Origin of the sequence: Mesorhizobium hunchu, from assembly GCF_040081975.1 — a bacterium.
GTDB lineage: Bacteria > Pseudomonadota > Alphaproteobacteria > Rhizobiales > Rhizobiaceae > Mesorhizobium > Mesorhizobium hunchu.
The window spans coordinates 109,568-335,677 of sequence record NZ_JBEBMG010000003.1; the positions used below are offsets into that span (position 1 = coordinate 109,568).

The following is a 226,110-nucleotide window of genomic DNA, read 5'->3' on the forward strand; positions in this document are numbered from 1 at the left end:
GAAATTGTCTGAGCAGGCCCAGCGGAACAGATAGCCTGGATCAACAGCATCGCTGGGTCGCAGAACTGCGATACCCGTGGAAGTAAGCTCACCATTCAACTCTTCTGGGACTAGGGCGATGTTCTTCAGATAGGTGCGAACGGTCGAGAACAGCGTATCGCCGGTGCGGATAAGCCTCCGCGCTCGCGACGGGGCATCGCTACCGAAGAAGGACTTAGGGTCTGTGATCGTTTGGGTTTTGTTGTCAATCGATCCGATGTCGACATAACGGAATGCCCGATCTGGGGTCTTCGTCGGGTCAACGGACATGAACGGCATCGTGACATCGGCGATGGACGCCTCCGCCCAGCTATGAGGCAGCTCACTCATTCAGCGGCTTCCGCAATCACGGCAGCCTCCTCAACGTTATCCGGTTCGACCTCCTCCGACAGCGCCTCGATCTCCTCAAGCGCGGCCTTGAGGTGCCCGATGATGGCGGCGGCGATGTCCTCCGGCTCGGTCAACGCCTCCTCGGCCTCGGCCTCCGTGTCGCGCAGCCATGCGATGTCGAGATTGTCGTTGCGAGCGGCGATGGCCTCGCGCGTGAACATCCGCCAGCGACCGCCTTCTCCCTGTTCTTTCCGCTCCGCCCCGCCATTCGGATCAGAGCCATAAGCGGCCTCGAAATCCGCGAAGTCCGCGACGGTCAGCGGGCGGGTCTTGCCGAAGGCCGGCATGTTGGCTCGCATGTCATAGACCCACACGGCCTTCGTGTTGGCCTTGTCGGTCTTGCCGCGCTGAAAGAAGAGCACGTTGGTCTTGACGCCCTGTGCATAGAAGATGCCGGTCGGCAGACGGAGGATCGTGTGCAGATTACATAGCTCCATCAGCCATGTGCGCAGGCGACGGCCCGTATTGTCCTCGAACAGAACGTTGTCCGGCACCACGACGGCGGCGCGACCACTACGTTTCAGGGCGCGGACGATGTGCTCGACAAAGGCAAGCTGCTTGTTCGACGTGTCTGCCGTCACCGAAAAATCGGAGCGGGTCGGGCGACCGCCGCCCTTCTTGGTGCCGAACGGCGGGTTGGTGAGGATCAGGTCGGCTCTCGGTAGCGCCTCGCCGTCCGGCGACAGCGTGTCGATCAATTCCACCCCGCCTTCGATGCCGTGCAGCAGCAGGTTCATCATGCACAGCCGGTGCGTGTCAGGCACAAGCTCGGCCCCGACGAAGGCACTGTGGCGTTGGAAGAAAATCCGGGCTTCCGGCAGCGTGTAGAGATCGTCAGTGCGGTCCTTGATATAGCGGTCGGCGGCGACGAGGAAGCCGGCCGTGCCAGCCGCCGGGTCCTGAACCGTCTCGCCTGCCTGCGGCTGCATGAGCCGCACGATGCAATCGATCAGTGGGCGCGGCGTGAAGTATTGGCCCGCGCCGGACTTCTTGTCGGCAGCGTTCTTCTCCAGCAGTCCCTCGTACATCTTGCCCAGCCCTTCCTCACGGGCGGAGAACCAGTCGAGTTGGTCGATGTTGGAGGTCAGGGCCTTGAGGTTCGTCGGCTTGCGTAGCCGCGTCTGAGCGTCGGTGAAGATGGCGGCGACAAGCCCGTCCTTGGCCTTGCCGAGGTCCAGCAACATGGCCTTGTAATAGTCGAGTTGCTCCATGCCCTCGCGCTTTGCGAGAATATCCCAGCGGTAGCCATCCGGCAGGCGATTTTCGCGTTTTGTCTCCTCCAGCATCTTCAGGAAAAGCAGGTAGGTCAGCTCGGTCACATACTCGTTGTAGGTGACGCCATCGTCGCGGAGCACGTTGCATAGGCCCCAGAGCTTGGCCACGATGTCCGTGGTAGTTGTCACAAGTGTTTTCCTCGTTTGGACGCAGTTAGGGAAGATGCCGAAGGCTCGCTCACAAGTCCCCCTTGGCGAACAAGTGTGCGAGCTTTGAGGCGTAATTCTTGCAGAAAATCGTTCAAGCTTTTGTTCTTCGGGATGGCGAGCGTCATTTGGACGCCAGTACCCTTGAACCTAGCTTCAAACCTCGAACGCTTTCCCGCCTGAAGCCGAATGCCAGCTTTTCCCGACACCAAACGGAACTCGCCGTTTGATGCACACAAGTTACTGGTCATGTAGAGGCCGAAGCCCGAGTTCCTCCACTCGCCGTCTCGGGATGAGCGCTTAGTAACGCGGGAAATGCCAGGTGCCATTGCCAACTGCAACGCGGATACGTCGTTAGTCACAGACAGCTTGCTGTTACGTCCCAAGGAGCGTCGCAACCCAATGCCGTCGTCTATGATAGCTATTTCTGAGGCACCTTTACGTGGCCAATATTGCGCGAGGAATAAGACTTCATCTCCATCGGAATGCTCGATTGCATTGCGTAGCAACTCTCGAAGAGCGTATTGCGTATATTCGAATGCAGGACCCTTTTCAGCTTGGAGCATGATCGAGCAAATCTCATGTGCTTTGTTGTCAACCAGCGATCCATATGGGTTGTATCCGGCTTCTTCCTGAATTTCCGAAACCCGCCACCGTTGGATGGCGACATACGTTCCAGAACCGCTGGCCTCCCCTGGCCGATTTCCCCTGGGAAAGCCCGCATAACGAAAAAAGCCTAGATGAGAGGCATAGCCTCTGAAATCGTTTTCAACGGTTCGGGCGACGAGAGTGAGCTCAGGATGCCTCGACTTTATGGTCCGAAGTACTCTTCCTAGATAGAGCAATCCAAAAGGCTCGCACCAGGTCACGTTCGTGAAGTCGAAGATGCAGCGGCTGCCGTCTCTTATGCTCAGGCGATTAGCGAAATCGATCACTGTGGATGCCGATAGGGTTCCCGGTAGCGCGACGATTTGGTCAGCCATACCTCACCCTGCTCGCTTCCACATTTCTTCGTTGAGCCCAGCAAGGATGGTTTCAAGCTCGCCGCCGAACACTTTGTTGAGCCGGGTGAACCCTCCATCGGCGATGAACGGCTCCTTGTCGATAGCCTCGCGGTCAACGACGATCTCTTTTTCGACCTGCTCGCCGATGCGCTTCAGCCACCGTTTCTGCGGCTCGGTCCAAGGGCGGCTGGCCATGATGGATCGCATGGCGGTTCTAACGCGATCCTCGTAAGGCACCAGCGGATCGCCAATGGCTGCCTGCCGAACGAAGCCGATGATCGAGGCGGCAATCTCCTCGTTCTTCGCGTCGGCCCATGCGCGGCGCAGATTGGCCTCCGAATAGCCCTTACGGTCGAGCGCGAGCCGAAGCTCTTTCAGGTCAGCCCGTGTCAGGTCACGCGGACGCTGTACCACGAGCTTCAGCGCGGCGATGCTATTGATGTTGTCGCGCACGAAGGCGGAGAAGCTGTCGAGGAAGTCTTCCGGCTTCTCGGCATCGCCATAGCCTCGGGTGACGGCCACGATCTCGTCGGCGTGGTGCGAGATCGGGACATAGCGGGGATTGTCGCCGTCCGACTGCCAGTCGAGGATAGGGCCGATGTCGGCACGGTCTCGCAGCCATGTGGCAAGATCGGGAGCATTACCGGACAGCAGGCGCTTCAGCATCGCCTCCGGTGTCTCGCCAGCGACGGCCTCGAACCGCTCCCGGGCCTCGTCCGACAGCTTCTTCAGGCGGCGGCGCAGCTTGACGATGAATTGTTCGCGGATCACCTCGCGCTGGGCGTCATCCGCAACCCCGGTCATCTCGTTCACCAACTGCTCGAAGCTGATCGACGGATTGACCACAACCGGCTTCATGTCAGTCAGGTTCTGGAGATGCGGGTAAAGGTCCACGGCGTCGAAGATGCGGAACACCTCCTTGCCGATCTCGTCGCAGCGGCGTGTCGCTCGACCGATCATTTGCTCATAGAGGATGCGGCTGTTGACCCGGCGCAGGAAGACGAGGTTGGTGATCTTCGGCACGTCGATGCCGGTGGTCAGCAGATCGACGGTAACCGCGATCTTGGGGTTGGCGTCGTTGCGGAACGAACGGATCAGGTTCTGTACCCTGTCCACGCTGCCGGTGATCTTCCTCACCGCCGCATCATCGATTTCGCCGTAGGCGTCGGCGAACGCCTTCTTGATCGCGCTTACCACGATGTCGGCATGGGCATCGGTTGCGGCGAAGATCAGGGTCTTGCCCGGCAGCGCGGGGTCAATGTGCCTGGCTAGCTCCTCGGCCACGACACGGTTGAACTCCGGCGTGATCACCTGCTTGTTGAACTGCTCGACCTCGAAGTGGATTTCGTCTGGCAAGATGGCCGTGTCGATCTTGCCTGTGGCAGGCGCGAGATACTCGACCTGCTCGCCTTCCGCGAAGCCGATACCGGATCGGGCAAGCGCGGTCTCGACCCTGACGGGCGGCTCATGGTCAATCAGGAAGCCATCGATCACCGCCTCGCGGTAGGAGTAGCGGAAGATTGGCTCGCCAAAGATGTCGGTCGTGTGCAGAGCGGGGGTGGCGGTCAGCCCGATCTTCACCGCGTCGAAGTATTCCAGCACGCGCCGGTATTTCGAGATGTAGTCCTCCTGCCCTCGGAAGCTCAGCTCCTGATCGGACATCTCGCGGTCAAGCAGATAGCCGCGATGGCATTCGTCGATGACCATGAGATCATATTGATCGACGGGCGGGGCCTCGGATGTGTCGGTGGCATAGAGGACCCGCTTCACAAGCCCCTGGATCGTACAAATATGGACCTTGGTTTCCATGTCGGGTGACACGTCACCCAACCCTTTCAGTCCGAAAATCTCAGCAAACGTCTTGCCCGACACGACTTTGGTGGTCGAGAACTCACCATCGGTCTGATGCCCCAGCGCCGAGCGATCCACCACAAAACAGATGCGGCGGAAGCGCTTGGCCGACAGCAGGCGATAGAGAAGCGCAATAGCGAGCTTGGTCTTGCCGGTGCCGGTCGCCATCGCCACCAGCATGGACCGCTGCTCGTCCGACAGCGCCGTCTCGACGGCGCGGATGGCTGCCTCCTGATAGTGCCTGAGCGGGAAGCCGAACTCGAAGGGTTGGGTCTTCAGCGCCGCGTCTGCCGCGTCCTGATCGATCTCCAGCAGCCCGCTCAGGCCCTCCGGCGTCGGCCAGTTGACCAGTGCGCGACGATGATTGGCACTGCGGCGCGTGTCACGGAACCAGATGCCGCTCTCGGTCTCAATCTGCTTTAGATAGGACCGGCCATTGACGGCAAAGACGAAAGGCACTCGGTGTTCACCCCATGGCCCGCCTGCAAGCACGAAGTCGCTGCTGTCCTTGATGCCGACCGAGTATCGTTCCGACTGGTCGATGGCGGCGGAGATGTTCTTGCGTTTGCGCTTCGCCTCAACAACGCCAACTAGGGTAGTGCCAACAAACAGAGCGTAGTCGACAGGGCCGTTTGCAGTCGGCCATTCGGCAATCGCCATGTTGCGACCTTTGGCCGGTCGAACACCAGCACTGTGGCGAACGGTCTTGGTATCGGCCTCCCAACCGTTGTCGCGTAGCTGCTGGTCGATCAAGGCGCGGGTCTCGGCCTCGTCCAGATCGAGCTTGGCGGCGGCTTCCTCGCCGCGCTCCAGGAATTTCATAAGTTCGTCGCGAGGCGCGGCTTCTGCCTCAGCCTGCAAGCTCGCCAACTTAGCGGCTATAGCCGACTTTTCGGCTTCGATCTCCTGAGCAAGCTGCTCCCACGCAGCCCGTTCCTCAGCCTCACGTTTCAGCCGCTCCTCGACCGTCTCACGGGCGCGAGCATGTTCCTCAACCTCGCGCCGGGCCGCAGCGACAACATCCTCACTTTCGGCCACTTTCTGACGGAGCGTCGCGATTTCCTGCCGCAGAGATGCAGTAGCATCAACTGGCTCCGGTGGCGGCATGAATGCGCCAGGGTTGAAATTGGGCTGCCTGCCGTATGTGCGATGAAACCAGACGCCTAACGAGCGCGCGAATTTCAGCGCCGTCAGTGCCTCGGCGTGTCCACCCTTCGCCTCATGCACAGCGGCGTTGCCGGTCTTGCGCAGGACATGGAAAACATCCGCGACTTCTCTAGGAATGACCCGGTCGTAGGAAAGCCGACGCAGCGTCTCCTCGAAGCTCTCGCGCTCATCCCGGTATGTACCATGTCGGGCAGCGATGATTTTGGCAGTCAACTCGGCAAACTGACGAAGCTTGACGATGGCTGTCGATGGGTCTTCGCGGAAGTATCGTTCCGCGAGACCACCCAGCGTTGCCAATTGCTTGTCGTACACGCCAAGAAAGGCGAAATTGCCCGCCGACCCCACTGCCCCTCCATGGTCGAGATCATGCGTCCGACAATCTCACAGAAAGAGGAAAGAAAGTCTAATCCGACATTGCCGGAGGGCCAATTTTAGGTCGTGATAAGTGGGTATTATCGGAAGGTAAGGCGTCACATCCAGTGTAGAGTGCGAGCTAGCAAGAGCCCCGATCTCAATGCCTGACGTCGTAGGTGCTGATCCAGAGCTCGCGCTGGAAGCCTTTCGCCTCGTAGAGCACTTCTGTCAGATCGTCGCCTACCGTGTCGAGCACAACCAACTTCTGGCCGGGATCGACCGACATACAATCGAGGTTGATCGCCAGATCGGGACGGCCAGCTTCTATCAGGTGGCGGTGTTTCTTGATGTCGTCAAACCATGCGCAGGCGACGGTGTAACCCTTGGCGTAGACGATGGACGGGTTCGTCGCCGGCTGGATCGATGCGGTCTCTTGCAGCGGATTGGCCCCGTATAACTGCACCTCCATATACTGGCGCATTTCGTCCACCTTCGCCTGCCCGTCTGCATCCACGGCCGAGAGATACTGGCTCACGCACAGCCCGTCAGCCGAATTGGCGGCATCCTTGAGATCGATGTCCTCAAGACCGGACCCGTTCAGCTTTTCCGCCTGGTTCAGGTAGGCGGTCGATTTCGCTGCCCAGCAGACGCTGTAGGCGTCCATCTTCTGGTCCGCGTGGGCGACACCGATCATCGCGGCCGATGCGACCAGAATTGCCAAGATCGTATTCATTCGAGCGTCTCGCCTGACGTTAGGGGTCTCGGGAAGAGAACAAAAATCCGGAAGATAGGGAAAATCCGTATCATAATCCGGGTTTAGAAAGCGTTTCGGAGAAGTATCGGTTTGAAGAGTTTGAGCCGTATTTCACTACGGCTAAATGGACACGAAAGCTCGGCTTGGCCTTCGCCTTAAGGCAATTCGCAAAGGGAAGAAGCTGACCCAAGATGAACTGGCAGCGCAAATAGGGCGGTCGGTGGACGCCCTGTCCAACATCGAACGCGGCAAGAGCCTGCCAAGTTTCAGCACGATAGATCAGCTTTCACGGGCACTCGACATCCCGCTGAAAAATCTCTTCGACTTTGAGGAAGCCGCGATGTCGCGCAGAAAGGTCCAGCTTCTGGAAGAACTCCAATCACTCGCACGCGATCTGCCTGAAACCGATCTGGAAGTCGCCATCGATCAGATTAGGGTGCTGAACAAGCATAGGCGTTAGCGGAGTTTTTTTATACCACACTGTCGCGCTATCGGTGAACCTCCGCCGCCACTTCGAAAGGAACAGTTTTCCCTTTCAACTTACGAGTTCTTTCAGCATTTGCTCATAGGTTCTCGCACGACTTTGAGACAGCAGCAGCGCCGATGCTTCTATGGGTCGTGTCAAGGAAAGGTATAACCGCCGAGCAGCGGAAAGGCGTTTCGGGAGGGTCTATCAACTCGTCGCCGGTGACAAGTGCATCTACTGCGGAATGCCAAGCGACGGGAAGCATGACCACCAGCCGCCCGTCTATATTCTGCACAGGTTCGCCGACGGCTGCCTGGTCACCAAGAAAATGATCCGCGAGCGGTTCGGCGAATGCAAGCTTGTCCCCTGCTGCACTCCGTGCAACATGGGACTGGGCGCGTATCATGGCTGCAACGATAACGACCGAAGGCGGGAGATCGCCAACTGGTTTCTCGTTGACGAGAGACACCCTGAGGACAAGCTCGTGTTGACGCTGGGGTACAAACTCATCGAAGACCGGCTGCAAGGAAACCGTGGGACCGAAATTTACGAGTTCCCCGGTGTCGGTCGCGTCATCTACGTCAACGCACTCATCGGCCTGATCGAAGGGCAGTTCGGCTGTCCCGCCGAGTTTCCCGAATGGCTGCAAACGACACAATCGGAACTGGCAGAATGGCTTCGAGCAGCGCCTCGACGCAAAGCGCAGTATTTCCTGGATATGGCGAACCTCTCCAGCTACGACCTGCTGCCCCACGCCCGCGACGATCCTCGCGGACAGTTTCAAGCCGAGTTGCTCTGAACATACAGGTGCATAGTGTCGGCAACTTCGGCACGAAGGTTTGATCCTTCTACTAACCAGATGCATCTGTCAGGGATTGAGGGTGGAGGGAACGTAATGGCGCAGGGACCGATCTCGCAGCGCGACTACATGCGCGAATTGTTTGTCCAGTTTGGCAGCAGCAGAGACAAGGTTTGCGCCGCGTATGCGCAGGCTGAGCGCGATGGCATCGTTTCCCGAAATCGAAACTCAAACGCCATGTGCCCCGAAGACTATGCGGCCGCCCTATGGGAAGACGGCATCCACAAGGGATGGCTGAACGCGAACGCCAATCCCGCCACGGATCGCCTAAAACCGCTGTCTGTTGCGGAACTTCTGGTGCTTCATGCGCAGGTTGGTGAGGAACTGCGCGGCCGGGGCGTGGTGCGCAGCGCCAACAATCCAACCGGCGATCTTGCCGAATATCTGTTTTGCCGCGCCTTCGGATGGCGACAGGCTCCGAACTCCGAACGGGGATATGACGCCATCGGGTCGGACGGCACGCGGTATCAAATCAAGGGGCGGCGCATTCACCGTCGCAACAAGTCCCGCCAGCTTTCCGCGATCCGCGACATAGGCGGCGGACACTTCGATGTGCTGGCGGGCGTTTTGTTCGATGACGACTTCAACGTGATGAAGGCGGCGCTGATCCCCATCGCATTCGTGATCGAGCGATCCACCTACATCGCCCATACGAACAGCAACAAGTTCATGTTGCGCGATGACGTATGGACTGCCCCTGGCGTCAGTGACGTGACTGCCAAGATTGCGGCGGCGATGCCTTAGCCTTCGCCGCCATGCAAATCGGCACACGGATGCAACATCTGCTGCCCGCAAAGAAGAAGTGAAGTTGATTTCACGCCCGCGACAGGAGAAAATCGCATATACGTAGGGTGGGAATGGGGGGTGAATTTGTATAGCGGCTCGCCGTTTGTGAGCGAACTTACAATCGACAATTTCCGCTGCTTTTCGGCTCAAACCGTTAAGTTGGCGGTGCCGGATGGCAGCTATGGAAGTGGCTTGAACCTCTTTGTCGGCAACAATGGCACCGGGAAAACGTCTGTCCTTGAGGCATTGGACTATCTTTTTGGGGGGAAGTATAAGGCCGAAAACAGACTGAGCATCAAGGACTTCAATGACTTTGAAAACCCCATTTCGATCTCTGGCCGAACGGAAAGGTTTAGCGTCAAATCTGGCCTTGAGTATCACAAGACGAAATACTTCAATTGCATTGGGTTAAATTTCTCGGCGCAGCCACGAGACAGGAAGCAGCCGGGAAAGTTTCTATCATCCCCTATTTCGGCCAAGAACCATTTCACAATAGATGAAGACACCTACTACAACGAAAGCGACGGGCAGCCTTACGTCCAAAAGAGATCAGGTGATACGAGGGCCGTAGACGCAAGAGAGTTGACGCTTGATACCGGCAAGATGGGTCCGAACGGTGTCAACGTCTTCTACTTCGATAAGAACCGTGCGCGTCATCTAGTCAGTGGAACATATCGCACAACTTTCGATGCGATATGCGATGATCTGAACTGGAAATTTCAAAAAAAGCTCCGCGAAGAAGGAGGCGGTTCCGACTATGCTTCCAAGGTTTCAAAAGACCTTTTCGTGTGGGCTATGGAGTTGGCGCAAAAGGGAACGGGAACCAAGCTTGGCGATCAGTTCAGCGAGTTTTTCGATAACGCCCATTTCAAGAACCTACGGTTTGAACTGCTGTCGTTACTAGAGCCGTTTTCTTCGGCGTTCCTGGCAGTTCGGGCCGAAGATCAGATCCAGCAGGTTACGACAAAGAGCCTCGGTTCGGGGGTGGAGCTTGTCTTAGCCCTGCTGCTTCAACGGTTGCTGTCAGACACAGCCAATGGCGACAAAATACTGCTGATAGATGAGCCGGAAATGCACTTGCATCCGACGGCTCAACGAAAGCTGGCCGACTTGCTCCTTGAAGAAGCGAAAACCAGTCAGGTCATCGTCAGCAGTCATTCCCCTTACATGCTGCAACGCTTGGTGAGCTTCGGGAACACAAACGTCTTCACCGCGTCGAGCAAGGGAAGGATCGAAATTGAGGCGCAAGACGCACCTACGGGCTACTTTCCTTGGTCGCCATCGTTTGGCGAGGTGAATTTCAAGGCGTTTGCCATGCCGACCGTCGAGTTTCACAACGAACTTTACGGGTTCATTCAGGACAAGAATGGTCTAGCGCGGACACAAGACGTGGACGGCTACCTTGCCACAAAGGGCATCCCCGCTGATCACACATGGACACATGCAGGAACGGGGGCATCGCAAGCTGTGACCGAATGCACATACGTCCGCCACAGCATTCACCATCCTGAAAATAGCCTCAACCCGGCATATGATGAAGCCAAGCTAAACGCTTCAACATGGAAGCTGATCAAAGCCCTGTAGCGCACAATTTCGGGGGCGTTGCAGGTTGCCGTCAGTCTGATGTGATCGTGACGACACCATTGCGCGATATGGTCATGTCGAACCACTCCAAGATGTCCCGCCCTAACAGGGCTTCGCAGGACATATGCAGCAGGACCGCGACTTCATGGCGATCTACCGTGACCGTGCCATTGCCATCCATCCGAAAGCCGAGAGTGAGCCGTGTCACTTGTGCTGATGATGACCCGGTAACACCGTGGACAGGAAGTGAACGCCCGGAAGGTGTCGCTCCAATTCGGTCCAGCACGTCTTGCCGCAAGCAGGTATGATCATTGCCTGTGTCGAGCTGAGCCGCGATCTGATGTCCGTGTTCGGTGTCGGGATTGAAGACCCACAAAGGGATAATGATCAGGTCTCTTGGAGAGGAACGGCGAAGGGTCAGTGTTTTGGTCATTTCAGTCCTCCCGGTTAGCCCACGCGATCAGTTCATCCGTCACGTGCACCGGGCGGGATTGGTAGAGCTTCGAGATTTTTTCCAGACGTTCAATGACCTTCGGGTCAACATCCGCGTCCACGCCAAAATCTCGTTTGAGCCTTTGTTTGGTTTCATGCCAAACCTTCAAGGCGTATCCCGCCAAATCGTCCTTAGTCGAAATCTTGAATGGGTCTTTGATCTCTTCCGGTATCTCTCGGAACTGCGCCCAGCGCCGGTTGTGGCCTTCATTGTCATGGACAGGGCTTCCAAACTCATCCGCGATCTTTTGCCTTGCAGAGGTCTTGCCCTTGTTCGCCGCCTCTCTGAGTTTGCCGATTTCGGGCAACGTCATGTCAAAAAGGAAGGTGTCGTCCATCTCTTTCTTGACGTCTGAAAAGTCGATCTTCTGACCTAAGGAGTTGTGCTGCGTCACAAGATCATCATAGAGCTTCCAGTGGTCATTCCACTTTCCGGCAACTCCTATACGTCCGGCCTTCACCTTTCCAAGGATCACTTCCCGCGTATAGATCGAAACTATGTCCCGCAGTCGTTCAATGAGGTCGGCGGCTTCTTTCTGTTTGTCCTCCCAAAGCTCCGCTTCAAAGCCTAGCCCCTTGAAGCGTTTGAAGCGGGACACGTTGGCATAGATGAAGCTGAGAAAGCCTAGGCCGAAGACAGCGGCGGCTTCTGTGACCTTTTGCTGATAGATCATCGTCAGACTTCCGCCCAGCAACGCTAGACCTACGATGACGAACAAGACCCGTTCCCAGTTCGCGACGAACCACTTCCCGAAAGTTTTCAGCACTGCCACGATCAAATCCCGCGCCCGTTTGCATTGATGGCGGGAAGATCAGCAATGCGCAACCGTCAACTCCTCAACAGTACATTCGTTTGTCGTCGCCATGCACTGCCTCCCGCCCCATAGATCGGATTAGCAACGATCTTCTTGTGACGAAAGCAGGTTTATAGAACGACGCCCGCCGCGTTGTCGGTGAACATGTCGCCATCACGAATGTAGCGGGAGAGCATCGCGTCGGAAGCATGGCCGGTCTGACGTCTGATCTTCCACGCGCTGGTTCCCGCCATCGCTGCGCTGGTGGCGAGACCGGCACGCAGGCTGTGGCCCGAATAGGCGTCGGGGGCGAGCCCTGCCGCCTCGGCACGCTGCTTGACGATGATTGACACCGCCTCACCAGACAAGTGCCGTTCGGCGATATTTCCGTGGCGGTCGATACTACGGAAGATCGGCCCATTCTCGATCCCAGCATCGTCGAGCCAATCCGCCAGATGCTTCACCGGGCACCAACGTGTGCGCCCGAACGGGATGCCGAGCTTGCGCCCCGCTCTCGTCTGGTCGGTTTTCGACCGGCGCAGGGTAATGACGACGCCCTGGCGCACATGTTCGACATCGGCAACGTCGAGACCGACAAGTTCGGATCGGCGGAAGGCACCAGCAAAGCCAATCAACAGCAGCGCCTTGTCACGCGTGTCCTTCGGACGGTCGCCCATGCGTTCAAGGATCGTGAACAGGTCTTCGCGCAGGAGCGGCTTCGCTTCGCGCTGGGCAATGCCGACCGCCCGCCGGATGCCGCGCATGGTGGCCTTCACGATTTCCGCCTTGCACGGATCGTCGGCATCAATGGCCCGGTGAGCTTTCGAAATCGCAGCGAGCCGACGCTGGATCGTGGCGACGGCGTGAGAACTGGCCATCTCCGCAAGGTATTCCGCAACGATCTCAGAGGTCGTGGGGATAGACCTGCCGGATGCTGTGAAATGGCTCATATCCGTCGCGTAGGCGCGCTTGGTGCTGGCGGCAATGGAATGGGAGATAAGATCACGAACGGGCGTAGAAAGCCCGATGTGGGCTTGAGAACCCGCTATGCAATTAATTGCACGCGTTTCCTCTTTGCTGCCTGACGTGCAATTAATTGCAATTCTATTCGGCCTCTCGTTAATTTCCAGTGAAGCTGGGATGCCCCCCGGTCCCATCGCTGAAAACCCGCAAAGTCTGCTATTTGCTGGGAGCATTTTGTCATTCTCATTCGGTGCTTTAGCCAGATCATACGATTTCACGTCGTTCATCGCGTCGCTCCCAACCGCCGAGCTTGCCAGACGTAAGCATGATCGAGCCGGGCTCGTCGATCTTCGAACAGGTCCTCTGTCCCACCGTGGAGTTCTAGCAACCGATCCTCTGAATGCCGGTGAGGTTCGATCTTGCCATCTCGCAGGATATGCAAGACCTCAGCGCTGTGGGCTTCGACCAGATGACGCGCGATCAGCAAGAAGCGATGACATTGCAGGGGGTCGGCTTCCGCGCACATCATAGCCGGGCGGCAGCGGTTGGCGATTTCCAAGAGCTTGGCGATCCCCACCGAAAATGACGCAGTACGAGCCATTGCTTCGTAGTCGGTGGGATCACTTACGGGATGCCCACCAAGCTGGTCGCCCAGATACAGATACGAGATGCCAATCCGGTTCAGGCGGGATCGCAGTTCGTGTTGGCGGAAATGCGCCCAGCGCGAGGTAGGTGAAGATCGGACATCGACGATACAGCCGATGTCAGGCTGTTCGATGAGTTGCCGGAAGTCATCCCATGAATGCGAGGAGTGGCCGACGGAATAGATGGTACTGGACAATGCTTGAGCCTCCATGTGCAACAAATCTTTGCACATAGATGTCTATTTTTACATTGCAAAAACAGCCACTTATCTAGTTTGCCCGGCAGCTAAACTCAACTCATTGAGGGCCTACATAGCATCGGTCAATTCTAGCGATGCCTTCTCCCTCGCCTCCTGTCTGGCCGCCCATTCTGGGTCGTACTCCACCACCATCTCCCTCTGATCAGGTCTGAGGTTCGAATAGACCACATGGGGGCGAGCTGTGCGCCACCACCGGAGGAAGTGGCACTTGTGACCTTCTCTCGTGATCCTCGATGCGTGTTCTTCGAGTATCTCCAGAAGCTCTTCGTAGGTCGGAAGCATGTATTCCTCGCCCTCCACCTCACGATACCACTGGTGGTGATGGGCATCGCGATGGAATTGAATGTTAGCGATCCAAGTCAACTGCGCTTCGCCTCGCGCAAGCAGAGCCAATTGACCAGCGGTATAAAGCCCAGCCGGGAACCTGGAAGAAACGACAACGGGACCGGTGACCTTCTTCTCTGATAGGGGCATCAGCGACGAGCTATTGCGCTTGCCTTCTATGATCTCGTCATCGCTCCAGCCCTCACGCCGCCTCTTGCGGATTGCTCCGGGTGACACGTTCTGGAGTTTGGCTAGGCGCGAGGTCGTATAAACGTGTCCGGTGCGGGTATAGTAAAAAGTCAAGGTGTCTGACTTGTTGTTGTTCTGCGTGTGCCGATCCGCCCAACGAACCTTCCCCGGCGCATATTCGGGGTCATCGTTGTTAATCCGGTCTAGGGTCATGCCCGTGCCGGGCATCGGTTGGATAAGGAGAAGAAAGCTACGGAACTCATGAAGATCAGGATGAACGACGGCACCTTGGGTACGCCGTGACAGCATATTTCTGTGTGCATTCGCCTCGGCCCTGTATCGCCGGCGAAGCTCCATGGCTGGAGCAGATTTGATGAACGCGACATCATCGTCGCTGCGGCAATCCGGTTCATGAAGAAAGATTTTCTCACCAGCACTACCGGACTTTTTCTCCTTGCTCATGAGGTTGACCGAGGCAGGGTCAGAATGATCGCAAGTGGTTGGCTTTGCGAATTTTTCCAAGATATTCTCAGGTGGCGCAGACTGAGAAAATTGAATGTTGCTCGGCATAATGCATCCGCTCCTTCCATGTTGTGATCGGATACAGGATGCGGTACGAGTGAACCGCTCTGGCTGAGCATCCAATCTGTCACACCGCTATCGATTGCCGTCGAACTATGCGGTGTTCGTCACAGAGAATGGACGCATCCCTGAAGGTATCAGGGATGCGTTTTTTCTAGATTGAGGTGTAGTTATGTGGTTGGTTGTGGCAAAGTAGAACCAAGTGGGGCTGAGCCGTCTGCTTCGGTCCTCCGCTACCATCACCGAATGGGTTCACTTCAATCGATCGATCGGTTGCCCTTGACTTCCCGGGCATCATTTCCGATGTCTTGGGCATGTTGCAGGTTGCGCATCATCTTCTGGTGATCTTCAGGGTGTGCCCCATCGCGGGCGCTTGAGCCCCGGCACGGCTGCGTCGCGCATCCCTGCCGCGGGACCCGACACTGCGAAGCCCGTGGCCGGTTTCGCTCCTCGCGCGACATCTTTCATCCAATAGACGGACCGCGCCGCTCGCCCAAGGCAAGCGGCAAGAAGTGAGATTACGACATGACAACGAGAACCGGCACCGGCCGCAAGCCGGCCATCACAGTGCATCGAACGGACCATGACCGGCTCTACCGCCTCGCAGAGGCGTTTGCCGCGCGCAATCCCGACGTCGCCGAAAGCCTTCTGGCAGAGCTCGACCGGGCGAAAGTCGTGGCCAGGCCCGACCAGACCCGCGGTTCGGTGGCGATCGGATCCACCGTGCGCTATGCCATCGAGGGCGGTGAGCAACGCACGGTGACCCTGACCTACCCGGCGGATGCCGACATCGAGCAAGGCAGGATTTCGGTGATGACGCCCATCGGCATCGCCCTGCTCGGCCTCGCCAAAGGCCAGTCCATGGATTGGACCTCGCGCGACGGCAGATCGAACCGGCTGACCGTTCTGGATGTCGTCCCGCATCCGGCGGCGGAAGCCGTTTCCGCCTGACGCCCGGCCGCAGCATCATGCACAACCGCCATCGTCTCCGGCTGTTCGGAGGATCCCTCATCGCAGGATCCTGAGCCCTGCGTCGCGCGTCGCGCGGCCAGGGACCCCGATCTCGATCATGACAGCATCCCCCGGGCACGGAGACACGCGATGTACGAAGACGCCTGCATTCTCACTACCAAGGATTTGACCATTCTCGAAGTCGTCAGCGACCGTTGCGGCCCTGACGATCCGCTGCTGCCCCTGCTGCGGCGCAAGATCCGCAACGCCACCGTTGTCCTTCGTGACGACGTGCCCGACACCGTCGCGACGCTCAGCAGCCGCGTCAGCTTCCGCGCAGGCGACGGCCCCGACGAGACGCGGGTGCTCTCGCTCGGCCGCATCAACGGACCCGTCGGCATGTTTCTTCCGCTCTCCACCATGAGAGGGCTTGCCCTGCTGGGTATGGCCGAAGGCCAGACCTGCATGATCGACGAGCAGGGCCACGAGAAGCCGGTAACGCTGCTCGCCGTGCTGTACCAGCCCGAAGCTCAAAGGCGGACGCGTGCCGTGCAACCCGTTCCGCAGCGGCCACGGCTCCGGCTCGTCAGCGGCGGCGCGATGGCACCTGAACCGTCTGTCGCCGGCGATGACCCCGGCCCGTCGGCGGCCTGAGAAACAGGGACCGGCGAGCGCCTCGCGCGTGCGAACGATCCGGCGACACCGGCATCGTTTCAGCTGGCGAGGCGATGTCGTGCCAGGTTTGCGGGCGCTGCGTCGAAGAAGCCGCTCGTTCGCTGCGTCAATTGAACTGCGAAGGTTAATCGCCCTGGCGCGACTTCATGTCGTCCCGCAGTTCGGCGAGCGTGCGGCGCAGGCCGTGCAACTGGTCGAGCAGGTGCAGGATGACGTCGATACCCTCGTCATTCGCGCCGATGTCGTCCCTGAGGTCGCGGATGAAGCGGGCGCGCGCCACGTCGATATCGCTGAACCGGGCTCCTTCCGGCGTCTGTTCGGGCGCCAGCCATTCCTGCTCGATCCACAGGTCCAGCGTGCGCACATGGATGCCGGAAGAGGCCAGGAATTCCTGCTTGGTCATCTTCATCATCTCATGGCCTCGCGTGGATCGAAGTCCTTGCCTTTCGCCCAGGTCTCGACGAATGCCTCAAGCTCGGGATCGGGGCCTTTCGGCAGGACGATCTTCAACTTGACGAACTGGTCGCCGCGGCCGCCACCCTTGCGCGGCGCGCCCTTGCCCTTGAGCCGCAGCACCGTGCCGGTGTTCGAGCCTTTCGGCACCGACATGGTCACGTCGCCGGTCGGTGTCGGCACGCGCACGCGGCCGCCCAGAACGGCCTCCGTCAGCGACACCGGCAGGTCCAGCGAGATGTCGTCGCCCTCGCGCGCAAAGCGCCTGTCCGGCGTGACCTCCACTTCGATCAGGGCGTCGCCCGCGCCACCGCTGCCAGCCCCCGGCTCTCCCTTGCCCTTGAGCCGGATCACCTGTCCGTCGACAAGGCCCGGGGGAATTTTCACGTCCAGCGTGCCGCCGGTCGGCAGCGTGATGCGCTTGGTGGCGCCGGCGATCGACTCGCCGAAATCAATCGCCAGGCGGTAGTGCATGTCCTGCCCGCGCCGGTTCGCCCGGGCATGCTGCGCCCGCCGCAACAGTTCGGCGAAGGCGTCCTCCCCCTCCATGAAATCGGCGTAGCCCGACTCGTCGGCGTAGGGATGGCCCTGCGCGGCCGAAGCGTATTCGCGGTAGAAATGCTGCGGCGGCCGTTCCGCTCCCGAGGCATCGATCTCGCCGTTGTCGAAGCGCTTGCGCTTGTCCTCGTCGCCGAGCAGATCGTAGGCGCCCGAGACTTCCTTGAATTTCTCCTCGGCCGACTTGTCGCCGGGATTGAGATCGGGATGCAGCTTCTTGGCGAGCTTGCGATAGGCGCTTCTTATGTCGGCTGCGCTCGCCGTCTTCTGGACGCCCAGTATGTCGTAGGGATCCTTCACCAAACCACTCCGGACAGGTCTGCGTTCGGATCAAACCTACACGCGCCCAGGCGTGCCGACAAATGGCGCGGAACGCTTTTTCAAAGGCTTCACGAGGATCGGTCGAATCCGCATAATCGGTCCGGCAACAGCAACAGGATGGAAAAATGGATCTCGCCTTCGCCGCCAAATTCCTCGGCGCCCTTTTTGCCATCATGAACCCGTTCATCACCCTGCCGATCTTCCTGTCGCTGACCGACGGCAGAAGCGTAGCCGAACAGCGCGCGATGGCCGTGAGGATCACGCTCTATACCGCCGTCATGTGTGCCGTCGTCGCCATCGCGGGAAACGCCCTCATCGGCTTCTTCGGCGTGACGATCGACTCCTTTCGCGTCGCCGGCGGCCTGGTGCTGCTCGGGATCGCGCTGTCGATGCTGAACGGCAAGCCGATCACCGCGCATGAGCGCGGCGACCATGAGAAAAAGGCGGACGATGCGGCCAATGACGACAGCGAAGACAACATCACCTTCTACCCCATGACGTTTCCGATGATCGTGGGGCCGGGCACGATAGCGACGCTGATCATCTATTCGGCGCAGGCGGACGGCATGGCGCAGGCCACGGCCTTCGCACTCGTGCTCGTCGCTGTCCTGGCGGCGCTCTTCGTCGTGCTGTTCTTCGCCTCGGCCATCGGCAGGCTTCTGTCCGCGAGGATGCGCGTGGTGATGACGCGCCTGATGGGCATGATCCTGGCCGCGATCGCCGTCGAGATGATGTTCGACGGCGCCAAGGCGATGCTGCCGGGGCTGGGATAACCCGCCCCGGCGTCCGATCAGGCGGGATCAGTTGGAGCGCGGGCGCGCCACGTCGTTGCTGCCCTCGGCTTCGGGACCGAAACCGTAGCTCATGCGCTTCATCTGAGCGATCACCCGCTCCATCTCCTCGTCGGGCAGGATCGGCGGCTCGCCAAGCGTCAGCGCCTGCACGTAGACGCGCGACAGAGTTTCCACCTCGACGGCCAGCCACAGGGCCGATTCCATCGACTTGCCCAGCGAGATCTGCCCATGCTGGCCGAGCAGGCAGGCAAGCCGCCCCTCCAGCGCCTCCAGCGCGGCGTCCGAGAGTTCCTGCGTGCCGAAGGTGGCGTAGCGCGAACAGCGGATCGTCGTGCCGCCGGCGACGCCGGTCATGTAGTGGAAACTCGGGATGGTCTTGTGATGGCAGGCCAGCGTCGTGGCGTAGATGGAATGGCAATGCAGCACGACGTCGATGTCCTGACGCGCCTTGAGGATATCGCGGTGGAAGCGCCATTCGGACGAAGGGCGGCGCCCGGCATAGGTACCGGAGAAATCCATCTCGACGATGTCGTCCGGCGTCATCGTATCGTATGGCAGACTGGACGGGGTGATCAGGAACCCGTCGCCCGAACGCACGGAAAGATTGCCCGCCGTGCCCTGGTTTATGCCGCTGGAATTCATGCGGCGGCAGATCGCAACCATCTCCTCGCGCAGCGCCTTGTTGGTCATCGTCTTCGCCTTTCTCTCAGCAATTGTTTCACCCGGTCTGTCCAGGTGCGACTAGTCCATCTTGAAGACATTCTCCAGCGGCACCGCGACCGGCTCGCCGAGGTCGTTGGTGCGCATGATGTCGGCCATGAAGTCCCACCAGCGCCGGTTCGCATCGGTGCGCGGCAGCGCATCCATCGTGTGATCGTCCGCGCGCACCAGCGTCGCGAACAGATGGTTCGTCTCCGGGTCGAGCCAGATCGTGTAGTCGGACACGCCGGCATTGCGCAGCGCCGCCACCATCTCGGGCCAGATCGCGTCGTGCCGCCTGCGGTATTCCGCAGCCTGGCCGGGATCGAGGACCATGCGGAAGGCGATGCGTTCGGGCATATCTGCCTCCTCTCAGACGATACCCCCGCCGCCCGAGGCGACGGCCGGGCGCTCGGCGGCGACCTTTTGCCGATAGCCGGCGGCGCGATAGGCCGCGACCGGATCGATCGCGCCACCGCGATTGAGGCGCGCCATCGCCAGAATCGGCTCGACATCGGTGCGATAGGCCGCCTTCAGCGTCTGCGTCGCCATCAGCGCGTCGTTGTCCTCCTGGAAGCCTTCCAGCGCCCCGCGATCGACCAGCAGCGCCTGCGCATAGGCGCGCTGGACCTCGATCGCCGACAGCATCAGGCTCTCGATCGGATCGGTGACGTTGTGGCTCTGGTCGAGCATATGGGCGGGATCGAAGCCCTCCGCCCCCGAAAGCTCGGCATCCACCAGTTCGTTGAAGACGAGGAACAGCCGGTAGGGGTCGATCGAACCGGCGTCGAGGTCATCGTCGCCGTATTTCGAATCGTTGAAATGGAAGCCGCCCAGCTTGCCGAACTGGATGAGCCTCGACACGATCATCTCGATATTGACGTTGGGCGCATGGTGGCCGAGGTCGACGAGGCAGAACGCCTTGGGGCCGAGTTCCCTGGCGATCATGTAGTTGGTGCCCCAGTCCTGCACGACGGTGGAATAGAAGGCCGGCTCGTACATCTTGTGCTCGGTGAAAAGGCGCCAGTCGTCGGGCAGCGCCTCGTAGATTTCCCCGACCGCATCGAGATAGCGCCGGAAGGCGCGGGCGAAATTCACCTGTCCGGGAAAGTTGGAGCCGTCGCCGATCCAGATCGTCAGGGCCTTCGAACCGATCGTCTTGCCGATCTTGATGCACTCGATGTTGTGTTCCACCGCCTGCCGGCGCACGGCAGCGTCGGCGTGGCTGAGCGAGCCGAACTTGTAGGAGCGGGCCTGGTCCGCCGCATCGGAGAAGGTGTTGGAGTTCATGGCGTCGAAGCCGAGGCCGAAGCGCGCCGCCGCCTGTTTCAGCCGGTTGGGGTCGGCCTTGTCCCAGGGAATGTGCAGCGACACGGTGGGCGTCGCGCGGGTGAGTTGCTGGATGACGGCGCAATCCTCGATCTTGTCGAAAACGTCGCGCGGCTCGCCCTCGCCGGGGAACCGGGCAAAGCGCGTGCCGCCGGTGCCGACGCCCCAGGACGGGATGGCGACGCCGAAGGCCTCGACCTTCTTCAGCACCGCCGCGATGTCGATGCCCCGCCGCGCCAGTTGCCCGCCCAGCGTCTCGTAGTCCGCGCGCAGGGTCTTCTCCCGCGATGCGTTGTCCTTTTCGATGACATCGACGGCGATCATCGCTTCCATGACAGTCTCCCTTGGCGCGGCGCTCACCACGCGAACCTTTGCAGCAGGAAATCCGGCCTCGCGCCGTGGCGAACGTACAGCGTTTCCCTATCGCCCGCAGACGCGGTTTCCAGAACGCCGGTCGTGACAAGGGCGGTCGCCAGTCCTACCCCTCCCCCACCGGCGATGTCGTGCTCGATGCTGTCGCCGACACAGACCACACGAGCCGGGTCGGGATTGCCGAGCATGGCGAGCGCGGCGGCGTAGATATCGGGAAACGGCTTGCCGATCCATGTCACCGGCCCGCCCATCTCCGCATAGAGGTCGGCGATGCGCCCTGCCCCGAAACGCGGCCCGCCGGCGGTCAGCATGATCTTGTCCGGATTGGTGCACAGGCATTCGACGCCCCGGGCTGCCGCCGGGCCCAGCAATTGCCTGTAGTGGTCGAGATCGTAACGGTCGCCCTCGCTGGCCGACAGGAGCACGATATCGGCGTCCTCGCCGCGCTCCGTAAGGACGAGCGGCAGTCCGTCGACCGCCGAGCGGTCGCCGTCGCGCGCAACCAGCAGGCAGCGCAGGCCCGGCCTGTCCCGCAGGGAGTTTTGCAGGCTCCGCCACGCGAACTCGCCCGACGACAGGAAGTGATCCCAACTGCCGGACGCGAAGCCGAGCTTCTCCAGCCGAGCCTCGTTCGGTGCCGATCGCTTGCCGGAATTGGACAGCAGCAGGCTGCGCTTGCCCGCCGCCTTGAGTTCCGACAGCGCTTCGACGGCGCCGGGATAGGGTGCGGTCCCGTCATGCAGCACACCGAACTGGTCGAGGATGAAAACGTCGAATTGCGCCGCGAGGTCGCGCAGTCCGCCGGCCATCGCCACCGGGCGAACAGGAGACGACGAGGCGCTCACGGCACCATCCCCAGGGTCTTCATCCCGGCCAGCGCCAGCCGGGCGCTGCCGGCAGCCGCCTCATCCGACAGGGTTGGCAGGAAAGGCACGCCGAGCCGGCGCTGCCGCATCGCCGTCCAGACCCGGTTGGCCGCGCCGCCGCCGACGCTGCGCACGGAACGCAGGGGCGGTGCGCCGAGTTCGGCCAGCCGGTCGTAGCCAAGCTTCTCGATGGCCGCGATGCCCTCCAGCATGCCCTTGAGGAAGTCTGCGTCCGAAGCCGGACGCGGCGTCAGCCGCGGCGGCCAGCCCCCATCCGCGACCGGGAAACGCTCGCCGGGGACGATCAGGGGGTAGTAATCGAGGTCCGTCTCGGTGGCGGGATCGATCCCGGCGCAAAGGGCTTCGATCGAGTCGGCCGGGAAATGATGCGCCAGAACCTTGCCGCCGCTGTTCGACGCGCCGCCGGCGAGCCACAACCCGTTGACGCGATGGCTGTAGATGCCGAATTCGGGCGCGAAGACGGGCCGATCGCACAGCAGCTTCAATGTCAGGGTCGAGCCCAGCGCCGTCACGCCGTCGCCCGGCCGGTCGGCGCCCGTAGCCAGGAACGAGGCGCAGCCGTCGGTCGTTCCGGCCACCACGGCGACGCCGCGGTCGAGGCCGAACACATCCGCAATCTCCGGCGCCAGTGTTCCCACCGGTGTTCCCGCGGCAACCACGCGCGGCAGCAGCGTCGGATCGAGACCCGTCGTCCCGATCCAGTCCGGCCAGCGGCGCTCCAGCGGATCGTAGCCGGTCTTGAGGGCGTTGTTCTCGTCGGTCGTATCGAAGCGTCCGGTAAGCCGCCCCGCGATCCAGTCGGCCTGATGGACGATTGCGGCCACGCCCGGCGTCGGTTGCAGCGCCAGCGCCTTGGCAAGGCCCGACGTCGCGCCATGCGCAGCGCTCTGCGCCGGAATGATCCGCGCGATGCGGGCGAGCAGCACCGCGTCGTCCACCTTGTGGTCATACATCAGCGGCGGCGCGAGCGGATCGCCTTTTTCGTCGATCGCCAGGACGGTGCCCGAGGTGCCGTCCACGGCAATGGCGCCTACTCTTGCTTGCCCGATTCCGGCAAGCGTCTCGGCAAGCGCCGCCCGCACCGCCTGCCACCAGATTGCCGGGTCGCGTGGATCACTTCCGAATGCCAAGAGCTTCGCCGCGCCTTGCGCCACGATCTCGAAATCGGCCGTCATCGCCACGGCGCGCGCGCCGGAGGTGCCGAGGTCGATGCCGATGGAAAGGAGAGTATGCATGGTTCAGGCAATCTTCCTTACAGCCTTGCGGGCGAGCTCTTGCCGGTATTTCTCGGCGTCCCAGTCCGTGAGTTGAAGGATCTCCCCGGCCGTCAGCACGCGCACCGGCGCGCCCGCGGGAATGCGCGCAAGAACGTCGGCCAGGCAGCGCGCCATCGCGTCCGCGCCGGGCGGCATGTCGGCGCGCATCAGCACGCCCTTGCCCGCAAACAGGATCGAGGCCGGTGCAAAGCCGAGCCGCCGCGCGACCGCCGAGGCATCCTCGCCTGCACCGGCGATGGTCGAGCCCTGCCCCAGAAAGATGACATGGTCGGGATAGAGGCTGCCGAGGGCGGCAATCTCAAGACTTGCCGGATCGAGCGCCGCATCATGTGTTACCTCGGACTGCGGCAGCCGGTAGGACACGTCTCCTGTCCCCTTGGCTGCAGAACCTGCCAGCCACCGGATATCGGCGGCGGTCTTCGGACGGCGCGGTTCGGCGCGCAGTCGCTGCTTCACATCGAGCAGAAGCGCTTCGGCCGCATCAACCGTCTCTGCCGCGACGACCAGCCCGTGATTGGCGAGCACCAGCACGTCGGGCCGCTGACCGCGATGCTCGGCGATCGCCAGCGCCAGCGGCAGGCCCGGGCGCGCATAGGGCACATAGGCCCAGTTGAGCCCTTCCAGCCGCGGCGAAACCTGCTCCACGCAATCGGTGCGAACGGCGAGAGCGATGGTGTCGACGCAATGGACGTGCAGCACGACGCGCTGCGGCAGCAGCGCATGCACGGTCGTCTCGATGGACGGCCGCAACCCCGAGGCGTTCTGCGCCGCTATAGTGAATTCATGCGCCCGCTCCGCTACCGGATCGATGGCTGCCACCGCGTCGAGAAGCGGCTCGAAGGCGACCGGCACCATGATGTCGCGCTCCAGCGCATGAGCGAGCCATGTGCCCGAAGCCTTGATCCACAGCGTGCCGTCCACCTTGAGCGAGGTGTTGCCGCCGGCGCCCTGTGTCGTGAGCGGGTCGGACCCGATGCGCGCCGAGAGCGCCTTGAGCGCATCGAGTTCCGCTTGCCGGGAGACGGATTGAGGCATGACGATGGTTCCTTCGCTGCGGCCCTTGGGCGAGCGTGGCGGGGACGCAGGACGCCCCCGCCGGTCTTCGATCAGAAATCGAAGTCGTTGATGTTGTCCTTGGTGAACACGGTCGGAGCGCCGAGCAGGATCTCGGACCCGTTGATGACCGAGAGCTCGCCGAGCTTGCCGGCCTTCACCGAGGTCGAGCCGGGCTTGAGGTCGCCGTCGGCGGTCGCTCGCAGCACATAGGCCGCCGCATAGCCGAGATCGACGGGGTTCCACAGCACCACCGACTTCACGCAGTCCTTGTTGACGTAGGGCTTCATGGCGTTCGGTGTGGCCAGGCCGACCACCGCCACCTTGCCGCATTTGCCGGCCTGGGTGACAGCTTCAGCCGCCGCCGGCGTGGCGACGGAGGTCATGCCGAAGATGCCTTTCAGGTCGTCGCCATACTTGTTGATGAGCGTGTTGGCCTGGTTGAAGGACAGGATGTTGTCTTCCTGCGCCTCGACCGTCTCCAGCCACTTCATGTTCGGATGGCATTTGGCCTGGTAGGCCTGCATCTCCGAAATCCAGCGCGCCTGGTTGGGCGTGGTGAAGGTCGAGGTGACGATGGCGAAGGCGCCGTCCTCGCCGATTTCCTTGGCCATCGAGTCGATCGAGGCCTTGGCGATCCCGTTGAATTCGGCCTGGTTGACGAACCACTGGCGCGCGTCCGGCGTCGAGTTGGCGTCGTAGCCGACCACGTTGATGCCGGCAGCCAACGCCTTCTTTAGCACCGGCGCGATGGCGACCGGGTCGTTGGCGGCGAACAGGATGCCATCCACGCCGCTGGTGATATAGTTGTCGATCAGCGTGATCTGGTCGTCGATGTTGGCCTTGGACGGACCGTCGGTCTTGGCGTCCATGGTGCCCATTTCCTTGGCGGCGTCGGCGATGCCCTTGGACGTGGCGTTGAAGTAGCCGATGCCGACAAGCTTCGGCACATCGACCACCTTGAGGGTCTTGCCCTTGCGGTCCGGCGCATTGGTGGGCTCGCCGCCGTCATAGGGCTTCGATACCGGTGTCGCCGGCGTCGCGTCGCAGGCAAGCGGATTGGTCGGCAGGTCGTCGCCGCCGGTCCAGGCGGACTGGGCGTGGCTCAGGCTCGTCGAGAAGGACAGGGCCAGAAGCGCAGACAGTACGATCTTGTGCATTACTTCCTCCAAAATTCGTCCCGACACTGATGAGCGGCAGTGAAGGACGGGTCTCTCCCAATTATCGAGTGCCGCTCCTCTCGAAGAGGTTGCTGGCGAGGATCGCCAGGATGAGGACGGCGCCGATCAGCATGATCGTGCCGTCGCCTTTCACGCCGGCGAGCGACAGGCCGTTCTTCAGCGCCTGGATCAGGCAAAGCCCGATCACGGTTCCGAGGATGGTGCCGCGTCCGCCGAAGATGGACGTGCCGCCGAGAACGACGGCGGTGATGGCGTCGAGCTCGATGCCGGTGCCCATGTCGGAGCGCGTGGTGGAGACGCGCGACACGAAGATCACCGCGGCGACGGCGGCCGCGAAGCCCGAGGCGGTGTAGAGCGCCAGCTTGGTCTTCTCGACGGACAGGCCGGAAAAGCGGCTGGCGACTTCGTTGGAGCCGATGGCGTAAACCGTGCGGCCCCAGCGCGTATAAGCCAGGATGACGGAAGCGATGATCGCGGCGGCGACCAGGATCCAGAGCTGTGTGGGCACGCCCAGCACCTCGCCCTGCCCCAGCACGTAGAACCAGTCGGGATAGCCGCGCACGGAGCGCGCCTGCGAGATGCCTTCCGCCAGCCCACGGTAGAGCGCCAGCGTCGCCAAGGTGGCGATCAGCGGCGGCACCCTGAAGCGCGTGATGATGAGGCCGTTGACGAAGCCGGCGAAGGTGCCGACCGCGATGGCCGCGACCGCAGCCAGGCCGAGCGGCATGCCGACATTGTGCCAGAACACGCCCGTCAGGATCGCGACCAGACCAAGAATGGAGCCGACCGAAAGGTCGATGCCGCCGGTGGCGATGACGAAGGTCATGGCGATGGCGATCAGCCCCGTCTCGGTCATCAACCTGCCCTGGTTGAGCAGGTTGGAGACGGTGAAGAAGCGGTCCGACTGGAAAGACAGCACGATGAGCACCGCGACCAGCAGCAGCGCGAGGAACGTCTCGTGGCGGATGAGGGATTTGAGGTTCATCGTTCCCCTCACGCCTTGCCGCGCCGGCGCATCATGTCGGCCAATACCGTCGCCAGGATCAGCAGCCCGATCACGGCGCGCAGCCAGTAGGCCGACACGTTGACGAAGATCAGCGCCGAGCCGATGGCGGCGAACAGGATGGTCGCCAGCGTCGAGCCTATCACCGTGCCCGAGCCGCCGAGGATCGAGACCCCGCCGATGACGGAAGCGGTGATGACCGTAAGCTCCAGATTGGGCGGCACGGTGGACTGGATGACCTGAAGCTGTGTGGCGAACAGGATGGTCGCCAGCCCCGCGAAAGCACCGTGGATGACGAATACGGCGACGATCCGCCGCTCGATCGGGATGCCGGTGGCCAGCGCCGCTTCCGGATTGCCGCCCACGGCATAGAGCGAGCGGCCGAAGGCCGAGTAGCGCATCCACAGGAAGGCGAGCACGGTCAGCACCACCATCATGACGATCGGCGACGGCACGCCGAACCAGCGCTGCTGCGCCAGCAGGAATTCGGACGGCAGGCCGCTGATCCATGTGCCTCCCGTCACGCTGATCAGCCCGCCGCGCAGGATCGACATGGCGCCGAGCGTCACCACGATGGACGGAATGCGCGCATAGGCGACGAGCACGCCCTGCACTCCCATGATCGCCATGCCGACCAGGACGGGAAAGAACCACGCCACCCAGACCGGGTAACCGGCGACGGCCAGCGTGCCCGAAATGGTCGCCAGCACGCCGATCAGCGCCCCCACCGACACGTCGATATTGCCGGTGACGATGACCATCGACATGCCGATGGCGGCAACCGCGATATAGGCGTTGCCGGCGAAGATGGTCGTCAGGTTGTTGGCGCTGATGAAGCGCGGATTGACCATCGTGACGACGATGAAGAGAACGACGATCGCGGCCAGCACCACGATCTCCTGCCCGTATTCGGCAAACAGCCGGCTCAGGAAACCGGGCCGGCGGGCAGCACTGGCGGGCCGGGTGGGCGGCAGGTCCACGCTCATCGCCATCACGCCGCCTCCCCGGTGCCGTTCGCCTGCACGCGATGCGCCGTCATGGCCGCGCCGACGCGTTCGGGCGTGGCGTCGGCCCTGTCGATCTCGCCGGTGATCGCGCCGCCGCTCATCACCAGCACGCGGTCGCTCATACCCAGAACCTCCGGCAATTCGCTCGAGATCATGATGACGGCCACGCCCTGCTTCACCAACTCGCCCATGATGGTATGGATCTCGGCCTTGGCGCCGACATCGACGCCGCGCGTCGGCTCGTCGAGGATCAGCACCTTCGGGCTGGTTTCGAGCCACTTGGCGATCACCACCTTCTGCTGGTTGCCGCCCGAGAGCTCGCCGACCGGCTGGCCGATGTCGCGGCAGCGGATCGACAGACGCTTGACCGCGTCGACCGCACGCCGCGCTTCGGCTGCGGGTTTGATGAAGATGCCCGACGAGACGCGCTCGATCGTCGCCATGGAGACGTTCTTGCGGATGGCCATCGGCTTGACGAGCCCCTGCAGGCCGCGGTCCTCCGGCACATAGGCGATGCCGAGGTCGCGCGCCTGCCGCGGCGAGGTTATGCGCACCGGCCTGCCCTCCATGACGATCTCGCCGGAGGTCGCCGGCGTCATGCCGAACAGGGTGAGCGCGAGTTCCGTCCGGCCACTGCCGACCAGCCCGGCGATGCCGAGAATCTCGCCGCGCCGCAGCGAGAACGAGATGTCGCGCACGTGCCTGCCGTGGTTGAGGTTTCGCACCTCCAGCACCGTCTCGCCGATCGCCGCCTCGGTTTTCGGGAACAGGCTGTCGATCGGCCGCCCCACCATCATCGAGACCAGTTCGCGCTCGTCCACCTCGCCGATGGCGCGCGTGCCGACATGCGCGCCGTCGCGCAGCACGGTGACGCGGTCGGCCAGCGCGAAGATTTCGGGCATGCGGTGACTGACATAGACGATGCCGACGCCGCGTTCGCGCAACTGGCGCACGACCTGCATGAGCCTTTGCACGTCCGCCTCGACCAGCGAGGCGGTGGGCTCGTCCATGATGAGGATCTTCGCGTTCTTCGACAGCGCCTTGGCGATCTCGACGCGCTGGCGCTGCGCAACCGAAAGGGCGAGCACCTTGGTGTCGACGTCGAGGTCGAACGTATCGAGCTGGTCGAGCAGGTCGCGCGTGCGCGCCCGAACCTCGGCCCAGTCGATCCAGCCGCCGGCGGTTCGCGGATAGTGGCCGAGGAAGACGTTCTCCGCCACCGTCAGCTCGGGAAACAGAAGAAGCTCCTGATAGACGGTAGCGATGCCCGCCGCCGTCGCGTCGCGGGTGGAGGAGAACTTCATCGCCTCGCCGTTGACTGTGATCGTGCCGGCGTCGGGCGTGTAGAGGCCGGACAGCATCTTGATCAGCGTCGACTTGCCCGCCCCGTTTTCGCCCAGCAGCGCATGCACCTCGCCCGGCCGAACGTCGAAGTCCACGTCCTTGAGCACCTTCACGCCGACGAAGGATTTGGACATGCCGGTCATGGTGACGAACGGAGCGGTCATGGAAGGGTTCCTGCTGTCGGGTGCGCTCTTGAACCCCCACCCCTAACCCCTCCCCACAAGGGGGAGGGGTATGCCAACGTCTCAGAATCCCCCTCCCCCTTGTGGGGAGGGGTTAGGGGTGGGGGTAACCTTTTCACGCTCCCGCCCTCCGTGCATCCGAAACTCTCGCCCGGACCGCAGCCCGATCGTGCTCTGCCAGTTCCCGCCAGCGGTCGCGATAGGCTTCGAGCCCTTCGATCCTGCTGGCCGAAACCGGCGTCGTCTCGTCCTCGAAGGGCGCCAGGCCGAGCGATTTGAACGCGAGCGCCGCCGCACCCGTGGCCGATCCTTCGCTCATGCTCGAGCGGACGACCGCCTGTGCCGGCCGCAACTGCGCCAGCATGGCAGTGAAGAGGTCGATCTTCGCCAGCCCGCCGTCCACCACAAGCATATTGTCGGAGCGGATCAAGTCGAGCGACAGGTCCGTCATCATGACCACGTAGAGCGCGGCGACCGCGGCGCGCTCCTCGCCATCGACGTCACCGCCGACGATGCGGCCTTCGGTTTCGGGAAACGGACCGCCCGCCGTCCAGGACGGCAGGGCAAAGACGCCGCGCGCCATGACGCGCTCGACAGCCGCCTGGCCGATCGGCCGGTCCCAGCCGTCCGAGATCAGGTCGAACTCGCGCCCGCCCATGAAGCGCAGCGACGGCGCCGGCTCGCCGTCAACGGTGACGTTAGAGATCATGTCGCGCTCCCCATCGAGCGCCGAAAGCGGACAGTCGAGATTGATGATGATGACCCAGGTGCCGGTCGAGACGATGGTGAATCCCGTCAGCCCGGTCATGCGGTAGTAGGCGAGCGCCGCATTGGAATCGTGCACGCCGTTGTGCACCCTGAGCACGCGGCTGCTACCGTCCGGCAAGGCGACCGCCGTCTCGCCGACGATCGCCCCCGCCGGCGCGATCTCGGGAAATTTTCCGCGCCAGCCCATGCGCTCGACGAGCGAGGAGAAACCTCTTTTCAGCGGCGCCCAGAGCTGGCTGTGCGCGCCGAGATAGGACCATTCGGCCAATGGCCGGCCGGTGAAGCGCCAGACCCAGTATTGCGGAAAGCACAGGATCCATTCGGCCGAGGAAAAGAGGGCCGGCTCTTCCGTCTCGAGCCAGTAGATGTGGCGCGATATGGAAAAACCGAGCGGCAGCCAGGGCGTGTAGGTCTCGGAATAGTCGGGCAGCAGCGGGTCGATGACGGCGGCCACGACATCGGGAATTTCCTGCTCGTAGTCGAGCACCGGATGCAGCAACTTGTCGCCGTGCACCAGCGCGAAGGCGCAGCCATGCGTGGAGATCATCAGGTCGGTGACGCCATGCGCGGCGACGACATCGGCCAGTTCCCGGTTCATCCAGTCGAACAGACGCCCGTCGTCTAACACGTTACGGCCGCGGAACCCGGTCCAGACCGGCTTGGTGCGGCGCTCGTCCAGCAGCGAGCCGTCCTGCGCGAAGACGAACAGTTTCGAATTCGTCTTGCCGAGATCGAAGACGGCCAGCGCTCCGCTCATGGGCCGCCTCCGGCGACGGAGACGACGCGCAATGTGACGCCGGCGTTCTCCAGCATCCTGGCGTGCTGGTCGGAAATGTTCTCGTCGGTGATCAGCGTGCCGACGCGCGACAGCGGCAGCGCCACGTTGCGGGCATGGATGGAGAATTTGCGGCTGTCGGCCAGTACAACGATCTGGTCTGCGTTGCGGCTCATCTCCTGGATCGAGCGCACCATCAGCGGATGCGATTCCAGAAGGCCCTCCGCGCTGACGCCCTGCGTTCCCAGGAAGAACTTGGAGGCGTAGAACTGCACCTGGTTCTGCGCGCCGTAGATGACGCGCGGCTCGCGGTGCAGGTCGCCGCCGGCAACGGTCAGCGCGCAAGTGCCGTGGTCGCTCAGATAGGCGGCGAGCGGCATGGAGTTGGTGTAGAGCCGCACGTTGCGTTCCGCGAGCTTGACGCCCAGGTGGAAGCAGGTCGAGCCGCCGTTGACGATGACGGCGTCGCCGTTGGCCACCATCGTCGCCGCCAGTTCGGCGATCAGCCGCTTGGCCTCGACTGCAAGGTCCCGGTTCTCGTCGTAAGGCCGCGCATAAGCGGTCGCCTGCGTGGCGCCGTCGAGCGCCGAAACGCCGCCGTAGACCTTTCGCGCCTCGCCCGATTCGTCGATCTTGTCGATGTCGCGCCGGACCGTCGCGGCGGAAACGCCGAGCCTTTCCTGCAACTCGCGGACCGACGCAAAGGGCCGGTCGCGCAGAAGCTCTATGATCTGCCGCTGGCGGACCAAATCGTTCAACTGGTATCCTCCCGTGGCGTGCTTAAGCAATCGCCATGATCCAACTTACGCAAACATGACAAGAGCGCAAGCGAATTGTGCGGCAACTCGATCATTTTGCGCCGCACTCAATCCATTTTGCGCTGCACAATGACGAAGTTCAATCTTTTTGCGATTGACAAACCACATGGCTTGCCCTGAATTACGCCCGAAAGCGGCACACGACGCTGCCGGGAGGATTCCATCGTGACCGAAACGCGCTCCAAGCGACTTGCAAACCTGTGGGACGACGCCAGGGCGGCGTCGATGAGCGAACCGGAACGGCTGGTCTACCGCTCCAACCTGCTCGGCTCGGACAAGCGCATCACCAATTACGGCGGCGGCAACACCTCGTCGAAGATCACGCAGAAGGACCCGCTCACCGGCAACGACGTCGAGGTCTTGTGGGTCAAGGGATCGGGTGGCGACGTGGGGTCCATCAAGCTCGACGGCTTCGCCACGCTCTACATGGACCGGCTGGAGGCGCTGAAGGGTCTCTATCGCGGCCGCGACCACGAGGACGAGATGGTGGGCTACCTGCCTCACTGCACCTTCAACCTCAATCCGCGCGCAGCCTCGATCGACACGCCGCTGCATGCCTATGTGCCGCGCCGCTTCGTCGATCACATGCACCCCGACGCCGTCATCGCGATCGCGGCGGCAAAGGATTCCAGGGCGTTGACGCAAAAGATCTTCGGCGACGCCATCGGCTGGCTGCCCTGGAGGCGGCCCGGCTTCGAGCTCGGCCTGTGGCTGGAGACATTCTGCCGCGACAACCCGAACGCCAAGGGCGTTGTTCTGGAAAGCCACGGCCTGTTCACCTGGGGCGATACGCCCAAGGAATGCTATGAGACCACGGTCGCCACGATCAATCAGGCGATCGAATGGTTTGCGAAGGAGACCGACGGCAAGCCGACCTTCGGCGGCGCCGCCACCGCCTCGCTGCCTACCGGCGAGCGCAGGGCCATCGCCGCACGGCTGATGCCGAAGATTCGCGGCATGATCTCCGGCGCCGGCGCGCCCAAGGTCGGCCATTTCGACGATTCCGACACGGTTCTGGAATTCGTCAACTCCCGGAACCTCGCGCCGCTGGCGGCACTCGGCACCTCCTGCCCCGACCATTTCCTCAGGACCAAGATCCGGCCGCTGGTGATCGATTTCGATCCTGCGAAGCCCGATGTGGAAGCCGTGGTTGCGGCCCTTCCGGCAGCGTTGGACGAATATCGCGCCGGCTACAAGGCCTATTACGAGCGCTGCAAGCATGCAGACTCGCCCGCCATGCGCGATCCGAACGCGGTGGTCTACCTGATGCCGGGCGTCGGCATGTTCACCTTCGCCGCCGACAGGGCGACGGCACGCATCTCGGCCGAATTCTACGTCAACGCCATCAACGTGATGCGCGGTGCCTCGACCGTCTCCACCTATGTCGGCCTGCCCGAGCAGGAGGCGTTCGACATCGAATACTGGCTGCTCGAGGAAGCCAAGCTCCAGCGCATGCCGAAACCGAAATCGCTTGCCGGTCGCGTTGCCTTCATCACCGGCGGCGCCGGTGGCATCGGCAGGGCGATCGCCGCCCGGCTGCTGCGCGAGGGCGCCTGCGTCATGCTGGCCGACATCGACGAGCCCGCGCTCGAAAAGACCCGGGACGAACTCGGCGCGGCGTTCTCCAGGGATGCCGTCCGCACCGTGCGCCTCGACGTCACCGACGAGCCGGGCGTCGCCACCGCCTTTGCCGGGACGGCCGTCGAATATGGCGGCGTCGACATCCTGGTCTCCAACGCGGGCATCTCGTCGGCGGCGCCGATCGAGGACACGGAACTGTCCATGTGGAACCGCAACATGGATATCCTCGCCAAGGGCTATTTCCTCGTCTCGCGCGAGGCCTTCCGCGTCTTCAAGCGGCAGGAGATGGGCGGCAACGTCGTCTTCATCGCCTCCAAGAACGGGCTGGCCGCCTCTCCCAATGCCTCAGCCTACTGCACCGCCAAGGCCGCCGAGATCCATCTGGCGCGCTGCCTGGCGCTGGAGGGCGCGGATCATCAGATCCGCGTCAATACGGTCAATCCCGACGCCGTGCTGCGCGGCTCGAAGATCTGGACCGGCGAATGGCGCGAGCAGCGCGCCGCGGCCTATTCGATGCAGCCCGACGAACTGGAGGAACACTACCGCAAGCGCTCCATGCTCAAGCGCTCGGTCTTCCCCGAGGATGTCGCCGAGGCCGTTTATTTCCTGGCCTCGGACATGTCGGCGAAATCGACCGGCAACATCATCAATGTCGATGCGGGCAACGCCGTCAGCTTCACCCGCTGACGCCGTCCATTTTCCAGCCTTACCGCCTTGTCCCCCCAGGCGAGATGAGGACACGCGCCTTCACATAAGGCGGAGCCAGACTGTCGGATGGTGTGAACGGCTTGAACAATCGCCATGGTTGTAGCAGCCTAGAGGCGGGAGACATCCCCTTTTTCAGAACCACAGGGGGATCCGCCGTGCTCACCGACCCGACCCGCGACGAAAGCGAGCGGCGCCCCGTTCCGTCCGGTAATGCCAGGGTGACGCGCGAGGACTGGCTGCGGCTTGCGCTGGAGACACTCGTCTGCGAGGGCGTGGAAGCGGTCCGTATCCTGACGCTCGGCCAAAAGCTCGACGTCTCCCGCTCCAGCTTCTACTGGTATTTCAAGAGCAGGCAGGACCTGCTCGACCAACTCCTCGATCACTGGCGCAACAACAACACCCGCTTCATCGTCGAACGGGCGGCGCGGCCAGCGCCTTCGATCACCCAGGCGGCGCTCAACGTCTTCGAGTGCTGGCTGGACGAATCTCTGTTCAATCCGCGGCTCGACTTCGCCGTTCGCGCCTGGTCGCGGCAATCCGCCGAAGTCCATCGGATCGTCATGCAGGAGGACGACGCGCGCGTGGGCGCCATCTGCGCCATGTTCAGGCGCTTCGGCTATGATGAAACGGACGCATTCGTGCGCGCCCGCGTTCTCAACTTCGTACAGATCGGCTATTATTCGCTGGAGATCGCCGAGCCCATGCAGGATCGGCTGTCGCTCGCACCCGCCTATCTGCGCTGCCACACCGGCAGGGACGCGCTCGAAGGAGAAGTCGAGGCTTTCTCCGAACTCATCCTGTCGGCAAATTCGCCATCCGGCGCGACAGGCAGATCTTGAAACGGAACCGCAGATGACCTTGGAACCCGGCTTCCCGCATGGAGCGGCCAATGCCGAACGGCCGTTCAGCAAGATGCACGGCCTGCGCAATCATTTCGTCATCTTCGACCGGCGGACGGACCGGCGCGCCTTCCTGAAGACCGACATCGTACGCATCTGCGATCCCGGGATCGGGGTCGGCGGCGATCAGTTGCTGACCATCGAGCCGCCCTCCCCCGCCGGAGCCGACGCCGGCGCGCCAGCCGGGATGCGCATCTTCAACATCGACGGGCGCGAGGTCTCCGCCTGCGGCAACGCCACCCGCTGCGTCGCGCACCTGCTCATGGAAGAGACCGGCGCCGACGCGCTCGTCCTCGAAACGGCCGGCGGATTGCTGAAATGCCGCCGGACGGGGCCGATGGACGTCAGCGTGGAACTCGGCCCGATCGGCTGGAACTGGCGCGACTTCCCGCTCGCGCGCGAAGTGGACATGTTCGACCTGCCCGTCGCGAGTGGACCGCTGCGCCACGGCGCCGGCCTGTGGATCGGCAACCCGCACGCCGTCTTCTTCGTCGATCGCCTTGCCGATGTCGATCTGGCGCGCGACGCCGCCCCCGTCCAGAACGACCCGCTGTTCCCCGAAGGCGTCAATGTCGGCGTGGCCGAAATGGTCGACACCGCCACGATCCGTCTCAAGGTCTGGGAACGGCCCGGCATCGCCACCCAGGCTTGCGGCACCGGCGCCTGCGTCGCCGCCTTCGCGGCGCGGCGCAAAGGGCTGAGTAAGGAAAGCACCTTCACCGTGCACCTGCCGGCCGGGCCGCTTTCCATTCGATTGGAAGGCGACATGGCCATCATGTCCGGCCCGGTGGCCTATTGCTGCCGGGGCACGGTCATCGCGGAAACCGTGGACGATTTCGACTGAAACGGCCGCACCGGCTCGTTGCGCATGGCATTGCCCCGCCTCCCTGTCCCCTCTCCAGGGGGAAGCCACCGCCCGCCAAGAATCCCCCTCCCCCTTGCGGGGAGGGGTTAGGGGTTGGGGTGCGCTGCCCGCCGAAATCGAAAAAAAGCTCGCGGACGCCTCGCGTCGCCGCTCCTCAGGAAATGCGCCGGCCGCTCTCGTCCAGAAGCACGCAGCCGGCGGGGTCGAAGCCCACCTCCATCGCCTCGCCCTCGCGCACAACCGTGCCGCTGATGGGCGTATTGGAGCGCACCGTCGTCCCGCCGAGATCGACTTCGTAGATGGCGCTGCCGCCGAGATAGGATGTCGACACCACGCGGCCCGACAAACGGTTTGTGGTCGCGGCCGGCCCGACCGACAGCTTCTGCGGACGCACCACGACGGTGACGGCGCTTCCCACGCCGAGCGGCCGCGGCGTGGCGACCTTCACGGTCTGGCCGACGGCGAGGTCGACCGTGGCGCTATTGCCGTCGGCAACGCTCACCGTGCCGGCCAGCATGTTGGCCTTGCCCAGGAAATCGGCGACGAAAGCGGTCTGCGGCGTCTCGTAAACCTCCTGCGGCGTGCCGATCTGTTCCATCGAACCGGCGTTCATCACCACGATCCGATCGGACATCGACAGCGCCTCTTCCTGATCGTGGGTCACGAAGATGGCGGTGATGCCGGTTTCGCGCTGGATTTTCTTGATCTCGACCCGCATCTCCTCGCGCATATTGGCGTCGAGAGCCGAAAGCGGCTCGTCCAGAAGCAGCACTTCCGGCTCGAACACGATGGCGCGCGCCAGCGCGATGCGCTGCTGCTGCCCGCCCGACAATTGCGAGGGCAGCTTCTTCTCACTGCCCGGCAGGCGCACCATATCGAGCGCCTGGCCGACCTTGCGTTTGATGTCGGCCTTGGGGACGTTGCGATATTTCAGCCCGAAGGCGACATTGTCGAAGACGGTCTTGTGCGGAAACAGCGCGTAGTTCTGGAACACCAGGCCGATGTTGCGCTTGTAGATGGGCACGTCGTCGACGCGCCGCGACCCGATCGATATCTGGCCGCGCGTGATGTCGACCAGTCCGGCGAGGGAGCGCAGGATCGTCGTCTTGCCGCAGCCCGACGGCCCGAGCAGCGTGACGAAGCTGCCCTTGGCGATGGAAAGCGAGAAATCGCGCACCGCCACGAACTTGCCGTAGGCGATCTCGACGTCGCGGAACTCGACCGCCGGGCGCTCCGCGCCGGCGGCCGAAACCTCCGCCCCGGCCGCATCCGGCCGGGACGATTGCAAGGGGATCACGCCTTCAGGCACCTTTGGAGATCCTGTCCCACTGCTTCTGCCAAGCGTCCTCGTTGTCGGCCCAGTATTGCGGGTCGGCGAAGGTCAGCGCCTCCATCTTGCCCGTCGGATCGAATGCCGGAAGCTTCTCGATCTTCTCGGTGAGCTTGACCTTGGTCGGGTCGAGCGACGGCGGATAGCTCTGCCCCTCGGCCACGGCGATGGAGGTCGCGGGATCGAGCATGAAGTTGATGAGTTCCTCGCACTCGGCCATCGGCGAGCCTTTCAGGACCAGCATGTCCTCCATCCAGGCGTACGATCCCTTGGGGTCCAGATAGCCGATCGGATGGCCCTGCTCCTGCAGCGAGGCGACGCGGCCCGACCAGGCGTCGGTCACCACGATTTCTCCCTTGGACAGCAGATCCATCAGTTCGGCGCCCGAGCCCCAGAACTTCTTGGCGATGTCGCGCTGTTCGCGCACCTTGGCCCAGACCGCGTCCATGTCCTCGATCTTGTTGGGATCCTGCCCGGTGGCGAGCGCAGCGTACCAGACGCGCGTCGTCATATCGGCATAGCCGCCGATCTTGCCGGCGTACTTCTTGTCGAACAGCATCTTGACGCCCTGTTCCTTGGCCTCCTCGGCGGAGATGACCTTGGTGTTGTAGGCGATGCCGGTGGTGCCGTAATCGTAAGGCACAGCCGAAAGCTTCGGCGTCAGCTTGCGGAATGGCTCGATCATCGGCTGCAGCACGTTCGCCATGTTGGGGATGTTGGCCTCGTTGATCTCCGAGGTCATGCCGGCGTTGACGTATTTGATGTAGTAGTTGACGCCCGAGGAATGAACGACCTGGAAGTCGCCCGGCTTCGAGGTCTTGACCTTGGTGATGATCTCGTTCTCGTCGCCGAAGGTGCCCTGCACCACCTTGATGCCGGTCTTCTTCGTATAGGGCTGGAAGGCGTATTTATCGAGCGCGTCCTGCACCGTTCCGCCCCAGCCGTCGAAGCGGACCTCCGTGACGGCGGCGAGCGCACGCCCCATCCACGGCATCGACAGGCCGGCGGAAGCCGCAGCGGCGGCGGTAAGGCCGAGGAAGGAGCGGCGGCTGAGACCGCCGTTCATGTAGCGCTCGTGCAGCCTTTCCAGCCGCTTCGTATCGGACATCTTCATCACGTTTTCTCCTTTGGTTCGCCGCGTCTTTTCAATCTGGTCAGGCTTTGCAGGATCAGCCCGCCGATCAGCGGAATGCCGACCGTCACCACGATCATCACGGTGCCGAGCGCATTGATCTCGGGGCTGATGGAAATCTTGAGCATCGACAGGATCTGCGTCGGCATCGTTTCGACCCCGGCAGGGCGCCAGAACAGGCTGGCCGACGTGTTGTCGAAGGAAATGGTGAAGGCGAGCAGCGCGCCGGCCACCACGGCCGGGATCAGCAGCGGCAGCGTCACCTCCCGGAAGGTCGAGAAACGCGAAGCGCCGAGCGACAGCGCCGCCTCCTCGTAGACGCGCCTGATGCCCACCATGCGCGCCTGTGCGATCAGCACGACATAGGGCACGGCGAGCAGGATATGCCCCAGCACCAGAAGCAGCAGGGTGCGCGGCTGGTCCACCGCCTTGATCAGCACCAGCAGGCCGACGCCGAGGATGGTTTCCGGCACCAGCGCCGGCAGGATCACCAGCGTCGACAGCGTCTTCTTGCCGGGAAACTCGAAGCGCGTCAGTGCGAACGCGGTGACGACGCCGACGGCGGTGGTGACCACGGCCGTGATCAGCGCGATCCACAGCGATGTCCTGAAAGCGGCGAGCACCTGCTCGTTGTCCAGCAGCTTGGCGTACCATTGCAGGCTGAAGCCGGTCATCGGAAAGCCGCCGAACATCGACGCGTTGAAGGACAGGACCACCGTCGCGATGATGGGCGCGAACATGAAGACGTAGACGAGCACCGTCATCAGCCCGGTCAGCCGCCAGGCCCACCTGCCTTCCTTGCCGCTGCCTTCGGCCCTCATCCGCCCAGTCCCTTCACGATCTGGGACATGCCCATGTAGCGGGTGTAGATGGCCGCGAAGCAGCCCAGCACGACGAACAGCACGATGGAGAGCGTCGCGCCCATCGGCCAGTTCAACTGGCCCATGATGGTGTCGTAGATCAGATTGCCGAACAGCGCGTCGCGGCCGGAACCGAGCAATTGCGGCGTCACGTAGCTGCCCGCCGCGAGCACGAAGCAGAGCAGCAGGCCGGCGGCGAGGCCCGGCAGCGACAGCGGCAGCGTCACCTCGCGGAAGGCTTGCGCGCTGGTGCATCCCATCGAGCGAGCGGCCGCGATCAGCGTGCGGTCGATGCTTTCGAGGCTGACATAGACGTTGAGGATCATGTAGGGCAGCAGGAAGTGCAGCAGGCCGAGGATCACCGCGCCTTCCGTATAGAGCATGGGCAGCGGCTCGTGGATGATCCCGAGCTTGAGCAGCGCGACGTTGATGACGCCCTGTTCGCCCAGGATGTTGATCCACGAGAAGGTGCGGATCGTGAACGAGATCCAGAACGGCACGATCAGCAGCAGAAGCAGCAGCCACTTGTGCTTGAACGTCGTCGCCCAGATGAAATAGGCCGGGAAGTAGCCGAGCACGCCGCAGATGAGCGCCGTCATCGCGCCGACGCGCAGCGTCTTGAACAGGAAGCCGTGATAGTAGCTGTCGGTGAAGAACTCGTGCCAGTTCGCCAGCGTCAGCGTGCTTTGCTCAACCCCCGCCGTGACGAAGGTGAAGAAGGTATAGGCCGCCATCACGGCGATCGGCAGCAGCAGGAAAAAGATGAGAAGAAGCAGGACCGGCGCGACCAGCATCCACGCCAGCCGTGGGTCGTACAGTGTCCAGCCCTTTGTCATGCGCACCCGTCTGTTCGCGCCGTCTGTGCAGCGCTTTTGTTCCCTGGCTCCAGATTGGGCGATCGGGACAGGGATGTCCACAGCGGAGACGCAGAATTCTGTTCGGCCAGGAAAATCCATGCGTTTCGACAGCTTCGGCAACTCCGGAAGAAATGACGGTTCGCACACGCGCCGGTTCTTGCGGCTGGAGCGTGCCGCTTTTAACGTGCGCGCGAACAAGCCTCGGGAGGAGATTCAAATGAGCCTGACGCAGAAGCTCATCAATGACGGCGGCGCGGTGGTCGACGAAATGCTGGCCGGCATCGCCGCCGCCCATCCGGATCACGCCTGCCTGCTGGAGAATGCGCCGCGCGCGCTGGTCGCGAAGAACGGGCCGCGCAAGGGCAAGGTCGCCCTCATCGTCGGCGGCGGCTCCGGCCACGAGCCGACCTTCCTCGGCTATGTCGGCAAGGGCTTGGCGGACGCCTGTGCAGTCGGCAACGTCTTCGCCTCGCCGCCGCCGCAGCCCGTGGTCGATGCCGCGATCGCCGTCAACGGCGACGCGGGCGTCCTCTTCCTCTACGGCAACTACGCCGGCGACGTGATGAACTTCGACATGGCCGCCGAGCTTCTGGAAATGGAGGGCATCGCGGCGCGCACGGTGCTCACCACCGACGACATCGCGTCGGCGCCGCGCGACCAGCGCGAAAAGCGCCGCGGCGTGGCCGGCAACGTCTTCATCTTCAAGGCGGCGGGCGCGGCGGCCGACCTGATGATGCCGATCGACGAAGTCGAGCGCATCGCCCGCCATGCCAACGACCGCACCTACACCATCGGCGTGGCGCTTTCCTCCTGCTCGCTGCCGCAGACGCGGCGGCCCAATTTCGACCTGCCGGCCGGCGAGATGGAGATCGGCATGGGCATCCACGGCGAGCCCGGTATCCGGCGCGGTCCGCTGCGCAGCGCCAACGAGGTCGCCGACGAGATCATGGATGCCATCCTCGCCGAGATGGACGCGCCCGCCGGCGCACGCGTCGCCGTGCTGGTCAACTCGCTGGGCTCGACCCCGCTGATGGAACTCTACATCCTCAACAAGCGGGTCGCCGAGCGGCTGGCCGAGGCCGGCCTCACCGTCCACAAGACGCTGGTCGGCCCCTATTGCACGTCGCTGGAGATGGCAGGCGCCTCGATCACCGTCATGCACCTCGACGACGAATTGCAGCGCCTGATCGACCATCCGTGCGACTGCGTCATGTTCCGGCAGGGGTGAGATCATGGACTTCACCACACAGGACCTGAAGACCCTGTTCAGCGCCCTCGCCTCGCGCATGGCGACCGAGCGCGACGCGCTGTGCGCGCTGGACGGTGTAATCGGCGACGCCGACCACGGCATCGCCATGGAACAGGGGACCAAGGCCGCCGCCGAGGCCGCACAGGCGACGGACGGGACGCTTCAGGACATCTTCAACGCCGCCGCCAAAGGCTTCCTCAACGCCGTCGGCGCATCGTCGGGCCCCCTTTACGCGACGGCCTTCCTACGGGCCGGCAAGGCCGCCGGTGCCCGCCTCTCGATGGGCCGCGACGAACTGCGCGCCGTCATCGTCGCCATGCGCGACGGCATCGTCCAGCGCGGCAAGGCCGAGCCCGGCCAGAAGACCATGCTCGACGCCTGGGGACCGGCCGCGGACGCGGCGGCCGCCGGCGAAAGCGCGGATGCGATCATGGCGGCGGCGAAGACCGGCGCGGAAGCGACGCGCGACATGGTGGCGGGGCTCGGCCGCGCCGCACGCCTCGGCGATCGCTCGCTCGGCCATCCCGACCCCGGCGCGGTTTCCGCCGCCATGCTGGTCGAGGAAATCTGCAAGGCCATGAAAGGCACGGCCTGAGGCGCACGGCAGGCGCCCGAAGTCCCCTCGCTCAGACCAGCGACAGCCAAACTATCCCGGCCGCGATCGTCAGCATGGTGAGCGGCGCGCCGACGCGGAAATAGCTCCAGAAGCCGAGCGTGGCGCCATGCGCCCGCGCCCGCTCGGCCACGATCAGATTGGCCACCGAGCCGACCAGCGTGAAGTTGCCGGCCAAAGTCGAAGCCATGGCGATCACCAGCCAGGCGCGCTGCGAATCGGCCAGCGGTTCGACGAAGGGTTTCAGCACCAGCACGGCCGGGACGTTCGACACCAGGTTGGACAGGATCGCCGTGATGCCGCTGAGCACCGTCGGATCGTCGAGGCGCAGGCGGCCGACCGCCGCGATCGCCTGCGGCCCGACCGCGACCTTCTCCAGCGCCGCCACCACGATGAAGAGGCCGGTGAACATGACCAGCAGCGGCCAGTCGATCTGGCGATAGATCTTGGTCGGGCTGACGCGTCGCGTCAGAAGCAGCAGCGAGCCGCCCACGATCGCCACCTTGGCGACCGGCTGGCCGAGGAAGAACAGAACGATCATCGCCGCCAGCACGACAAGCGTCTTGGTCATGAGGGTGCGATGGTGGTGGGCGGGAAGGCGCACCGTCGGCAGCCTCTCCCCGGCGCGGAATTCCCGGCGGTGCATCGCCAGGATCAGCAGCACGGCGGCGACCATGCCGAACAGCGCAATCGGGGCGAGCGTGGCGGCGAATGCGCCGTAGGAAACCTGCGACAGACTGCCGATGATCATGTTCTGCGGATTGCCGGTGATCGTGGCGACGGAGCCGATGTTGGAGCACATGGCGACGGCCAGGAGGTAGGGCACCGGGTTGCGCTTCATGCGAAGCGTCAGTTCCGTCACCAGCGGCGTCATCACCAGGCAGATCGTGTCGTTGACGAGGAAGGCCGAGAGCACGCCGGACGCGGCCGCGATGGCGACGAGCAGCGTGACCGGGCGGCGTACATGCCGTGCGATATAGGCGTTGACGACCCGGAAGAAGCCCGAAACCCTGAGATTCGCCACCACGATCATCATGCCGAGCAGAAGCACGATCGTGTCGATGTCGACGGCGGCGTACGCTTCCTGCGGCGTCAGCACCCCGACGCCGACCAACACCGAACCGCCTAGGAGGGCCGCGCCCGCGCGGTCGATGCGGTAGCCCGGCAGCTTGCCGATGGCGATGACCGCATAGGTGGCGATGAACACCAGAAGGGTGAACGTCAGGGTGAGATCGGCGCTCATGCTGGTCGGGATGCCCCTGGCGGCTGCGAAGCGGAAGACGCGATGGCGTCCGGTCGCGATCTTGCATGAGTGTGTTCGCCGATCCAGAGGAATCCACGCGTGCCGCACAAATCCGGCGGGGACATCGTTGCGGCGGATGGCAGGGACACAGACCCGCTGACGAGAGAGGCCGGTGGCGTCCGCCGCGCGAATATGATCGAAGGGACCGAATGCCGACGAACGCGCGCAACAAGAGATCGCAATGTCGCTGACGCACTTCTTTTCCCGCCCCTCGCCGACGGTGGCGCGGGACATCATCGGCGCGGAACTGACCGTCGACGGCGTCGGCGGCGTCATCGTCGAGACGGAAGCCTACGAGCCGGACGACCCCGCCTCGCACAGCTTTCGCGGCGAGACGCGGCGCAACAGGGCGATGTTCGGCCCGGCCGGCCACGCCTATGTCTATCGCTCCTACGGCATCCACTGGTGCCTGAATTTCGTCTGCCTGCCGGGCAGCGCCGTTCTGGTCCGCGCGCTTGCGCCGACCGACGGCTTGGCGCGCATGGCCGAACGACGCTCGACGGACCGCGAAAGGCTGTTCTGCTCGGGTCCGGGCCGCCTCACCCAAGCGCTCGGCATCGATATATCGATGGACGGGCTGGCCCTCGATCGGCCTCCCTTCGCGCTCGCCCTGCCGGCCGAGATCGCCGCAATCGTCAGCGGTCCGCGCATCGGCATCACCAGGGCCGTCGACTATCCGTGGCGCTTCGGTCTTGCCGGCTCGCGCTTCGTAAGCAGCCGGTTTCCGGATCAGGCCGGCCGATAAACCTTCTCCGCCGTGTTCCAGAAGATGTTGGCCTGGTCGGCGGCGCTATGCTTCGCCGCCGCCGCGCGATGCGCCGCCATCAGGCCGGCATGGCTGGCCCACAGTTTTTCGATCGGAAAGTTGGAGCCGAACATCAGCCGGTCGCTGCCGAGAATCTCGATCGCCGCGTCGTAGACCAGCGCGATCAGCGCCGGATCGTTGCGATGCACGAAAGTGCCGAGGCCGGACAGCTTGGCGTAGAGGTTCGGCGCTTTCGCCAGCGTGCGCAGGCCGTCCTTCCAGGCCTCGACCGTTTCCGGTTCGCTGCTTGTCAGCATGCCGCAATGGGTGAGGATGAAATCGGTGTCCGGGGTCTCCGAAACCAGCTCCAGCCCGTCCTTCATCTGGGCGGGGAAAAGCTGGAGATCGAAGGACAGGCCGTAGTCCTTCAGCCGCGCGACGTTCTTTTTCACCATGGCGTCGATCACCTGGCGCTCGTCGGGCGCGAACCGGTATTCGGACACCTCGTGCCAGTGAAGCTGCATGCGCACCCCACGCAGCAGCGGATATTTCATCAGCCGCTCGATCTGCGGGCGTACGTCGTCCACGGTCATGTCTGCATAGCCGACGATGGCGTGCGGCCAGCCGGTCTCGTCCGCCGTCTTTTGCAGGAAGGCGACTTCCTTCTCGAAATCCTCCTTGGCCCAGTTGGTCTGGACATAGACGCCCTTCTCCACCCCCGAGCCTTCGTTGTCCTCAAGGAATTCGCCGATCGGATAGTCGCGCCGGATCGGCTCATAGGGTCCGAAGATGCGCGGCACCATCGGGCCCATCAGCCAGGGCTGGTCCTTCTGCCGCCAGATATGGAAATGCGAGTCGATTGCCTTCTGCATCACGATGTCCTCAGCCAGACAGTCAGCGCCGCCAGCGCGGGACGGGCCAGCGACAGGGTGAAACGCGTGAGTTCCTCAATCGACGATCCGTCCACCAGATCGTCCAGCACGGGTAGAACGGCCCTGAGCGCCGCCGTCTCGGGGCGGAAGCGCGGGTCGCCGGCCAGCGGCGTCGCCAGCGAAAGCCGGAAGGCGCGCTGGGAAAGCCGCCGCACCGCCGATTCCATCTCACGATGGTCGCCGCGCTCCAGCGCATCGGAAAGCAGGATGATGGACGCACCGCGCGCGAAAGCGGAGAACCGCGGCACGGCAAGAAACGCCTGCAACGAAGGGCCGATGCGCGTCCCGCCGTCCCAGTCGTCGACATGCGCGGCGGCGGTCTCCAGCGCGCGTTCGCGGTCGCGAATGCGCAATGCCGCCGTCACCCGCGTCAGGCGCGTTCCGAAGGTGAAGACTTCTGCCCTGTCGGCGCCCTGCACCATGGCATGGGCAAGTTTCAGATAGTCGCCCGTATGCTGCTTCATCGAACCGGAAACGTCGATCAGCAGAAGCAGCGGCCGCTGCACGGCCTTCCGCCGGCGATGCAGCGGTTCCGGAATATCGCCGTCGGCGCGCACGATCTGCGCCAGCGAGCGGCGCAGGTCCGGCTTGCCGCGCGCATGGGTCCGGACGCTGCGAAAGGAGCGGCGCACGGGAAGCGCTGCGCCGAGCGCGCGGCGGAAACGTCCGAGCGTATCCTCGTCGCCCGCAAAGGCGCGAACGCCGAACTGCTCGACCGCCGAGGACAGTTCCCCGCCCTCCTCTTGCCGCGGCTCGTCCAGCGCCGTCTCCTCGTCCGTTCCCTCGTCCTTGACGACGGTTTCCTCGTCGCCGGGATCGCCGTCGATGGTCGCCGACACCTCGCCGTGGAAGAACGCTAGGAAGAGTGCCTCGAAAGCAGGCTTGCGTTCCGGCTGCGGCGCAAGCGTGGCGAGCGCCGCCTGCCTTATGTCCTCCATCGAGCGTGGCCCGAGCAGCGCCACGGCACGCATGAACCCCGCCGCCTGTTCAGGCGCGACGGAGAATCCGTGCCGGCGAAGCAAATGGCAGAAATCGAGGAACGGAGCGGCGGCGCGGGGCAGTGTCTGGGCTATCGCGAAATTCCCGGACGTCGGCATATGACGGCGCACCCCCACCCCTAACCCCTCCCCACAAGGGGGAGGGGGATTTTGCGGCAGCGCCAAAACGCACAGACATGCGGAGCTTGCCGGAAAGTCGGCGTCAGCGTCCCCCTCCCCCTTGTGGGGAGGGGACAGGGGTGGGGGTGCACGACGGCCAAAGGCAAAGCACGCCTCATCCCAACGCCTCCTCGACGAGCTTCTCCAACTCCGGCTCGAGATACGAAAGATCCTCCTCGTCCTTGATCAGCACGCCGATCGCCCGGCGAAACGCCTCCGGCCACGGGCTGCCGCCTTTTTCCAGCACCGTCGCCGCGTTCGCCCACTCCACCGCCTCCGCGATGCCCGGCGGCTTGGCGAGTGGCCGGGCGCGGATGGTGTGCACCGCATGGGCGATAGCCTGGGCGGTCTCCCTCGCCACGTCGCCGGACCGCGCCATGATGATGGCGGCCTCGCGCTCGCGGTCGGGATAGCCGATCCAGTGATAGACGCAGCGCCGCCGCAGCGCTTCCGCGAGTTCGCGGGTGCGGTTCGAGGTCAGCACCACGACCGGCGGTTCGGCCGCCCTGAGCGTGCCGCGCTCGGGAATGCTGATCTGGAAATCGGACAGGAATTCGAGCAGCAGTGCCTCGAATTCGTGGTCGGAGCGGTCGATCTCGTCAACCAGCAGCAGGCTCTTCTGCGGCGCCTGCAATATCTTCAGAAGCGGCCGGGCGATCAGGAAGCGGTCGTCGTAGATGTCGACCTCCTGTTCGCCGGCCTGCCGGATGGCGAGAAGCTGGCGCTGGTAGTTCCATTCATAGAGCGCATGCTGCGCGTCGATGCCCTCGTAGCATTGCAGCCTGACGAGATCGCGCCCCAGCACCTCCGCCACCGCCTTCGCCGCTTCGGTCTTGCCTACCCCCGGCGCGCCCTCGATCAGCAGCGGCTTGCCGAGGCGCAGCGCCAGGAAGATCGCCGTGGCGAGACTGTCGTCGGCGAGATAGCGGCGCTTCACGAGGGATGCGGCGACGGCCTCGGGGGATGCGGGGATTCCATCGGCGTTCATTCTATCAGGCCTGTGACCCTTGCTCCTTCAGCGCCCTCAACACCCGTTCCGGCGTGATCGGCAGATGATCTATGCGCACGCCGACCGCGTCGAAGATGGCGTTGGCAATCGCCGGGATCTGCGGATTGGCGCACATCTCGCCCGGCCCCTTGGCGCCGTAGGGACCATCGGCCGCCGGGCGCTCCAGCACGATGATCTCGGTCTCCGCGAGGTCGCCCGGCCCCGGCATCAGATACTCGTTGAAATCCGTGCCGGCGTGATCGCGGTTCGGATAGTAGGGCTCGGTCGTCTCGTAGAGCGTGTGCGAAATGCCCATCCACGAGCCGCCGACGAGCTGCTGCTCGACCATCTTCGGGTTGAGCGCGCGGCCGATCTCGAACACGTTCCTGACCGAGGTGACGGCGACCTCGCCGGTCTCGTCGTCCACGTCGACCTCGGCCACCGTGCAGGCATGCGCGTAGCAGGTGGACGGCTTCATCGCGCCGGTCTCCTTTTCCGGAAAGGAGCGCGGGACCAGGAACATACCGCGCCCGGAAATCGAGCGACCGCGCTTGAAATGCGCCGACAGCGCCACGTCGAAGATCGAGATCGACTTCTGCGGCGCGCCCTTCACATGCACGTTGCCCTCGCCGTCCGTTTCCAGGTCGGAAGCATTCACCTCCAGTTCCTCGGCCGCGACCTCCAGCATCACCTGCCGCGCCTCCTCGGCCGCCCGCATCACCGCGTTGCCGATGCGGTGGGTGCCGCGCGAGGCGAAGGTGCCCATGCAGTGCGGACCGGTGTCGGTGTCGGCCGTGTCCACCACCACCCGGTCCGCAGGAACGCCGATCGTCTCCGCGCAGATCTGCGAGACCACCTGCTTCATGCCCTGCCCCAGATCGACCGAGGACAGCGTGACCATGAAGTTGCCGGTCGGCGTGGAATGGACCAGCGCCTGCGTCGGATCGCCGCCCAGGTTCATGCCGGTGGGATAGTTGATCGCGGCCACGCCGCGCCCGTGCCGGATCGCCATTTCAAGCCTCCCGTCTTACCGAGGACAGTGCGAAATACTTCTCGTCCACCGGCCAGTCGGACGCGCGCGCGGCCTCCTGCATGCACTCGATCAGCGCCGCGCCTTCCGTCGGCTGGCGATGCGCCTTCATGTCGCCGTCGCGGTAGGCGTTGATGAAGCGGAACTCCAGCGGGTCCATGCCGATCAGCCGCGCCAGCTTGTCCATCTGCACCTCCAGCGCGAAGTCGGCGATGGTGACGCCGAAGCCGCGCATGGCCGACGACGGCGTGCGGTTGGTGTAGACGCAGTAGGTATCGGCCCACACGTTCGGGATCGTGTAGGGGCCGGGGTAGTGCGCCGCGCCCTTCTGCGCGCCGTAGGGCGAATGGCGCGAATAGGCGCCGGCGTCGGTATAGCCCCACACCTGGCGCGCGACGATGCGCCCGTCCTGCATCACGCCGTCCTTGATGACGATCTTCTCCGCCGCGCGCGGCGAGGAGATCTGCATCTCCTCCTGCCGGCTGTAGATGAAGGAGACCGGCTTTCCCGTCAGCTTGGCGGCGAGGATGGCAATCGGCTCGACGATCACGTCGACCTTGCCGCCGAAGCCGCCGCCGACGGTACCGCCGACCATATGCAGTTGGCTGCCGGGCATCTGCAGGATGATCGAGGTGTTGTCGAGCGTGAAGAACATCGCCTGCGTGTCGGTGTAGCAGGTGAAGCGGTCGTTGCTTTCGGGCACGGCGATGCAGCCCGTCGTCTCCATCGGCGCCTGCTCGATCGGCGACGACCAGTAGGTCTGCTCGAGGACGTGATCCGCCTCCGCAAAGCCCTTCTCCACGTCGCCGAAGCGCACCTTGCGGCACGCGCCGCTGTCATACATGTAATAGTTCTGGCCGTGATGCTCGTTGACCACCGGCGCGTCCGGCTTCAGCGCCGCCTCGATGTCGAGCACCGCCGGCAGCACCTCGTAATCGACCTTCACCTTGTCGGCGGCTTCCTGCGCGGCGCGCTCGGTCTCGGCCACCACCGCCACCACGGCCTCGCCCTTCCAGCGCACCTTGCCTTCGGCCAGCACATGCTCGTCCTCCGGCCCGACCTGGATCAGGATGAGGATCGTGTAGAGGTTGTTGGGAATATCCTTGGCGGTCAGCACCCTGACCACGCCCGGATGCTTCTCGGCCGCCGAGGTGTCGATGCTCCTGATGCGCGCATGATGATGCGGGCTGCGCACCATCTTGAGATAGAGCATACCGGGGAAATTGCGGTCCGCGAAATAGGCCGTCTTGCCCGTCACATGACCCGGCGCGTCGACGCGGGCGCGCCCCTGCCCGATCTCGTGCAGGCCTTCCTTGCGCTCGTCGGCGAAATAGCTTTTTCGGAGTTCCATAAAATGCTCCTCAGCGCTCGGTCGGGTGCGTCGGCACACCCCCACCCCTGTCCCCTCCCCATAAGGGGGAGGGGGACGCGGGCGCAATCGTCCGAGCAAAATCGCCGACGTCGGGTAGGGCTAGCGTCGCCGCAAAATCCCCCTCCCCCTTGTGGGGAGGGGACAGGGGTGGGGGTGTGCCGCCGTTCGATATCGATACGAAGTCGATCATCACTCACGCCACCTGATGCGAATTGGCGCGCGCCGCCGACAGCACCGCCTGGATGATCGGCTCGTAGCCGGTGCAGCGGCAGATATTGCCGGAGATCGCCTCGACCACGTCGTCGCGCGTCGGATCGGGGTTGCGGTCGAGCAGCGCCTTGGCGGCCATCAACATGCCGGGAGTGCAGAAGCCGCATTGCGTGGCGAAGCCGTCGAGAAAGGCCCGCTGCAACGGGTGCATCACGCCGCCTTCGGCAAGCCCCGCCGTGGTGACGATCGAAGCGCCGTCGCAGGTTTCCGCCAGCGTCAGACACGACAGCCTCAATTCGCCGTCGATCAGCACCGAGCAGGCGCCGCAGGTGCCCTGCTGGCAACCGCCCTTGGGCGAGGTGTCGCCGATCTTTTCCCGGAGCGCCTTGAGCAGCGTGACGCCGCTCTCGACGAATTCGGCCTTGTCCTCGCCGTTGAGTGTGAATTGAACAGGAACCTTGGCCATTTTTCCTCCCAGATCACGGCCCTCGAAATCGCGACGTTCGACGCCGGCCGCTCAAGCCAGAAGCAATCGACTGAAGTGGACCGGCAGGACCTCGGCGCGATACCAGGCACTGGCGACGGCGTCGGTGAGAGGTTGCTTGCCGTCGCCGATCACCGCGACGGCGTCGGCGATGCCGTCCGCGCTCAGCGTCTTGCCTACCAGCGCCTCCTCGGCCGCCCTTGCGCGAGTGGGACGATCGGCCATGCAGCCGAGCGCGATGCGCGCCGCCGTGATCTTTCCTTGCTTATCCATGTCCAGAAGCGTCGCGATCGAGACGACCGACACGCCCTTCGGCTTGACCCGCGAGACCTTCACGAAGCGGAATGCGTCAGGTTTCGGCACATTGAAACGCACCGACGAAACGATCGACCTGTTGCCGTCGCGGGCGTCGAGAAACGCCTCGATCGGCACGTCCCTGCCGCCCGCCTGAACGGTCGCGTCGAGCGCCAGAAGCGACACGGCGAAATCGCCATAGGGTGCGGGCGCGAACAGGTTTCCGCCCACGGTCGCCATATTGCGGATCGCCGGCCCGCCGACCGCTCGCGCCACCGGCGCGATGGCCGCGAGATCGGGGTGGGCCGCGACCTTCGCCATCGTCACCGACGCGCCGATCCGCGCCGTCCCGTAGGCGATCTCGATCATCGACAGTTCCGGATCGGTGGCGCGCACCATGGTCCAGAAACTGGTGTTGCCCTCGTTGGCGCCGCGCACCACCAGGGTGCCACCGCCGAGATAGCGGGCACCGGCGCCAAGCGCCGCTTCCGCTTCCTTCACCGTCGAAAAACTCTGCAATCCGAGCGACATGGCTTCCTCCCTGCCTGTCCGAATCCAGTTTTATTTGGCGAACCGCTCCTTGAGCGCGTTGAAGCCGCCCTGGAAGACGTTCGCGCCCATGCCCGCGGCGAGCTTGTCCGCCTCTTCGGGCGCCGCGTCGAAGCTGGCGCTCCATTCCGCATAAGTGCGGTCGCCGTCGGTGACGCGGCGAAGCTGCAAGGTCGCCTTGTGGTTGGTGAGCGGCTGAGGCGTTTCCAGGATCGAATAGGAGACGCGATGATCGGCATCGGAGAACTCGGTCAGCTTCTCGCGCAGCGTCGCGCCGCTGACCAGCTTGAAGTTGCGCACGCAGCCGATCATGTCCGCCGCGAGCCCGTCCTCGATATGGCTTTCCACCATGCGCGGATGCCAGGACGGCAGCCCGTTGAAATCGCGTATGACTTCCCAGACGTCCTCGACCGGCGCATCGATGACGCTCGAAACGGTAACCTTGGCCATCGGCGCTTTTCCTCCCGAAACTGCCTGTGGACGGCAATCTAGGAGCAAGCCGCAAGCCCCGCTTATCAACGGGTCTTGCGGCCTTATCGACCGGTCTGAAAAAGCAGGTTCAGGCTGTCGCGCGCACCGCCTCGCGGTAAAGCGTCGGCGGCACGCCGGCATGATCGCGGAAGAAGCGGGTGAAATTGCCCTGCGTGGTGAAGCCGAGGTTGCTCGCCACCGCCGTCAGCGGTTCCTCGCTCGCCTGCAACTGCCTGAGCGCCTCTTCCATGCGCAGCGTGTTCCAGTAGACGTTCGGCGTCAGCCGAGTCTGCTCCTTGAACAGAGCGAAGAAATGCGGCCTCGACAGGCCGACAGTGCGCGCCACCTCTTCGAACGAAATGCGCTCGGCCACCTTCTCGCGCATGAACTGCATCGACTTGCGCACCCGGAAATCGTGACCGCGCATGCGCGCGCCACGCCGGCGGGGGGCGGCCGCGTCGGCGGCGTCCATGACGCTGTCGATGAAGCGCTCGACCTCGTACTCCGCCATGTCGGGCGCGTCGCCATCGTCGAAGCAGGCGAGCAGGTCGGCCGCCGCGCGGTGCAGCCAGGGATCGAGCGGCACGTCCGGCCGCGAAAACAGCGGTGAGCCTTCGGCCAGTCCGCGCCGGCGCCACGCCCAGTCGGGATCGATGTAGAAGGCGAGGAACATCCCGCCCTCCTTCGGCACCGCGTGGCTGTGCGGCTCGAACGAGTTGATGGCGGCGGCGGTGTGCGGGCCGAGCGGCACGCGCCGCCCCGACACGATCATGTCGCCCGCCGCGCCGTCCAGCCAGACAATGATATTGGCGTCGACATGCGCGTGGGTAACGAGATCGCTGGCGACGTTCAGCATCGAGACATGCCCGAACGCGCCCCGAAAGAGTCGGATCGAAGCCGACATTGTCTCCTCCCAAGGCTTCGTTTCTTTTCTGATGCGTGGCCTTGTTGACGCAAATATTGCGGACGAAGGGCGAAATCGTCAATACGGTGTCCGGGTTCGTGCCCTATGCTTGAAACCATCCGCGTCGCATTACCCTCTCAGGTGAAACCATGACCGCCTCCCCCGGAACCGTCGATGAGATCGATACGCCCGCCGTTCTGATCGACCTCGACCGCGTCGAACGCAACATCGCCCGCGCCCAGCAGGCCGCCGACGCGGCCGGCGTCCGGCTTCGGCCTCATATCAAGACCCACAAGCTGCCCTTCTTCGCCCAAAAACAGGTCGAGGCGGGCGCCGTCGGCATCACCTGCCAGAAGATCGGCGAGGCCGAGGTGATGGCCGACGCCGGCCTGACCGACATCTTTCTCCCCTACAACATCGTCGGCAGGCAGAAGCTCGATCGGCTGAGAGCGCTGAACGACCGTGTCATCCTCGCCGTCACCGCCGACAGCACGGCCACCGTCGAGGGGCTGGCCGGAACCTTCGCGGACACAGCCCGTCAACTCAAGGTGCTGGTCGAGTGCGACACCGGCGGCGGCCGTTGCGGCGTGCAGTCCGGCGACGAGGCGCTGGCGCTGGCACGGCGGATCGACGCTGCGCCCGGTCTCGTCTTCGGCGGCCTGATGACGTTTCCTGCCCCCGGCAAGGCGGTCGAAGCCGAGACGTGGTTGGCCGCGGCGCGCGACCTGCTGGCGGCGCACGGCCTGCCCTGCGAGACCGTCAGCAGCGGCGGGACGCCCGACATGTGGCGCAAGCCGGCGCAGGGCGTCGTCACCGAATACCGGCCGGGCACCTACATCTACATGGACCGCTACCAGATCGCCAAGGGCGCCGCCACGCTGGAGGACTGCGCCGCCACGGTGCTGGCAACCGTCGTCAGCCGCCCCACGCCGACGCGCGCCATTCTCGACGCCGGCTCCAAGGCGCTGACCGCCGACACGCTCGGCCTCGCCGACTATGGCGAACTGATCGGAGAACCCGAAGCCAGGATCGTCGCGCTCTCGGAAGAGCATGGCAAGGTCGAGTTGCTGCCGGAAAGCAAGCTCAAGGTCGGCGACCGGGTGCGCGTGCTCCCCGACCACATCTGCCCGGTCATCAATCTCTACGACCAGGTCTACCTGGTCTCCGGCGACCGCGTCGTCGACATCCTGCCCGTTGCCGCGCGCGGTCGCCTCTCCTGAACAAGTACCTCCGGAGTTTCCATGACAGCTGCCAATCCATTCGCCGACGATCAAGACCGCGCCTTCATCTGGGAGATGCTGATGCCGCGCGACTTCGCCGCCTTCGCGGCGCAGGATTGGGGAAAAGTTGCGGACGATTTCGACGCCGGGCGCTTCCTCGGCATCCATGCGCACAACTCATCGGAGCCTGACGCCTGGGACGCCGCCTTCCCGACGCTGGAAGCCTACCGCGACGAATGGCTGAGACAGGCAGCAGAATCCGCCAGGGTCGCCTATGCCGAGCCGCTGGTGCCGGCGCTACTGAAGGCAGTCTCGCTGGACCGCATCGACATCAACGGCGACGTCGCCGTCGCGCGCAAGAAATTCGACGGCGAGATCCGGCTGGCCGACGGCGGCGCCGAGCGGCTGAACTGGCAGACGCTCTATTTCTGCCGCAGGAGCGATCGCTGGCGCATCACCGGCTTCGTCGGTTACATGAAGTATAGATGACGGGCGCTCATCGGCGGTAGCGCGGGTCGTTACGGGGCCGTTACCCATTCCGTGGGAGTACCCCCACCCCTATGGCGTCACCGTGATCCTGCCCTTCATGTTGGGATGGAAGCGGCAGAAGTATTCCACCGTATCCCCCGCCTGCATTACCCGGCTCGCCGTCTTCTTCGGCGGGATCATCACCTCCCAGCCGCCCTTGACTGTGGCGGTGTGGGCGAAGGCGTCCTTGTTCACCCATTCCACTGTGTCGCCGGCCTTGACGCTGACCTCCTTGGGCGAAAAAGCCAGCTTGTCGATTGTCACCGTGACGGTATCGGCCAGGACCGGCACCATGCCGGCTGCAAGCAGCGCAGCCACTGTCGGCAAAACCCACGCAAAGCGCATCGTCGGCTCCTACTTCAGTTCCGCCGCAACATGCTCGGCATGCATCTCATGGCCCTGGAATATCTTCAGGCCGGTCTCGAGCAGGCTCTTCAGCTCGGCGTTCTGCGCGGAGGGGATCAGCAGCGTCTCCAGCGCACCGTCGACCTGCTTGTGATAGGCCACCTCATTGTCGACATAGGCCTTGTCGAATGCGGCGCCGTCGAGCTTGTCCAGCTTCGCGCGCTCGTCGTCGGCCGCCTTGACGAGTGCCTTGGAGGTGGCGTTGTCCTCCGGCGTGACGTTCAGCTTCTTGACCAGGGCGAGCGCCTGGTCGTTGACGGCTTGATGGTCGCGCAGCATGTCGTTGGCGAAATCGACCACCGCCTTGGTCTTCGACTTGGCGATGGCCTGCTTGGCAGCATCGATGTCGATGACCCCGGCCGTATAGGCGATGTGGGCGATCTGCGGATCGGTCGGCTTGTCGGCCGGATCGGCAAAGCCCGGAGCGGCGAGAACGCTGAGCATGGCGAGCGCGGCGAAAGGGCGACGAATGAACATGGAACCTCCTTGCCCGGACGCGTTGCCCGGGCCTGTTTGCTTGACGCAGATTGGATGCTGCGGACGGCCGGAGGTTCCTGAAAATCAGCTGTCTATGCCGAGGCGGCCCATGACCGCCTCGGTCAGGCGCTCGCAGCGCCGGCCGGCAAAAGGGAAGGCATCCATCAGCACCGGGCCGATCTGCGCGTCCAGGTCCGTGCGCACCATCCGGCGGGCGCGGTGGAGCCGGGTCTTCACCGTCTCCGGCCTGATGCCGAGCAGGTCCGCCGTCTCCTCCACGCTCAACCCCTCGATGACGCGGGCGACGAACACGGCACGGAACGCAGCCGGCAGTCTGTCGGTCGCTTCCTCGACCAGGTGCAATATCTGTCGTTGCGCCATTGTCCGCTCCGGATCGTCGCTGGCATTGCCGGGAAACTGGATGATTTCTGCTTCGGCCGCCTGGAGTCCGGTCGTCTTGCCTTCGCGCCTGGCCTTGCGCAGGAGGCCCAGAGCCTCGTTGATGACAATGCGCGACAGCCAGGTCGACAAGGCGGAGTCGCCTCGGAACGTATCGAGATTGCGGAACGCCCGCACATAGGCTTCCTGCACCACGTCCTCGGCCTCGCTGGAACGCCCTACGATACCGCGCGCCAGCCGGTAGAGCCGCTGGTTGTAGCGGGTCATGATGGCGCGGAAGGCACGGCCGTCGCGGCTCAGCGCACGCCGCACGAGCTCGGCGTCGTCCGCTTCGATCGTTACCCGGCTGACGTTCGGTGCTGGCATGACCGGTTCTCCTTGCCCACCGCTTGGATGCTTGCGGCGGAGAAAGGTTCCCGATCCTAATAGGTCTTCGCGCCGTTCACCATCAGCCGCACGGCATAGAGCGAGGTGGTGCCGCAGATGTAGAGCACGTTGCGCTTGGCCCCGCCGAACACGCAATTGGCCGTCACTTCCGGCACCAGCACCTTGCCGATCAGCGTGCCGTCCGCATCGTAGCAATGGATGCCGTCGGCCGCGCTCGTCCAGATGCGCCCGGCGTCGTCCAGCCGGAATCCGTCGAACAGGCCGACCGTGCAGTCGGCGAACACGCGCCCGCCGGAGACCTTGCCGTTCGCGTCCACGTCGAAGACGCGCATGTGCGCGGGATTGTCGGCGCCGTGGGTGCGACCGGTATCGACGACATAAAGCTGTTTCTCGTCCAACGAGAAGGCCAGCCCGTTGGGGCGCACCATGTCGGTGATGACGGCCTCGACAGCGCCGCTCGCCGGATCGATGCGGTAGACATTGCAGGCGCCGATCTCGCTCTCGGCCTTGTCGCCCTCGTAGTCGGTGTCGATGCCGTAGCTCGGATCGGTGAACCAGATCGAGCCGTCGGAGTGCACCACGACGTCGTTGGGCGAGTTGAGCCGCTTCCCCTGCCAGCGGTCGGCCAGCGTGGTGACCGACCCGTCATGCTCGGTGCGGCTGACGCGTCGGCCCGAATGCTCGCAACTCACCAGCCGGCCCTGCCGGTCCACCGTGTTGCCGTTGGTGTTGCCGCAGGGCTGGCGAAAGATGCTGACCGAACCGTCGCACTCGTCGTAACGCAGCATCCGGTCGTTGGGGATATCCGACCAGACGACATAGCGCCCGGCCGCGAACCAGGCCGGCCCCTCCGCCCAACGGCAGCCGGTGAACAGCCTTTCCACATGCGCGCTGCCGTTGAACAGGCGGTTGAAGCGCGGATCGAGAATTTCATAGTCGGACGCCGGCATGTTTTTCCTCCCTCTTGCCCGGAACCCCCACCCCTGTCCCCTCCCCTCAAGGGGGAGGGAGACGTCGACACCACCGTTTCGCACAAACCACCTGCGTCCGCACATTGTGGCGCTGCCGCAAAGTCCCCTCCCCCTTGAGGGGAGGGGTTAGGGGTGGGGGTACTGGCGCGCCATTCTGCACGATAGAAAATCAGTCGATGTCGAAGCTCACGCCCTGCGCCAGCGGCAGCGCGGCGGAATAATTCACCGTGTTGGTGGCGCGGCGCATATAGGCCTTCCAGGCGTCGGAGCCGGACTCGCGGCCGCCGCCGGTCTCCTTCTCGCCGCCGAAGGCCCCGCCGATCTCGGCGCCGGAGGTGCCGATGTTGACGTTGGCGATGCCGCAGTCCGAGCCCTCGGCCGACAGGAAGCGCTCCGATTCCATGATGTCGCGGGTGAAGATGGACGAGGACAGGCCCGCGCCCACCGCATTGTGCTGGTCGAGCGCCTCGTCGAAGTCCTTGTACTTCATGACGTAGAGGATCGGCGCGAAGGTTTCCTCCGTCACCGGCCCGGCCTGTTTCGGCATCTCGACCAGCGCCGGATGCACGTAATAGGCCTCGGCATGACCGGTATCCACCCGTTTGCCGCCGGTTACCTTGCCGCCATGCGACTCTGCTTCCTTCAGCGCCTTCTGCATGCCGTCATAGGCCGCCTTGTCGATCAGCGGCCCGACCAGCGCCTTGCCCTCCAGCGGATTGCCGACCGAGACGCTCTCATAGGCCTTGCGCAAGCGCGGCACGAGCTGGTCGTAGACGCTCTCATGGACGAACAGGCGGCGCAGCGTCGTGCAACGCTGGCCGGCCGTGCCCATGGCGCCGAAGGCGATGGCGCGAAGCGCCATATCGAGATCGGCGGAGGGGCAGACGATGCCGGCATTGTTGCCGCCGAGTTCCAGCACGGCGCGGGCAAAGCGCTTCGCCAGCCGCGGGCCGACTTCCTTGCCCATGCGGGTCGAGCCGGTGGCCGAGACCAGCGGCACCTTGGAATGGTCGACCAGGACCTCGCCGACGGCGCGATCGCCGATTAGCACTTTCAGCAGGTCCTTCGGCGCATCCTTGCCGAAGCGCTCGACGGCGCGCGCAAAAATCGCCTCGCAGGCAAGTGCCGTCAGCGGCGTCTTCTCCGACGGTTTCCACACGACCGCATCGCCGCAGACCAGCGCCAGCGCCGAATTCCACGACCAGACGGCCACCGGGAAGTTGAAGGCCGAAATCACGCCGACGACGCCGAGCGGATGCCAGGTCTCCATCATGCGGTGGCCGGGCCGCTCGGTGGCGATGGTGAGGCCGTACAACTGCCGGGAAAGACCGACCGCGAAGTCGCAGATGTCGATCATCTCCTGCACTTCGCCCAGCCCCTCGGACGGGATCTTGCCGACTTCGATCGACACCAGACGGCCGAGCTCGGCCTTGTGATTGCGCAGTTCCTCGCCGAGCAGCCTGACCAGTTCGCCGCGCCGCGGCCCCGGCACCAGCCGCCACGCCTTGAACGCCTCGTGCGCGGCGTCGATCGCCTGATTGGCTTCGGCCGGCGACATCTGCTTCAATGCGGCGATCTTTTCGCCCGTCACCGGGCTGCGCACCTCGAGGTCGCCGCCCGAAAGCGCGCCCTTGTCCACACCGAGCTTGGCCAGCAGATCGGCCGTTTCCTTCGCAACCGTCATGATCTTCCTCTTGGAGTGTTTGGCAGCCATTGCCTTTGGGCGAGGCAATAGCCGTTTCCGGCGCTTTCCACCACCCCCGGTCGGTTGAGCCAAGCCGAAGCGCCGCGCGACGCCTTCCTGACGTCAGTACCGTCGAAGCAACCCCTCTCCGTCGCGGCTTCGCCGCGCCACCTCTCCCCAGAGGGGCGAGGAACCCAGGTTCTGCTTGGCCAGCGCTCAGCCGAAACAGTGCTCAGCCGAAACGATGATGAACCTGCTCAAGAGCTGGTAATCGCAGAGCACGAGTTTTGGCGGGCTCAGGTTCCTCGCGCCTCTGGGGAGAGGTGGCGCGGCGAAGCCGCGACGGAGAGGGGCTCTTGCGCCCACATCTCATCATCGCCACGCTGCGGAAATCCGCCCTGGCCATTGTCAAGAAACGCTCTCCCGGTCGATGCAGAAGCAGCGGGAAGCCGGGACGCAAAGCACCATCGTCATCCCGACCAAGGGAGCTTGCGAGCGCAGAGCCGGGATCCAGTCCGTGACCTTGGAGACGATCCGGAATAGGTCCCGAATAGCCGACCTACGCTGCGCTTCGATCGGCTTTCGGGATGACGCCGGGTTTATCGCTGGCGCTGCCTTATGACGTATCGGGCGCGGCCGACGATGCCGGACGGCCTGCGTGCAAGGCAGGCGTCTTCCGGACAACAAACGGATGGGTCGCGTTGGGCAGCGTGACCGCCTGCATCAGCAGGGCCATGAGCAACATCGCCAGCGCGCGCAGACGGGCCGCGAGGCGCAAGGCGTCGTCGGCCGTGTCCTGCCCGCCGGCCGAGACCGGCGTGCCGGGGCCGATGAGAAAATCATGTGCCGCCGCTTCGGCGACACTCAGAATGCCGAGCAGATACCGGCGGCGTGGACCGGGAAGGCCGACGGCGATATCGGCAACGGTGGCAAGGGAAAACAGCAGCGCCACGATGCGCCCCAGCACATCATAGTCTCCGTCTGTTCCCCATTCCTCCATTCCAGCCTCCCTTTCGGCGGACCAAGTATGGAAGAGGCAGGAGAGGTGTGGAGAGATTTTTTGGCGAAGGCCCCAACCTTCGTCATCCTCGGGCAAGCCCAAGCGCAGCGAGGGCGCGACCCGGGGATCCATGCCTGACCCTTGGTGAGGGCCAGCGCGGTGCAGAAGAACATGCGTTCTGCACCGCCTCACCCAGCCAAAACCGTTCCGTCATGGATCCTCGGGTCAGGCCCGAGGATGACGAGGGGTCTGCTGTCTGCCGGCCGAGTATCGGGGAGGTAGAAAGGGTGTGGAGAGATTTTTCGCGCCGCCTTATCCACCTGCGTCATTCCGGGGCCGCGCAGCGGAACCCGGAATCCAGTCCGCCGACCTTGCCCGTTCAGGCCCGGCTTGGCAGCGTTCCCGCTCTGGATTCCGGGTTCCGCTGCGCGGCCCCGGAATGACGGCCTCTGTGCACGGGCTCAGGCGGCCGAGATATTCCGGCATGGTCCTCGGAGCGGCCACGAGGACGACGAATTCGAGCAGGCCAGGGATGACAAAGGTAAGGTGGCTACGCGCTATTTGAGCGGCCTTGCCTCACCCCGCCTTCGCCGCGCTGCCTTCCTTCATCAGCCGGTCGATGTGCATGCGGATATGCGAGGCCTCCGCGGCCGTGTTGGCCAGTGCGATCGCCCGGTCGAAGGCTTCGCGTGCCTCGTCGTTGCGGCCGAGCTGCATCAACAGGCCGCCGCGCAGGCCGTGGAAATGGAAATAGCCGGCGAGCCGGTCGGCCAGCGGATCGACCATGTCGAGCGCCGTCTGCGGCCCGCGCACCTTGGAGACGGCGACGGCGCGGTTCAGCGTCACCACCGGCGACGGCTGCATCTGCTCGAGTAGGCTGTAGAGCAGGTCGATCTCGCGCCAGTCCGTATCCTCGGCCTTTTCGGCGCGGGCATGCAGCGCCGCGATCGCCGCCTGCACCTGATAGGGACCGGGCTTGGCGTGCCGCAGCGCCTTGTCGACCAGCGCCAGCCCCTCGTCGATCATTTTCCGGCGCCACAGCGACCGGTCCTGGTCTTCCAAAAGCACGATCTCGCCGTTCGCGTCGAAGCGGGCCGGGGCGCGGGCGTGCTGCAAGAGCATCAGCGCCGTCAGACCCATGATCTCCGGCTCGGTCTGGAACAGCCTGAGCAGCAGGCGGGCGAGCCTTATCGCCTCCTCGGCCAGAGGCGCGCGCGCCACCGCCTCGCCGCCGGTGGTCGAATAGCCCTCGTTGAAGACGAGATAGATCATGGCCGCGACCGCCGCCAGCCGCTCCGAGCGTTCGACGGCGCCGGGCGTCTCGAACGCCAGTGCGCCGGTGCCGATGCGCGCCTTGGCGCGGGTGATGCGCTGTTCCATCGCGCTTTCGCCGACAAGGAAGGCACGGGCGATCTGCTTGACCGAGAGGCCGGAAACGATGCGCAGCGCCAGCGCGATCTGCTGGGTGGCCGGCAGGTCCGGATGGCAGCAGATGAACAAAAGCCGCAGGATGTCGTCGCGGTAATGCGCGCCGTCGAGCCGCTCGGCCATATCCTCCTCGACGTCGTCGAGGTCCGACACCTTGTCCTCGTCCGGCATCTCCACCTGTTTCGAGCGCTTGCGCACCCCGTCTATGCCGCTGTTGCGGCCGACGAAGATCAGCCAGGCGGCCGGATCGCGCGGCGGGCCGTTCTTCGGCCAGTTCTTCAGCGCCCTGAGGCACGCGTCCTGGAAAGCCTCTTCCGCGATGTCGAGATCGCGGAAATAGCGCAGCAGCGCGCCCATCGCCTGCGGCCGGGCGGCGCTGATGGCGGAAGCGATCCAGTTGGGGTCGGTCATGGGTTTCTAGCCTGCCTGGAAATTATGCGAGCCGGTCGGGTTGATGACGCCGACCGGCCGGATCTCGTAGGACCCGCCGCTCGGGTTGACTGTGGACAATTCCTTGGCAAAGGCGACCGCTTCGTCCAGATCGGCGCAGTCGAGCGTGTAGAAGCCGAGGAACTGCTCCTTGGTCTCCGCGAACGGCCCGTCGATGACGACGGATTCGCCCTTGACCTTGCGCAGCGTTGTGGCGGCCGTGGTGGGAAGCAGCCGCGCCACCGGGCCAAGCTTGCCGGCGCGGGCATATTTCTCCTGCACGGCGGCGAGATCGGCCATCACGGCCTCGTCCTGCTCCTTGCTCCAGCCGCAGACGACATCTTCGGAGGCGTAGCAGAGAATGGCGTAGAGCATCGCGGACCCTTTCATGATTTGAAGACGAAAGAGTTAGGCCGAAGCCGACACAAGGTCGATAAAAAATCCGCGGTCTGGCGGCCTCGCATCGCGCCAATCATGGTTCAAGGAAGCCGGCATAGAACGCGGGCGTCATCCCGGAAGCTGCTCGGAGCGAAGCGGAGAGCGGCTATCCGGGACCCATTCCATGACTTGGCCGATGTTCCGGAATGGGTCCCGGCTCTCGCCTCGCGGCCTGCGGCCACTCAGCAGCCGCCGGGATGACGCCGTGACGACCGATCATGCCTCAGCCGCCTCGTGCCCGCAGCCAGCGCAGCACCAGCGCCTCCTCGTCGTCGAGGCCCTTGATCCGCCGCTTGCCCTTGTTGGCCAGCGTCATTTCCTCCAGCAGGCGCCCTTCCAGCCAGGCCTCCGGCACGGCGGGATGGATGTAGCATTGCCGGCAGACCGAGCGCGTGTTGCCGAGACGCTCGGCGACCTTGTCGATGGCCCCGTTCAGGACGCGCTTCCTCGCCGTCTCGGCGTCAGGCCGCTCGGTCTGCGCCAGCAGCGACGCGGCATGGATGGTGCCGCCCCATGTCCGGAAATGCTTGGCGCTGAAGCCGTTGCCGGCCGCCTCGCGGATATAGTCGTTGACGTCCTCCGAACGGACCGGACGGCGCCGCCCCTCCGCATCGAGGTACTGGAACAGCTTCTGGCCGGGAATATCCTGCGCGCCGCGCACCACGCGGGCGATACGGCGGTCGACGAGTTTCAGCTTCCACTCCCTGCCCGACTTGCCCTTGAAGGAAAAGCGCAGGCTCGACCCGGTGATGTCGACATGCCGGTCGCGCAGCGTGGTCAGCCCGAAACTCTTGTTGTCGCGGGCGTAGGCGGCATTGCCGACGCGGATCATGGTGTTGTCGAGCAGCCAGACCACGGAAGCGACGACGCGCTCGAACGGCAGGCCGTGACGGCGCAGGTCCGCGTCGACCCGGCTGCGCAGGCCGGGGAGCGCCTCGGCAAAGGCGACCAGGCTCGAATATTTCTCGCCGTCCCGCTCGGCCGCCCAGTCGGGATGATAGCGGTACTGCTTGCGGCCCTTGAGGTCGCGTCCAGTGGCCTGGATGTGGCCGTTCGGATCGGGAGAAATCCACACGTCGGTCCACGCCGGCGGAATGGCCAGCGCGCGGATGCGCTGCACGGTCTTGCCCTCCGCCAGTTTCTCGCCCCTTGGCCCGACATACCAGAATCGTTTCGCCGCACCTTTGCGGCGAATGCCGGGATCGCTGTCATTGACGTAAGTGAGCTGCGCGCGCTCGGCGGCTGCCTGGGCGGCGGCGTCCGGTTCACTCCTCGTCTTATCCAGCATGATCGCTCCACGGGATGGCCGGTGAATACGCGCGACATGGCCGGCGGGTTCCCTTGTCTTTCCCTGTTTGCCGCAGAGCTACCCCAAGTGGAATTACTCTCGCCGCCGTGCACCCCCACCCCTAACCCCTCCCCACAAGGGGGAGGGGGATCTTGAGGTGACGCTAAAACGCCAAGATCAGCAAAGCTTGGCCGAACCGGCGGCGTCTCCCTCCCCCTTGTGGGGAGGGGTTAGGGGTTGGGGGTGCGTCGCCATCTGGCTGCGAGGAACGAGAAGGCGGTCAGAAGAAGGCCTGCAATCCCGTCTGCGCCCTGCCCAGGATCAGCGCGTGGACGTCGTGTGCGCCCTCGTAGGTGTTGACCGTCTCCAGGTTCTGCGCGTGGCGCATGACGTGGTAGCCGATCTGGATGCCGTTGCCGCCGTGCATGTCGCGCGCCTGGCGAGCGATGTCGAGCGCCTTGCCGCAATTGTTGCGCTTGACGATCGAGATCATCTCCGGCGCCATCTTGCCCTCGTCCATCAGCCGACCGACGCGCAGCGAGCCCTGAAGCCCGAGCGCGATGTCGGTCTGCATGTCGGCGAGCTTCTTCTGGTAGAGCTGCGTGCCGGCCAGCGGCTTGCCGAACTGCTTTCTGTCCAGGCCGTATTGGCGGGCGCGGCGCCAGCAATCCTCGGCAGCACCCAGCGCGCCCCAGGAAATGCCGTAGCGGGCGCGGTTCAGGCAACCGAACGGACCGCCGAGGCCCTTCGCGTTCGGCAGCAGCGCGTCCTCGCCGACCTCGACGTTCTCAAGCACGATCTCGCCGGTGATCGAGGCGCGCAGCGACAGCTTGCCGTCGATCTTGGGGGCGGACAGGCCTTTCATGCCCTTTTCGAGGACGAAGCCGCAGATGACGTCCCCACCTTTCTTGTCCGGGCCGTCCTCGCACTTGAGCTTGGCCCAGACGACGAAGACGTCGGCGATCGGCGCGTTGGATATCCACATCTTCGCGCCGTTGAGGCGATAGCCGGAAGCGGTCTTCTCGGCGCGGGTCTTCATGCCGCCGGGATCGGAGCCGGCATCCGGCTCGGTCAGGCCGAAGCAGCCGATCCACTCGCCCGAAGCCAGCTTCGGCAGATACTTTTTCCGCTGCTCTTCCGATCCGTAGGCATGGATGGGATACATCACCAGCGACGATTGCACGCTCATCATCGATCGGTAGCCCGAGTCCACGCGCTCCACCTCACGCGCGATCAGCCCGTAGGTGACGTAATTGGAGCCGAGCCCGCCATATTCCTCCGGAACCGTAACGCCGAGCAGCCCGGCCTCGCCCATCTCGCGGAAGATGGCGGGATCGGTCTTTTCCTCCATGTACGCCTGTTCGATGCGCGGCATCAGCCTGTCGGCCGCGAAGGCAGCGGCCGCATTGCGGATCATCCGCTCGTCTTCCGAAAGCTGGTCCTCAAGCAGGAAAGGATCGTCCCAGACGAATGCGTTCTTGTCGGCGGCCATGCGCAAGTCTCCGAGGGAAAGGGTTGGCGAGCTTATGATCCGGCCCGCTGAAAAAAGCAAACCGGGGCTGGTGGGCCAAACGCCGAGTGGTTTCAGGCCATTGCGCTCAGTGCCCGCAAAAACCCGACGATCTCCATGTCGAGCGCGTCCTCGACCGGCTCGGGCTGCGACGACATCTTGGCGATGACGACTTCGCTCTTCGGGTCGACATAGAGCCACTGGCCGTGAATGCCGATGCCGCAATAGGCGCCGTCGCCGACCTGATACCATTTGTTGCGGTAGCGCCCGCCTGGAAACAGGAAGAGCATTGCCCCGCGCCGCCAGGCCTGACGGTCGCCGCCGGTCTCGACCGTATCGCGCACCCATTCTTCCGGCACGACGCGGCGGCCGCCGGCCACGCCGCCCTGGCGCATCATCTCGCCGATGCGGGCGAGATCGCGCGGCGTCATGGAGATGCCGCCGGCCGTGCGCGCCTGCCCGACCATGTCGACGGTGATGGCGGCGGCGCTCCTGGCGCCGAGCGGCGCCCACAGTTTTTCGCGCATAAGGTCCGCGAAACGTTGCCCCGTCGCCCGCTCGAGGACGACGCCGAGCAGGTCGGAATTGGGCGAACGGTAGCGGAACGTCTCGCCATGCGGACCGTCGAGCCTCGGCAGGCTCATCAGGAAGGAGAACAGCGTCTCGCTCCCGCCGCCCGGGTTCCACAGCGTCGCCTTGCGGTAACGGCCATAGGCGCTGTCGGGATCGGTGTAGCTTTCCTCGATATCGACCGACACCGTCATGTCGAGCACATGCTGAACGGTGGCGTCGCCGTAAGCGGAGCCTTTCGCCTCCGGGACATGTGTTGCCACCGGGGCATTCGGGTCGAGCGCGCCCTCCCCTTCGAGGATGCCGGCGAGGATCGCGGTGATCGACTTGGAGATGGAAAAGACGATGTGGCGCGCGCCGAAAGCCATATGCGGCGCAAACCAGTCGCCGACGATCTTTCCGCCTTTCATCACCGTCAGCGCATCCGTCGACGAGCGCGTGAGGAAGCTGGCGACCGTTTGCGGTTCCCCTTCGCCCGGCGTGACCTTTTGCGAGAGCAGGCCGGCCATGTCCCGGACAGGTTCCTCCGGGCCTGCATCGGCGGCAACGCCGATGTCCGCGCTCGGCACCAGTTCGCCGGCGTTCTGGAACGACCAGCGGTTGAACGGACTGGTGCGCCACGACGCCAGCGTCACCTCATCGCGGCGAAAACCATAGTGCCGCTCGAAGGCGGTCTGTGCTGTCATGTCTGTCCTCCGATTGTGCCTCAGCGCAACGCCGTCGCGATCCGCTCGATGGCCCTTCCCGTCGCGATCGCATAGGCGGTATTGGAAAAATCCGGCCAGGACGAAAGCTTCACGGTCACCATGCGGTTGTCCCAGTCGATCTGGATCAACTGCCCGAACACGCCGCGGCAATTGAGACTGCGCGAGCGCGGGTCGGTGATCCAGAACTGGTTCTTGTAGCCGCCTTCGGGCAGGCTCTCGCTGTAACCGGATCCGCACCGCCCATCGCGTGTCGCCTCGATCCAGTCGCGCGGCACGATGCCGGCGCCGTCGTCGAGGATCATCTGGCCGAAGCGCGCATAGTCGCGCAGCGTCGCGTTGAAGCCGCCGTCCGCCACCGCGTAGCCGGCGCCGTCGACGGTGAAGCAGGCGCTCTCGTCCGCACCCAGCTTCTGCCAAATCTCCTGCGAGACAATTTCCGGCAGCCGCTTGCCGGTTACGCGTTCCATGACGAAGGCCAGCACGTCGGTCTCGATAGAGCGGTATTCGAAGGCCGCTCCGTGCGGCCGGACCGTTTCCGTCAGGCCGAGGATGAGTTCCCATAGATGCGCCGGCCATCTGAAACCGGGATCGCTGCCGGGCGGCACCGGCTTCCAGCCGGTGGCGACGTCGACTTGTCCGATATCGGAAGTGCGGTCGGTGTATGCCTCGGAGAACCGCACGCCCGTCGTCATGTCCAGCACCTGCTGGAGGGTCGCGCCGGCCCAGCCGGTAGCCGAAAGCTCGGGCAGGTAGTCTGTGACGGGCCGCGCCGGATCGATCAGGCCGCGGCCGGCCAGGATTCCCGCGACAGCCCCGGTCACGGATTTCGCCATCGACTGCGACAGATGCAGCGTCCGCTCGTCCATGCCGTTGAAGAAGCGCTCATAAGCGACCGCGCCGTCCTTCAGCACGAGAAAGCCGTCGGTATAGGTCTCGTCGAGCAGCGCGGCCAGCGTCGCCGGTCTGCCCATGCTGTCCTCGACCTCCAGCGCGTCGAGATCATGCTCCGCTCGCGGCAGCGGCCGGCGATGGCCGTTGCCGCGCCACACCTCGACCGTCGGCACGATCTCGCGGATATGCTGGAACGCCCAGCGGTTCCACGGCGGCCGGTCCCAATCGAGCCTCGGCACGATCATCGCAGGCGGCGAACCCTGCATGATCGGGGGATGTGGATCGGAGTTGCGGTAGGAGGTCATGAGAGATTTCCGCGATCTTCCTTCTCCCCGTGAACGGCGGGGCAATCGCATATGCAATTTCCTCAATTTCTGCCGCCGCTCACCCCCACCCCTGTCCCCTCCCCACAAGGGGGAGGGAGACGCCGGCGCCCTCGTTTCGTCCACAATCGCCAACGTTGGCACTCTGTGGTGCCGACACAGAAGTCCCCTCCCCCTTGTGGGGAGGGGTTAGGGGTGGGGGTGCATCGCCATATGCGACAGCCTGCCATTAATCCGGAGAAGAAAAGGCTACTTCTGAACGTCGGTCCAGATGCGCGTGTAGAGTTGTTGCACCGCCGGATCGCAGGAGGCGAGGAACTCGCCGGCCTTCTCGAATTCGGGCGGCACCACCAGTTCGGGCGCGTCCTTCATGTCGGCCGGCATGAATTCCTTCGAGCCCTTGATGCCGTTGGCATATTTGGCGAAGGCCGAGATCATCGCGGCGTTCTCGGGATCCATGATGAAATTCATGAACAGCTTGGCGTTGTCGACGTTCTTGGCGTCCTTCAGGATCGCGACCGAATCCATGAAGAAGGGGAAGCCCTCTTTCGGATAGCCGAACTTGATGTCGGGGTTCTTGATGCGCGAGCGCATCACGGCGCCGTTCCAGTAGTAGACGGCGGAATAGTCGCCGGCCGGCAGCTTCTCGGTCACGCTGTAGTCCATCGCCAGCCACTTCGGCTTGGCCTCGACCAGCTTGTCGCGCACCTTCTTGAGCAGTTCCTTGTCGTCGGTGCACCAGTCGCCGCCGAAATACTTGATGGTGGCGAACAGCACGTCGTTCATTTCCGGCGCGACGTCGATCTTGCCGACGAGTTCCTTCGGCGGATCAAGGAAGATCGCCGAGGTGTTGATGTCGCCGCTGTAGACTTTGGTGTTGACGCCGATGCCGGTCAGGCCCCACTGCCACGGAACCGTGTAGTGACGGCCCGGATCCCAGGGAACATTGACCCAGCGCTCGTCGACATTCTTGAAATTCTCCATCTGGTCGGGACGCGCTTCGAGCAGCAGCCCTTCCTTCACCCAGATCGGCACGTAGTTGGCCGAAGGTACCACGATGTCGAAGCCATGACCGCCGGCGCGCACCTTGGCGAGCGCGGTGTCGTTGGAATCGTAGTCGGTGATCGTCACCTTGACCTTGTAGGTGTCCTCGAATTTCTTGATCAGGTCGGGGCTGGTGTAATCGCCCCAGTTGAAGATGTTGAGCTCGCCTTCCGCCGATGCGGTCCCCGCACAGGCGAACAATGCAAGTGCCGCTGCCGCGGCCGTCGTCTTCCAGTTCATTGCCTTACTCCCGTTTGCACAGTGGTCATTGCTTGCGTCGATTGACGAAGAAGAAGATGGTGACGAGCACCACCGACAGCGCCAAGAACACCGTGGCGATGGCGTTGATCTCGGGGGTGGTTTCGCGCCTGAGCTGGCCCAGCATGTAGGTGGGCAGTGTGTCCTGCCCGCCCGACTTGACGAATTCGGTGATGACCACGTCGTCGAGCGAGATGACGAAGGCCAGCATGAAGCCGGCGATGATGCCGGGCCGGAGCAGCGGCAGCGTCACGAAGCGGAAGGCTTTCCACGGCGTCGCGTAGAGGTCGGCCGCGGCGCGCTCCAGCGTCAGGTCCATGCTTTCCAGCCGCGCCCGGATCGGCAAATAGGCGAAGGGGATGCAGAAGGCGGTGTGCGCCGCGATCAGATAGCCGAGGCCGGAATAGCCGGTCCACACCTTGATGCGCGAGAACACGATCAGCAGCGCCACGCCGGTGACGATCTCCGGCACCATCAGCGGCTGGTTGATGAAGGCGTATTTGAAGGTCAGCCCCGGATAGGGCGGCGTGCGGGTGGTGGCGAGCGCGGCCATGGTGGCGGCGATCGTGGAAATCGCGGCGGCCGAGATCGCCAGCACCAGCGAGCGGATCGAGGCGTCCTGCACGGCCGAATTGTGCCAGGCCGAGATGAACCAGCGCAGCGAGAACCCGTCCCAGCGCGACAGCGAATCCGCGGCGTTGAACGAATAGGCGACGAGCGCGGCGATCGGCAGGTAGAGCGCGAAGAAGGTGACGAGCGCCATGAAGCCGAAGCCCGGCTGCGCCTTGATGTCGAAGGGTCGTCTAGCCATGCGCGCCTCCCGAGCGGGACGCGTTGCGCACGTAGAACAGCAGCGCAATCATCACCAGCGCCATCAGCGTGATGGAAATGGCCGCGCCCAGCGGCCAGTTGCGCCCGGCGCCGAACTGAAGCTCGATCAGGTTGCCCAGCATCATGTTCTTGCCGCCGCCGAGCACGCGCGGAATGACGTAGGCGCCGAGCGAGGGGATGAAGACGAGGATCGAGCCCGCGATGACGCCGGGCTTGACCAGCGGGAAGATGATGCGGCGCAGCACCTGCCAGCGGCTTGCGTAAAGGTCGTAACCGGCCTCGACCAGGCGAAAGTCGAGCTTCTCCATCGAGGCGTAGATCGGCAGCACCATCAGCGGCAGGTAGACGTAGATCATGCCGAGCAGGATGGCGGTGTCGGTGTTCATGATCTGCAGCGGCTGCTTGATGACGCCGAGCGCCATCAGCGCCGTGTTGACCAGCCCCTCGTTGCGGATCACCTGCTGCATGGCGAAGGTGCGGATCAAAAGGTTCGTCCAGAACGGAATGGTGACCAGGAAGACCCAGACCTCGCGGGTCTTCGGCGGACGCGTCGCGATGAAATAGGCGGTCGGGAAACCGAAGATCAGCGTCAGCACCGTGGTATAGAAGGACAGGCTGATCGAGCGCCAGAAAATGGAAAGGTGTGCATCGGCAAGGCCCAGCGTGTCGTCGAAGATGTCGCGCTCGAACAGGACAGAGGTCCAGCCGTCGAACGAGAAGGTGCCGAACTGCACGTCGCCGTAGTCGGCCTTCAGCATGAAGGAATAGGCCAGCATCACGAACAGCGGGCCGACCGCGGCGATGAAGATGATGATGAGCGCCGGCGCCGACAACAGCCAGCGGTCGCGGATATCCTTTCGGTCGGCGGCGCGGGCGATTTCCTGGGCGCTCGCCATCGCTCAGTCCTTCAGCACCTGGGCGGCGTTCTCGCCGATGGCGACGCCCGCCCGGCTACCGGCCGTCAGCGGCTCGCCGCCGCCGCGGCTGTTCTGCTGCCGCACGATGAGCGCTGCCCCGTCATCGAGCTTCAGGTGGAAATGCGTGTCGGTGCCGAGATAGACCACGTTCTCCACCAGCCCGCGCAACGTTGCACCGGCTTCGTTCGGCATGATGTGGAGATGCTCCGGCCGCACCACGATCGTCACCTTGCCCGACGGCGCGAACCCGTCCGGCAGCGTGGCGGGAATCTCGACACCGGAGGACAGCCGCACCGTGGCACGCCCGTCCGCCACGCTCTTGACCTCGGCGGGCAGGAAATTGCTCTCGCCAATGAAGTCGGCGACGAAGCGTTCGGCCGGACGGTCGTAGATGTCGCGCGGCGCGCCGATCTGCAGAATCCTGCCGGCCGACATCACCGCGATGCGGTCCGACATGGTCAGCGCCTCCTCCTGGTCGTGGGTGACGAAGATAAAGGTGATGCCGGTCTCGTTCTGCAGGCGCTTCAGCTCGATCTGCATTTCCTTGCGCAGCTTGTAGTCGAGCGCCGACAGCGGTTCGTCGAGCAAAAGCACCTTGGGCTGCGGCGCCAGCGCGCGGGCCAGCGCGACGCGCTGCTGCTGGCCGCCGGAAATCTCGCTGGTGCGGCGGTTGGCGAGTTGTTCCATGCGCACAAGCCTGAGCATCTCGGCCACGCGCGCCTTGGTCTCGTCCTTCGCACGCCCGAGCATCTCGAGGCCGAAGCCGATGTTCTCGGCCACCGTCATGTGCGGGAACAGCGCGTAGGACTGGAAGACGGTGTTGACCGGCCGCCTGTAGGGCGGCAGGCCCGCGATCTCCTCGCCGTGGAGCAGGATCTCGCCGCTGGTCGGATAGTCGAAGCCGGCAATCAGCCGAAGCAGCGTGGTCTTGCCGCAGCCCGACGGCCCCAGCAGCGTGAAGAACTCGTTCTCGCGGATCGACACCGACACGCTGTCGAGCGCGGCGAAGGCATTCTCGCCGACCCCGAAAACCTTGCGCACGCCACGAACGTCGATGGCGCTTCTATCCGGCTGATCCGGCACACGCTACCCCATTGCTTGCGGCCTGCTCTTTGCGGCAGATCCTGTTCCCTGCTGGATTGTCACCACAGCCCGACCGGCTTGGCAACCGCGCGATTGAACGCGGATTCAAAAATCGCTTCCGCCTAGCCATCGCCGCGTTCGCAGAAAGAGCGTCATTCCGGGGCCGCGCAGCGGAACCCGGAATCCAGAGATGAAACGCTGCCAATCCAGGCCAGAATGAGCGAGACCGGCGTACTGGATTCCGGGTTCCGCTGTGCGGCCCCGGAATGACGCCGATCTGTGAGCCTAACCGTCCGCAACCCCTACGCCTCATAGGTCACCTTGCCGCCGCAAATGGTCGTCACCGGACGGACCGTGTCGAGGGCTCCCGGATCGACAGTCTCCACATCCTCGGAAAGCACCACAAGATCGGCAGCGAAACCCGGTTTCAGCCGGCCTTTCCAGTCTTCGGCGAAACCGGCATAGGCGCCCTCGACCGTGTAGGCCGCAAGCGCCTCTATTACCGAAAAGCTCTGGTCGGGATCTTCCTTCGCCCATGGCTTGCGGGTGACCGCGGCCTTGATGCCGCGCATCGGGTTGACGTCGGACACCGGCCAGTCCGAGGCGAACACGACATGGGCGCCGGCATCCTTCAACGTGCGCCAGGCATAGGCGAGCGGCCAGCGGGCGCGGCCGATGCGCGAGACCGTCGGCTCCAGCGGAAAGTCCATCGCGCCCGGCGGATGCGGCGGCTGCATCGAGGCGACGACGCCGAGCTCCCTGAACCGCGGCACGTCGGCGGCGGTAACCAGTTCGATGTGTTCCACCCGGTGGCGGCTGTCACGCTCGCCGTTGGCCTTCTGCGCCGCCTCGTAGCCGTCCAGCACGGCATGCACCGCGCCGTCGCCGATCGAGTGCACGGCGATCTGCAGGCCGCGCCGGTCGGCCTCGGTCGCGATCTCGGCGAGACGTTCCGGCGAGAACAGCGGCTCGCCGCGCCAGCCGGGCCGGTCGGCGTAGTCCTCGGCCAGCACGGCCGTCCAGCCTTCCAGCACCCCGTCGTAGAACATCTTGACGACGCCCGACGACAGCCATTGCGAGTGGTAGGCGGACGCCATCCGCGAGGCTTTTTCGAGCTGGCCGATCTCCATGAAATTCTTGAAATGGAACGGCACCTGCACGCGGCAGAGCAGCCGCCCCTCCTGTTCAAGCCCGGACAGAAGCTCAAGCTGGTAGAGATTACCGTCCATGTTGTGGATGGAGGTGATGCCGTGCCGCGCGCACCATTCCAGCCCGCGGTGCATGAGGTCGCGATCGGCGGCCAGTTCCTCTGCCGACGGATAAGGCTCGGGCTCGCCGCCGGTCTGCAGGCCGAGCCGCACCCGGCTTTGGCCGGACATGGCGAGTACCGGGCCGAACGCCTCGCTCTCCCGCAGCTCGCCCGCCGCCAATCCATCCTCGCCCATGACGATCTCGTTGCCGGGGCCGAGCGGCTTGCCGTGCAGCAGCCCGGCCATCTCCAGCGCCCTGGTGTTCGCCCACATCGTATGATGGTCGCCCGCCGACATGGCGAAGGGCCGGTCCGCGACGATGCGGTCGAGATGACGGCGGGTGACCCGCTCGGTCTCGGACAGGATCGTATAGTCGGCGGCGGCGCCCAAAAGCAGCGGCGCGTCCGGCCGCTCCCCAGCATAGGTGCGAATGGCGTCGCGCAGCGCGTCGAAACCGTGCACGCCGCCGAGATTCAGGTGGTCGAGCTCGGCCGCGCCGTTGAAAAGATGCATATGCGCTTCGATGAAGCCGGGGATCACCGTGCCGCCGGCCGCGTCGACGACCTTGGTGCCCGGGCCCCTCATGTCGACGATGGCGGCACGGTCGCCGACGGCGACGATGCGGCCGTCCCTGACCGCCACCGCTTCGGCACGCGGCGCCTCTTCGTCCATGGTCAGCACGCGACCGTTCGTGACGATCAGGTCGGCGCTGCGGACGGCTTCGGGCACGAGCGACTCCGGTTCGGCGTTCCGCTGTCCCGCAATTTTCCGGGAGACAGCACAATGGAAAAATGCGACTATTTATTCGCGTTTGTCAACAAGCAGGATTCTTGGCAGTTAGGTCGCCGACATGGCTTTCGCGGACGATCGTATGAGGGAGCGAAAAGGGATTGCAGGCGGCCTCCCGGCCCGTTCGCGCAAGAAGCGGATGGCTGCGCTCGAGCCGCGCAAGCAGCCGCGCCAGCAGCGATCCTCGCAGATGGTGGACCGCATCCTCGACGCCGCCCTCGTGCTTACCCGCGAGCAGGGAACCAGGACGCCGACAACGCTCGCCATCGCAAGGCGCGCCGGCCTGTCGGTCGGCTCGATCTACCAGTATTACCCCAACAAGGAGGCGATCCTGCTCGACCTCGCCCGGCGCTGGCTGGCCGCCTTTCCCGAGGTGATCCAGAAGCGCATCGACGCGCCCCGGCCGACGAACCGCGCGGAATTCCGGCAGGAAGTCCGAAAACTCTTCATCGACACGTCGAAACTCTACCTGGACAATGCCGGCCTGATGCCGGTCATCGAGGCCATCTCGGGCAATGCCGACCTGCGGCCCATCCAGAACGAATATGACGAGCAGATCATCGCGCTCTACGCCGCCTGGCTGAGGCACGTGAACCCGGCGCTGGAAAGCGATACCGCAAGCCGGCTGGGCGAGTTGATGATGGAAGTGGGTCACGTCTGCCGGCTGGTGGGCCTCAGGAAGACCCGCAAGGCATTCGATCTCATCGAGGACGACGTCGAGACCATGTGGCTCGCCTTGGTGACGCCGCACCTGGCTCTCAGCTAATCGGAAAGGACTTTCATGAAGACCGTCTACTCACCGCTTCACGCCGGCCATGCAGGCACGATGGAACTGGTTTCCGGCGCCCTCGTGCCGGGCTTCGAGAAACCGTCCCGCGCCGAGATCATCCGCGCGCGCGTCGAAAGCGAGAAGCTCGGTCCGGTCCTGTCGCCCGAGACGCATGACCTAGCCGCCGCCAAACGGGTGCACCGGGCCGACTACGTCGATTTCCTGCCGACGGTCTATCCGGCATGGGAAGCCTCCGGCCGCGACGGCTCGGCCATCCCCTTCACCTGGCCGACGCGCGGCCTGCGCGCCGACGTGCTGCCGAAAAGCATCGACGCGCAGCTCGGCTTCTATTCCTTCGACGCCGGCGCGCCCTTCGTGAAGGGTACCTGGGACGCCATCAAATCCTCCTACGACGTCGCCCTGACGGCGGCGGCGCTGGTCAAGAACGGCGAGCGCACGGCCTTCGCGCTCTGCCGCCCGCCGGGGCACCACGCCGGTGACGCCTTCATGGGCGGCTACTGCTACATCAACAACGCCGCCGTGGTCGCGCAATGGTATCGCGACCAGGGCGCCAGGCGCGTGTCGATCCTCGACGTCGACTACCACCACGGCAACGGCACGCAGCAGATATTCTATGCGCGCGCCGACGTGCAGGTGTTGAACCTGCATGGCGATCCGATGACCGAGTATCCGTTCTTCCTCGGTCACGCCGACGAGAAGGGCGAAGGCCAGGGAGAAGGCTTCAACGTCAACTATCCCATGCCCTTCGGCACGACCTTCGAGACATGGAACGCCGCACTTGACGACGCCTGCGAAAAGCTCCTCGCCTATGCGCCCGACGTGGTCGTCGTCTCGCTCGGCGTCGACACGTTCGAGAAGGACCCGATCAGCCAGTTCAAGCTCACCAGCGGGGACTATCCGAAGATCGGCCGCCGCATCGCCAAACTCGGCCTGCCCACCCTCTTCGTCATGGAAGGCGGCTATGCGGTGGACGAAATCGGCGTCAACGCCGTCGGCGTGCTGACCGGCTTCGAGGAAGGATGACGGCAGCCGGACAGGCACGCTGAGTCGCCGGACGGACTCCGAATCGTCTTTCTGTCAATTCCTGTTTGCCGTCGGATTCATCAGGCGTTAGATTAGACCCGAATCAGCCGGGACCCAGGGGGGCGCGGCGAAACCCAACAGTCTGATGTCCCGGAATCTATCCGGTGCAAGGCGCGGATGGTTTTCGCGTTTCCCGCCTGGATTCGGCCGGTCCGGCGCGGTCCCGCGTCGTTGTGAGTTCCCCCTTTGTGAGTTTGACGAAAGTGACGCGTCTTCGGGTTCGGTGCCGCTTGCGGCGGCGCCGGGCAGACGATGGATTCCGGCAACAAGACTGCAATGAAAAGCTCCGCCGCGTTCGCTTCGCAAGACGCAACACCTTCCCGCCTGACCTGCCGCGGCGACCTCACGGCATTCCTGATGAATGTGACGGCCTCGGTCGGCGCTGAAAGCTATATGCTGCTGGCGCTGGTCCACGACCAGACGCGGCTCAATGCGCGCATCGTCGCCTCGAACTGGATCTTCGACGCCGTCGAACTGATCGGGCCGCGCCTGATCGCGACCCTTGCCCACGACCCGCTCAACACCGCTCCGGGCTCGCGCCCGAAACCTCTCGTGGCGGCCGAAGCGCCGGCGACCGGCGGTCTGGTCAACGGCGAGGAAGCGAGGCTCCTGACGGTGCTCGGCCACGCCGAATTGTATTCGCTGCGCATCAATGTCGGCCGCCAGCGGCTGTTCCTGCTGTTCTCCGCCGCCGAGCCGGGCCGGATCGATGCCGCGGCGCTCGCCGCCGCCCAGATGAAGTGCTGCTACGCGCTATCGCAGATTCCGCAGCTTCTGGCCGAGGCGTCCCTGCAGGACCCGCTTTCGGACAGAGAGCGCGAATGTCTTTTCTGGGTCTCCGAAGGCAAGACCACCGACGAGATCGCGGTGATCCTCGGGGTCTCGTCCAACACCGTCAACAGCTACATCACCCACGCCATCCAGAAGTTCTCGGCCTCCAACCGGGCGATGGCCATAGCGACCGCGATCAGGAGCGGAATAATCTGATGCGAGCCAGCGAAGTCCGGCAAGCCGCCCAGGCCCTCTTCGACAACCACAATACGCCCTTCGGCGCCTTCAGTCTTGGCTCCGAGACCCACCAGACGGTGACCATACCCGACGCGGTGCGGCGCTGCCGCTGGATCGCCGTCGATCTCGAAGCGACCGCTTTCGGCCTGTTCTTCGTCAGCCCCTCGATGGAGCGCTCACGCCTGGTTCCGTGCTTCGACAGCGATTATCCGGGTGTGTCGGTGGCCAGCAAGTTCATCTCCGGCTCCAACGGCGAGGAGATGGTCCGCCATGCGCGGATCTCCACCGAGCCCTGCTGGTGGGCGGACGACGGAGCGTCAGGCACCGAGGCCATGTTCGATGCCCTCGAATGGGTGAGCCGGACGGCGCCCCTCGTTCCCGGCAGCAACGGCATCGCCTTTCCCGTTCATGCCGAGCGCGGCCAATGCGGGCTGGTCGTGTTCATGGGTTCCGCCATGAGAGTGACGCAGGAGATGCTCTACGAAATCCACGGCCGCTGCTTCGCCCTGTTCTCGGCCGTCGCGCGCATCCGCCCCGGCGAGGCCGGGCGCGTCCGCGCCATCTCCAAGCGCGAACTGGAATGCCTGAAACTGACCGCCAACGGCCACACCAGCGAGGAGATCGCCAGGCTCCTGAAACTGTCGGTTCACACCGCCAACCAGTATCTGACCCAGACCACCCAGAAGCTGAACGCCGTCAACCGCATGCAGGCGGTGGCGAAGGCGTTGAGGATGGGGTTGATAGAGTGAGGCAGTCGGAAAGTTGCCAGTAGGCAGTCGATTTGGATTCCCGCTCCGACTGCCGACTGCCTACTCCCCTACTATTTCCGCCTTCCTGATCCGCGCCCGCTCCAGCAGTTCCTCCAGCATCTGCGTGTTGCGGCCCGGATCCTCGTCCGGCTGCTCGAACAATACGTAGTTCAGCACCACCGAGGCGTCGTTCTCCGCCAGCGTCAGCTGGAAATAGACGGTGGCGCCCTGCGGCCTGAGTTCGAGGTCGAGCACGATGCGCGGACTGCCGCTCCAGTCGACATGCGCCTCGCCGCCGTGGCCGAGCCGCAGCGTGCCGGGCATGAAATAGAGCTCGGCCGCCGAATCCACCAGATCGGCCAAGCAGGCGAAATGTTCCAGCCGGATGAAGGCGATATAGTCCGCCACATCGATCAGCCTGAGCTCGGCGACGACCGGCTCGATCGCATGCGCGACGATGACCTCGCGGGAACTGGTGTGCGGCTGTCGGTTCATGACACCTTTCGGCGTTCGGGTTTCTTCGCGTAGACGATCCGCACCAGTTCCGCCACGGCCTGGTAGAATTGCGGCGGTATCACACTATCGACCGAAACTTGCTTGTACATGGAGCGGGCGAGCGCGACGTCCTCGAAGACGGGAATGCCGTGTTCGGCGGCGATCTCGCGGATCTTGAGCGCCACCAGATCCTGCCCTTTCGCGACCACAAGCGGCGCCGAATTCTCGTCGCGCACATATTTCAGCGCGATCGAATAGTGGGTCGGGTTGGCGATCACCAGCGTCGCCTTCGGCACCGCCGTCATCATGCGCCGCCGCGCCCTGTCGCGGGCGACGGAGCGGATGCGCGAGCGCACGATCGGGTCGCCTTCGGACTGCTTGAGCTCGTCCTTCACTTCCTGCTTGGACATGCGCATGTCGCGACGCCACGAAAAGCGCGACCAGACGAAGTCGGCGGCGGCGATCGCCATCATGACCAGCACGATCGCGGTGAGGATATTGACGGCGATGGAGCGCATCACCATGCCGAATTCGAGCGGATTGGTGATCATGCCGGCCAGCAATTCGCGATGTTCGTCCGACAGCGCGAAAACGAGCACCGTGGCCACGAAACCAAGCTTGGCCAGCGCCTTGAGGAACTCCACGAAGCCCTGGACGCCGAACAGTCGCTTCCAGCCCTGGCTGATCGAGATGCGTGACAGCTGCGGCCTGATGCGCTCGCCCACGAACTGCGGCAGGTTCTGGAAGACCGAGGCGCCGATGCCGGCGGCGACCAGCAGGACCAGCAGACTGGCCACCCCCTTGCCGATCTCCATGATGACGATCTTGTAGAGCGTCACCACGTCGGTCTCGGTGTCCATCGGCCACGCTTCCGGCTTCTCCAGGAACATCGACAGGAACATGCCGAGATGGGCGATCGTGTCCTTTGCATAGAAGACGGTGAAGACGAGAATAGCCGTGAAGGAGGCAAGCAGCGCCGTCTCGCGCGAATGCGGCAGCTTTCCCTGCTCGATCGTGTCGCGGACCTTCTTCTCGGTCGCTTCCTCTGTTTTGGAGTCCTTGTCGGCTGCCTCCGCCATCGCGCGTCAGACGCTCCGGGCGGTCAGGCCGCTTCGGCGTTCTGCGCCGACGGCAGGTCGAACAGGCCTTCGCGGGCCAGCCGCACGACCGTGGCCGCGATCGTCCTGCGCGCCTGGGCGATATCGGCCGCGGCAACATTGGCGTCCTGCGAAAGCTCGGCCTCGATCATGCGCCGCGACCGCGCGCCGATGGCCGAAAGCACGGCCTCGGCCATGTCCGGTTGCGCGCCGCGCAACGCCAGCGTCACGACCTCGGTCGACAGGCCGTCGAACACGGCCACGCGCGCCTTCTGGCTGAGCGCCGGCACGTCGTCGAAGGAGAAGATGCGCGCCCTGACACCGTCGAGATCGGGCGTGCCGGCCGCCTCCAGGTCCTGCATCACCTCGTCGAGCTGCGACTTTTCCATCTCGTTGAGCACGCTGGCCACGCGGGCCTGGCCGACCGAGGTGTCGCGCGACGACGTCTCTGTCAGCACGCGGCTGCGCAACTGGTCCTCGACGATCTTCTCGGCGGCCTCCGGCACCTTGGAAAGCGACATCATGCGCTTGACCACGTCCGCCCGCATCGCCTTGTCCAGCGTCAGCAGGACGTTGGCGGTCGCCTGCGGCGACAGTTTCGACAGCACCATGGCCGCCGTCTGCGCATGCTCGCCCTGCAGGAACGCGCCGAGCCTTGCAGGATCGAGCTTTTCGAGCTGCGGCCAGATCGGCGGCGGCCCTTCCGGCTCCGCTTCCTGCTGGCGGCCGTTCATGATGGCGCTGACTTCCTCCGGCGACAGCGATTCGTTGAGGATCGTGTCCATCTGGTCGGAGGAATCGAGCAGGCCCGCGCCCTCGGTGAACTCGGCCTCGAACTCGGCGACGATGCGTTCGAGATCGGCCTGGGGGATCGTGCGCAGCAGTCGCGCGCCCTCGATCAGCGCCTTCAGCTCCTCCTGCTTGAAGAATTTCAGCAGCTTGCTGGCCGACGGCTTGCCCATCGCCACCAGGATGGCCGCCGCCTTCTGCGGCCGCGTCAGCGAAAGCGCCTGCTGGCTCATGCCTCTGCTCCGAGATCAGTACCCCCACACCTTCCCCTCGAGGGCAGGATTATCGCATATGACAGCGCCCCCCCACCCCTATCCCCTCCCCACAAGGGGGAGGGGGACTCTGTGTTCGCGCCACAATAGGCCGACGTCGACGATTTCGAGCGAAACGACTGCGTCAGCGTCTCCCTCCCCCTTGTGGGGAGGGGACAGGGGTGGGGGTGCTCGGCGACCGGGATTGAGGAAAATTGCTCTCCCCTCGAAGGGGAGGGAGGGGGGGTGATTTCTGCGATCCCGGACGACATCGTCATGCGCTCTTGGTGCCGGCGACGATCTCGGTCAGCCTGATGCCGAAGCGCGACGGGTCGCTTTCCAGGACCGTGATCTCGCCGCGCGCGATGCGGCGGCCGTTGACGACGATGTCGACGGGCTCGCCGATGCGGCGGTTCAGCGCCACGGTCGATCCCTTCTGCAGCGACATCAGCTCCGAAACCGGCATCTCGGCCGAGCCGAGCACGATCTGGACCTCGACCGGGATGTTCATGATGATGCTGTCGGACGCGCCTTGTGCAGCCGTCGCGGTTCCCGCCCGCGCGCCGGCCTGCTTCTCCTCCTCCTTCAGCACGCCGCGCAATTCCTCGATGGCGCGGTCGAGCTGCTCGTCGGGAGCTTCGGGCTCGGCTTCCGGGTTGGTCTGGGTCATGCTCATTCTCCCGTGCGGACGATGCGGGCGTTCAGCCCGTCATCAGCCCGTCGATAAAGTCCTGACCGGCATCGTAGGGATGCCTGATTCGAACGGTGTAATTCTGCCCGAGTTTGCCGAACTCGCATACGAACAGCGTGCGGTCGCGCGCGCGCAGCCGCGCGTTGACCTGCGCTCCTTCGTCGAGCTCGATCACCTGGCCGGGCGCGAAGCCGGCGATCTGGCCGAGCGTCAGGCGCGACAGCGGCATCGTCGCGTCGAGCGTCACGGCCGAGCGCATCACTTCCTCGGAAAAGCGCGCGCGCCAGTCGACGGCCTGCGCGGTTTCCGGACCTTGCCGGCCGGTGTCGCCGCGATGCTTCAACAGCACCCGCTCGGGCATGGTCAGCGACAGGGTGCCGCGCGACGCCGGCGTGGCGATCGAGAACACGACCCGCACGGCCGGCCCGTCGCGCAGCATGTGCCGGGCCATCTCCGTACCGGTGAAGGCCAGCGGCACCGGCAGCCTGAGATCGAAGGCGCGCTCACCGGATCCGTTCACCGCCTGCGCGAGCTGCCCGAACACCCGCGTTGCCACATCGAGTTCCAGCGGCGACAGGGAGCGCGTGATCGGCGCGGCCGGCTCGGATGGATCGCCTCCGAACAGCGCGCTGACCGTCAGCGCAATGGCCTCAGTGTCGATGGACAGCACCAGCGCGTCCGGCGAGGACGCGGATGCCGCGATGGTCATGGCGTGGTTCGAATCCATGGGCCGCGCCTGCGCGAAGCGGATGAGCTCCACCTCCGCGACCTCCAGCGTCGCCGAAATGCCGAGCCCTTCCTCGAGGCCCTGCATGATCGCAGGCAGGGAGCGTTCAGCCAGCGAGCGCGCCGCCGCCTTCACCTTGTCCGGCTCGCCGGTGTCGCCGAGCAGGCGCTCGAGGATCAGCGCGCGGGTTTCGCCGAGGCCTGCCGGGGACACCATCCTAGCCCTGCCCTCGTTGCGGCTTGCCGGTCATCACGCCGCCTTCTTTTCGGCCGCGCCGGCGTTCATGGTGCTCTGTTCCACGGCGTCGATGGAGGGGCGGTCATAGGCCGAGATCGTCTTGCGGCCGAATTCGAGGGCCACCTGCGGCAGCGAGCCGTTCATGAAGGCCAGCAGCGTCTGCTTGACCAGCACGTAGAGCCGGTTCTTCTTCTCGCGCACGACTTTGATCTTCGTGGCGATCGGGCTGATGATGCAATAGGACGCGAAGATGCCGGTGAAGGTGCCGACGAGCGCGGCGCCGATCAGCCCGCCGAGAATTTCGGGCGACTGGTCCAGCGCGCCCATGGCGTGGATGACGCCGAGCACCGCCGCGACGATGCCGATCGCCGGCAGGCCGTCGCCGACCGAGACGAGCGCGTGATACGACTTCAGCTTGTCGTGCTTGATGGTCTGGATCTCTTCGTCCATCAGCGCCTCGATCTCGAAGGGGCGCGCATTGCCGATGATGATCAGCCGGCAGTAATCGCAGATGAAGTTCGTCAGATCGTGGTTCTTCAGCACGGTCGGGTAGGTCTGGAAGATCGCCGATTCCTCCGGATTGTCGATATGCGCCTCGACCTCCGAGCGCGACTTGGTGCGCAGGTCACGCATGAGGCTGTGCAGCACCCCCAGCGTCTCCAGGTACTCGGTTTCCTTCGGCACCGAGTTCTTGAAGGCCTCGAGAAGCCCCTTGCCGGCGTCCTTCACCGTCTTCATCGGGTTGGCGACCAGGAACATGCCGAGCGCCGCGCCCAGGATGACGATGAACTCGAAGGGCTGGAACAGGATGTGGATATGGCCGCCCATGGCCATGAAACCGCCGAGCACGCAGCCGAACGTCACCACAAGTCCGATCAGAATGCCCACGGCCGGTCCTTCCCCAACATACGAGAGACAACCCGATAGCGCGCCTGCCTTGCGCGAGGCTGAATCGGGGGTCGGACGGGATTCAGTTTCGCGCAAGGAACTGCGCCTATTCTTGGCGCAAGAACGCTGCCGGAGATGCGCGCGTGTTGAACACCTATGTCAGTTACCAGCTCATCGCGCGGGACATTCCGAAGGCGATCGACCGTGTCGAGGCCCAGCCCGCCGTCGAACGCGAGACGCAGTATTTCCTCGACAATATCGGCAAGGTGACCAGCGTCGACGAGTTCGTCGACAACGACCGGCTGTTCAAATACGCCATGAAGGCCTTCGGCCTCGGCGACATGGACTACGCCAAGGCCTTCATGAAGAAGGCGTTGAACGAGGGCGTTTCCGACCCCGACAGCTTCGCCAACAAGCTGACCGACAAGCGCTACGCCACGTTCGTCAAGGCGTTCGACTTCGCCGACCTCGGCAGCGACGCCACCAGCTACAACGGCGCCCAGACCGACGTGCCGAAGAACTACGCCCTGCAGGTCGATCTCGGTGTCACCGACCCGAACTTCGACTTCACCGACAGCGAGACCACCTACTACCTCACCCATATCGGCGACGTGAAGTCGATCGACGACCTGATGGGCGACCAGCGGCTGCTCGACTATTCCATGGCGACCTTCGGCCTCGACGCCGAGACGGAAGATCCCGCCACGATCCGCCAGATGCTGGAAGGCGGCGTCAGCGATCCGCAGAGCCCCGCCAACCAGCTCGCAGACAAGCGCTACGCCGCCTTCGCCACCATCTTCGACTTCGCGCAATATGGCGAGGACACCACCTCGCGCACGGAAGTCCAGGCCGGCGTGCCGAAGAATTATGTCGGCGGCACCGGCATGGTGCTGATGAAGCCCGACGCCGACACCATCCAGAGCGAGACCGACTACTTCCTCGCCAATATCGGCAAGGTCAGGAACGTCACGGATTTCCTCGCCGACAAACGCCTATTGACCTACGCCATGTCGACCTACGGCCTCGACGCTTCCACCGAGACGCCCAAGACCATCCGCAAGATGCTCGAAGGCGGCGTCAGCGACCCGCTTTCGCCCGCGAACCAGAAGGGCGACCAGCGCTGGGTCAACTTCGTCTCCGCCTTCGATTTCGCCCAGTACAGCGACCAGGCGACCAAACAGGACAGCGTCCTCAAGGACACCACGAAGCTCTACACCGAGAAATCGCAGCTTGGCCTGATCAAGCCGAGCGCCGACTATGTGAACGCCGAGACCAGCTACTATCTCGCCCATGTCAGCGACGTGAAGTCGATCGACGACCTGTTCGCCGACAAGCGGCTCTACAATTACGTCCTGTCGTCCTACGGCCTCGACCCGGCGAAGGAAGACCCGAAGCTGATCCGCTCCGTGCTTGAAGGCGGCATCCGCGACGAAGACAGCTTCGCCAACAAACTGTCGAACAAGGCCTATGCCGGCCTTGCCGCGGCCTTCAACTTCGAAGCCTATGGCGAGGACGCGACCACCTATGTGTCGAGCCGGCAGCCGGTGGTCGACAAATACATGCGCCAGACGCTGGAAGAGGACGCCGGACAGACCAATGACGGCGTGCGCCTCGCGCTCTATTTCCAGCGCCAGGCGGGCAGCCTCACCAACTGGTACGAGGTCCTGGCCGACAAGGCGCTGTCGCAGGTGGTGCGTACGGCCTTCGGCATGCCGGATTCCTTCGCCAGCGCCGACATCGACCAGCAGGTCAAGTTCTTCGAATCCAAGATGGACATCGCCGACTTCGCCGATCCCGACAAGCTCGACAAGTTCATCACCCGCTTCACCTCCATGTACGAGTTGCAGAACCCCACCTCGACGGCCGCCACCTCGGTCAGCGTGCTCTTTTCGCAACCGACGACGATCGGCGTCTCCACCGATCTTCTGATGGCCATGCAGCAACTGAAATTCTGAAAGCGCGCGCCGATGCAGGACAGCCTCTACGTTTCCCTTTCCGCGCAGATCGCGCTGCAACGGCGGCTCGATACCATCGCCGACAACGTCGCCAACGCCTCGACCGTTGGCTTTCGCGCCACCGGCATCCGCTTCCAGGACGTTGTCTCCGGCACAGGCCAGAAGTCCGTCTCCTTCGCATCGTCTGGCAACACCTATCTTTCCGCAGCCAACGGCGCGTTGACGCAGACCAACAATCCGTTCGACTTCGCCATTCAGGGCGACGCCTGGTTCGCGCTGGAGACGCCGGGCGGCACCATCATGACCCGCGACGGCCGTTTTTCCATGAACGAGAACGGCGAGCTGATGTCGGTCGAGGGTTATCCGGTGCTCGACGCCGGCGGCGCGCCCGTCCAGCTCGACCCGCGCGGCGGCCCGCCGGTGGCGGGCGCGGACGGCTCGCTGCGCCAGAACGACAATCTCGCCGGCGCCATCGGGCTCTACCAGTTCGACCCCGGCGAGAATTTTGTCCGTTACGGCAATTCCGGCATCGTGCCGACGCGCGCCCCGGAGCCGGTCACCGACCGCATCGACGTCGGTGTGGCGCAGGGCTTCGTGGAGGAATCCAACGTCAATCCGGTGCTCGAGATGACGCGGCTGATCCAGGTCCAGCGCGCCTTCGAGGACGTGGCCGCGCTGGTCCGCAAGACCGGCTCCTCCACTGAGGAAGCCATCAAGACGCTCGGGTCCAAATGATCGGTCGGGAAGACGCGCCAAGCCGCAGCGAGCCGACGGCGCTCAACCTGTCGGTCCGCCGATCCGAGTCCGCGGCGCCTTCGGCAACCGGCAGCCTGGCCATGCTGGAGCGTCTGTGGCGCCGTTTCGACGGCAGCGACGAGCTGCTCAGACGCGGCGGCCGCATCGTCGAGGTTTCGGCCACCCACTACGCCGTTCACGGCCTGTCCGAGATCGCGCGGCTCGGCGACATCATCGAGCACCGCAGCCATGCCGGCGCCCGGCACGGCGAAGTGGTGCGGATCGGGCGCGAGCAGGTCGTCGTCGCGCCCTTCGAGCGCAATTCGGACGCCGGCATCGGTGACGCCGTGTTCCGGCGCGGGCCGCTGACGATCGATCCGCATGACTCCTGGCGCGGCCGCAGCATCGATGCGCTTGCCCGCGCCATCGACAACGGCCCGCCGCTGCTGCGGGGAGACGCGGCGAGCGCGCCCGACGCCACGCCCGGCGCCTTGCAGCGCCAGCGCGTCGGCACCGCGTTCCGCACCGGCGTGCGCGTCATCGACATCTTCACGCCGCTCTGCTTCGGCCAGCGCATGGGCGTCTTCGCCGGCTCGGGCGTCGGTAAGTCGACGCTGCTCGCCATGCTTGCCGCCGCCGACGCGTTCGACACCGTCGTCGTCGCCCTTGTCGGCGAGCGCGGCCGCGAGGTGCGCGAGTTCCTGGAGGACACGATCGGCGCCGCGGCGATGGCCAAGACGGTGGCCGTGGTCGCCACCAGCGACGAGAGCGCGATGATGCGGCGGCGCGCGCCCGACACGGCCATGCGGGTGGCCGAATATTTCCGCGACCGGGGCGACCGGGTGCTTCTCGTTCTGGACTCCGTCACCCGCTTCGCCCATGCGCTGCGCGAGGTGGCGACCGGAAGCGGCGAGGCACCGGTGGCGCGGGGATATCCCGCATCGGTCTTCACCGAACTGCCGAAGCTCCTGGAACGCGCCGGCCCCGGCGCCGAGGGCAAGGGCTCGATCACCGCGATCATCTCGGTGCTGATCGACGGCGACGACCACAACGATCCTGTCGCCGATTCCGTGCGTGGTATCCTCGACGGCCATGTCGTGCTCGACCGTGCCATCGCCGAGCAGGGCCGCTATCCGCCCGTCAATCCGCTCGCTTCGATCTCTCGCCTTGCGGCGAAGGCCTGGAGCCAGGAGCAGAAGGCGCTGGTGACCCGGCTGAAGGCGATGATCTCGCGTTTCGAGGACACGCGCGACATCCGCCTGCTCGGCGCCTACCAGGGCGGCGCCGACCCCGAACTCGACATGGCGGTGCGCCAGGTGCCGCTGATCTACGAGGCGCTGACGCAGACACCGCGCGACGAGCCGTCCGCCGACCCCTTCGCCGACCTCGCCCGCCACCTCAAGGTAAAGCAGAACGTCGATGCCGGAGACTGAACGGCAGAAGACCGAACGGTTGCTGCGCGAACAGCTGGCGCGCATCGAGAAGGCCGAATTCGGCGGCCGCTCCCCGCACGTCGTCTTCGCATCGGCTCCTGCGGGGACTACTTCAGCCGACGCCTGGCCGATCCTCCGCTTGACCATAAACCGATGGCGCCGGCAGGCGGGAGAATTCCTGGGTGACCTGTTCTCCAAGCCGCGCTCGCTACAGCGCATCGAAACATGGACGGCGGCGGCGTACAGGCGACTGGCGTCCCTGCGTCTGACGGGCCGCAAGCCCGACCGGCTTGCCGAGCTCCAGGCAAGGTTGGACGGGCTTCGTAGCGAGCAGCCCTATGAACAAGCGTCCGCGACGACCGGCAAGCCGGCTTTTGGCGGGCCTGTCCGACAGGCGCGGCCGGCCTTCCCGGCCTTTGCGGCAGCAGGCCATTACAGCCGGAGCCGGGATTTACCAAATGGTAGCGACGGCGGCCCTAGAGTCGCTGCCATGAAGGATGCGCCCGCCCAGAACTGGGGACCACCGCCCGCGGTCCAGTTCCCCAGGCCCGAGAAGAAGAAGGACCGCCGCAGCGACCTCGTGATCGCCGCGCTCGGCGTCGTGCTGGGCCTGACCTGCGCACTCTTTCCCTGGTACATCTTCTTCAATCAGGAACAGTTCGGCGTGCAGGCCATCGCCCTCGGCGGACGGGGTCACAATGCCGGCCGCATCATGATCGATCCCAGGACCGGCGACGACCTCGCCGACGCGGCCGCCCAGACGATGAAGAAGAATCTCGACCTGTTCTCCACCGGCACCGTGCAGACGAAGCCGGAGACGCCGGAGAACGCACCGGGCCTCGAAGACCAGCCCTTCCCTTCCGAAGCAGCCGAGTTCCGCCTCGTCCACGTCGCCAACGGCCGCGCCATGATCGAGGACGACGCCGGCCTCTGGGTGGTGCAGCAAGGCGCCACGCTGCCCGATTCCACCCGCGTGAAATCGATCGAGAAGCGCAACGGCCGCTGGGTGCTGGTGACCAGTGCCGACCGGGTGGTCGAACTCTCGAAATGACTGTCTCCGCCTGCTTCTAAGCGGCGTGGCGTTTGCCGGTTATATCGAATCCGATGGCCTTCATAACCGCAATGGTGCTTTCCAGCGTCGGATTGCCCTCTTCGCTGAAAGATCGATAAAGCTGCTCCCTCGCCAACCCGGTCTCGCGGGCGATCCTGGTCATTCCCTTTGCGCGAGCAACCACGCCGAGGGCCTTTGCGATATAGCGTGCGTCGCCGGTCTCGAAGGCGTCGGCCAGGAACATCTCGATCGCCTCGTCGGACTTCAGCGCATCCGCAGGATCGTAGTCGTACAATTTCTCGGTCATCTTATTCAGCCCATTCTTCCGCGAGGCGCTTTGCAGCAGCAATATCCCGTACCTGGCTGCCTTTGTCTCCACCACAAAGCAGAACGATGATCGTATCACCACGCTGTTGGAAGTAGATGCGATATCCAGGTCCGTAATGGATGCGCAACTCACTCACCCCGGCGCCGACAGGTGAAGCATCGCCCGCCAGACCGTTTGCGAGCCGAAACAGGCGAGCGGCAATCATCGCCTTTGCTTTTTGATCCTTCAGCTTCCGTTCCCATCGGCGGAACAGGTCGGTCTGCTTCAGCTCCATCGCAAATAAATGTAATTTATAAATTACAGTTCGTCAATGACGTCGCAACCCGCCCGCGCAAGGCCCGCGCAAGACTGGGACCCTACTTTGGGGCAGCTTGCCCGGAGAGTTCCCCATGGAGCCCGTCAATCTTTTCGATCTCGCCTCCAAACAGGCTGAGTGGCTGGCCGTCCGCCAGACGGCGGTGGCCGGCAATATCGCCAACGCCAACACGCCCGGCTATCTGGCGAACGACGTCGAGCCGTTCGAGAAGGTGCTTGACCGCACAGCGGTGACGCTTGCCTCTACGCAGGCCGGTCATCTGGGTAGCGCCGGCGCCAATGGCGGCTTCGCCGTCAAGCCGATCGACTATGACGGCCCGCCCATGCCCTCCAAGAACACGGTGGTGCTGGAGAACGAACTGATGAAGGCCGGCGAGGTCCGCCGCTCCTTCGAGCTCAACACCGCCATCGTCAAGGCGTTCCATACGATGATGACGATGGCGACGAAGGGCTGACGGACGATGGACGCACTGACAGCCGCCCTCAAGGTTGCCGCTTCCGGCCTCGGCGCCCAGTCGGAGCGGCTGCGCGTGGTTTCGGAAAACCTCGCCAACGCGCAATCGACCGGCACAACGCCCGGCGCCGACCCCTATCGCCGCAAGACGATCTCCTTCGCCTCGGAGCTCGACCGCCCCTCCGGCGCCAACCTCGTCGAGATCAATTCGATCGACCGCGACCCCTCCGACTTCCCCGTCGAGTTCCAGCCGGGCAACGAGGCGGCCGACAAGAATGGCTACGTCAAGATGCCGAACGTCAACGTCCTGGTGGAAATGGCCGACATGACCGAGGCGAACCGCTCGTACGAAGCCAATCTCCAGGTCATCAAGCAGGCGCGCGACCTGATCTCCATGACCATCGACCTGATGAGGAACCAGTGATGATCGGCGGAATCGGCGCCATCCCTCTGCGGCCGGCGGGCCTCGACGACCCGAACGGCAGCCTGCTGCCAGGCGGCGCTGCCTCGTCGCCCGCGACCGGCGGTTCGGGTACCTTCGCCCAGGCTCTGGGCCGGGCGGCCACCCATACGGTCGATACCCTCCAGCACGCGGAACAGATGTCGATCGACGCGCTGAAGGGCAATGCCGACACGCGCCAGGTCGTCGACGCGGTGATGAGCGCCCAGCAGGCGCTCCAGACCGCCGTCGCCATCCGCGACAAGATCGTCAGCGCCTATCTCGACGTCAGCCGCATGAGCATATGAGGACAGCCCCGTGAAAGCACTCGCCATCGCAGCGACCGGCATGAACGCCCAGCAGACCAATCTCGAGGTCATCGCCAACAACATCGCCAACATCAACACCACCGGCTACAAGCGCGCCCGCGCCGAATTCTCCGACCTGCTCTACCAGGTGGACCGCACCCAGGGCGTGCCGAACCGGGCGAACGGTTCGGTTGTGCCCGAGGGCGTTTCCATCGGCCTCGGCGTCAAGACCAGCGCCGTGCGCAACGTCCACACCCAGGGCGACCTGACCCAGACCGGCAACGCCTTCGATCTGGCGCTGACCGGCAAGGGCTGGTTCCAGATCGAAGGCGCCGACGGCGGCACGCTCTACAGCCGCGCCGGCGCCTTCAACACCAACGCGACCGGCCAGCTGGTGACCGTGGACGGCGCCACCGTCATCCCGGCGATCACCGTGCCGGCCGATGCCGTCGAGGTCATCGTCAACAAGACCGGCCAGGTCTTCGCCCGCATCGACGGCCAGACCGATCTCCAGGATATCGGCCAGCTCACGCTCGCCACCTTTGCCAACGAGGCGGGGCTGGCGCCGCTGGGCGACAACCTCTTCCAGGAAACCACCGCCTCCGGCCCCGCCAATGTCGGCATTCCGGGCGATCCGGGCTACGCCACCATCGAGCAGGGCTATCTGGAGAATTCCAACGTCGATCCGGTCAAGGAAATCACCGAGCTGATCTCGGCGCAGCGCGCCTACGAGATGAACTCCAAGGTCATCCAGGCCGCCGACGACATGGCTTCGGTCGTCTCCAAGAACATCGGGTGACGACGATGGCCGCGCGCATCCTCCGCTTCGCCTCGCAGGCCGTGCTCGCGCTGGCGCTCTGCGCCGCGGCGAACGAGGCCGCGGCGAACGAGGTCGTGCTGATCCCCAACCGCGTCATCTATCCGGGCGAGACCATCGCTCTCACCTCGCTCAAGGAAGTGACGCTGCTGCCCGGCCGCCACAAGCCGGACGCCGTGGCGACCACGGAAAGCGAACTCGACGGCAAGATCGCCAAGCGCACGCTGCTGCCGGGCCGCTATATTCCCGCCACCGCGATCCGCGACGCCTGGCTGGTCGAGCGCGGCGCGCCCGTGCAGGTCTATTTCATCGCAGGCGCCCTGACGATCTCCGCCACCGCGGTCACGCTGGAGCCGGGCTCCGCGGGCGACATGGTGAAGGTCCGCAATCCCGATAGCGGCAAGGTCTTCTCCGGCACAGTGATGGCGGACGGCACGGTCAGGGTCGGCGCGTCATGAGGCGGTTTTTCTGTCTTCTGGCGGCGACCGCGCTGGCGGCGCAGCCGGCGCTTGCGGACGGCCTCACCGCAAAGCAGAAGCGGGCGATCGCCGCGAAGAACGGCGGCGTGTTCGACGACCCGAGCTACGACGCCGCGACCACGGCGCGCATGTTCCAGGTGTCCGCAGGCCCTAGCTCGCTGCCGCCCGGCCAGGTCGCCGCCCGCATCAAGGATATCGCCCAGCTTCAGAGCGCCCGCGACAACCAGCTCGTCGGCTACGGCCTGGTGATCGGCCTGCAAGGAACCGGCGATTCGCTGCGCAACTCGCCCTTCACCGAGCAGTCGATCCGCGCCATGCTGCAGAACCTCGGCATCGCCACCGAAGGCGGGCAGGCGCGCGCCAAGAATGTCGCGGCCGTCATCGTCACCGCCAACATGCCGCCCTTTGTGCAGTCGGGCGCGCGCATCGATATCAACGTCTCTTCGATGGGCGACGCCACTTCCCTCCAGGGCGGCACGCTTGTGATGACGCCGCTGAAGGCGGCCGACGGCGAGATCTATGCGGTCGGCCAGGGATCGCTCATCGTCTCCGGCTTCACAGCGCAGGGTCAGGCCGAGCAGCTTACGCAAGGCGTGCCGACGGCCGGCCGCATCCCAAACGGCGGCCTGGTGGAACGCGCCGTCGAGGCCGAATTCGGCGACCAGGCGATCCTGACCCTGCAACTGCGCAACCCCGATTTCTCCACCGCCGTGCGCATCGCCGACGCCATCAACGACTACACCAGCCGCCGCTTCGGCGCCCGCCTCGCCGCCGAGAACGACGCCCGCACGGTCTCGATCAGGAAGCCGCGAAAAATATCGGCGGCGCGCTTCTATGCCGAACTGGAGAACCTCGTCGTCGAATCCGACACGCCTGCGCGCGTCGTCGTCGATTCGCGCACCGGCACCATCGTCATCGGCAACGAGGTGAAGATCTCGCGCGTCGCCATCAGCCACGGCACGCTGACGGTGCGCATCACCGAGGCGCCGACGGTGGTCCAGCCGGAGCCGTTCTCGCGCGGCGAAACGGCGGTCGAGCCCAACACCGCCATCGAAGCAACCCAGCCGGACGCGAAGGTCGCCGTGCTGGACGGACCCGACCTGCAGACGCTGGTGGCGGGACTGAACCGGCTCGGCGTCAAGCCGGACGGCATCATCGCAATCCTGCAAGGCATCAAGTCGGCCGGCGCGCTCCAGGCCGACCTGGTGCTGCAATAGGCCGCCGTCATGAAGGAAAACCGCCTCCTCTCCTCCGTCCGAGCCGTCTGCCTGATCGGCATTTCCATGATGGCCGTGACCACGCTTCCCGCTTTCGCCACCGAGCCTGTGCGCCAGGTCCTGCCCGGCGGCCAGGACGCGGCGCAACCGCAGCAGCTCGCGCGGGAAACCTCGCCCGCCGACGCGCCCGGACCGCAGGTGCAGGAAAGCGACGTCGAGCGTTTCTGCTCCAACATCGCCGACGCGGCGCGCGACCGGCGCTATGCGCTCCAGGCCGCCGAGCTGAAACAGCTTCAGGACGAGGTCGACAAGCGCATCAAGGCGCTGGAGGACAAGCGCTCCGAATACGAATCCTGGCTGAAACGGCGCGAGGTCTTCCTTGCCCGCGCCCAGGAAGGCGTCGTCAAGATCTACGCCGACATGAAGCCCGACGCCGCCGCCGAGCGGCTGGCCGCCGTCAATGCCGAGCTCGCCGCCGCCATCCTCATGAAGCTGGAGCCGCGCAAGGCCGGCGTCATCCTCAACGAAATGGACACGAAGGCCGCCGCCACGCTGACCGGCATCATGGCGAGCGCGGCCCGCAGGGTGGACCCGTCATGATGCGTGGAGTCTGGTTGATCCTGGCCGCCGCGGCCCTTTCCGGCTGCGCCTCGGACCTGCGCGAGGTCAACAAGGAGCCGGCGCTGTCGCCGGTCGGCTCCGGCATCACCACCGGCAGCGTCTCCGCCGCCAGCTATCCCGAGCCGCCGGCCGCGCCGGTGAAGCGGTTTTCGCTGTGGAACGACCGCCAGAGCCGGCTGTTCACCGATCCGCGCGCCTTGCAGACGGGCGACATCCTCACCGTCAAGATCAAGATCAACGACCGCGCCAAGTTCAAGAACGAGAACGACCGCAGCCGCACCTCCAGCCGCACGCTCGGCTTCGACGCAGACCTCGGCTGGAACGATTACAGCGCCGGCGGCAAAGGGTCCGGGTCGCTCAACTCCAAGACCGAGACGAACGCCGACGGTGCGATCGAGCGCTCCGAGAGCATCGAGCTCAACGTCGCCGCCGTCGTCACGGGGGTGTTGCCGAACGGCAATCTGATGATCAGGGGCTCGCAGGAAGTACGGGTAAACTACGAGCTTCGGGTACTGACCATCGCCGGCATCGTTCGCCCCGCCGACATCGGTGCGGAAAACACCATCGCCTACGACCGCATCGCCGAGGCCCGCATTTCCTACGGCGGCCGCGGCCGCGTCTCCGAGGTCCAGCAGCCGGCCTATGGCCAGCAGGTGCTGGACCAGGTCCTGCCCTTCTAGGAGACCGGGATGGCGCTCACCGAAGCAGAACAGCCCGCCGCCCCCAAGGGGCCGTCCCTCGTCATCCAGCTCGTCATGCTGGTCGCGATGACGGCGGCGGCGCTGGGCGTCGGCTGGCTTTCGGGCTCCTATCTCAAGAAGTCCGAATTGCCCGCGCCGCCGCCCAAGGTCGATCACGAGAAAAAGGCGGAAGCGCCGCACGAGGAAAAGCCGGCGCCGGGCGCGCCGGTGCTGGTCAACCTCGCGCCGATCACCACCAATCTGGCCGCGCCCGCCGACGTATGGGTGCGCACGGATCTCGCCGTCATGTTCGACACGCCACAGCCCGTCCAGGTGCAGGAAGCCATCCAGCAGGACCTGCTTGCCTACCTGCGCACCGTGAAGATGCACCAGGTGGAGGGCGCCAGCGGCTATCTGCATCTCAAGGCCGACATGCAGGAGCGAGCGGCGATCCGCAGCGGCGGCCATGCCAAGGACGTCCTGATCAGGACGCTGCTGTTCGAATGAAACGCTTTCTGATCGCCGCCGCCGTCCTGCTGGCCGGCATCACGGCCGCGTCCGCCCAGCAGATCGACCTCGGCGGCATCGCCCAGGCCAACGGCACCACCGTCGCCTACATCATCCAGATGTTCGGCCTGCTCAGCGTGCTTTCGGTCGCGCCGGGCCTGCTCATCATGGTGACGAGCTTCACCCGCTTCGTCATCGCCTTCTCGATCCTGCGCGCCGGCATGGGCCTGCAATCGACTCCGGCCAACCTGATCCTGATCTCGCTGTCGCTGTTCATGACGTTCTACGTCATGTCGCCGACCTTCGACCAGGCGTGGTCCGGCGGCGTGCGGCCGTTGATGAACAATGAGATCAGCCAGACCGAGGCGCTGGAGAAGATTTCCGACCCCTTCCGCACCTTCATGCTGCGCAATGTGCGCGACAAGGATTTCGACCTGTTCGCCGACCTCGCCCGCGAGCGCGGCCAGCAGGTGGCGCGCGACACTGTGGATTTGCGCATCCTCGTCCCCGCCTTCATGATCTCCGAGATCAGGCGCGGCTTCGAGATCGGCTTCCTGATCGTCCTGCCCTTCCTTGTCATCGACCTGATCGTCGCCACCATCACCATGGCGATGGGCATGATGATGCTGCCGCCGACGGTGGTGTCGCTGCCCTTCAAGATCCTGTTCTTCGTGCTGATCGACGGCTGGAACCTGCTGGTCGGCTCCCTGGTGCGCTCCTTCCACTGAACAGCGCGCATCGCCTGGCGCGAACTGTGGTTCGCCGCCTGCCGAAAAATCCGGCAAAAGATTCCCGTTAACCTTCGGCTTTATCCGTTTGGTAGGAACTTGCCGCCATTATGCGTTCACAGATGGCGGGTGATCCTCTTCAGCGATCATTGGCATGATGCCGCACCGTCATACCGGTCGGGCCGGTATGCAGTCAGTTTTCCGTGTAAAAGGTACGTGTACCCATGTCATCCATCATGACCAATACCTCTGCGCTCACCGCCCTGCAGAGCCTGAACGCCACCAACAAGGCCCTCGAGACCACCCAGTCGCGCATTTCGACCGGCTACCGCGTCTCGAGCGCGTCCGACAACGCCGCCTACTGGTCGATCGCCACCACCATGCGTTCCGACAACAAGGCCAACTCCGTCCTGCAGGACGCTCTCGGCCTCGGCGCCGGCAAGATCGACACCGCCTACACCGCCATGAACTCCTCGATCGACGTCGTCGACCAGATCAAGGAAAAGGTGCTTCTGGCCAAGACCTCCAGCGCCGACGACCGCGCCAAGATCCAGACGGAAATCACTTCGCTGCAGGCGCAGCTCACCGACAACATCGGCGGCGCCAACTACGCCGGTTCGAACCTGCTGAAGACCGACTCGACCTCCACGACCGACACCAAGCTGACGGTCATGACCTCCTACAACCGTGACTCGACGGGTGCAGTCACGACCGGCACCATCGACGTCGACTACGGTGACACCCGCCTGATCGACTCCAGCACGTCCAAGGCCGGTATGCTCGACAAGGAATTCACGACGACGGGTGCGGGCGCCGCCACCGCCTCGATCCTGACGCTCGACGTCACCGGCGCCACGCTCGACTCGACCGACTTCGACGACATGCTGACCGGCATCGAAGCCGGCCTCAGCGACATGGCGACCGGCGCTGCCTCGCTCGGCGCCGCCAAGGCCCGCGTCGACATGCAGAAGGACTTCGTTTCCAAGCTGTCCGACTCGATCGACCGTGGCGTCGGCCAACTCGTCGATGCCGATATGAACGAGGAATCGACCCGCCTGCAGGCTCTCCAGGTGCAGCAGCAGCTCGGCATCCAGTCGCTGTCGATCGCCAATTCGAGCTCGCAGCAGATCCTGTCGCTGTTCCGCTAAGCGACCGGCGCCGGCCAGGCCGGCGGATAGTCACGGAAAGGCCGCGCCCAACAGGGCGCGGCCTTTTTCTTTTGTGGCTTTTCCACGCCCATCCCCTTAATCCGCTGTTAACCATAGCGAGCTAACTATGGTTAACCAATCGTCTGCGCCCGCGTGGCGGATTGCGGATTGTCTGAGGAAAGGGTGGGTCCGTGGCAAGCATCATGACGAATGTCTCTGCGATGACGGCGTTGCAGAGTCTCAATGCGACCAACAAGCAGCTCGAGGAAACGCAGAACCGCATTTCGACCGGCTATCGTGTCGCCGATGCGAGCGACAACGCCGCCTACTGGTCGATCGCGACCACAATGCGCTCGGACAACAAGGCCAACTCGGTCGTCCAGGATGCACTGGGGCTGGGCGCAGGCAAGGTCGACACCGCCTACACCGCCATGAACAGCGCCATCGACGTCATCGACGACATCAAGTCCAAGATCCTCCTGGCCAAGACTTCGAGCGGCGAGGATCGCGCCAAGATCCAGAGCGAGATCGCCTCCCTGCAGGCGCAGCTCACCGACAACATCGGCGGTGCGTCCTACGCGGGCGCGAACCTCCTGCAGACGGATTCGACTTCCACCGATACCACGCTGCATATCATCTCTTCCTATAACCGTGACTCGACCGGCGCGGTCGTGACCGGATCGATCGACATCGATTACGCGAATATACGGCTGATCGATTCCAATGCCGCCGACGCAGGCATCCTCGACTCGGCGGGCACGACCTCGGGCAAGTCCGCGCTGAACCTCGACGTCTCGGACCTGACGGGCGTGACCGGCACGACGGACGACGAAAAGTTCGACAATCTCCTGACCGACATCGAGAAGGTGCTGGGCAACATGACGGCGGCGGCCTCCGAGCTCGGCGCCGCGAAGTCCCGCGTCGACATGCAGAAGGATTTCGTCTCCAAGCTGATGGACTCCATCGACCGCGGCGTCGGCCAGCTCGTCGACGCCGACATGAACCAGGAATCGACCAAGCTGCAGGCCCTTCAGGTGCAGCAGCAGCTCGGCATCCAGTCGCTGTCGATCGCCAATTCCACCTCGCAGTCGATCCTGTCGCTCTTCAAGGGCTGACGCTTTCCCAATCCACGCACGCGAATGGCCGCCCTCATGGATAACCATGTCGGGCGGCCATTTCATTTTCGCACAAGCTTCGCGCTCTAGGCTCGCCATGGGCAGCCATGCGGGAGCCGTGAAGCCGTGCCGGAACAGTTGAAGACCATCATCGCCAATCTCCAGGCTTTCGGAGCGAAGCGCCTGGCCATCATGGCCGGCATCACCGTGCTGGTCCTGGCGGTCATCGGCGTGGCGTCCGTGTATCTCAACCGCCCGGCCTACGAGACCCTCTATGTCGGCCTCGACCGTTCCGACGTGAACCAGATCGGCATGGTGCTTGGCGAAGCCGGCATTTCCTTCGACGTCGGCACCGACGGCACCAGCGTGCTGGTCGCGGCCGGCAGCACCGCGCAGGCGCGCATGCTGCTTGCCGAAAAGGGTCTGCCCACCTCCACCAATGCCGGCTACGAGCTGTTCGACAATGTCGGCTCGCTCGGCCTGACCTCCTTCATGCAGCAGATCACCCGCGTCCGCGCTCTCGAAGGCGAGATCGCCAGGACCATCCAGTCGATCTCCGGCGTCAAGGCGGCGCGCGTCCATATCGTCATGTCGGAGCGCGCCAACTTCCGCCGCGACGAGCAGAAGCCGTCCGCCTCCGTGGTCATCCGCTATTCCGGCCTCGATGCCGAAAAGACCGCGATGTCGATCCGCCATCTCGTCGCCGCAGCCGTTCCCTCGCTCACCGCCGACGAGGTGACGGTGCTGGATTCCAGCGGCAACCTGCTCGCCACCGGCGACGACCCGTCCAACACCAGCGCCGCCCGCACGCTCGGCATCGAGCAGACGGTGGAGACGCAGATCGAGGAGAACATCCGCCGGGCGCTGGCGCCCTATCTCGGGCCGGACAATTTCCGCGCCTCCGTCAAGGCGGACGTCAACACCGATTCCCGCCAGACCGAAGAAACCATCTTCGATCCCAACTCGCGCGTCGAGCGCTCCGTCCAGACGGTCAAGTCGAACGAGGAAAGCAACCAGAAGCAGGCCTCGACGCCGACCAGCGTGGAGCAGAATCTGCCCGAGGCGCAGACGGCCTCGACCGAAGGTCCGCAGTCGAGCTCGCAGAACGACCGCAAGGAGGAGATCACCAATTACGAGATCAATTCCAAGAAGATCGCCACGGTCTCCAACGGCTATTCGCTGACCAAGATGTCGATCGCCGTCGTCGTCAACCAGCAGCGGCTCAGGGATATCCTCGGCAAGGATGCGACCGCAGACCAGATCGCCCAGCGCGTCGCCGATATCCAGAAGATGGTCTCGTCCGCCACGGGGCTCGACGAAAAGCGCGGCGACGTCATCGACGTGTCGGCGGTCGAATTCCTCGACGGTCTGGACGGCCAGCCGGCGACGGGTCCGAGCTTCATGGAATCGGTCGGCCACTATACCGGCACCATGATCAACGCTGGCGCCTTCATCGTGGTGGTCTTCCTGGTCGCCTTCTTCGGCCTGAGGCCGATGGCCTCCGCGCTGACGGCCAGGCCCGAAACCCTGCCCAGCCCCAGTTTCGAGGACGTTCAGCGTTCCCTGCCCAATCCCGATGTGGCCGCGGATGCGCCCGCCGGCGCCCTGCCCAACCCACGCCAGACCCCACTCGACGACCTGCGCCAGAAGCTGCGGCCCGCGCCGCAGGAACGCCTTGCCCGCATGGTCGATCTCAATGAAGAGCGGACCGCGCAGATCCTGCGCAAATGGGCGGCTGCCCAGGAAGCCGCCTGATGCCTGCCAATGCCCTGTTCGACCTGCTGACCGACTTCGGCTCGCGGCCGCCGCGGCCGCAGGCGCCTGGTCCGGTCTCGCAACCGGCAGTCGCTCCGGTCGCGGCCGTCGATACCGAAGCGCTGCTGGCGGAACGGGTGGCCGAGGCCACGGCCGAGATCGAGATGCGGCTGGCCGCAACCCACAGGGAAGAACTCGAGGCCGAGCGCAAGGCGAATGCCGAGGAAGCCGAGACCTTCATGGCGAGCCTCGGCAAGGACATCGGCGCCACCGTCGCCGATCACATGCAGGCGCTCGAAAGCCGCCTGGGCGAGATGATCGGCAGCCAGGTAGCGCGCATTCTGGGGTCGGTGATGGCCGACGACCTGCAAAGGCGCTCGCTCGAGTCCCTGGCGCGCGTCATCGGCGAAACGCTCGGCGACGATGAGACCATGCGGATCAGGGTGAGCGGCCCCGCCCTGCTTTTCGAAGCGCTGCGCGAAGCCATGGGAGAGCGCGCCAGCAACCTAGATTTTAGCGAAGCTTCCGGCTTCGATCTGACCGTAACGGTCGACGACACCGTGCTTGAGACGAGGATATCCGAGTGGTCCCACGCCCTGTCGGAGATCCTGGCATGAGCGTGGCGGACGGTTCCGAACACAAGGAAATCATCATCGTCCGTCGCAACCACGACGATCACGACGACGGCCATCACGGCGGCGCTTGGAAGATCGCCTTCGCCGACTTCATGACAGCGCTGATGTGCTTCTTCCTCGTCATGTGGCTGATCAACGCGGCCAACGAGCAGACCAAGGCGGCCGTCGCCTCCTACTTCAATCCGGTGAAGCTGATCGACCGCAACGCCAGCCGCAAGGGACTGGAAGATCTCGGCGATGGCCCGTCCGCCGTCGGCCTGACGGGACAGGACCCGCAGGAGCACGCCAAGAAGGCCGGCCAGAGCGGCGCCGGCAATCCCGGCACCACCGATGACAAGGCCGAGAAGGCCGACAGGGAAAGCTCCGCCGAACCGACCGAGAGCAAGGACGAGAAACTGTTCGCCGACCCCTATGCCGTGTTGTCCGAGATCGCGGCCGACACCGGCACCATGCAGAACGTCTCCGCCAAGGGCGACGGCGGCATGCAGGACGCCGGCCCCGCGACCGGAGCGTCGGGCGGTCAGTCCTACCGCGACCCGTTCTCGCCCGATTTCTGGTCACAGCAGGCTCCCACGCCCCTCGCCGAAGCGAGCGCCCAGCGTCCGAAGGTCGAGGGGGATCCTGCCGGCCCGGGCGACAAGCTCGCCGAGACGCAGGCGCCGAAAGTCAAGCTGACCCCACCGCCGAAGGTCGAGCCATCCTCTCCGCCGGTCGACGCAGGGTCGCAGCCTGAAGCGGCCTCCGCCGCCTCCCCAGGCAGTGCGCAGAAGGCCGCCGCCGAAACGGACAAGGAGGAGGCCGCAGCGACGCCGCAGGAGAAAAAGCCCAGCGCGGCCACCGAGAAAGCAGCCGCCGAAGTCGGCAGGGAACTCGCGCAGGCCTTCAAGTCGCAAAAGATCGGCGCCGGCATCTCGGCCGTCGCCACCGACAAGGGCGTCGTCATCTCTGTCACCGACCAGCTCGACTTCGGCATGTTCGAGATCGGCTCGGCCGTACCCAGCCGCGAACTGGTGCTGGCGATGGAGAAGATCGGCCGCATCGTCAACGGCCGCAAAGGCAATGTCGTCGTCCAGGGCTACACCGACGCGCGGCCTTTCCGCTCCGGCGCCTACGACAACTGGCGCCTGTCCAGCGCCCGCGCTCAATCGGCCTACTACATGCTGGTGCGCGGCGGCGTGAACGAGCGGCGTATCACCGAGGTCGCCGGCTTCGCAGACCGCCGGCCCAAGGACGAGGCCGACCCCTTTGCCGCCGTCAACCGGCGCATCGAGATCCTGCTGGAGACGGACGGATGAGACGCGCCGGGCTGCACGCCGCCTGCCTGCTGATCGCCGCCGGCGCTCTCGCCGGTGCTGCGCGCGCGCAGGAGGGCCTGCAGCCCTACCAGATGGTGCGCTCCCTCCAGCTCGTGCAGGACCGCCTCGCCGCCGGCGACCATGCCGCCATGCCGATGCAGGTCAAGCTGCTGGAACTGACCGATACACGTTTCAAGAACGCCGGCGCGGAGGATTTTAGGGAGCCCAGGAATCTGCGCGCCCTTCTGGTCTACGGCATGAGCGGCGGCAATCCCGCCACGATCAAGGCGGCCGTCGGCCGCATCGAGATGGACGCGACCGACAAGGCCGTCGCCGAGGGCGTGATCGCCTATCTCGGCGGCCAGCCCGCGGCGGCGATCAAGGCGTTCGACCCGATCGATCCGATGACGCTGCCCGCCGATCTGGGCGCCTTCGTCGCGCTGGTGAAAGGCTCCCTGCTTGCCTCGGAGGAGCCGGTCAAGGCACTCGCGCTGCTCGACCAGGCGCGCCTGCTCAGCCCCGGAACGCTGGTCGAGGAAGCGGCCTTGCGCCGCTCGGTCGGCATTGCGGTCGAGACCGGCGACGCGGCGCGCTTCGCGCTCGCCTCGACGCAATACACCGCGCGCTTCCTGCATTCGCCCTACGCCAGCCAGTTCGCCGATTCCTTCGTCTCTGGCGTGATCGCGCTCAACATGTCGCTCAGCCTGGACAAGATCGCCGACATCACCGGCATGATGGATTCCGAGCGCGAGAAGGTTATCTATCTGCGCATCGCCCGCCGCGCGGCGATCGACGGTCTGGCGGGCCTGTCCGCCTTCGCGTCGGCGAAAGCGGAACAGGACAAGGGCGGCAACGGCAGCCAGGACGACCCGCGCGCACTTCTTTATGCAAGCCTGTCGAACATGACCTCGGCAAAGGTCGACGATTTGCGCGCGACGCTCGGAAAGATCGACCGCGGCCGTCTGTCCGATGCGGATCGGTCACTTCTGGATGCGGCCGAGGCGATCACCCGGGAGATGACCGCGCCGGCCAAGGCACGGGATACGGATTTGCAAAAACCCATGACCGAAGCGCGCGCCGAGCCTGCGGCGGCGCCGGCAATCGCCGCTTCGCCGGCAGACGGCCTCGCCGACCCGGCTGACGCCGCCGGCCTGCCGCCGGTAGAAGGCATCGAGTCGGAACGGCCTGCCGGCGCGGCCCCTGCCCCGTTGCCCGAAGCGACAGCCGTTCCTCCGGCCGCAACGAAAACGCCACCGGTCGCGATGGCCGCAACCCAGCACGAAGGCCCGGCCGTCGCAGCGGCCGACGCCGTCATCAGCGACACGAAACGCAAACTGGACCAGATCGATCAGTTGTTGGGAGCCTCGCCGCAATGACCGTGCCCATCGGCCAGGGATATCCGCAAGTCGCTTCCCCTGCTGGCCCCCCGAAAGGCGGCGCAGCCGCAAAAGGGTCAGGCAGCGGTTTCAGCGATCTGCTGCAAGGGGCCGATCAGCGGCCGGCGCAGCGGAACGACGACGCCGAGACCGATTCCGCCGTCTCCGGGGATGGGCAAGAAAGCCGGAAGACGGCCGGTCTTTCGCCCTTCGGCGCTTTCCATCCGCAATCGGGCCGCCAGGCTGTGACCGGCGATAAATCGGAGCCGGCTTCGACGGACGACGAAGGCAAGGACGGTGACGGGAAGGATCAGAAGCGCCTGCCCGATCAGGCATCGGTCATAGCCACGATCGGCTATGCCGTGCGCCATGACCAGCCTTCGGCGCAGGCGGGCGACCAGGGGACAGGCAGCCGGTCCGCCGAACGAGGGCGCACGGACCGCTTCGGCAAAGCCACCGGGGCCGTGACATCTGCCGATGCGGAAGAAGCAGCCACAGCAGGCGATCTGTCGAAAGCACGGGAAGCGCCTTCCATGCCGTCCGCCATTGACGGCAGGGCGACGGCAGCGCGCTCCGCCGCCTCGCCCATGCCCGCCGCCATGGGCGGGATGGACCGGAACGACGCCACGTCCATGCCGGATGACGTGCCGGATCATGCCGAGGCAACGGCAAGGCTACCGAAACCTTCTCATGCGTTGCGGGGCATGGCCGGCCGGCCGGACCGTGGCGACGCAGACGGCAGGGATGCGCCGCACGCAGGCAAGGACACCGGACAGCAGGCGAACGTGGTCCACGTCGTTTCGGAACGATCCTTCCCCGCGCCGGCAGCGCCGTCCATCGGTTCGACCGTCGCGAACCTGGCCGAGGTGCTCGCCGCCGCGCGAAGCCAGGCTGCGACCCCCGCAGCGCTTGCGCAGCAGCACCCGACTGTTGCCGTTCCGGCACACACCCTGCGCATCGAGTTGCATCCCGCCGAGCTGGGAACAGTGATGGCGAGCCTGAAACTGTCCGGAGACCAACTATCGGTTGAGCTGAAGCCCGACACGGCCGAAGCCTATCGCCACCTCTCCAAAGAGAGCGACGCCATCGCCAGTTCGCTGAAGAAGCTGGGGCTCGACGTCGGCACGGTCACCGTCATGCAACCGTCGCTGGCATTGACCGCGGCCGCCCGGATCGACGCGGGCAACCAGGCTTCCGTCATGCCGGGGCGCGACGGGGCGCAGTTCCAGCAGGGCATGTCGGGAGGCGGAGGCAGCAATTCCGGCGGCCGGCAATCAGGAGGCAATGGCGGCCATGACGGACAAACGCTCGATCAGGCGAAGCCTGTACATCGCGGGCGCTCTGGCAGCTCTGTTTTCATCTAGCCTTGCCTGCGCCGCCGCCGGTGCGCCTGCGAATCCGTGCGAGGCGGAGATCCTGCGCGCCGCGGGCCGCTACGGCATCCCGCCCGGCATCCTTTATGCCGTTGGCCTCACCGAAACTGGGAACAAGGGCAGCCTTCAACCCAACGCATTGAATATAGAAGGGAAAGCGGTGTTCCCACACTCGCGGGCGGAAGCCCTCGCGGACTTCGAAACGGCGCGCCGGCAGGGCAAGACGCTGATCGATCTCGGCTGCATGCAGATCAACCATCGCTATCACGGCGCAGCGTTCGGCAGCGTCGCCGAGATGCTCGATCCACGCCGCAACGTCGACTATGCGGCGCGCTTTCTGGCCAGCCTGCATGCCAGGCACCAGACCTGGTCGATGGCCGTCGCCCGCTACCACGCAGGTCCCGACAACGATCCGGCGCAGAAGGTCTATGTCTGCCGGGTCATCGCCAATATGGTGGCTGTCGGTTTCGGCAAATGGACGCCAAACGCCCGCACCTTCTGTCAGCCATAGGTTGCATATCCCTCCTCTGCCGACCTTGATCCCGGCGTCCCCGCGTGGGCGGGAGGGAAGCCGCCGGCGCCGCCGAAAATTATCGGACAAATACAACCGGAGCGATTCCCGACTCCCAAGAAACTATCCGCAAGATTTGACGGTTGGTCACGATTCCCCGCTGCGATTACCCATTGTTGCAACGGGGCATAAAAGTTGATTCGGAGGGCGGGCCGATGATCGTGATCGTTGACGAGCGTGAGCTGGTGACCGAAGGGTACAGCTCGATGCTGGGGCGCGAAGGGGTGGCGAGCGCCGGCTTCGCGCCCTGCGAATTCGAGGAATGGGTTTCCAGCGCGGCAGAGGACGACCTCAAGTCCGTGCGCGCCTTCCTGATCGGCGACTGTCGCGAAGGCAGCGTCTCTCCCCGCCAGATCCGCGACCGCACCGGCGCTCCCGTGATCGCCCTCAGCGAGCAGCACTCTCTCGAAAACACGTTGAAACTGTTCGAGGCCGGCGTCGACGACGTCGTGCGCAAGCCCGTCCACATCAAGGAAATCCTCGCCCGCATCAGCGCTATCCGCCGTCGCGCCCATGAGGAGGCTGCCTTCACCGAAGTCGGCGCCATGCGCATCTTCGCGGACGGCCGCGATCCCGAGATCGACGGCGAGCCGCTGCCGCTGCCGCGTCGCGAGCGCCGCATCCTCGAATACCTGGCCGCCAACCGCGGCCGCCGCGTCACCAAGACCCAGGTGTTCAACGCCATCTACGGAATCTTCGACGAGGAGGTCGAGGAGAACGTCGTGGAGAGCCACATCTCCAAGCTGCGCAAGAAGCTGCGCGAGCGGCTGGGCCAGGACCCGATCGATTCCAAGCGCTTCCTCGGCTACCGGCTCGTTGCGTGATGGGCCGACCTGCCGCCCTGCATTCCAGCGCCAGCCTCGCGCAAGACATGGTGTTTATCCTGACGGCCTCTCGCACGAGACTTGAGGAGACGCTCCGATGAGCTTGTATGGAATGATGCGGACCGGCGTTTCGGGCATGAACGCCCAAGCCAACCGCCTGTCGACCGTCGCCGACAACATCGCAAACGCGGACGCCACGGGCTATAAGCGCTCGTCGACCGAATTTTCGTCGCTGATCATGCCGTCGACAGGCGGCGCCTACAATTCGGGCGGCGTCACCACCACGGTGCGCTCCTCGATCAGTTCGCAGGGCGTCCTGCAATACACCACTTCGGTCTCCGACCTCGCCGTCAACGGCAACGGTTTCTTCGTCGTGCAGGATGCCGGCGGCACGCCCTATCTGACCCGCGCCGGCGCCTTCGTTCCCGACGCGAACGGAAATCTCGTCAACGCGGCCGGCTATCAGTTGATGGCCTACAGCTTCGAGAACGGCACGCCCTCGGCCACCCTCAACGGCTTCCAGGGCCTCGTCCCGGTGACCATCTCGGATCAGGGCATGTCGGCGACGCCGAGCACCGAGGGGTCGTTCAGCGCCAATCTGCCGGCAGGCGCCACGCCCGTCTCGCCGCTGCCGTCGAGCAACGATCCGAATGCGCAGTATACCGCCAAGTCGTCGATGGTCGCCTACGACAATCTGGGCAACAAGGTGCTGCTCGACGTCTATTTCACCAACACCGGCGCCGGCACCTGGGACGTCTCGGTGTTCGACCAGTCGCAGGCGACGCCGGGAACCTCCTTCCCCTACAGCGGCGGCCCCCTGGGCACCGCCAGCCTCACCTTCGACAACACCACCGGCCAACTGACCGGCGCGGTCGACAGCGTGTCGCTCACCGTCCCGAACGGCTCGGCCTTCACGCTGGACCTCTCCACCCTAACCCAGCTCGGCGCCGCCTATACGCCGACGGAACCGACCGTCAACGGCAACGCGCCCGGCACCATCGACAAGATCGAGATCAGCCAGGACGGCACGATCTACGCCCGTTACCAGGACGGCGGTTCGAAGGCGCTTTACAAGATACCGCTCGCCGACGTCACCAGCCCGGACCAGATGACGGCCCTACCGGGCAACGTCTATGCGCAGAGCGCCGAATCCGGCGCGGTCACCATCGGCTTCGCCAACGAAGGCAAGCTCGGCGCCGTCATTTCCGGCGCGCTGGAGAATTCCGACGTGGATATAGCGGAGGAACTGACCAACATGATCGCGGCCCAGCGCAGTTACACCGCGAACTCGAAAGTCTTCCAGACCGGTTCCGACCTGATGGACGTCCTAGTCAACCTGAAGAGATGATCAGCACCCGCTGAGGCGGGGGCGCGGCGAGTGAAAGAGACCAATGTCATTGTCATCCGCATTGAGCATCGCTCAGTCGTCGCTGCTGACAACGTCGCGCCAGACCACCGTCGTCTCCCGCAACGTCGCGGACGCTTCCAACCCCGACTACACGCGGCGCATCGCCAACGTCGTCTCGACGGCGCCCGGCGCCCGCTCTGTCGACATCCAGCGCGCCGCCAACGAACTGCTGTTCAAGCAGAACCTTGCCGCGTTGTCGGCCTGGGCGGGCCAGGACGCGCTCTATAGCGGCATGGACCAGCTCGAACTGGCCGTGAACGGCGTCGACAACGCCTCGTCGGCGTCCACGGCCATCGGCAACCTCCAGCAGGCGTTGCAGCTCTACGCCACCTCGCCGTCGAACCAGAACCTGGCGGCCAGCGTCATCGACGCCGCGCGCCAGGTGGTGAGTTCGCTCAACGACGGAACCAAGGCGCTCCAGGATTTTCGCACCCAGGCCGACAGCCAGATCGCCACGGCGGCCGGCGACCTGAATTCGCTGCTGTCGCAGTTCAAGGACGCCAACAACGCCGTCATCGCCGGCAGCCGCTCGGGCAGCGACGTCTCCGACGCGCTCGACCAGCGCGACGCGCTGTTGAAGAAGATTTCCGAATACGTGCCGGTTTCGACCTTCACGCGCGGCGACAACGACATGGTCATCACCACCGCCGACGGCACGACCCTATTCGAGACCATTCCACGCTCGGTGACATTCAAGCCGACCACGAGCTATGCGGCGGGCACGACCGGCAATTCGGTCTATATCGACAATGTGCCGCTGGCGGCCGGCAGCGGTGGCGACACGACGGCGAGCGGCAAGCTGGCAGGGCTCCTGCAATTGCGCGACGGCGTCGCCCCGACCATGCAGAGCCAGTTGGACGAGATCGCGCGCGGGCTGATCGGCGCCTTCGCCGAGACCTCGCCCTCGCAGCCCGACGCTGCGGGCCTGTTCACCTGGTCCGGCGCGCCGTCCATTCCGGCCTCCGGCACCCTGGTGAAGGGGCTGGCGGGGCAGATCAGCATCAACGCCGCCATCGATCCGGCTGCCGGCGGCGATCCGACCCTGCTGCGCGACGGCGGCGCCAACGGCGCGGCTTACGTGGCCAACACCGACGGCGGCGCGTCCTACGCCGACCTCCTCATCTCCTACGGCGACAAGCTGGACCAGCCGACGGCCTTCGACCCGGCGGCCGGCATCACGGCCAGCACCGGCGTCACCGGCTATGCGGCAAGCGCCATCGGTTGGTTCGAGGGCGTGCGCCAGCAGGCATCGACAGCCGCCGACACCAAGGAAGCGCTTGCCAACCGCACCGCCGAGGCGCTGTCGAATGCCACCGGCGTCAATGTCGACACCGAAATGTCGCTGCTTCTCGACCTCGAACACACCTATCAGGCTTCGGCCCGCATCCTGACCAGTGTGAACCAGATGCTGGATTCCCTGATGGCGGCCGTTGGATAGCATCATGAAGGCAACATCCGTCTCCTCCGCCGCCATCTCCAACGCCATGCGGTATTCGCAAAACCGCATGCAGGTCGACCTGGTCAAGGCACAGAAGGAAATGGACACCGGCCGCGTCGCCGATGTCGGGCTGGCGCTCGGCGCGCGCACGACGCAGTCGGTCACGTTCCAGCGCGACCTCGACCGTCTCAAGGGCATCGTCGATTCCAACGCGCTGATCTCTTCGCGGCTGTCCTCGACCCAGGATGCGCTCGGCCAGTTGACCGACACGGCGCAGACCCTGCTGGCGGCGCTGCCGAGCGCGATCTCGGGCGACATGACGTCCGACGTGACGCGCGACAGCGGCAAGGCCGCGCTGGAATCTATGACCTCGATCCTCAACACCTCCGTCAACGGCGAATACCTTTTCGCCGGCACCAATACGGACGTGAAGCCGATCAACGATTTCGCCGCCGGCGGATCGCCGGCCAAGGGCGCGCTCGACGCCGCCTTCCTCGCGCATTTCGGCTTCACCCAGGACGATCCGGCGGCGGCGAACATCACCGCCGACGACATGGACGACTTCCTGACCAACGACGTCATGCCGCAATTCATGGGCAGCGACTGGCAGGCGAACTGGTCGAACGCCAGCGATCAGCCGATCGTCAGCCGCATCGCGCTCAACGAGACCACCGAGACCTCCGTCAGCGCCAACAACGACGGCGTGCGCAAGCTGGCGATGGCGGCCGCCGTCGTGGCCGATCTGTTTTCTTCTTCCACCTTGAGCGCCGACGCCAGGAAGACGGTCGCCTCGCGCGCCTTCTCCTGGGTCGGCGAGGCGTCGAGCGACCTCGGCCAGGTCCAGTCGCAGACCGGCATCATCGAAAACCGCGTCTCCTCCGCCACCGACCGCATGAACACGCAGGTCGACCTGTTCAACCAGCACATCGTCGATCTGGAAGGCGTCGATCCCTATGAAGCGGCGAACCGGGTCAACGACCTGGTGTCGCATATCCAGACCTCGTTCGCCCTCACGGCGCGCATCCAGCAACTGAGTCTCTTGAACTTCCTGACCTGAAGCACGGATCACCAGTGATGTACCAATTCTCCTACGCCGACATCCAGACCGACTCCGTTGCCGACGCGAAGGACCGCGAGCGGCAATTGCTGAGCCGCTCGATCGACCTTCTGACCGCCGCGGCCGCCGCCGGCAGCGACTCGATGGAGGCGATCGAGGCCCTGCATTTCACCAATCGGGTGTGGACCACCTTCGTCGAGGACCTCGGCTCCAGCGACAACGCGCTGCCCAAGGAACTGCGCGCCAACCTCATCTCCATCGGCCTGTGGCTGCTGCGCGAGACGGAGGACATACGCCAGGGCCGCACCGATAATTTCGAGGGCCTGATCGAGGTCTCGCAGATCATCCGGGACGGCATCCAATGAACACGCTGAAGATTTCGCTCAAGCCGAACGAGAAGATCTACATCAACGGCGCCGTGCTGCGGGTCGACCGCAAGGTGTCGCTGGAACTGCTCAACGACGTGCAGTTCCTGCTGGAGAGCCACGTACTACAGGCCGAGGACGCTTCGACGCCGCTGCGGCAGCTCTATTTCATCGTCCAGGTCATGCTGATGAACCCGCAGGACGCGGCCGGGGCGCGCGACATGTTCCGCCGGTCGCTGCCGCTGATGCTGGCGAGCTTCGACGACGAGCATATCCGAGGCGCGCTCAAGCACATCGACCGGCTGGTCTCCGAAGGCCATGTCTACGAGGCGCTGAAGGCGATCCGCTCGCTCTATCCGCTGGAGCAATTGGCGCTCGACGCCGAGCGCGAGACAAATATCGAGCCGCCCCGCCTGGCGGCGGCAGGAGGACGCTGACATGAATGTCGACATGACCACGACCATACCGGCCGGCGCCAACCAGGCATCGACCCAGACATCGAAAACCGCGGTGGACTACCAGTCGTTCCTGAAACTGCTCATCGCCCAGATGAAGAACCAGGATCCGACCCAGCCGATGGATTCCACGCAATATGTCGCGCAGCTCGCCACCTTCTCCCAGGTCGAGCAATCGGTGCAGATGAACACCAAGCTGGACTCGATCCTGCAATCGTCAGCGCTGTCGCAGGCCGATGCCCTCATCGGCCATTCGATCACCTCCGCCGACGGCGCCACCACCGGCACGGTGTCGGAAGTGCGCCTGTCCTCGACGGGCCTGATCGCGGTGCTGGACGACGGCACCGAAATGGCGGTCGGACCGGGCGTGACGGTGGGGCCGGCGGCGAGCTAGGGCAATTCCAGCAAAAGTGTGCAGCGGTTTTGCGTCCGGAATTGCGACAAAACAAGGAGATAGAGCATTGAAGGCGAGGCTGTTTTCGCCGGAAATGCTCTAGAATGGGCGCCGGCTGAACGGCGGCCGGCAGGACACCGTCATGAACGAAGCGGACGCCCTCGATCTCGTCCAGTACGCGGTCTGGACCGTGCTCACCGCATCGGCGCCCGTGGTGCTGGTGGCGATGGTGGTCGGCGTCGGCATCGCGCTTATCCAGGCGCTGACCCAGATCCAAGAAATCACCCTCACCTTCGTGCCCAAGATCGTCGCCATCATGCTGGTGGTGGCTCTGACCGGCCCGTTCATCGGCGGCCAGATCTCGGCCTTCACCAACGTCATCTTCGAGCGCATCCAGAACGGCTTCTGAGCGCGGCCCGTCTCCCTTGCTCGAAACGGTAATTGTGCGCTGGACCATGATTTTCGACGCCAAGGCGTTCGCCTTTTGCCGCGCGTCGTCTAGGTTTGCCGGCAAGAGGGCCGCCCGCTTCTGATTCACGAGCCCCTGCGCGACGGGAAGCAAATGCCGCAAGACAGCGGACATGAGATCGAAGACGATCCCGAAAGCGAACGCGTCGCCGCGCTCGCTCCCTTCGAGCATCCGATCTTCCGCGCCGTCTGGGCCGCCAACCTGGCTTCCAACTTCGGCGGGCTGATCCAGGGCGTCGGCGCCGCCTGGATGATGACGCAGATCGCCACTTCGTCCTATCAGGTCGCGCTGGTGCAGGCGTCCACGACCCTGCCGATCATGCTGTTCGCCCTCGTCGCCGGCGCCATCGCCGACGGTTTCGACCGCCGCAAGGTGATGCTGGTGGCGCAATGCTTCATGCTCGTCGTCTCCGTGCTGCTCACGGCCTTCACGTATCTCGACTGGATGACGCCCTGGACCCTGCTCGCCTTCACCTTCCTGATCGATTCGGGAACGGCGCTGAACAGCCCGTCCTGGCAAGCGTCGGTGGGCGACATGGTGCCGCGCGCAAAGGTGCCGGCGGCAGTGGCGCTCAACTCGATGGGCTTCAACATCACCCGCTCCGTCGGGCCCGCCATCGGCGGCATCATCGTCGCAGCCTTCGGCGCGGCGGCCGCCTTCGCCGTCAATGCGCTGAGCTATATCGGGCTGATCGTCGTCATGGCGCGCTGGAAACGCGAGACCGCCCGCTCGCCGCTGCCGCGCGAATCCCTCGGCGCCGCCATGGGCGCCGGCCTGCGCTACGTCGCCATGTCGCCCAACATCGCCAAGGTGCTGGCGCGCGGCGCCGTCTACGGCTTCACGGCGATCGTCGTGCTGGCGCTCCTGCCGCTGGTCGCCCGCGACGTCCTTGGCGGCGGCGCGCTCACCTACGGCATACTGCTCGGCGCCTTCGGCATCGGCGCGGTGGGCGGCGCGCTGATAAGCGTGCGCCTGCGCCAGCTTCTCTCCAGCGAAACGATGGTGCGCGGCGCCTTTGTCGGTTTCGCCCTGTGCAGCCTCGACTGCGCGCTCAGCACGCAGGCCTGGCAGACGGCGCTTGGCCTCCTTCTCGGCGGCGCCTGCTGGGTCATCGCCATGTCCCACTTCAACGTCACGGTGCAGATGTCGACGCCGCGCTGGGTCGTCGGGCGCGTGCTGTCGATCTACCAGACATGCACCTTCGGCGGCATGGCGCTCGGAAGCTGGATCTGGGGCGTCGTCGCCGACCATCACGGCGCCCCCGTGGCGCTGATGGCCGCGGCCGTTGCCATGCTGGCCGGGGGCGCGATCGGCTTCCTGCTGCCGCTGCCGCGCCAGGTGCCGCTCAACCTTGACCCGCTCAACCGCTTCCGCGAGCCGCCGCTGGCGCTGGACCTCAAGCCGCGCAGCGGCCCGATCGCCATCATGATCGAATATGTGATCCGCGAGGACGACGTTCCCGAATTCATCGGCCTGATAACCGAGCGCGGCCGCATCCGCCGCCGTGACGGCGCGCGCAACTGGGTCATCGCGCGCGACCTGGAGCATCCGGACGTGTGGCTGGAGACGTATCACACCCCCACCTGGCTGGACTATATCCGCCATAACACGCGCGCGACCTATGCCGACGTGACGATCACCGAGCGCATCCGCGCCCTCCATGCCGGCCCCGACAGGCCGCGCGTGCGCCGCTGGATCGAGCGACCGACGAACGCATTGAACGCCGTGGCAAAAAAGCAAGGATCGGAGCAATGAACGCCGGCCGACCGGGGCAGGCATCGAGACGACGGTTCAATCGCGTCCCGACATGGTCTACGCTACGGCCATGATCGGATGGACCTCGATGCCTCGATACACGGCTTTGGTGACCCTCATGCTGCTGACGGCCGGCTGCGCCTCGCAGACCGGATCGGCCAGCCGCATGAGCTACGCCAGGGAAACCTGCCCCGACCTGAACGCCTCGATCGGCGATACGTCGAAAACCATAACGACGGTCGCCGTCCGGCGCGGAAAAGTGGACCGGCTCAATATTCCGCCCTGGGTGCCGGGCGGCGAGAAGGCCGTCACGATCGTCAAGAACCGGCAGACGCGAAAGATCGGGCGGCTCGAGACCAATCTCGACGCCATGCGGGGCGAGCGGCAGGACCGCTGCCGATAGACCCGCCGGCAAGCGGCTTTCAGCCTTCGCCCGAGAGATCCCGACGCGCCTTGTCGAGTTCCTCCGCATAACGCCGCATCAGGTAGCTCTCGGTCAGCAGCCCGACGACTTCGCGATCCGTGAAATCCTTGACCACGGCCAGTTCCTCCGCGCCGGCGCGTTGGAAAGTCTCGGCTGCCGACTGGACGTTCATGGTCGGCACCAGCACCGAGTCCTTGAACTTCGCCAGGGTCAGCACAGTGGAATCGGGATGTGTCTGCTCGCTGTGGATCTCCGCCACGATCAGCACGCCCGCGTAGCGGCCGTCGCCGTCGACGGCGACGACACGTTGCGCGGACCCCAGCGGCACTTGCCTGCGGAATTCAGCGAGCGTCGTGGTGGCGGGGATGAGCTTGACGTCCTTGCGCATCATCATCCCGACCGTCAGGCTGCGCATCCAGCCGACATCGTGGGCGCTGCGGATCGTCTCGCCGCGCAGATGGAAGCGCCAGGTCGAGAACGAATAGCCGAAGGTCTCGCGCACCAGGATCGCCGACATGATCGAGGCGGCCAGCACCACGCCCGTCAGCGTCAGGTCGCGCGTCGATTCCAGCGCCAGGAACGTCATCGTCAATGGGCCGCCGACGACCCCGACCGCCAGCGACGTCATGCCCACGACGGCCGCCACGTCGGCGTCGATGCCGGTGGCGGGCGAGACGAAGGCCATCACGCCGGCGAACACCTTGCCGAGCAGCGCGCCGAGGAACAGCGACGCGAAGAACAGGCCGCCGCGGAAACCGGAGCCCAGCGAGATCGCCGAGGCGGTGAGCTTGAGCACGAAGACGCTGGCGATGACGGCGATGCCGTAGTTCATGGCGAACTCTCGATGCAGCGCGCCGTGGCCGCTCGACAGCACCTGCGGGGTGATGAGACTGAGCAGGCCGACCGCGCAGCCGCCGACGAAGGGACGCAGCGAACTGTCGATGCGCATCCGCACGAACAGCCGCTCCACCATCGTCACCAGGTACATGATGGCGATCGACGCGCCGCCGCCGACCAGGCCGAGCAGCAGGAAGGGCAGGTATTGGCTGGGCGTCAGGTCCGGCAAGCCGCTCAGTTCGAGCGGGAAAGGAACGTTCCCGAACATTTCCGCCGTCAGCGACGCCGACACCGCCGCCGTCATCACCGGCGCGACATTGCCGATCGAATAGATGCCGATCACCAGCTCGAACCCGTAGAAGGCGCCCGTGAGCGGCGCATCGAAGGCGGCGGCGATGGCGCCCGCCGCGCCGCTGCCGACGAGGATGCGCACATCGTTGCGCCGCAGCCTGAGCAGCCGCGCAATGCGGGATGCAAAGCCGGAGCCCACCTGCGTATAACCGGCCTCCAGCCCCACCGAGGCTCCGAAACCGGAGGAAAGCATGGTCTGGCCGGCGATGATGAGGGTGTCCGTCAGCGACATGCGCCCGCCATAGAGCGCGTTCGCCTCGATCGGATCGATGGGCGTCCGGAACTTTCGGCGCTTGAGCCACAGGAAGGTCATGCCGAGCAGCAGGCCGCCGATCGCCGGCACGACCGCCTGCCTGGGATGCTGCAGGGAGAACATGCCCGAAAGGCGGCCGCCCGGCTGCACGTCGAACATCAGCGCATGCAGGCCCTGCACGATCGCGCTCATCGCCGTCACCAGCGTTCCGGCGATCGCGCCCACCGCCGAAGCCAGTAGGACCATGAACACGCCGCGCGCTTCCAGCAGCGGAATCCAGCGCACCAGCATCGCGCGGACGCGGCGGGCATGGACGGGCAACTGATCGGCGGACAATAGGGAACGGGTCATGAACAGGACGATGCAGACAGGGTGCCGGGCCGTGATACGACGCGCTGCCTAGCATGGCAACGCCGCCGGCGATGTGGTGGAAGCGACTCGTCATGACATTGTCGTGCGCGACAGAATTCCGCCGGGAAAGCCAGGGCACCTCGCGGCAGCGCTCCAACCCTCGCGCAAGCTTGGGCCGCTAGGGTCTCGCCGCGGGCATATGCCCGCCGACAATGGACTGGCACCGCACGCGCATGGCGATCAGCGAAAGCATTTCCTCCGGCAAGGTCGCTCGCAACGGTCGCGACGTCTTCTTCGCGCTCGGCATCGTCGTCATCCTGGCGGTGCTGTTCCTGCCCATTCCAGCCTTCCTGATCGACGTCGGCCTCGCCACCTCGATCGCCCTTTCGGTGCTCATCCTCATGGTCAGCCTGTGGATCCAGCGGCCGCTCGACTTCTCGTCCTTCCCGACGATCCTGCTGATCGCGACCATGATGCGGCTGTCGCTGAACATCGCCACCACCCGCATGATCCTGTCGCACGGCAACCAGGGCACCCACGCCGCCGGCTACGTCATCAGCGGCTTCTCCAATCTGGTGATGAGCGGCGATTTCGTTATCGGCCTGATCGTCTTCCTGATCCTGATCGTGGTGAACTTCATCGTCATCACCAAGGGCGCGACGCGCATCGCCGAGGTCGGCGCGCGCTTCACCCTCGACGCTATTCCCGGCAAGCAGATGTCGATCGACGCCGACCTGTCGGCCGGTGTCATCGACGACAAGACCGCGCAGCTGCGCCGCCGCGAACTGGAAGAGGAATCCTCCTTCTTCGGCTCGATGGACGGCGCCTCGAAATTCGTGCGCGGCGACGCCATCGCCGGCCTGATCATCACCGCCATCAACATCGTCGGCGGCATCGCCATCGGCTACCTGCGCCACGGCATGAGTCTCGGCCAGGCCGCCGACGTCTTCGTCAAGCTGTCGGTCGGCGACGGCCTCGTCACCCAGATCCCGGCGCTGATCGTGTCACTGGCCGCCGGCCTGCTGGTGTCGAAGGGCGGCACGCGCGGCTCGGCCGACCAGGCCGTGTTCGGCCAGCTCGGCGCCTATCCGCGCGCGCTCTACGTGGCGGCGGCGCTGTTGACGCTGCTGTCCTTGATGCCCGGCCTGCCGATGTTCCCCTTCATCATGCTGGCGGGCGGCATGGCGACGCTCGGCTACGTCATACCGCTGCGCCACAACCGCATGGTCGCCGAGGCGGACGCGGCCAAGAGGCAGGAGGAACAGGCCAAGACCGAGGAGGAGAAGAACTCAGTCAAGTCCTCGCTGGCGACCGCCGAGATCGAGCTTTTGATCGGCAAGCAACTGTCCACGCGCCTCATCACCGCGCATCAGGAACTCGCCTTCCGCATGGGCAAGATGCGCAAGAAGTTCGCCACCCAGTACGGCTTCGTCGTGCCGGAGGTGAAGCTGACGGACGACTTCGCCATCCCGCCGAAGGCCTACCAGATCAAGATCCACGGCACCGTGGTGACCGAATACCAGGTCCGCGTCGGCGAACTGATGGTGCTTCTGGGCAATCGCGACGTTCCCGACATTCCGGGCGAGGAAGTGCGCGAGCCAGCCTTCGGCATGCGCGCCTATTCTGTCATGGACACCTTCGCCGAGGATCTGAAGCGCGAGAACTTCACCTACGCCGACAACATGTCGGTTCTGCTCACCCATCTCTCCGAGGTGATCCGCAACAACCTGCCGCAGCTTCTCTCCTACAAGGACATGAAGGCGCTGATCGAGCGCCAGGATCCCGAATACCGCAAGCTCGCCGACGAGATCTGCTCGCAGCACATCTCCTATCCCGGCCTGCAGGCGGTGCTGAAGCTGCTGCTGGCCGAGCGCGTCTCCATCCGCAACCTGCACCTCATCATCGAGGCGATCGCCGAGATCGCGCCGCATGTGCGCCGCACCGAGCAGATCGTCGAGCATGTGCGCATACGCATGGCCCAGCAGATCTGCGGCGACCTGACCGAGGGCGGCGTGCTCAAGGTGCTGCGCCTCGGCAACCGCTGGGACCTCGCCTTCCACCAGAGCCTCAAGCGCGACGCCAAAGGCGAGGTCCGCGAATTCGACATCGACCCGCGCCAGCTCGAGGAGTTCGGCCAGGACGCCGGCAAGGCGATCCGCAAGCATCTGGAAACCGGCGAGCGCTTCGTCCTCGTCACCGCCCCTGACGCGCGACCCTATGTGCGCATGATCATCGAGCGGCTGTTCCCGACCCTGCCGGTGCTGTCGCATGTCGAGATCGCCAAGGGCGTCGAGATCCGTGTGCTGGGGACGATCTCGTGAGAGGCATCTATCGTACGGAAGCTTGATGCGTTTTGCCGGCCTTTTACCCCCACCCCTAACCCCTCCCCGCAAGGGGGAGGGGAACTTGGCGCGCGGTAGCTCCCCCTCCCCCTTGCGGGGAGGGGTTAGGGGTGGGGGTATCACACACGCCAACCTGCCCCCGGTGGGTCCATGACCGCCCTCTCCACGCTCTCCCAGGACGTCATTCTGGCCGCCTTCCTGGCCTTCTGCCGGATCGGCGCCTGCTTCATGATCATACCGGGGCTCTCCAGCGTCCGCCTGCCCTTGCAGGTGCGCCTGTTCGCCGCCGTCGCCGTCACCATCAGCCTGCTGACCTTCCTGTGGGACCGCATCTTCCCCTTCGTCGATCCACGCCCGCAGGTATTGGTGCCGATGATCGTGTCGGAGCTTCTGGTGGGAGGGCTGATCGGCGCGATGACGCGTCTCTACATGGAGGCGCTGCGCTTCATCGGCGCCGGCATCGCCATGCTGGTCGGCTTCAACTCGAACGGCGGCACCGCGATCGAGGAGGCGGAGCCGCAGGCGCCGATGGCCGAGCTGATTTCCTTTTCCGCCCTGCTCCTGCTGTTCACGCTGGACTTTCACCATGAAGTCGTGCGCGCGCTGGTCAGCTCCTACCAGGTCGCGCCGCTCGACGTCTTCTTCAACCCGCAGGCCGCCCTTGTCGATGTCGCCGACACGATCTCGGACTGCTTCTTTCTGGTGCTCAGGCTGGGCAGCCCGTTCGTCGCCTACGCCCTGCTGGTCAACCTGACGATCGGCTTCGTCAACAAGCTGACGCCGCAGATACCGGTCTACTTCATCTCGCAGCCGCTCATCATCGGCGGCGGCATCGTGCTGTTCTATCTGGGGGTCGCCACCATGCTGTCGCTGTTCACCGACAGCTTCGTCGACCTCACCCTGGCGCGCTGACATGACGACGCGGAGAGAGCGGCTGCGCAAGCTGGTCGAGGTGCAGGAGCAGCTCAAGGCGCTGCACGAGACCCGCCGCGCAAGTCTGCTGGCGGAAGCCGCCGCCGCCGACGAGGAAGCGAAAATGCTGGCCGAACGCTTCGACGCCGACGATTCGCTGGCCGTGCTGTTTCCCGACATCTATCACAACCGCATCGCCGGCGCGCTGGCGAGACGGGACGCCAGGCTGGCGGCCGCACGGCTCGAAGCCGGCCTGCTCGCCACCGCGACCGCCCGCACCAACATGGTCGAGCGCGCCTACCAGACCGAGCGGCGCGCCGACGAACGCCAGCGCGGCGATCGCGAGCGGCTCGACCTGATCGAGCAGAAGCTCGGCAAGCCGCAGTCGGACCCTTGACCTCCCAGAACCTTGACCGCTCTGGGCCGTGATCCCGTAAGCCTGCGGCAAGCTTGTTCGGCCATCATCGCCGCATAGAAAATGGCAAGAGGACAGCACCGGCTTGGCGATTTCTCCCCCCAGCGACATCGTGCTCGACGTTGCCCGCGCGGCCGGGCCGGACGATATCGCGGCCGCGCGCGCGGCGCTGACGAGGAAGGCCGGCGGCGCAGCGGCGCCGTTCAGCATCGGCGAGCCGGCATTGTCGCGCACCAGCACCGCGGCCGACGCCTCGACTTCCGACACCGGAAAGGCGAAACAGTACCAGCGCTTCGAGGCGATGGTGCTGCAGACCTTCATCCAGAACATGCTGCCGAAGGATGCCGAGGGCGTCTACGGCAAGGGTCTGGCCGGAGACATGTGGAAAGCGCAGCTTTCCGAGAAACTGGCCGACGTGATGGCGGAACGCGGCGGCATCGGCATCGCGCGGCAGATGCTGGCGGACCACTATATGGACGGCAAGCGCGCCGTCCCTGTCGGCCCCGTCTCCAACGGGCCGGAGAAGGCCGACATCGATCGGCAGACGAGCCTGTCGAATTCACTCGTCGACGAGATGGAGCGCCGCATCGTCCGCTCGCTCGATGACGATCCAGCGGGCATTGCGAGTACAGGCAAGGTGAGAACATGAGCGCATATTCCGAGTTCGGCGCAAACCTGCCCATGCCCTCTGCCGGCGCGGAGCAGCCTCCTGTCGCGGCGCACGCCAATCTCGGCGCCATCATCAGCCGCATCGAGGAAGCGGTGGAGGCCGAGACCGACGGAATCCGCTCCGTCGCCAATTTCGACATCAAGGCGTCCAACGCCCGCAAGAGCCGCTGCCTTTATGAATTGAACCGGGCGATGAAAGGCATCGGCCACGCCGACATGCTGAGCGAGCATCGCGACGGTCTGCTGCGCCTGCGCAAGAAACTGGCGAGGAACGAGGCCGCCATCCAGGCACATTTGAGCGCCGTTTCGGAAGTGGCGAACCTTCTGAAGAACGCCATCCAGAACGCGGAAGCCGACGGCACCTATTCGGCGGGCGAATTCGGCTGGGCGCGATCGTGACCTCGACCCCGAAAGGCCTTGGCGGATGATAAAACTCATCGTCGCAGCACTCTGGATCAGCGCCGCCACTGCGGGCGCGGTCTTCTATTCCTTCCAGTCCGCCGGCGCCAAGGGCGACGAGGAGACGAAGCCGCTGCTCGGCGGGCTCGATTATGTCGACACCGACATCATCTCGGTGCCGATCGTCGGCAATTCAGGCGTCCAGGGCTATTTCCTGACCAAGCTGGTCTACACGGTGGAGCCGGCGCAGCTCGCCAAGCTGTCCATTCCCGCGCCGGCGCTGATTACCGACCAGGTCTATTCCTATCTCTATTCGAATCCGCAGATCGACTTCACCGCGCCGAAGACGATGGACATCGACGCTTTCCGCAAGAACATCCGTGATTCGATCAATGCGCGCGTGGGCATGGAGATGGTCCACGACGTGCTGGTCGACCAGATCAATTTCCTCTCCAAGGACGAGATCCGCGACAACGCCATCAAGCGCAGGGAAGTGCCCCAGGTTTCCCTCAAGCCGGCGGCGATGGAGTCCGAAGGGCATTGAGCGGCCCGACAGCAGCCGCCCGCTCCGCGCTTATTCGTCGATACATGCGCAGCCCATGCCGGTCTATGTCCGCGAGCTGTCGTCCGCCAAAACTACGTTGACGTAAACGTAAATTGTGCTAGCTCCGTCGGGCCGGCTTTTTCCTGACGATGAGGGCTTGCCTCGCCTCCCCGATCGGGCAAGGGTCCGGACGACCGATCAACGACGAGGCACGAGGAAGTCAGCATGAGCATTCAGGACGTCGCGGAAAAGCTCAAGGCCCAGGTGGCGAACGCGGGCTTCGACCGCTCCGTGAAATTCGATACCGGCCCCGACGGCGTTCTGCTGATCGACGGAGCCACCGTCTCGACCACGGACGGGCCGGCCGACTGCACGATCAAGCTGTCGCTCGACGATCTGGAATCACTGATCGCCGGCGACCTGAACCCGACCACGGCCTTCATGTCCGGCAAGCTCAAGATCGAGGGCGATATGTCCGTCGCCATGGCGCTCAGCCAGTTGATCGGCTGAGACGCAAGGCAGGCGGACGTCCCCGTCCGCCAGCCGGTTCAGGCGGCGCCTGCAAGCGCCAGCGCCGCCGTGCCGATCCTGCGGCCCGCGGCCTTGAGAACGCCTTCGGCCCCGTCGAGCGCACCGGGCTTCAGTTCCAGCGCGAGGAAGCGATGCCGCTCATACGGCCCCGGCATGGCGAGCGCGCCCGTCCTGTCGGCCGAGAAGCCGAAGCGCGCATAATAGGGCGCGTCGCCGACCAGCAGGATCGCCGCGTGACCGAGCCGCGCCGCCTCGGCGATCGCATGGCGCATCAGCGCCGAGCCGAGCCCGGCATTCTTCCAGGCCGGATCGACAGCGAGCGGACCGAGAAGCAGGGCGGGCCGCCCGCCCTCGCCCAGCGTGACATCCCAAAGCCGCACCGTTCCCGCGACCGCGCCGGCGGCATCGCGCGCGACGAAGGCCAGCCCCTCGGACGGCCGGCGGCCACGCCGCAGCTTCTCCGACGACTTGCGCCTGCGTCCCGGTCCCATGGCGCGATCGAGCAGCGCCTCGCGCGCCGCAATATCGGCATCGGTTTCAGCGGTGACGAAGAAGGCCGGCTCCACGGCCGTAGCGATTTCTGCAAGTTCCATTTCCGCGATCCTTCACGAGCGGAGGTTGTCTTCCACAAGCGAGCCCGGCGCCGGCAGGAGCCGGCGCGCGGGATGATCCGACAGCTCTTGTCGAGCCGTCAGATCACGTAGGATCGGAGCGGCTCGAAGCCGTTGAAGGCCACCGCCGAGTAGGTGGTGGTGTAGGCGCCGGTGCCCTCGATCAGCACCTCGTCGCCGATGGTCAGCGACAGCGGCAGCGGATACGGCGTCTTCTCGTACATAACGTCGGCCGAATCGCAGGTCGGGCCGGCGAGCACGCAAGGCGCCTTCTCGTCCCCGTCGCGCCCGGTGACGATCGGGTAGCGGATCGCCTCGTCCATCGTCTCGGCGAGGCCGCCGAACTTGCCGATGTCGAGATAGACCCAGCGGACGTTGTCGTTGTCGGCCTTCTTCGAGATCAGCACGACTTCCGACTTGATGACGCCCGCATTACCGACCATGCCGCGGCCCGGTTCGATGATGGTCTCCGGGATCTGGTTGCCGAAATGCCTGCTGAGCGCGTCGAAGATCGCCTGGCCATAGGCCTGCGCCGCCGGCACGTCCCTGAGATAGCGGGTCGGGAAACCGCCGCCCATGTTGACCATCTTGAGCACGATACCCTCCTCGGCCAGCGTCGCGAACACCCGCTTGGCGTCGCCCAACGCACGGTCCCAGGCGGAGAGATCACACTGCTGCGAGCCGACATGGAACGACACGCCGTAAGCGTCGAGGCCGAGCTTCTTCGCATGGCGCAGCACATCGACGGCCATCGCCGGCACGCAGCCAAATTTTCGCGAGAGCGGCCATTCGGCGCCCTCGCCGTCGGTCAGCACGCGGCAGAACACACGGGCTCCGGGCGCGGCGCGCGCCACCTTCTCGACCTCCTCCACGCAATCCACGGCGAACAGGCGGATGCCCAGCTCGAAGGCGCGCGCGATATCGCGCTCCTTCTTGATGGTGTTGCCGAAGGAGATGCGCTCGGCCGGCGCGCCGGCATCCATCGCCATCTCGACCTCGGCAACCGAGGCGGTGTCGAAGGACGAGCCCATCGCGGCCAGCAGGCGCAGGATCTCCGGCGCCGGGTTCGCCTTCACCGCATAATAGATTTTGGAATCGGGAAGCGCCTTCTCGAAGGCGCGGAAATTGTCGCGCACGACATCGAGGTCGACGACGAGGCAGGGGCCGGCCGGACGTCGGGTGGCGAGGAAGTCCAGGATGCGCTGGGTGGCCATCGGGTCTCTCCATTGGCGGCGATGCCGCTCGATCTCAGGCGTCCCGTCTTCGGCGCGCGGCCACGGACGGGCGGTGGACAAAGGGCGTAAGCACGGCCGACACGGAACCAGCCGGTGGAGACACCGGAACCATGCGACCCGCTGACGCGGCGATGAGCGAACGCCTTGCGGCGAGAGCTCGCTTTGTCTGCCTCAGCTTTGGAGAACCCTCCGCACTGTCGGCAATGAAGGTGTGCCTCTTCAGTAACCCCGGTCTTTGGACGACCGGCAGAACACCAGAAAGGCCCGCACCGTCGTTGCTTCAAGATGTCCTCGGACTGGCGGTTGGCCGTCAGACCGACTGGAGGGGTTAGTTCCAGGTACCTTACCGTGTCCCTCACCAGACGAGGGATCGGCGGACACCCACAGGCACGTGCGACTTTGGGCAAGGCGCGATATAGGGAGGCGGGCTGTAACAATCAATTAAAATCGGAACCCCGGTTGAAAAAATCGCCGGAGCGAACAATCTTCATGCGACCGTATCCGCCGATTGAACGATGACAGGCACGCTCCCTCCCCTCAACGCCTTCCTCGACTACCCGCAAGTGGCTGTTCCCCATGCGGAATCCGGCCCTCTCGCGGGATTGCGGCTGGCCGTGAAGGACATATTCGACGTCGCCGGCTATCCGACCGGATGGGGCAACCCGCAAAGGGCTGCGGAGGCTTCTGCGGCAACGGAGACCGCGCCGGCGGTACAGGCGCTGCTCGACGCCGGCGCGCGATTCGTCGGCAAGACGCAGACCGACGAACTGGCTTTCTCGCTGATGGGCCAGAACGCGCATTTCCCTTTTCCGGTGAATCCGGCCGCGCCCGACCGCGTCACCGGCGGCTCGTCCTCCGGGTCGGCGGCGGCCGTGGCGGGCGGACTGGCCGACATCGCCATCGGCTCCGACACCGGCGGCTCGATCCGCGCCCCCGCCAGCTTCTGCGGCCTGATAGGATTGCGGACCACGCATGGCCGCATCCCGCTCGACGGCGCCATGCCGCTCGCCCCCTCGCTCGACACCTTCGGCTGGTTCGCGCGCGATATGGATGTCTACGAGACAGTGGCGAAGGTGCTGCTGGGCTTCTCCCCCTTTGAGGGGGAGATGGGCGGCAGCCCAGAGGGGGTAGCATCAGGAAGCACCGCAGGGGCGCCGAGCACTGCCGCGGCCACCCTCCCCTCGAGGGGGAGGGGACAAACGGCGTTGCGTCTTGCCGCGCTCGACGCGCTGGTGCTGGGCGAGTCGGAAGCGGCCGAATACGAGCGCATGGTCGGCATCGCCGCGTCCGTCCTCGGTGCGCCCGTCGCAGCGCCGCCGCTGTCCCACTCGCCGGACGACCTCTACTGGTGCTTTCGCCGCATCCAGGGGTTCGAGGCCTGGGCCGCGCACGGCGCGTGGATTTCGGCGGCGGATCGGGGACTCGGGCCGGGCGTGCGCGAGCGCTTCGACTACGGCGCCACTATCGACGGCGGGACCGTCGCGGCGGAAACACGCCGGCGCGACGCTTTCCGCGCCGAACTGGCGGCGCTGCTCGGTGCGGACGGCGTCCTCGTCCTGCCGACCGTGCCGGGCGCCGCGCCCTTGAAAGACGCCCGCTTCGACGATCTCCAGACCTGGCGCGAGCGCGCGCTGAAGCTGTTGTGCTGGTCCGGCCTGTCCGGCTTTCCGCAGATCACCCTGCCGCTCGGGCAAATCGACGGCGCGCCTTTCGGCCTGTCGCTGCTTGGCCCCGCCGGCAGCGACCTTCATCTCATCGATCTCGGACGGACGATTCTCGAAGCCGCCGGAAAGGCCTGACGACATGGACACACTGACCCGCATGCGTGCCTTCATCGACGTCGTCGAGGCCGAAGGCTTTTCCGCCGCGGCGCGCAAGATCGGACGTTCCAAGGCGCTGCTGTCGAAATATGTGCGCGAGCTGGAGGACGAGCTCGGCGCCCTGCTGCTCAACCGCACCACGCGCCAATTCTCGCTGACGGAGGCGGGCCACACCTATTACCGCCGCGCCTCCGAGATCGTGCGCGAGGTGGACAGTCTCGCCGACGCCGTGCGCGAATCCTCCGGCGACGTGCGCGGCCGCATAAAACTGTCGGCGCCGCGCACTTTCGCCGACGCGCCGATCGGCCAGTCGCTGGTCGATTTCGCCAAACAGTATCCCGAGATCGTTCTCGACATCCATCTCGACGACCGCTTCGTCGATCTGGTGGAGGAAGGCTTCGATCTCGCCATCCGCATCTCGCGGCTGGAGAACTCCTCCCTGATCGCGCGCCGGCTCTCGCCGTTCTCGGTCCGGGTCTGCGGCTCGCCAGAGCTGATCGAGAAGGTCGGCATGCCTGTCCATCCGCGCGACATCGGCCGCGCGCCCTGCATCATCGACACCAACGGCCGCTGGCTCGCCAACTGGCCGTTCAAGGGGGACGACGACGACACCACCAGCGTCGCCGTATCCGGCCCGATCGAGGTCAACAGTCCCATGGTGGCGCGCGCGGCGGCGGTGTCCGGCCTCGGCTTCGCCGTGCTGCCGGACTTCATCGCCGCACCCGACATCATGAGCGGGCGCCTCGTGCCGGTGCTGGACGACCGCATCCTGCAGGGCGGCGGCATCTTCGCGGTCTACCCGCATCGCCGCTACCTGCCGGCCAAGGTGCGCGTCTTCGTCGACTTCCTGGTGCAATGGTTCAAGGCGCGGGAAGCCGCGTGACGAAATCGGTCATCCGCCGGTCCCATTTTCGCCCCGTTTGTCGTGACCTTCGACAACGCACCGAACCCGACGCCGAGGCCCGATGCCGCTGAAACGAACCTTCTTCGCCGCGGCCGCCGCTTTCGCGGCTTTGATGGCGTCGGCCGGGCCTGCCTGGGTGCATCCGCATGTCTTCGCCGAAGCGAGGCTCGACGTGGTGCTGACACCGGATCACCAACATGTGAAATCGCTGCGCCATCTCTGGCGCTTCGACGAGCTTTTTTCGAGTACGGTGCTGATGCAGTTCGACAAGAACTCCGATCTGAAGCTCGATGACGCAGAGCTGAAGGATGTCGCCGACACCATCTTCTCCTCGCTCGCCGAGTACGACTATTTCCAGCTCGTCACCGTCGACGGCAAGGACGTCCGCATGAAGGCGCCCTCGCAGATCATGACCAATTTCGACAACGACCAGTTGATCGTCCTGTTCGAATCCGAGCCGGCGACGCCGATCAAGCTTTCCGGCACCATCGACTTCGGCGTCTACGACCCGACCTTCTACACCGCCATCGACTTCACCGAGGACGCCAACATGACGGTGGACGGCCTGCCCTCGAACTGCACGCAGCACGTCGTCAGGCCCGATCCCGACACCGCCATCGCCCAGAACCAGAAGACGCTGACGGACGCCTTCTTCAACGACCCCACCGGCAACGACCTCTCCAAGATCTTCGCCACCAAGCTCGAACTGCAATGCAAGCCGTGATGCGGACGATCATGGGATGCTGCCATCCTCGCGCGAGGCTTTCGTCTCCCCAGCCCGGCGGCTACCCCCACCCCTGTCCCCTCCCCGCAAGGGGGAGGGAGACGCAGGCATCGCCTCTTCGTGAAAAATCGCTAACGTCGGCAGAGTGCGGCAACGGTAAGAGATTCCCCTCCCCCTTGAGGGGAGGGGTTAGGGGTGGGGGTATAGCGCTGATTTTGGTGATTGCCGCTGCCGTCGCGCTCCACACGACGGCCGCCGCCCACGCGCAGAGCTCGCTGGGCATCGGCACCAACGACGCCATGCCGTCGAGCACCGGCCTGTTCGCCCACCAGCTCGCCTGGATCAACCTGAAGCAGCAGGAATTCTACCGCGCGCTCGCCAACGCCATGAAGGCGATGCGCCAGGACGGCTCGAAACTGTGGATCCTGATCGGCCTGTCCTTCCTCTACGGCATTTTCCATGCCGCCGGACCGGGTCACGGCAAGGCCGTCATCTCCTCCTATATGGTGGCGAACGAGGTAGCGCTCAGGCGCGGCATCCTGCTTTCCTTCATCTCAGGGCTGCTGCAGGCAGTCACGGCAATCGCCGTCATGCTACTGGCCTGGTTCGTGCTGCGCGGCACCGCCATATCGATGACCGACGCCGCCTGGTTCCTCGAAATCGCCAGCTACGTCTTCGTCACCCTGTTCGGCGCGTGGCTGCTATGGACGAAGACGGCGCCGCTTCTGTCGGCGCGGTTTCGCCGCCGGCCCGCCTACAGCCTCTCGGCGGCCGGCCCTGCTCAGGTCATGCAGATCGATGCGAGGCGCCCGCTCAGCCGGGTGCGCCTCAACCACCCGGACGCCAGTCCGCCAGGCGCCTTCGCCTGCGACCACGATCCCGCCTCCGGCGCGGCCTGCGAAAACTGCGGCGGCCATATGCCCGATCCCGCCCTGATGTCGGGAGAGCGCTTCGACTGGAAGACCGCATGGTCCGCGGTCGTGGCGGTCGGCATCCGTCCCTGTTCGGGCGCGCTGATCGTGCTCTCCTTCGCCATCCTCAACGGATTGTGGCTGGGCGGCATCCTCTCGGTGCTGGCAATGTCGGTCGGCACAGCCATCACGGTCTCGCTGCTGGCGACGCTGGCCGTCACCGCCAAGGACTGGGCTGTCTGGTTCGCCGGCGGGGGACGGTGGGGCGGCCGCATCCAGAAGGCCATCGAGATCGCCGGCGCGGCACTGGTGCTGTTCTTCGGGCTGGTGCTTCTGAGCGCCAGCCTGAAGGCGTGATCCCTCCCCTTTGAGGGGAGGGTGGCGGCGACGCCGTCGGGAGGGGTCGGTCGGACTGGATGTGACGTTTCATCGACATCAAGCACGTCCGAGACGACCCCCTCTGCCGCCTTCGGCGACATCGCCCCCTCAAGGGGGGAGAACCCCCGCCATCTCGTCCTCGATATGCACCCGGATGATGTCGTCGAAGGTCTCCTCGGCCTTGAAGCCGAGTTCCCGCGACCGCTTCGCCTCGAAGCGGGTCGGCCAGTTCTTCACGATCGCCCAGATCGTCTCGTCGGGTTCCTCGCGGATCAGCCGCACGGCGGCCTCGCCCGCGACGCGACGCAGCGCCTTGATCTGCTCGCCGACGCTGACGCCGACGCCCGGCATGGTGAGGTTGCGGCGCGGGCCGACCGCCTCGCCGTCGATCTCTGCCGCGTGGACAAGGAAGTTGACCGCCGAACGCGGGCTGGCATGCGTGTGCACGACCGAGCGCGGCACCGGCAGCACCGCCTCCTGGCCGGCCAGCGGCTCGCGGATGATGGACGAGAAGAAACCGGACGCCGCCTTGTTCGGCTTGCCCGGCCTCACATTGATCGTCGGCAGGCGGATGCCGATCCCGTCGAAGAAGCCGCGGCGGGTATAGTCCGCCAGCAGCGCCTCGCCCATCAGCTTCTGCGTGCCGTAGGATGTCAGCGGCGTCGGATGGAATTCGTCGGGGATGACGTCAGGGAATGGTGCGCCGAACACCGCGATCGAGGAGGTGAAGACGACGCGCGGGCCGTAGCCGGCCAGCCGGACCGCATCGAACAGCGCCCGCGTGCCGTCGAGATTGACCCGGTAGCCGAGGTCGAAATTGGCCTCCGCCTCGCCCGAGACGACGCCCGCCAGATGAAACACCACGTCCGGCTTCGACGCCACCAGGCTGTCCGCAACGCCTTCCCGCGCAAGGTCGCTGGCATGGACCGTCACGTCGACGCCCGCTGCCTCCGGAGCCGTTGCCGGCACGATGTCGTGCAGGTCGAAGGCCGTGATCTTCTGCCCTCGAAGTCGGCCGTCGCGGACCAGCCGTTCGACGAGCTTGCGGCCGACCATGCCGGCCGCGCCTGTGACGAGAATGCGCATGTCCTATCCTTTCCGCTGCGAACGTCCGCGCAACCAGAAGACAATGAAGAGCCCCAGAAGGAAGACGGCCGCCACGACGCCGGCCAGCCATCCCGAAACGTTCCCCGCCGCCATCATCAGCGTCGGCAGCCAGTAGGCGAAGGCACCGAAGACGAGCAGGATCACGAAGGCGGCGACCGCCGCGTTCCTGGTCTCACGATCCATTGCTTGTTCCCCCGCCCTTGCCCGACGCTTCGCCTTGATCGACACAGGCCCGGTCAATGATAATGCCGGCGGTCGGCCGGCGCACCCTGCATCGCGTCGCGAATCGGGTCGCCAGCCGTCTCATGGTCGCCGTGGTCATGGCCGTGGTTGTCTGGGCCGTGACCGTGGCTGTCCGAGCCATGATGACGGTCATGGTCGCCCTCGCCGTCCGCACATCGCCCGTATTCGGCCTCCACCGTGGCGTGCTCGATGCCGTGCTTGCCGGCCAGCCTCGCCTTGACGGCGCTCACGGCCTCGTAGGCGTCCACGCCATCGTCCAGGCAGGCATGCAGGGTCGCCATGACACGGCTGCCGTCCATCGACCAGACATGCATGTGATGCACCTCCCTGAGACCGGGGACGGATTTTTCGAGATCGCGCGCGACGCTGTCGCGATCGAGCTGCGGCGGCGTGCCTTCGAGCAGGACATGCGCGGCGTCCCGCATCAGTCGCCAGGCGGTGGTCAGCACCAGTGCGGCGACGAGCACCGACAGGATCGGGTCGATCGGCATCCAGCCGGTGGCGATAATGACGAGCGCGGCCGCGATCGCCGCGACGGACCCCAGCAAATCGCCCAGCACATGCAGGATGGCCCCGCGCATGTTCAGGTTCTCGCGGTCGCCGCCATGCAGGATCAGGAAGCCCGCGATATTCACGCCGAGGCCGAGCAGCGCCACGACCAGCATGGGACCACCCAGCACCGGCGGCGGCGCCATGAACCGCTGCCATGCCTCATAGACGATCCACAATGCGATGACGAAGATGGCGATGCCGTTGGTATAGGCGACGAGCGTCTTGACCCGGCCGAAGCCGTAGGTCAGTTGCCCGGTCGCCGGTCGCTCGCCGAGATGGAAGGCATACCAGGCGAGCGCCAGCGCCAGCGAATCCGTCAGCATGTGGCCGGCGTCAGCCAGCAGCGCCAGCGAGCCGGTCAGCCAGCCGCCGACCGCTTCGGCGATCATGAAACCGCCGGTCAGCAGCGCAGCGACGAGAACGCGCCGCTTGTCCGTCGAGCCGTGGACGTGGGCGCCGCCCACGCCGTGATCGTGGGAATGGCCGCTGTGGCCGTGAGAATGCTCATGCGCCATGGCAGAGCCTTTCGCGTAACAAAATAACTTTACGCGCCAATCACTTACGGAAACCTTCGAGGCGCTTTTTCTGGACGCCATCCCTATCAAAGTTGTCCGGGTCGAGCCAGCCCTCATATGCCTTTTTCAGCGCCGGCCACTCCCGGTCGATGATCGAGAACCATGCGGTGTCGCGGTTCTTGCCCTTCACCACCCGGTCTTGCCGGAAAATGCCTTCGAACCGGAAGCCGAAGCGCTCCGCCGCCCTTTTCGACGGACGGTTGTCATTGTCGCATTTCCACTCGTAGCGACGGTAGCCGAGGTCGTCGAAGACATGGCTCATGAACAGGAACTGCGCCTCGGTCGCCATCGGGGTGCGCGACATCAGCGGCCCCCAGTAGATGTTGCCGATCTCGATGACGCCATGCACGGGCTCGATGCGCATCAGCGTCTGGCGGCCGACGACCTTGCCGCTCTCCTTGTCGATGACGATGAAGAACAACGGATCGGGACTGGCCTCGGCCTTCTCCAGCCAGGGCTGGAACTCGGCGCGCGTCTGCGGCGGATAATCGGGCAGCCAGCGGAACCGCTCCATCGCGTCCGGCACGGACGATGTCTCGAACAGGCCGTCGCCGTGCTTCACGGCGTCGAGCGGCTCCAGCCGCACGAGGCGGCCTTCCATGACCTTGCGTTCGGGGCGAGGCCGCGGCTTCCAGTTTTTCAGGTTCTCGGACATGCCGGCCCTCCCTTTCGTTTGACAGATGCCGCGCAGCCTCTCAAAAATGCCGCGCCGCCATTAGCGCCAATCCGGACAGACAAAATGCTCCACACCATTGCCGCCTTCGATCGCCTCGGCGAGGAAAACGCCTTTGCCGTGCTGGCAAGGGCGACCGCGCTTGCCCATGAAGGCCGCGACATCGTCAATCTCGGCATCGGCCAACCCGATTTCCAGACGCCGCCGCACATCGTCGAGGCCGCCATCAAGGCCCTGCGCGACGGCCATCACGGCTATACGCCCGCCAACGGCCTGCTGGCGACCCGCGAGGCGGTCGTGCGCCGCACACTCACCACCACCGGCGTCGAGGTGTCGCCGGAGGACGTGATGATCCTGCCGGGCGGCAAGCCCACCATGTTCGCCGCGATCCTGATGTTCGGCGAGCCAGGCACGGAGATCCTCTATCCCGATCCCGGCTTCCCGATCTATCGCTCGATGATCGAGTTCACCGGCGCGACGCCCGTCCCGGTGCCGATCCGCGAGGAAAACGGCTTCGCCTTTTCGGCCGAGGAGACGCTCTCGCTCATCACGCCGAAGACACGGCTCCTCATCCTGAACTCCCCCGCCAACCCGACCGGCGGCGTCACCCCGCGCGCCGAGATCGAAAAGCTGGTCAAGGGCCTCGAAAAGCATCCCGGCGTGGCGATCCTGTCGGACGAGATCTACGACGTCATGACATATGACGGCGAAAAGCACGTCTCGCTACTCACCTTTCCCGAAATCCGCGATCGCCTCGTCGTCCTCAACGGCTGGTCGAAGACCTGGGCTATGACCGGCTGGCGCATGGGCTGGTCGATCTGGCCGAACGGGGACAAAAGCGCGCATCTCTACGACAAGGTGCGCAAGCTGGCGGTCAATTGCTGGTCCTGCGTCAACGCGCCGAGCCAGTTCGCCGGCATCGCCGCCATCGATGGCCCGCAGGACGATGTCGAGAAGATGATGCGGGCTTTCGACCGCCGCCGCAAGGTCGTGGTCGAAGGGCTGAACGGCATAGACGGCATTTCCTGCATCACGCCCAAGGGCGCGTTCTACGCCTTCCCCAACATCACCGGCACCGGCTGGCAGGCCAAGAAGCTTGCTTCCGCGCTGCTGGAAGAGGCGGGCGTCGCACTGATCGGCGGCCCGGACTTCGGCGTGCTGGGCGAAGGCTATATGCGGCTCTCCTACGCCAATTCGGAAGAGAACATCCTGCGCGCGCTGGACCGCGTCGAGGCGTTCTTGAAGAAGGGCGGATAGACAGCGATGAATGGCAAAGCCGATCCGGATTTGCTAAAATTCCTGCTATGGAACGCACCGCTATCATCAAGCGCCTGAACGCCATCCGCCCCGCGCTTCTCAACGAAGGGGTCCGACACGTCGCGCTTTTCGGCTCGCGCGCACGTCAGGACCACAGGTCCGACAGCGACATAGACCTGCTTCTGGACGTGGATCCAGGCAAGAAGTTCTCGATACTCAATCTGGTCGGGGTCGAGCACCTTGTCGAAGATGCCACCGGTATCCGGGCCAATGCCTTTATGCGGCGCAGTTTGAAGCCCGAATTCCGGCAGTCGATTGCCAGTGATGTAATCGAAATCTTCTAATGGCCGGCCGAACGATCCACCGGTTGGGTGACATCATCGACGCGATCGACGCAATCTATTCGCTGCTGGAGGAAAAAACCTTCGAGCAGATGGTTTCCGATCGCATCGCCAAAGCCGCCTTTGAACGCTTTCTGGAAATTCTGAGCGAAGCCTCGAGACATATTCCTGAAGCCCTCAGGCGCGAAGCTCCACAGATTCCCTGGCGCCGCATTGGCGACATCGGCAATCATCTGCGCCACGCCTACCATCGGGTCGACGCAGAGATTTTATGGACACTGTTTGACGATGGAGACCTTGCCAAATTGCGCGAGGCCGCAGGGCATTTGCAGACGATTGAGCGTCAGCGAGAGGCCAAGTAGAGCTTATAGCCGCTTCTCGTACCAGCGGTGCGCGAAGGGGTTGTCGTTGTAACGCGCGATCTCGGCATAGCCGCGCCTGGCGTACATGGCCTGTGCCTCGACCAGCGTCCTGTTGGTGTCGAGCCGGATCGCTCGATACTTGGCGTCCCGCGCCATCACCTCCAGCCTGTCCATCAGCAGGCTGGCAAGCCCGAGGCCGCGCGCGGCCGGCGCGACCCACAGCCGCTTGATCTCGCCCACGTCGCCGCCGAGGTCTCGGAGAACGCCACAGCCGACCGGCGTGCCGTCGAGCCGGGCGACCAGCATCGATCCGGACGGGTCATAGCCGCCCGGCCCCGGATCGAAGCCGCCTTCGAAGCGGGACACCAGTTCGGCGTAGTATTGCCCGAGGCACCACCTCGCATCGGCACTGTCGGCCGGCTCGACGGCAATCCCGGTCACCGAAAGGCGCAACAGCCGCTCGACCTCGCCCATCGCGGCGACCAGCCGCGCCCGGCGCGCATCGTCCAGCGACGCCAGCATGGTCGCCGCAAGCTCGTCGGAGAGCGCATCGTAGGCCGCGTATTCCGCCCTGCCCTTTTCCGTCAGGATAACGGCGCGTGCCCGCCCATCCCCCTCGGCCTTGCGGACCTCGACCAGTCCCTGGCTTTCGAGCGACCGCAGCAGGCGGCTGGCATAGCCCGAATCGAGGCCGAGCCTTTGCCGCAGCGCCGCAAGGTCGCAGCCGTCGGCCTCGCCGATCTCGAAAAGCAGCCGCGCCTCGCCGAGCGGCCGGCCGCGCGACAGATAGCTGTCCTGCAGCGCACCGACGCGTTGCGTCACCAGCCGGTTGAACCGGCGAACCTGGGAGATATCGTTACCGCTCATTATCTGACTTTAGTCAGATATATGACGAACGACAAGCAGGCAAATGGCCGGTCGAGGGAGAAGGCAGGGCGTATGGAAGACCGCTACCCGCGCCCGACATAGGGCATCTTCGTCGCCATCACGGTCATGAACAGCACGTTGGCGTCGAGCGGCAGGCCGGCCATGTGCACGACCGCATCCGCCACATGCTTCACGTCCATCACCGCCTCGGCGGCGATCGTGCCGTTCGCCTGCGGCACGCCGACCGTCATGGGCATCGCCATGTCGGTCAGGGCATTGCCGATGTCGATCTGCCCGCAGGCGATGTCGAAGGGCCGGCCGTCGAGGGCGAGCGTCTTGGTCAGGCCGGTGATCGCATGCTTGGTGGCCGTGTAGGGAACCGAGCCCGGACGCGGCGCATAGGCCGAGACCGAGCCGTTGTTGATGATGCGGCCGCCCTGCGGTTTCTGGCGCCGCATCTGGCCGAAGGCCGCGCGCGCACACAGGAAGGAGCCGGTCAGGTTGACGCCGACCACGTCGTTCCACACCTCGACGGGGATTTCGTCGATCGGCGTGGACTTGTAACCCATGCCGGCATTGTTGAAGAGCAAATCGACCCTGCCGAACGCCTCGACGGCCCTGGCGAATAGCGCTTCGACCTCCTCGGGCCTGGAGATGTCGCAGGCGACCGCGAGGGCCTTCCCGGCACCGCCCTTCGCCTCGGCCACGGCCGCGTCCAGCACCGCCTTGCGGCGGCCGCAGAAGACGGTGTTCCACCCGGCTTCGACCAGCGCAAGGGCAACGCCCTTGCCGACGCCGGTCCCGGCTCCCGTGACGATGGCTGTTTTGTCCGACATAATGATCCTCCGAATTCACCGGAGGGATCGCAGATAGGGCGCCCGCTGGCAAGCCCGACAAAAAGGGCGGTCATTGGCGACCGCCCTCTGATCTGGATCAGGCTTGGGAGGAGGAAAGCCGATCCGACTAAAAAAATGATGCGCTTATGGAGTTAACGAAAGGTTAACGCCGAAAGGCCGTCGAAATGGCCGGCGCCTCGCCCTACCAGCGCGGGTTCGGCGACACTGTATCCCTGGCCTCCGGCACCGCCACCTTGACGGCGGAGACGGTCGCCTCGACATGCTCGACCAACTGGTCGGGAAGGCCGAGCCGACCGGCAAGCAGGTCGAGATAGCCGCGCTCGGCTCGCGTGTCGGGATCGATCGCCAGGCGCGAGGCGGTGTAGAGCTCCACCTTCTGCGCTTCCGTCCTGGCCGAAGCCACCAGCGCATCGAGATCGAGCGGCGCTTCGAGTTCCTTGCGCATGAAAGCCTCCGCCTCGCCGCCTATGCCCGACAGGCTGAGCTTGTCGCCGATCTTCCTGCGCTCCTCCTCATCGATGCGGCCGTCCGCCTTGGCGGCGGCGATCATGGCGCGCACCAGCGTCAGCGCGAACTCGTCCTCGCCCTGCGGCGCCTGCGCGGCATGGAAATCGCTGTCGGAAGGCGGCGGCAGCAGTTCCGGCTCTCCAGCAGGAGCGGCTGTCTTCGCCGGCTGCTGGCCGTCCCTGTAGTTCTGATAGGCCTTGTAGGCGAGGCCGCCGATGGCCGCCAGACCGCCGAGCTTGACGGCCGTGCCGGTCAGCTTGCGCCCCGGACCGGTGCCGAGCAGCACCGCGGCTATGGCGCCCGCCGCAAGCGGGTTGTCCCTGGCCATCTGCACCGCCTGCCCCGCCTTGTCGCGCACGGTGGTCTCCGTGCCGGGCACTTTCGAGCCGAGCAGGTCGTCGAGCAGTCTCTTGGGATCGAACATCAGCGCCTCCGCTTGGGAAACCCGGTCATGTCGCCGGGCGGTTGACGAAGCTGACGTAGGTGTCGGGTAGCGACAATACAATGAAGAGCGGACAAGGCACGGCCTGTCGTCAGGTTCAGGCCGTTGAAAAATCGCTCCGTTTCAGGTGGATTACGTGTCGGACGACCTGCCGATATGCGGCGCTGCGCCCCGCGCCTCGGCCAATTCCACCTGCCTGTGCCGCTCGGCATAGCGGGCGCGGTCGGCGTCGCTGCGGGTCTCGTGGCACCAGGCACAGGAGATGCCGGCGACATAGTGCGGCGAGCGCATGTCTTCGGGCGTCAGCGGATGCCGGCAGGCGCGGCACAGTTGCGCCTCGCCTTCGGCAAGGCCGTTCGTCACCGATACCCGCTCGTCGAACACGAAACACTCGCCTTGCCAAAGGCTCTCCCCGGCCGGCACGTCTTCGAGATATTTCAGAATGCCGCCCTTGAGGTGGAACACGTCCTCGATGCCGAGCGACTTCACGAAGGCCGTCGCCTTCTCGCAGCGTATGCCGCCGGTGCAGAACATGGCGACCTTGCGCCCTTCCAGTTCGTTCCTGTGGCTCTCGGCCCAGGCCGGAAACTCGCGAAAGCTCTTCGTGTTCGGATCGACTGCCCCCTCGAACGTTCCCAGCCGCACCTCGTAGTCGTTTCGGGTATCCACGACGATCGTGCCGGGGTCGGCGATCAGCGCGTTCCAGTCTGCCGGCGCGACATAGGTGCCGGCGCTGGCGAGCGGATCGACGCCGTCGACGCCCATGGTGACGATCTCGCGCTTCAGCCGAACCTTCATGCGGTGAAACGGCATGACTGCTGCTGTCGAATATTTTATTTCGATCCCGTCCAGTTCGGGAATGGCCGCCAGATAAGCGACGAGCCCGCCCACCGCCGCAGCCGTCCCGGCGACCGTGCCGTTGATGCCTTCCGGGGCCAGAAGCAGCGTTCCCTTGATGCCGTTGGCGCAGCAGAAGGCGGCGAGCGGCGCTTTCAGCGCCTCGAAGCCGTCCAGCCGGCAGAAGCGGTAGAGCGCCGCGACGCGGAAGGGCGCTTGGTCATCGTCATTCTTCATGGCCCGCACCTAGTCATTTTGCTGCAACTGGACAATGAAATTTGTCCACACCGACCGGCAGCAGCGTGAATATCGGCAAGCAACAGGATATTGGGCCGTCATGTTCAGCACCGAAGTCATCGCAGAGATCACCCGCGCGGCAGCGGATCACGGCATCGAGCCGGCGGCGCTGCTTGCGGTGACGGAGGTGGAGAGCGGCGGTCAGGCCTTCGTCCTGGTCGACGGAAGGCGCGAGCCGCTGATCCGCTTCGAGGGTCATTATTTCGACCAGCGCCTGAGCGAAGCGAACCGCGAACTGGCGCGCGAGGCCGGCCTCGCCTCGCCTGTCGCCGGCGCGATCGCCAATCCGCCCACGCAGGCCGAGCGCTGGACGATGCTGGCGCGTGCCGCCTCGATCGACGCCAGGGCGGCCTACGAATCCGTGTCCTGGGGCCTCGGGCAGGTGATGGGCGCCCATTGGCAATGGCTGGGCTACGCGAGCGTCGAGGCGATGGTGGCGGAGGCGCGCGCCAGCATTGCCGGGCAGATGCGGTTGATGGTTCTCTACATCGACAAGGCGGGATTGTCGGACGCTCTCAAAACGCACGATTGGGCGGCATTCGCCACCGGCTACAACGGGCCGGGCTATCGCAAATACGCCTATGACGAGAAGATCGCCGCCGCCTATGACCGCTATGCCGGCAAGCCGGGCGCGCCGCCGGCCACCTTGCGGCGAGGATCGCGCGGCGACGACGTGCTCGCGCTGCAGCGCAATCTCGCGACATTGGGCTACAGCCTCGACGCCGACGGCGCCTATGGTCCTGGAACGGCAGAGATCGTCAGGCGCTTTCAATCGGACCGCGGGCTTGATGCAGACGGCATTGCCGGCCCCCGCACGCTGGCCGCGATCGCCGAAGCGCTTGTGCCGGGCCATACGGCGCGCCGCTGGTGGCGATCGTTCCTCGGCTGGCTGAAGGCTCTGTTCCGGCGGGATTGAACGCCCCTAGTCTCTGCGTGGACTCGCTATCGGCGGTCTGGTAGAGCAGCGCTAAATCGGTTGAACCCACCCCATTCAGGAAAGCCGCCATGTCGAACAAGACCGAGAAACTGCTTGCCTTGCTGGACGGCCAGCCTGTCATCCCCGTCCTCAAGATCGCCAGGGCCGCGGACGCAGTACCGCTGGCGCGCGCGCTGGCGCGCGGTGGCCTGAAGGCGATCGAAATCACGCTGCGCACGCCCGAAGCGCTGGAAGCGATCAGGCGCGTGGCGGGCGAGGTCGAGGAAGCGGTGGTCGGCGCCGGCACCATTCTGGACAGCCGCCAGTTCGCCGAGGCGGAGGCCGCCGGTTCGCGCTTCATCGTCAGCCCCGGTCTCACCCGCGAGCTCCTGGCCGCCGACAGGGACAGCGCCGTGCCGCTGCTGCCCGGCGCCGTCACGCCCGGCGAGATCATGACGGCACGCGAAGCCGGTCTCGACTTCCTGAAATTCTTTCCGGCCGAGCAAGCCGGCGGTGCCGCTTTCCTGAAGGCACTGGCCTCGCCGCTCGCGGGCATGAAGTTCTGCCCTACCGGCGGCATCGGCGCGAAGAACGCGATGGACTATCTCAGCCTGCCCAACATCGTGTGCGTCGGCGGCTCGTGGGTCGCGCCGGACGGCATGGTCGAAGCCGGCCGCTGGGACGAGATCGAGGCATTGGCCAGCGAAGCGAGCCGGCTGCGGAGATAGCCCCGGCTCCCGCCCGGCAGATCCCGATATCGGGGCTGCCCAAGCGATCCGTCTTCGTCGCCATGCTCGGGCCTTTCCCGAGCATCCACGCATTTATGCCGAAAACATTGAACCTGTTTCAGCCGGTATCCGGCACGGGCGGATTCCCGGGACAGGCCCGAGCCTGACGGACGACCGGCATATGTCGGTCAGCGTCAAAGCCTGCCCGAGGATGACGCCGCATCTGGAACGGCAGATGATATGCGGTAAGCCAACAAACCGAGACCGGGCGCGGGCCTGAGTCCGCGCCGGCGCCGTCTCTTCAACCAATCACTTGGCGAACCTGGCGACGGAGATGAAGTTCACCGCAGAGCCGGTGAAGCGATGCGCGTTGGCCATCTCGTCATCGTTCTGGAAGCCGACCGCATAGACCTCGCTCGGCGCGGTGCGCACCAGATTGTAGGCCAGGCGCGGCGCGTCGGCGCTCTCCTTGACGGTACCGGGCTGCTCGCCGTGAATTGCCCAGCGGGCCAGTTCCGGCTGCGCAGCCACGACCACGGCCTTGGGCTCCGGCTTCGCATCGTCGACGCGCACGCGCGCTTCCTTGCGCGTCGTCTTCACGTTGCCGCCGATGGCCGCGACCGGATCGGAACCGGCGGAGCGGTGCGTCAGCGCCAGCTTCGGCGACGCGCCGTCAAGCTGGGGATCGTTGAAGGCGGACCGGGTGGGCGCCGGCGTCGGCAGCAGCGAGGCCACCTGGAAATTGTCGGCAGCCGATGTGTCGATGACTTTGCCGATCTCGTCCCGGCCAGCTTCCGGCCGTGCCGAAGGCAGGACCGAGAGGATATGGTTCGTCGCAGCGTTGTTCGGGTGCGAGGCGGTCTCGGCCAGCGCGAGCAGAACGCCGCCCTGCGCCTGCGGCGCGAGTTCCGAAGGCGTCTTTCCTTCATCGGGTCGCCAGGTCGGCAACGGAACCGCGCTTGCCACTGCCTGTGCGGCCGGATCCGGCGCCTCGGCGGAATCGGGGACGTCCGCCGCGGCCATCTCGGCCATGCCGAACGGAATGCTGGAAGGCGCCAGGGAGGCCGTCTGAATCGGCGCCGGCGTTGCGGCGTCGACCTCGGTTGCGTCGGCCACGCCGAACGGAACCGTCTCGGGCGTCTCGACGCCGACATCCGCCTTCGGCCGCGGCGCGAAGGCCGGCAGCGGGATCGAGCGGGCCGGCAGCGCCGCGATGATCGTCTCGGGCGTCTGCGCCGGCTCTTCGGGAGCGGCGTCCGCGACCATCGGAATGTCGGCGCGCTGGGCCTGGTCCGGCGGCACGATGGCGATCGCCGGCGCGGTGGCCTTGGCGACGGCGGTCGGCTTGACCACCTTCCTCGGTGCCGGTGCCGCGCTTTCGGTGTCGGCGTCGTCCTCCGCCTCGTCCGCACCGCCGCCGAACAGGGCGGCAAGCAGATTGGTGGACTTCCTGCCGCTGCCGCCGGCGCTGGCAAGCTCGATATTGGGTGTGCCGCTCGACTTGCGCGACTTGTAGGCAGCCATCGCCTGCTCGTAGCCCGGCAGCGGCCGGCCGTCGGACGGCACATGAAGCGTCCTGCCGTTGGGGAACAGGCTCACCAGTTCCTGGCGGCTGATGCCCGGCCAGTGGCGGACATTGCCGACGTCCATGTGGACGAAGGGCGAACCCGAGGTCGGATAATAGCCGACGCCGCCGCCCTGCATCTTGAGGCCGATATTGCGCAGCTTCTTCAGCGGCACGCCGGGGATGTAGAAATCCATCGCCTTGCCGAGCATGTGCTGGCTCTTTTGCGCCACGCCCCTGGAGCGGCTGCGCAGCATGGCGTTGGTCGCCGGCGCGCGATAACCGCAGATGACCTGGATGTAGCCGGTGGCGCCGCTTTCGCGATACGCCTCCCAGACCAGGTCAAGCAGGCGCGGGTCCATCTTGACCGTTTCGTTGCGGCGCCAGTCGCGCAGGATGTAGTTGATCTTCTTGAGACCGTCGGGAAGGTAGCGCCCGTTGCGCTTATAGACGATCTCCGCCTTCTCGTGCGTATGCAGGTGATAGAGCTTGAGCGAGCGCGTCTCGGCCCTGGCGGCCAGAGGCGCAGAGATCATGGCGCACAGGACCAGCAGGGCCGTCAGCCATTTGGGCCAGACGTTTGCGTGAAACTGCCGTCCGTCGTCGAGTCGTTCGATTCTGTTCAAATCAAATGGCCCTGCAGGCTGCCGTTTGTCCCCGGATCTGACCAACGGACACGATTTCGATCATGTCCGATTATCGAACCCAATGGTTAATCGTCGCTTATTGAAGCTCAATTGCGCCAATAGCGTGGCAACTTCCGGGCGGAATATCTACACCGGTTTTCTTGGTAAATCGCTGGTTTAAATAGGATTTCAGCTTCCTCGCGCACACGATCTGTTACAGCCCGCCTCATTCCGTGAGAACGGCTCGGTTTTTGCGCGAATTCGACTAAAAAGCCGGCCACCGCGATCGATACCGCTATGGGCCGTCCTTATGGTCAGGACGCCATGCGCTCGAATCGCCCCGCTTCCGGATCGAGCCCGTATTCCTTGAGCTTGCGGTAGAGTGTCGAACGGCCGATGCCCAGGCGCCGCGCCACCTCGCTCATCTGGCCGTTGTAATGCTCGATGGCGAACTTGATCATTTCAAGCTCCACGGCGGCGAGCGAGCGCACATTGCCGCGCTCGTCCAATGCCGTCACGGTGCCGAAGCGTTGACGGGCCGCAACAGGCACTTCGTCCGCAACCCCTGCCGGTGCCGCCGAATCCGTCGGCGCCGCGGCTGGCTCCGCGGCAGCGGGAGACCCCAGATCGACGGTTCCTTCGACCTGGGCGCGGATCTGGGGAAATTCTTCCGGCGTCAGCACGTCACCGTCGCACAGCACCGAAGCGCGGAAAACGGCGTTTTCGAGCTGCCGGATGTTGCCCGGCCAGTCGTAGGCCATCAGCATGTCGAGAGCCGCTTCGCTGACGCCGCGCAGCCGCCGGTGCGGATCGTCCGGCGCGACGCGGTCCATGAAATGTCGGACCAGATAAGGAAGGTCCTCGCGGCGCTCGCGCAGCGGCGGCACGAAGATCGGATAGACGTTGAGACGGTAGAACAGGTCCTCGCGGAAGGCGCCGTCCTTGACCCGCTGTAGCAGGTCGCGGTGCGTGGCCGAGATCAGCCTGATGTCCACCTTCAGCGTCGACCGCCCGCCGACAGGATCGACCTCGCCGCTCTGGACGGCGCGCAGCAGCTTGACCTGCACGTCGAGCGGCAGGTCGCCGATCTCGTCCAGGAACAGCGTCCCGCCATGCGCCTCGACGAATTTGCCGGAGTGTTTTTCGGCAGCGCCGGTGAAGGACCCCTTCTCGTGCCCGAACAGGATCGACTCCACCAAATTGTCGGGGATGGCGCCGCAGTTGACGGTCACGAACGGCCTGGACCGCCGGTCCCCGGCGCCCTGGATCGCACGCGCCACCAGTTCCTTGCCGACACCGGACTCGCCCTCGATGAGGATCGGGATGGTGGAGGCGGCAGCCTTCTGGCCGAGCCTGATGACCCGTTCCATGACCGGGCTTTTCGTTATCAGATCCTTGAAGGTCAGTGCATTTCCGCCGCGGCGGGCGCTGCGCCGGGTCTCGCCTTCGACCGCTTCCACCTTCAACGCGTTGGCGATCGCCGTCTGCAGCCTGTCGGGTGAAGCCGGCTTGACGACGAAGTCGAACGCGCCGTGCCGCATGGCGCTGACCACCGTGTCGATGCCGCCCTGCGCCGTCTGCACGATCACCGGGATGTGGATGCCGCGTTCCGCCATCGCTTTGAGCACGCCGATACCATCGAGGCCGGGCATGGCGAGGTCGAGTATGACCGCCGAGACCTCGCGCGCCGACGGCCCGTCGAGCAGCGCCAGCCCCGCCTCGCCGCCGTCCGCCGTCAACGCACCGTGGCCGAACTTGACCACCGCCGCCTCGATCAGCCGCCGCTGCACGGGATCGTCATCGACTATGAGGATGGAACCTGCCAAATGGAACCTGCTATGCGTGCCGCGAATTCATCCGGTGTGGAAGTTTCGTCCTATGGATCATTGTGGCACAGGGTTCTAAATAAGCTTTCAAAAAAGCCGGTGAACGAATTGTTTCGCATTTGATCGGCTTTGCATCCTATCCCTCGAAGAAGCACTCGTTCTCGGAAGGCATTGCGCATGGACGTCATCTCACGCAGCCCGCTTGCGGCGGCATCGGCAGGCCGCGCCGCACCGGAGCTCGGCGATCTTCCCGAATGGAACCTGGCCGATCTCTATTCCGGCATGGACGCGCCCGAGCTCAGGCGCGACATCGTCAAGGCCGGCGAGGATGCAATCGCCTTCGAAAGCCGCTGGAAAGGCACGCTGGCGGCTGAAGCCGGGCGCGGCCGCGACGGCAGGCTCGGCGAGGCACTCAGCCAATACGAGGCGCTGGAAGAACTGGTCGGTCGGATCGTCTCCTACGCCGGACTGGTCTATGCCGGCGACACCGTCGATCCGAAGCGCGCCAAGCTCTACGGCGACGTCCAGGAGAAGATGACGGACGCCAGCGCCCACCTGCTTTTCTTCGCGCTGGAGTTGAACCTGGTCGACGATACGCTGATCGAACAGGCGCTCGAGGCCGATCCAGCCTTCGGGCACTACCGGCCCTGGGTCCTCGACCTGAGGATGGACAAGCCCTACCAGCTCGAGGATCGCGTCGAACAGTTGTTCCACGAGAAGTCCGTGACGGGGCGCGGCGCCTGGAACCGCCTTTTCGACGAGACGATGGCGGATTTGCGCTTCACGGTGGACGGCGAGGAGCTGACGCTGGAGCCGACGCTGAACCGTCTGCAGGACGCGAACGGCGAAGCACGGCGCAAGGCGGCCGGGGCGCTCGCCGCGACGTTTTCGGAAAACCTGCGCACCTTCACGCTGATCACCAACACGCTGGCCAAGGACAAGGAGATTTCCGACCGCTGGCGCGGCTTCAAGGACATCGCCGATTCCCGCCATCTCGCCAACCGGGTCGAGCGCGGCGTCGTGGATGCGCTGGCCAGCGCCGTTCGCGACGCCTATCCGCGCCTGTCGCACCGCTATTATGCGATGAAGGCGCGCTGGCTCGGCATGGACGTGATGAACCACTGGGACCGCAACGCGCCGCTGCCCGAAACGCCGCAGGCGACGATTGCATGGGACGATGCGAAGAACACGGTCCTGTCCGCCTATCACCGCTTCTCGCCGGAGATGGCGGACATCGCGCGCACCTTCTTCGATCGCGACTGGATCGATGCGCCGGTGAGGCCCGGCAAGTCGCCGGGCGCCTTCGCGCACCCGACGGTCCCGTCGGTCCACCCCTACGTCCTGCTGAATTACATGGGCAAGCCGCGCGACGTGATGACGCTGGCGCACGAACTGGGACACGGCGTGCACCAGGTGCTGGCGGGCGCACAAGGCGCGCTGATGGCCTCGACGCCGCTGACGCTCGCCGAAACCGCCTCGGTGTTCGGCGAGATGCTGACCTTCCGTTCGCTGCTCGACGCCACCACCGATCGGCGCGAGCGCAAGGCGATGCTCGCCCAGAAGGTCGAGGACATGATCAACACGGTCGTGCGCCAGATCGCCTTCTACGAGTTCGAGCGCAAGATCCACACCGAGCGCAGGAACGGCGAACTGACCGCCGACCGCATCGGCGAATTCTGGCTGGAAGTGCAGGCCGAAAGCCTCGGCCCGGCGATCCGGCTGCGCGAGGGATACGAGACCTTCTGGACCTATATCCCGCACTTCATCCACTCGCCCTTCTATGTCTACGCCTACGCTTTCGGCGACTGCCTGGTGAATTCGCTCTACGCGGTCTACCGCGAGTCCGAGAGCGGCTTCCAGGACAAGTATTTCGAGATGCTGAAGGCCGGCGGGACAAAGCATCATTCGGAGTTACTGAAGCCGTTCGGCCTCGACGCCACCGACCCGTCCTTCTGGCAGATCGGCCTCGGCGTGATTTCGGGGCTGATCGACGAGCTGGAAGCGCTGGACTAGGCATATCCTTCGCCGGGGGTAAGCGTTGAGCATGTCTTCGTCGCCGTTCATCCTCTTCCGCGACGATTTCTCCGGCGAGGAAATCCTCTTCGATCGACCTCGCGAGATCGTCACGGCCGAGCGCGTCGAGGATTTTTTTCCCGCGCTGGAGGCGATCCAGCGCGCGCACGACGCCGGCAGGTGGCTTGCCGGCTATTTCCCCTACGAGGCCGGCTATCTGCTGGAGCCGAAGCTGGCGCCGATCATCCCGTCCAAGCGTCGCACGCCCCTCCTGGTCATCGGCGTCTTCGATCGACCCGCCGAAGCGCCGATGGCGCGTCCGGGCCGTCTGCGGACCAACGGCCCGATCCACGGCGCGCGCGCCACCTGGACGTATGAAGACTACAAGCGTCGTTTCGACCGGCTGCACCGACACCTCAGGCAAGGCGACTGCTATCAGGCGAACCTGACCTTTCCCGTCGAGGCAAATTGGACCGGCGATCCCCTCTCCGCTTTCGACGCGCTGGCAGGACGGCAGAAAGTGAAATACGGCGCGCTGGTCGATCTCGGCGGCCCGGTCGTCCTGTCACGCTCGCCCGAACTGTTTTTCGAGATCGACGGCGACGGCTGGATCGAGACCCATCCGATGAAAGGCACCGCGCCGCGCGGAGCGACACGGGAGGAAGACGAGCGGCTCAGAGAATTCCTGCGCAACGACCCGAAGAACCAGACCGAGAACCGCATGATCGTCGACCTTCTGCGCAACGACATCTCGCTCGTCACCGAGGTCGGCACGCTGGACGTGCCGGAACTGTTCCGCATCGAAAGCTATGCGACGGTGCACCAGATGGTGAGCCGGGTGCGGGCGAAGCTCCTGCCCGGCCTCTCCATCCGGCAGATCTTCGCAGCCCTGTTTCCCTGCGGCTCGATCACCGGCGCGCCGAAAATCCGGGCGATGGAGATTCTGCGCGACCTCGAAGGCACAGCGCGCAACGCCTATTGCGGCGCCATCGGCTGGATCGCGCCGGACGGCAGGATGCGCTTCAATGTCGCTATCCGCACCATCACCCTCTTCCCGGACGGCAAGGCCGTCTACAATGTCGGCGGCGGGGTCGTCTTCGATTCCACGGCCGAGGAGGAATATGCCGAATGCCTGCTGAAGGCCCGTTACGCGACCGGGCAGCCGCCGGAGGCAACGCCGCCTTCGAACTGATCGAGACCCTGCGCTGGGAGACCGGCATCGGCTTCGTACGGCTGGACCGGCATCTGGCGCGGCTTTGCGCCTCCGCAGCTGCGCTCGGTTTCGCTTATGACGGACAGCACGTCGCAAAGGTCCTTGGCGAGGCCATCGGGTTGGCCGGGGCGCCTTTGCGCACGCGTCTCGCATTGTCGCGAGATGGAAATCTCGCCGTCTCCACGCAGGCATTCGAGCCGCTGCCGCCCGGCAAGGTCTGGACAGTGAGGCTCGCCCGCACCCGGCTCGAGTCGGCGGACCCGCTGCTGCGCCACAAGACCAGCCGACGCGACGCCTATCTGTGTGCCCGTTCGGAATATGCGCCCGCTGAAGCCGATGAGGTACTGCTCGCCAACGAGCGTGGCGAATTGTGCGAAGGCACCATCACCAACATCTTCGCGGACTTCGGTGACGGTGCGCTCGCCACGCCGCGGCTGGAGTGCGGCCTGCTGCCCGGCATCCTGCGCGGCGAATTGCTGGACCACGACAAGGCGGTTGAAACCGTCTTCGCCTTCCGCGATCTCGAAAAGGCAAGAGCGCTCTTCGTGGGCAATTCGCTGCGTGGCCTGATCCCGGCCGTGATTGCCGATTGACGATAGAACCCTACGTGAATACTTTGTGTTCAGATGTGTTAAAATGAGATGTCAAAAATGTCCGACGCTACCTTTTCAGTGCGTATTCCTGACGATCTGCGGCAGGAAGTCGATGCGCTGGCCAAGGCAAACAGGCGTTCGCGCTCCTTTCTCGTGAAGGAAGCACTGCAGGCCTATGTCGACGAGCAGAGGACTTATCGCGAAGCGATCGAGGAGGCCATCAAGGAAGCGGATGAGACCGGCGAATTCATTTCCTGGGAAGCGACTGGACGCTGGCTGAAATCCTGGGGCACGCCGGACGAATTGCCTCCCCCTGAACCGGATATCCTTTTGAAGAATCGCAAATGAAAATCCGGCTGATGAAAGCAGCCATCCGGGATTTACGTGAAACCAGGTCATACATCGCCCAGGATGATCCCGCAGCCGCGACGCGGGTGGCGACACGCCTCGAACGAGCGATCAACTTGATTGCCGAGCGGCCGGACATAGGCCGCCCGGTGTCCGATCAGCCCGTTCGCGAATGGTCCGTCCCGGGTCTGCCCTTTGTGATCCCCTATCGAGTTTCAGGCGATACGATCGAGATCGTTCGCATCTTTCATACCAGCCGTCGCAGACCGCCAGCTTGGCAGTGAACATGCCCGCCCACACTCCTTACGACGGGTCCTCGAAGCTGTTCACCATCGGGCTGAAACCGCTCGACCTCGCCGACTGGATCGAGGTCGACGGCAATCTGCCGGCTCATCTCGCCGAGAAGCGCCGGCTCTATGTTGAGCTTCCTGAGAAGGTGTTCGTCGAGGAGCCGGATACGCGCGCCGCGCAACAGGAAGTGCTCGATCTGCTGACGGCCCATCTGCCGGCGCGTTTTCCGGGCAGATACCGTCGCTCGGGCGAAGCTCTGGTAGTCGACGGCGCGCCCATGTCCCCCCTCGCGCCGCCCTTTAATACGCCGCTCTTGGACGCGCCATTGGTGACCGCCTCGCTGCTGGTGCAGGAAGACCTCATCCTCATGCGCAAGGGCGAGGACGGCTGGCGGCTGGCGGCCGGCTCGCTGTGCTTCCCGTCTTCCTGGGTGCTGACCGAGAAATTCGGCAAGCCGCTGCATCGCATTCATGACCCGGTGCCTGGCTTCGGCCCCGGCTCGCGCCCGGACGAGTTGATCGCGCGCATGTTCGACGGCCTGCAGGGCCAGGCGGTCGAGCGCTTCAACTGGTCGATCCAGGCCGGCGACGCGCTCTACCATCCGCTGACGGACGCCCAGCGCATCGACCGCGCCACCGATCGCCCGTCGAAATTCGCCGGACCGGACGATATCGACGCCGGCGCTTTCATCCGCGTCGAGCGCCAGACGCTGCGCAAGCTGCCCGTCTCGCGCGACATCCTGTTCACCATCCGCATCCATCTCGACCCGCTCGCCGTCCTGGCGCGGCATCCTGAAAAAGCCAGTTTGGCTGCTTCCTTCGCCGCGCAACTCATGGCGCTGGATCAGGCGCAACTCGACTACAAGGGACTTGCCGGAGACCGCGACAGGCTTGTCGCGCGTCTTAACCACATCGCCGCTTCAGCCTGAACGCGATTGGCGCTTTTCCCTGGTTTATGACAATGATCTGTGGTTTAGCGGCCTTCCAGAGGCGGAAAACGACAGATAAATCATTGGTTTTAAAGGAGTGCGCGATAAAATGGCGAATGAAAAATGGCCCGTCTACGGTGAGATCACCGGCCCAATCGTGATGATCGGCTTCGGTTCGATCGGCCGTGGAACGTTGCCCCTGATCGAGCGCCATTTCAAGTTCGACAAGTCGCGCATGGTGGTGATCGACCCCAGCGACGAAAACCGCAAGCTGCTCGACGAGCGCGGCATCACCTTTATCCAGGAAGCCGTGACGAAGAAGAACTACAAGAAGCTTCTGGAACCGCTGCTGACCAACGGCGACGGCCAGGCTTTCTGCGTCAACCTGTCGGTCGACACCGGCTCGGTCGACCTGATGCACCTCACCCGCAAGCTCGGCGCGCTCTACGTCGACACGGTGGTGGAGCCGTGGCTGGGCTTCTATTTCGACACCGAAGCCGACAACGCCTCGCGCACCAATTACGCGTTGCGCGAGAGCCTGCTGGCGGAAAAACGCAAGCATCCCGGCGGGCCGACCGCCGTCTCCACCTGCGGCGCCAATCCCGGCATGGTGTCGTGGTTCGTCAAGCAGGCACTGGTGAACCTCGCCAGGGATCTCGGCATGGAGTTCGAGGAGCCGACGGCCGAGGACCGCGAAGGCTGGGCCAAACTCATGAAGAAGGCCGGCGTCAAGGGCATTCACATCGCCGAGCGCGACACCCAGCGCAGCAAGAAGCCCAAGCCGATGAACGTCTTCTGGAACACCTGGTCGGTGGAAGGCTTCATCTCGGAGGGCCTGCAGCCGGCCGAACTCGGCTGGGGCACGCATGAGAAATGGACGCCCAAGAACGCCAAGAAGCACAAGGAAGGTTCCAAGGCGGGCATCTATCTGGAACAGCCCGGCGCCAACACCCGCGTGCGGAGCTGGTGTCCGACGCCCGGGCCGCAATACGGCTTCCTGGTCACCCACAACGAGGCGATCTCGATCGCCGACTTCTTCACCGTGCGCGACACGAAGGGCCATGCGAAGTACCGGCCGACCTGCCACTATGCCTATCATCCCTGCAACGACGCGGTGCTGTCGCTGCACGAGATGTTCGGCGCCGCCGGCAGGGCGCAGCCTGTCCACCACGTCCTCAACGAGAACGAGCTTGTCGACGGGGTCGACGAATTGGGCGTGCTGCTCTACGGGCACGACCGCAACGCCTATTGGTACGGCTCGCAGCTTTCGCTGGAGGAGGCGCGCCGTCTCGCGCCCTTCCAGAACGCCACCGGCCTGCAGGTGACGTCCGCGGTGCTCGCCGGCATGGTGTGGGCGCTGGAGAACCCGCAAGCCGGCATCGTCGAGGCCGACGAGATGGATTACCGGCGCTGCCTCGAGGTCCAGCTTCCCTATCTCGGCCCGGTGACGGGCTACTATACCCACTGGACGCCGCTCGACGACCGGCCGGGCCTGTTCCCTGAGGACATCGACAGCGACGATCCGTGGCAGTTCCGCAACATACTGGTGCGATAGCGGCCTGCCTTCCCTCGATCGCCACCTTGCAATCGCCCGGAAATCGGGCGATTGAAGGGGTGCGGACCGAGGAGAGGACCTTCAGATGACGACTGCGCGCGGAATGCTTTCTGCCGGCCTAGCGGCGGCCTTGGCCGTTGCCGTTGCCGGCTGTACGACGGGCGGCCCCGGCGCGCCTCCGATATCTTCGGCCCCCCGAGGCGTCGAAGGCTCCTGGATCGACGCGCAGGGCACCGGAATCTCGACCTTTGCGGGCGGACGCTTCCAGACCGCCGCGACCGACACCGGCCAGAAACTGGCCGACGGCAGCTACACCATGACCGGCTCGACCTCGGTCACCATCACCGGCACGTCGCTGATCCGTCAGTCGCCGATCGGCTTCAATTGCCTTCTGGTGTCTCCGAACCAGCTCAATTGCACCAGCACCTCGGGCCAGAACTTCGTATTGACCCGACGCGCCTGACCGCGCCGAACGTATTCCTGCAAAGGCGGTGCCTCGGCACCGCCTTTTTCATTGCCGCGGCGCAACGGAAGGAACCGCGTCACCCGCCGGCCGAATCCCCTTGCATCGGCAAAATCGCAATGTGAACATGGCACAGGGACGTGTCGCATTCCCGACAAGCAAGACGGGATAAAACCTGTCGGCGTTCATCTGGAGAGGACCATGAAGAAGATCGCTGCCATCGCCGCACTGTCGGCTTCCGCGCTCGGCCTGAGCGCCGGCGCGTCCTTTGCCGACTACACGCTGAACATCCTGCATTTCAACGACTGGCACAGCCGCATCGAATCGAACAACAAGTACGAATCGACCTGCTCCGCCGACGAAGAGACCAAGGGCGAGTGCATCGGCGGCGCGGCCCGCCTGATCACGGCGATCGACCAGGAGCGCAAGAAGCTGGAAGGGCAGAACGTGCTCCTCCTCAACGCCGGCGACAATTTCCAGGGCTCGCTATTCTACACCACCTACAAGGGCGCGGCGGAAGAGGAATTCCTCAACCAGATGAAGCCGGATGCCGTCACCCTCGGCAACCATGAATTCGACGACGGCGAGAGCGCGCTGGTGCCCTATCTCGACAAGGCGCAGTTCCCGGTGGTCAGCGCCAATGTGAACCCGAACGAGAAATCCGGCGCCTACGGCAAGATCAAGCCTTCGATGGTGATCGAAGTGGGCGGCCAGAAGATCGGCATCGTCGGCGGCATCACCAACGACACGCCCGAGATCGCCTCGCCCGGCCCCAACATCACCATCGAGGACGACGTCAAGTCGATCACCGCGCAAGTCGAGGACCTGACCAAGCAGGGCGTCGACAAGATCATCGCCGTCACCCATATCGGCTATCCGCGCGAGCGCGACGTGATCGCCAAGATCCCCGGCATCGACGTGGTGGTGGGCGGCCACTCGCATTCGCTCCTGTCCAACACCGATCCGAAGGCCGAAGGGCCTTACCCGACGATGGTGGACAACCCCGATGGCTACAAGGTGCCGGTCGTGCAGGCGGCGTCCTATTCGAAGTATCTCGGCGAGATAAAAATCGTCTTCGACGACAACGGCGTCGTCAAGGAGGCATCCGGCGATCCGATCTATCTCGACAAGTCGATCACGCCCGACCCCGCCGTGCTGGCGCGCATCAAGGAGCTCGGCGCGCCGATCGAGGAACTGAAGGCCAAGGACGTGGGCGAGACCACGGCCGCCATCGACGGCAGCCGCGAGACCTGCCGCCAGCGCGAATGCGAGATGGGCAATCTCGTCTCCGACGCCGTGCTCGACCGCACCAAGGACCAGGGCGTCACAATCGTCTTTTCCAATGGCGGCGGCCTGCGCGCGTCCATCGACCAGGGCAAGGTGACGATGGGCGAGGTGCTGACCGTACTGCCCTTCCAGAACACCGTCGCCACCTTCAAACTGGACGGCAAGGACATCATCGCGGCTCTCGAGAACGGCGTCAGCCAGTTGGAAGACGGCGCCGGCCGCTTCGCGCAGGTGGCGGGGCTGAAATATGCCTTCGACCGCTCCAAGCCCGCCGGCAGCCGCGTCAGCGACGTCGAGGTGATGGACGGCGGCGCATGGAAGCCGATCGACGAGGGCAAGGACTACATCGTCGCCACCAACAACTATGTCCGCCAGGGCGGCGACGGCTACAAGATCTTCGCCGACAAGGCGAAGGACGCCTATGATTACGGGCCGGGCCTGGAGCAGGTCGTGGCCGACTATCTCGGCAAGAACAGCCCCTACACGCCGAAGATCGAGGGCCGCATCACCGAGGTCGGCGCGGCCGCGGCACCGGCCGAGGAGCCAGCCAAGCCCGCTGAGGCAACCCCCGCCGAACCTGCGAAGCCTGCCGAGACCGAAAAACCGGCCGAGCCCGCCCCGGCAACTCCTGAAAAGCCGGCGCAGGCGGCTCCCTCCGTGCCGGACCTCCCGGCGGGATCGAGCGACATCGCCAATTCGCCGCCGTCCGTTCCGACGGAGGCGGCGCCTGCTCCAGCCCCGGCCGAAACGGCCAAACCTGCGGAAACTGCACCGGCCGAACCTGCAAAACCGGCTGAGACGACGCCGGCCCAGCCTGCCCAGCCGGCGGCGCCTGCTCCCGGCGCAGAGGCCAACCACGTCATCGCCCGGGGCGATACCTATTGGGATCTCGCTGTCAAATATTACGGCGACGGCGCCATGTGGCACAAAATCGCCGACGCCAACCCCGGCCACGAGCCGCGCCGCCTTCCGGTGGGCGCGACCTTGAAGATACCGGCGAAGTAGCGCATTCCTCATGCAAGCGGGCACCCGTCCGGACCTCCGGGCGGGCGTTTTCCGTTCCAAAGCCGGGTGCGGCCAGAGGCGGCATTGAAACAGCGGCGAAAATGGCTAGTTTCGCGCAGTTCCGGAGCCACTTCATGACCATCGCCACGCAAGCCGCAGCATCGAAAGACCAGTTGCCCGCCGGTCGTCCGCCCGTGAACGCCGCCAAGGTCGGGGTGATGCTGCTCAATCTCGGCACGCCCGACGGCACCGACTTCTGGCCGATGTGGCGCTATCTCAGGGAATTCCTGTCGGACCCGCGCATCATCGAGCTCAACAAGGCGATCTGGTATCCGATCCTCTACGGTCTGGTGCTGACGACGCGGCCGCAGAAGTCCGGCGCCAACTACGCCCGCATCTGGAATCGCGAGAAGAACGAATCGCCGCTGCACACCTTCACCCGTGCGCAGGCCGAGAAGCTCAAGCCGGCCTTGGACGACCTGCAAAATGTCACGGTCGACTGGGCCATGCGCTACGGCAACCCGTCGACCGCCAGCGTCGCCGAGCGGCTGGTGGCCGAGGGCTGCGACCGCATCCTCGCCTTCCCACTCTACCCGCAATATTCGGCGACCACCACGGCCACCGCCAACGACCAGCTTTTCCGCGCGCTGGCGAAGATACGGCGCGCCCCGGCTGTCCGCACGGTGCCGCCCTACTATGCCGAGCCCGTCTACATCGAAGCGCTGGCCGCCTCGATCGAAAGGCACCTCGCCAGCCTCGATTTCGAGCCGGAGGTGGTCATCACCTCCTATCACGGCATCCCGAAACCCTATTCCGACAAGGGCGACCCCTACCGGGCGCATTGCCTGGAAACGACGCGGCTGCTGCGCGGGAAACTCGGCTGGGACGAGAAGAAGATGATCGTCACCTTCCAGTCGCGCTTCGGCGCGCAGGAATGGCTGCAGCCCTACACCGACAAGACGGTGGAGCGGCTGGCGAAGGAGGGCATCAGGCGCATCGCCATCGTCAATCCGGGCTTCTCCGTCGATTGCATCGAGACGCTGGACGAGATCGGCCGCGAGGTACGCGACGAGTTCCTGCACGCCGGCGGCGAGAAATTCGCCCACATCCCCTGCCTCAACGACAGCCCGGAGGGCATGAACGTCATCGAGACCCTCGTGCGCCGCGAACTCGTCGGCTGGGCCTGACCGGCTCACCGGCAAAGGGAACGTGACGGCTTCGGCCGCGTTGACCCCGCTCAAGCGGGGGAATCTCTTGTCACGCAAGCTCGATCTCAGGACCGGCCGTCCCGTCTGGTTCGCCTATCGCGCGCCGAAAGTGCCCACGTCGCAGCTCCGGCGTGACATCAAAACGGATGTGCTCATCGTCGGCATGGGCATCAGCGGCGCCATGCTGGCCGAAGCGCTGACCGCGCGGGGGCACTCGGTCGTCGCGATCGACCGTCGCGGGCCGCTAAAAGGGTCGACGCCGGCAACGACCGCGCTGGTCCAGTTCGAGATCGACCAGCCGCTGACGAAGCTCATCCCCATGATCGGCAGGCAAAAGGCGGAGCGCGCGTGGCGCCGTTCGCGCCTCGCCGTCGCCAATCTGCGCGACCGGATCGAGGAGACCGGCATCGACTGCCGCCTTGCCGACCGGCAATCGCTCTATCTCGCCGGCGACGTCCTGTCCCCGACCGCCTTGCGCGCGGAAGGAAAAGCCCGGGAAGCTGCCGGAATCGCCGGAACCTGCCTGACGAAATCGCAGCTTCGCGACCGCTTCCGCATCGACCGCGACGGCGCGCTGCTGAGCTACGGCAATCTCGCGCTCGACCCGCGCCGGCTGACGGCCGGTCTTCTGCTCGAGGCCGCGGAGCGCGGCGCGCGCTTTTATGCGCCGTCCGAGGCCGCCGGCTTCGAGACAGGCGGAAAGGCCGTGGTCGTCGCGACGAAGGACGGGCCGGTGATTGAGGCAGGCCATGTGGTACTGGCGACCGGCTACGAACTGCTCGACATCGTGCCGAGCAGGAATCACCGGATCATTTCGACATGGGCGATCGCGACGCGCCGCCAGCCGCGCAACATATGGCCGCACGCCGCTTTCCTGTGGGAAGCCTCCGATCCCTATCTCTACATGCGCACGACGACCGACGGACGCGTCATTTGCGGCGGCGAGGACGAGGACTTTTCCGACGAGGAGCGGCGCGACGAACTGATCGCCAGGAAGAGCGCCCGGATTTCCGCCAAGCTCGGCCGGCTGTTTCCCGGCCTCGACACCGAACCGGAATATGTGTGGGCCGGCGCGTTCGGCACGACCTCCACCGGCCTGCCCTACATCGGCGCCCTGCCCGGCCATCCGCGCATCCATGCCGTCATGGGCTATGGCGGCAACGGCATCACCTACGCGCAGATCGCTTCGGAGCTGGTGGCGACGGCGCTCGATGGCGGCGAGGATGCCGACGCCGACCTCTATGCGCTCCCCGGATGATGCACGAGGGACAATCGGGCGTGCTCCGATTGTAACGCCGGGAAATCCCCCTTAAGTAGATTTGGACGGCCTGTCTTGACGGCCCATTCTTGAGGAGCGGCGAATGGACTTCAGCGGTTTCGACATTGCTATCCTGGTGCTTGCCGCCTTGGTCGTCATTCTCCTTTTCAAGGGCATCAAGACGGTTCCGCAAGGCTACAACTATACGGTCGAGCGCTTCGGCAAATACGTCAAGACGCTCAGCCCCGGCCTCAACATCATCAATCCGATCTTCGAACGCGTCGGCGCGCGGCTCAACATGATGGAGCAGGTGCTCGATGTCCCCACGCAGGAGATCATCACCAAGGACAACGCCATCGTCGGCGTCGACGGCATCGCCTTTTACCAGATCCTGAACGCCGCGCAGGCCGCCTATCAGGTCGCCGGCCTGCAGAACGCCATCCTGAACCTGACCATGACCAATATCCGCACCGTCATGGGCTCGATGGACCTGGACGAGCTTCTGTCCAACCGCGACACCATCAACGAGCGCCTGCTGCGCGTCGTCGACGAGGCCGCCCACCCCTGGGGCATCAAGATCACCCGCGTCGAGATCAAGGACATCAACCCGCCGGCCAACCTGGTCGATTCCATGGCCCGCCAGATGATGGCCGAACGCGACAAGCGCGCCCAGATCCTCACGGCCGAAGGGCTCAAGCAATCGCAGATCCTCGAAGCGGAAGGCCGCCGCGAGGCCGCGTTCCGCGACGCCGAGGCCCGCGAGCGAGCGGCGGAGGCGGAGGCCAAGGCCACGCAGGTGGTCTCCGAGGCCATTTCGCGCGGCGACGTGCAGGCGCTCAACTACTTCGTGGCGCAGAAATACACTGAAGCGCTGACGAAGATCGGCTCGGCCGGAAATTCCAAGATCGTGTTGATGCCGCTCGAAGCCTCCTCGCTGATCGGCACGCTGGGCGGCATCGGCGAGATCGCCAGGGAAGTTTTTAGGGGCGACGGTTCCGCAAGCGTCCAGCGGCCTGGCGCGCGGCCGCCCTCGGTGAGGCCCGGCGAGAATTGATCGCGACCGCGAGGCTGCCATGATCGAGCGCATCGTCTCCGAACTCGGTCCCTGGAACTGGATGGTCCTCGGCTTTCTGCTGCTGGCCGCCGAAATCATCGCGCCCGGCGTCTTCCTGGTGTGGATCGGCATCGCCGCGCTGATCGTCGGCGCGATCTCCCTGGCCGCATGGAGCGCGGTTTTCTGGTCCTGGCAGGTCCAGGTGCTGGTCTTCCTCGTCCTGTCGCTTGTGTCGGCCTATCTCGGCCGCAAGTTGATCGCGTCCCGCAGGGACGATTCCGATCAGCCGCTACTCAACCGCCGCGGCGTGCAGCTCATCGGCCGCACCGCGACGCTGACCGAGCCGATCCGGGAAGGCCGCGGCCGCATCCAGCTCGGCGACACGCTGTGGCGCGTTTCCGGGCCGGACCTTCCGGCCGGCGCGCGTGTGCGCGTGGTGGCGGCCGCCGATACCGACCTCGATCTGGTGGTCGAGCCGATCCCGTAAACTCCGGATAGGGAGCCGGAGAAAGATCACCCGCCGTCAGGCCGCGCCGATGCGCAGCAGGTCGTGGAAGTGCACCACGCCGACGGGCCGGTCGCCCTCGGTGACGATCAGAACGCTGATATTGTGCTTGTTGAGCAGGGCGATCGCCGCGCCGGCGAACATGTGCGGCTCGATCGTCTTGGGCGTGCGCGTCATCACCTCGCCCACGGCCGTCTCGATCAGGTTGCGGTCGAGATTGCGGGCGAGGTCGCCATCGGTGAAGATGCCGGCCAGCCGCCCGTCTTCGTCCACCACGCACACGCAACCAACCTTTTTCTTCGACAATATCGTCATCGCCTCGGGCATGAGCGTGTCGAGCCGGACCAGAGGAATATCCTCACCGGTCCGCATGATCTCCGACACCCGCGTCAGGTTGGCGCCGAGCTGTCCGCCCGGATGGAAGGTGCGGAAATGGTCGGGCGTGAAACCGCGCGCCTCCAGCAGCGCGATCGCCAGCGCGTCGCCGACGACCAGTTGCAGCAGGGTCGAGGTGGTCGGCGCCAGCCCGTGCGGGCAAGCCTCGGCCACTTTCGGCAGCAGGAGCACGATGTCCGCCTCGCGCGCCAGCGCCGAAGACGCCCCGGAGGTGATGGCGATCAGCGGAATGGAAAACCGCCGCGAATAGGAGATGATCCCCTTCAGTTCCTGCGTCTCGCCGGACCATGACAGGGCGACGAGCGCATCGTCCTTCGCGATCATGCCGAGGTCGCCATGCGTGGCCTCGACCGGATGGACGAAGAAGGCGGGGGTGCCGGTGGAGGCGAGGGTCGCCGCCACCTTGGAACCGATATGGCCGCTTTTGCCTATGCCGGTCACGATAAGCCGGCCGCGAAGCCCCGAAACGAGCGCGACCGCCTTCGCGAACGGCTCGGCCAGGTCGCCCTTCAGCGCGACCGCCAGCGCTTCCACGCCGGCCTGTTCGGTCGCCACCGTGCGCAGGGCAGAACCGATCGCTTCCTCGCGGGTTGACGACGTCTTCATCGCTGATCCTGAAACCATGGCTGAGGCGCTTATCTTCTCCCTGCCGCTTTGTCCAATTCTATCGTCCCGGCCAAGGTTGGCGAACCCTGTTTCAACCGTCCGTTAACCATCCCGATTTACGGTCCGGTAAGCATGGCGCGCCTGCGCCGCAGGGATCATGATGTCGCGTTGCCAGCCGAAAGACCGACCGCGCCGCAGACCGCGCCACAGCGGCGACGCGCTGTTCGCGCTGCTTGTCGCGGCGGCGTCGCTCGCGCAGACGGGTCCGCTGGCCGCGCAGGAAGCCGGCCTGCGCGGCGAAGTGGCGGAAAACGTCCTGCAGGCACAGGACCGCGACGGACTGACGACCGGCGCTGTCCCGGCCGCAAAGCCGGGACCGGCCCGGTCCGATGCCACGCCGGCGGCGAACGACGCTCCGGCCTATCAGCCGATCAGCCCCGGAGCCGTGCCCGACCAGCCGGACACCATGTCAGACTCCTCGGCCGATACGCTTTCCGACGACGCTGCGGACGGTTTCGCCGATACCCCCTCATCCACGACGGCCGTACCGGCTGCCGTGCCCGGAGAGACCGACGATACCGTGCAGACTGCTGCAACGCCCCGGCCTGCCGCATCGCCCGAAGACCACACGGACGCTGGCGAGGTCGAGACCAACCGGCGTGCCCGCACCATCGACAGCGAGGACAGGCAGCCCCTGGACCCCCGTGCCGAGCGTACAGGCGCCATCGAAGGAACGGCGCCGAGAGCCGACGACGACCCCTTCGCCCCTGTCGGTATCCCGATGGGCACGTTCACCCTGCGGCCGTCAATCGAAGAAGGGATCACCGCCACGAGCAACGCCGATTCCAGCGTCGGCGGCAAATCCGCCGTGCTGTCGGAGACCACGCTGCGTCTCAACGCAACGTCGAACTGGGCGCTCCATTCCGCCACGATCGACGCCTACGGCACGTTCCGCAAGAGCGTCTCCGGAGACGAGGTCAGCGAGACGCGCGGGCGCATCGACGGCACGCTGAACCTCGACCTCGACAACGACTGGCGCGCAATCGCCAAGCTCGGCTACGAGGCAGGCCCCGAATCGGCCTCCTCGCCCGTCGTCATCCAGAACACCACCGACCAGCCCCTGCACCAGATCATCGACGGCAGTCTCGGCGTGGAAAAGGACGTCGGCAAGGCGCGGCTCGGGCTAACCGGCACGGTCGAGCGCGACCTCTACGGCGACGCCGACCTCGACGACGGCACCACGCTGTCCCAGAAGGACCGCAACGCCACGCTCTACACGGCCACGCTGCGCGGCGGCTACGAGATTTCGCCGGCGCTGACGCCGTTCCTCGAAACCGAGATCGGCCGCCGCGTCTACGACGAGAAAGAGGATAGTCTCGGCTACCGGCGCTCCGCCAACCGGCTCGGCATAAGGGCGGGCACGGAACTCGATCTTGGCGAGAAGCTGAACGGCGAGGTCTCCGCCGGCTGGATCAGGGAAGCGCTCGAAGACGACCGCCTCCCCGCCGTCTCCGGCGCTTCGGTCAACGCCGACCTGAAATGGTCGCCCGAGCGCGGAACGACCATCGGCCTGACCGGCAACACGACGGTCGAAGGCACCACGACGACCGGCGAGAGCGGATCGATCCTCTATTCAGGCACGCTGTCGCTGGAGCGCCGGATCCGCGACGACCTCACCGCCAATGCCGCCCTCGGCGCCGGTTGGCGCCGATATTACGGCGTGGACGGCCACGACCGCATCCTCAGCGCGGAAGCCGGCCTCACCTGGTGGCTGAACCGCTACGCCGGCATCACCACCCGCGCGCGCTACGAAAAGCAGACCAGCAGCCTGCCCGACCGCGACTACGACGCCGCCAGCGTCTTCCTGGGGCTGAAGGTCCAGCGCTGAAGCGCACCTCCAGCCGGACGCGTCGCCGACGCTCAGCCGACGGCGCGCTTCGCCTCCGGCCCGAGTTCGTCAAGCAGGTCACGGATGACGCCGGCTATGCCGTGGTTGATATCCGTGCGCTGCAGCGCAAAGGCGACGTTGGCCTCGATGAAGCCTTCCGGCGAGCCGCAGTCGAAGGTCCGGCCACGATAGTGATAGCCGTAGAAGGACTGCTCCTGCTGGAGCTTGAGCATGCCGTCGGTGAGCTGGATCTCGTTGCCGGCGCCCTTCTCCTGGCTTTCCAGGATGGAAAAGATTTCCGGCTGAAGGATGTAACGGCCGTTGATGTAGAGGTTCGAAGGGGCCGTGCCGGGCTTGGGCTTCTCGACCATCCCGGTGATCTCGAACCCTGTCCCGGCGTCCTCGCCGCGACCGATGATGCCGTATTTGTGCGCCTCCGCCGGATCGCATTCCTCCACGGCGATGATCGAGCCGCCGGTCTCGTTGTAGAGCGAGACCATGTCCTTCATGCAGCCCTGGTCCGGCAGCGTGATCATGTCCGGCAAAAGCAGGGCGAAAGGTTCGTCGCCAACAAGGTCGCGCGCGCACCACACCGCATGGCCGAGCCCGAGCGGCTCCTGCTGGCGCGTGAAGCTGGTCTGCCCCGCTTTCGGCTGCAACGCCCCGAGCTTCGACAGTTGCTCGTCCTTGCCGCGCTCGGCGAGCGTATGGTTCAGTTCGAACTGGATGTCGAAATGGTCTTCGATCACCCCCTTGTTGCGGCCGGTGACGAAGATGAAATGCTCTATCCCCGCCTCCCGCGCCTCGTCGACCACATACTGGATGACGGGACGATCCACGACGGTCAGCATTTCCTTTGGAATGGCCTTGGTGGCCGGGAGAAAGCGCGTGCCGAGGCCCGCGACCGGGAAAACTGCCTTGCGAACTCTTTTCATGAAGCCCTTTGTCCGTTTGCGTGGGTGCGTTGCGTCCCCCTATGGGGCATTCTAACGCCGAAATTGAGAAATATGAAAACCGCCGCGTAGGCGACGTGCGTTAACAGACATGGCACATTTTCGTTCCCGCCGGCTTGATGGTAAACTCATTCCTAACGGGTTCGTTCGAAAATGGCCTTCCTGCGATGAAGCAAGGAGGAAAATATGAGCCTTCGCACCACCGTCAGGCGGCTTGTCAACGCCACCGCCGCGGCCGGGCTTTCCCTGGCCCTGCTGGCGAGCGTTCAGCCGGCTTTCGCCGACGCCGGCTTCCGGAACTGGGTCGCCAGCTTCCGCTCGGTCGCCGTTCGCAACGGCGTTTCGGGCCGCATCTATGACCAGGCCTTCCGCAACATCCGTGATCTCGATCCCGAGGTGCTGGAGAAGGCGCGCTATCAGCCCGAGTTCAAATCACCGGCCTGGGACTATTTCGACAATCGCGTGCACGACGACTCGATCGCCAACGGCAGGGCGATGGCCGCGAAGTGGAAGCCTTGGCTCGACCGCATCGAGAAACGCTACGGCGTCGATCGCTACATTCTTCTGGCGATCTGGTCGATGGAATCCAACTATGGCGAGACGCTGAAGCGCGACGACATCATGCGCAACGTCGTCCGCTCGCTGGCGACTCTCGGCTACGCCGACAAGAAGCGGTCCAAATACGCCCGTACCCAGTTGATCGCGGCATTGAAGATATTGCAGACCGGCGACATCGACGAGAGCCATCTCGAAGGGTCCTGGGCAGGGGCGATGGGCCACACCCAGTTCATCCCCACCAGCTATCAGCATTACGCCGTGGACATGGACGGCAACGGCAAGCGCGACATCTGGAACTCGGTTCCCGATGCGCTGGCGACCGCCGCCAACCTGCTGCACAAGAACGGCTGGCAGCCGGGCCGGACCTGGGGCTACGAGGTCAGCCTGCCGCCGGGCCGGAAATTCCCAGCCGGCACCATGTCCATCTCGCGATGGGCGTCCATCGGCGTCACCCGCGCCAACGGCAAGCCGTTCCGGAGCGGTTCCGACCACGCCGAGCTGAAACTGCCCGGCGGACGCGAAGGACCGGCCTTCCTGGTGATCAAGAATTTTTCGGTCATCAAGCGCTACAACAACGCCGACAAATACGCCTTTGCGGTCGGCCTGCTCGCCGACGAGATCGCCGGCTACGGCGGACTTGTGAACGACTGGAACAGGCCGTTCACCAAGCTCTCCTTCGAGCAGAAGCTGGAACTGCAGCAGCGGCTTGCCCAGCACGGCCTCTATGACGGCAAGTTCGACGGCAAGATCGGCGACGGCTCGAAATCCGCCATCATGGCCTACCAGGCAAGCGTGGGCCTGGCCCAGAACGGCTATCCCAGCATGGAAGTGCTGAAATGGCTGCGCCGAAAATAGGCCGACGGCCGCAGGAGGTCGCTTGACAGCCGCCAGGCATTTGCGGTCCGTCCTGTGGCGCGCGCCGGTGGTCGTGCTCGCGGCGGTCTGTATTCTGGTTGCAGCCGCGGCCTCTTTCGAGCCGTCCGCCGCCGCGCAGGAGCGGACGGGTTTCGGCTGGTCGCTGCGCGACCTGCTGTTTCCCAGGCGACGCGAGCGCATCATCCAGGAACAGCCCGCTCCCGCCGTTAAACCTCGGCCGAAAAGGAGAAGCGCGGCTCCCGACAAGCCCGCCGAGCCGGCAAAGCCTGTCGTGGAGAAGGCACCCGATGCGCGCGTGGTCCTGGTGGTCGGCGACTTCATGGCGAGCGGGCTCGCCGATGGGCTCGAGGAGACGTTCGCCGATAACCCGGGCGTCGTCATCGTCAACCGTTCCAACGGATCCTCCGGCTTCGTGCGCGACGATTTCTACGACTGGCCGGCCGAGATCGACGGCATTCTCAAGGAGACGAAACCGGCCGTCGCCCTCGTCATGCTGGGGTCCAACGACCGCCAGCAGATGAAGGTCGGCGACGTTCGCGAAGCGCCGAGGTCCGACGCCTGGACAAAGGAATACGAGGCCCGCACGAAGGCGTTCGGGAAGCTTATCGCGGACGACAAGGTGCCGTTCCTGTGGGTCGGCCAGCCGCCCTTCAAGATCGGCAGGATGAGCGCCGACATGCTGGCCTTCAACGACATCTATCGGGCGGCGGCGGAAGCCGAGAGCGGCGAGTTCGTCGATATCTGGGACGGCTTCGCCGACGAGAACGGCGGCTTCGTCTCAAGCGGTCCCGACATCAACGGCCAGCAGGTGCGGCTGCGCGCCGACGACGGCATCAACCTGACGAGGGCCGGCAAGCGCAAGCTGGCCTTCTACGCCGAAAAGCCCTTGCTGAAGATCCTCGGATTGGCCAGCCCCGACGGGACGCCCGGTGCGACCGCGCCTGCCGGCGCCCCGGCAGTCAATCCTGACGGCACCGCCGCCCCGACGACCGTGGACCGCACGCCGCCGATGCTGCTCAGCGACCCGGCGCTGGACGGCGGCTCCGAGCTGCTCGGTGCCATGCCGTCGCCCGCGACGCATCCGCCGGCAGGCGATCCGTCCGAAGAGAAGTCAGCAGCGGGCGTTCCCGGTCGGGCCGACCAGTTCGCCTGGCCGTCCCCGCCGGCCACGACGACGGCGATCAATCCGTAGCGGGACGCCGCCCCGGAATTCCTTCGAGCGAAGCGAGAACGGAATAGCTGAGGCCCAGTCCCGCAACGTTGGATGGATCACGGAATAAATTCCGACGCCGCGTTCGTGAATCCGGTCGGGCATTGCGATGCCGTGATTCGGTCGCTCAGCTCGGCAGCACGGTGTGGCCCATCAGCGCCTCGTCGATGGACCGCGCGGCCTGACGGCCCTCGCGGATGGCCCAGACGACGAGCGACTGGCCGCGGCGGACGTCGCCGGCCGCCCATAGCCCCTCGACGCTGGTGCGGTAGTCGCGGTCGTTGGCCGTGACGTTGCGCGAGCGGCGCGCGTCGGTGGCGACGTCGAGCCTGCCCTCGAGTTCGGCCAGAAGACCGGTGGCGAGCGGTCCTGCAAAGCCGATGGCGATGAAGGCGAGGTCGGCGCGGATGACGAATTCGGTGCCGGGAACAGGCTTGCGCCTCTCGTCGACCTCGCAGCATTTCACGCCCGTTAACTGGCCGTCCTCGCCGATGAATTCGAGCGTCGCCACCTGGAATTCGCGCTCCGCGCCTTCGGCCTGGCTGGAGGAGGTGCGCATCTTGGTCGCCCAGTAAGGCCAAACCGTCAGCTTGTCTTCCTTTTCCGGAGGCTGCGGCCGGATGTCGAGCTGGGTGACGCGCACCGCGCCCTGCCGGAACGCCGTGCCGACGCAGTCCGAGGCGGTGTCGCCGCCGCCGACCACGACCACATGCTGGCCATTGGCCAGGATCGGCTTGGAAGGCCATGCGGTAGAGTCGATGTTCTCGCCGCCGACACGCTTGTTCTGCTGGACCAGATAGGGCATCGCGTCGAACACCCCGTCCAGATCGACGCCGGGAATGCCCGCCGGGCGCGGCGTTTCCGAGCCGCCGCAATAAAGCACGGCGTCATAGTCGGACAGAAGCTCTGCCGCCTTCTTGTCGACGCCGACATTGACGTTGCAGAAGAAGGTGACGCCCTCGCCCTGCATCTGCTCGACGCGGCGGTCGATATAGTGCTTCTCCATCTTGAAGTCCGGGATGCCGTAGCGCAGCAGCCCGCCGGGCCGCGCCTCGCGTTCGTAGACATGCACTTCGTGGCCGGCGCGGCCGAGTTGCTGGGCCGCCGCCATGCCCGCCGGACCTGATCCGACGACGGCGACGCGCTTACCGGTCTTGGCCTGCGGCGGATAGGGGCGCACATAGCCGGTCTCGTAGGCCTTGTCCGCCAGCGCCTGCTCCACCGTCTTGATGGCGACCGGAATGTCCTCCAGGTTCAGCGTGCAGGCTTCCTCGCAGGGCGCGGGACAGATGCGGCCGGTGAATTCGGGGAAATTGTTGGTCGAGTGCAGGTTGCGGATCGCAGCGTCCCAGTTGCCGTTGTAGACGAGGTCGTTCCAGTCCGGGATCTGGTTGTGGATCGGGCAGCCGGTCGGCCCGTGGCAGAACGGAATGCCGCAATCCATGCAGCGCGCCGCCTGTTTCTCGACCTCCTTGTCCGACATCGGCAGGGTGAATTCCCTGAAATGGCGGATGCGATCGGAAGCGGGCTGGTACTTCTGAACCTGCCGGTCGATCTCTAGAAAGCCTGTTACCTTGCCCATGGTCTTGTCCCTGAAGTCCAGTGGCGGGGTTTGCCGCCGCACCCGTTAGCGTCATACGGCTGCCGTGGCAACCGCTCCGGCCGGGCTGGATTTGTTGGTGAGAGGCTGCCGACCGTCGCCGGCAGCTTCGATGACTACTCCGCCGCCACGCTCATGCGGGCGCGCTCCATTTCCTGCAGCGCGCGGCGATACTCGACCGGCATGACCTTGCGGAATTTCGGTCGGTAGTCCGCCCAGTCGTCGAGGATTGCCTTCGCCCGCGTCGAACCCGTGTAGTGGAGATGGTTCGAGATGAGCTGGTAGAGACGTTCCTCGTCATGGCTGGTCATGTCGCCCGACACGTCGACGCGGCCCTTGTGGTCGATGTCGCCGCCATGATGGAGGAGCTTCTCCAGCATGTCGTCCTCTTCCGGCACCGGCTCCAGCTCGACCATCGCCATGTTGCAGCGCTTGGCGAAATCGCCGGCCTCGTCCAGCACATAGGCGACGCCGCCCGACATGCCCGCCGCGAAGTTGCGGCCCGTCTGGCCGATGACGACGACGACGCCGCCGGTCATGTATTCGCAGCCGTGGTCGCCGCAGCCTTCCACCACCGCCGCCGCGCCCGAATTGCGCACGGCGAAGCGCTCGCCGGCGACGCCGCGGAAGTAGCATTCGCCCTCCACGGCACCGTAGAGCACGGTGTTGCCGACGATGATGGAGTCCTCGGGCACGATCTTCGTATCCTCCGGCGGACGGATGACGATGCGGCCGCCGGACAGGCCCTTGCCGACATAGTCGTTGCCCGCGCCGATCAGCTCGAACGAGACGCCGCGCGTCAGGAACGCGGCGAAGGACTGGCCGGCCGTGCCGGTCAGCTTTACCTGGATCGTATCCTCGCGCAGTCCCTTGTGGCCGAAGCGCTTGGCGACCTCGCCCGCCAGCATGGCGCCGGTGGAGCGGTCGACATTGCGAATATCCGCTTCGATCTGGACGGGCTGGCGCGCGTCCAGCGCCGGAGCGGCCTCCGCGATCAGCTTGCGGTCGAGCACGTCGTCAATCGGATGCTTCTGGCGTTCCGTCCAGTGGACGGCCTCACGCGGCGCGTCCGGCTTATGGAACATGCGCGAGAAGTCGAGCCCCTTCGCCTTCCACTGGCGGATAACCTCGCGCTTTTCGAGCAGATCGGTGTCGCCGATAATCTCGTTGAGATGGCGGAAGCCCATCGCCGCAAGCAGGGCGCGCACTTCTTCCGCGACATAGAAGAAGTAGTTGATGACATGCTCGGGCGAGCCCTTGAAACGCTTGCGCAGCACCGGGTCCTGGGTGGCGACGCCGACCGGGCAGGTGTTGAGATGGCACTTGCGCATCATGACGCAGCCGGCCGCGATCAGCGGCGCGGTGGAGAAGCCGAACTCGTCAGCCCCGAGCAGCGCGCCGATGACGACGTCGCGCCCGGTGCGCAAACCGCCGTCGACCTGCAACGCCACGCGCGAACGCAGTCCGTTCAGCACCAGCGTCTGGTGCGTTTCGGCCAATCCCATCTCCCACGGAGAGCCGGCATGCTTGAGCGAGGTCAGCGGCGAGGCGCCGGTGCCGCCGTCGTAGCCGGAGACGGTGATGTGGTCGGCGCGCGCCTTGGCGACGCCCGCCGCCACCGTGCCGACGCCCACCTCCGACACCAGCTTGACCGATACGTCGGCCGCCGGATTGACGTTCTTCAAATCGTAGATCAGCTGCGCCAGATCCTCGATCGAATAGATGTCGTGATGCGGCGGCGGCGAGATCAGGCCGACGCCCGGCGTCGAGTGCCGGGTCTTGGCGATGGTCGCATCCACCTTGTGACCGGGCAACTGCCCGCCTTCGCCGGGCTTGGCGCCCTGCGCCACCTTGATCTGCATCATGTCGGAATTGACGAGATATTCCGTCGTCACGCCGAACCGGCCCGATGCCACCTGCTTGATGGCCGAGCGCTCGGGATTGGCGCCGCCGCCGGGCAGCGGCAGGTAGCGGTCCGGCTCCTCGCCGCCCTCGCCCGTGTTCGACTTGCCGCCGATGGCGTTCATGGCCCGCGCCAGCGTGGTGTGCGCCTCGCGGCTGATCGAGCCGAACGACATAGCGCCGGTGGAGAAGCGCCGGACGATCTCCGCCGCCGGCATCACCTCGTCCAGCGGCACCGGCTTGCGGCCGGTTTCCTCGGCCAGCCTGATCTTGAACAGGCCGCGTATGTGCTGGGCGCGCGCGGTCTCGCTGTCGACCTGCGCGGAAAATTCCTTGAAGGTCTCGGGCGAGCCCTTGCGCACCGCGTGCTGGAGCGAAGCCACAGCGTCCGGCGACCAGACATGCGCCTCGCCGCGTATGCGGTACATGTAGTCGCCGCCGACCTCCAACGCGGTGCGCAGCACCGGATCGTCGCTGAACGCCGAGCTATGGCGCTGCACGGTCTCTTCCGAGACCTCGTCGAGGCCGACGCCCTCGATCAGCGTGGCGGTGCCGGTGAAATACTTGTCGACGAAGCTGCTCCCGAGGCCGACCGCGTCGAAGATCTGTGCGCCGCAATAGGACTGGTAGGTCGAGATGCCCATCTTGGACATGACCTTGAGGATACCCTTGCCGATCGACTTGATGTAGCGCGTCACAACCTCGTAGGCGTCGACCTCCTGGGGCATCTCGCCGCGCTTGTGCATGTCGAGCAGCGTATCGAAGGCCAGATACGGGTTGATCGCCTCGGCGCCGTAGCCGGCGAGGCAGCAGAAGTGATGCACCTCGCGCGGCTCGCCCGATTCCACCACGAGGCCGACAGAAGTGCGCAGTCCCTTGCGCACCAGATGATGATGCACCGCCGCCGTCGCCAGCAGCGCCGGAATGGCGATACGGTCCGGCCCGACCTGGCGGTCGGACAGGATGATGATGTTGTAGCGTCCCGCGACCGCGGCCTCGGCGCGCTCGCACAGCCGCTCCAGCGCGCCCGCCATGCCGGCTGCACCCTCGGTCGCGGCATAGGTCACGTCGATCGTCTTGGTGTCGAAGCTCTCCTCGGTATGGCCGATGGAGCGGATCTTTTCGAGGTCGCCATTGGTCAGGATCGGCTGGCGCACTTCCAGCCGCTTTCGCCGCGAGGTTCCCACCAGGTCGAGGATGTTCGGCCGCGGCCCGATAAAGGACACCAGGCTCATCACCAGTTCCTCGCGGATCGGGTCGATCGGCGGATTGGTGACCTGGGCGAAGTTCTGCTTGAAATAGGTGTAGAGCAGCTTCGACCTGTCCGACATGGCCGAGATCGGCGTGTCGGTGCCCATCGAGCCGACCGCTTCCTGGCCGGTCGTCGCCATCGGCGACATCAGGAGCTTCACGTCCTCCTGCGTGTAGCCGAAGGACTGCTGGCGATCGAGAAGCGACACGTCCCTGCGCAGTTCGCGCGGCTCGACCGGCTTGAGGTCTTCGAGGATGAGTTGGGTGTTGGCCAGCCACTTCTTGTAGGGGTGCCTGGCCGCGATCTCGGCCTTGATCTCCTCGTCGGAGATGATGCGGCCCTTGACCAGATCGATGAGCAGCATCTTGCCCGGCTGCAGCCGCCACTTGGTGACGACGTGCTTCTCGTCGACCGGCAGCGCGCCGGCCTCCGAGGCGAGGATCACCCGGTCGTCGTCGGTCACCATGTAGCGCGCGGGCCTGAGCCCGTTGCGGTCCAGCGTCGCGCCGATCTGGCGTCCGTCGGTGAAACACACCGCCGCCGGTCCGTCCCACGGCTCCATCAGCGCGGCGTGGTACTCGTAGAACGCCTTGCGCTCGTCATCCATGAGCTTGTTGCCGGCCCAGGCTTCCGGGATCAGCATCATCATGGAATGGGCGAGGCTGTAGCCGCCCTGGAACAGGAACTCGAGCGCGTTGTCGAAGCAGGCGGTGTCCGACTGTCCTTCGTAGGAGATCGGCCACAGCTTGGAGATGTTGTTGCCGAACAGTTCGGAATCGACCGAGGCCTGCCTGGCCGCCATCCAGTTGTTGTTGCCGCGAACGGTGTTGATCTCGCCGTTATGCGCGACCATGCGATAGGGATGCGCCAGCTTCCACGACGGGAAAGTGTTGGTGGAGAAGCGCTGGTGGACGAGGATCAGCGCCGTCTCGAAGCGCGGATCGGAAAGGTCCTTGTAGTAGGCCCCCACCTGATAGGCCAGGAACATGCCCTTGTAGACGATCGTGCGTGCCGACAGCGACACGCAATAGGCGCCGATGTCCTTGTTGTCGTTCTCCGCGTAGATGCGCCCCGAGATGACCTTGCGCAGGAGGTAGAGGCGCGCCTCGTACTCCTCGTCGTCGGTGATGTCGGGCGTACGGCCGATGAAGACCTGCCGGTGGAACGGCTCGGAGGCCGCGATGTCCGGCGCCTTCGACAGCGACGAATTGTCGACCGGCACGTCGCGGAAACCGATCAGCGGCAATCCTTCCGACTGCGCGGATTCGGCGATGAGTTCCTCGATATGGGCGCGCAGCCCCGCGTCCTGCGGCATGAACCAGTGACCGACGCCGTACTGGCCGGCGGGCGGCAGGTCGATGCCCTGCTTCGCCAGCTCCTCACGGAAGAAGCCGTCCGGCACCTGCACCAGCACGCCGGCGCCATCACCCATCAGCGGATCGGCGCCGACCGCGCCGCGATGCGTCAGGTTCTCGAGCATGAACAGCCCGTCCTTGACGATCTGGTGCGACTTCACGCCCTTCATCTGCGCGATGAAGCCGACGCCGCAGGCATCGTGCTCGTTGCGCGGATCGTAGAGGCCCTGCGGAGCCGGAAGGCCGAAGTCGCCTCGGAGCGCGGTTTTGACGGCGGCCGCTTTCGTCTGCACGGCCGGCACAAGTCCCGTCGTTACAGATGGCGTCACTTCCGTCATCGCTCTATCCTCCGTTCCATGCTGCGAGGCTCTGGGTAAGAGCCCGTTGCCGTTCCGGCGCAGGCGCGGCCGGGCTGGCGTCGATCATACGCCATCCCGGCCTGTCATGCGCGATTAAATAAGACAGCATTACTGTCCTAAATTGATATGACAGAAATCAGGACAGCGCACAAGATCGATTCACAAAAAACTTGGCAGCGGCGCGAAAGAAAATTTCGTGAGACGTAGATGTTCTGAAATTTTCGACCGAAGCTTCCGTCCGCACGTGCCGGACGCCGATGGCCCAACGGAACAGGCTTGCCGACCGGCTCTCCAAGGGTCAGAAAGAGCCCTTCGCGACGGGAATATGCCATGAAACGCCTTTCGACGACATTGGCCCTTCTGCTTTCGTTCGGCTGCGCCGCGCAGGCCGCGCTGGCGCCGAACTACCAGCGACTGGCGGAATTGCAGGCCGTCCTCGCCCATCCGGACGTGATCGGCGCCTTCCCTGTAAGCCAGCCCATAGACAGGATCGAATACAGGGAACCCGACCTCTACAGGGTAACCGCCGGGCCCTGTCGTCTCGACGTGAAGATCGTCTCCAAACCCACGGCGTCCGGCATGGTCGGGCCGCGTCAGTTCAGCGTCGAGCCCGGCAAGCCGGTCTGCTCCTAATCCGGGAATCATCATGTTCTTCGCTTCCGACAACTGGGCAGGCGCCCATCCGCGCATCGCGGACTCGCTGTCCGCCAATGCGGAGGGCTTTGCCGCCGCCTACGGCAACGGCTCCCTCGACAAAGCGGTAGCCGAACGATTCAACGAAATATTCGAACGCGAAGTCTCCGTCTTCTTCGTGGCGACGGGAACGGCCGCCAATTCGCTCGCCATGGCTTCGCTTACCCGCCCCGGCGGCATCGTGCTGGCGCATCGCGAAGCTCACATGATCGAGGACGAGAGCGGCGCACCCGAATACCTGACCGGCGGCGCGCGCGTGAAACCTGTCGACGGGGCGCTGGGCAGGATCGAGCCCGCGCTGCTCGACAGGGCGATCCGCCAGCCCGCGACGCGCTTTCCGCATGGCGGCCAGGCGGTGGCGGTTTCCATTACCCAATCAACGGAAAGCGGTACTGTCTATTCGCTGGAGGAGATCGAGGCCATCGGCGCCATCGCGCGCGGCCACGGCCTGCCGTTCCACATGGACGGCGCCCGCTTCGCCAATGCCCTCGTCTCGCTGGGGACCACGCCGGCGGAAATGACCTGGAAACGCGGCGTCGATGTCCTGTCCTTCGGCGGCACCAAGAACGGCTGCTGGTGCGCCGAGGCCGTCGTCTTCATGGACCCGAAAGCGGCGAAGGAGTTCCCGTTCCTGCGCATGCGCGCCGGCCAACTGTTCTCGAAATCGCGCTTCGTCGCCGCGCAGTTCGACGCCTACCTGAAGGACGGGTTGTGGCTGGAGACCGCACGCCACTCGAACGCCCTGGCCGCGCAATTGGCGAAGGCCATCGAAGGGTCGGGCTTGGCCCGCCTCGGCTGGAAGCCGCAGGCCAACGAGGTCTTCGCCGTCATCCGGAGCGAAGCCGCCGAACGGCTCAAGAAGGCAGGCGCCGTCTTCTACGAATGGGATGCACCTGCCGGGCTCGACCTCGCGGCGGACGAGCGGCTTTTCCGCTTCGTCACCAGTTTCGCCACCACGCAGCAGGACGTCGACCGGTTCGCCGAACTGATCGCCTGACAAGAAAACGGCGCCTCGCGGCGCCGCTTCCGTCTCGGGAGGAGACTTTTGTCGGTCAGGCCGCGTTCTTGGCCGTGGCCTCGATCTGCTTCGCTTTCGCCGGGGCGGCCGAAATCGCGATCTTGCGCGGCTTCAGTTCCTCGGGAATGTTGCGCTTGAGATCGACGAACAGCAGGCCGTTCTTCAGCGTGGCGCCGACGACGTCGACATGGTCGGCAAGCTGGAAGCGGCGCTCGAAGGCGCGCGCGGCAATACCGCGATACAGCAGCTCCTTGCCTTCCTCTTCGCTCTCTTCCTTGCGCTCACCCTTGATGGTCAGCACGTTGCGGTGGGCCTCGATCGAGATCTCGTCATCCGAGAAACCCGCGACCGCGACGGAGATGCGATAGGCGTTCTCGCCGGTCTTTTCGATGTTGTAGGGCGGATAGGTCTGCGCGCCGTCAGGCTGGCCGAGCGTGTCCAGCATGGTGAACAGGCGGTCGAAACCGACGGTCGAGCGATAAAGCGGGGAAAAATCAACGTGACGCATGGTGTGTTCTCCTTGGAGCAACAGGGTTTTGCGTTATGGCGCCTGCGGAACCCGAAAGGCGTTCCGGCGGAACCAGCGGCCCCGACATCGGCGGCCGCAAAAGACATTTGGGTGCGCCGCACGGTCGTTTCAAGACATTCACGCCACCTGACGCGACAGGAAGAGGCCGGGGCCGGCAGCGCCGTTGATGAACGCAGGATGAACCGCGACTTCGGGTTGCGTTCAGTCCGGCGACGCTAGGGTCGGTGCAAGTCAGACGGGGCGGCCTCCAGCGCCCCTCAGAAGCCGGCCGGGTGCAACGTCCCTTCCTCCCGGTTCGACAGAGGCCGGAAGCGTACCGCAGGTCGCTTCCGGCCTTGCTCGTTCAGGGAACCCAAGCAGGGATTGCCTGCGAGAAGGCCCGGAAGCTTTGCTTTTGCAGCGATTGCTTCTATCACGAGGCACCTGTTCGGAAGGAAGCCGAAGCGCCGCATGACGGATCTGCTGCACGAAACACCCGGCAATCCGGTTCCGGCGAACGCGGTCGCCGGCTTTTTCCAGACACGCGACGGCAAGCGCATCCGCTACGCCCGCTTCGATCCGGCGACGCGGCCCGGCAAGGGCACCGTCGTCGTGCTGCCCGGCCGCAACGAGTGCATCGAGAAATATTTCGAGACCATCCGCGACCTGCAGGCGCGCGGCTTCGGCGCGGCCTGCCTGGATTGGCGCGGCCACGGCCGGTCCGACCGGCTGATCCGCGACCCCCAGCGCGGTTACGTGAAAAGCTTCGGCCAGTATGTCGACGATCTGGACCATCTGTTCAGGGAAGTCGTCCTGCCAGACTGCCGCGGCCCCTACTACGTGCTCGCCCATTCGGCCGGCGCGCTGGTGGCGCTGCTGGCACAGCCAGTATTGATCAACCGCGTGCGCCGCATGGTGCTGCTCGCCCCCTTCCTGGCGCTCCCCGGCCAGCCGGTATCGATGACGGCCGTGCGTCGCGTCTCGGGCCTGATGTGCCTGATCGGGCTCGGCAGACTTTACGCCTCCGGCGGATCGCGCCCGACCCAGACAGCCCCGTTCGATGTCAACAAGCTCACCTCCGACAGCGTCCGCTACGCGCGCAACGTCGCGATCTACGAGACCTTTCCAGAGATGGCGCAGGGCGGGCCGACGGTGCGCTGGCTGCACGCCGCCGCGGTCGCCGTCGCCACCGTTACCAGCCCCGAATTCATGGCCGCCAACCGGCTTCCGACGCTGATCGTGGCCGCCGGTGCCGACGAGGTCGTCTCCACCCGCGCCGTCGAATGGTACGCGCGCCATCTCCGCCTCGGCTCGCTGGTGACGATCGACGGCGCCCGCCACGAACTCCTGCAGGAAGCGGATCTCTATCGCGAACAGTGCCTGGCCGCCTTCGACGCCTTCGTGCCGGGGAGCGGCGGGGACTTCCAGTGAAGGCACTTGGAAACAGTCGTTCGGCCTGCGGCGATTTCAGTTGTTCAAGACCTCATAGAGATCGTGCCAGCCGGGATTCATCGCCTCGATCAATTCGAGCTTCCACTTCCTGCGCCAACCCTTGATGCGCTTTTCGTCGGCAATGGCATCGCGAATGTCGCCATAGTCCCGATACCAGACAAGGCGCTTGACGCCATACTTTTTGGTGAACCCTCCCGTCATTTCCTCGCGGTGCTCCCATATGCGGCGTTCCAAGTCGCTGGTCACGCCGGTGTAAAGTGTGCCGTTCTTGCGCGAGGCGAGAATGTAGACATAGCCTGCCATGAGAGCAGACAAGCAGGATCGGCAACGGTCATCAAGATGCCGGCTACCCCTGCCGCGTCATTCCGGGCAAGCGCCGCGAAGCGATGCGCTTGCCCGGAATGACGCTTTTTTCCGCTAACCACGAAACCATACATAGCCTCTCTGCAGCAGATCTACCCTCTCAACGTCGCCATCGCGGCGGCATGAAGCTCCGGCGTGGCGGCGGCGACGATATCGCCGCCTTTCTCCGCCGGTCCGCCCTCGACGGTGGTGATCACGCCGCCGGCCCGCTCGATGATCGGGATCAGCGCGACGATGTCGTAGGGCTTCAGTCCCGCCTCCACGACGACGTCGATGCTGCCCGCCGCCAGCATGGCAAAGGCGTAGCAGTCGACGCCGTAGCGGGCCAGCCGCACCAGCGCCTCCAGGCGATCGTAGCGGTCCCGCGCCTCGCCCGCGAACAGGGCCGGCGTGGTGGTGAACAGGGTGGCGTCGGACAGCGAGGTGGTCTTGCGCGTGGCAAGCCGACGTGGCCCGCCTGGCCCCTCGTAATGGGCGCCCAACGCATTGGCGTAGAAAAGCTCGCCGGTGAAGGGCTGCGACATCATGCCGACGACGGCGTCGCCGCCGACCGTCAGCCCGACCAGCGTGCCCCATACGGGCAACCCCGAGATGAAGGCGCGCGTGCCGTCGATCGGATCGATCACCCAGACATTGGGGCTGTCGATATTGCGGCTGCCGTGCTCCTCGCCGAGGATGCCGTGGTCGGGAAATTCCGTCTCGATCAGCGCGCGGATCGCAAGTTCCGCCTGCTGGTCGGCCTCGGTGACGGGATCGAAGCCACCGGAGAGCTTGTTGGAGACCTCGCCCGGGCTTCGGAAGCGCGGCAGCGTCTCGGCGGCCGCCGCACGCGCGATCTGCCGCAGGAAATCGGTCGAAATGTCCAATGCACTCTCCTGAAAGCCGCCTTGCCATCTGTCCGGGTCCGGACGGTTCGCTTGCATAGCAAAACCGTTGCGGGAATGTCACGCCGCCTGCGTGCATCCTCGGAGCCACACGCAAGGCAGGGAAAACCGGATTGCGCCGCTTGACATTTGTGCAGCGCACAATACCGTTGTCGTCGGACGGTTGTTCCGTCCATGCCCTCCTTGGGCGTTTCCTCCCTAGACTCGACCGCGTCGTGCGAACGATGCGGTCTTTTTTTCAAGACAGCGGCGCTTCGGAACGAAACGCGCCTACTCGGCCGCGACCGGCAAATCCCCCAGCTCGTGGTCGGGGATGGACATCAGGTCGGCGCAGAACCGCGTCAGGTCGTCGGCGAGCGGCGCGAACCCGGCGGTCTTCTGGAAGGTGCGCTCGTTCATGTAGAGGCCGCGGCTGACCTCGACCTGCAGCGCATGCAGCCGTCTGGCCGGACGGCCGTAATGCTCGGTGATGAAGCCGCCGGCGTAGGGCTTGTTGTGGGCGACCGTATAGCCCATGCCCGAAAGCAGCGAGACGGCCCTCTCGACCAGCGCCGGGGCGGCGGACATGCCGAACCGGTCGCCGACGATGAAATCGGGCCTGAAGCCCGTGTCGCCGACCCTGATGCTGGTGGGCATGGAGTGGCAGTCGACCAGAACCGCGAAGCCGAAACGGGCATGCGTGCGCATGAGCAAATGCTTCAGCGTTTCGTGGAAAGGCTTGTAAAGCGCTTCGATCCGCCCGGTCGCCTCGTCGAGCGGCAACCGTCCGGCGTAGATGTCCAGCCCCTCGCCGACCAGCTTCGGCACGGTGCCCAGGCCGCCCGCGACTCGCGCCGAGCGGATGTTGCAATAGGGCGGGACCGGTTCGGCGAACATGCGCGGATCGAGTTCCCACGGCTCGCGGTTAGCGTCGAGATAGGCGCGCGGAAAGTTGGCGGCCAGCAGCGGCGCGCCCAGCGCGACGGCACCGCCGAACAGTTCGTCCACGTAGCAATCCTCCGAGCGTCGGATCACGTTGCCGTCGAGCTTCGTCAGGGCAAGGAAGCGCGGCGGATAGAAGCGCCCGCTGTGCGGAGAACTGAACACGAAGGGAACGCGCTGCTCTGCTCCGCAGCGGACCTCGAAAGGCGTTACGGAGGAAAAATCGTCGGCGGCAGTCGTCACCTGGGAAGAACTCTCGATCATGAACGCATTGTCGGGCAAGCCTGCCATCGCGCCGCCGTCATGTCCAGCGTTTCCACGGTTTCGCGCCTTTTCCGGCGCCATCTGTGGCCGCTTGTATTCACTTGATATTTACCCGCAGCCTTTCATATACAGCATGGTTAACGGGATCGCCCGGCGGCAATCTCTTGCGGTGATTCGGACGGAACACGATGACACGAATCCTTCTGGCGGAAGACGACGACGACATGCGCCGCTTCCTGGTCAAGGCGCTCGAGCGCGCCGGCTACCAGGTCAGCGACTTCGACAATGGGGCGAGCGCCTACGAGCGGCTGCGCGAGGAGCCGTTCTCGCTGCTGCTCACCGATATCGTCATGCCCGAAATGGACGGCATCGAACTGGCCCGCCGCGCCACCGAGATCGACCCGGACCTCAAGGTCATGTTCATCACCGGCTTCGCCGCCGTGGCGCTGAACCCGGATTCGAACGCGCCCAAGGACGCCAAGGTGCTTTCCAAGCCCTTCCACCTGCGCGATCTCGTCAACGAGGTCGAGAAGATGCTGCAGGCGGCCTGACGCCCCCGGCGACCGCCCCCGCGACGCCATCGGGAACATCGCCGTTTCTTTGTCGATTCCCGCTATTGACGGGCCGTGGCAAAAGTGGTGTATGCGCCGCGTCGGATGGGCGTGTAGCTCAGCGGGAGAGCACTACGTTGACATCGTAGGGGTCACAGGTTCAATCCCTGTCACGCCCACCATTCGGCTCCTTGATTTTGTTGATAAAACCGCTTCGGCGGTTTTTTCTGTTTGTGGCGACTGACACGTAAGTGACACGTTGAGCATATCGGGCACCGGTAGCGACACGCCCAAGTCCGCGAAGTAGGCATCAATCGCTTCCCTGCCCTGTGACAGATAGTCGGGTGCATAGACTGCATATGTTTCCGTCACTCCCGGCTGACGATGGCCGAGAAGCCCTTGAACTTCCCACAGGGGCACACCACGCTTCCGAAGCTCCACGGCCATCGTGTGACGAAGGCTGTAGGGCGTGATTTCGTCATTAAGCCCAGCGTCTCGCACCACGGTCTTGAAACCCTGATGAATGCGATCAACTGGCTTTCCGTGCCAGAGCACGAACCGGGGCACGGTACGCATCTGGACGAACGGAAGTAGGGTGTCCGTGATCGGCACGATGGGCCGATACTTCTTCGTCTGTTTCCTGCCCTTCGGGTTCAGATTGATGCGAAGATCATCAAGGTCCACCTGTGCCGGGGCAAGGTCAAGGATCGCGTCCGGCCTTCCCAGCGTGTTCAGGGCGATGACGGTATAGACATAAAGATGCGGCCACTCCTGCACCTTGGTCAGAAATGTTTTCATTTCCTCTTTGCTCAGGCGGTGTGGTTCCTTGGCATCGGACCTATCCGGCTCGTCCATGATGAACGGGGCGGACGTAATTTCCCCGTGCTTCCACGCCATGCGGATCGCAGCACGTCCGACTGACATGGTTCTACTGACATAGCTGTTGCTATAGCCCTTGGCTTTCAGCCACGCGATGAACTCCTTTTGCCGGGGGATGGTGAGGTCGGCAACGGTCACGTCCTCCCAATACTCCGTCCATAGGGCAAGCCCGTAGTGCGCCGCTTCGCTGGACGCGATGTTCTTGGCGTGGCCTTCCCAATAGCGGACAAGGATCAACGCCAGCGGCATGTCGGCAGGCTTTTGGTCCTTCGGTTCCGCCTGCTTTACGACGAACTCGGCAAGGGCTTTTTTTGCTTCATGAAAGTCTTTTGTGCCAAGAGAAGCGCGGCGTGTTTGTCCAATTTCAGCGTCGAACCATCCGGCTTTGTAGACGGGAGAGTTTGGATGCCGGGTGAGATAGTATCCCCCGATTTCAAATCGTTCTTTGGACATGGCTTGAAACTCTTACTCTCCAAATAGGCATGTAGATCGACGCTGCTGTAACGAGCCCGGTTTGCAACCGTCATAAAACCGATCTCGCCGCGCTTTCGGATGCGCCGCAGTGTGACAACTGAAATGCCGAGAAAATCAGCGGCTTCCGGCTCGGTCAGATGGGTTGACCCGGATTTCGCCTGAGCACGCCGCATTGTTTGTATGACGGTCTGAATGCCGTGCCCCTTAGCCATTTATCCCTCCCTCTTGCTGGTTCACGGTTTATGCAATTTTGTCTGTCTCGTCGGCGCGCCTAGTGCTCGGAAGATGGATGTGATCATCGCGAGGTAAGCGTCCCGCTGTGTACTGTTGGCACGCGCACTTGCCTCAGAGGAACTATCCCCTAGCTGGCGGCCTCACCGGACGAGGGGTTGTCCTCAAAAAGGTCCTCACAGTAGAGGGCGTCTGGCGGGTAGTAGCGAAGTCCCCTTCCGTCCAGATATCCATCTTCTGCGCTCCAGTCGCGGTCACACCGATGCAGATAGTAGACAACTTCGACAAGATCAGCTGGCTCGTGCGTGGCCCCCACACATACGACCCCTGTGTGCACATGCACTAACGTGTAGCCGGAAGTCCGCTTGAACAATTGATAGCCAAGCTTGTAGGCATATCTCCTGACGGCTCGCTCAGACAGCAGCCGCAGCAGGAGAAAGCCGCCTCGACGGTAACGAACCGGCTTTCCTTCCCAATCCTGAACCCCAGTCATGTCAGGCATCGCGACCTCCCTGCTCCGGTGACTGGTGCTCGCTTGCGCCTACGGTCAACGATTTCGACGCCCGCCGTGCCGCACGAATGAGGGCGACAATCTCCTTGTTCTGCGAGCGATCATTTTCCACTGCCTTAGCTGCGAGCCACGCCGACAAATCGGCGGGAATGCGCGCTGTCAGCTTCACGTCCGTGGTCATCTCATCCCTCTTCTTGACCTATATTAATGCCACCAATTTATAGTGTCATATTGGTAGCTGGTCAAGGTCATCATGGTGGAATACTCTGGCCCCAAAAAATGGTGGTATCCGCGAATGACCGAATGGACGAAAATGACGCTTCGCCTGCCTGAGCAGGTTCACGCCGCACTGGTGGAAGATGCGAGAGAACGGGATACGTCGCTGAACCAAGTTATCGTGGACCGGCTTAATCGGTCGCTCGGTGGCGTTTATGTCAGCGAGGCGGAAGCCAATGACGGCACAATCCTCGACCGGCTGACCGCGATAGAGCAGCGACTAGACAAGCTGGAAGGTCACGACAGCGAAATGTCGGAAGAACAATCCGCATCCAAGACACAAGGGGAGATGCTCCGCGACCTGAAAAGCAGGCTCGTTACGGATCGCGAATGATTGGGCATCCGAATGTGTGGATGTTTTAGCAATCGTCTGCCAATACTTTGTGCCGGGGGGGATACTGCGTGTCACAGTCGTTTTTCGATCAACCAATTCTCAATTCGCCATACGAGCCGCCCGCTCGCTATCATGCGCTGGACGCCGAAGGGCAGCCGCTCGAACAGCCGCCTATCGAAGGGCGACGCCCATGCGACTTCATCACGCCCGTCCCGAAGCCGAAGCGGCGTTCGACCAAAGCTGCTCAGGCGTCCCTTGTGTTCAACGACGCGGATGGCCTAACCAGCGAAGATCAGGAATACAATCCCAAGCCGATCATCAACGAAATCCGTTCGCATGTCGCGACGTGGCGGGCGCTGCCTAGCGACCGCGATTGGGGCGTCACGCCAGCGACGGCCCGGCTCCTTCACTATTGGCGACGGACGGAAGTCGAGGGGCTTCGTCCCTTCTTCTGTCAGGTGGAGGCGGTCGAAACCATCATCTGGCTGACCGAGGTCGCGCGTAGCCAAAAGCGTTATGCCCATCTGTGGGCGCACATAGAGGCCGCCAACAAGCAGTCGGGGCCGGACCTGCTACGCATTGCCATGAAGATGGCCACGGGCGCGGGGAAGACAACGGTGATGGCGATGCTGATCGCTTGGCAGGCGATCAACGCCGTTCGCTCGCCGACCAGTTCGCATTTCAGCCGAGGTTTTCTCATCGTTGCGCCCGGCATCACCATCCGCGACCGGCTGCGCGTGCTGCTTCCAGACGATCCCGACAACTACTACCGTCATCGCGATCTCGTACCATCCGACATGCTGCCGGAGATCGGCAAGGCCAAGGTCGTCATCACCAATTATCACGCCTTCAAGCGACGCGAGACCATGGACGTGTCGAAGGTCGGCAAGGCGCTCCTACAGGGGCGTGGCGAAGCCCCTATCACGATTGAGACCGAGGGGCAGATGCTCCAGCGCGCCTGCGGCGACCTCATGGCGTTGAAGCATGTCGTCGTTATCAATGACGAGGCGCACCATTGCTATGAGGAACGTCCGAAAGGCAGCGTCGAGGATTTGGCCGACGCTGACACGAAGGCGGAAGCCAAGGAGAACAAGGAAGCTGCCCGGCTCTGGATCAACGGTATCAAGGCGTTGAAGCGGAAGGTCGGTGTCCGCGCCGTCTATGACCTGTCGGCCACGCCTTTCTTCCTCGCCGGTTCGGGCTATGTGGAAGGAACGCTGTTCCCGTGGGTCGTCAGCGACTTCTCGCTCATGGACGCTATCGAGTGTGGCATCGTCAAGCTGCCGCGCGTCCCGGTGGCCGACAACCTGCCCATCGCCGACATGCCGATCTACCGGAAGCTCTGGGATCATATCGGCAAGGAGATGCCCAAGAAGGGTGCGAAGAAGTCCGAAGACCTTGATCCGCTGAAGCTGCCGACCGAACTGCTGACCGCGCTCGACGCCCTCTACAATCACTATGTGAAAGTGGATGAGCAATGGAGACGCGCTGGCATCTCCGTCCCGCCCGTGTTCATCGTGGTCTGCAACAACACCTCCACGTCGAAGCTGATCTACGAATATATCTCCGGCTGGGATCGCCCCAACGCCGATGGCGAGCTGGTCAATGTTCATCGTGGCCATCTCGAACTGTTCCGCAACTATGACGAGCACGGGCAGCGCATTGCCCGCGCGCCGACCTTGTTGATCGACAGCGCCCAGCTTGAGAGCGGCGAGGCGCTGGACACCGATTTCCGCAAACTGGCGGCGGCGGAGATCGAACAGTTCCGGCGTGAGAAGCAGGAACGCACCGGCGTCGCGCAGGATGTCGACCAGATCGACGATGCCGAATTGCTCCGCGAGGTGATGAACACCGTGGGCCAGGTCGGCAGGCTGGGCGAGCAAATCCGCTGCGTCGTCTCGGTCTCCATGCTCACCGAGGGCTGGGACGCGAATACCGTCACCCATATTCTCGGCGTCCGGGCGTTCGGCACGCAATTGCTGTGCGAACAGGTCGTGGGGCGCGGCCTGCGGCGTCAGTCCTACGAGCTGAACGAACACGGCCTGTTCGACGTGGAATATGCCGATGTGCTCGGTATCCCCTTCGATTTCACCGCAAAGCCGGTGGTGGTGAAGCCCACGCCACCCAAGCTCGTCACCCGCGTGCAGGCGGTCAAGGAACGGGTCACCCAGCGCCCGGAGCTGGAAATCGCCTTCCCGCGTGTCGAGGGCTACCGCGTCGATCTCCCCGACGAGCGCCTGAGCGCGACGTTCACGGAAGACAGCCGCCTTATCGTCAGCCCCGAGGACATCGGGCCGTCGCGCGTCACCATGTCCGGTATCGTGGGCGCGACCGAGGAACTGACGGCGCAGGGCGTCGGCGATCAGCGCCCCAGCGCCATCGCCTATTCTCTGGCCGCCCATCTTCTGAAGTGGTTCGGTGATGGCAGCGACGGCCTGCCGGTCCATCTCTTCGGGCAGGTGCGCCGGATCGTCCGCGAATGGCTAGATGGCGGTTATCTGGTACTCAAGGGCGTGCCGATGGGCGTGCTCGACTATCTGGAGATCAAGGATCAGGCGGCAGAGCGCATCTTCCTTGCCTGTCAGCGCTACGAGCACGGGCCGAAGTCAATCAAGGCGATCCTCGATCCCTACAATCCCCGCTCCACCAGTCGCCACGTCAATTTCACGACGAGCAAGGACACATACGCGACCGATCCCCGGAGCAGCCATGTCAGCCATGTCGTTTGCGACAGCACATGGGAGGCGGAACTGGCCCGCGTGCTCGAAACCCATCCCCGCGTCGTCGCCTATGTGAAAAATCAGGGCCTCGGGCTGGAGGTGCCCTATCGCGATGGCTCGACACCGCGCCGCTACATCCCTGACATGGTCGTGCGGCTGGATGATGGTCGCGGCCCGGACGATCTGCTCAACCTCGTCCTGGAGACCAAGGGCTATCGCAAGGGGGATGCGCAGTTGAAGGCAGAGACGATGAAAACCCTCTGGGTGCCGGGAGTGAACAACCTGGGCACGCATGGGCGATGGACATTTGCCGAGTTCACCGATGCCCCGCTGATAGAGAGCGACTTTGCGGCGCTCATTGACAGTCTGACAAATAAGGAAGTTGCATAATGGCCCGCGCGCCTCGTTCACCCAAAGGCCCGAAGCAGGTCGGCACGCTCAATCACCCCGAAAACCGGCTGAACATTCCCACGGCGGAGATGGCCGATCTGGCGGCGATGCAGGAGGAGCGCGATCCGCTTGCTCCCGCCGTCTATCCGCGTGCCCGGCCATTGGCCGAAGGTGAAGTGCGGGAGCGGGACGAAGACCTCGATCCGCAAATCGTCTGGAACGGCGCCCGCATCCGGCTGACGAAGGATCAAGTCGCGCGACTGGCCGAGACCGGCGAAGTCGAGATCGGCGACGCGCAACTGGTCTGGCGCGGCAAGGACCGGCAGGACTGGTCCGACCTGATCGTCACCGCACCGCCGCTCTATATTCAGGAGAAGGTCCACCCCAAGGCGATCATCGACGATCTGGTGCGCCAGTCGAAGATGGCGCGCGAGGAGGCGAGCGACGCGCCGGACCTGTTCGCCGATTTCAACGGCCTCGACGATCCGATGGCGCGAACCGAGTTCTACCAGCACGATCAGCACTGGTCGAACCGGATGATCCTTGGCGACAGCTTGCAGGTGATGGCCAGCCTAGCCGAGCGCGAGGCGCTGAAAGGGAAGGTGCAGGCGATCTATTTCGACCCGCCCTATGGCATCAAGTTCGGGTCGAACTGGCAGGTTTCGACGCAAAGCCGCGACGTGAAGGATGGGAAGCAGACCGACCTAAGCCGCGAGCCGGAGCAGGTGAAAGCATTTCGCGACACGTGGAAGGACGGCATCCACTCCTACCTGACCTATCTACGCGACCGACTGGCGGTGATGCGCGAGCTGCTCACCGAAAACGGTTCCATCTTTGTGCAGATCGGTGATGAAAATGTGCATCGCGTCCGGTCCGTTATGGACGAGGTTTTCGGCGCGGATCGTTTCGTAAATCAGATCACAGTCGTTAAAACGACGGGCGTGATGGCAACTACGTCCGGTCTCCACTCCGGGCTGGATTATGTTCTTTGGTATGGCAAAACTAGGAGCATAAAGTTCCGAGAACCATTCCAGCAGAGAACAGAAGCAAACGCGGGCTCGTTCTCAAAAGTGATGCGCGCGGACGGAACTGTCGCTGACAAGGAAGAAGCTGGTAAGAGGTTCAGGTTTGCTGATCTACTCAAGGCTGGACCGGGCGCAAAATACGAGTTTGAGGCAGAAGGTAGGACCTTTTCATCGGGCACGAAGTGGTGGGGAACGCCGAAGGCGTCGATGGAGCGCCTTGTTAAAGCCAATCGCGTCAAACCATCTGGCAAGTTTGTGTATTTTGTTTCCTACGAGGATGACTTTCCCATCCAGAGAGTGAGTAGCCTTTGGACTGACACCACATACCTCGGCGACCGATACTATGTCGTTCAAACTGGGCCCGCTATCGTGCAGCGTTGTCTTCTGATGACCACCGATCCAGGCGATTTAGTCCTTGATCCAACTTGTGGTTCCGGCACCACTGCTTATGTCGCCGAGCAATGGGGCCGCCGCTGGATCACCATTGATACCAGTCGCGTCGCACTGGCTCTGGCACGGACACGCATCATGGCGGCGCGCTACCCATGGTATCTGTTGGCTGATAGCGCGGAGGGACGGCTCAGAGAAGCCGAAATTACTGGTAAACCTCCAAGCGATGCAGCGACTTTTGGTGATGTGCGGCAAGGGTTCGTGTATGAACGAGTGCCGCATATCATGCAAAGCACTGTTGGCAACAACGCCGAAATCGACGTGATCTGGGAGAAGTGGCAGGAGCGGCTGGAGCCGCTGCGCGCCGAACTCAATCACGCCACGGGCAAGAACTGGCAGGAATGGGAAATCCCGCGTGAGGCGGACCCGGCATGGTCCTCAAACGTTGCGGGCATCCACCAATCATGGTGGGAAGCGCGCATCGCGCGCCAGAAGGAAATCGACGCCTCCATCGCCCGCGCGGCGGATGTCGAATATCTCTATGACAAGCCCTATGCCGACAACAGCCGCGTGCGCGTGGCCGGGCCGTTCACGGTCGAAAGCCTGTCCCCGCATCGCATCGTTCCTGCCGATGCCGAGGAACTGATCGACGTCGTGGATGCGGCGGACGGCAAGAAGAAGCGTGGGCCGCTGTCATCGTCCGAAACCGATTTCGCCGCGATGGTGATCGAGCATCTGAAAACGGCAGGTGTCCACCAGACCGATCGCGCCGACCGGATCGAGTTTGTCAGCCTCACCCCCTATGCCGGGCGCGGTTACATCGGTGCCGAAGGCCGCTTCATGGAGGGCGAGACCGAGCGCCGCGCCGCGATCTTCATCGGGCCGGAATTTGGCACGCTGTCCCGCGTCGATCTCACCGCCGCCGCCCGTGAAGCCGCCGAGGCGCGTTTCGACGTGCTGATCGCGGTCAGCTTCGCCTTCGACGCCCATGCCTCCGAACTGACCCGGCTCGGCCCTCTGCCGATCCTGAAGGCCAAGATGAACCCCGACCTGCACATGGCGGGCGAACTCAAGAACACCGGCAAGGGCAACCTGTTCACCGTCTTTGGCGAGCCGGACATCGACATATTGGACCAGCCGGACGGCCGCATCGCGGTGCGCGTCAACGGTGTGGACATCTACGATCCCAATACCGGCGAGGTGCGCTCCAACGATGTGAAGGGCATCGCCGCATGGTTCATCGACACGGCCTATAACGAGGAGAGCTTCTTCGTTCGCCACGCCTATTTCCTCGGCGCGAACGACCCCTACAAGCAGCTCAAGACCACGCTGAAGGCGGAGATCGACGAGGATGCCTGGGCAACACTGAACCGTCACGTCTCCCGCCCCTTCGACCGGCCGGAAAGCGGGCGCATCGCGGTGAAGGTCATCAACCACTTCGGCGACGAGGTCATGAAGGTGTTCGGGACGTGAACTTCCATATCGCAGACAGCTTCACCGCCGCGCTGGCTCGCCTGACAGGACAGGAACAACGCCAAGCAAAAACGGCTGCCTTCGACCTGCAACTCAATCCGGCGCAGCCCGGCCTCCAGATGCACCGGCTGACCAACAGCCGGGATGCCAATTTCTGGTCGGTGCGGGTCAATCAGGACATCCGCATCATCATCCACAAGACCGAGGCGAGCTTCATGCTGGCCTATGTCGATCATCACGACAAGGCCTATGCGTGGGCGGAACGGCGGCGGATCGAAGCCCATCCGCGAACCGGGGCGATCCAGATTGTCGAGGTGCATGAACTGGTGCAGGAGGCACGGTCGCTTTTCGACTACGCCGATGCACAGCCTGCTCCACAGCCGGTCGCTGTGCCCGAGCCTGCGATCTTCACCGGACTGACTGGCGATGAACTGCTCGACGTCGGCGTGCCGCAAGACTGGATTGCCGATGTCGTCGGCTGGACGGAGACGCAGTTTTTCGAGCGGGCGGAGCATTTGCCCGCCGAAGCAGCCGAAGCTCTGCTGGAATATGCCTCGACCGGCCAATTGCCGACGCCGCAATCGGCCACCGTCGATCCCTTTGCCCACCCCGATACGCTGCGGCGCGTCCAGACCATCACCAGCGAAGAGGAACTGCGGCTCGCACTGGATTTCCCATGGGACAAGTGGAGCGTATTCCTTCACCCGTCGCAGCGAGATGTGGTGAACCGCGACTTCACGGGACCGGCTCGCGTTACCGGGACAGCCGGAACGGGAAAAACCATCGTCGCGCTTCACCGGGCGGCTCGCGCCGTTCGCGACGATCCGCAGGCGCGCGTCCTGCTGACGAGCTTTTCCCGACCTCTCGCGAATGCGCTTCGTGCGAAGCTCGCCATCCTGCTTGCCGATGACCAGCCGAAGCTTAATCGGGTTTCCATCGCCTCGTTCGAGGATGCCGCGTCCGAACTCCATCAACTTGCGACGGGGCGCAGGCCGATGCTCGCATCTGTTGAAGTCCAGCAGGCCGCCGTAGAACGGGCGATTGCAGAGCTGGGTTATACCGAACTTCCGCCCCGCTTTGCCTTCTCCGAATGGCGGCATGTGGTGGATGCGTGGAACCTGACCGATCTGGACAGCTACGCGAATGTTCCACGGATCGGGCGCAAGAACCGGCTGGGGGCGAAGCAGCGCGAAAAGCTGTGGCCGGTCATGGAAGCGACCCGGAAGGCGCTCGCGGCAAGAGGATTGCTGACATCCTCGCAGCTTCATGCTGCTGTGGAAGCAAGCTGCCGGGCAGGTAACGAGAAGCCGTTCACGCATGTCATTGTCGATGAAGCGCAGGATTTGGGTGTTGCCGAACTGCGCATGATGGGCGCGCTCACGTCCGGTCCTAATGCGCTTTTCTTCGCTGGCGATCTGGGTCAACGCATCTTCCAGCTACCGTTTTCGTGGGCGGCGCTCGGGGTCGATGTCCGTGGCCGCTCTTCCAGCCTGCGGATCAACTATCGGACCTCGCGTCAGATACGAGAAGCGGCGGATCGTCTGCTTCCGGCAAAAGTGCAGGATGTCGATGGCATCGAGGATGACCGAACCGGCGCACAATCGGTTTTCGAGGGACCATCGCCGACGATTGATGAATGTGCCGACGCGGCGAGCGAGATCGACACCATCGCGGCACTACTGCGCACGGCGTTGGATGATGGCATTGAAACTGGCGAGGTCGGTATCTTCGTCCGGTCGGGCGAGTATCTGCCCCGCGCACGCGCTGCCGTCGCCGCTGCGGGACTGGAAGCACGACAACTGACCGAGCAGGTCGAGGAAGCATCGGGCCGCGTTTCCATCGGCACCATGCACCTTGCAAAGGGGCTTGAGTTCAAGCTCGTGATCGTGATGGCGTGCGACGATGAAGCCTTGCCGCTGCAATCGAGAGTGGACGAGGCCACCGACGAAGACGAACTGAAAACGATCTTCGAGACTGAGCGCCACCTTTTCTATGTGGCCTGCACCCGCGCCCGCGACCATCTTCACGTTAGCGGCGTAAACCCCATATCCGATTTCGTGGCGGATTTGGCGCTGACGTGATCCACGATGCAATGTTGGGGCGACTTCATCGTAGCACGATGCTGGATTAGCCCGGCAGGGTTTTCGGGCTGTAGCGCTGACGGTTGCCGGGACAAAAAATCAGAAAATCCCCCGGCTACCTGCCGCGGCGTTGACGAGGGCAACGGCTCCGACTTGTAAAATCCGCTGAAATCACTCCTTCTATTTCCGGGTGATTGCCTTTGCGTCTTTTACAACCTGTGGCTTAGTGTCTTCCAAGGCAGCTTCGTAACGTTCCATTTGGATTTTCATCAGTGACCCCGGCAGCGCGAAAGACGCCAGAAAAACAAAAGTCGCGAGGCTCAGAAAACTCGCTTGTAGCCACCACAGAATTTCAGTCTGATCTTTCGGAACGAGGAACATTGCTAGGGCAATGCCGAGTGTGACAAGATACAAGAAAAAGAGCACCTTCTGGCGAAAGAGCTGCCTCTGGATAGTTGACTTCATCAACTGCAACTCTTGCCAGTCTTTGGCGCGGCTCAGTGTAGGTTCCGCAATGAAGGTGATCACGGCAATCAGAAACCCCGCGAGGATCGAAAAGATCGTAACAACGGTGTTCACCGCTTCGGGGCTGTTGGCGATAGATGGCTGGAACCAGTAGCCCACGAACGCTGACAGCAACAGTGCCAGCACGATTTTGATCGTCCTGCGCCAGTCGATGGCAATGCCATCCCGTTTCATGCGCATCTCAAGCCTCCAACTGGCCTGACGCTGCCAACTCCTGCATGTATTGCCGCATCATCGCCCATGCCTCGTCCGCGCTAACGGAGTTCGCGACAGCTTCGATACGCACCCGTTTCCTTACAGCGATTTCATCGGGACGGATTGTTTGACCATCCCGAAGCTGGATCAGGAAATCGTCCGCCTCCTCATCTGCGGCAACCTCTTGCCCCAAATGATCAAGACTGTTTTTGGCGACAAGAAGGTCCCCCTTCTTGATGTTGATGGACACGGTAACGGTTCCCATTTCTGCCTCGCGCAGATGGGCCAGTTGTTCGTCTTGCGCAATGATAGCGCCTAACGTTGACGCCGCCGCCTGCCTTGCGCGTCCCCAGAGACTATCAGCAGGCACACCGTCTACGAGTTCGACCGCTGTGGCTTCGGCGATGTCTACGTGCAACTCAACGGTCTTCACGCCGATGGTCTCGATCATAGCCAACGTGTTGAGATTTCCAACACGCGCCAGTTCGAACTGCGTCGCATGATCGGGTAGTCCCGCAGCAACGAACAATCCACGCAGGTAGTTGCCGAGCGTTGCCGCATTCCTTCCGGCATTCATTGCGACAACGTGGTTGCCGCGCACCAAAGCCATGAAATCCGCGCTCAAAAAGTTTTCTTCCGCCTCAGGTGCGCGCTCTCCAACCTCGGCGTCGGCAACGGGAGCCATGGTCAAGATGCCTACTGACTGGTCAGCAGTGTAACGTCCACACTGCACGGCGAAGCCATCGGCGTTAAAGTTCCGAGATCGAAGGCCACATACCGATGAACCATCCGCCTTGTGGACCGTGCGCTCCAACTGCGTTGGGAAATGCCCCCACGCTTGCCGCAAAAAGTGCTCAAGACTATGTCCTGCGACCAGCCACTGAGCGCGTCGATACTCTATCGCCCTTGAAACCTTCGGCATCAAATCCCCCCAATCCCGTCAGCAAGCTAACCTTTACGGACGGGAGGATGCAATACTTGCTAGATTGACCCAGTCTCCTCGCTTCTACGGGAGACATGATGCCATGAGGTCGATACTGGCCATGTTCATAAACTCCAGAATATAAAGAATTTTGGAGGATTGAACTTCGATCCGAATGGTATGGAGGATCATACCCGACAGTCCTGTTTGCAACCATGGACGACCCGCGCTTTTGCAAAATATTCTGCTCGACTAATGCTGTCACATAGGGGGGATTAGATGGAACGGAAGGCATGGGATTACTTTGTCGCTTTGCGGCGGGATATTCTGGCGGCCATCAACGGTATTAACAACGCGGATTTCTCTTTATGGTGGGACAACACCACGCCTAATTCCACGACACGCCACCGGCTTCAGAAAATTCTTCAGAACGCCATCCGTGATGCTTCAACCTTCGGTGTCTATGTGGTGACACGCCACTCGGACTGCGGACGACGCAGCCACCGAAAGGCATCGGACGCTAACGACTATGTTTGGTCCGATCCATACGGCCTCAATGTCTCATGGAAGGACAGCCGCTTCGTGTGGGAGGGAGACCAACTGTTTCAAGGAATGCGGTATGAGCTGTGTCCCTGCTCAAAAAAGGGGGAACCGCTGAACCATCATGTCATTGACGACTTCATTTACGAGCCTGACATAGAACCTGCTTTATACCGAACTGTCTCCGGCGTCCTCTCCGACATTCAATCAGCAATAGAGGAGGCAGGCGACAAGAAACCCCGTTCCGGCATCCGTGAATACCTGCTTCGGGCTATCCTCCGACTGAACGACGCGATCATGCCGCTCACGGTCGAGGCGCATATAAAGGCACAGTCGGGCTTGTAAAATCCGCCACGCCCCGTGACTGCGTTCATGGCGGCATGAACGGAAGGGCATTGCCGTGTGCAATCGTCGCGGTCCGCTTATGGTCTGGTTGCTGCCCGATAAAGCTCCTTCTCCCGAACAGTCTGCGGCTCCCACTTCTCGACAGGTGGGGTGGGAGTGGATCGCGCTTTCGCATCGTCCGCAATCGCCATCGGTATCAGCACAGGCGCGGCGATCACTGCTCCCGCCGCCAATCCCGCATTGCAGTGGGCAGGCTGACTTCCTCCCAGCATGTTGCAACTACCGCATCCATTGAGGAGTGCGCCGCCGAATACCAACAGGATGGAGCGTCTGAACATCCGGTCATGATCACAGCATCGGCCTTGAAGATCAACGCGCAGCCATGTTCGTGGTCGCCGTCTATGCTATGGGCGGCGAACGCAACAGGAGAGCGGCGATGGCGGGTAACAGGCTGATGATGACGAGCATGATCGCCATGCTGTGCGTTGCCGGTGCTGCCCATGCCGACAATGCCGCCACACGTGGCGAGCAGGTTGTCGAGCAATGGTGCCGCATGTGTCATCTGCGCGCGACGGACGCGGCTGACCCAGACATGGGGCCGCCCTATGAGGAGATTGTGCACCGCCCCGGACGTGACGAAGCCTACTTCGTCCGGTTCATGCAGGAAGACCATTTCCCTATGACGACATTCCGGCTGTTCGACCATGAGAAGGCCGATGTCGTCGCCTATCTTATGGCGCTGCAACGGCAGGGAGCGGCCCGGCCATGATCCGGCAATCGCGCCTCGCACCGTTCATCATGCTCAATGAGAGCCTTGGGGCCTCCGACCTGTCGGGCAGTCCGATGGCGATCAACGGCATGAAGGTGTTGATCCGCGCTGCCGAGAACGGCGGCATCACGCTCACCAAGTCCGGCGCGTTCTACCGGAAGTTCGTGACATGGGCTGCCGAGGATTTCCAGTGGCCGGGCTACGAGACGGAAGAACTCTATGCTTTGAACAAGGTGCTGAATGAGCAGGACTTCATTCCGCTCTCGATCATGCATGAGCTGATGATCGGCGCTCGCCTGCTGCGTCACACCAAGGGGAAGGCGCTGACAATGAAGGCCGGGAAGGCCATGATCGGCGACCACGGCGCGTTACAGGCCGAACTGTTCGACACCTACTTCCTTGCACTCGACCATGGGGCCTATGAGCGGTTCCCTATCGACCATGACGACCCCGACTTCGTGCATTTCCTCGGGGTGGCCCACAACCGGCTGGATGACTGGGTGCCGCTGACGGAACTGGCGGGCTGGTGTCTGCCCATCGACATGATCACCAACTATCGGTTTAGCCCGCTGGAAGATGCCTGCTACTACCTTCTGTCCCGCCTCGTGCGCCCGCTTCTCTGGCTCGGCATGATCGAGCGCTATCCCGGCGTGGAAAGATACCCCGCCTTCCATGACCTGCGATACCGCAAGACACCGCTCTATGACCGTTTCCTGCACTTCAACTTCACGAAGGCGATGAGCGGCACGATCCACTGATGGCCGTTACGGCGTGACGGTTGTCGCCGTGCCCGCGACCAGATGCGCCTGACTGATATAACGACCCAGCATAGTATCCGTGCGATGTCCGCTCTGGGCTTTGATGCGCCACGGCGAGACGCCTTCGATGGCCGCGCCGGTTATGTAGCCCCGCCTAAGACTGTGCGCGCTGAGACGGACCGGATCGAAACCCGCCGCCTTCGCGCGCTGCTTCACCACCAGTGCCACCGTTTGGCTGGACAGGGCGTTAACCGAGAGATTTCCGTGGCGGTCGATGGAGCGCAGCAGGAAACCGTCCGCGATGCCGGAGGCGCGCAACCATGCAGACACGGCTTCGACGGGACAGGTGGGGCCATCGGCGCGTTCAATCAACACGGTGCGGCCCTGCCCGAACTGATCGGACTTGCCGCGCCGGACCAGAACGGCAAAGCCATTTTCGACCGGGCGTAGATCGGAAACCAGTAGCCCAACAAGATCACCTCGCCTGAACGCGCCCGCGTGACCGAGAGCCAGCACGGCACGGTCACGAAGCCCACGGAGGCTGTCGCCGGGGATGGCGGCGACGATGGCGGACAGGTCGGATTTCAGGATCGGCGCGGCCTGACGTTGGGGCTTGCCGTGCAACCGCTTTATCCCACGGAGCACATCGGCGACCAGCGGGCTGGCGACGGGATCGGGAAGGCCATGCATGTTGTGGTGCTTGGCGATGGCAGCGAGGCGGCGTTTCAGCGTGGCGACTGACAGGCGCTCGGCATGTTCCGCGATGAAGCGCGCCACAGCCTCGGGCGATGCAGGTAGCGAGCCGCCCCAGCGGATGAACGCCGACACGTCATTTTCATAGCCGCGACGGGTTTCGGGCGCGAGGCTGGCGGCGAGATAGCGGCCCAGCAGGTCGTCGGACTGGCGTGTGAAATTGATTTCATTTTTAATAAAATTGTTTGATTTCAACTGGTTGGCGAGTGGTAAGTGTTCGTTTCCGCTAGTCAGGGTCAGGGCGCGGTCAGACATGGTGGCGGACCTCATTCAACAGGGGAAGATCGTTGCGCAGCAGCTCCAGCGGCTTTCGTGGGTCCGTGAGGCGCAATCCGTGAAAGTTTTCATCGGCCAGTCGGCGAAGGGTTTGCGCGGCGGGATACTGCACGCGGCGAAGGGTCAAGCCGCTCTCCACGCGAAACAGGGCCTCGCCCGCAAAGCGCAGACGCTTCCGGGGTTCGATATGATCGCGGACCCAGCGGCTGAACTCGCAGGGGCGACCCAGCAGGGTCTTGATGGCGGCGATACCGGCGTGGCTGAATTTGTCGTGACGCCAGAGCGGTAAACCGTCATCTCCGAGCATCGTCGGCGGCAGCTCATCGTCCACGGTGTCGAGAACGCCGGAGGGGCGCAGCGGCTCCAGCACCGCGAGAACCGGGGCCAAGGCTTCACGGGTCTGGGTGAACGCACGAGAGGCCAGCGAGACAGTCGCGGCGCTGGTGCCGGTTTCTCCAAGCGTAGCGAAGACCAGTTTCGGGATGGCTTTGCCGACAGGGCTGCCCCGCTCGTTCCAATCTGCTCCCGCCGCACGCCACGCAGCAATCGCCCGCGTGAACGTGGCGCGGCGGTCGCGAAGCAGCTCGACCAGCTCCGGCGCGGTCAGCTTTCCGAGCGAGGCTCGAAGGTCGGCCAACTCTATGTGGTTTTTGGCGACGATATAGGCGTCGTCCGCCGAGCGATCTTTTTCCGAGCGGCACAGGGCGGTAACGAGCGCGGCAGCAACCGGCCAGTCACCACCGAGGCGCTTGCGAAACGTCCGGCTGGCGCTACTCGAAACGGCGAACTCGACCAACGGCAGGTTGGCGAGGCCGCTATCTTCCACACTTATCGCAGCGAGACGGCGAAACAGGCGGTCGGGCGACTGGTCGAGCAGGGTCGAGGCGGCGGACAGCGCGAAGGCGGCTTCGTTTCTGCGCACGCTTTTTTGCAGGAGCGCAAGGGCGCTGAAAATCGGGATGGCAAGCGGCGCGGGCCGATGCTGATGGCGTTGACCGGACAGCCGTTCGATGATCGGCGCGGCGGCATCAAAGAGCGATAGTTGCGGCATGGGCAGTCTCCCTTGTTTCGGAAGGGAGGCGCGGCCAGAAACCACTGCCCTTGAAAGAAGCTGGGCGACTGGCCTTGCAATGTCGAACTATACGGCTCCGGCGACCGGACTATGGCGCATGATGGTTAACCAGAAAATCGCAGAGACTTGCGCGGATGTCCCTGCATGTAAGAGGCTGGAGAGCATGTTTTTTCAGCAGCCTTGCATGCAGGTTGTCGAACCGGCCAACATCCCGAAACATATAAGGTTTAACCTCCCTTCTGGAGCACGATCCTAGTCATGTCGTCGATGTCGCAAATGCATAAGCAACGACATTACAGAGACCAGTGCCGGAACCGACGTTGCAGAACGGCGTAGCGACTACAGGAGATCAGCCATCGCGGTCTTAGCATCCAGCTTGGCCCGCATTTTCGTAGCCCATTCGGGATCGACGCGAGCGACGAAGCCGCGTTGCGCAGGGGTAAGGTTTTCATAGACGGTATGCGGGCGATAGACAGGCCAACGTCTCAGGAAATGCCGCTCTTGCTGTTCGGGGGTGATCACGGCCAGTTCCGGGTGCTCCTGCATTTCCTCGTAGGTCATCATAATGAACTCCTCGCCAAATTGTTCGCGATAGCCCTGCTGGTCGTGCGCTTGGCGATGGAACTGGATAGCTCGGATGTCTGACAGGCGCGTTTCGCCACGATTGAGCTGCGCGAGTTGTTCACGATCATACAGACCGGCGGGGAACTTGTTGGACGGCTCGGGGATGTAGCCTGAGGATTTCTGTTTTTTGGCGGGTTCGATGATCTTCACCCGGCGACCGAGAATGACCTCCTCATCGGTCCATCCGCGATCACTGCGCTTACGGATGGCATCCGCCGTCAGCCCGAAATGCTCCGCAAGCTGGGAGGCTGTGAATTTCATGCCGTTGGAGAGCGTGTAAACGCGGGTGTCGCTTTTATTGTTGTTCTGAACCTTTTTCGTCGCCCACCGGACCTTTCCGGGTGCGTATTCGGGATCGTTGTTGTCGATCCTATCGAGGGTCATGCCCGGCTGCGGCATGGGGCCTATCAGCAGAAGAAAATCACTGAAGTCGGAGATTGCTGGGGAGACAACCTTCCCCTGTTGGTCTGCACGCTGCTTCATGTTCCTGTGCGAATTGGCTTCGGCGCAGTATCGGTCACGAAGCGCAGAACCTGTCTTTATATAGGCGATGTCATCGACAGTCAGAGACTTGGCGTATGGGAACCCGTTATGCGTGGTGTCGAGCGTTTTCTCACTGGCCGGGACGGACTTTATTGGTTTGCTTGTGAGGCTGACATCTACCAAGGTGGCAGGGGCTGAAACCAGCGGTTCTCCGGGTTTTTGGGCTGCTTTCTCATGTCCGGCTGGCTGAGAAAATCCGGGGGTCGTTTCCATGGTGCATTTCCTCCTTCGCTTGAAGTCGGATGCGTCATGCGGTATAATAATACCGCTCTTGGTCGAGCATCCGATAGTTCCGCCACTGCCCTTTGCCGAGGGCGGTGGCGTTGTCATTCTAGGGCCAGCAGAGGGGAGCCAGAAAGTCGGAGAACACGGTCCGGTGTATCCTGTAGCCCAACTCCTCGCAGCCAGCCTGAGTGCGGCGTGGTGGAGACCGAGGGAATGGCAGGTGACACGTAAGTGACACGTAGCGCCTGATTATCCTCCGGAAATCGTTGATTTCGTGCGATGACGCCTGATCACGCCAGAGAGATTTTCCGTTTGTTTTTAGGGGGGTGGCGTAGCGTTGACATCGTAGGGGTCACAGGTTCAATCCCTGTCACGCCCACCATCCGAACCCAAGGCCCGCAAGGGTTGCAGCCTTTAGAGGTTCGATTTTACGAAGTGGCCAGCAGGTTCAGCGAACCTTGAAGGCGGCAAAATGCGACGTTCCCTCTAAGTCGTCAATGTCCTGCTTTCGATCGTGCTGCTCTATATGGTCGGCTACGCGATCTGGAGCACCGGTCGGCCGTGGACTGGCTACTGACTGCTCTCGGCCTTCGCGTAGGCGTTCGGCACTGGCTTCGGATCAACCCCTGCCATCAGTTCGGTATAGCGCCGCTCGATAAGGCTACTGCTTCGTCCCGAGTGTCAACCAGTTGCGTCCCACCGCCCTGTCTACCGTTCTCTGGATTGCGGCCTCCGGGGAACGCTTTCCATAGCCCCTCCGACATACCGCTGGTTTCGGCATAGACGCGTCCGGCTTCCTCGTTCTCGAATTTTGCGGTGAAGTCCTTCTGTCTCGAAGACCCGGCAATAACCGTTCGCTCCCATGCGAGATGAACCCTTCCGCCACGATCCAAAACGGCTTTGAAGGCGGACGCTATCGAAGGGAACGGGCCAAGGAATTCCTCGCCGTCTTGGACGAGGTAGTTCCACCCGGCTCCCGATGACCTGACGTACATGCGTTTCGACATGCAGAGAGGATAGAGGCCGGGTCCAGACAAACGAAAAGCCCGCCCCGGCGAACCGGAGCGGGCGGTAATTACACTGGAGTTCATTCAGAACCGATAGTTGAGGCTCAGCGAGACGGTATGCGTGCTCGGCTTCACGATGGACGGCCCCAGCGCCGCAGAATCATCGGCAAAATCATGGCTGTTGTAGTGGGCGTAAGCGTAGTCGATGCCGACGAACCACTTGTCGTTGATTGCATAGTCAGCACCAAAGCCGACAGTCCAACCGGTGTAGGTATGATCGAGCAGGATAGATCCTGTCGAGTCGGAGTAACCGGTATCATTCAGGTGCAAAAATGCGACACCACCCTTGATGTAGGGCAAGAAATTACCCATCGCGTAACCGGCTTTCGCAACAATGTCTCCCTGCCAGTCCGCCTTGGTCTGAAATACCTCATCACCGGCAACACCAGCGCCTGTGGCATCCCGATGTTTATTGAAGACTGCGACCAGGCGAGCTTCAGCACCGATAACGAAGTCGTTCGGAAACTGGTAGAGATAACCGACCTGGCCACCGATCGAACCGGATGTGCTGTCACCATCGTAATCCGGGGGCGTGTATGCAGGGATTGTCACGTCACCCTTGAGGAAATTGACGCCGCCGACAACGCCAACATAGGCACCGGACCAATTGTAGGAAGCGATCGGCAATTCTGCGACCGCATCAGCCGCATAGGCCGATGAACCAAGGGCGAAAAGCATTGCCGAAGAAATCAGTATTTGCTTCTTCATAGAATAGACCCCGCTTGAGTTGACGCATGAGTATCATGCACTCGGGGCTTTTGTCTGTGCTACAAATGCAACATTCGAGTTTAGTTGCGAGGCAATTCACTTACAGCGAGAGCCCATCGTAGGCGTCACAGGTTCAATCCCTTCTCCCACCAATCCGGTTTCCATAGTTTTCAATATCTTGGCTGTCGCCCAGCCCTGTTGAAAGATCTTCAATCGGCTGATGGTCCCGAGTGATCGCGACAAGAAGCCGCCTCGCGGCGGCCTGCCCCTGCCGGCACCGGCTTTCGAGCGTCTCCCCGGCAGTGCGTGAAAGTTATGTGTTTTGCCGGGGGAGCGGCACAGCCGCCCTTCCGATTTCTTATGCGCGCCGCCATACTGGGCGCCGAGGGCATGGGAGGAGGAACGGCGATGGACGATCTGTGGAGCGGGCTTGCCCGCAGGTGCCGGCCATGAGCTACGAATTCGATTTCGCCGACGTCTTCGCCGCCTGGCCGGAACTGGTGCACGGAGCCCTGAACACGCTCGTGCTTTCCGGCGTTGCCATGGCCATAGGCATGGTCGTCGCTGTCGCCGGCGCGCTCGGCAAGACGTCCGGCCCCAGATGGCTCGCCGTCATCATCGACGCCTATATCGAACTGATCCGCAACACGCCCTTCCTCATCCAGATCTTCATGATCTTCTTCGGCCTGCCGTCGCTCGGCATCCGCCTTTCCTCCAATACGGCGGCCGTGGTGGCGCTGGTGGTCAATGTCGGCGCCTATGGCATAGAGATCATCCGCGCCGGCATCGAAAGCATCAGCAAGGGCCAGATCGAGGCCGGCCGGGCGCTGGGGCTGAAACCGCTGCAGATCTTCCGCCTCATCGTGCTCAAGCCGGCGATCCAGGCGATCTATCCCTCGCTGACCAGCCAGTTCATCCTGCTGCTTCTCAACTCCAGCGTCTGCTCCGCCATCGCCGCCACCGAACTGACGGCCGCCGCCGGCGATATCCAGTCCCGCACGTTCCGCTCGTTCGAGGTCTATTTCGTCATCACCTGCATGTATTTCGTCATGTCCCTGTTCTTCTGGAGCGTGTTCGGCGCCATCGAAAGAACATGGCTGCGCACGCCGGCGAAGCGATAGGAGGCGGCCATGCGCGAACTTGGATCGGGTGACATTTTCTACATTATCGGCGCCGTCCGCTGGACGCTGCTTTTGTCGGTCATCGCCTTCATCGGCGGTTCGATCGGCGGCGCGCTCGTCGCGTTGGCGCGCACGGGGGAGTTTCGATGGCTGCGGATGCTCGCCGCCGGCTACATCAAGGTCTTCCAGGGAACGCCGCTTCTCATGCAGCTCTTCCTGGCTTTTTTCGCGCCGGGCATCTTCGGCGTCTCGGTCGATCCCTGGACGGCGGCAGCGATCGGCCTCTCGCTTCACGCCAGCGCCTTCCTCGGCGAAATCTGGCGCGGCGCCATCGAGGTCGTTCCGCCGGGCCAAGCGGAAGCGGCGACGGCGCTGGGCCTGCGCTACTGGCCCAAGATGGCGCTGGTCATCGCACCGCAGGCAGTGCGGATCGCCATTCCTCCGACCGTCGGCTTCCTGGTGCAGCTCATCAAGGGAACTTCGCTCGCCTCGATCATCGGTTTCGTCGAACTGACGCGCGCCGCCCAGGTCGTCAACAACGCCACCTTTCATCCCTTCACGATTTTTGGGCTTGTGGCGCTGGTGTATTTTATCGTTTGCTGGCCGCTGTCGGTCTACAGCAGGCGCATGGAGCGCCGGCTCGCCGTGGCCCGGCGCTGAAGCGGCGACACACGACCGCGAAGCGATTGAACAAATACTCGGGAGAAACGCCTTATGACCACCTTCAACTCGATCACGCGGCGCGGGTTCGCAACGCTCATGGCCGCCGGCACGGCCACGGCGATTCTGGGAATGCACGTGGCGAACGCCGCAACGCCGGACGAAATCAAGAAAAACGGCACGTTGCGCGTCGGCGTTCTGGTCGACTATCCGCCGTTCGGGGGCACCGACGCCAATCAGCAGCCCGCCGGTTACGACGCCGATGTCGCCGCGCTGATGGCGAAAGCGCTCGGGGTGAAGCTGGAGCTGGTTCCCGTCACCGGTCCCAACCGCATACCCTACCTCCTGACCAACAAGATCGACGTGCTGATCGCCACCTTCGGCATCACCGCGGAGCGGGCCAAGCAGGTGTTGTTCTCCGATCCCTATTCCGCGCTGACGATCTATGTGCTGGCCCCGAAGAGCCTGACCATAAAAGGCGCAGAAGACCTGAAGTCCGTCAGCATCGGCGTGGCGCGTGCCTCCACGCAGGACACCGCCATCACGGCGATCGCGCCGGAAGGAACACAGATCAAGCGCTTCGACGACGACGCCACCGCGCTGCAGGCGCTCATTTCCGGGCAGGTACAGGCGCTCGGGGCCTCCAACACCATATTGGCGCAGCTCAGCAAAGATTATGCGAGCATGGAGATCGAGCCGAAGATAACGCTCAAGGCTCAGGCCAACGGCATGGCGTTCCGGAAGTCCGACACCGCGCTGCAGGAATACGCGAACACCTTCATCGCCGAGATCGTCAAGAACGGTGAGCTTTCCAAGATCAACGAACGCTGGTTCGGTGTTCCGCTCGACCAGCTGCCGCCGATGCCGAAGATCTGACGGTTCCGGAAGCGGCCTGTCCGGTTCCGACGGCAGGCCGCTTCCATCGGCGATTTCGGAGAACAACGCGAAGCCGACCTCGCCCGATCAGCCTGTCAGCGGGCGATCCGCGTCGAAAGAATGATGGACGACAGCGTTCGCTCCACGCCGTCCAGCGCGCCGATCTCGTCGATGAAAACGTCGAGTTCGGAAATGGATGGCGCCGCGATCATCGCGATCAGGTCGAACGAGCCGCTGACGGAGTGCAGCGCCGTGACCGCGCGTATCCGCTCCAGCGCCGCTGTGACCTGAGGCAGCGCCTTGGGCGCGATCGTGATCAGGATGTGGGCGCGGACAAGGCCGGATTGATAGGCGTCCGACAGGCGGACGCCGTAGCCGGTGATGACGCCCTCCCGCTCCAGCCGGTCCAGCCGCGCCTGCACCGTGGTGCGCGACAGCGACAACCGCTTGGCTAGGCTCGCCACCGGCGTCCTGGCATTCTCCGCCAGCAGCGCCAGGAGTTCGCGGTCTTTCTGGGTGATCTGCATTCCATTACCGTCGTTTTGGACAACAAGATTGGCATTTTGAGTAATTGAATACTCCGAATTGCGCTTTTCGTCGCTACGAATCTTTCCTCTGTAGCGCTATCCTCACAGCTTGGCGTTCGAAGAGGGTCGCGACATGAAAACGGTGATGGTGGTAGGTGCGGGCAAGATCGGCGGCGCGATCGCGCTCATGCTCGCGCAGACGGGAGATTACGCGGTCGTCGTCGCGGACCGCGCCGAGGCGCAACTCGCCAAGATCGACAAGCACGCGGCCATCAGCACGCTGGCGCTCGACATTGCCGACCACGCCAGCCTCGTCGCGGCGCTCAGGGGAAAATTCGCCGTGCTGTCGGCGGCGCCTTTCAACCTGACCGGCGCCATCGCCGAAGCGGCGCTCGAAGCGGGAACGCATTATCTCGACCTCACCGAGGACGTCGCCACGACCAAGAAGGTGGAACACCTCGCGGCAGGCGCGGATAGCGCCTTCATCCCCCAGTGCGGGCTGGCGCCGGGCTTCATCTCGATCGTCGCCAATGACCTCGCCAAACGCTTCGACACGCTCGACAGCGTGCGCATGCGCGTCGGCGCGCTGCCGCAATATCCGTCGAACGCCCTGAACTACAACCTCACCTGGAGCACCGACGGCCTCATCAACGAATATATCGAGCCCTGCGAGGCCGTCGTCGAAGGCAGGCTGGTGACCGTGCCCGCGATGGAGGAGCGCGAGGAGTTCTCGCTCGACGGCGTCACCTACGAGGCGTTCAACACCTCCGGCGGCCTGGGCACCCTGGCCAAGACGCTGGAAGGCAAGGTGCGCACCATGAACTACCGCACCATCCGCTATCCCGGCCATCAGGCGATCATCAAGGCACTGCTCAACGACCTCAACCTGAAAAACCGCCGCGACGTGCTGAAGGACCTGTTCGAGAACGCCCTGCCCGCCACCATGCAGGACGTCGTGGTGATCTTCGTCACCGTCTGCGGCTGGCGCGAGGGCCGCTACATGCAGGAAACCTACGCCAACAAGATCTATGCCGCGCCGGTGGCCGGCAGGATGATGAGCGCCATCCAGATCACCACCGCCGCCGGCATCGCCGCCGTCCTCGACCTGCTGGCCGGGGGCAAGCTGCCCGGCAAGGGTTTCGTGCGGCAGGAAGAGATAGCGCTGGCCGACTTCCTCGACAACCGCTTCGGCCGCTTCTACGCGCCGGAGACGACACGCCTGAAATCCGCCGGCTGAGCCTCTTTCCTCTCAGATGACGTACTAAAAGGTCGCCATCCGCCCGGACACTTGTTTTCGGGCGCCATCACGGGCATCAGTGCTGGATGTCCGAGAGGATCGAACACCGAGACGAGATAAAGCCCGGCCGGGCGGCCGGGCGCTGCGACGCCGTCATCCGGTCGATCGGCCTCGCATGGCTGGTCTTCGCCGTCCTGCTCGCCTTCGCTCCGGCAAGAGCCGAGGTCGCGCTTGAAATACCCGACCGCCCGGACGTTCAGCCCGTTCGGCTCGACCATCCTCCAGCGGGATCTGGCAAGCGCCTATTTTGTCGACCTTCGCGCTAGGCTCGAATGGTCTCGAACTGCCGATCGCCACGGCTCCGCCGATGAGGCCGGCCATACGGGTCTTATTCCCGCTACGCTCCGGCTTCGAACACCGGGCCTCGATACCCGGGTTCCTCGAACCGGCCGCCCGAAAACCCATCATCGGCTTGTCCGTCTTTTCGACGCACGGGCGCCGCCTCGGCCTGTCTGAACGCATCCACCGCATTTTCAGATAGTCAGCCCGCACCGCGCTCCTGTCGCGTGCGGGCCTTGAGGACATATGTCATGGACAACAACGAACCCGACAACCGGGACCACGTCGTCATCAAATCGGCATGGGTCGGCAACGTTGCGATGATCGCCCTCGTGGTGATCATCCTCGGAGCCGCGCTTGCCTACAAGGAGTTCTTCTGACCCCTGGCCTGCCGCCCCTGCCTCGCTTCCGAGGCAGGGGCAATCCGATTCCGAGCGCATTGCTCTCGCGATTTCGCGCCAGAGACAACCGCCTGACGGCCGCTCAGACGCCCATCGTCGCGCAAAGGCTCCGCATCCGGCTGACCGCAAGCTCGGGATCGGCCAGCAGTCCGGCCTTGTCCGCCAGCCGGAATATATCGGCATAGTGCAAGATGCCGCGCGCCGACTGCATGCCGCCGATCATGGCGACGTGATCCTGATGGCCGTTGAGCCACGCCATGAAGACGATTCCTGCCTTGTAGTATTCCGTCGGCGCCTCGAAGATTTTCCGCGACAGCGGCACGGTCGGCGCCATCAGCGCGTCGTAGCCGGCGCGGTCGCCTGCCGCCAGTTTCGCCAAGGCGGCCGCGGCGACGGGCGCGATCGCGTCGAAGATGCCGAGCAGCGCGTGCGAGTGCCGCTCGCCGTCGCCGGCGATCAGGCCCGGATAGTTGAAGTCGTCGCCGGTGAACATGAGGACACCGTCGGGCAGGCGGGCGCGTAGCGCGATCTCCTTGTCCGCGTCGAGCAGCGAGATCTTGATCCCCTCGACCTTGTCGGCATGCCGCTCGATGATGCCGACCACCGTTTTCAGCGCGCCGCCGAAATCGTCGGAACCCCAATATCCCTTGAGGGCCGGATCGAACATGTCGCCCAGCCAGTGCAGGATCACCTTGCCGGAGGACTGCGACAGGATGCGCTCGTAGACATGCGCATAGTCGTCGGCGCCTCTCGCCACGCGCGCCAGCGCCCGGCTCGCCATCATGATGGCCCGGCCGCCCTGCCCTTCGATGAAGCCGAACTGTTCCTCGTAAGCCGAGATTACGTCGTCGAGGGAACGCGCACCGGCGGCAGCGAGCTGGTCGGTGCCCGCGCCGGAGGCGAGCTCCGCCCCTTCGACAGCCCGCGCCTCGGCGATCGAGCGGCGGATCAATTCCTTCGCGCTCTGCCAGTCGAAGCCCATGCCGCGCTGCGAGGTATCCATCGCCTCGGCGATGCGGAAGCCGTGCCGCCACAGATGGCGGCGGAAGGCCATGGTCCGGTCCCAGTCCACTGCCGGCCGCGACCAAGGATCGGTCATCGCCAGCGGATCGGCGACCACATGGGCCGCCGCATAGGCAATGCGCGGGAAGGACGCCTTATCAGGCGGCTCGACCGCCTTCCCGACAAGCGCATAGCGGCGTCGCGAGCCATCGGCTTCGGGCAGTTCCATATCCATGACACGTCCTCCAAATTTCTCGATAAATGGAACGTTCCAATAAATCAAGACCAGTCGAGTACGCGCCATATCGACGGAAGTTCCTCGAGTATCCATCGGCGTGCTCTGCCATAACGGCATTCATGGCGACAGTTGGCGCATGCCTTGACGACCAGTCGAAAGCGTGATTTAGAACGTTCCAATAAAATTCATACCAAGGAGACGCTGCGGATGGCCAGCCGGCCGAAGACGACGATCCTCGATATCGCCCGCGCCGCGGGCGTATCGAAGTCGACCGTCTCGCTGGTCCTGCAGGGCAGCGGCCTGATCCGCCCAGACACCGCCGGCAAGGTGCGCAAGGCCATCGAGGATGTCGGCTACGTCTACAACCGCGGCGCCGCCAATTTGCGCAAGGCGCAATCCAACGTCATCGGCATGGTGGTCAACGACCTGACCAATCCCTTCTATGCCGAACTGGCCGTCGGCATGGAGCGTGCCTTCCAGTCGGCCGGCGTCGTGCCCTTCATCGCCAACACGGCAGAAAACCCGATACGCCAGGAAGAAGTGCTGAAATCCATGCTCGAGCAGGGTGTCGCCGGCCTGATCGTGTCGCCGGCGCGCGGCACGCGCCCCGACGCCTTCCGCCGCGTCGAGACCGCCGGCGTGCCGGTCGTCTTCGCCATGCGGCGGCTGCCCGAGAGCCGCATCCCCGTCGTCGCGCCGGACAACCATCGCGGCGCCTTCCTGGCCGCCCGGCACCTGATCGGCAAGGGCCATCGCCGTCTCGCCTTCTTCGGCGGCTCGGCCGACCTCGTCGTCCGTCACGAGCGCCTCGAAGGGTTTCGCGAGGCCTGCTGCGAGGCGGGCATCGGCGAGGCCGACATCCAGGTCTTTGAGAGCGAGACCAACCGCAAGGGCGGCATGGCCTGCCTCGACATGGCGTTGACCGGCGACATGTCGCCGACCGCAGCGCTCTGCTTCAACGACGCGGTCGCCTTCGGCGCCATGCTGGGCCTGCGCCGGCACGGGCTGGAAGCCGGCAGGGATTTCGCCGTGGTCGGCTTCGACGACGTCGACGAGGCGCAGCACTATATGCCCGCGCTCACCAGCATCGCGGTGGATCCGGCGGGCCTGGGCGAACGCGCCGCACACGCGGTGCTGAAGATGATCCAGTCGCGCACCACCCGCGCCGAGGACCATATCGGCTCGGTCTCGCTGATGGTGCGCGAAAGCTGCGGGCCGTATCGGCCCGAAATGGAAGGAACCTTCGCATGACCGTTCGCTGGGGCCTGATCGGCGCGAGCACGATCGCCAGGCAGTTCATGATCGACGCCATCCGCAACCAGCGGGACGGCGAGGTCGCGGCGGTGATGAGTTCGAGCCCCGAGCGCGCAGCCGCCTATGCGAAGGAGAACGGCATTCGGGCCGCCTTCTCCACGCTGCCGGACCTGCTCGCCGCCGATATCGACGCCGTCTACATCTCCACCACAAACGAATTGCATCTCGAACAGGCGCTGGCGGCAGCGAAGGCCGGCAAGCATGTGCTGTGCGAGAAGCCCCTGACGCTGACCACGGCCGACGCGCGCCGGATCGTCGAGGCCTGCCGGGAGGCAGGTGTGGTCATCGGCACGAACCATCATCTGAGGAACGCCGGCGCCCACCGCGCCATGCGCGAGGCGATTGCCGCCGGCCGGATCGGCAAGCCGATCGCCGCCCGTGTCTTTCACTCCGTCTACCTGCCCGAAAACCTGCAAGGTTGGCGCATCGCCAGGCCGGAAGCCGGCGGCGGCGTGGTGCTCGACATCACCGTGCACGATGCCGACACGTTGCGCTTCGTGCTGGACGACGACCCGGTGGAGATTGCCGCTTTCACCCAGTCGGCCGGCATGGCCGGCGGCGGGCTGGAGGGCGGCGCCATGTGCGTCTGGCGCTTCAAGTCCGGCGTCATAGCCCAGAGCCACGAGGGCTTCACCACGAAATACGCCGGCACCGGTTTCGAGGTGCATGGCACCGAGGGCTCGCTGTTCGCGAAGGACGTGATGACGCAGAAGCCGGCCGGTACGGTCGTGTTGCGCACGGCGGCGGGCGAGGAGGAACTTACTTTCGACCGCGAGGATCTCTACACGCGCGCGCTGCGCGCCTTTCATGCCGCAATCCATGGCGAAGGCCGCCCGGCGGCGACAGGCGAAGACGGCGTCTGGTCGCTCGCCTGCGCGGAAGCGGCGCTGGAATCGGCGCGAACGAGGTCGGCGGTGAAGATCGAGCCGGGGATTTGACGGATATGACCGCTTCTTCGATCCCGACCCTCGCGCACCCCCACCCCTGTCCCCTCCCCACAAGGGGGAGGGAGACGCTGACATGGCCGTCTCGTCCAAGAATGCAGACGTTGGCGGGTCGTTGCACCGCCGCCAAGTCCCCCTCCCCCGTGTGGGGAGGGGATAGAGGTGGGGGTGCGGCGCCCTATGCGATTGCCCTCCCATCAAGGGGAGAAGGAACGACTGAGGCCTACGCATGACCAAGCTTATCACCGCCACTGAAGCAGCAAACCTCATCCCCGACGGCGCCATCGTCTCCGTCTCCTCCTCCTCCGGCCTCGGCTGTCCGGACGCGGTGCTCGCCGCCATCGGCGCGCGCTTCGAGGCGGAGGGTCATCCGCGCGACCTGACCACGCTGCACCCCATCGCCGCCGGCGACATGTGGGGCATCAAGGGCATCGACCATCTGGCCAAGCCCGGCCTGCTGAAGAAGACGCTGTGTGGCTCCTATCCCTCCGGTCCCTCCTCGGCCGAACCGCCGCAGATCTGGCGGATGATCGGCGAGAACAAGGTCGCGGCCTACAACGTCCCTTCCGGCATCCTGTTCGACATGCACCGCGAAGCCGCCGCCAAGCGGCCGGGCGTGCTGACCAAGGTCGGCCTCGACACGTTCGTCGATCCGCGCCAGCAGGGCTGCGCCATGAATGCGGCGGCGTCCGACCCGATCGTGCGCATCGAACAGTTCGACGGCGAGGAATGGCTTTATTTCCCGGCGATCGCGCCGCAAATCTCCATCATCCGCGCCACCAGCGCCGACGAACGCGGCAACCTGACCTATGAGCACGAGGGCGCCTATCTCGGCGCGCTGGAGCAGGCCATGGCCGCCCGCACCAATGGCGGCATCGTCGTCGCACAGGTCAAGCGCGTGGTCGAGAACGGCACCTTGAAGCCGCACGACGTGCGGGTGCCGGGCGTTCTGGTCGACCACATCGTCGTCGATCCCGACCAGTTGCAGACCACGCAGACGCCCTACGATCCGGCCATCTCGGGCGAAATCTTCCGGCCGCTTTCCACCTTCCGCACGCCCGCCTTCGACATCCAGAAGGTGATCGCGCGCCGCATCGCGATGGAACTGGCGAACGGCTGGGCCGTCAACATCGGCTTCGGCATCTCCGCCAACGTGCCGCGCATCCTTCTGGAGGAAGGCCAGCACGGCAAGGTGACGTGGGTGATCGAACAGGGCGCGGTCGGCGGCGTGCCGCTGCTCGACTTCAAGTTCGGCTGCGCCTCCAACGCCGAGGCGATCATGCCCTCGCCGCACCAGTTCACCTACTTTCAAGCCGGCGGCTTCGACGCCTCGCTGCTCTCCTTCCTGCAGATCGACCGCAACGGCTCGGTCAACGTCTCGAAGCTCTCTGTCCGTCCGCATGTGACGGCCGGCTGCGGCGGCTTCGTCGACATTACCGCGCGGGCAAAGAAAATCGTCTTTTCCGGCTTCTTCAATGCCGGCGCCAGGCTTTCCGTCGTCGACGGCGCGGTGCGTATCGACAAGGAAGGCAAGGTGAAAAAGGTGGTTGGCGAGGTCGAGCACGTTTCCTTCTCCGGCCGGCGCGCCGTCGCGCAGGGACAGGACATCACCTACGTCACCGAGCGCTGCGCGATGAAGCTGACGCCGGACGGACTGCTGGTGACGGAGATCGCCCCCGGCATCGACCTCGAACGCGACGTGCTGGCGCAGGCGGAGATTCCGCTGGCGGTGGCGAAGGATCTCAAGATGACGCCGGCGGCGCTCTACCATGAGGCGCCGATCGGGTTGGAGCTCGGAGGCGATCATGGCTGAGATCATCGCCATGATACCCCCACCCCTAACCCCTCCCCCTTGCGGGGAGGGGGAACTGCCGCGTGCCAAGTCCCCCTGCCCCTTGCGGGGAGGGGTTAGGGGTGGGGGTTCATTCCCACCGACATATGAGGCTAGCTATGCCTGACCTCGTCACCTTCGAACAGGACGGCGCCGTCGGCACCATCATCCTGCACCGACCCGAAAAATTCAACGCGCTCGACATCCCCATGCTGCGCGCGCTGGAGACCGCACTGGACGAGGCTGAAATGGCGGCCGACGTCCGCGTCGTGCTGGTCTGCGGCGAAGGCAAGGGGTTCTGTGCCGGCGGCGACATCGAGGCATGGGCGGCCATGAGCGCGGCCGATTTCCAGCACCAGTGGGTGCGCTACGGCCACCGCGTCTTCGGCCGCCTGGCGCAACTGCGCCAGCCGACCATCGCCGTGCTGTCCGGCCACGCGCTCGGCGGCGGGCTGGAACTGGCCGCCGCCTGCGACTTCCGCATCGCCGAGCATCAGATAAAACTCGGCTTTCCCGAAACCTCCATTGGCGTGGTGCCCGGCTGGTCCGGCACACAGCGCGCCGTGCGCCGCTTCGGCGCGCAGGCGGTGCGACGCATGGCGCTCGGCGGCGAGATCTTCACGGCACCTGAAGCGCTGCCGCTCGGCATCGTCGACCGCGTCGTGCAGACCGGCACAGCCTTCGCCGAAGCCAAGGCATGGGGCGAAAGGATCGCCGCGCGCGGGCCGCTCGCCACCGAGGCGGCCAAGCTGATGATCGCCGTCGCCGAAGGCGAGGAAAGCGCGGCCGCGACCGAGGCGCTCGCCAGCGGCTTCATCGCATTGACGGCCGACCTCAAGGCCGGCGCCGAGGCTTTCCACGAGAAACGGCCGGCGCGGTTTTCGAGATCATGAGCAAAGACATGTTTTGGCGCGACGGCACTCCCCTCCGGCCTGCCGGCCTGCACAATCGCGGCGAGGAAATCACATGAACGCACCCCTTCGGATCGCCATGCCAGCCGAGGCCTCGGCCGCGCCCAAAACCTATCGTCTGCTGATCGGCGGCAGGCATGTCGAGGCCGGGGACGGCCGCACCATCGAGCGCCGTTCGCCCGGTCACGGCTTTGCCGTCTCTCGCTATGCGCAGGCCGGCGAGGCCGACGTCGAGGCAGCCGTGCAGGCCGCGCACAAGGCGTTCGAGGCCGGCCCGTGGCCGCGCATGAAGGCGTCCGAACGCGCCGCCGTCCTTCTCAAGACCGCCGATCTCATCGAGGCGCGCCTCGAGGACATCGCCCGCCTCGACGCGCTGGAATCGGGCAAGCCGATCGCTCAGGCGCGGGGCGAGATTGCCGGCGCGGTCGACATCTGGCGCTACGCGGCCGCGCTGGCCCGCACGCTTTCCGGCGAATCCTACGCCAATCTCGGTGATCCGATGCTGGGCGTCGTCATCCGCGAGCCGGTCGGCGTCGTCTCCATCATCACGCCGTGGAATTTTCCCTTCCTCATCGTCAGCCAGAAGCTGCCCTTCGCGCTGGCCGCCGGCTGCACGGCGGTCGTCAAGCCCTCCGAGATGACCTCCGCCTCGACCTTCCTGCTCGGCGACCTTCTGCTGGAAGCCGGATTGCCGGAGGGCGTCGTCAACGTGCTGGCCGGCCTAGGAGCCGACGTCGGTGCGCCGATGGTCGCGCACCCGCTGGTCGAGATGGTGTCGTTCACCGGCTCCACCCGCGTCGGTAAGCTCACGATGGCCGCCGCCGCGCCATCGCTCAAGAAAGTATCGATGGAGCTTGGCGGCAAGAACGGCCAGATCGTTTTTCCCGATGCCGACCTCGAGGCAGCCGCCGACGCGGCCGTGTTCGGCGGCTTCTTCAACGCCGGCGAATGCTGCAATGCCGGCTCCCGCCTTATCGTCCACGAGAATATCGCCGACGACTTCCTTGCTGCCGTCAAGAGGCTGACCGCCAAGGTCAAGGTGGGCGATCCGCTCGACGACGCCACCAGGGTCGGCGCCATGATCTCGACGGACCACCTCGCCAAGGTGTCGGGCTACGTGGACGCGGCCACGAGCGAGGGGGCGACGATCGCGGCCGGCGGCGCCGGCCTTCCCGCCAACGCCGGCCAGTATCTCGACCCGACGATCGTCTCTGGCGTGCGCCCGGACATGGCGATTGCCCGCGAGGAAGTGTTCGGGCCCGTACTCTCCGTGCTCACCTTCGACACGGTCGAGCAGGCCGTCCAGATCGCCAATGACACGCCCTACGGCCTGTCGGCCGGTGTCTGGAGCGCCGACATCGACACCTGCATGACCGTCTCGCGCGGGGCGCGCTCCGGCACCGTGTGGGTCAACACCTTCATGGAGGGGTATCCCGAGCTTCCCTTCGGCGGCTACAAGCAGTCCGGCCTCGGCCGCGAATTGGGCAAGCGCGCCGTCGAGGATTATACCGAGGAAAAGACCATCCAGTTCCACAGCGGGCGGCGCACCGCCTGGTGGGTCGGCTAGAGCATCGGACCGAAAAGTGGAATCCGGTTTTCGGAATATTCCGATGCTCAATCAAAGTGCTAGATCGTCCTTTGTGCGTCTGAAAAGACGCACGGCGATCTAGCGGCTTTTTGCGAGGCGGGCAAATGAGGCTGCCATGCGACGCGCGCCCTGTCTCGAACGCTCGACCCGCCTTGCTCCAAAGTCACCGCGTCCGGTTGCGCGAACGCCTCTGCCACCAGTTCGCGAGACGCAGCCGGAACAGGTATATAAATCGGTTGAAGTCGCGGAAGATTCCGGTTGACGCTCGTTCGGCATTGCGATTAGATCGATCTAACAGCCGGCGTGCCCTGCACTCAGACCGGCAAGGGAGGAACATCTTCGTGCCGCTGCGCTCACGAGCGACCGTGCTGGATATTGCGCGCCAGGCCGGCGTTTCACGCGCCACCGTGTCGCTGGTCCTGCGCGGCAGCGACCGCATCAAGCCCGAGACGGCCGATAAGGTCCGCAAGGCGATGCAGGACGTCGGCTACGTCTACAACCGCGCCGCCGCCAATCTTCGCTCGGCCCGCACCAGCTTCGTCGGCATGGTGATGTCCGACCTGACCAACCCCTTCTTCTCCGAGCTTGCCGTCGGCATAGAGGACAGCCTCTATCGGCAGGGCCTCACGCCGATCCTCGCCAACACCAACGACGACCTTGCGCGCCAGGAGCAGGTCCTGAAGTCGATGCTGGAGAACGGCGTGCTCGGCGTCGTGCTCAGCCCGGCCCGCGGCACCGAAGCCCGTCATCTGAGCCTGCCGCCGTCGGCCCCGCCCGTCATCCTCGCCATGCGCAAGATCGACGGATGCGAGCTGCCCTATGTCGGCCAGGACAACCGCGGCGGCGCGTCCAAGGCGGCCCGCCACCTGATCGACCTCGGCCATCGGCGCATTGCCTTCTTCGGCGGCGACGCCGCCATCACCACGCAGCAGGAGCGCTACGAAGGCTATTGCGACGCCCTGCGGGATGCCGGTCTCGAGGTTTCGCCGGCGCTCGTCTTCGAGACCGAGGTTTCCAAGGACGGCGGCCAGCAGGCGATGGAGCGGGCGCTGGCCACCCCTGCCCGACCGACCGCCGCCGTCTGCTACAACGACATCATCGCCATCGGCGCCACACGGGCGCTGGCCATGCGCGGCCTGCACGCCGGCAACGATTTCGCCATTGTCGGCTTCGACAATCTGAGCGAGGCTAAGGACAATTTCCCGCCGCTGACCACCATCGACGCCGAAACGCATGCGATGGGCGGACGGGCGGCAGAAGCGCTCGTGCACCTGTTCGACACCCCGCACGCTCCGAAATCGACGGCCATCATCGGCGGCAGCCGGCTGGTCGTGCGTCAATCCTGCGGCGCCCACTTGACCGGGCGGGCCGCCCGCAATTCCAATGAGGTTTCATCGCAGGCCAGCATGACGGATAGGGCTGGCCGCGCTGGGAGGTGCGGCGCTTCGGCGCCACATGCAAGGTCAACAATGGAGGAAGACAATGTTGCGTAGATTGCTTATCGGAACGATGCTCGCATCGGGCCTCGTGGGCGGGCTGGCCGCGCCGAGCTATGCGGCCGACGGCTCCGTCGAGGTGCTGCACTGGTGGACGTCCGGCGGCGAGGCCGCGGCCCTCGAAGTGCTCAAGAAGAAGCTCGAAAGCCAGGGCATCACCTGGAAGGACATGCCGGTGGCCGGCGGCGGCGGCGAGCAGGCGATGGCCGCGCTGCGCGCCCGCGTCACCGCCGGCGACCCGCCCACCGCCGTCCAGGCGCTGGGCTTCGACATCACCGACTGGGCCAAGCAGGGCGTGGTCGGCGACCTGTCGGACGTCGCCGGCAAGGAAGGCTGGGACAAGGTCATCCCCGCCGCGCTCCAGAACTTCGCCAAATACGACGGCAAGTGGATCGCCGCGCCGGTGAACGTCCACTCCACCAATTGGCTCTGGATCAACAAGAAGGCGCTCGACGACGCCGGCGGCAAGGCGCCGGAAACCTGGGACGAGCTGATTTCCGTGCTCGACAAGATGAAGGCCAACGGCATCATCCCGATCGTCGGCGGCGGCAACGCCTGGAACGCCGCGACCATGTTCGATTCCGTCGTCCTGTCGCTCGGCACCGACTTCTACAAGGCCTCGATGGTCGACCTCGACCCCGCCGCCCTCTCCGGCGACAAGATGGTCGAAGCCTTCAACCGCCTGTCGAAGCTGCGCTCCTATGTCGACGACAACTTCTCGGGCCGCGAGTGGAACCTCGATTCCGCCATGGTCATCGAGGGCAAGGCCGGCATGCAGATCATGGGCGACTGGGCCAAGGGTGAATTCGTCCACGCCAACAAGAAGCCGGGCGAGGACTTCGTCTGCATCCGCTTCCCCGACACGCAGGGCGCCGTCACCTTCAACTCCGACATGTTCATGATGTTCAAGGTCGGCGCCGACAAGCAGGCGGCCCAGTTGCAGATGGCGTCCGACATCGAGGATCCGGCCTTCCAGTCGTCCTTCAACGTGGTGAAGGGCTCGGCTCCGGCACGCACGGACGTTCCCGACACCGCCTTCGACCAGTGCGGCAAGAAGGCGATCAAGGACCTCGCCGAAGCCAACGAGAAAGGCACGCTCTACGGCTCGATGTCGCAGGGCTACGCCAGCCCGGCAGCGATCAAGAACGCCATGTATGACGTGATCACGCGCGAATACAACGGCGACATCGACGCCAAGGAAGCCGCCAAGGAACTGGCGGACGCCGTGGCCGCGGCCAAGGGCTGATAAAAACGACAGGGCCTTCCTAGGGAAGGCCCTGTTCCCTTCTCCGACGCGCTTCGCGCGCCACCTCCGCCAACGGGGGAACTGCTGCCGCGATGCCGACGCTTCTCCAGCTTGGGTTCCTCGCCACTCTGGGGAGAGGTGGCGCGCGAAGCGCGACGGAGAGGGGTTTTTCGCGCTACGATTGAGACGGAGCCGGGCCATGACCCAGACACAAGCCGAAATCGCGCCGGTCCTTGCAAGGGCACGCCGCGCGCCGAGGGAAACGCTGCAGGAATGGCTGCCCAAGCTGGTGCTGGCGCCGAGCTTCGCGCTTATCCTCGTCTTCGTCTACGGCTTCATCGTCTTCACGGCGTTCCTGTCGTTCTCCGGCTCGAAAATCCTGCCGGACTTCTCGACCTGGGTCGGCTTCGGCAACTATGTGCGCCTGTTCAACCACCCGAACTGGATCACCTCCCTCAAGAACCTCGCCATCTTCTCGGTCCTGTACATCGTCATCTGCAGCGCGATCGGTCTGGCGCTCGCCATCTTCCTCGACCAGAAAATCCGCGGCGAAGGGCTGCTCAGGCCGATCTATCTCTACCCGATGGCGCTTTCCTTCATCGTCACCGGCGTCGCCTGGAAATGGTTCCTCGACCCCGGCATCGGGCTTGAGCACGTCATGCACCAGATCGGCTGGGAAAGTTTCTCCTTCCGCTGGATCAAGCAGAGCGACATGGCGATCTACACCATCGTCATCGCCGCGATCTGGCAATCGTCCGGCTTCGTCATGGCGATGTTCCTTGCCGGCCTGCGCGGCGTCGACAACGAGATCATCAAGGCGGCCCAGATCGACGGCGCGTCCACCACGACCATCTACCGCCGCATCATCATCCCCTTGATGCGCCCGGTGTTCCTGTCCGCCTTCGTGGTGCTCGCGCACCTGTCGATCAAGTCCTACGACCTGATCGTGGCGATGACCGACGGCGGCCCCGGCACGTCGACATGGACCCCTGCCTTCTTCATGCAGAAATTCACCTTCGGCCGCAACGAGATGGGCATGGGCGCGGCCTCCGCCATCATCATGATGATGATGATCTTCGCCATCATCGTCCCCTATCTCTACTCCGAACTGGGAGGTCAGAAGAAATGAGCGCCCAGGTCCAGGACAACGCGACCCGCAACGGCGTCTTCGCCCGCGCGGCGATCTATGCGGTGCTGATCCTCTTCGCGGTCTACTACCTGCTGCCGCTTTACGTGATGGTGGTGAATTCGCTGAAACCACTCAGCGAGATCCGCCAGGGCAACATGCTGGCGCTGCCGCATGAATGGACGATCGCACCGTGGCTGTCGGCCTGGTCGACGGCGCAGATCGGCGTCTCGCCAACCGGACTGAAGCCCTATTTCATCAACTCCATCCTGATGGTCGTTCCGGCCGTCGCGATCTCGACCGTGCTCGGCGCGCTGAACGGCTATGTGCTGACCAAATGGCGCTTCCGCGGCGATAACATCGTCTTCGGCATGATGCTGCTCGCCTGCTTCATCCCCTTCCAGATCGTGCTGATCCCGTCGGCGCGCATCCTCGGGCTGCTGCATCTCGCCGGCACCGTGCAGGGGCTGGTGCTGATCCACGCCATCTACGGCCTCGGCTTCACGACGCTGTTCTTCCGCAACTATTACGAGGCTTTCCCGACCGAGCTGATCCGGGCTGCCCAGATCGACGGCGCCTCCTTCTTCCAGATATTCCGGCGCATCCTGCTGCCGTCGTCGGGACCGATCATCGTGGTCACCGTCATCTGGCAGTTCACCAACATCTGGAACGACTTCCTGTTCGGCTCGTCCTTCTCCTCGTTCAACTCCATCCCGCTGACGGTCGCGCTGAACAATCTGGTGAACTCGTCCACCGGCGTGAAGGAATACAACGTCCATTTCGCCGGGGCCATTCTCGCCGCCCTTCCCACCCTCATCGTCTACATCGTCTCCGGACGCTACTTCGTGCGCGGCCTGATGGCCGGCGCGGTGAAAGGCTGAAGCGCATGTCCTTTCTGGAAATCGACAATCTGCAGAAATCCTTCGGCACGGCCCGCATCCTGAAGGGCGTATCGCTGGAAATCGAGGAAGGCGGCTTCCTCGTCCTCGTCGGTCCGTCCGGCTGCGGCAAGTCCACCCTGCTCAACACCATCGCCGGACTGGAATCGATCACCGGCGGCGAGATCAGGATCAACGGCCAGCGCATCAACGACCTGCACCCGTCGAAGCGCGACATCGCCATGGTGTTCCAGTCCTACGCGCTCTATCCCAACATGACGGTTGGCCAGAACATCGGCTTCGGTATGGAAATCAGGGGCGTGCCGAAAGCCGAACGCGACAAGGCCATCGCCGACGTCGCGCAACTGCTCCAAATCGGCCACCTGCTCGACCGCAGGCCCAGCCAGTTGTCCGGCGGCCAGCGCCAGCGCGTCGCCATGGGCCGGGCTCTGGTGCGCAACCCGCAGGTCTTCCTGTTCGACGAGCCGCTGTCCAACCTCGACGCCAAATTGCGCATCGACATGCGCACCGAGATCAAGCGGCTGCACCAGCGCATGGGCACGACCATCGTCTACGTCACCCATGATCAGATCGAGGCGATGACGCTGGCGACCAAGATAGCCGTGCTGAAGGACGGCGTGCTGCAGCAGTTCGGCACGCCCGCCGAGATCTACAACAACCCCTCCAACATGTTCGTCGCCGACTTCATGGGCTCGCCGGCGATGAACCTCATCCCCGCCAGCGTTTCCGCCGAGTCAGGCGCGCTGGCGCTGGTGATGGAACGCGGCGAGCGCAAGCCGATCCGGCTGCCGCTCGACAAGGCGCCCGCAGGGCTCGCCGCCTTCAAGGACAAGAAGGTCGTGTTCGGCATCCGCCCCGAGGCGCTGACCGATCCTGAGGGCGCCGACCGCAACGCCCATTCGCTCGCCACCGCCGACTGCCATATCGAGGTGGTCGAGCCGGCGGGTTCGGACACCTTCGCGGTCACCAATCTCGGCGGCAAGGGCGTTGTCGCGCGCCTGCGCGCCGATGCGCACATCCAGCCCGGATCGGACGCGCCGCTTGCCTTCAACCTGACCAAGGCCGTCTTCTTCGACCCGGCGACGGAAACGCGCATCGTCTGAGCCTGTCCGATCGATGAAACAATGGCGCCCGCTCCGGTCATGACCAATCCAGACATCGTCATCATCGGCTCCGGCATGGGCGGCGCCACCATCGCCGCCGGCCTGGCCGGAAGCGGCGCGAAGGTCGTCATTCTCGAGAAGGGCGAGCGCCTGCTGGACTCGCCCGAGACCCGCGATGCGCGCGCCATCTTCCAGCGCGGCCATTTCCGGCCGAAGGAGACCTGGCTCGACAAGGACGGCAAGTCCTTCAACCCGGGGAATTACCACGCCGTCGGCGGCAACACGAAATTCTACGGCGCGGTGCTGTTCCGCTACCGCAAAGAGGATTTTTCCGAACTCGAACTCCCCGGCGGCGGAGTCTCGCCGGCATGGCCATTTCCCTATGAGGAGCTGGAACCCTGGTACACAAAGGCCGAGCAACTCTATCAGGTGCGCGGCACGACGGATGAGGACCCTACCGAGCCGTTCCACTCCGGCAAATATCCTCACCGCCCCGTGCCGGACGAGCCGGCGATCGCCAGGGTGCGCGAACGCCTGAAAGCGGTCGGGCTGCATCCGGCCAGCCTGCCGCTGGGCGTCGATATCGATCGCTGGCTGGCGCGCGCCGCCACGCCCTTCGACGCCTATCCCGACACGTTGACCGGCAAGATGGACGCCGAGAGCTGCGGGCTGGCGACGGCATTGAAAGACCCCGACATCGACCTCCAGACCGGCGCGGACGTCATCCGCCTGGAGACGGATGAACGGAACCGCATCGCCGCGGTCGTCTATCGCCAGAAGGGCGAGGAAAAGCGCCTGTCGCCAAAAATCGTCATCCTGTCGGCCGGGGCGGTCCGCTCCGCAACGCTGCTGCTCTCGTCCGCCGACGGACGCAATCCGAACGGCCTCGCCAACAGTTCGGACCAGGTCGGCCGCAACTTCATGAACCACAACGCGACCTTCATGCTCGCGATCGATCCGCGCACGGTCAACGATTCGGTCTACCAGAAGACCATCCACTTCAATGATTTCTATTTCGACGACGGCAACGGGTCAGGACCGCTCGGTCAGGTCCAGCTTCTCGGCCGCGTCACCGCGCCGATCCTGAAAAGCCGCTTGCGTGCCGTGCCCGAATTCGCGCTGAACTGGATCAGCCGCCATGCCGTGGATTGGTATCTGGTCTCGGAGGACTTGCCGCGAAAGGAAAGCCGCGTGCGGCTCGACGGTTCGCAGGTGGTGCTCGAATGGCGCTTCTCCAACATGAAGGCGCACGAGACGCTGGTCAGGCGCGTCAAGGAGCGGATGCGGGCTGCCGGCTATCCGATCCTGCCCAGCCAGCTCGTGGACGGGCGCCTGCCGTCGCATCAATGCGGAACGACGCGGATCGGCAACGATCCCGCCACCCATGTCAGCGACCCCTGGTGCCGAAGCTTCGACCACGAGAATCTGTTCATCGTCGACGCCGGCTTCCTGCCGACCTCGGCGGCGGTCAATCCGTCGCTGACGGTGGCGGCGCAAGCGCTCAGGGTGGCAGATCACATCCGCAAAACGGAGTTGAAGGCATGACCCGTCCCCTCGCCCTCGTCACCGGCGGCGCGCGCGGCATCGGCCGCGCCTGCGCCGAAGCTCTGGCAGGGGACGGCTTCGACATCATGATCGCCGATCTGGCCGAAATACCGCCCGATGGCCTGGAACAAGCCATCGCGAAGCAGGATGGCGCTTTCGTCTACCACGCCTGCGATATTTCCGACATCTCCGCCCACCAGCCGCTTGTCGAAGCGACGCTGCAAAAATTCGGCCGCCTCGATTGCCTGGTCAACAATGCCGGCATCGGCGCGATCGTGCGCGGCGACCTGCTCGACCTGAAGCCCGAGAACTTCGATCACATCCTGTCGGTCAATCTGCGCGGCACTGTCTTTCTCAGCCAGGCGGTCGCAAAGGCCATACTGTCTTCGCCGGCCGGCCATCCGAAATCCATCGTCACCGTGACCTCGATCAGCGCCGAGGCGGCTTCGCCGGAGCGGCCGGACTACTGCATCTCCAAGGCGGGCCTGTCGATGTGGGTGAAGAACCTGGCGCTGCGGCTGGCGCCGGAAGACATCGGCGTGTTCGAGGTGCGCCCCGGCATCACCCGCACCGCCATGACGGAGGGTGTCTCGGCAAAATACGACCGGCTGATCGAAGGCGGGCTGGTGCCGGCGAAGCGCTGGGGCGAGGCATCGGATGTCGGCGCGGCCGTCGCCGGCCTGGCGTCTGGCAAATTCGCCTTCGCCACCGGGTCGGTCGTCAATGTCGACGGCGGCCTGTCGGTGCCGAAGCTGTAAAGCATGATCCCGAACCAAGGATCCGCGCCAGCGAAAAGTGGAATCCGGTTTTCGGACAAGATCATGCGGCAACATCAGGTGAAGAGATGACCGATTTCATCATCGTCGGCGGCGGGCCTGCAGGGTGCGTTCTGGCCAACAGGCTGTCGGAAGACCCGGCGAACGCCGTGCTCTTGCTGGAGGCCGGAGGGCGCGACCGCCACCCGCTCATCCACATGCCGGCGGGCTTCGCCAAGATGACCAGGGGCATCGCCTCCTGGGGCTGGTCGACCGTGCCGCAAAAACACATGAAGGACCGTGTCTTCTGGTACACGCAGGCCAAGGTGATCGGCGGCGGCTCCTCCATCAACGCGCAGATCTACACGCGCGGCAACGCGAGCGACTATGACGGCTGGGCGAAGGAGGAAGGCTGCGAGGGCTGGAGCTACCGCGAGGTGCTGCCCTATTTCAAGCGCGCCGAGAACAACCAGCGCTACGCCAACGACTATCACGGCTACGGCGGGCCGCTGGGCGTCTCCAACCCGATCGCGCCGCTGCCGATCTGCGAGGCCTATTTCCAGGCCGCGCAGGAAATGGGCATTCCCTTCAATCCGGATTTCAACGGCGCGAGCCAGGAAGGCGTCGGCTACTACCAGTTGACCCAGAAGGACGCGAAGCGCTCCTCCGCCGCCGTCGCCTATCTCAGGCCCGTCGCCGACCGCAGGAACCTGACGGTGCGGACCAATCTGCTGGTCACCCGCGTTGTCGTGGAAAGCGGCCGCGCCGTCGGCGTCGAGGTGGTGGATCGGCCTAGCGGCCAGCCGCAACTCATCCGGGCCGAGCGTGAGGTGATCGTCTCGTCAGGCGCCATCGGCTCGCCGAAACTGCTGATGCAATCCGGCATCGGCCCCGCCGATCATCTGAAATCGGTCGGCATAGCTCCCGTCCACGACCTGCCCGGCGTCGGCTCCAACATGCAGGACCATCTCGACCTGTTCGTCATCGCCGAATGCACCGGCGACCACACCTACGACAATTATGCGAAACTGCACCGCACCGCCTGGGCCGGCCTCCAGTACCTGCTCCTGAAGAAAGGGCCGGCGGCGTCATCCTTGTTCGAGACCGGCGGCTTCTGGTACGCCGATCCGACCACCGGCTGGCCCGACATCCAGTTCCATCTCGGTCTTGGCTCCGGCATCGAGGCCGGCGTCGAGAAACTTAAGAACCCCGGCGTGACATTGAACTCGGCCTATCTGCGCCCGCGCTCGCGCGGTACGGTGCGGCTGGCCAGCGCCGACCCGGCGACGATGCCGCTGATCGACCCCAATTACTGGGCCGACCCGCATGATCGCGACCTGTCGATCAAGGGCCTGCGCCTCGCCCGCGAGATCATGCGCCAGAACGCCTTGAAGCCCTACGTGCTGCGCGAGGTGCTGCCCGGCCCGTCGCTGGAAAGCGACGACGACCTGTTCGACTACGCCTGCCGCTCGGCCAAGACCGACCATCACCCTGTCGGCACCTGCCGCATGGGTCATGGCGAAGACGCCGTGGTCACGCCGGACCTCAAAGTGCGCGGCATCGAGGCCCTGCGCGTCTGCGACTCCTCCGTGATGCCGCGCGTGCCCTCCTCCAACACCAATGCGCCGACCATCATGGTCGGCGAAAAGGGCGCGGACCTGATCCTCGGGCGCGAGCCGCTGCCGCCGGCCGTGTTCGCCTCCAACCGCGCCGCGTAAGCCCGAAGGGACCTGACGATGATCCGCCATTGCGTGTTCGTGACGTTCCGGGACGATGTCCCGACAGACGAGAAAGCCGCGATCCATGCCGACCTGCAAGCGCTACGCGAACATGTCGGCGGCATGGGGCCGGTGCATTTTTCCGCCAATGTCAGCCCGGAGCCTTTCGCGCGGGGCTTCACCCACGGCTTCACCGTCGATTTCGACGATGACGTCGCGCGCGACGCCTATCTGGCGCATCCCAAGCATCAGCGCGCCGGCGCGCGGCTGGTGGCGGCGCTCGCCGGCGGCACCGACGGCCTGCTGGTGATCGATCTCGACTTGGCGGCAGCAGCGTAGATCCCGCCGCCGCTCGCTCGCTATCCCATCCTCAGCGCGATGACCCCGGCGACGATGGACAGCGCCGCGGCGCCACGCCAACCCGTCATGCGCTCGCCGAGCGCGAACACGGAAATCAGCATGGCGAACAGGATCGAGGTCTCCCTGAGCGAGGCGACGGAGGCGACATGCGCCTGGGTCATCGCCCACATGGCAATGGCATAGGCGGCGGCGCTGAGAACCCCGGCGACGATCCCGCTGGCCCATTCGCGTCCCGATGCGGCGAGAAGGCCACGCCCGCGATAGAAGAACCCGATGACGACGGCGCACAGCCCGTCGCAGACGAACAGCCAGGCCGCATAGCTCGCGGCCGTCGGCGCCAGCCGCACGCCGCTGCCGTCCGTCAGCGTGTAGCAGGCGATGCACAGCGACGTCGTCAGCGCATAGCCGACCGCGGCGCGGTTCGGCACCGCCGCCTGCCCGCCGCGTAGCGACATCAGGAGCGTGCCGAGCGAAAGCAGCAGGATGCCCAGCATCGCCAGGCCGCTCGGCACCTCCGACAGCACGAAAACGCCTCCGACGGCGGTCATCAGCGGCGCGGTGCCGCGCGCCAGCGGATAGGCCTGCGCGAGATCGCCGTGCTCATAGGCGCGGATCAGGAACAGCCGGTAGCCGATATGGATGATGACGGACGCGATGATCCAGGGCCACACTTTCGGACCCGGCACATCGACGACCAACAGGAACGGCGCGGCCGAGACCATCATGCCGAACGAGGTCAGCGTGATCGAGGCGAAGCGGTCGCCCTGCACCTTCACCAGCGCGTTCCAGCTTGCGTGCATGGCGGCGGAAATCAGCACGACCGCAAAAACGAAGGGAGTCATGCCTGTGCGCCCCGCCCTGTGGAAAACGGCGTCTCCAGATCGATCTCGACCCGCAGCGGAAAATGGTCCGACGCCACCTCCCCGATATCGGCGCCGATCGAACGGACCCGTTCCGCCATGTCTCCCGTCAGGAAGCAATGATCCAGCCTTCGCCGTTTCAATGCACCGGCGATGACCTTCTCATGCGTGTGGAAATCCGGGGACAGGGCCACGACGGCGGCGGCGTCCACGAAGCCGTCGGCATAGGCGGCGCCCGGGTGATAGGGCGCCGAGCCGACGATGCGGTGATATTCGGCACTGCCCGGCTCGCAGTTGAAATCGCCGAGCCAGATCGCCCTGCCGGGGCTGTCTGGCTCCGGCTCTCCGTGGGTCCAGTCGCGCCCGGGTTCGTCATCGATGCCGCTCCACGGCCCACCCTCGCGCGGCGCGCGCGCGTGTGCGTCCATCAGATAGTCGATCTGCTCCAGCCGCTCCTGCGCGCCGACATGGGCCAGATGCAGCGCGAACAGGCGAACCGGCCCCGCCGGCGTCCGGATCATCGCTTCCAGCGCGGCGTTGCGGGTGTTGAGCGGCCGCGTCATGCGCCGCATCGGCAGGGCGTGCAGCCGTGACCAGACGATCGGTAGTTTCGAAAGGATCATCGTGCCGAACTGGCGGCGGCGATTGACGAGGCGACCGTTCAGGTGCGTCGAGGCATCCATGTCGAAGGCCGGACCGTAGACCCAATGATAATCCGGCAGCAGTGCCGACAGCAGCGCCGGCTGGTCGTCATCATTCGTACGCCGCCAGTGGCGCTCGACCTCCTGCAGGGCGATGATGTCGGCGCCTTCGACGACACGGGCCGCGCGCGTCAGGTCGTAGCGTCCGTCGCCGCCGAAACCGTACTGGATGTTGTAGCTGACGAGCTTCAAATGATTGGCCGGCTCATTATTCGTCGCAGGCCTATCCGTTCAGGCGGGCGAGCGCAATGGACAGCGACGGGCGGCTGCCTTGGGCCAGAATGCGGTTCCGTCGCGAAAATGGATTGGCCCCCGCGCATTTTGCGGCTAGGCCGTCGGCACGTAGTCCTGATTGAAAAGGCGTGGGCACGGTGACGGATATGGCCGAGCTTCCCGATGCCGCCGCTTTCATCCGCGACAATCTCCCGGTGAAGCCGGTCGCGACGGTGCCGGGCATCGTTCTCCATCAGGCCGGCCCGTCGAGCGGCCTCGGACGGTTGGACGGCGACCTGTCGCCCTATTGGGCCTATGCCTGGGCTGGAGGACTTACACTCGCCCGCTTCGTCCATGAGCATCCCGAACGCCTGGCCGGACGCAGCGTGCTCGATCTCGGCTCGGGTTCCGGCCTCGTCGCCATCGTCGCTGCGAAGGCCGGCGCGGGCAAGGCGACGGCAGCGGAGATCGATCGCAACGCGCTCGCCGCCATACGGCTGAATGCGGCTCTGAACGGCGTTTGTCTCGACATTATCGAAGAGGACGTGACACGCAGCGGGCCGGTCGCCGCCGACCTCGTGCTTGTCGGCGACCTGTTCTACGACCAGCGCCTTGCCCGGCGCGTTACACGCTTCCTCGACCGCTGCCTGGGTGACGGAACGGAGATTCTGGTCGGTGACGTCGGCCGGGCGCATCTGCCCAGGCAGCGGCTTCAGCCTCTCGCCACATACGAGGTGCCCGATTTCGGCGGCACCGTTCCGGGAACGGTCTTCTCCTTTCGCTGACGCAAATTCAACGGCACGGCGAACCGGCTTCAGGCGCCGCTCGTGTTCAGGGGCTGGAAGCGCCCCGCCGGCGACGCCGCGAGTTCGGCCCAGTCCAGTTCCTCTTCGAGCGTGTGATAGGCCTGATCGCCGATCGTTCCCTCGGCGCGAAGCTTTTCCAGCACGTCCCGCTGCCGCTTGATCGCGTTGAGCCGCAGGTGGTCATGCTCGGTTCCGCCCTGTGCTTCGTCCACGTTTTCCGCCACCGCGCGCCGCGCCTCGTATTCGGAGCGCAGCATCGCCGCAGCGTCCGTGTTCCCGCCGGACACCGTCTCCATCGCCGCTTCCATGATCGCGACACGCGCCTTCGAAACCTCCCGCTGGACCGGTCCGTCCGCCTCCAGCCGCAGCAGCGCCAGCAACCAGCGCAGCGTCACCCCCTGCAGCACCAGCGTCGTCAGCACCACCGAGAAGGCGGCCAGCACGATCGGATCGCGGCCGGGAAAATCGAACGGCAGCGCGAACGCGGCGGCCAGCGTGATGAGACCGCGCATGCCGCACCACGCGACGACGAGGTCGCCCTTGAAGGACAGCGGCTCCTCGCGCGGAATGATCCGCTCGCTTCCCAGGGCGCGTGCAAGGGCGCCGGTCGCGAGCACCCAGACGAAGCGCGACAGGATGACGATCGCCACCACCATGGCGGCGAAAGTGAAGGGATGCAGCAGGCCGCCGCTGTCGGCCATGCGGCTGACGATGATGCGCGCCTGCAGGCCCATGAAGACGAAGGCGAGCACGTTGAGGACGAAAACCGCCGTCTCCCATACCGAATAGGAACTGACGCGGTTGCGCGCCGGCATTTCGCGGGGTGCCTTGCGCGCGATGGTGATGGCATAGACGACGATGGTGATGATGGGCGAAAGGCCCGCACGGTCGGCCAGCAGCCAGACGCCGAACGTGCTGGCGAACTGGAGCACGGTGGAACTGGCCGGGTCGCGCACGCGAGGCAAAAGCAGCAGCGACACGCGTCCCAAAAAGTAGCCGCCGATAACGCTGCCGATCGTCGCCAGCGCGATGATCGGAACGGCGCTGGTGAAGGCGATCGATCCTGCCGCCGCCGCAACCGCGATCCGATAGACCAGAAGCGCGGTCGCGTCGTTGAGCAGCCCCTCGCCCTCGACCAGCGCGGTGATGCGGTAGGGCACCTTGAACTGGCCGAGCACCGTTACGGCCGCGACGGCGTCGGGCGGCGCGACGATGGCGCCGAGCGCCACCGCCGCCGCCAGCGGCAGCCCCGCCACCGACCAGCCGGCCAATGCCACAAGCGCTGCCGTGAAAAGCACGGCGCCGAGCGCCAGGAGCGCCAGCGGCAACCGATAACGCACCATGTCGCGCAGGGAGGCGTCGTAGGCGGCGTCCAGCAGCGCAGGCGCGATGAACAGCGCCATCGCCAGTTCGGGATCGATCTCGACCGTCGGCGCGAATGGCAGGAAGGCGATGCCGACGCCGGCGAGCGCCAGGAGCGCCGGATAGGGAACCTGCAGCCATCGCGCGACAGCCGTCAGCGCGACCGCCACCAGCAGAAGCACGAGAATGAGTTCGAACAGGACCATGCGGCACCGTAGCCGCACCTTGGCGCAGCGGACAATCCGTCTTGTCCATTAGCGCCTGCTTGTCCGCAGTTTCCGGTCGCCTGCGGCTGCCGTCAGCCCGCCGTATAGCCTCCGTCGACGGCAAAGATGCCGCCGCTGGTCCAGGCCGCCTCGTCGCCGGCGAGGTGCACGGCCATGCCCGCGACGTCCTCCGGGCGGCCGATGCGCCCGAGCGGATAGCTGCTTTCGACATAGGCCTGCAGCGCCGTCTGTGCCGCAGCCGGCAGGTTCTCGATCGAGCGCCGCCGCATCGTCGTATCGATGGTACCGGGCGCGATGGCGTTGACCCTTATGCCGCGCGGCCCGAGTTCGAAGGCCAGCGATTTGGTCAGCGAATTGAGCGCGCCCTTGGACAGCGAATAGACACTCGACGGCCGCTTCGGAATCATCTTGCCGGCGAAATAGGAAGAAATGTTGATGATCGATGCACCGGCGCGAAGATGCGGCAGCAGGCGCTGGGTCAGGAAGAAGACCGCCGTCACGTTCAGCGCGAACGACCGTTCGTACTGCTCGGAGCCGACATTCTCGAACGGCACGAGAACCGCCATTCCGGCATTGTTGACGAGAATATCGAGCGGATCCGACGCCGCGACATGATCGATGACCGCATCGATGCCGGCGGTTGCGCCGAGATCGGCCTGGATCGATTCGGCTTCGCCGCCGAGTGTCTCCCGCGCCAAGCGCAGCCTGTCCGCATCCCTTCCGACGATCATCACATGCGCACCTTCGCGCAGGAATGCCTCGGCGATCGCGAACCCTATTCCGTCGGAACCGCCGGTCACCAGCGCGCGCTTGCCGTGCAATCTCATGGGCTCCTCCGCCGACGACCTGACAAGGCCGGATGGGAGAGCATCGCATCGCGAAAGCCGCCGCGACAGGTGAAGCCGCCCGCGGCCGCTATCGTTCAGTCGGATAATCGCTGCATCGCGAAACGGAATTGCCTGGAGGCAGGGCGCTCAGTGCAGGACCAGCACGTCCCCGGACGAGAAGCTGATCTCGGCCTTGTCGCCGACGACCGGCGGTGGCGTGGCCGAATTGTTGAACGTGTCGAGCGACACGACCGCTCCCCCGACGCCGACGCGCACGCGGATGACGGAGCCAAGGAAATGCACGTCGGATATCTGGCCGGCGAGCTTGCTGTCGTGGCCGGGACGCGGGCCGAGCGCGATCGCTTCGGGCCGAAGCGCCAGCGACAGCGTGTCGCCGGTTCGCGAACCGTTGAGCCTGCCCTTCAGCGCCACCTCCTGGTCGGCGACCCGGACCTTGCCGGTCGAGGCGTCCGCCACCGTGCCTTCCAGTACGTTGAGCGTGCCGACGAAGTTGGCGACGAACGTCGTCGCCGGTCGGTTGTAGACTTCGAAGGGCGTGCCGACCTGCTCGGCCTTGCCGCCATACATCACCGCGATGCGGTCGGAGATCGACAGCGCCTCTTCCTGGTCGTGGGTGACGAAGACGGTGGTGATGCCCAGTTCCTTCTGGATGGAGCGGATTTCCTCGCGCAGCGACACCCGCACCTTGGCGTCGAGCGCCGACAGCGGTTCGTCGAGCAGCAAGAGCTTGGGCTTCGGCGCAAGGGCGCGGGCCAGCGCGATGCGTTGCTGCTGGCCGCCGGAAAGCTGATAGGGATAGCGGTCCGCCATCTGCGGCAGGCCGATCATGGCCAGCATATCGGCCACGCGCCTGTCGATATCGGCTCTCGAGGCGCCTGCCACCCTCAGGCCGAAACCGATGTTCTGGGCAACCGTCAGGTTGGGAAACAGCGCGTAGGCCTGGAACACCATGCCGATATTGCGCTGGTTGGGCCTCAGCCGCGTCACGTCCTTGTCGCCGACGAGGATGCGCCCCGCGCTGGCTTCCTCGAATCCGGCGACCATCCTGAGCACCGTCGTCTTGCCGCATCCAGACGGGCCGAGGAAGGAAACGAACTCTCCGGGCGCCACGTCGAGGTTGAAATCATGCACGACCTTGGTCGCCCCGAAGGATTTCTCGACGTGCTGGATCGAAAGAAACGGAACGGCCATCGAATTCTCTTTCAGGTCAGTGCAACTGTTCGGGCGGCTTCGGCGCGAAGCGCGAGACCACCTGGATCAGCGCCATGCAACCCCAGGTGATGAGGAAGGCGATAACGGCCAGCGCCGCCGGCTCGTAGGCCCGGTTGGCGCCCAGCAACTGCATGTAGGGGCCGAAGGCGGGGCGGCTCAAAAGCGCGGCCATGACGAATTCGCCGATGACGATGGCGAAGGTCAGGAACGCGCCGGACAGAACCGCCACCGCGACATTGGGCAGGATGACGCGCAGGAGGATCGTCATCCACCCTGCTCCGAGGCTCTGCGCGGCCTCGGTCAGCGTCCGCACGTCGATGGCCCGCAGGCCCGTATCGACGGCGCGATACATATAGGGCAGCGCGAGCACCACATAGCCGAACATCAACAGCACGTTGGTTCCCGTCGCGGAGCCGGTCAGCGGCAGCCATGACGAGGTGTTGTAGAGCCTTATGTAGCCGAACACGATGACGATGGGCGGGATGACCAGCGGCAGCAGCGTGATGAATTCCATGAATGGCCGCCAGCGTGGCAGCTTGAGCCGAACCCAGTATGCCGTCGGCACGACGAGCAACACGCCGACGGCGATGGTGGCCAGCGCCATCAGCACCGAATACATGAAGGTTTGCTGGAAGCGCGGGTCGCCAAGCACGACGGCATAGGAGTCGAGACTGTAGACGCCGCGCCGCATCTTCAGGGAAAACTCGAACGTGCCGATCAAAGGCAGTGCGAAATAGGCCAGCGCCAGGGCGAGGAACAGCCACGACCAGATGCGGTTCGTCCTCATTTGATCCACCGTTCGCCGTGAGCCCTCAGCCAGATATAGATGCCGTTGGCGATGCCGGTGATAACGATCATGCCGAAAGCGAGCGCATAACCCAGATGCGGATCCTGCAGCACGTCGCCGCGGATCTGCGCGAACAGCAGGATGGGCACGATCGACAATGAACTGCCCGTCAGCGCATAGGCGGTCGCGACCGCCCCGAAGGAATTGGCGAACAGCAGCGCGAAGGTGCCGAGCAGGCTTGGCCACAGGATCGGAAGGGCGACGATGCGCCAATACTGGAAGCCGGAGGCCCCCAGTATCGAGGCCGCTTCACGCCATTCGCGGCGCATTCCGTCGAGCGCCGGCGTCATGATGAGGATGGCCAGTGGGATCTGGAAAAACAGATAGGTCAGCGTCAATCCGCCGAAGCTGAGCAGGTTGAAGCCGAGCGCGTAGATGTTGACGCCGAACCAGTCGCGCAGGATCAGCGTCACCAGGCCGAGCCGCCCGAACGTCGCGAGGAAGGCGAAAGCCAGCGGAACGCCGGCGAAATTCGAGGCGACGCCGGAAAACGTCAGCAGCGGCGAGCGGATCCAGCGCGGCAGCCCGCCGAGTATGAAGGCCCAGGCGACGAGGAAACCGAAGAAGCAGCCGAGCAGCGCCGAGGCGAGGCTGATGCGGATCGAGATCCAGTAGGCCGAAAGGATCGACGGCTGGAAGAGATTGCCGATATTGGCGAGCGTCAAGGCGCCGGAATTGTCCTGAAAACTCCCGACCACGATCTTCATGGTCGGGAGGATCAGGAACAGCAGGGCGAAAGCCAGAAACGGCACCACGCCGAGCCAGGAGAGGGAGAGCCGCGAGCGGACCGGCGGACTGGACGGTGTCGCAGTCATGTCCTTTTCCCCGCCATCGGAAATGCCATCCGCCGTCCTACCCGTTCATATCGTGGAGCGGCGCCGAAGCCGACGCCGCTCCTGTTGCATCCATGCCTACTGGACGTTGGCGCCCACGACGCTGTCCCAGCCGCCGGTGACGGCCTTGTTGTTCACCTCCTGCTCGTCGAGCGTCGGGAACACGGCCTTGGTGTAGTTCTCGGCCGGCGGCAGCTTGTCCAGGACCTCCTGTGGCACCTTGCCTTCCGAAACGAGCTGGTTGAAGCGCGCCGGGTGGCAGTAGCCCTTGAGGAAGCCGAGCTGGCCTTCGTCGGAGTAGATGTATTCCATCCACAGCTTGGCCGCGTTCGGATGCGGCGCGTAGGCGCTGATCGCCTGCGCGTAGACGCCGGCCACGACGCCGGACTTCGGCACCACGACCTCGACCGGAGGATTGCCGTTGAGCGTATCGCGATCGGCCAGCGCATTGTAGTCCCAGCGGATCACGATCGGCGTCGTGCCCTGCGCCACCGAAGAGGCCTTACCGATGACCGGCACGAAATTGCCGGCATCGTTCAGCTTCTTGAAGAAATCGAGCCCGGCCTGCGGCGCCTTGGCCGCGTCGCCGCCGGCGGCGGCAAGGCCGGCGGCGTAGACGGCCAGGATCGCCTGGTTGGACGAGCGTGGGTCGCCCGACATCGCGACCGTATCGGCATATTCCGGCTTCAACAGGTCGGCCCAGTCCTGCGGCGGGTTGGGCACCAGGTCCTTGTTGACCTCGAAGGAGAGCACCCCGTAGTAGCCGCCGTACCAATGGCCGTCCGGATCCTTCACCGTGATGCCGTCGAAAGTCGACACCTTGTAGGGAAGGAACAGGCCTTCCGCGGTCGCCGACGGACCGAAGGAAAGGCCGACATCGACCATGTCCGGCGCCTGCGGTCCGGTGTTGCCCTTGTTGGACTTGATCGCCTCGATCTCGTCGGCCGAACCGGCGTCCGGATTGAGCTCGTTGACCGTGATCCACGGATACTTGGCCTTGAAGCCGGCGATGATGTCGCCCCAGCCGCACCAGTCGTGCGGCAGTGCGATCGGCGAGAACATACCTTCCTTCTTGGCGGCGGCGACGAGATCGTCCATCGAATCCGCCGCTGCCAGGGACGACGTCGCCAAAAGAGCGACCGCCGAGAGCGAGAGTAACTTACCGGTGAAACTGAACATTTCATTCTCCCTTGAATTGACGCCTGTTTCGTCCGCGACGCGGTATCCGCCCCGCATGACAATTGGATGAAGCCGCACCGGCACGGCGCGCCGGCGCATGCCCGTTCCCGAGCTGACGGTTATTCT

Annotated in this window: 218 protein-coding genes and 1 tRNA gene (1 of these 219 running past the window's edge); 115 read left to right on the forward strand and 104 right to left on the reverse strand. The window is 64.5% G+C overall.

Annotated features, from left to right (window positions below):
• The 5 genes from ABMA46_RS07295 to ABMA46_RS07315 all read right to left on the reverse strand — a co-directional run.
• A protein-coding gene (locus ABMA46_RS07295) for a restriction endonuclease subunit S (RefSeq protein WP_348998659.1) crosses the window boundary here: on the reverse strand, positions 1-369 show its start. It extends 951 nt beyond the left edge of the window; only the first 369 of its 1,320 coding nucleotides appear in the window; its start codon is at positions 367-369; its stop codon lies beyond the left edge, outside the window.
• A complete protein-coding gene (locus ABMA46_RS07300) occupies positions 366-1,832 on the reverse strand; it encodes a class I SAM-dependent DNA methyltransferase (protein ID WP_348998660.1) in 1,467 nt (488 codons plus the stop codon). The genes ABMA46_RS07295 and ABMA46_RS07300 overlap by 4 nt, the downstream gene beginning before the upstream one ends.
• Entirely contained in the window at positions 1,829-2,833 is a 1,005-nt protein-coding gene (locus ABMA46_RS07305; RefSeq protein WP_348998661.1) for an ATP-binding protein, read from the reverse strand. Before ABMA46_RS07305 ends, ABMA46_RS07300 begins: the two co-directional genes overlap by 4 nt.
• A 3-nt stretch (positions 2,834-2,836) precedes the next feature.
• Positions 2,837-6,217: a type I restriction-modification system endonuclease gene (hsdR, locus tag ABMA46_RS07310; protein ID WP_348998662.1), complete on the reverse strand. Its 3,381-nt coding sequence runs from the start codon at positions 6,215-6,217 to the stop codon at positions 2,837-2,839.
• 166 nt (positions 6,218-6,383) lie between these two features.
• Positions 6,384-6,959 carry a hypothetical protein gene (locus tag ABMA46_RS07315; RefSeq protein ID WP_348998663.1) on the reverse strand — a complete coding sequence of 192 codons (576 nt, stop codon included), beginning with the start codon at positions 6,957-6,959 and terminating at the stop codon, positions 6,384-6,386.
• A gap of 145 nt (positions 6,960-7,104) precedes the next feature.
• Here ABMA46_RS07315 and ABMA46_RS07320 point away from each other — a divergent pair, with 145 nt between their 5' ends.
• The 4 genes from ABMA46_RS07320 to ABMA46_RS07335 all read left to right on the forward strand — a co-directional run bounded on the left by ABMA46_RS07320 (position 7,105) and on the right by ABMA46_RS07335 (position 10,675).
• The gene (locus ABMA46_RS07320) at positions 7,105-7,440 is read left to right on the forward strand and encodes a helix-turn-helix domain-containing protein (RefSeq protein ID WP_348998664.1); all 336 of its coding nucleotides are present in this window, start codon (positions 7,105-7,107) and stop codon (positions 7,438-7,440) included.
• Between the two features lie 151 nt (positions 7,441-7,591).
• A complete protein-coding gene (locus ABMA46_RS07325; protein WP_348998665.1) occupies positions 7,592-8,245 on the forward strand; it encodes a hypothetical protein in 654 nt (217 codons plus the stop codon).
• A 96-nt stretch (positions 8,246-8,341) separates the two neighbouring features.
• Entirely contained in the window at positions 8,342-9,049 is a 708-nt protein-coding gene (locus ABMA46_RS07330) for a hypothetical protein (RefSeq protein WP_348998666.1), read from the forward strand.
• 120 nt (positions 9,050-9,169) lie between these two features.
• Complete coding sequence (locus ABMA46_RS07335; RefSeq protein ID WP_348998667.1) at positions 9,170-10,675, forward strand: ATP-dependent nuclease; 1,506 nt, start codon at positions 9,170-9,172, stop codon at positions 10,673-10,675.
• Between the two features lie 31 nt (positions 10,676-10,706).
• Here the strand turns inward: ABMA46_RS07335 and ABMA46_RS07340 are convergent, their stop codons facing one another.
• From ABMA46_RS07340 to ABMA46_RS07360, 5 genes are all read right to left on the reverse strand, one after another.
• Entirely contained in the window at positions 10,707-11,108 is a 402-nt protein-coding gene (locus ABMA46_RS07340) for a retroviral-like aspartic protease family protein (RefSeq protein ID WP_348998668.1), read from the reverse strand.
• 1 nt (position 11,109) lies between these two features.
• Positions 11,110-11,940, reverse strand: a complete 831-nt coding sequence (locus ABMA46_RS07345) for a hypothetical protein (RefSeq protein ID WP_348998669.1) — start codon at positions 11,938-11,940, stop codon at positions 11,110-11,112.
• Between the two features lie 152 nt (positions 11,941-12,092).
• Complete coding sequence (locus ABMA46_RS07350; protein ID WP_348998670.1) at positions 12,093-13,211, reverse strand: site-specific integrase; 1,119 nt, start codon at positions 13,209-13,211, stop codon at positions 12,093-12,095.
• On the reverse strand, positions 13,208-13,765 hold the full coding sequence (locus tag ABMA46_RS07355; RefSeq protein WP_348998671.1) for a DUF488 domain-containing protein: 558 nt from the start codon (positions 13,763-13,765) through the stop codon (positions 13,208-13,210). Before ABMA46_RS07355 ends, ABMA46_RS07350 begins: the two co-directional genes overlap by 4 nt.
• 111 nt (positions 13,766-13,876) lie before the next feature.
• On the reverse strand, positions 13,877-14,911 hold the full coding sequence (locus tag ABMA46_RS07360; RefSeq protein ID WP_348998672.1) for a hypothetical protein: 1,035 nt from the start codon (positions 14,909-14,911) through the stop codon (positions 13,877-13,879).
• 537 nt (positions 14,912-15,448) lie between these two features.
• Here ABMA46_RS07360 and rnk point away from each other — a divergent pair.
• Positions 15,449-15,874: a nucleoside diphosphate kinase regulator gene (rnk, locus tag ABMA46_RS07365; protein WP_348998673.1), complete on the forward strand. Its 426-nt coding sequence runs from the start codon at positions 15,449-15,451 to the stop codon at positions 15,872-15,874.
• 150 nt (positions 15,875-16,024) lie between these two features.
• Positions 16,025-16,528 (forward strand): GreA/GreB family elongation factor, encoded by a 504-nt coding sequence (locus tag ABMA46_RS07370; RefSeq protein ID WP_348998674.1) that lies wholly within the window; start codon positions 16,025-16,027, stop codon positions 16,526-16,528.
• Between the two features lie 145 nt (positions 16,529-16,673).
• Here the strand turns inward: ABMA46_RS07370 and ABMA46_RS07375 are convergent, their stop codons facing one another.
• Positions 16,674-16,952, reverse strand: a complete 279-nt coding sequence (locus ABMA46_RS07375) for a chaperone modulator CbpM (protein WP_348998912.1) — start codon at positions 16,950-16,952, stop codon at positions 16,674-16,676.
• A 5-nt stretch (positions 16,953-16,957) separates the two neighbouring features.
• On the reverse strand, positions 16,958-17,863 hold the full coding sequence (locus ABMA46_RS07380) for a DnaJ C-terminal domain-containing protein (RefSeq protein ID WP_425475705.1): 906 nt from the start codon (positions 17,861-17,863) through the stop codon (positions 16,958-16,960).
• A gap of 143 nt (positions 17,864-18,006) precedes the next feature.
• On the opposite strand from ABMA46_RS07380, the gene ABMA46_RS07385 reads away from it, so the two are divergent.
• Positions 18,007-18,654, forward strand: a complete 648-nt coding sequence (locus ABMA46_RS07385; RefSeq protein WP_348998676.1) for a MarC family protein — start codon at positions 18,007-18,009, stop codon at positions 18,652-18,654.
• Between the two features lie 27 nt (positions 18,655-18,681).
• Here the strand turns inward: ABMA46_RS07385 and ABMA46_RS07390 are convergent, their stop codons facing one another.
• The 12 genes from ABMA46_RS07390 to ABMA46_RS07445 all read right to left on the reverse strand — a co-directional run bounded on the left by ABMA46_RS07390 (position 18,682) and on the right by ABMA46_RS07445 (position 31,310).
• On the reverse strand, positions 18,682-19,365 hold the full coding sequence (locus tag ABMA46_RS07390; protein ID WP_348998677.1) for a class II aldolase/adducin family protein: 684 nt from the start codon (positions 19,363-19,365) through the stop codon (positions 18,682-18,684).
• A gap of 51 nt (positions 19,366-19,416) precedes the next feature.
• Complete coding sequence (gene rhaM / locus ABMA46_RS07395) at positions 19,417-19,734, reverse strand: L-rhamnose mutarotase (protein WP_348998678.1); 318 nt, start codon at positions 19,732-19,734, stop codon at positions 19,417-19,419.
• A gap of 12 nt (positions 19,735-19,746) precedes the next feature.
• Positions 19,747-21,036, reverse strand: coding sequence for an L-rhamnose catabolism isomerase (gene rhaI / locus ABMA46_RS07400; protein WP_348998679.1), 1,290 nt, complete (start codon positions 21,034-21,036; stop codon positions 19,747-19,749).
• A 23-nt stretch (positions 21,037-21,059) separates the two neighbouring features.
• Positions 21,060-21,884 carry a TIGR01459 family HAD-type hydrolase gene (locus tag ABMA46_RS07405; protein ID WP_348998913.1) on the reverse strand — a complete coding sequence of 275 codons (825 nt, stop codon included), beginning with the start codon at positions 21,882-21,884 and terminating at the stop codon, positions 21,060-21,062.
• 32 nt (positions 21,885-21,916) lie between these two features.
• A complete protein-coding gene (locus tag ABMA46_RS07410; RefSeq protein WP_348998680.1) occupies positions 21,917-23,197 on the reverse strand; it encodes an FGGY-family carbohydrate kinase in 1,281 nt (426 codons plus the stop codon).
• 3 nt (positions 23,198-23,200) lie between these two features.
• The gene (locus ABMA46_RS07415) at positions 23,201-24,274 is read right to left on the reverse strand and encodes a class II aldolase/adducin family protein (protein WP_348998681.1); all 1,074 of its coding nucleotides are present in this window, start codon (positions 24,272-24,274) and stop codon (positions 23,201-23,203) included.
• A 71-nt stretch (positions 24,275-24,345) separates the two neighbouring features.
• The gene (locus ABMA46_RS07420) at positions 24,346-25,452 is read right to left on the reverse strand and encodes an autoinducer 2 ABC transporter substrate-binding protein (RefSeq protein ID WP_348998682.1); all 1,107 of its coding nucleotides are present in this window, start codon (positions 25,450-25,452) and stop codon (positions 24,346-24,348) included.
• Between the two features lie 61 nt (positions 25,453-25,513).
• A complete protein-coding gene (locus tag ABMA46_RS07425; protein WP_348998683.1) occupies positions 25,514-26,458 on the reverse strand; it encodes an ABC transporter permease in 945 nt (314 codons plus the stop codon).
• An 8-nt stretch (positions 26,459-26,466) separates the two neighbouring features.
• Complete coding sequence (locus tag ABMA46_RS07430; RefSeq protein ID WP_348998914.1) at positions 26,467-27,462, reverse strand: ABC transporter permease; 996 nt, start codon at positions 27,460-27,462, stop codon at positions 26,467-26,469.
• A 5-nt stretch (positions 27,463-27,467) separates the two neighbouring features.
• Positions 27,468-28,991 carry a sugar ABC transporter ATP-binding protein gene (locus tag ABMA46_RS07435; protein ID WP_348998684.1) on the reverse strand — a complete coding sequence of 508 codons (1,524 nt, stop codon included), beginning with the start codon at positions 28,989-28,991 and terminating at the stop codon, positions 27,468-27,470.
• Positions 28,992-29,124: 133 nt separating this feature from the next.
• Positions 29,125-30,534 (reverse strand): FGGY-family carbohydrate kinase, encoded by a 1,410-nt coding sequence (locus ABMA46_RS07440; RefSeq protein WP_348998685.1) that lies wholly within the window; start codon positions 30,532-30,534, stop codon positions 29,125-29,127.
• A complete protein-coding gene (locus ABMA46_RS07445; protein WP_348998686.1) occupies positions 30,531-31,310 on the reverse strand; it encodes a DeoR/GlpR family DNA-binding transcription regulator in 780 nt (259 codons plus the stop codon). The genes ABMA46_RS07440 and ABMA46_RS07445 overlap by 4 nt, the downstream gene beginning before the upstream one ends.
• Positions 31,311-31,535: 225 nt before the next feature.
• Here ABMA46_RS07445 and ABMA46_RS07450 point away from each other — a divergent pair, with 225 nt between their 5' ends.
• The 3 genes from ABMA46_RS07450 (at position 31,536) to dapF (ending at position 35,402) form a co-directional block, all read left to right on the forward strand.
• A complete protein-coding gene (locus ABMA46_RS07450; protein WP_425475706.1) occupies positions 31,536-33,638 on the forward strand; it encodes a bifunctional rhamnulose-1-phosphate aldolase/short-chain dehydrogenase in 2,103 nt (700 codons plus the stop codon).
• A 176-nt stretch (positions 33,639-33,814) separates the two neighbouring features.
• Positions 33,815-34,498 carry a TetR/AcrR family transcriptional regulator gene (locus ABMA46_RS07455; RefSeq protein WP_348998687.1) on the forward strand — a complete coding sequence of 228 codons (684 nt, stop codon included), beginning with the start codon at positions 33,815-33,817 and terminating at the stop codon, positions 34,496-34,498.
• 13 nt (positions 34,499-34,511) lie between these two features.
• Positions 34,512-35,402, forward strand: a complete 891-nt coding sequence (gene dapF / locus ABMA46_RS07460) for a diaminopimelate epimerase (RefSeq protein ID WP_348998688.1) — start codon at positions 34,512-34,514, stop codon at positions 35,400-35,402.
• A gap of 175 nt (positions 35,403-35,577) precedes the next feature.
• Here dapF and ABMA46_RS07465 read toward each other — a convergent pair whose 3' ends face one another.
• The 4 genes from ABMA46_RS07465 to ABMA46_RS07480 are packed head-to-tail and all read right to left on the reverse strand — an operon-like array spanning position 35,578 to position 39,581.
• On the reverse strand, positions 35,578-36,732 hold the full coding sequence (locus tag ABMA46_RS07465) for an ABC transporter ATP-binding protein (protein ID WP_348998689.1): 1,155 nt from the start codon (positions 36,730-36,732) through the stop codon (positions 35,578-35,580).
• A complete protein-coding gene (locus ABMA46_RS07470; RefSeq protein ID WP_348998690.1) occupies positions 36,725-37,867 on the reverse strand; it encodes an ABC transporter substrate-binding protein in 1,143 nt (380 codons plus the stop codon). Before ABMA46_RS07470 ends, ABMA46_RS07465 begins: the two co-directional genes overlap by 8 nt.
• Positions 37,867-38,706 carry an ABC transporter permease gene (locus tag ABMA46_RS07475; RefSeq protein ID WP_348998691.1) on the reverse strand — a complete coding sequence of 280 codons (840 nt, stop codon included), beginning with the start codon at positions 38,704-38,706 and terminating at the stop codon, positions 37,867-37,869. The genes ABMA46_RS07470 and ABMA46_RS07475 overlap by 1 nt, the downstream gene beginning before the upstream one ends.
• Complete coding sequence (locus ABMA46_RS07480) at positions 38,703-39,581, reverse strand: ABC transporter permease (protein ID WP_348998692.1); 879 nt, start codon at positions 39,579-39,581, stop codon at positions 38,703-38,705. Before ABMA46_RS07480 ends, ABMA46_RS07475 begins: the two co-directional genes overlap by 4 nt.
• 238 nt (positions 39,582-39,819) lie before the next feature.
• Between ABMA46_RS07480 and ABMA46_RS07485 the strand changes: the two genes are divergently transcribed.
• Together ABMA46_RS07485 and dhaL are read left to right on the forward strand one after the other, a co-directional pair.
• The gene (locus ABMA46_RS07485) at positions 39,820-40,830 is read left to right on the forward strand and encodes a dihydroxyacetone kinase subunit DhaK (protein ID WP_348998693.1); all 1,011 of its coding nucleotides are present in this window, start codon (positions 39,820-39,822) and stop codon (positions 40,828-40,830) included.
• Positions 40,831-40,834: 4 nt separating this feature from the next.
• Positions 40,835-41,446, forward strand: coding sequence for a dihydroxyacetone kinase subunit DhaL (gene dhaL, locus ABMA46_RS07490; RefSeq protein ID WP_348998694.1), 612 nt, complete (start codon positions 40,835-40,837; stop codon positions 41,444-41,446).
• A 31-nt stretch (positions 41,447-41,477) separates the two neighbouring features.
• On the opposite strand, the gene ABMA46_RS07495 is transcribed toward dhaL, so the two are convergent.
• Complete coding sequence (locus tag ABMA46_RS07495) at positions 41,478-42,707, reverse strand: anion transporter (protein WP_348998695.1); 1,230 nt, start codon at positions 42,705-42,707, stop codon at positions 41,478-41,480.
• Positions 42,708-42,948: 241 nt separating this feature from the next.
• Between ABMA46_RS07495 and ABMA46_RS07500 the strand changes: the two genes are divergently transcribed.
• Entirely contained in the window at positions 42,949-43,512 is a 564-nt protein-coding gene (locus ABMA46_RS07500) for a DNA-3-methyladenine glycosylase (protein ID WP_348998696.1), read from the forward strand.
• On the opposite strand, the gene ABMA46_RS07505 is transcribed toward ABMA46_RS07500, so the two are convergent.
• The 9 genes from ABMA46_RS07505 to ABMA46_RS07545 form a co-directional block, all read right to left on the reverse strand.
• Positions 43,497-44,384, reverse strand: a complete 888-nt coding sequence (locus ABMA46_RS07505) for an amidohydrolase family protein (RefSeq protein WP_348998697.1) — start codon at positions 44,382-44,384, stop codon at positions 43,497-43,499. The two genes, ABMA46_RS07500 and ABMA46_RS07505, sit on opposite strands and share 16 nt — an antisense overlap.
• Positions 44,384-45,541, reverse strand: a complete 1,158-nt coding sequence (locus tag ABMA46_RS07510; RefSeq protein WP_348998698.1) for a vWA domain-containing protein — start codon at positions 45,539-45,541, stop codon at positions 44,384-44,386. The genes ABMA46_RS07505 and ABMA46_RS07510 overlap by 1 nt, the downstream gene beginning before the upstream one ends.
• Before the next feature lie 175 nt (positions 45,542-45,716).
• A complete protein-coding gene (locus tag ABMA46_RS07515; protein ID WP_348998699.1) occupies positions 45,717-46,589 on the reverse strand; it encodes an AAA family ATPase in 873 nt (290 codons plus the stop codon).
• 4 nt (positions 46,590-46,593) lie between these two features.
• On the reverse strand, positions 46,594-47,601 hold the full coding sequence (locus ABMA46_RS07520; RefSeq protein ID WP_348998700.1) for a xanthine dehydrogenase family protein molybdopterin-binding subunit: 1,008 nt from the start codon (positions 47,599-47,601) through the stop codon (positions 46,594-46,596).
• Between the two features lies 1 nt (position 47,602).
• The gene (locus tag ABMA46_RS07525; RefSeq protein WP_348998701.1) at positions 47,603-48,970 is read right to left on the reverse strand and encodes a xanthine dehydrogenase family protein molybdopterin-binding subunit; all 1,368 of its coding nucleotides are present in this window, start codon (positions 48,968-48,970) and stop codon (positions 47,603-47,605) included.
• A gap of 214 nt (positions 48,971-49,184) precedes the next feature.
• Positions 49,185-49,667 (reverse strand): (2Fe-2S)-binding protein, encoded by a 483-nt coding sequence (locus ABMA46_RS07530; RefSeq protein ID WP_348998702.1) that lies wholly within the window; start codon positions 49,665-49,667, stop codon positions 49,185-49,187.
• A 51-nt stretch (positions 49,668-49,718) separates the two neighbouring features.
• The gene (locus ABMA46_RS07535) at positions 49,719-50,510 is read right to left on the reverse strand and encodes an FAD binding domain-containing protein (protein WP_348998703.1); all 792 of its coding nucleotides are present in this window, start codon (positions 50,508-50,510) and stop codon (positions 49,719-49,721) included.
• A gap of 30 nt (positions 50,511-50,540) precedes the next feature.
• Positions 50,541-50,978, reverse strand: a complete 438-nt coding sequence (locus tag ABMA46_RS07540; protein WP_348998704.1) for an SRPBCC family protein — start codon at positions 50,976-50,978, stop codon at positions 50,541-50,543.
• A gap of 109 nt (positions 50,979-51,087) precedes the next feature.
• Positions 51,088-51,903: a helix-turn-helix domain-containing protein gene (locus ABMA46_RS07545; protein WP_348998705.1), complete on the reverse strand. Its 816-nt coding sequence runs from the start codon at positions 51,901-51,903 to the stop codon at positions 51,088-51,090.
• 149 nt (positions 51,904-52,052) lie between these two features.
• On the opposite strand from ABMA46_RS07545, the gene ABMA46_RS07550 reads away from it, so the two are divergent.
• Positions 52,053-53,123 carry a D-TA family PLP-dependent enzyme gene (locus tag ABMA46_RS07550; RefSeq protein ID WP_348998706.1) on the forward strand — a complete coding sequence of 357 codons (1,071 nt, stop codon included), beginning with the start codon at positions 52,053-52,055 and terminating at the stop codon, positions 53,121-53,123.
• Between the two features lie 21 nt (positions 53,124-53,144).
• Complete coding sequence (locus ABMA46_RS07555; protein WP_348998707.1) at positions 53,145-53,612, forward strand: hypothetical protein; 468 nt, start codon at positions 53,145-53,147, stop codon at positions 53,610-53,612.
• Between the two features lie 69 nt (positions 53,613-53,681).
• On the opposite strand, the gene ABMA46_RS07560 is transcribed toward ABMA46_RS07555, so the two are convergent.
• The 17 genes from ABMA46_RS07560 to ABMA46_RS07640 form a co-directional block, all read right to left on the reverse strand.
• Positions 53,682-53,996 (reverse strand): plastocyanin/azurin family copper-binding protein, encoded by a 315-nt coding sequence (locus ABMA46_RS07560; RefSeq protein ID WP_348998708.1) that lies wholly within the window; start codon positions 53,994-53,996, stop codon positions 53,682-53,684.
• Between the two features lie 9 nt (positions 53,997-54,005).
• The gene (locus ABMA46_RS07565) at positions 54,006-54,533 is read right to left on the reverse strand and encodes a DUF4142 domain-containing protein (protein WP_348998709.1); all 528 of its coding nucleotides are present in this window, start codon (positions 54,531-54,533) and stop codon (positions 54,006-54,008) included.
• Between the two features lie 84 nt (positions 54,534-54,617).
• Positions 54,618-55,298 carry an RNA polymerase sigma factor gene (locus ABMA46_RS07570; RefSeq protein ID WP_348998710.1) on the reverse strand — a complete coding sequence of 227 codons (681 nt, stop codon included), beginning with the start codon at positions 55,296-55,298 and terminating at the stop codon, positions 54,618-54,620.
• A gap of 56 nt (positions 55,299-55,354) precedes the next feature.
• Positions 55,355-56,269, reverse strand: coding sequence for an SMP-30/gluconolactonase/LRE family protein (locus tag ABMA46_RS07575; RefSeq protein WP_348998711.1), 915 nt, complete (start codon positions 56,267-56,269; stop codon positions 55,355-55,357).
• 190 nt (positions 56,270-56,459) lie between these two features.
• A complete protein-coding gene (amaB, locus tag ABMA46_RS07580) occupies positions 56,460-57,974 on the reverse strand; it encodes an L-piperidine-6-carboxylate dehydrogenase (protein ID WP_348998712.1) in 1,515 nt (504 codons plus the stop codon).
• Between the two features lie 616 nt (positions 57,975-58,590).
• Positions 58,591-59,106, reverse strand: coding sequence for a hypothetical protein (locus ABMA46_RS07585; RefSeq protein ID WP_348998713.1), 516 nt, complete (start codon positions 59,104-59,106; stop codon positions 58,591-58,593).
• A 444-nt stretch (positions 59,107-59,550) separates the two neighbouring features.
• Complete coding sequence (locus tag ABMA46_RS07590; protein WP_348998714.1) at positions 59,551-60,813, reverse strand: RNA polymerase sigma factor; 1,263 nt, start codon at positions 60,811-60,813, stop codon at positions 59,551-59,553.
• Positions 60,814-60,819: 6 nt separating this feature from the next.
• Positions 60,820-61,206, reverse strand: coding sequence for a YciI family protein (locus tag ABMA46_RS07595; protein WP_348998715.1), 387 nt, complete (start codon positions 61,204-61,206; stop codon positions 60,820-60,822).
• Positions 61,207-61,492: 286 nt separating this feature from the next.
• Entirely contained in the window at positions 61,493-62,557 is a 1,065-nt protein-coding gene (locus ABMA46_RS07600) for a DNA topoisomerase IB (protein WP_348998716.1), read from the reverse strand.
• Positions 62,558-62,837: 280 nt separating this feature from the next.
• The gene (locus ABMA46_RS07605) at positions 62,838-64,049 is read right to left on the reverse strand and encodes an acyl-CoA dehydrogenase (protein ID WP_348998717.1); all 1,212 of its coding nucleotides are present in this window, start codon (positions 64,047-64,049) and stop codon (positions 62,838-62,840) included.
• A 92-nt stretch (positions 64,050-64,141) separates the two neighbouring features.
• Complete coding sequence (locus ABMA46_RS07610) at positions 64,142-65,323, reverse strand: serine hydrolase domain-containing protein (RefSeq protein WP_348998718.1); 1,182 nt, start codon at positions 65,321-65,323, stop codon at positions 64,142-64,144.
• Between the two features lie 20 nt (positions 65,324-65,343).
• Positions 65,344-66,540, reverse strand: coding sequence for a serine hydrolase domain-containing protein (locus ABMA46_RS07615; RefSeq protein WP_348998719.1), 1,197 nt, complete (start codon positions 66,538-66,540; stop codon positions 65,344-65,346).
• 267 nt (positions 66,541-66,807) lie between these two features.
• Positions 66,808-67,842 carry an extracellular solute-binding protein gene (locus ABMA46_RS07620; protein ID WP_348998720.1) on the reverse strand — a complete coding sequence of 345 codons (1,035 nt, stop codon included), beginning with the start codon at positions 67,840-67,842 and terminating at the stop codon, positions 66,808-66,810.
• 25 nt (positions 67,843-67,867) lie between these two features.
• Positions 67,868-68,671: an ABC transporter permease gene (locus tag ABMA46_RS07625; RefSeq protein ID WP_348998721.1), complete on the reverse strand. Its 804-nt coding sequence runs from the start codon at positions 68,669-68,671 to the stop codon at positions 67,868-67,870.
• Complete coding sequence (locus ABMA46_RS07630; RefSeq protein WP_348998722.1) at positions 68,664-69,587, reverse strand: ABC transporter permease; 924 nt, start codon at positions 69,585-69,587, stop codon at positions 68,664-68,666. Before ABMA46_RS07630 ends, ABMA46_RS07625 begins: the two co-directional genes overlap by 8 nt.
• Positions 69,588-69,590: 3 nt before the next feature.
• Positions 69,591-70,691 carry an ABC transporter ATP-binding protein gene (locus tag ABMA46_RS07635; protein WP_348998723.1) on the reverse strand — a complete coding sequence of 367 codons (1,101 nt, stop codon included), beginning with the start codon at positions 70,689-70,691 and terminating at the stop codon, positions 69,591-69,593.
• A gap of 302 nt (positions 70,692-70,993) precedes the next feature.
• Positions 70,994-72,613 (reverse strand): amidohydrolase, encoded by a 1,620-nt coding sequence (locus ABMA46_RS07640; protein WP_348998916.1) that lies wholly within the window; start codon positions 72,611-72,613, stop codon positions 70,994-70,996.
• A 256-nt stretch (positions 72,614-72,869) separates the two neighbouring features.
• On the opposite strand from ABMA46_RS07640, the gene ABMA46_RS07645 reads away from it, so the two are divergent.
• From ABMA46_RS07645 to ABMA46_RS07660, 4 genes are all read left to right on the forward strand, one after another.
• Entirely contained in the window at positions 72,870-73,496 is a 627-nt protein-coding gene (locus tag ABMA46_RS07645; protein WP_348998724.1) for a TetR/AcrR family transcriptional regulator, read from the forward strand.
• Between the two features lie 15 nt (positions 73,497-73,511).
• A complete protein-coding gene (locus ABMA46_RS07650; RefSeq protein WP_348998725.1) occupies positions 73,512-74,543 on the forward strand; it encodes a histone deacetylase family protein in 1,032 nt (343 codons plus the stop codon).
• Positions 74,544-74,960: 417 nt separating this feature from the next.
• Positions 74,961-75,590: a helix-turn-helix transcriptional regulator gene (locus tag ABMA46_RS07655; protein ID WP_425475707.1), complete on the forward strand. Its 630-nt coding sequence runs from the start codon at positions 74,961-74,963 to the stop codon at positions 75,588-75,590.
• Entirely contained in the window at positions 75,590-76,360 is a 771-nt protein-coding gene (locus tag ABMA46_RS07660; RefSeq protein ID WP_348998727.1) for a helix-turn-helix transcriptional regulator, read from the forward strand. Before ABMA46_RS07655 ends, ABMA46_RS07660 begins: the two co-directional genes overlap by 1 nt.
• Before the next feature lie 60 nt (positions 76,361-76,420).
• Here ABMA46_RS07660 and ABMA46_RS07665 read toward each other — a convergent pair whose 3' ends face one another.
• The 6 genes from ABMA46_RS07665 to motA all read right to left on the reverse strand — a co-directional run bounded on the left by ABMA46_RS07665 (position 76,421) and on the right by motA (position 81,535).
• On the reverse strand, positions 76,421-76,855 hold the full coding sequence (locus tag ABMA46_RS07665) for a hypothetical protein (protein WP_348998728.1): 435 nt from the start codon (positions 76,853-76,855) through the stop codon (positions 76,421-76,423).
• Positions 76,852-77,934 (reverse strand): flagellar biosynthesis protein FlhB, encoded by a 1,083-nt coding sequence (flhB, locus tag ABMA46_RS07670; RefSeq protein WP_348998729.1) that lies wholly within the window; start codon positions 77,932-77,934, stop codon positions 76,852-76,854. Before flhB ends, ABMA46_RS07665 begins: the two co-directional genes overlap by 4 nt.
• 23 nt (positions 77,935-77,957) lie before the next feature.
• On the reverse strand, positions 77,958-78,974 hold the full coding sequence (locus ABMA46_RS07675) for a flagellar motor switch protein FliG (protein ID WP_348998730.1): 1,017 nt from the start codon (positions 78,972-78,974) through the stop codon (positions 77,958-77,960).
• Between the two features lie 292 nt (positions 78,975-79,266).
• A complete protein-coding gene (gene fliN, locus ABMA46_RS07680; protein WP_348998731.1) occupies positions 79,267-79,662 on the reverse strand; it encodes a flagellar motor switch protein FliN in 396 nt (131 codons plus the stop codon).
• 31 nt (positions 79,663-79,693) lie between these two features.
• The gene (locus ABMA46_RS07685; RefSeq protein ID WP_348998732.1) at positions 79,694-80,626 is read right to left on the reverse strand and encodes a FliM/FliN family flagellar motor switch protein; all 933 of its coding nucleotides are present in this window, start codon (positions 80,624-80,626) and stop codon (positions 79,694-79,696) included.
• Positions 80,627-80,659: 33 nt separating this feature from the next.
• A complete protein-coding gene (motA, locus tag ABMA46_RS07690) occupies positions 80,660-81,535 on the reverse strand; it encodes a flagellar motor stator protein MotA (protein WP_348998733.1) in 876 nt (291 codons plus the stop codon).
• 143 nt (positions 81,536-81,678) lie between these two features.
• Here motA and ABMA46_RS07695 point away from each other — a divergent pair, with 143 nt between their 5' ends.
• The 4 genes from ABMA46_RS07695 to ABMA46_RS07710 all read left to right on the forward strand — a co-directional run bounded on the left by ABMA46_RS07695 (position 81,679) and on the right by ABMA46_RS07710 (position 86,709).
• The gene (locus ABMA46_RS07695; protein ID WP_348998734.1) at positions 81,679-83,490 is read left to right on the forward strand and encodes a DUF1217 domain-containing protein; all 1,812 of its coding nucleotides are present in this window, start codon (positions 81,679-81,681) and stop codon (positions 83,488-83,490) included.
• Between the two features lie 12 nt (positions 83,491-83,502).
• Entirely contained in the window at positions 83,503-84,225 is a 723-nt protein-coding gene (gene flgF / locus ABMA46_RS07700; protein ID WP_348998735.1) for a flagellar basal-body rod protein FlgF, read from the forward strand.
• Positions 84,226-84,326: 101 nt separating this feature from the next.
• Positions 84,327-85,658, forward strand: a complete 1,332-nt coding sequence (fliI, locus tag ABMA46_RS07705) for a flagellar protein export ATPase FliI (protein ID WP_348998917.1) — start codon at positions 84,327-84,329, stop codon at positions 85,656-85,658.
• On the forward strand, positions 85,645-86,709 hold the full coding sequence (locus ABMA46_RS07710) for a hypothetical protein (RefSeq protein WP_348998736.1): 1,065 nt from the start codon (positions 85,645-85,647) through the stop codon (positions 86,707-86,709). Before fliI ends, ABMA46_RS07710 begins: the two co-directional genes overlap by 14 nt.
• Positions 86,710-86,725: 16 nt before the next feature.
• Here ABMA46_RS07710 and ABMA46_RS07715 read toward each other — a convergent pair whose 3' ends face one another.
• Positions 86,726-87,016, reverse strand: coding sequence for an addiction module antidote protein (locus tag ABMA46_RS07715; protein ID WP_348998737.1), 291 nt, complete (start codon positions 87,014-87,016; stop codon positions 86,726-86,728).
• Between the two features lies 1 nt (position 87,017).
• Positions 87,018-87,311, reverse strand: a complete 294-nt coding sequence (locus ABMA46_RS07720; protein WP_348998738.1) for a type II toxin-antitoxin system RelE/ParE family toxin — start codon at positions 87,309-87,311, stop codon at positions 87,018-87,020.
• Positions 87,312-87,426: 115 nt separating this feature from the next.
• Between ABMA46_RS07720 and flgB the strand changes: the two genes are divergently transcribed.
• The 28 genes from flgB to ABMA46_RS07860 all read left to right on the forward strand — a co-directional run bounded on the left by flgB (position 87,427) and on the right by ABMA46_RS07860 (position 111,438).
• Positions 87,427-87,807, forward strand: a complete 381-nt coding sequence (gene flgB, locus ABMA46_RS07725) for a flagellar basal body rod protein FlgB (RefSeq protein WP_348998739.1) — start codon at positions 87,427-87,429, stop codon at positions 87,805-87,807.
• 6 nt (positions 87,808-87,813) lie between these two features.
• Positions 87,814-88,230 (forward strand): flagellar basal body rod protein FlgC, encoded by a 417-nt coding sequence (gene flgC, locus ABMA46_RS07730; RefSeq protein WP_348998740.1) that lies wholly within the window; start codon positions 87,814-87,816, stop codon positions 88,228-88,230.
• On the forward strand, positions 88,230-88,553 hold the full coding sequence (gene fliE, locus ABMA46_RS07735) for a flagellar hook-basal body complex protein FliE (protein WP_484532543.1): 324 nt from the start codon (positions 88,230-88,232) through the stop codon (positions 88,551-88,553). Before flgC ends, fliE begins: the two co-directional genes overlap by 1 nt.
• Before the next feature lie 10 nt (positions 88,554-88,563).
• Entirely contained in the window at positions 88,564-89,352 is a 789-nt protein-coding gene (gene flgG / locus ABMA46_RS07740) for a flagellar basal-body rod protein FlgG (RefSeq protein WP_348998742.1), read from the forward strand.
• A 5-nt stretch (positions 89,353-89,357) separates the two neighbouring features.
• A complete protein-coding gene (gene flgA, locus ABMA46_RS07745) occupies positions 89,358-89,828 on the forward strand; it encodes a flagellar basal body P-ring formation chaperone FlgA (protein WP_348998743.1) in 471 nt (156 codons plus the stop codon).
• Complete coding sequence (locus ABMA46_RS07750) at positions 89,825-91,066, forward strand: flagellar basal body P-ring protein FlgI (RefSeq protein WP_348998744.1); 1,242 nt, start codon at positions 89,825-89,827, stop codon at positions 91,064-91,066. The genes flgA and ABMA46_RS07750 overlap by 4 nt, the downstream gene beginning before the upstream one ends.
• A 66-nt stretch (positions 91,067-91,132) precedes the next feature.
• Positions 91,133-91,666, forward strand: coding sequence for a MotE family protein (locus ABMA46_RS07755; protein ID WP_425475713.1), 534 nt, complete (start codon positions 91,133-91,135; stop codon positions 91,664-91,666).
• Positions 91,663-92,367 carry a flagellar basal body L-ring protein FlgH gene (flgH, locus tag ABMA46_RS07760; RefSeq protein ID WP_348998746.1) on the forward strand — a complete coding sequence of 235 codons (705 nt, stop codon included), beginning with the start codon at positions 91,663-91,665 and terminating at the stop codon, positions 92,365-92,367. The genes ABMA46_RS07755 and flgH overlap by 4 nt, the downstream gene beginning before the upstream one ends.
• A 9-nt stretch (positions 92,368-92,376) precedes the next feature.
• Positions 92,377-92,874: a flagellar basal body-associated FliL family protein gene (locus ABMA46_RS07765; RefSeq protein WP_348998747.1), complete on the forward strand. Its 498-nt coding sequence runs from the start codon at positions 92,377-92,379 to the stop codon at positions 92,872-92,874.
• Positions 92,871-93,602 carry a flagellar type III secretion system pore protein FliP gene (gene fliP, locus ABMA46_RS07770; RefSeq protein ID WP_348998748.1) on the forward strand — a complete coding sequence of 244 codons (732 nt, stop codon included), beginning with the start codon at positions 92,871-92,873 and terminating at the stop codon, positions 93,600-93,602. Before ABMA46_RS07765 ends, fliP begins: the two co-directional genes overlap by 4 nt.
• Before the next feature lie 224 nt (positions 93,603-93,826).
• A complete protein-coding gene (locus tag ABMA46_RS07775; protein ID WP_484532544.1) occupies positions 93,827-94,750 on the forward strand; it encodes a flagellin N-terminal helical domain-containing protein in 924 nt (307 codons plus the stop codon).
• A gap of 191 nt (positions 94,751-94,941) precedes the next feature.
• Positions 94,942-95,865 (forward strand): flagellin N-terminal helical domain-containing protein, encoded by a 924-nt coding sequence (locus ABMA46_RS07780; RefSeq protein WP_348998750.1) that lies wholly within the window; start codon positions 94,942-94,944, stop codon positions 95,863-95,865.
• A gap of 126 nt (positions 95,866-95,991) precedes the next feature.
• Positions 95,992-97,620 (forward strand): flagellar basal-body MS-ring/collar protein FliF, encoded by a 1,629-nt coding sequence (fliF, locus tag ABMA46_RS07785; RefSeq protein ID WP_348998751.1) that lies wholly within the window; start codon positions 95,992-95,994, stop codon positions 97,618-97,620.
• Entirely contained in the window at positions 97,620-98,237 is a 618-nt protein-coding gene (locus ABMA46_RS07790) for a hypothetical protein (protein ID WP_348998752.1), read from the forward strand. Before fliF ends, ABMA46_RS07790 begins: the two co-directional genes overlap by 1 nt.
• Complete coding sequence (locus ABMA46_RS07795; RefSeq protein ID WP_348998753.1) at positions 98,234-99,550, forward strand: MotB family protein; 1,317 nt, start codon at positions 98,234-98,236, stop codon at positions 99,548-99,550. The genes ABMA46_RS07790 and ABMA46_RS07795 overlap by 4 nt, the downstream gene beginning before the upstream one ends.
• Positions 99,547-100,926 (forward strand): chemotaxis protein MotC, encoded by a 1,380-nt coding sequence (locus tag ABMA46_RS07800; protein WP_348998754.1) that lies wholly within the window; start codon positions 99,547-99,549, stop codon positions 100,924-100,926. Before ABMA46_RS07795 ends, ABMA46_RS07800 begins: the two co-directional genes overlap by 4 nt.
• Positions 100,923-102,290 (forward strand): flagellar hook-length control protein FliK, encoded by a 1,368-nt coding sequence (fliK, locus tag ABMA46_RS07805; RefSeq protein ID WP_348998755.1) that lies wholly within the window; start codon positions 100,923-100,925, stop codon positions 102,288-102,290. The genes ABMA46_RS07800 and fliK overlap by 4 nt, the downstream gene beginning before the upstream one ends.
• Positions 102,220-102,810: a lytic transglycosylase domain-containing protein gene (locus ABMA46_RS07810; protein ID WP_348998756.1), complete on the forward strand. Its 591-nt coding sequence runs from the start codon at positions 102,220-102,222 to the stop codon at positions 102,808-102,810. The genes fliK and ABMA46_RS07810 overlap by 71 nt, the downstream gene beginning before the upstream one ends.
• A 215-nt stretch (positions 102,811-103,025) precedes the next feature.
• Positions 103,026-103,694 (forward strand): response regulator transcription factor, encoded by a 669-nt coding sequence (locus tag ABMA46_RS07815; protein ID WP_348998757.1) that lies wholly within the window; start codon positions 103,026-103,028, stop codon positions 103,692-103,694.
• Positions 103,695-103,791: 97 nt separating this feature from the next.
• Positions 103,792-105,042: a flagellar hook protein FlgE gene (locus ABMA46_RS07820; protein WP_348998758.1), complete on the forward strand. Its 1,251-nt coding sequence runs from the start codon at positions 103,792-103,794 to the stop codon at positions 105,040-105,042.
• A gap of 43 nt (positions 105,043-105,085) precedes the next feature.
• Entirely contained in the window at positions 105,086-106,540 is a 1,455-nt protein-coding gene (gene flgK, locus ABMA46_RS07825; protein WP_348998760.1) for a flagellar hook-associated protein FlgK, read from the forward strand.
• 4 nt (positions 106,541-106,544) lie between these two features.
• The gene (locus ABMA46_RS07830) at positions 106,545-107,597 is read left to right on the forward strand and encodes a flagellar hook-associated family protein (protein ID WP_348998761.1); all 1,053 of its coding nucleotides are present in this window, start codon (positions 106,545-106,547) and stop codon (positions 107,595-107,597) included.
• A 17-nt stretch (positions 107,598-107,614) separates the two neighbouring features.
• Positions 107,615-107,962 carry a flagellar biosynthesis regulator FlaF gene (gene flaF, locus ABMA46_RS07835; RefSeq protein ID WP_348998762.1) on the forward strand — a complete coding sequence of 116 codons (348 nt, stop codon included), beginning with the start codon at positions 107,615-107,617 and terminating at the stop codon, positions 107,960-107,962.
• Positions 107,959-108,399, forward strand: coding sequence for a flagellar biosynthesis repressor FlbT (gene flbT / locus ABMA46_RS07840; RefSeq protein WP_348998763.1), 441 nt, complete (start codon positions 107,959-107,961; stop codon positions 108,397-108,399). Before flaF ends, flbT begins: the two co-directional genes overlap by 4 nt.
• 1 nt (position 108,400) lies before the next feature.
• Positions 108,401-108,811 (forward strand): flagellar hook assembly protein FlgD, encoded by a 411-nt coding sequence (gene flgD, locus ABMA46_RS07845; protein ID WP_348998764.1) that lies wholly within the window; start codon positions 108,401-108,403, stop codon positions 108,809-108,811.
• 142 nt (positions 108,812-108,953) lie between these two features.
• Positions 108,954-109,220, forward strand: a complete 267-nt coding sequence (fliQ, locus tag ABMA46_RS07850; protein ID WP_348998765.1) for a flagellar biosynthesis protein FliQ — start codon at positions 108,954-108,956, stop codon at positions 109,218-109,220.
• 153 nt (positions 109,221-109,373) lie between these two features.
• The gene (locus ABMA46_RS07855) at positions 109,374-111,035 is read left to right on the forward strand and encodes an MFS transporter (protein ID WP_348998766.1); all 1,662 of its coding nucleotides are present in this window, start codon (positions 109,374-109,376) and stop codon (positions 111,033-111,035) included.
• Between the two features lie 88 nt (positions 111,036-111,123).
• Positions 111,124-111,438: a hypothetical protein gene (locus tag ABMA46_RS07860; RefSeq protein ID WP_348998767.1), complete on the forward strand. Its 315-nt coding sequence runs from the start codon at positions 111,124-111,126 to the stop codon at positions 111,436-111,438.
• A 19-nt stretch (positions 111,439-111,457) separates the two neighbouring features.
• Here the strand turns inward: ABMA46_RS07860 and ABMA46_RS07865 are convergent, their stop codons facing one another.
• Entirely contained in the window at positions 111,458-113,251 is a 1,794-nt protein-coding gene (locus ABMA46_RS07865; RefSeq protein WP_348998768.1) for a chloride channel protein, read from the reverse strand.
• Positions 113,252-113,484: 233 nt separating this feature from the next.
• Here ABMA46_RS07865 and flhA point away from each other — a divergent pair, with 233 nt between their 5' ends.
• The 7 genes from flhA to ABMA46_RS07900 all read left to right on the forward strand — a co-directional run bounded on the left by flhA (position 113,485) and on the right by ABMA46_RS07900 (position 119,042).
• Entirely contained in the window at positions 113,485-115,572 is a 2,088-nt protein-coding gene (gene flhA, locus ABMA46_RS07870) for a flagellar biosynthesis protein FlhA (protein ID WP_348998918.1), read from the forward strand.
• Positions 115,573-115,743: 171 nt separating this feature from the next.
• Positions 115,744-116,505, forward strand: a complete 762-nt coding sequence (gene fliR, locus ABMA46_RS07875; protein ID WP_348998769.1) for a flagellar biosynthetic protein FliR — start codon at positions 115,744-115,746, stop codon at positions 116,503-116,505.
• 1 nt (position 116,506) lies between these two features.
• Complete coding sequence (locus ABMA46_RS07880) at positions 116,507-116,902, forward strand: hypothetical protein (RefSeq protein WP_348998770.1); 396 nt, start codon at positions 116,507-116,509, stop codon at positions 116,900-116,902.
• A gap of 103 nt (positions 116,903-117,005) precedes the next feature.
• Positions 117,006-117,569, forward strand: coding sequence for a rod-binding protein (locus ABMA46_RS07885; protein ID WP_348998771.1), 564 nt, complete (start codon positions 117,006-117,008; stop codon positions 117,567-117,569).
• The gene (locus ABMA46_RS07890) at positions 117,566-117,988 is read left to right on the forward strand and encodes a hypothetical protein (protein ID WP_348998772.1); all 423 of its coding nucleotides are present in this window, start codon (positions 117,566-117,568) and stop codon (positions 117,986-117,988) included. The genes ABMA46_RS07885 and ABMA46_RS07890 overlap by 4 nt, the downstream gene beginning before the upstream one ends.
• 25 nt (positions 117,989-118,013) lie before the next feature.
• Complete coding sequence (locus ABMA46_RS07895) at positions 118,014-118,532, forward strand: hypothetical protein (RefSeq protein WP_348998773.1); 519 nt, start codon at positions 118,014-118,016, stop codon at positions 118,530-118,532.
• Between the two features lie 225 nt (positions 118,533-118,757).
• The gene (locus tag ABMA46_RS07900; RefSeq protein ID WP_348998774.1) at positions 118,758-119,042 is read left to right on the forward strand and encodes an SCP2 sterol-binding domain-containing protein; all 285 of its coding nucleotides are present in this window, start codon (positions 118,758-118,760) and stop codon (positions 119,040-119,042) included.
• A gap of 38 nt (positions 119,043-119,080) precedes the next feature.
• On the opposite strand, the gene ABMA46_RS07905 is transcribed toward ABMA46_RS07900, so the two are convergent.
• Complete coding sequence (locus ABMA46_RS07905) at positions 119,081-119,656, reverse strand: GNAT family N-acetyltransferase (protein WP_348998775.1); 576 nt, start codon at positions 119,654-119,656, stop codon at positions 119,081-119,083.
• Between the two features lie 98 nt (positions 119,657-119,754).
• The gene (gene odc2 / locus ABMA46_RS07910) at positions 119,755-120,888 is read right to left on the reverse strand and encodes an ornithine/lysine decarboxylase (protein ID WP_348998776.1); all 1,134 of its coding nucleotides are present in this window, start codon (positions 120,886-120,888) and stop codon (positions 119,755-119,757) included.
• A 536-nt stretch (positions 120,889-121,424) separates the two neighbouring features.
• On the opposite strand from odc2, the gene ABMA46_RS07915 reads away from it, so the two are divergent.
• The 4 genes from ABMA46_RS07915 to ABMA46_RS07930 all read left to right on the forward strand — a co-directional run bounded on the left by ABMA46_RS07915 (position 121,425) and on the right by ABMA46_RS07930 (position 125,625).
• On the forward strand, positions 121,425-122,708 hold the full coding sequence (locus tag ABMA46_RS07915) for an amidase family protein (RefSeq protein WP_348998777.1): 1,284 nt from the start codon (positions 121,425-121,427) through the stop codon (positions 122,706-122,708).
• Positions 122,709-122,712: 4 nt separating this feature from the next.
• Positions 122,713-123,612, forward strand: a complete 900-nt coding sequence (locus tag ABMA46_RS07920; RefSeq protein ID WP_348998778.1) for a LysR family transcriptional regulator — start codon at positions 122,713-122,715, stop codon at positions 123,610-123,612.
• 82 nt (positions 123,613-123,694) lie between these two features.
• Positions 123,695-124,357, forward strand: a complete 663-nt coding sequence (locus tag ABMA46_RS07925; protein ID WP_348998779.1) for a DUF1007 family protein — start codon at positions 123,695-123,697, stop codon at positions 124,355-124,357.
• 212 nt (positions 124,358-124,569) lie between these two features.
• Positions 124,570-125,625, forward strand: a complete 1,056-nt coding sequence (locus ABMA46_RS07930) for a nickel/cobalt transporter (RefSeq protein ID WP_484532545.1) — start codon at positions 124,570-124,572, stop codon at positions 125,623-125,625.
• A gap of 129 nt (positions 125,626-125,754) precedes the next feature.
• Here ABMA46_RS07930 and denD read toward each other — a convergent pair whose 3' ends face one another.
• The 4 genes from denD to ABMA46_RS07950 are packed head-to-tail and all read right to left on the reverse strand — an operon-like array spanning position 125,755 to position 128,778.
• Positions 125,755-126,732 (reverse strand): D-erythronate dehydrogenase, encoded by a 978-nt coding sequence (denD, locus tag ABMA46_RS07935; RefSeq protein WP_348998780.1) that lies wholly within the window; start codon positions 126,730-126,732, stop codon positions 125,755-125,757.
• 3 nt (positions 126,733-126,735) lie between these two features.
• Entirely contained in the window at positions 126,736-126,936 is a 201-nt protein-coding gene (locus ABMA46_RS07940; protein WP_348998781.1) for a hypothetical protein, read from the reverse strand.
• 53 nt (positions 126,937-126,989) lie between these two features.
• Positions 126,990-128,063 (reverse strand): cation diffusion facilitator family transporter, encoded by a 1,074-nt coding sequence (locus tag ABMA46_RS07945; protein WP_348998782.1) that lies wholly within the window; start codon positions 128,061-128,063, stop codon positions 126,990-126,992.
• A 40-nt stretch (positions 128,064-128,103) separates the two neighbouring features.
• A complete protein-coding gene (locus ABMA46_RS07950) occupies positions 128,104-128,778 on the reverse strand; it encodes a GNAT family N-acetyltransferase (RefSeq protein ID WP_348998783.1) in 675 nt (224 codons plus the stop codon).
• Positions 128,779-128,862: 84 nt separating this feature from the next.
• On the opposite strand from ABMA46_RS07950, the gene ABMA46_RS07955 reads away from it, so the two are divergent.
• Genes ABMA46_RS07955 through ABMA46_RS07965 form a run of 3 tightly spaced genes read left to right on the forward strand, consistent with a single transcriptional unit; the run spans position 128,863 to position 130,756 of the window.
• Positions 128,863-130,053 (forward strand): pyridoxal phosphate-dependent aminotransferase, encoded by a 1,191-nt coding sequence (locus ABMA46_RS07955; protein WP_348998784.1) that lies wholly within the window; start codon positions 128,863-128,865, stop codon positions 130,051-130,053.
• Between the two features lie 47 nt (positions 130,054-130,100).
• Entirely contained in the window at positions 130,101-130,397 is a 297-nt protein-coding gene (locus tag ABMA46_RS07960) for a nucleotidyltransferase family protein (protein ID WP_348998785.1), read from the forward strand.
• A 23-nt stretch (positions 130,398-130,420) separates the two neighbouring features.
• Entirely contained in the window at positions 130,421-130,756 is a 336-nt protein-coding gene (locus tag ABMA46_RS07965; RefSeq protein ID WP_348998786.1) for a HepT-like ribonuclease domain-containing protein, read from the forward strand.
• A 3-nt stretch (positions 130,757-130,759) separates the two neighbouring features.
• Here ABMA46_RS07965 and ABMA46_RS07970 read toward each other — a convergent pair whose 3' ends face one another.
• The 4 genes from ABMA46_RS07970 to trhO form a co-directional block, all read right to left on the reverse strand.
• Positions 130,760-131,623 carry a bifunctional helix-turn-helix transcriptional regulator/GNAT family N-acetyltransferase gene (locus ABMA46_RS07970; protein ID WP_348998787.1) on the reverse strand — a complete coding sequence of 288 codons (864 nt, stop codon included), beginning with the start codon at positions 131,621-131,623 and terminating at the stop codon, positions 130,760-130,762.
• A gap of 83 nt (positions 131,624-131,706) precedes the next feature.
• A complete protein-coding gene (locus ABMA46_RS07975; RefSeq protein ID WP_425475709.1) occupies positions 131,707-132,459 on the reverse strand; it encodes an SDR family oxidoreductase in 753 nt (250 codons plus the stop codon).
• Between the two features lie 202 nt (positions 132,460-132,661).
• Entirely contained in the window at positions 132,662-133,411 is a 750-nt protein-coding gene (locus ABMA46_RS07980; protein WP_348998788.1) for a tellurite resistance TerB family protein, read from the reverse strand.
• 150 nt (positions 133,412-133,561) lie between these two features.
• Positions 133,562-134,503, reverse strand: a complete 942-nt coding sequence (gene trhO / locus ABMA46_RS07985) for an oxygen-dependent tRNA uridine(34) hydroxylase TrhO (RefSeq protein ID WP_348998789.1) — start codon at positions 134,501-134,503, stop codon at positions 133,562-133,564.
• 100 nt (positions 134,504-134,603) lie between these two features.
• On the opposite strand from trhO, the gene ABMA46_RS07990 reads away from it, so the two are divergent.
• Together ABMA46_RS07990 and ABMA46_RS07995 are read left to right on the forward strand one after the other, a co-directional pair.
• Positions 134,604-135,479 carry an N-acetylmuramidase domain-containing protein gene (locus ABMA46_RS07990; RefSeq protein WP_348998790.1) on the forward strand — a complete coding sequence of 292 codons (876 nt, stop codon included), beginning with the start codon at positions 134,604-134,606 and terminating at the stop codon, positions 135,477-135,479.
• A gap of 89 nt (positions 135,480-135,568) precedes the next feature.
• A complete protein-coding gene (locus tag ABMA46_RS07995; RefSeq protein ID WP_348998791.1) occupies positions 135,569-136,207 on the forward strand; it encodes a 2-dehydro-3-deoxy-phosphogluconate aldolase in 639 nt (212 codons plus the stop codon).
• 309 nt (positions 136,208-136,516) lie between these two features.
• Here ABMA46_RS07995 and mepK read toward each other — a convergent pair whose 3' ends face one another.
• Positions 136,517-138,388 carry a peptidoglycan L,D-endopeptidase MepK gene (mepK, locus tag ABMA46_RS08000; protein ID WP_484532546.1) on the reverse strand — a complete coding sequence of 624 codons (1,872 nt, stop codon included), beginning with the start codon at positions 138,386-138,388 and terminating at the stop codon, positions 136,517-136,519.
• Positions 138,389-138,711: 323 nt separating this feature from the next.
• The gene (locus tag ABMA46_RS08005) at positions 138,712-140,223 is read right to left on the reverse strand and encodes a sigma-54-dependent transcriptional regulator (protein WP_348998792.1); all 1,512 of its coding nucleotides are present in this window, start codon (positions 140,221-140,223) and stop codon (positions 138,712-138,714) included.
• A 177-nt stretch (positions 140,224-140,400) separates the two neighbouring features.
• Here ABMA46_RS08005 and ABMA46_RS08010 point away from each other — a divergent pair, with 177 nt between their 5' ends.
• The 13 genes from ABMA46_RS08010 (at position 140,401) to ABMA46_RS08070 (ending at position 153,926) form a co-directional block, all read left to right on the forward strand.
• Positions 140,401-142,236, forward strand: a complete 1,836-nt coding sequence (locus tag ABMA46_RS08010) for a M3 family oligoendopeptidase (protein ID WP_348998793.1) — start codon at positions 140,401-140,403, stop codon at positions 142,234-142,236.
• A 31-nt stretch (positions 142,237-142,267) separates the two neighbouring features.
• A complete protein-coding gene (locus tag ABMA46_RS08015; protein ID WP_348998794.1) occupies positions 142,268-143,428 on the forward strand; it encodes an aminodeoxychorismate synthase component I in 1,161 nt (386 codons plus the stop codon).
• Positions 143,365-144,042 (forward strand): aminotransferase class IV family protein, encoded by a 678-nt coding sequence (locus tag ABMA46_RS08020; protein ID WP_348998795.1) that lies wholly within the window; start codon positions 143,365-143,367, stop codon positions 144,040-144,042. Before ABMA46_RS08015 ends, ABMA46_RS08020 begins: the two co-directional genes overlap by 64 nt.
• A 57-nt stretch (positions 144,043-144,099) precedes the next feature.
• Positions 144,100-144,390 carry a CopG family ribbon-helix-helix protein gene (locus ABMA46_RS08025; RefSeq protein ID WP_348998796.1) on the forward strand — a complete coding sequence of 97 codons (291 nt, stop codon included), beginning with the start codon at positions 144,100-144,102 and terminating at the stop codon, positions 144,388-144,390.
• Positions 144,387-144,674 carry a type II toxin-antitoxin system RelE/ParE family toxin gene (locus tag ABMA46_RS08030; protein WP_348998797.1) on the forward strand — a complete coding sequence of 96 codons (288 nt, stop codon included), beginning with the start codon at positions 144,387-144,389 and terminating at the stop codon, positions 144,672-144,674. Before ABMA46_RS08025 ends, ABMA46_RS08030 begins: the two co-directional genes overlap by 4 nt.
• A gap of 2 nt (positions 144,675-144,676) precedes the next feature.
• Positions 144,677-145,609 (forward strand): heme-dependent oxidative N-demethylase family protein, encoded by a 933-nt coding sequence (locus ABMA46_RS08035; RefSeq protein WP_348998798.1) that lies wholly within the window; start codon positions 144,677-144,679, stop codon positions 145,607-145,609.
• 109 nt (positions 145,610-145,718) lie between these two features.
• Complete coding sequence (locus tag ABMA46_RS08040; RefSeq protein ID WP_348998800.1) at positions 145,719-147,164, forward strand: homospermidine synthase; 1,446 nt, start codon at positions 145,719-145,721, stop codon at positions 147,162-147,164.
• An 85-nt stretch (positions 147,165-147,249) separates the two neighbouring features.
• Positions 147,250-147,627, forward strand: a complete 378-nt coding sequence (omp10, locus tag ABMA46_RS08045) for an outer membrane lipoprotein Omp10 (protein ID WP_348998801.1) — start codon at positions 147,250-147,252, stop codon at positions 147,625-147,627.
• Positions 147,628-147,828: 201 nt separating this feature from the next.
• Positions 147,829-149,919 (forward strand): 5'-nucleotidase C-terminal domain-containing protein, encoded by a 2,091-nt coding sequence (locus ABMA46_RS08050; RefSeq protein ID WP_348998802.1) that lies wholly within the window; start codon positions 147,829-147,831, stop codon positions 149,917-149,919.
• Positions 149,920-150,053: 134 nt separating this feature from the next.
• Positions 150,054-151,106, forward strand: coding sequence for a ferrochelatase (gene hemH / locus ABMA46_RS08055; RefSeq protein ID WP_348998804.1), 1,053 nt, complete (start codon positions 150,054-150,056; stop codon positions 151,104-151,106).
• Between the two features lie 67 nt (positions 151,107-151,173).
• Complete coding sequence (locus ABMA46_RS08060; protein WP_348998805.1) at positions 151,174-152,385, forward strand: NAD(P)/FAD-dependent oxidoreductase; 1,212 nt, start codon at positions 151,174-151,176, stop codon at positions 152,383-152,385.
• Between the two features lie 103 nt (positions 152,386-152,488).
• The gene (locus tag ABMA46_RS08065; protein ID WP_348998807.1) at positions 152,489-153,439 is read left to right on the forward strand and encodes an SPFH domain-containing protein; all 951 of its coding nucleotides are present in this window, start codon (positions 152,489-152,491) and stop codon (positions 153,437-153,439) included.
• Between the two features lie 19 nt (positions 153,440-153,458).
• On the forward strand, positions 153,459-153,926 hold the full coding sequence (locus tag ABMA46_RS08070) for an NfeD family protein (RefSeq protein WP_348998809.1): 468 nt from the start codon (positions 153,459-153,461) through the stop codon (positions 153,924-153,926).
• A 36-nt stretch (positions 153,927-153,962) separates the two neighbouring features.
• On the opposite strand, the gene ABMA46_RS08075 is transcribed toward ABMA46_RS08070, so the two are convergent.
• Positions 153,963-154,964 carry a KpsF/GutQ family sugar-phosphate isomerase gene (locus tag ABMA46_RS08075; RefSeq protein WP_425475710.1) on the reverse strand — a complete coding sequence of 334 codons (1,002 nt, stop codon included), beginning with the start codon at positions 154,962-154,964 and terminating at the stop codon, positions 153,963-153,965.
• Between the two features lie 139 nt (positions 154,965-155,103).
• Between ABMA46_RS08075 and ABMA46_RS08080 the strand changes: the two genes are divergently transcribed.
• Complete coding sequence (locus ABMA46_RS08080; protein ID WP_348998812.1) at positions 155,104-156,834, forward strand: outer membrane beta-barrel protein; 1,731 nt, start codon at positions 155,104-155,106, stop codon at positions 156,832-156,834.
• A 32-nt stretch (positions 156,835-156,866) separates the two neighbouring features.
• Here the strand turns inward: ABMA46_RS08080 and galU are convergent, their stop codons facing one another.
• Positions 156,867-157,769 (reverse strand): UTP--glucose-1-phosphate uridylyltransferase GalU, encoded by a 903-nt coding sequence (galU, locus tag ABMA46_RS08085; protein ID WP_348998814.1) that lies wholly within the window; start codon positions 157,767-157,769, stop codon positions 156,867-156,869.
• 204 nt (positions 157,770-157,973) lie between these two features.
• On the opposite strand from galU, the gene ABMA46_RS08090 reads away from it, so the two are divergent.
• Positions 157,974-159,200, forward strand: coding sequence for a lytic murein transglycosylase (locus tag ABMA46_RS08090; RefSeq protein ID WP_348998816.1), 1,227 nt, complete (start codon positions 157,974-157,976; stop codon positions 159,198-159,200).
• A 22-nt stretch (positions 159,201-159,222) separates the two neighbouring features.
• Positions 159,223-160,413, forward strand: coding sequence for an SGNH/GDSL hydrolase family protein (locus ABMA46_RS08095; protein ID WP_348998818.1), 1,191 nt, complete (start codon positions 159,223-159,225; stop codon positions 160,411-160,413).
• A gap of 145 nt (positions 160,414-160,558) precedes the next feature.
• Here ABMA46_RS08095 and ABMA46_RS08100 read toward each other — a convergent pair whose 3' ends face one another.
• Entirely contained in the window at positions 160,559-162,013 is a 1,455-nt protein-coding gene (locus ABMA46_RS08100; protein ID WP_348998819.1) for a glutamate synthase subunit beta, read from the reverse strand.
• A 134-nt stretch (positions 162,014-162,147) separates the two neighbouring features.
• On the reverse strand, positions 162,148-166,878 hold the full coding sequence (gene gltB / locus ABMA46_RS08105; protein WP_348998820.1) for a glutamate synthase large subunit: 4,731 nt from the start codon (positions 166,876-166,878) through the stop codon (positions 162,148-162,150).
• A 351-nt stretch (positions 166,879-167,229) separates the two neighbouring features.
• On the opposite strand from gltB, the gene ABMA46_RS08110 reads away from it, so the two are divergent.
• On the forward strand, positions 167,230-167,532 hold the full coding sequence (locus ABMA46_RS08110) for a hypothetical protein (RefSeq protein WP_348998821.1): 303 nt from the start codon (positions 167,230-167,232) through the stop codon (positions 167,530-167,532).
• Between the two features lie 13 nt (positions 167,533-167,545).
• A complete protein-coding gene (locus ABMA46_RS08115) occupies positions 167,546-168,589 on the forward strand; it encodes a threonine aldolase family protein (protein ID WP_348998822.1) in 1,044 nt (347 codons plus the stop codon).
• Between the two features lie 55 nt (positions 168,590-168,644).
• Here ABMA46_RS08115 and ABMA46_RS08120 read toward each other — a convergent pair whose 3' ends face one another.
• A complete protein-coding gene (locus ABMA46_RS08120; protein WP_348998823.1) occupies positions 168,645-169,118 on the reverse strand; it encodes an Hsp20 family protein in 474 nt (157 codons plus the stop codon).
• 471 nt (positions 169,119-169,589) lie between these two features.
• Here ABMA46_RS08120 and ABMA46_RS08125 point away from each other — a divergent pair, with 471 nt between their 5' ends.
• The gene (locus tag ABMA46_RS08125; RefSeq protein ID WP_348998824.1) at positions 169,590-170,549 is read left to right on the forward strand and encodes an alpha/beta fold hydrolase; all 960 of its coding nucleotides are present in this window, start codon (positions 169,590-169,592) and stop codon (positions 170,547-170,549) included.
• 36 nt (positions 170,550-170,585) lie between these two features.
• On the opposite strand, the gene ABMA46_RS08130 is transcribed toward ABMA46_RS08125, so the two are convergent.
• The 3 genes from ABMA46_RS08130 to ABMA46_RS08140 all read right to left on the reverse strand — a co-directional run bounded on the left by ABMA46_RS08130 (position 170,586) and on the right by ABMA46_RS08140 (position 173,029).
• Positions 170,586-170,873, reverse strand: a complete 288-nt coding sequence (locus tag ABMA46_RS08130; RefSeq protein WP_348998922.1) for a GIY-YIG nuclease family protein — start codon at positions 170,871-170,873, stop codon at positions 170,586-170,588.
• Positions 170,874-171,025: 152 nt separating this feature from the next.
• Positions 171,026-171,799: a histidinol-phosphatase gene (gene hisN, locus ABMA46_RS08135; RefSeq protein ID WP_348998825.1), complete on the reverse strand. Its 774-nt coding sequence runs from the start codon at positions 171,797-171,799 to the stop codon at positions 171,026-171,028.
• Between the two features lie 288 nt (positions 171,800-172,087).
• A complete protein-coding gene (locus tag ABMA46_RS08140; RefSeq protein ID WP_348998826.1) occupies positions 172,088-173,029 on the reverse strand; it encodes an N-formylglutamate amidohydrolase in 942 nt (313 codons plus the stop codon).
• A gap of 161 nt (positions 173,030-173,190) precedes the next feature.
• Here ABMA46_RS08140 and cpdR point away from each other — a divergent pair, with 161 nt between their 5' ends.
• Positions 173,191-173,553: a cell cycle two-component system response regulator CpdR gene (gene cpdR, locus ABMA46_RS08145; protein ID WP_348998827.1), complete on the forward strand. Its 363-nt coding sequence runs from the start codon at positions 173,191-173,193 to the stop codon at positions 173,551-173,553.
• A 107-nt stretch (positions 173,554-173,660) separates the two neighbouring features.
• Positions 173,661-173,735, forward strand: a tRNA-Val gene (locus ABMA46_RS08150).
• Here the strand turns inward: ABMA46_RS08150 and ABMA46_RS21365 are convergent.
• From ABMA46_RS21365 to ABMA46_RS08170, 4 genes are all read right to left on the reverse strand, one after another.
• Positions 173,686-174,681: a tyrosine-type recombinase/integrase gene (locus ABMA46_RS21365; protein ID WP_425475714.1), complete on the reverse strand. Its 996-nt coding sequence runs from the start codon at positions 174,679-174,681 to the stop codon at positions 173,686-173,688. The two genes, ABMA46_RS08150 and ABMA46_RS21365, sit on opposite strands and share 50 nt — an antisense overlap.
• A gap of 35 nt (positions 174,682-174,716) precedes the next feature.
• Positions 174,717-175,118 (reverse strand): helix-turn-helix domain-containing protein, encoded by a 402-nt coding sequence (locus ABMA46_RS08160; protein ID WP_348998829.1) that lies wholly within the window; start codon positions 175,116-175,118, stop codon positions 174,717-174,719.
• A 149-nt stretch (positions 175,119-175,267) separates the two neighbouring features.
• Positions 175,268-175,639 (reverse strand): hypothetical protein, encoded by a 372-nt coding sequence (locus ABMA46_RS08165; RefSeq protein ID WP_348998830.1) that lies wholly within the window; start codon positions 175,637-175,639, stop codon positions 175,268-175,270.
• Positions 175,632-175,829, reverse strand: coding sequence for a hypothetical protein (locus ABMA46_RS08170; RefSeq protein ID WP_348998831.1), 198 nt, complete (start codon positions 175,827-175,829; stop codon positions 175,632-175,634). Before ABMA46_RS08170 ends, ABMA46_RS08165 begins: the two co-directional genes overlap by 8 nt.
• A 114-nt stretch (positions 175,830-175,943) precedes the next feature.
• Between ABMA46_RS08170 and ABMA46_RS08175 the strand changes: the two genes are divergently transcribed.
• The 4 genes from ABMA46_RS08175 to ABMA46_RS08190 all read left to right on the forward strand — a co-directional run bounded on the left by ABMA46_RS08175 (position 175,944) and on the right by ABMA46_RS08190 (position 184,337).
• Complete coding sequence (locus ABMA46_RS08175) at positions 175,944-176,258, forward strand: toxin-antitoxin system HicB family antitoxin (protein WP_348998832.1); 315 nt, start codon at positions 175,944-175,946, stop codon at positions 176,256-176,258.
• Between the two features lie 68 nt (positions 176,259-176,326).
• Positions 176,327-179,368, forward strand: coding sequence for a BPTD_3080 family restriction endonuclease (locus tag ABMA46_RS08180; RefSeq protein WP_348998833.1), 3,042 nt, complete (start codon positions 176,327-176,329; stop codon positions 179,366-179,368).
• The gene (locus tag ABMA46_RS08185; RefSeq protein WP_348998834.1) at positions 179,368-182,256 is read left to right on the forward strand and encodes a site-specific DNA-methyltransferase; all 2,889 of its coding nucleotides are present in this window, start codon (positions 179,368-179,370) and stop codon (positions 182,254-182,256) included. The genes ABMA46_RS08180 and ABMA46_RS08185 overlap by 1 nt, the downstream gene beginning before the upstream one ends.
• On the forward strand, positions 182,253-184,337 hold the full coding sequence (locus ABMA46_RS08190) for a 3'-5' exonuclease (RefSeq protein WP_348998835.1): 2,085 nt from the start codon (positions 182,253-182,255) through the stop codon (positions 184,335-184,337). The genes ABMA46_RS08185 and ABMA46_RS08190 overlap by 4 nt, the downstream gene beginning before the upstream one ends.
• A 180-nt stretch (positions 184,338-184,517) precedes the next feature.
• Here the strand turns inward: ABMA46_RS08190 and ABMA46_RS08195 are convergent, their stop codons facing one another.
• Complete coding sequence (locus tag ABMA46_RS08195) at positions 184,518-185,042, reverse strand: hypothetical protein (protein WP_348998836.1); 525 nt, start codon at positions 185,040-185,042, stop codon at positions 184,518-184,520.
• Between the two features lies 1 nt (position 185,043).
• Entirely contained in the window at positions 185,044-185,742 is a 699-nt protein-coding gene (locus tag ABMA46_RS08200) for a hypothetical protein (RefSeq protein WP_348998837.1), read from the reverse strand.
• Positions 185,743-186,258: 516 nt separating this feature from the next.
• Between ABMA46_RS08200 and ABMA46_RS08205 the strand changes: the two genes are divergently transcribed.
• From ABMA46_RS08205 to ABMA46_RS08215, 3 genes are all read left to right on the forward strand, one after another.
• A complete protein-coding gene (locus ABMA46_RS08205) occupies positions 186,259-186,864 on the forward strand; it encodes a hypothetical protein (protein ID WP_348998838.1) in 606 nt (201 codons plus the stop codon).
• Positions 186,865-187,246: 382 nt separating this feature from the next.
• The gene (locus ABMA46_RS08210; RefSeq protein WP_348998839.1) at positions 187,247-187,633 is read left to right on the forward strand and encodes a c-type cytochrome; all 387 of its coding nucleotides are present in this window, start codon (positions 187,247-187,249) and stop codon (positions 187,631-187,633) included.
• On the forward strand, positions 187,630-188,391 hold the full coding sequence (locus ABMA46_RS08215; protein ID WP_348998840.1) for a hypothetical protein: 762 nt from the start codon (positions 187,630-187,632) through the stop codon (positions 188,389-188,391). Before ABMA46_RS08210 ends, ABMA46_RS08215 begins: the two co-directional genes overlap by 4 nt.
• A 6-nt stretch (positions 188,392-188,397) precedes the next feature.
• Here ABMA46_RS08215 and ABMA46_RS08220 read toward each other — a convergent pair whose 3' ends face one another.
• The 4 genes from ABMA46_RS08220 to ABMA46_RS08235 form a co-directional block, all read right to left on the reverse strand.
• Entirely contained in the window at positions 188,398-189,399 is a 1,002-nt protein-coding gene (locus tag ABMA46_RS08220) for a tyrosine-type recombinase/integrase (protein WP_348998841.1), read from the reverse strand.
• Positions 189,392-190,471 carry a hypothetical protein gene (locus ABMA46_RS08225; protein WP_348998842.1) on the reverse strand — a complete coding sequence of 360 codons (1,080 nt, stop codon included), beginning with the start codon at positions 190,469-190,471 and terminating at the stop codon, positions 189,392-189,394. Before ABMA46_RS08225 ends, ABMA46_RS08220 begins: the two co-directional genes overlap by 8 nt.
• Before the next feature lie 360 nt (positions 190,472-190,831).
• Positions 190,832-191,872, reverse strand: coding sequence for a hypothetical protein (locus ABMA46_RS08230; RefSeq protein WP_348998843.1), 1,041 nt, complete (start codon positions 191,870-191,872; stop codon positions 190,832-190,834).
• A gap of 1,103 nt (positions 191,873-192,975) precedes the next feature.
• Positions 192,976-193,659: an outer membrane protein gene (locus ABMA46_RS08235; RefSeq protein WP_348998844.1), complete on the reverse strand. Its 684-nt coding sequence runs from the start codon at positions 193,657-193,659 to the stop codon at positions 192,976-192,978.
• 449 nt (positions 193,660-194,108) lie between these two features.
• On the opposite strand from ABMA46_RS08235, the gene ABMA46_RS08240 reads away from it, so the two are divergent.
• The 3 genes from ABMA46_RS08240 to ABMA46_RS08250 are packed head-to-tail and all read left to right on the forward strand — an operon-like array spanning position 194,109 to position 196,316.
• Positions 194,109-194,780 (forward strand): amino acid ABC transporter permease, encoded by a 672-nt coding sequence (locus ABMA46_RS08240; RefSeq protein WP_348998845.1) that lies wholly within the window; start codon positions 194,109-194,111, stop codon positions 194,778-194,780.
• 9 nt (positions 194,781-194,789) lie between these two features.
• The gene (locus ABMA46_RS08245) at positions 194,790-195,440 is read left to right on the forward strand and encodes an amino acid ABC transporter permease (RefSeq protein ID WP_348998846.1); all 651 of its coding nucleotides are present in this window, start codon (positions 194,790-194,792) and stop codon (positions 195,438-195,440) included.
• Between the two features lie 54 nt (positions 195,441-195,494).
• The gene (locus ABMA46_RS08250; RefSeq protein ID WP_348998847.1) at positions 195,495-196,316 is read left to right on the forward strand and encodes a transporter substrate-binding domain-containing protein; all 822 of its coding nucleotides are present in this window, start codon (positions 195,495-195,497) and stop codon (positions 196,314-196,316) included.
• A 95-nt stretch (positions 196,317-196,411) separates the two neighbouring features.
• Here ABMA46_RS08250 and ABMA46_RS08255 read toward each other — a convergent pair whose 3' ends face one another.
• Positions 196,412-196,843, reverse strand: a complete 432-nt coding sequence (locus ABMA46_RS08255) for an Lrp/AsnC family transcriptional regulator (RefSeq protein ID WP_348998848.1) — start codon at positions 196,841-196,843, stop codon at positions 196,412-196,414.
• Between the two features lie 133 nt (positions 196,844-196,976).
• Here ABMA46_RS08255 and ABMA46_RS08260 point away from each other — a divergent pair, with 133 nt between their 5' ends.
• Complete coding sequence (locus tag ABMA46_RS08260) at positions 196,977-198,080, forward strand: saccharopine dehydrogenase family protein (protein ID WP_348998849.1); 1,104 nt, start codon at positions 196,977-196,979, stop codon at positions 198,078-198,080.
• Positions 198,081-198,670: 590 nt separating this feature from the next.
• Positions 198,671-198,799, forward strand: a complete 129-nt coding sequence (locus ABMA46_RS08265) for a hypothetical protein (RefSeq protein WP_348998850.1) — start codon at positions 198,671-198,673, stop codon at positions 198,797-198,799.
• Between the two features lie 103 nt (positions 198,800-198,902).
• Here ABMA46_RS08265 and ABMA46_RS08270 read toward each other — a convergent pair whose 3' ends face one another.
• Positions 198,903-200,057: a dihydrodipicolinate synthase family protein gene (locus ABMA46_RS08270; protein ID WP_348998851.1), complete on the reverse strand. Its 1,155-nt coding sequence runs from the start codon at positions 200,055-200,057 to the stop codon at positions 198,903-198,905.
• Positions 200,058-200,267: 210 nt separating this feature from the next.
• Here ABMA46_RS08270 and ABMA46_RS08275 point away from each other — a divergent pair, with 210 nt between their 5' ends.
• From ABMA46_RS08275 to ABMA46_RS08340, 14 genes are all read left to right on the forward strand, one after another.
• Positions 200,268-201,311 carry a LacI family DNA-binding transcriptional regulator gene (locus tag ABMA46_RS08275; protein WP_348998852.1) on the forward strand — a complete coding sequence of 348 codons (1,044 nt, stop codon included), beginning with the start codon at positions 200,268-200,270 and terminating at the stop codon, positions 201,309-201,311.
• Positions 201,308-202,312 carry a Gfo/Idh/MocA family protein gene (locus ABMA46_RS08280; protein ID WP_348998853.1) on the forward strand — a complete coding sequence of 335 codons (1,005 nt, stop codon included), beginning with the start codon at positions 201,308-201,310 and terminating at the stop codon, positions 202,310-202,312. Before ABMA46_RS08275 ends, ABMA46_RS08280 begins: the two co-directional genes overlap by 4 nt.
• Positions 202,313-202,547: 235 nt before the next feature.
• Entirely contained in the window at positions 202,548-204,131 is a 1,584-nt protein-coding gene (locus ABMA46_RS08285; protein WP_348998854.1) for an acyl CoA:acetate/3-ketoacid CoA transferase, read from the forward strand.
• A 137-nt stretch (positions 204,132-204,268) separates the two neighbouring features.
• Entirely contained in the window at positions 204,269-205,042 is a 774-nt protein-coding gene (locus ABMA46_RS08290; protein WP_348998855.1) for an enoyl-CoA hydratase/isomerase family protein, read from the forward strand.
• 73 nt (positions 205,043-205,115) lie between these two features.
• Positions 205,116-206,627, forward strand: coding sequence for an aldehyde dehydrogenase family protein (locus tag ABMA46_RS08295; protein ID WP_348998856.1), 1,512 nt, complete (start codon positions 205,116-205,118; stop codon positions 206,625-206,627).
• 362 nt (positions 206,628-206,989) lie between these two features.
• A complete protein-coding gene (locus ABMA46_RS08300; RefSeq protein ID WP_348998857.1) occupies positions 206,990-208,141 on the forward strand; it encodes a LacI family DNA-binding transcriptional regulator in 1,152 nt (383 codons plus the stop codon).
• 16 nt (positions 208,142-208,157) lie between these two features.
• Positions 208,158-209,390 carry an ABC transporter substrate-binding protein gene (locus ABMA46_RS08305; RefSeq protein WP_425475715.1) on the forward strand — a complete coding sequence of 411 codons (1,233 nt, stop codon included), beginning with the start codon at positions 208,158-208,160 and terminating at the stop codon, positions 209,388-209,390.
• A gap of 199 nt (positions 209,391-209,589) precedes the next feature.
• Entirely contained in the window at positions 209,590-210,519 is a 930-nt protein-coding gene (locus ABMA46_RS08310) for a carbohydrate ABC transporter permease (protein WP_348998859.1), read from the forward strand.
• Complete coding sequence (locus ABMA46_RS08315; RefSeq protein ID WP_348998860.1) at positions 210,516-211,397, forward strand: carbohydrate ABC transporter permease; 882 nt, start codon at positions 210,516-210,518, stop codon at positions 211,395-211,397. The genes ABMA46_RS08310 and ABMA46_RS08315 overlap by 4 nt, the downstream gene beginning before the upstream one ends.
• A 5-nt stretch (positions 211,398-211,402) precedes the next feature.
• Positions 211,403-212,518 carry an ABC transporter ATP-binding protein gene (locus ABMA46_RS08320; RefSeq protein ID WP_348998861.1) on the forward strand — a complete coding sequence of 372 codons (1,116 nt, stop codon included), beginning with the start codon at positions 211,403-211,405 and terminating at the stop codon, positions 212,516-212,518.
• 39 nt (positions 212,519-212,557) lie between these two features.
• Positions 212,558-214,063, forward strand: a complete 1,506-nt coding sequence (locus tag ABMA46_RS08325; protein WP_348998862.1) for an FAD-dependent oxidoreductase — start codon at positions 212,558-212,560, stop codon at positions 214,061-214,063.
• Positions 214,060-214,821 (forward strand): 3-ketoacyl-ACP reductase, encoded by a 762-nt coding sequence (locus tag ABMA46_RS08330; protein ID WP_348998863.1) that lies wholly within the window; start codon positions 214,060-214,062, stop codon positions 214,819-214,821. The genes ABMA46_RS08325 and ABMA46_RS08330 overlap by 4 nt, the downstream gene beginning before the upstream one ends.
• Positions 214,822-214,907: 86 nt before the next feature.
• Positions 214,908-216,536: a GMC family oxidoreductase gene (locus ABMA46_RS08335; protein ID WP_348998864.1), complete on the forward strand. Its 1,629-nt coding sequence runs from the start codon at positions 214,908-214,910 to the stop codon at positions 216,534-216,536.
• An 18-nt stretch (positions 216,537-216,554) separates the two neighbouring features.
• The gene (locus ABMA46_RS08340) at positions 216,555-216,875 is read left to right on the forward strand and encodes a Dabb family protein (RefSeq protein ID WP_348998865.1); all 321 of its coding nucleotides are present in this window, start codon (positions 216,555-216,557) and stop codon (positions 216,873-216,875) included.
• Positions 216,876-216,895: 20 nt separating this feature from the next.
• Here ABMA46_RS08340 and ABMA46_RS08345 read toward each other — a convergent pair whose 3' ends face one another.
• Together ABMA46_RS08345 and ABMA46_RS08350 are read right to left on the reverse strand one after the other, a co-directional pair.
• Positions 216,896-217,738, reverse strand: coding sequence for an EamA family transporter (locus tag ABMA46_RS08345; RefSeq protein ID WP_348998866.1), 843 nt, complete (start codon positions 217,736-217,738; stop codon positions 216,896-216,898).
• The gene (locus ABMA46_RS08350; protein ID WP_348998867.1) at positions 217,735-218,649 is read right to left on the reverse strand and encodes an endonuclease/exonuclease/phosphatase family protein; all 915 of its coding nucleotides are present in this window, start codon (positions 218,647-218,649) and stop codon (positions 217,735-217,737) included. Before ABMA46_RS08350 ends, ABMA46_RS08345 begins: the two co-directional genes overlap by 4 nt.
• A 188-nt stretch (positions 218,650-218,837) precedes the next feature.
• Here ABMA46_RS08350 and ABMA46_RS08355 point away from each other — a divergent pair, with 188 nt between their 5' ends.
• Positions 218,838-219,455, forward strand: coding sequence for a class I SAM-dependent methyltransferase (locus ABMA46_RS08355; RefSeq protein ID WP_348998868.1), 618 nt, complete (start codon positions 218,838-218,840; stop codon positions 219,453-219,455).
• A 29-nt stretch (positions 219,456-219,484) separates the two neighbouring features.
• Here the strand turns inward: ABMA46_RS08355 and ABMA46_RS08360 are convergent, their stop codons facing one another.
• The 6 genes from ABMA46_RS08360 to ABMA46_RS08385 form a co-directional block, all read right to left on the reverse strand.
• The gene (locus ABMA46_RS08360; RefSeq protein WP_348998869.1) at positions 219,485-221,044 is read right to left on the reverse strand and encodes a cation:proton antiporter; all 1,560 of its coding nucleotides are present in this window, start codon (positions 221,042-221,044) and stop codon (positions 219,485-219,487) included.
• Positions 221,045-221,136: 92 nt separating this feature from the next.
• Positions 221,137-221,892, reverse strand: a complete 756-nt coding sequence (locus tag ABMA46_RS08365) for an SDR family NAD(P)-dependent oxidoreductase (protein WP_348998870.1) — start codon at positions 221,890-221,892, stop codon at positions 221,137-221,139.
• A 147-nt stretch (positions 221,893-222,039) separates the two neighbouring features.
• Positions 222,040-223,104, reverse strand: coding sequence for an ABC transporter ATP-binding protein (locus ABMA46_RS08370; protein ID WP_348998871.1), 1,065 nt, complete (start codon positions 223,102-223,104; stop codon positions 222,040-222,042).
• Positions 223,105-223,120: 16 nt separating this feature from the next.
• Positions 223,121-223,912, reverse strand: coding sequence for an ABC transporter permease (locus ABMA46_RS08375; RefSeq protein WP_348998872.1), 792 nt, complete (start codon positions 223,910-223,912; stop codon positions 223,121-223,123).
• Positions 223,909-224,787: an ABC transporter permease gene (locus ABMA46_RS08380; protein ID WP_348998873.1), complete on the reverse strand. Its 879-nt coding sequence runs from the start codon at positions 224,785-224,787 to the stop codon at positions 223,909-223,911. Before ABMA46_RS08380 ends, ABMA46_RS08375 begins: the two co-directional genes overlap by 4 nt.
• A gap of 96 nt (positions 224,788-224,883) precedes the next feature.
• The gene (locus ABMA46_RS08385) at positions 224,884-225,984 is read right to left on the reverse strand and encodes an ABC transporter substrate-binding protein (RefSeq protein ID WP_348998874.1); all 1,101 of its coding nucleotides are present in this window, start codon (positions 225,982-225,984) and stop codon (positions 224,884-224,886) included.
• Between the last annotated feature and the right edge of the window lie 126 nt (positions 225,985-226,110).

Excerpts from the sequence above, each read along its gene's own strand:
- ABMA46_RS07305 (WP_348998661.1), bottom strand. The coding sequence starts at position 2,833 with ATGGCTGACCAAATCGTCGCGCTACCGGGAACCCTATCGGCATCCACA.
- ABMA46_RS07315 (WP_348998663.1), bottom strand. The coding sequence starts at position 6,959 with ATGAATACGATCTTGGCAATTCTGGTCGCATCGGCCGCGATGATCGGT.
- ABMA46_RS07320 (WP_348998664.1), top strand. The coding sequence starts at position 7,105 with ATGGACACGAAAGCTCGGCTTGGCCTTCGCCTTAAGGCAATTCGCAAA.
- ABMA46_RS07325 (WP_348998665.1), top strand. The coding sequence starts at position 7,592 with ATGGGTCGTGTCAAGGAAAGGTATAACCGCCGAGCAGCGGAAAGGCGT.
- ABMA46_RS07330 (WP_348998666.1), top strand. The coding sequence starts at position 8,342 with ATGGCGCAGGGACCGATCTCGCAGCGCGACTACATGCGCGAATTGTTT.
- ABMA46_RS07340 (WP_348998668.1), bottom strand. The coding sequence starts at position 11,108 with ATGACCAAAACACTGACCCTTCGCCGTTCCTCTCCAAGAGACCTGATC.
- ABMA46_RS07350 (WP_348998670.1), bottom strand. The coding sequence starts at position 13,211 with ATGAACGACGTGAAATCGTATGATCTGGCTAAAGCACCGAATGAGAAT.
- ABMA46_RS07360 (WP_348998672.1), bottom strand. The coding sequence starts at position 14,911 with ATGCCGAGCAACATTCAATTTTCTCAGTCTGCGCCACCTGAGAATATC.
- rnk (WP_348998673.1), top strand. The coding sequence starts at position 15,449 with ATGACAACGAGAACCGGCACCGGCCGCAAGCCGGCCATCACAGTGCAT.
- ABMA46_RS07370 (WP_348998674.1), top strand. The coding sequence starts at position 16,025 with ATGTACGAAGACGCCTGCATTCTCACTACCAAGGATTTGACCATTCTC.
- ABMA46_RS07375 (WP_348998912.1), bottom strand. The coding sequence starts at position 16,952 with ATGACCAAGCAGGAATTCCTGGCCTCTTCCGGCATCCATGTGCGCACG.
- ABMA46_RS07385 (WP_348998676.1), top strand. The coding sequence starts at position 18,007 with ATGGATCTCGCCTTCGCCGCCAAATTCCTCGGCGCCCTTTTTGCCATC.
- ABMA46_RS07390 (WP_348998677.1), bottom strand. The coding sequence starts at position 19,365 with ATGACCAACAAGGCGCTGCGCGAGGAGATGGTTGCGATCTGCCGCCGC.
- rhaM (WP_348998678.1), bottom strand. The coding sequence starts at position 19,734 with ATGCCCGAACGCATCGCCTTCCGCATGGTCCTCGATCCCGGCCAGGCT.
- rhaI (WP_348998679.1), bottom strand. The coding sequence starts at position 21,036 with ATGGAAGCGATGATCGCCGTCGATGTCATCGAAAAGGACAACGCATCG.
- ABMA46_RS07405 (WP_348998913.1), bottom strand. The coding sequence starts at position 21,884 with ATGGCCGGCGGACTGCGCGACCTCGCGGCGCAATTCGACGTTTTCATC.
- ABMA46_RS07410 (WP_348998680.1), bottom strand. The coding sequence starts at position 23,197 with ATGCATACTCTCCTTTCCATCGGCATCGACCTCGGCACCTCCGGCGCG.
- ABMA46_RS07415 (WP_348998681.1), bottom strand. The coding sequence starts at position 24,274 with ATGCCTCAATCCGTCTCCCGGCAAGCGGAACTCGATGCGCTCAAGGCG.
- ABMA46_RS07420 (WP_348998682.1), bottom strand. The coding sequence starts at position 25,452 with ATGCACAAGATCGTACTGTCTGCGCTTCTGGCCCTGTCCTTCTCGACG.
- ABMA46_RS07425 (WP_348998683.1), bottom strand. The coding sequence starts at position 26,458 with ATGAACCTCAAATCCCTCATCCGCCACGAGACGTTCCTCGCGCTGCTG.
- ABMA46_RS07430 (WP_348998914.1), bottom strand. The coding sequence starts at position 27,462 with ATGAGCGTGGACCTGCCGCCCACCCGGCCCGCCAGTGCTGCCCGCCGG.
- ABMA46_RS07435 (WP_348998684.1), bottom strand. The coding sequence starts at position 28,991 with ATGACCGCTCCGTTCGTCACCATGACCGGCATGTCCAAATCCTTCGTC.
- ABMA46_RS07440 (WP_348998685.1), bottom strand. The coding sequence starts at position 30,534 with ATGAGCGGAGCGCTGGCCGTCTTCGATCTCGGCAAGACGAATTCGAAA.
- dapF (WP_348998688.1), top strand. The coding sequence starts at position 34,512 with ATGACCTTGGAACCCGGCTTCCCGCATGGAGCGGCCAATGCCGAACGG.
- ABMA46_RS07470 (WP_348998690.1), bottom strand. The coding sequence starts at position 37,867 with ATGAAGATGTCCGATACGAAGCGGCTGGAAAGGCTGCACGAGCGCTAC.
- ABMA46_RS07475 (WP_348998691.1), bottom strand. The coding sequence starts at position 38,706 with ATGAGGGCCGAAGGCAGCGGCAAGGAAGGCAGGTGGGCCTGGCGGCTG.
- ABMA46_RS07480 (WP_348998692.1), bottom strand. The coding sequence starts at position 39,581 with ATGACAAAGGGCTGGACACTGTACGACCCACGGCTGGCGTGGATGCTG.
- ABMA46_RS07485 (WP_348998693.1), top strand. The coding sequence starts at position 39,820 with ATGAGCCTGACGCAGAAGCTCATCAATGACGGCGGCGCGGTGGTCGAC.
- dhaL (WP_348998694.1), top strand. The coding sequence starts at position 40,835 with ATGGACTTCACCACACAGGACCTGAAGACCCTGTTCAGCGCCCTCGCC.
- ABMA46_RS07495 (WP_348998695.1), bottom strand. The coding sequence starts at position 42,707 with ATGAGCGCCGATCTCACCCTGACGTTCACCCTTCTGGTGTTCATCGCC.
- ABMA46_RS07500 (WP_348998696.1), top strand. The coding sequence starts at position 42,949 with ATGTCGCTGACGCACTTCTTTTCCCGCCCCTCGCCGACGGTGGCGCGG.
- ABMA46_RS07505 (WP_348998697.1), bottom strand. The coding sequence starts at position 44,384 with ATGCAGAAGGCAATCGACTCGCATTTCCATATCTGGCGGCAGAAGGAC.
- ABMA46_RS07510 (WP_348998698.1), bottom strand. The coding sequence starts at position 45,541 with ATGCCGACGTCCGGGAATTTCGCGATAGCCCAGACACTGCCCCGCGCC.
- ABMA46_RS07515 (WP_348998699.1), bottom strand. The coding sequence starts at position 46,589 with ATGAACGCCGATGGAATCCCCGCATCCCCCGAGGCCGTCGCCGCATCC.
- ABMA46_RS07520 (WP_348998700.1), bottom strand. The coding sequence starts at position 47,601 with ATGGCGATCCGGCACGGGCGCGGCGTGGCCGCGATCAACTATCCCACC.
- ABMA46_RS07525 (WP_348998701.1), bottom strand. The coding sequence starts at position 48,970 with ATGGAACTCCGAAAAAGCTATTTCGCCGACGAGCGCAAGGAAGGCCTG.
- ABMA46_RS07530 (WP_348998702.1), bottom strand. The coding sequence starts at position 49,667 with ATGGCCAAGGTTCCTGTTCAATTCACACTCAACGGCGAGGACAAGGCC.
- ABMA46_RS07535 (WP_348998703.1), bottom strand. The coding sequence starts at position 50,510 with ATGTCGCTCGGATTGCAGAGTTTTTCGACGGTGAAGGAAGCGGAAGCG.
- ABMA46_RS07540 (WP_348998704.1), bottom strand. The coding sequence starts at position 50,978 with ATGGCCAAGGTTACCGTTTCGAGCGTCATCGATGCGCCGGTCGAGGAC.
- ABMA46_RS07545 (WP_348998705.1), bottom strand. The coding sequence starts at position 51,903 with ATGTCGGCTTCGATCCGACTCTTTCGGGGCGCGTTCGGGCATGTCTCG.
- ABMA46_RS07550 (WP_348998706.1), top strand. The coding sequence starts at position 52,053 with ATGACCGCCTCCCCCGGAACCGTCGATGAGATCGATACGCCCGCCGTT.
- ABMA46_RS07555 (WP_348998707.1), top strand. The coding sequence starts at position 53,145 with ATGACAGCTGCCAATCCATTCGCCGACGATCAAGACCGCGCCTTCATC.
- ABMA46_RS07560 (WP_348998708.1), bottom strand. The coding sequence starts at position 53,996 with ATGCGCTTTGCGTGGGTTTTGCCGACAGTGGCTGCGCTGCTTGCAGCC.
- ABMA46_RS07565 (WP_348998709.1), bottom strand. The coding sequence starts at position 54,533 with ATGTTCATTCGTCGCCCTTTCGCCGCGCTCGCCATGCTCAGCGTTCTC.
- ABMA46_RS07570 (WP_348998710.1), bottom strand. The coding sequence starts at position 55,298 with ATGCCAGCACCGAACGTCAGCCGGGTAACGATCGAAGCGGACGACGCC.
- ABMA46_RS07575 (WP_348998711.1), bottom strand. The coding sequence starts at position 56,269 with ATGCCGGCGTCCGACTATGAAATTCTCGATCCGCGCTTCAACCGCCTG.
- amaB (WP_348998712.1), bottom strand. The coding sequence starts at position 57,974 with ATGACGGTTGCGAAGGAAACGGCCGATCTGCTGGCCAAGCTCGGTGTG.
- ABMA46_RS07585 (WP_348998713.1), bottom strand. The coding sequence starts at position 59,106 with ATGGATCCCCGGGTCGCGCCCTCGCTGCGCTTGGGCTTGCCCGAGGAT.
- ABMA46_RS07590 (WP_348998714.1), bottom strand. The coding sequence starts at position 60,813 with ATGACCGACCCCAACTGGATCGCTTCCGCCATCAGCGCCGCCCGGCCG.
- ABMA46_RS07595 (WP_348998715.1), bottom strand. The coding sequence starts at position 61,206 with ATGCTCTACGCCATTCTCTGCTACGCCTCCGAAGATGTCGTCTGCGGC.
- ABMA46_RS07600 (WP_348998716.1), bottom strand. The coding sequence starts at position 62,557 with ATGCTGGATAAGACGAGGAGTGAACCGGACGCCGCCGCCCAGGCAGCC.
- ABMA46_RS07605 (WP_348998717.1), bottom strand. The coding sequence starts at position 64,049 with ATGGCCGCCGACAAGAACGCATTCGTCTGGGACGATCCTTTCCTGCTT.
- ABMA46_RS07610 (WP_348998718.1), bottom strand. The coding sequence starts at position 65,323 with ATGACAGCACAGACCGCCTTCGAGCGGCACTATGGTTTTCGCCGCGAT.
- ABMA46_RS07615 (WP_348998719.1), bottom strand. The coding sequence starts at position 66,540 with ATGACCTCCTACCGCAACTCCGATCCACATCCCCCGATCATGCAGGGT.
- ABMA46_RS07620 (WP_348998720.1), bottom strand. The coding sequence starts at position 67,842 with ATGAACTGGAAGACGACGGCCGCGGCAGCGGCACTTGCATTGTTCGCC.
- ABMA46_RS07625 (WP_348998721.1), bottom strand. The coding sequence starts at position 68,671 with ATGGCTAGACGACCCTTCGACATCAAGGCGCAGCCGGGCTTCGGCTTC.
- ABMA46_RS07630 (WP_348998722.1), bottom strand. The coding sequence starts at position 69,587 with ATGGCGAGCGCCCAGGAAATCGCCCGCGCCGCCGACCGAAAGGATATC.
- ABMA46_RS07640 (WP_348998916.1), bottom strand. The coding sequence starts at position 72,613 with ATGGACGAAGAGGCGCCGCGTGCCGAAGCGGTGGCGGTCAGGGACGGC.
- ABMA46_RS07645 (WP_348998724.1), top strand. The coding sequence starts at position 72,870 with ATGGCTGCGCTCGAGCCGCGCAAGCAGCCGCGCCAGCAGCGATCCTCG.
- ABMA46_RS07650 (WP_348998725.1), top strand. The coding sequence starts at position 73,512 with ATGAAGACCGTCTACTCACCGCTTCACGCCGGCCATGCAGGCACGATG.
- ABMA46_RS07655 (WP_425475707.1), top strand. The coding sequence starts at position 74,961 with ATGAATGTGACGGCCTCGGTCGGCGCTGAAAGCTATATGCTGCTGGCG.
- ABMA46_RS07660 (WP_348998727.1), top strand. The coding sequence starts at position 75,590 with ATGCGAGCCAGCGAAGTCCGGCAAGCCGCCCAGGCCCTCTTCGACAAC.
- ABMA46_RS07665 (WP_348998728.1), bottom strand. The coding sequence starts at position 76,855 with ATGAACCGACAGCCGCACACCAGTTCCCGCGAGGTCATCGTCGCGCAT.
- flhB (WP_348998729.1), bottom strand. The coding sequence starts at position 77,934 with ATGGCGGAGGCAGCCGACAAGGACTCCAAAACAGAGGAAGCGACCGAG.
- ABMA46_RS07675 (WP_348998730.1), bottom strand. The coding sequence starts at position 78,974 with ATGAGCCAGCAGGCGCTTTCGCTGACGCGGCCGCAGAAGGCGGCGGCC.
- fliN (WP_348998731.1), bottom strand. The coding sequence starts at position 79,662 with ATGACCCAGACCAACCCGGAAGCCGAGCCCGAAGCTCCCGACGAGCAG.
- ABMA46_RS07685 (WP_348998732.1), bottom strand. The coding sequence starts at position 80,626 with ATGGTGTCCCCGGCAGGCCTCGGCGAAACCCGCGCGCTGATCCTCGAG.
- flgF (WP_348998735.1), top strand. The coding sequence starts at position 83,503 with ATGCAGGACAGCCTCTACGTTTCCCTTTCCGCGCAGATCGCGCTGCAA.
- fliI (WP_348998917.1), top strand. The coding sequence starts at position 84,327 with ATGCTGGAGCGTCTGTGGCGCCGTTTCGACGGCAGCGACGAGCTGCTC.
- ABMA46_RS07710 (WP_348998736.1), top strand. The coding sequence starts at position 85,645 with ATGCCGGAGACTGAACGGCAGAAGACCGAACGGTTGCTGCGCGAACAG.
- ABMA46_RS07715 (WP_348998737.1), bottom strand. The coding sequence starts at position 87,016 with ATGACCGAGAAATTGTACGACTACGATCCTGCGGATGCGCTGAAGTCC.
- ABMA46_RS07720 (WP_348998738.1), bottom strand. The coding sequence starts at position 87,311 with ATGGAGCTGAAGCAGACCGACCTGTTCCGCCGATGGGAACGGAAGCTG.
- flgB (WP_348998739.1), top strand. The coding sequence starts at position 87,427 with ATGGAGCCCGTCAATCTTTTCGATCTCGCCTCCAAACAGGCTGAGTGG.
- flgC (WP_348998740.1), top strand. The coding sequence starts at position 87,814 with ATGGACGCACTGACAGCCGCCCTCAAGGTTGCCGCTTCCGGCCTCGGC.
- fliE (WP_484532543.1), top strand. The coding sequence starts at position 88,230 with ATGATCGGCGGAATCGGCGCCATCCCTCTGCGGCCGGCGGGCCTCGAC.
- flgA (WP_348998743.1), top strand. The coding sequence starts at position 89,358 with ATGGCCGCGCGCATCCTCCGCTTCGCCTCGCAGGCCGTGCTCGCGCTG.
- ABMA46_RS07750 (WP_348998744.1), top strand. The coding sequence starts at position 89,825 with ATGAGGCGGTTTTTCTGTCTTCTGGCGGCGACCGCGCTGGCGGCGCAG.
- ABMA46_RS07755 (WP_425475713.1), top strand. The coding sequence starts at position 91,133 with ATGATGGCCGTGACCACGCTTCCCGCTTTCGCCACCGAGCCTGTGCGC.
- flgH (WP_348998746.1), top strand. The coding sequence starts at position 91,663 with ATGATGCGTGGAGTCTGGTTGATCCTGGCCGCCGCGGCCCTTTCCGGC.
- ABMA46_RS07765 (WP_348998747.1), top strand. The coding sequence starts at position 92,377 with ATGGCGCTCACCGAAGCAGAACAGCCCGCCGCCCCCAAGGGGCCGTCC.
- fliP (WP_348998748.1), top strand. The coding sequence starts at position 92,871 with ATGAAACGCTTTCTGATCGCCGCCGCCGTCCTGCTGGCCGGCATCACG.
- ABMA46_RS07775 (WP_484532544.1), top strand. The coding sequence starts at position 93,827 with ATGTCATCCATCATGACCAATACCTCTGCGCTCACCGCCCTGCAGAGC.
- ABMA46_RS07790 (WP_348998752.1), top strand. The coding sequence starts at position 97,620 with ATGCCTGCCAATGCCCTGTTCGACCTGCTGACCGACTTCGGCTCGCGG.
- ABMA46_RS07795 (WP_348998753.1), top strand. The coding sequence starts at position 98,234 with ATGAGCGTGGCGGACGGTTCCGAACACAAGGAAATCATCATCGTCCGT.
- ABMA46_RS07800 (WP_348998754.1), top strand. The coding sequence starts at position 99,547 with ATGAGACGCGCCGGGCTGCACGCCGCCTGCCTGCTGATCGCCGCCGGC.
- fliK (WP_348998755.1), top strand. The coding sequence starts at position 100,923 with ATGACCGTGCCCATCGGCCAGGGATATCCGCAAGTCGCTTCCCCTGCT.
- ABMA46_RS07810 (WP_348998756.1), top strand. The coding sequence starts at position 102,220 with ATGACGGACAAACGCTCGATCAGGCGAAGCCTGTACATCGCGGGCGCT.
- ABMA46_RS07815 (WP_348998757.1), top strand. The coding sequence starts at position 103,026 with ATGATCGTGATCGTTGACGAGCGTGAGCTGGTGACCGAAGGGTACAGC.
- ABMA46_RS07820 (WP_348998758.1), top strand. The coding sequence starts at position 103,792 with ATGAGCTTGTATGGAATGATGCGGACCGGCGTTTCGGGCATGAACGCC.
- flgK (WP_348998760.1), top strand. The coding sequence starts at position 105,086 with ATGTCATTGTCATCCGCATTGAGCATCGCTCAGTCGTCGCTGCTGACA.
- ABMA46_RS07830 (WP_348998761.1), top strand. The coding sequence starts at position 106,545 with ATGAAGGCAACATCCGTCTCCTCCGCCGCCATCTCCAACGCCATGCGG.
- flaF (WP_348998762.1), top strand. The coding sequence starts at position 107,615 with ATGTACCAATTCTCCTACGCCGACATCCAGACCGACTCCGTTGCCGAC.
- flbT (WP_348998763.1), top strand. The coding sequence starts at position 107,959 with ATGAACACGCTGAAGATTTCGCTCAAGCCGAACGAGAAGATCTACATC.
- flgD (WP_348998764.1), top strand. The coding sequence starts at position 108,401 with ATGAATGTCGACATGACCACGACCATACCGGCCGGCGCCAACCAGGCA.
- fliQ (WP_348998765.1), top strand. The coding sequence starts at position 108,954 with ATGAACGAAGCGGACGCCCTCGATCTCGTCCAGTACGCGGTCTGGACC.
- ABMA46_RS07855 (WP_348998766.1), top strand. The coding sequence starts at position 109,374 with ATGCCGCAAGACAGCGGACATGAGATCGAAGACGATCCCGAAAGCGAA.
- ABMA46_RS07860 (WP_348998767.1), top strand. The coding sequence starts at position 111,124 with ATGCCTCGATACACGGCTTTGGTGACCCTCATGCTGCTGACGGCCGGC.
- ABMA46_RS07865 (WP_348998768.1), bottom strand. The coding sequence starts at position 113,251 with ATGACCCGTTCCCTATTGTCCGCCGATCAGTTGCCCGTCCATGCCCGC.
- flhA (WP_348998918.1), top strand. The coding sequence starts at position 113,485 with ATGGCGATCAGCGAAAGCATTTCCTCCGGCAAGGTCGCTCGCAACGGT.
- fliR (WP_348998769.1), top strand. The coding sequence starts at position 115,744 with ATGACCGCCCTCTCCACGCTCTCCCAGGACGTCATTCTGGCCGCCTTC.
- ABMA46_RS07880 (WP_348998770.1), top strand. The coding sequence starts at position 116,507 with ATGACGACGCGGAGAGAGCGGCTGCGCAAGCTGGTCGAGGTGCAGGAG.
- ABMA46_RS07890 (WP_348998772.1), top strand. The coding sequence starts at position 117,566 with ATGAGCGCATATTCCGAGTTCGGCGCAAACCTGCCCATGCCCTCTGCC.
- ABMA46_RS07895 (WP_348998773.1), top strand. The coding sequence starts at position 118,014 with ATGATAAAACTCATCGTCGCAGCACTCTGGATCAGCGCCGCCACTGCG.
- ABMA46_RS07900 (WP_348998774.1), top strand. The coding sequence starts at position 118,758 with ATGAGCATTCAGGACGTCGCGGAAAAGCTCAAGGCCCAGGTGGCGAAC.
- ABMA46_RS07905 (WP_348998775.1), bottom strand. The coding sequence starts at position 119,656 with ATGGAACTTGCAGAAATCGCTACGGCCGTGGAGCCGGCCTTCTTCGTC.
- odc2 (WP_348998776.1), bottom strand. The coding sequence starts at position 120,888 with ATGGCCACCCAGCGCATCCTGGACTTCCTCGCCACCCGACGTCCGGCC.
- ABMA46_RS07915 (WP_348998777.1), top strand. The coding sequence starts at position 121,425 with ATGACAGGCACGCTCCCTCCCCTCAACGCCTTCCTCGACTACCCGCAA.
- ABMA46_RS07920 (WP_348998778.1), top strand. The coding sequence starts at position 122,713 with ATGGACACACTGACCCGCATGCGTGCCTTCATCGACGTCGTCGAGGCC.
- ABMA46_RS07925 (WP_348998779.1), top strand. The coding sequence starts at position 123,695 with ATGCCGCTGAAACGAACCTTCTTCGCCGCGGCCGCCGCTTTCGCGGCT.
- denD (WP_348998780.1), bottom strand. The coding sequence starts at position 126,732 with ATGCGCATTCTCGTCACAGGCGCGGCCGGCATGGTCGGCCGCAAGCTC.
- ABMA46_RS07940 (WP_348998781.1), bottom strand. The coding sequence starts at position 126,936 with ATGGATCGTGAGACCAGGAACGCGGCGGTCGCCGCCTTCGTGATCCTG.
- ABMA46_RS07945 (WP_348998782.1), bottom strand. The coding sequence starts at position 128,063 with ATGGCGCATGAGCATTCTCACGGCCACAGCGGCCATTCCCACGATCAC.
- ABMA46_RS07950 (WP_348998783.1), bottom strand. The coding sequence starts at position 128,778 with ATGTCCGAGAACCTGAAAAACTGGAAGCCGCGGCCTCGCCCCGAACGC.
- ABMA46_RS07955 (WP_348998784.1), top strand. The coding sequence starts at position 128,863 with ATGCTCCACACCATTGCCGCCTTCGATCGCCTCGGCGAGGAAAACGCC.
- ABMA46_RS07960 (WP_348998785.1), top strand. The coding sequence starts at position 130,101 with ATGGAACGCACCGCTATCATCAAGCGCCTGAACGCCATCCGCCCCGCG.
- ABMA46_RS07970 (WP_348998787.1), bottom strand. The coding sequence starts at position 131,623 with ATGAGCGGTAACGATATCTCCCAGGTTCGCCGGTTCAACCGGCTGGTG.
- ABMA46_RS07975 (WP_425475709.1), bottom strand. The coding sequence starts at position 132,459 with ATGTCGGACAAAACAGCCATCGTCACGGGAGCCGGGACCGGCGTCGGC.
- ABMA46_RS07980 (WP_348998788.1), bottom strand. The coding sequence starts at position 133,411 with ATGTTCGATCCCAAGAGACTGCTCGACGACCTGCTCGGCTCGAAAGTG.
- trhO (WP_348998789.1), bottom strand. The coding sequence starts at position 134,503 with ATGAAGAATGACGATGACCAAGCGCCCTTCCGCGTCGCGGCGCTCTAC.
- ABMA46_RS07990 (WP_348998790.1), top strand. The coding sequence starts at position 134,604 with ATGTTCAGCACCGAAGTCATCGCAGAGATCACCCGCGCGGCAGCGGAT.
- ABMA46_RS07995 (WP_348998791.1), top strand. The coding sequence starts at position 135,569 with ATGTCGAACAAGACCGAGAAACTGCTTGCCTTGCTGGACGGCCAGCCT.
- ABMA46_RS08010 (WP_348998793.1), top strand. The coding sequence starts at position 140,401 with ATGGACGTCATCTCACGCAGCCCGCTTGCGGCGGCATCGGCAGGCCGC.
- ABMA46_RS08015 (WP_348998794.1), top strand. The coding sequence starts at position 142,268 with ATGTCTTCGTCGCCGTTCATCCTCTTCCGCGACGATTTCTCCGGCGAG.
- ABMA46_RS08020 (WP_348998795.1), top strand. The coding sequence starts at position 143,365 with ATGCCTGCTGAAGGCCCGTTACGCGACCGGGCAGCCGCCGGAGGCAAC.
- ABMA46_RS08025 (WP_348998796.1), top strand. The coding sequence starts at position 144,100 with ATGTCCGACGCTACCTTTTCAGTGCGTATTCCTGACGATCTGCGGCAG.
- ABMA46_RS08030 (WP_348998797.1), top strand. The coding sequence starts at position 144,387 with ATGAAAATCCGGCTGATGAAAGCAGCCATCCGGGATTTACGTGAAACC.
- ABMA46_RS08035 (WP_348998798.1), top strand. The coding sequence starts at position 144,677 with ATGCCCGCCCACACTCCTTACGACGGGTCCTCGAAGCTGTTCACCATC.
- ABMA46_RS08040 (WP_348998800.1), top strand. The coding sequence starts at position 145,719 with ATGGCGAATGAAAAATGGCCCGTCTACGGTGAGATCACCGGCCCAATC.
- omp10 (WP_348998801.1), top strand. The coding sequence starts at position 147,250 with ATGACGACTGCGCGCGGAATGCTTTCTGCCGGCCTAGCGGCGGCCTTG.
- ABMA46_RS08050 (WP_348998802.1), top strand. The coding sequence starts at position 147,829 with ATGAAGAAGATCGCTGCCATCGCCGCACTGTCGGCTTCCGCGCTCGGC.
- hemH (WP_348998804.1), top strand. The coding sequence starts at position 150,054 with ATGACCATCGCCACGCAAGCCGCAGCATCGAAAGACCAGTTGCCCGCC.
- ABMA46_RS08065 (WP_348998807.1), top strand. The coding sequence starts at position 152,489 with ATGGACTTCAGCGGTTTCGACATTGCTATCCTGGTGCTTGCCGCCTTG.
- ABMA46_RS08070 (WP_348998809.1), top strand. The coding sequence starts at position 153,459 with ATGATCGAGCGCATCGTCTCCGAACTCGGTCCCTGGAACTGGATGGTC.
- ABMA46_RS08075 (WP_425475710.1), bottom strand. The coding sequence starts at position 154,964 with ATGGTTTCAGGATCAGCGATGAAGACGTCGTCAACCCGCGAGGAAGCG.
- ABMA46_RS08080 (WP_348998812.1), top strand. The coding sequence starts at position 155,104 with ATGATGTCGCGTTGCCAGCCGAAAGACCGACCGCGCCGCAGACCGCGC.
- galU (WP_348998814.1), bottom strand. The coding sequence starts at position 157,769 with ATGAAAAGAGTTCGCAAGGCAGTTTTCCCGGTCGCGGGCCTCGGCACG.
- ABMA46_RS08090 (WP_348998816.1), top strand. The coding sequence starts at position 157,974 with ATGAGCCTTCGCACCACCGTCAGGCGGCTTGTCAACGCCACCGCCGCG.
- ABMA46_RS08100 (WP_348998819.1), bottom strand. The coding sequence starts at position 162,013 with ATGGGCAAGGTAACAGGCTTTCTAGAGATCGACCGGCAGGTTCAGAAG.
- gltB (WP_348998820.1), bottom strand. The coding sequence starts at position 166,878 with ATGACGGAAGTGACGCCATCTGTAACGACGGGACTTGTGCCGGCCGTG.
- ABMA46_RS08110 (WP_348998821.1), top strand. The coding sequence starts at position 167,230 with ATGAAACGCCTTTCGACGACATTGGCCCTTCTGCTTTCGTTCGGCTGC.
- ABMA46_RS08115 (WP_348998822.1), top strand. The coding sequence starts at position 167,546 with ATGTTCTTCGCTTCCGACAACTGGGCAGGCGCCCATCCGCGCATCGCG.
- ABMA46_RS08120 (WP_348998823.1), bottom strand. The coding sequence starts at position 169,118 with ATGCGTCACGTTGATTTTTCCCCGCTTTATCGCTCGACCGTCGGTTTC.
- ABMA46_RS08125 (WP_348998824.1), top strand. The coding sequence starts at position 169,590 with ATGACGGATCTGCTGCACGAAACACCCGGCAATCCGGTTCCGGCGAAC.
- ABMA46_RS08130 (WP_348998922.1), bottom strand. The coding sequence starts at position 170,873 with ATGGCAGGCTATGTCTACATTCTCGCCTCGCGCAAGAACGGCACACTT.
- ABMA46_RS08140 (WP_348998826.1), bottom strand. The coding sequence starts at position 173,029 with ATGGCAGGCTTGCCCGACAATGCGTTCATGATCGAGAGTTCTTCCCAG.
- cpdR (WP_348998827.1), top strand. The coding sequence starts at position 173,191 with ATGACACGAATCCTTCTGGCGGAAGACGACGACGACATGCGCCGCTTC.
- ABMA46_RS21365 (WP_425475714.1), bottom strand. The coding sequence starts at position 174,681 with ATGCCGCTGGCGTTGATCCTTGTCCGCTATTGGGAAGGCCACGCCAAG.
- ABMA46_RS08160 (WP_348998829.1), bottom strand. The coding sequence starts at position 175,118 with ATGGCTAAGGGGCACGGCATTCAGACCGTCATACAAACAATGCGGCGT.
- ABMA46_RS08165 (WP_348998830.1), bottom strand. The coding sequence starts at position 175,639 with ATGCCTGACATGACTGGGGTTCAGGATTGGGAAGGAAAGCCGGTTCGT.
- ABMA46_RS08170 (WP_348998831.1), bottom strand. The coding sequence starts at position 175,829 with ATGACCACGGACGTGAAGCTGACAGCGCGCATTCCCGCCGATTTGTCG.
- ABMA46_RS08175 (WP_348998832.1), top strand. The coding sequence starts at position 175,944 with ATGACCGAATGGACGAAAATGACGCTTCGCCTGCCTGAGCAGGTTCAC.
- ABMA46_RS08185 (WP_348998834.1), top strand. The coding sequence starts at position 179,368 with ATGGCCCGCGCGCCTCGTTCACCCAAAGGCCCGAAGCAGGTCGGCACG.
- ABMA46_RS08195 (WP_348998836.1), bottom strand. The coding sequence starts at position 185,042 with ATGCGCATGAAACGGGATGGCATTGCCATCGACTGGCGCAGGACGATC.
- ABMA46_RS08200 (WP_348998837.1), bottom strand. The coding sequence starts at position 185,742 with ATGGCTCCCGTTGCCGACGCCGAGGTTGGAGAGCGCGCACCTGAGGCG.
- ABMA46_RS08205 (WP_348998838.1), top strand. The coding sequence starts at position 186,259 with ATGGAACGGAAGGCATGGGATTACTTTGTCGCTTTGCGGCGGGATATT.
- ABMA46_RS08210 (WP_348998839.1), top strand. The coding sequence starts at position 187,247 with ATGTTCGTGGTCGCCGTCTATGCTATGGGCGGCGAACGCAACAGGAGA.
- ABMA46_RS08215 (WP_348998840.1), top strand. The coding sequence starts at position 187,630 with ATGATCCGGCAATCGCGCCTCGCACCGTTCATCATGCTCAATGAGAGC.
- ABMA46_RS08220 (WP_348998841.1), bottom strand. The coding sequence starts at position 189,399 with ATGTCTGACCGCGCCCTGACCCTGACTAGCGGAAACGAACACTTACCA.
- ABMA46_RS08225 (WP_348998842.1), bottom strand. The coding sequence starts at position 190,471 with ATGCCGCAACTATCGCTCTTTGATGCCGCCGCGCCGATCATCGAACGG.
- ABMA46_RS08230 (WP_348998843.1), bottom strand. The coding sequence starts at position 191,872 with ATGGAAACGACCCCCGGATTTTCTCAGCCAGCCGGACATGAGAAAGCA.
- ABMA46_RS08235 (WP_348998844.1), bottom strand. The coding sequence starts at position 193,659 with ATGAAGAAGCAAATACTGATTTCTTCGGCAATGCTTTTCGCCCTTGGT.
- ABMA46_RS08240 (WP_348998845.1), top strand. The coding sequence starts at position 194,109 with ATGAGCTACGAATTCGATTTCGCCGACGTCTTCGCCGCCTGGCCGGAA.
- ABMA46_RS08245 (WP_348998846.1), top strand. The coding sequence starts at position 194,790 with ATGCGCGAACTTGGATCGGGTGACATTTTCTACATTATCGGCGCCGTC.
- ABMA46_RS08250 (WP_348998847.1), top strand. The coding sequence starts at position 195,495 with ATGACCACCTTCAACTCGATCACGCGGCGCGGGTTCGCAACGCTCATG.
- ABMA46_RS08255 (WP_348998848.1), bottom strand. The coding sequence starts at position 196,843 with ATGCAGATCACCCAGAAAGACCGCGAACTCCTGGCGCTGCTGGCGGAG.
- ABMA46_RS08260 (WP_348998849.1), top strand. The coding sequence starts at position 196,977 with ATGAAAACGGTGATGGTGGTAGGTGCGGGCAAGATCGGCGGCGCGATC.
- ABMA46_RS08265 (WP_348998850.1), top strand. The coding sequence starts at position 198,671 with ATGGACAACAACGAACCCGACAACCGGGACCACGTCGTCATCAAATCG.
- ABMA46_RS08270 (WP_348998851.1), bottom strand. The coding sequence starts at position 200,057 with ATGGATATGGAACTGCCCGAAGCCGATGGCTCGCGACGCCGCTATGCG.
- ABMA46_RS08275 (WP_348998852.1), top strand. The coding sequence starts at position 200,268 with ATGGCCAGCCGGCCGAAGACGACGATCCTCGATATCGCCCGCGCCGCG.
- ABMA46_RS08280 (WP_348998853.1), top strand. The coding sequence starts at position 201,308 with ATGACCGTTCGCTGGGGCCTGATCGGCGCGAGCACGATCGCCAGGCAG.
- ABMA46_RS08285 (WP_348998854.1), top strand. The coding sequence starts at position 202,548 with ATGACCAAGCTTATCACCGCCACTGAAGCAGCAAACCTCATCCCCGAC.
- ABMA46_RS08290 (WP_348998855.1), top strand. The coding sequence starts at position 204,269 with ATGCCTGACCTCGTCACCTTCGAACAGGACGGCGCCGTCGGCACCATC.
- ABMA46_RS08295 (WP_348998856.1), top strand. The coding sequence starts at position 205,116 with ATGAACGCACCCCTTCGGATCGCCATGCCAGCCGAGGCCTCGGCCGCG.
- ABMA46_RS08305 (WP_425475715.1), top strand. The coding sequence starts at position 208,158 with ATGCTCGCATCGGGCCTCGTGGGCGGGCTGGCCGCGCCGAGCTATGCG.
- ABMA46_RS08310 (WP_348998859.1), top strand. The coding sequence starts at position 209,590 with ATGACCCAGACACAAGCCGAAATCGCGCCGGTCCTTGCAAGGGCACGC.
- ABMA46_RS08315 (WP_348998860.1), top strand. The coding sequence starts at position 210,516 with ATGAGCGCCCAGGTCCAGGACAACGCGACCCGCAACGGCGTCTTCGCC.
- ABMA46_RS08320 (WP_348998861.1), top strand. The coding sequence starts at position 211,403 with ATGTCCTTTCTGGAAATCGACAATCTGCAGAAATCCTTCGGCACGGCC.
- ABMA46_RS08325 (WP_348998862.1), top strand. The coding sequence starts at position 212,558 with ATGACCAATCCAGACATCGTCATCATCGGCTCCGGCATGGGCGGCGCC.
- ABMA46_RS08330 (WP_348998863.1), top strand. The coding sequence starts at position 214,060 with ATGACCCGTCCCCTCGCCCTCGTCACCGGCGGCGCGCGCGGCATCGGC.
- ABMA46_RS08335 (WP_348998864.1), top strand. The coding sequence starts at position 214,908 with ATGACCGATTTCATCATCGTCGGCGGCGGGCCTGCAGGGTGCGTTCTG.
- ABMA46_RS08340 (WP_348998865.1), top strand. The coding sequence starts at position 216,555 with ATGATCCGCCATTGCGTGTTCGTGACGTTCCGGGACGATGTCCCGACA.
- ABMA46_RS08345 (WP_348998866.1), bottom strand. The coding sequence starts at position 217,738 with ATGACTCCCTTCGTTTTTGCGGTCGTGCTGATTTCCGCCGCCATGCAC.
- ABMA46_RS08355 (WP_348998868.1), top strand. The coding sequence starts at position 218,838 with ATGGCCGAGCTTCCCGATGCCGCCGCTTTCATCCGCGACAATCTCCCG.
- ABMA46_RS08360 (WP_348998869.1), bottom strand. The coding sequence starts at position 221,044 with ATGGTCCTGTTCGAACTCATTCTCGTGCTTCTGCTGGTGGCGGTCGCG.
- ABMA46_RS08365 (WP_348998870.1), bottom strand. The coding sequence starts at position 221,892 with ATGAGATTGCACGGCAAGCGCGCGCTGGTGACCGGCGGTTCCGACGGA.
- ABMA46_RS08370 (WP_348998871.1), bottom strand. The coding sequence starts at position 223,104 with ATGGCCGTTCCGTTTCTTTCGATCCAGCACGTCGAGAAATCCTTCGGG.
- ABMA46_RS08375 (WP_348998872.1), bottom strand. The coding sequence starts at position 223,912 with ATGAGGACGAACCGCATCTGGTCGTGGCTGTTCCTCGCCCTGGCGCTG.
- ABMA46_RS08380 (WP_348998873.1), bottom strand. The coding sequence starts at position 224,787 with ATGACTGCGACACCGTCCAGTCCGCCGGTCCGCTCGCGGCTCTCCCTC.
- ABMA46_RS08385 (WP_348998874.1), bottom strand. The coding sequence starts at position 225,984 with ATGTTCAGTTTCACCGGTAAGTTACTCTCGCTCTCGGCGGTCGCTCTT.